We start from the raw sequence: 230,686 nt of genomic DNA on the forward strand, positions 1-230,686 counted from the left end.
TTACCTGAGGTGGCTAAATCGTCGGTCTCAGGCGCATCGTTGACGGCATCAACGGTGATAGTGACAGTGGCAGGCGTCGCATCGGTCAAGCCATCATTATCGACCGAGTGATAGTCAAAGGTGGTCTCACCGTTCCAGTTCNCATCGGGCATAAAGGTGAGGTTGGCNGCATCGGCGATGGGCACTGTCATGCCAATACTCACGGCCCCGCCATTGAGCATCAAGGTGCCGTTGGCAGGCAGGCTGTCAATCACAAAGCTGACCACCTGACCATCAAGGTCACTACCGCTTAAGGCCGGCACCGCAATNAAGGTGTCCTCGTTACCTGAGGTGGCTAAGTTATCGGTCTCAGGCGCATCGTTGACGGCATCAANGGTGATAGTGACAGTGGCNGGCGTCGCATCGGTCAAGCCATCATTATCGACNGAGTGATAGTCAAAGGTGGTCTCACCGTTCCAGTTCGCATCGGGCATAAAGGTGAGGTTGGCCGCATCGGCAATGAGCACNGTCATACCAAGAGTGACCGCCACGCCATTGAGCATCAAGGTGCCNTTGGCAGGCAGGCTGTCAATCACAAAGCTCACCACCTGACCATCAAGGTCACTACCGCTTAAGGCCGGCACCGCAATTAAGGTGTCCTCGTTACCTGAGGTGGCTAAATCGTCGGTCTCAGGCGCATCGTTGACGGCATCAANGGTGATAGTGACAGTGGCNGGCGTCGCATCGGCCAAGCCATCATTATCGACTGAGTGATAGTCAAAGGTGGTNTCACCGTTCCAGTTCNCATCGGGCATNAAGGTGAGGTTGGCCGCATCGGCAATGAGCACNGTCATACCAAGAGTGACCGCCACGCCATTGAGCATCAAGGTGCCGTTGGCAGGCAGGCTGTCAATCACAAAGCTNACCACCTGACCATCAAGGTCACTACCGCTTAAGGCCGGCACCGCAATCAAGGTGTCCTCGTTACCTGAGGTGGCTAAGTTATCGGTCTCAGGCGCATCGTTGACGGCATCAACAGTGATAGTGACAGTGGCTGGCGTCGCATCGGTCAAGCCATCATTATCGATTGAGTGATAGTCAAAGGTGGTCTCACCGTTCCAGTTCGCATCGGGCATAAAGGTGAGGTTGGCCGCATCGGCAATGAGCACTGTCATGCCAATACTCACGGCCCCGCCATTGAGCATCAAGGTGCCATTGGCAGGCAGGCTGTCAATCACAAAGCTCACCACCTGACCATCAAGGTCACTACCGCTTAAGGCCGGCACCGTAATTAAGGTGTCCTCGTTACCTGAGGTGGCTAAGTTATCGGTCTCAGGCGCATCGTTGACGGCATCAATGGTGATAGTGACAGTGGCTGGCGTCGCATCGGCCAAGCCATCATTATCGCCTTTGTGATAATCAAAGGCGGTCTCACCGTTCCAGTTCTCATCGCGCATGAAGGTGAGGTTGGCCGCATCGGCGATGGGCACCGTCATGCCAATACTCACGGCCCCGCCATTGAGCATCAAGGTGCCGTTGGCAGGCAGGCTGTCAATCACAAAGCTNACCACCTGACCATCAAGGTCACTACCGCTTAAGGCCGGCACCGNAATNAAGGTGTCCTCGTTACCTGAGGTGGCTAAGTTATCGGTCTCAGGCGCATCGTTGACGGCATCAATGGTGATAGTGACGGTGGCAGGCGTCGCATCGGTCAAGCCATCATTATCGACCGAGTGATAGTCAAAGGTGGTCTCACCGTTCCAGTTCTCATCGGGCATAAAGGTGAGGTTGGCGGCATCGGCGATGGGCACTGTCATGCCAATACTCACGGCCCCGCCATTGAGCATCAAGGTGCCATTGGCAGGCAGGCTGTCAATCACAAAGCTCACCACCTGACCATCAAGGTCACTACCGCTTAAGGCCGGCACCGTAATTAAGGTGTCCTCGTTACCTGAGGTGGCTAAGTTATCGGTCTCAGGCGCATCGTTGACGGCATCAATGGTGATAGTGACAGTGGCCGGCGTGGTATCGGCCAAGCCATCATTATCGACCGAATAATAGTCAAAGGTGGTTTCACCGTTCCAGTTCTCATCGGGCATAAAGGTGAGGTTGGCGGCATCGGCGACGGGCACCGTCATGCCAATACTCACGGCCCCGCCATTGAGCATCAAGGTGCCGTTGGCAGGCAGGCTGTCAATCACAAAGCTCACCACCTGACCATCAAGGTCGCTACCGCTTAAGGCCGGCACCGTGATCAAGGTGTCCTCATCGCCAGCGGTTTGTAGCACATCGGTTTCAGGGGCGTCATTAGTACCTGTAATAGTGATAGTTAGTGGTGAGTTCGCGATATCACCATCCCCATCAGTCAGCTGATAAGTAAAGATATCGGTGAGTTGCTCACCTGTTGCTAATGACTGAATCGCCACTAATGAATTATCTAATTGGTAGGTGTAGCTACCGTCGGAAAATACGATTAGTACACCAAATGCCCCTTGGGTAGAGGTGGCTCCAGTTATCGCTATCGTCTCGCCTTGGCTGTTGGTGATCGCGGTGACTTCGGCCGAATCGGCGCCTAATGTATCATTTGAAAGTAGATTACCTAGGACTTGCCCGCCTTGATCTTCTGTGACGCTATTGATATCAGCAAGACTACTGGGTTGATCGTCGATAATGTTTATCGTAATGATGCCGTTGGCAACATTGCCTGCCCCGTCGACTAATTCAATATTAAAGAGTAATTGGGTCTGATCGCTGACGTTATGGTCGACACTAGAATTAAGGTTGTAGTCATAGTCAAATTGGCCCGTGGCGCTGTTAAAGCTTGTGATCGTCAGTACACCACTGGCGGTATTAATGACTAACGGGCCGACAAATTGGCCGTCATCAATAATAGTAATGCCGTTGATTTTTAGGGTATCAATTCCCGATTCAGCGTTAGCTTTAATATTGGATGCTAGTCTATTGAGTAGCGCCGACGGGTCGCTCCCTTCAGGCATATTAGCTTCAAAAATGGAGAAAGTTGCTGAAGAAACGGTAGGCGCAGCAAGTACGATATCTGGGATCGCTAAAGCTTCGTCTGTGGTTGCGGCAGCTAGAGTGAACCCGGCCGTATCCCATCCTGCGTTGGCGAGCGTTTCGTCCCCATTACGTGTGAGTGAGACAAAATTAGACCCCTCATTGCCTAGTGTCTCATCACCAGCAGCGGTTTCAGGTAATCCTTCGGTAGGATCTTCACCTGCGAGTATTTGTGCTTGAAGCGCAGCGATTTCTGGGTCGATAGCCACGGGCGTATCAGCAACTTGATTGGCATTATCTACTTCGCCATCGTTGTCGGTTGGCTGCTCTACAGGGGGCTGGGCTATTTGAGCTTGATTTTTTGAGGTACCATCGTCATAGATTAAGTCAAATGTCGCAGTGTCAGAAAAAATCAGCTGCTCACCCGCTTTGATGGTATCGCCAACGTTAATTACTCTGATATTTCCTTGCTCATCCTTTACGGTAAGTTGACCGACAAGATTAGTGACTACAGCGTCTTGTGTCGTGATTGATGTACCCATAATAATTTCTCGCTTTACTAGGCATAAAATGTTGAGCTAATACAGAGGTATTGCTCTAGTTATGCGTGTTTCTGAGCTAGCTTCTACTTACTTAAGTGTGGTGAGCTTTGAATTACTGTCAACTGATGGGAACGGGAGGCAATAGACGACCAAATTTGACGTTAGTCGCCAAAAAAAGTAATCAATTGTTTTAATGAGGATTACTTTAATTGTTAAACTTTTGTTCTAGTTCTTTAAGTAAAAAACCACCTTTAAAGGTGGTTTTTTAGTTTAAAAAAATATAATCAATCTTCAGTCACTGAAGGCATTACGATAACTTTGTAACGCGGCGTGTAGTTCACCAATATGTTCCTGAGCCGTCGCGAGAGCCAACCAGCGGCTTTTAGTTGGCGCTTGAAAACAGACTTTTCGCCACCATTTGAGCGATTCAGTAAACTCTTTGCTTTGATCGTAAAGGGTGGCAATACAGGCTTGATAATCTGGATTTTCAGCATATTTACTTTGCAGATCAAATAGCTGCTTCCTTGCATCGAGATCGGCAGGCGTCACAATGGCTGTCAATGCGGCAAAAATATCCTGATCAGCGTTGTGCTTCAATTGCTTAAATAACAATTTTAATGCCTCCTCTTTTCGCTCATAGCGGGCCAACCCAACGGCATATTGGGCGATAAAGAGAGGTTGCTTGCGCTCGGTGCGGCTCAGCCAGTGCCAAGCTTTTTCAAGCTCCTGCTCATTTTGCTCTGCTGCAGCTTGTAATAATGCCTTGTTGGTTTTGCTATTGAGTGTCTGAAACTCCTCAGCACTAAGTATGCCGCGCTTATTAATGATAGGAAGTAACAATTTGAGTGCTTGCCAATCTTGTTGAGCTTGATATAGCTCTAATGCCAAGCGGAGCAGCGGGGCTTTACTTTTACTGGTCGGATTGAGCTTATCTAAAACGGTTCTGGCTTGTTCAAGTTCGCCTTGCTGCATTAGATAACGTACTCGTGTCGTTTGCACGGCTTTACTGGCCTGAAGATCTTTTTCGGCCTCGAGTAAATAGTGATCGCGAGCCTCAATATTGTGTTGATGATGCGCCGCTCTGGCTGCTGCCAATAGGTTCAGTGCAGGGATTTCACCCTTGCTAGCACCTTTAGCCATGGCCTGCTCTGCAGCACTCCAATCCTCTTCGGCAAGGGCCAATGCGCCCTTAAGAGTATGTTTTCTAGCTGCTTTTTTGCGCCATTTTTCGGGTAAAAAACGACTGCTCAATATGATATTTAGGGTCCACACCACTGCCCATTCAATCAATACCAAGGTGGCATAAAACAAAATGGCCATAAACAGGGCAAAGAGCAGGCTGGTCTCAAGTTCATAGTCGCCAATGGCCATATACAGGTAGCCATTAATACCTGATAAATAAGGGCTGATGACTAACCCAATTAAGATGATAACAAGGTAGACAAGCGCCTTAATCATAATGGACTCTCCTGCTCGCTTATCAAGCTCCCTCGAGTCACAAGTTGTTGTAGCAGCGGGGTTGATGCAAACTGGCTAATGGTCGGTGCTTGAACCTCTAAAGTGACCAAGGCATCTAAAGCGGCTAAGGTTTGCTCGGTTTTGCTATCGGCTAAATCAAAATATTGAAAAATCCACTTTCTAGCCAAGCGGATAGATTGACGATAGTTGACCTGATCTTGACGTAATAACGCAAGCTGGGCTTGTAGTAATTTGTTGCGAATATTTTCGACTAAATACCACTGCTGATCGGGCGCTAATAAGGGAGCCTGATCTGTGGTGCGTTTACGTATCACCACAAACTCTTCGATGAGCGCCTGCCATGATTTTGCCAGATTGTCTTGCCAATCATCCAGTGACTCTGTCATTGCCGATGAGTCGTCTTTACTGCTTAATATTGATTGGGTGCGATTTAACTTTAATTTTGGTAGCTTGTCTATCATGCTGTCTAAGGTCAGCACTGTGCCGGCAATGTCGGTGGTTTTAATGGCGGCCACATTGCTCATATCTTGCGCTAATGCTTTGCGCAGCGGGGTGAGCGAGGGATCTTTCATGGTTTTAATGCGGTCATCAGCGGCTTCGAGTAAGCTCAACGCGGTTTGAGGATCTTTTTCGAGCCAGAGTTTACTCCCTGCCATTCTAACTAAATACTTGGCTTCTTCTGCCATCCAATGGTTAGGGTTTTGTTGAGCGAGTTTATTCACTTGCTCCTGCAGAAGCTGTTGCGAGTGAGTTATGCGGTCAAGCTTATTGGTCACCTCACGCTCTATCACTCGTTGTTGCTGCTCTAAATGAGTGAGGCGAGCGACAGGATCATTGAGGCGTTGCTGGATCTGAGCCGACAAATCGAGCGCCTTTTGCTTTTGAATAGTTAATTCTTGATATAGGTAGAAGCCGCCCGCTAAGGTGGCGAACAGTAGTAATAAGATAAATATCAGGTTAAATAAAAATCCCCAAGAAACCCCAGGCGACGCGTTAGGTTCACTCGTTGGTTCTGTCGATGGTGACGTTGGCGTCGTCTCAGCAAATGTCGCCTCTGTGCTGTCATCGGGTTCAGGTGTGGCGACGGTGTTGCTTTGTTGCGTTTTATTGTCCATTCAACAGATCCTTGAAGACGAAAGCCAGTATAGCAGGCGGCTAAAAGGTTTAAGCTGTTAAACCTAAAGCTATTAGTACTGCATCGCTGTTGGCTGCTCTAGCATTGGTAACGTGTGTAAACCCGGCATTTATGGCTTGCTCATAAACCCGAGAACTCGGCACTATAATATGACATGCGTGTAACCAAGCAAACAGTTCTTTGGGCACAAGTTGCATTAGATGGCTGAGAATTTGTCCGCTGGTAATGACAATAGTGTCGATATTTTGCTGTTGCCAATCGTAAGCAACCCTGTGGTTAAGCGGCGGACATTCACGTTGGTAAACCTGCCAATAACTGACAATAGCACCCCTTTGGGCTAATTGCTCTGCCAAGGCTTCGCGACCACCGACACCACGGACTATGGTAATGTTTTGGCCATCTAAGGCTTGCAGTGAGGGCAGTGTTAAAAGTCCCTCTGTCTGTTGGCAGTCTGTTGGCGCCTCAATGGCATTAACTCCTAAGGCCTGTAGTGACAGTAAGGTGGCTTGGCCGACGGCATAATAGTCGATGTTATCGGGGAAGTGATTATTGAGCGCACGAGCGGCATATGTCACCGCATTGGTGCTGATGAAGATGACGATATCGGCTTGATGAAAAGCGGCAATGTCAGCTTCATTGTAGATATCATCAGTTGCGATGACTTCGAGTAAGGGGGTAACGACAAAAGGCACCTGTCGTTGACTCAGTGCCTCTATCATTGACTGATTGCGCCCTTCAGGGCGCGTCAGCAGTACTTTCATGTTGATTACTTAGCGTAAACAGCATCTAAGATGGTTTTAGCACCTTTAGCAAGTAAGTCTTCTGCTAGTGCAATACCCAAGGCCTCGGCATCGTGTCTTGATCCGACCGTCGTCCCTTCGATAATTTGGCTACCATCAGGGTTACCTACTAAACCGCGAAGGGTGAGGGTGTCGCCCGATATTTCGGCAAAGGCGCCAATCGGCACCTGACAACCACCTTCTAAACGGGTGTTCATAGCGCGTTCGGCTATTACGCGATGGCGTGTTTCAGTGTGCTCAAGTGGCGCTAATAAGGCTTTAACGCGCTCATCATTAGTACGGCATTCGATGCCTACTGCACCTTGGCCATTGGCCGGTAGTGAATCTTCAGCCGAGATAAAGCTGGCAATGCGATCTTCCAGTTTGAGACGAATGAGTCCGGCTGCTGCAAGGATAATGGCATCGTAAGTACCAGCATCTAATTTGGCAAGACGAGTGCCGACGTTACCACGCAGATCGCGAATCTCAAGATCTGGGCGCGCAGCACGGATCTGGCATTGACGACGTAAGCTTGAGGTACCTACCACAGCGCCGTGTGGAAGTTCATCAATGGTTTTATAGGTATTTGATACAAAAGCATCACGGGGATCTTCGCGCTCACAGATCACTTCCAGTCCTAACCCTTCAGGAAAATCAACCGGAACGTCTTTCATTGAATGCACGGCAATGTCGGCTAAGCCTTCGAGCATAGCCACTTCAAGTTCTTTTACAAACAGCCCTTTACCGCCCACCTTTGCCAATGGTGTGTCTAGCATGACATCACCTTTGGTGCTCATTGGCTGTAACTCTACTACCAACGTTGGATGCGCTTTTTCTAATTCGGCTTTTACAAATTCAGCTTGCCACATTGCAAGTGGGCTTTTACGTGTCGCGATACGAATGACGTTTTCAGACATGCTCGATATTCCATCAGAGGCCATAATTGCGCTAATGCTAACATTGGTTTCAAACTTATGTAAGAATCGACTGCTGATTCTTTGAAGTGTGCCTCTCTCAGCTGAGTCAAGCTTATCTATTAAGTGTGATCAAGCTCACATATACTTGCTGTTTTTGTATTAACTGTTAGCATGCATAAGTGGAATTAATTTGTAACAGGGTCGCCAAACATTGAGTTACCAAGCGCATGATATCGAAACGGCTGAACGCTTAAACCGAGTTCGTTTTGCACGAGCTTTGGCGATACTCACTCCCTTGCAACGACACCTTTTCTATTTGATTCCTTTGTTTTTTCATAGTCACCGCAGTGACAGCCCCGGTTATAATGGTCTGGTGACGCCGTTTGGTATTGAGTACTACACACCCGATGAAAAAGTGTTAGAGGCATGTAGCATTTTTGCGATAACTCCACCAGATAACACGTCAGATGAGTCGAGGGCAATCTATGGGGTGTATTCCATGGGGAGCACAGCTACATTTGGTCAAAACCCTAAAAGTGATATCGATGTGTGGGTGGTATATGACCCTAATCTTTCTCATGAGCAGTGTTTATCCTTACAGCATAAAGCAACCCTATTGACCGCTTGGTTTGCCCAGTATGATTTTGAGGTCAATATCTATTTGGTGCACCCAAAGCAGTTTCTGCTCTCAGTGAGCCAAGATGATGCCATTGCATCGACAATCGGCTGTGAACACAGCGGAAGTTCGCAGCATTGGTTGTTACTCGAAGAATTTTACCGCAGCCATATCTGCTTGGCTGGTAAACCCATTGCTTGGTGGCCGCAATCATCGACCCCCAAGACACACCTTTTTTTAGGCGATGTAAGCAACTTACCCGCGAGTGAATATTTTGGAGCTTCGCTATGGCAGCTATATAAAGGCTTAGATAAGCCCCATAAGGCGCTGCTCAAGGTGATGTTGTTAGAAGCCTACGCCAGTGATTACCCCGAGAGCCAGTTAGTGAGCGCCCAAGTATGGCAGCGCACCTTGGCGGGGGATTTTTCGGCTTTTAATGACGCCTATTTTCTGTTGTATCAATCGATAGAGCATTATTTAGAGAGTAAAAATGATCAACGTCGTCTGGAAATTGTTAGACGTTGTTTTTACCTCAAGTGTGGTATTAGGTTGACCGTTGCCGATCATCCCAAAGATTGGCGTTATCATAAGTTGCAGCATTTAGTTGAGCGTTGGGGCTGGTCAACTAACCTGCTCAGAACTTTAGATGAGTGTGCTCACTGGCATTGTGGACAGCTGCAATGGTTTAACGAGCAACTAAATGAATTGATGCTGGGAAGTTACCAAACCTTATTGCACTTCGCCTCGGTGAACAAGCTGAGTGAAAGCCTCAAAATATCCGATCTTGGTTTATTAACGCGTAAGTTACACACCTATTTTAGTGAAGATGTCACCCAGATCACGCGGCTGAACTGGTTGTGGAGTGAGTCGATTGCAGAAACCGATTTAACCGTAGTCTATAGCCAACAAACGCAAGACTACCACTTGTATCGTTGCACGCCAGAGTCGCGAAACTTTATGGCGAATCGCGCCGTATACCACTCACCGAGCAAAGCGAAGCTATTGGCGTGGGCAAGTTTAAATGGTGCCTCAACTAGCACAACTCATTGGTATGAGTTTAATGGAAACCACCATCAAACCAAGCAGTTAACCAAAGCGGCTCGGCGCTTGCCAGCCATTTTGAAAGAGACAGGGTGGCGGGCCTCAAAACTCGATCTTTGCCAACCTTGGTACTTTCGTAAATTGATTTTTTTAATTAATTTCAATAGCGACCCCACCGTGAGTTGGCGCGGCCAGGAGATCATGGTCGATTACATGAATGCCAATATCTTTTCGTTGGGGCGACAGCACACTAATATGCTGCAATCATTAGATGTTATCTGCCAAAACAGTTGGGGCGAGTGGCATTGTCATCATTTTGATGGCAATGAAGCTATTTTAGAGGCGTTGGCTTATACCAATCCGGGGGTACAAAGGGCGCCTAATGAGGTTCAGGTAGATGTGGTGAGTTGCTCTAGCCGCCTAGCGTCACAATTTGAGAAGGCAATACGATTATTGCTGCAGCGTGCTAATCGGTTAAGTAAACAAGCACAAAGTTCATCGACCATGGTTTATCCACTAGAGGTTGGTGGGATCAAATATGGTTTATTTTTTAACTCCAAAGGGATGAACTATAAAGACCTGAGTCATGCCACCGCCTTTTATCAGCGCTTGTCTAAACAGCGGATGTTAGAGTTGCCTCGACCAGATTTAGGCAATGAGCCTTTTAGTAAAATCCCTCAAGTGATCCAGGAGTTTGCGGCGTTAGGCGCGATTCAGTATTTTTTACGCCAACATGAAGAGGGAATTGATGTGTATGTGCTCGATGAGCAAAATGAGCTCAATCATTACACTCAGCAAGGGACAAACATTGATGAACTGGCCAGTCAGGTGAGCCATCACCATGCGTTTAATAAATCGTACAATGACAACCAACGTTTTAATTTGCCACAGTTTTTTAGCTTGGTGCGCATCGATGGTGAATTGCGGGCATTACCGTTTGGTGTCAGTATCGATGAGTCCTCGACAGAATTTTAGCGGTGCAGGGACGCCGCACCGCCATCGTGTTCTAATGCTTACAGCTTAAGAGTTACATCACCTTGGCGACGAATAGACTCAACGACAAACGGCATAAACTCACCTGCGTCGCTGCGTTCATCAATCCACTTACCATCGACAAAAGAGAAGTGGTATCCGCCAAACTGGGTTGCCACCCAAATTTGATGCAGTGGCTCTTGTTTGTTGATCACTATCTTAGAGTGGTCCTGAAATTCCAGTTGTAATACGTTGCCAGATGCGTCGACATCGATATCGGCATCTTGTTCATCGATTGCATATTCTATGGCATCTTCTAGTGCGCTAAACATCTCGTCGGCGAGTTTGTGGTACTCGGAGTCAGTCATTGCCATGGGGCATCCTTCAATGAAATGATTTTCAGAGCCAATATAGTAGCAATGCAATCCATTGGGCTCCATCGATTTTTATGCTCAGGGCAGTTAGGCAATAAAAATACCCACAATAGCGGCCAAGAGACGGATATCTGCTTGACGTTTTATACCTATCTCTGCAAACATCTCAAGCAATGTATCTAACGCCTGTAGTTGGGCTTTTTTACCCGATAACGAGCTTGATTCAAAGGCAGATTTTCTGGTTGAAAACATGAGTGTTTTCACTTGTTGCGCCAGTTTATGCGTGAACTGGTAATTTGGGTCAATAAGTCCCCATGCCAATGGGTAAATTAAATAGCTGGCTTAGGCCGATTAGCCATGTAGTATAGGGCGATACAAGCGTGCTAAATCGCAAACTGCGGCGCTGTTACTGTGTCGTTTACCATCCCTCTAAATCCCGGAATGTCTGATGTTGAACAAGATGAAGTTGATGTCGTTACTGCTGTTAGGCAGTGTATTTATGGTGGCCTGTGGTCAAAAAGGCCCCCTATACAAGACCCCTGAGGCGCAAGATAACCAGACGGAGCAAACTACGCCCAAGTCTGAAGTGCCCGCGACAACATCTGCAGTAAAGGAGTAACCATGGATTATTTTCTGTATCAAGAGGGTACGCTTCATGCCGAGCAGTGCTCCGTCGTAGATTTAGCGCACACCTATGGCACGCCGCTTTATATCTATTCACGTGCGACCCTAGAGCGTCATTGGCATGCTTTTGATAGCGCCGTGGCTAATCATCCTCATCTTATTTGTTATGCCGTGAAGGCCAATTCTAATTTGGCGGTGCTTAATGTGTTGGCGCGACTTGGTAGCGGTTTCGATATTGTCTCCGGTGGTGAGCTTGCACGGGTGATTGAAGCCGGTGGCGATCCTAGCAAGGTGGTGTTTTCTGGTGTGGGTAAAACCGTTGCAGAAATGGAGATGGCATTAGGGTTAGGTATCTATTGCTTTAATGTGGAGTCGGCCGCCGAACTTGAGCTGCTTAACGAAGTGGCGCTGCGTTTAGGCAAGGTTGCCCCGGTCTCATTGCGGGTCAATCCAGATGTTGATGCGGGCACGCATCCTTATATTTCCACGGGTCTGAAAGAGAACAAGTTTGGTATTGCCATGGAAGAGGCCGAGCGCATCTTTATTCGGGCTCACCAATTACCTGGGCTTGAGGTCAAAGGTGCCGATTGTCATATCGGCTCGCAACTGACCGAGATCCAGCCTTTTCTCGATGCGATGGATAGAATGCTTGGGCTTATCGATCGCCTTGCCGAGCAAGGGGTGAAGATTGCTCACCTTGATGTGGGCGGTGGCCTTGGGGTGACTTATGATGATGAGCAGCCACCAGCGCCCAGTGATTATGCCGCGGCGTTACTCGATAAACTCGAGGGTCGCGATCTTAAATTGATTTTCGAACCGGGTCGGGCAATTGCCGCTAATGCCGGTATCTTTGTTACTCAAGTACTTTATTTAAAAGAAAATAGTGACAAAAATTTCGCGCTTGTCGATGGGGCGATGAATGACTTAATCCGTCCTTCATTGTACAGTGCGTGGCAAAAAATTATTCCCGTTGTGCCGCGTGCAGGTGTTGAGCGTAATTACGATGTCGTGGGCCCTGTGTGCGAAACTGGGGATTTCTTGGGTAAAGACAGAATGCTCAATCTGCAAGCCAAGGATCTACTGGCGGTGCGTTCATCGGGCGCCTATGGCTTTACCATGTCATCTAACTACAACTCTCGCCCCCGAGCGGCAGAGGTGATGGTCGACGGCGATAAACATTATGTGGTCAGAGCGCGAGAAACCGTGTCGCAATTGTGGCAAGGTGAGCAGTTACTGCCGTAAACTATGGTTAATGAGCTAGATAAGCTATTTAAAGGAATACACTTTTGATCCAATTCTCCAAGATGCATGGTTTAGGCAATGATTTTATGGTGGTCGATGGTGTCACCCAGAATGTCTATTTCTCGCCAGAGCAGATAAAGCGATTAGCGGATCGAAATTTTGGCGTGGGCTTTGATCAACTATTGTTGGTCGAGCCGCCTTACGATCCTGAATTAGACTTTCATTATCGCATCTTCAATGCCGACGGCAGTGAAGTTGAACAATGCGGTAACGGTGCACGTTGTTTTGCCCGTTTTGTGCGTAATAAAGGCCTCACCAATAAGCATAAAATTAAGGTGAGCACCGCATCGGGCAAAATCACCTTACGTTTAGAGCACGACGGTAATGTTACTGTGAATATGGGCGTGCCGATTTTAGATCCAAGTCAGATCCCCTTTAGTGCCAAAAAAGCGGAAAAGACCTACTTGCTGCAAACCCAGCGTGGCGATGAGATGCGCACCTTTTTATGTGGCGCTGTGTCTATGGGGAATCCCCATTGCGTGCTTGATGTTGACGATATCAGCAGTGCCGATGTTGCAGGTATAGGCGCGCTCCTAACCCATCATGAACGCTTCCCCAAGGGGGTGAATGTCGGCTTTATGCAGGTGGTCAATCGCGGCCATATTAAGCTACGAGTGTATGAGCGCGGTGCGGCCGAAACCTTAGCTTGTGGTAGTGGCGCTTGTGCGGCTGTGGTGGTAGGTCAGCTGCAAGGTAAGCTAGATAAGCGAGTGCGTGTTGATCTACCCGGTGGTACGCTCACTATCAACTGGGAAGGTGAGGGGGCTCCCCTGTGGATGACTGGCCCAGCAGAGCATGTGTATGACGGACAGATATAATTATGAATGATGTGATGAATAACAAAACACCGCTGCCTTTCGATGAGATCTTGATCCGCGAATACCTACTCGATAATCCGGATTTTTTTAGCCGCTACCCAGAGTTATTATTGGCAATGCGTATTCCTCACGCGCAACGCGGTGCCGTCTCTTTGGTGGAGCGCAGGCAAGAGATGTTGCGCACCCGAGTGGCTCAGCTAGAAGAGGAGATCACCTCTCTGCTGACGATGGCCTCGCGTAATGAGCAGATCTACATGTTTAATACTGCGCTCTCGCTTAAATTGTTACAGGCTGCCGATTTAGGTGAGCTTAGGCAGGTGCTCTGCGCCGAGTTACAGCAGCAATTTCAATTTACCCATGTGCGTTTAATTACCGTGCACGATATCGACAGTGAACTGTCGCATATTTGGAGTAACAGATTGAAGCAAGGCTACTATTTTGGGCGATTGACCCAAACAGAGTCTAAACGATTATTTGGTAGCGAAGTCGGTTCGGTAGCCTTGTCACGTTTATCGGAGCAATGTGGGCAGGTGATCTTTGCTATTGCCAGCGCCGATCCGGTACATTTCCATCCTGAGATGGATAACCTATTGTTAGATCAACTAAAGCAGTTACTCGACCACCTGTTGCCAAAGCTGTAATGTCATGAGCGGAACAGACTGGACGGCGCGGTTTGAAAGTTACCTCACTTCTGAGCGGCAGCTTTCTCCTCATACCGTGCGTAACTACCGTTTTGAGTTACAGCGGGTACAAACTTTGTTACCTCAGGAGCTTGGCTGGCATCAGGTGGATGGCGAGCATCTGCAAGGTGTGCTCAATAAGCTGCATCGCCAAGGGTTGGGGCCACGATCTATCGCCTTAGGTTTATCGGCCTTAAAACAGTTTTATCAGTATTTACAGCGAGAGTCGCTCATCAATCTCGATCCAACAGCCCTACTAAGTGCGCCTAAGCAAGGTAAGCCGCTGCCAAAAAATATGGACGTAGATTCGGTGACTCATCTGTTATCTATCGAGGGGGACGATCCCTTGTCGCTGCGAGATAAAGCGATGATGGAGCTGTTTTACTCCTCTGGCCTGCGACTCGCCGAACTGGCTGCACTCAACACCATAGATATTCAATACGGTGAGTATCAGGTCAAGGTGATGGGTAAGGGCAGTAAAGAACGTATTGTGCCTGTCGGCCGCATCGCGATGGCGGCGATTGAGCAATGGCTGACGATACGCGCGAGCTTGCCATGTATTGATGATGCCTTGTTTGTGACGGCCAAAGGTAATCGTTTGGCCCATCGCAGTATTCAAGCGCGGCTCAATAAATGGGGGCAAGCGCAAGGGTTGAGCATGCATGTTCACCCGCATAAATTACGTCACTCTTTTGCTACCCACATGTTGGAGTCGAGCGCCGACTTAAGGGCGGTACAAGAGCTCCTTGGTCACGCCAATTTATCGACTACCCAAGTGTATACCAGTCTTGATTTCCAACACCTTGCTAAGGTGTACGACGGGGCTCACCCTAGAGCCAAAAAACGAGGTGATAATGATTAGTGTTGCAATTCGGCCAACTGCCATCAATGCAATCAGCTTCGACTTAGACGATACTCTTTATGATAATCGTCCTGTTATGCGCAACGCCGAGCGTCAATTATGGGCCTTTTTAGCTCAGCAATACCCTAAGACACTGCAGTTTCAAGCCCAAGATTGGCAGCAGCTTAAACAACAGCTGTTATTCGAGTCACCTTTATTAGCCCATGACACCACGGCGGCCAGACTCGTCACCTTAGAGCAAGGTCTGCTCATGCTGGGTTACGATCGACAAGTCGCGGCTGTAGGGGCGAGAGAGGGCTTAGATTATTTCCGTTATCATCGCGCCGATTTCACTGTGGCACCCGAGGTGTTAGCAATTTTACAGCAATTAGCCGCGCGGTATCCTCTGGTAGGGATCACCAATGGCAATGTCGATGCCAAGCAAATTGGCCTTGGCGAGGTGTTTGAATTTGTGCTGCACCCGGGTAATGGCACTCGTATGAAACCTTATGCTGATATGTTTTATCAAGCGGCCACACGTTTAGCTTTACCCACTAAGTTGTTACTGCATGTGGGGGATAGCTATACAGCCGATGTGCAAGGCGCACGCCTTGCGGGTTGTCAGGCGGCATGGTTAAACCCGGCTGTTGGTCGCGATCCTCAAGTAGCAGGCTCTGGGCTGTTACCTCATTTGCACTTAACCGCCCTGAGCGATCTACTGCAACTGGCTTAGCTCTGGCATTCACTCGTTGTTTATGGGTGGAAGGTGATGGTTTCCACTATTCCATTGTCTTGTTGGTTGTTATGGTATTTAGGTAAAAAAGCACGCCTTATATCCATGGGGCGTGCTTGGTGTGTTCTGAGTTATTTGTCTCGATTCATGATCCAGTGGCTTAATAGACGCACGCCGTGGCCTGTGCCGCCCTCAGGCGTTATCCCTTCATCTTTGGCTGCCAAGGCACTGCCTGCGATATCGAGGTGAGCCCAACTGGTATCACCGCTGAACTGTTTTAGAAATACGGCCGCCGTCGATGCACCTGGGCCGCCATAACCGGCGTTTTTCAAATCGGCAATGGGGCTCTTTAAGAGATCTTCATAGGCCAATGGTAGTCGCCAGAGTTTTTCATCTACCGCATGACCAGAGAAGGTCAATTCATCGACTAAGGTATCATCATCGCTAAAAATGGCGGTATAACGTTTACCTAGAGCCCGTACTTTTGAGCCAGTTAAGGTGGCAATATCTACCATGACTTGTGGTTCATAATGGTGACGGGCGTACCACATGCCATCGGCGAGGACTAATCTTCCCTCAGCATCTGTGTTTAATACTTCCACGCTTAAGCCTTCGGCGGTCATTAATACATCGCCAGGGGCTAAAGCCGTTGCAGAGACCATATTGGCTGCCATGGCCATGACGCCCACCACATTGACGTCAGCCTGCTGCAATGCTAAGGCCTTAATGGTACCTAATACGGTCGCAGCTCCCGCCATATCAGACTTCATGCGTGAGATAGAGTCGCCGACGGCTTTAATGTTATAGCCACCAGAGTCAAAGGTGATCCCTTTGCCGACAAGGGCGATGGGAGCGTTATCATTGCCTTGCCAATGAGCCACAACTAAACGTGCTCCCTCATTGGAGCCACGACCCACCGCATGTAGGGCACCCATGCCAAGTTTTTCAATTTGCTCTGGCGTTAAGATAGTTATTTTTACGCCGAGTTTTTTGAGTTCTTTCGCTGCATTGGCAAAATCGACCGGCGTCATAGCGCTGGGGACTTCAGAGGTGAGATCTCGAGCTAAAAAAACACCTTTTTCAATGGCGGCAAGTTGTTGGTAGCGGGCCTGAGTGGCTTCGCTGTTACTGGCACTAATCTGGTAGTGCTTTTCTGCTGGCTTCTTCTCTGTTAGATATTTATCAAATTGATAGGCGCGTAAGTTAATCCCGTGAGCCAGCTCTGCAGCGAAGCTGGTATTGCTGTTGCGATCGCTAAGCCCAGAGGTGAGGACCGATATCGCTTGGCTTTGGTTTTGGCTAAAGTAGGCCGTAATATTGGCACCTAGCTTGTTTACCTCACCTGAGGTCATTTTATTGCTATCACCGATCCCCATAATGACTAGTCGTTGAGTATCAAGTCCTTGCGGCATTAACACTTCAACGATTTGCCCCATCTCTCCGTTGAACTGTTTGAGTTTGAGCGCGTTGGAAATCTGTTGTTGAGATAATTCATCTAGTCGGGTTAAATCACTGGAGACATGCTCACCTGCTTGAAATACCACCAAGGTATCTTGAGTGTCTGGTTGTTGTACAAAATTGAACGTTTCGGCTTGTGCAGTGGCGCCCCATAAACCAAGGGTTAGTGCGGTGGTGATCAGGTTTTTTTTAGTTAACATAATATCCTCTAGCGCCAATCGAGCCCAATAGGTTGTTGTATTTTTAGCTTGAGTTGGCGTGTGCTTAGCTTGAAAATTTTCTTATTATGGCCAGTAGCATGTAATGAAAAGGTGCCGCGGTAATTTAACATTAGGGATAACTTTCATCATGAGTTGCCACATGGCGGGTAAGTTTACAAAATAAACATGAGTCGAAACTTAAGTTACGCATCACTATCTCGTTAATGCACTGTTTTTTATTTGAGTTTTTAGTGCATAAAGTGTCCGTGCTTGTTGTTTGGTGTTACAGGGAGTGTGATTGCATTGTAAAGTGTGTTGGCTTGCCAATCGCAACTCTGGGGCATTAGCATATTTGCGGCGTAAATTACGCCAGTGGCAAAATAATTTGAATGTTGACGAACTATTGTTACACTTCGTCGGTCTTATTCATCACTATATTGAAACGAACCCGTTTTAGCTGCACTATCAAACACAACGAAAGGTGTATGTGCATTATTAACGCCAAGAGAGATTGCTATTTTTAAGTTAGCGACTAAGCAAACAGGTAATTTATGGGGCGTAATGGTCTTTACCATTTTAACCCTGTTCTGTTTGACCCAAAATAGTGGAATGCTTAACTTGCTGCTCAAAGAGATGAGTGTGCAAGCGAGTTCGGCTACAGCGATGACAAGTGTTAACCCTGTAGCAAGTCATACTCTTGGCAATATCGATGGCTCGTCATCGGCTGTAGCGTCTGGCAGCGCTCAGGTAAAACCTTGCGAGTTGTCGGAAAAATCGATGCGTGTAGGTATTGATACTAGTACTGCATTGCCATTATTTATCCTGCTGTTTTTAATACCTTTAATTCCCCTTACTTCTCGCGTGTTTACGCGTTTACCTCTACTTCAGGTTTACCATGCTAAACCTCGGCGAATACACCTGACGCTCTGTCGCTTTCAAGAATGAAAAAAACTTATTTATCATATTGATAAATTACAGTGTGTCGGTGTGTCAGTTGTCACTCCCTTTTGCGTTATTAAGCGAAAGGAAGTCACTACAACATCACCTAGTTAGCACTTTTCCCTATCTGACTTTTTGATACCGATCTTCTATCGCGTCGCTTAATGCTAAGTCATATCGGCGTGTAGCAAATAGCGCGCAGCGTAAGCCCGTGTATAGAAGTGACCTAATGTTAGGCATTACTCCTGTATCACCTCAATGAGCTGAATCGAGAATATCAGAGTGATTAGCCGTTATGTTGACCGAAGAGATTAACTATATGTCATTGAATAATTATTATTTTATTCACAATCAGGGGGCGAAATGAGCAGTTTGAAATCCCTATTAACGACCTGCTGGATATTCGTTTTATTGTTAGCGAGTCCAGCGTTGCCAGCGGCGTCAACCGGATGGTTAGTTAATGATAATCATCCGCCAGCCAAGGTACGTTTGATGCTGACTGGTGAGGTGGATCCTGCCACTCGCACCCTACCAGCCGTGTTAGAAGTACAGCTGGATGGCGATTGGAAAACCTACTGGCGTACCCCTGGAGAGGGAGGGATCGCGCCCTCTATCAAGTGGGATAATTCGAGCAATTTACAACAGGTGGATTGGGCATGGCCAGCGCCCGAGCAGTTCTCGTTATTAGGGCTGCAAACTTTCGGCTATAGCGGCAATACGACGTTTCCGTTAACCCTAACCTTGGCAGAACTTGCTGAGCCCACGGCCCTGCGCGGTAAAGTGACATTGTCGACTTGTACCACCATCTGCGTGCTGACGGATTATCACATTAGCCTAGATTTTAATGCTAATACCTTACAGGCAGACACGGATGCCATGCTTGCTTATAACAAAGCCGTGTCACTGGTGCCGCAAAAAGTGACCACATCAGAGGGGCAGCCTGCAGCCATGACGTTGGGATGGGATGAAAGCCAAGGCATACTCGAAGTGCGACTGAGCGATGTTCACTGGCAACAGCCGATGGTGATTATCGATGGCGAGCCAGATACCACATTTAAGCTGGTAAGCCTTAAGCGTGCAGAGAGTGATGCTGGCGGTGAGCAACTGGTTGCGCTGTTCAATGGCACGAGCTGGCTTGGTGAGCCAATACTGTTGGGGCAATCGCTTAATGTCACGGTTGTCGATAGTGAGCGTGCGCTGGAATATGCTGCCAAGGTCACCCCTACAGTCGTAATGCAGGAGGGACGCTCATTGTTTAGCATGATCCTGCTGGCGCTTATCGGGGGATTGATCTTAAACGTCATGCCCTGCGTGTTGCCTGTATTGGGGATGAAGTTGAGCTCTGTGATTGCGGCACCTGAACTGAAACGCAAACAAATTCGACAACAGTTTATCGCCTCAGCGCTGGGCATTTTAGTCTCTTTCTGGTTATTGGCAGGTTTTATCTTAATGCTTAAGTACACGGGCCAAGCCATTGGTTGGGGGGTGCAGTTCCAAAATCCTTGGTTTATCGGCTTCATGGCGCTGGTAACTACGGTCTTTGCGTTCAATATGTTAGGTGTATTTGAGATCGCCTTACCTGCGAGTGTACAAACCAAGTTGGCGACAACCGGCGGCAATGATAATCGAGGCCACTTTTTACAGGGCATGTTTGCCACTTTACTTGCAACCCCGTGCAGTGCGCCTTTCTTAGGAACCGCAGTGGCCTTTGCCTTAGGCGCCGATGTGCTGAGTTTGTTGGTCATCTTTACTGCATTGGCAGTGGGCATGGCATTGCCTTGGTTGATCGTGGCGGCGTTGCCGCAAGTGGCAACCTACCTCCCAAAACCCGGTCGCTGGATGAACACGGTAAAAATTCTGTTCTCAGGCATGCTACTGCTGACCAGTTTATGGCTGATTAGCCTATTAGCTAACTTTATCGATGCCTTATATCTATGGCCGCTAGCTGGTCTTATCACACTGACATTTATGCTGTTTATGGCTAAAAAATATGGCGCAATTGCCATTGTTAGCTGTTTCGGTGTCGGCATCATGTTGTCGGCGCTACTGGCCTTTATGACCGTTAACCAGTGGGCTAAGCCTTTGCCAGCAGATTTAGCATGGACACCGTTGGATCAACAGGTGATCGACCAACAGGTCGCTCAAGGCAAGACAGTATTTGTCGATGTGACGGCAGATTGGTGCATCACCTGCAAGGCCAATAAGATTGGCGTGATCTTACAAGACCCTGTCTACAGCAAGTTGCAACAGCCGCATATGCTACCGATGAAAGGCGATTGGACGGAGGCGTCAGCGCCAATAACCCGTTATCTTCAGCGTCATAATCGGTTTGGGGTGCCATTTAACATGGTATATGGCCCAGGTGCTCCACAAGGGATTGAATTACCAGAGATTCTAACGAGTGACTTAGTGATCGCGGCAATCGATAAGGCATCGGTATTTCCCAACACTACGACAGAGACTCGGCCCAAGCTTGTCACCGAAAGCTCGTCCATTGCTGGGGCCGATTAGGGCTATCACTCAGCCAGTGGTTCGGTAATAACCGAGTGACATTCAAGGCATATTACGCTCAGGAGGCCCCTGAGCTAATCGCAAGGAAACCCATGATGAAATCAACGAAACAAGTACAAACAGCAACTCAACTAACCGCTAAGGATGGAGAAAATCACATGTCGAAATTTATGACCCTGCTTAACAATCGTAAGTTACCAGTATTGGCATTATCGGGCGTTGCCATCGCCATGCTGGCTAGCTCTTTACCCTATGTGAGCGCCTCTGCCCACGCTCAAACCGCTAGCCTCTCCACGACGCAACAACAAGAGGTACGCGCGATCATTAAAGACGCGTTAGTCAATGATCCCGAACTTCTGAAAGAAGCGATTATTGCACTGCAAATGAGAGAGCAACTTGGCGCCGATGCCGCAAGGCAAGCTAGCTTAGAGGCCAACCATGAAGCCATGTATGCAACCCAAAGCGATCCTTGGAAAGGCTCAGCCACTCCCGAGATCACTATGGTCTATTTCACCGACTTTAATTGCCCCTATTGTAAGAAAATCGAGCCTTCACTCAATAAGCTAGTGGAAGAGTTTCCACAGCTCAAGATCGTTATCAAAATGGTGCCCCTGCAGGGAGAAGGGTCAAAAATCGCGGTCGACTTTGCTCAAACAGTTTGGCTAAACGAGCCAGAAAAGTACCTCAAGGTGAAAGACTTATTAATGTCCAGCCCGCGTGGGCTTGATGCGGCGGCGCTTGCCAAAGTCGCTAAATTAACCGACACCGAGCGCTGGATAGGTAATACCGATAAACGTGTCGCCAATATGGTTAATCAAAATATGCACTTAATGCGAGACTTAGGCATTGGCGGAACACCCAGTATGATTTTTGCCGACAAAGTCATTCCGGGATTAGTGTCTTATGAGGTGCTAAAACAGCAGTTGCAAGAGGCGATAGCCGCGCAAGAGCAATCAGCCAAGCGCAGTTAAGCGTAGCGTCAAAGGAGCAGATATGACGAGTGAACAGCCATCCATCCCATTTCTCAAGCGATTATGGGGGGGAGTTAAGACATTTGCACTCTGGCTTGTGTTAGCCATGGTGTTAACTGGCGTCATGGATATATGGCGTGGTAAAGATATCCCACGAGATAATTTACCACAACTCAAAGGGATAACTCTGGCAGGGCAGGCGGTAGATATTGCGACGCTAAGCCAAGATCAAGCGGTACTGGTGTACTTCTGGGGCACCTGGTGCCCCGTATGTAACTTTGTCAGCCCAGCGGTTAATCAAATGTCGGCTTATTTTCCTGTGGTCACGGTGGCCATGAACTCGGGTGAAGATGATAAATTAGCAAAATATCTTCAACATCAAGAATATGGATTCGACACCATTAACGACAAGGATAATAGCATCGCCCGTACCTGGTCGTTGCAGGCCACACCCACACTGATGGTATTTAAAGAGGGTGAGCTGAAATATTACACCACAGGCTTTACCAGTCTGCCCGGTATGTGGTGGCGCATGCTCTTAGCCTAACCATAGCGGTTTGCCGCTGGCATAGCGCTCAAGGCATTGATACGTCTTTCGTTAAGGTGATATCGACTTAGCGTGCTAGCGGCAAACAGCATCACTTCAACGCGGTAAGCACGGCTGCTTCGTAAAATAAGCAGGTAGATAGCGCCACTATGTAGAGAGTCGAGGGCGACTCTCCCTTGTGACGTGATGTTAAAGTCGTTCGCAAATAAGCTGTGACAGTTAAAGCGGCGCTTGAATATTGGCTGGTGGAATATGCCACAGATAATCGTAAAAACGCAGATAAACATAGGCTGCAGTTCGCGCGGCATCTGCATCCCTACATAGGTAAGTATCCGTTAGAAAGAACCACTAAGCCTCAATGGTTAGCCTGTTTTGACCGGATTAGAAAAGGCATATCTAATGAGCAAAGGGCGGCTCCTGTTGCTGCGGGGCAAGTCTTGCAAGGGGCTAAACAAGCGCCAATTTATTATTGATTGCAGTAACAAGGTTCAGTTTGCAGACTTTGAACGAGCAAAATAGCTTGAAAATTCATCAAGTATCGATGACCTTTCGATAAAGTGATGTCAAACCTATTGATTAGGAATCGCGCCAAATTGTATTGAATTGTCACAAGATTAAATCGCTAAATTGAATTAGTGGCGAATCAACTAATACTATTTACCGATTTTAGACGTAAGTGTTGAGATTACGTTGAATGCAAAATGAAAGTGGAATATTTTCAGCATTTCGCAAACTGGTTATTTTTAAAGCTAATTGGAACCTGATATCACAAAGGAAGTGCGAAGTTATGTTGAAGCAAGGTGCGTTACGACAAGTAAAACCCTGGGTGACGAGAACATTAAAGAGTACTTTGGTGAGCGCCTTGTTGTGTCTCTCAATAAGTGGCTGTAATAGCGATAACGATGATTCGCTGAATGCGATTGACAAGGCTAAAATGCAGCAGACAGTCGCGCAGCTGGCCCAGGATATGCTGGTCCCTGGAGTTGTAGTGATATTGCACACGCCCAAAGGTAATTTTGAATATACCTATGGAGTGAGCAGTTATAATGGCAATGAACCAACCGATTTCAACCAGCACCTGCGAATTGGCTCAAATACCAAAACTTGGGTTGGCACAATAATTCTACAAATGGTGCAAGAGGGTAAGCTTAAATTCGATGATCCCGTTTCCTTATATTGGCAAAATGTACCGGGTGGTGAACGGATCACAATTGAGAATTTATTAGCGATGGAAAGTGGTCTCTTCAATTATACGACTACACTAACTCTCAATCAGACGCTCGACGAAGATCCTACCAAGGCTTGGCTCCAAGAGGAATTGCTCAAATTGAGCTTCGACAATGCTCTTGATTTTGAACCAGGTACGGCCTTTGGTTACTCTAATACCAACACGGTATTACTTGGCCTAATCGCACAACTCCTTGATGGCAGTGACCTACCTGAGATCATGCAGCGTCGACTCTTTACCCCCCTAGGTATGACCAAAACCTTGTTTCCAGAGATCACTGATAATGAATTACCGCAGCCGTATACGCATGGCTACATGTATGGCACTAATGTTGAAACCATGGACTCAGCATTGCCCGAACCCATGCAACAAGCGGCCCGTAATGGTGAGATCACTCCAGGTGATCAAACCTTAGCGAATCCTTCATGGGGCTGGGCGGCAGGTGCAGGCATATCGACTGCCAGAGAGTTACTTATCTGGGTCGAAGCTTTGGTTGGCGGAGAGTTGTTAAACGATGAGATGCAAAAGCTGCGTCTTTCCAGCGTTAAGCCCATCAATCCAGGTGATCCCAATACCGCCTCATATGGCTTGGGGATCGCCAAGTTTGGTCAACTCTATGGCCATACAGGTGAATTGCCTGGCTATAACTCTTTCATGGGGCATGACCCAGAGAATAAGGTAAGTCTAGTGGTTTGGACCAACATGGCACCAAGTGTCGATGGGCGAGATCCTGCTACGACTATTGCGGCAGCACTCATAAACCAGCTCTACTCAGCAACAAACTAACCTTGACTAGAGACTACTTCATCTGACAAGTATTCAATTGTGGGTTTTAAAGCTCTGTATTTCTCTTTTATCTGTCTCATAGCGTCCGTGCTCTATTAAACTGCTTGTTCGACGATGGCGTCGGTGAGGTGGAGTTGGGTTGTTTGGGCGTCGCTTAAACGGGCTTTGAGTTGGTCGCACAAGGTAATTAATTCATCGACTTTAGTAACGATGCGGCGTTGTTCTTCCTTAGGAGGGACACATACTAGATATGCTCTCATGTCTCTAACATTCACATGTTTCGCCCCAATTCCCTTATGTATAGACAATAGTTTTTCCAATGCTCCTTTCGACGAGATAGTGAGACGAAGAAACTCTGGTTCTAATTGAACTGATGGTCGAAACAGCATTACTCGCTGACCTAGACAGCATTCGATACCATCTGGAATAACAACCGACTCACCAACACTACCTTCCCTAGCGAATACAATATCTCTTGGTAGTGGAACTAATCTAGCATTGCGTTTATCAAAAGTTTCTTGAGAGACAAATCGAAATTTACTTGTGTGTAACTTTCCCTGTTTAAATGAATTGGTATCAAGACAAAGCAAACCCGAATCTTGAAATTTGGCAGTTGAATGGGGGCAGTCAACAATAATATTGAATAATTGTTCTAGCCTGACCCACTCCCAACCTAAAGGCTTATGAAATGAAGTTTCAGAGGTTGAGATAGCCGTATTAGGTTTCGGTTTTGAAATTATATTCTGCTGCCAGAGTCCCATTTTCTCAATTGCGATACGCTCTAGTAGCTTGGCTGCAGGCTCGTCATTAGAGTTTTGTTCCACCAGCTTGCCCATGACGGCGAGTTGCAGGATGGTTTGCTTTAGCGTGTCGATGCTGGCGCTGGTGGTGAATAGCGTATCGAAGTGCTCGGCAACACGCTGCCAGCTCTCTATAAAGTGCCGCTCAGGGCTGTTATCAAAAGACGGCTCAGAACCATTTTCAACGGAACACTCAGGGCTTTCTGCCAGCTCAGGGCTGTTAGCATCAGCAGAAGGAAGCAGTAACGCCCCTAACAAGGTTTCAACTAAGGTTTGGTGTGCTGACTTGCTAGCTTCTGTTTGCGCTTCTAGGGCATCACATAAGCTCATCAGCTCATCGACTTTAGCGACGATGCGGTATTGTTCTTCAAGAGGGGCAAATGGTAATGGGTTATTTGCAAAAAAATCTTTGGGAACTCGTTTTTGACCAGCTGAACCAGTCATTTTAGTTTCACCAACTTTGAGGAACATTGGTGCTTTTAAGTATAAAAGAATGAACAATGGATTTAATGTATCAGGGATTGGCCTTGCCACATGTAGTTCAGTTGTTCCGGTGCCTACACCATTAATTAATCCAGAAAATACAGCTGCTTTACTATTTTCAAAGCAAGGTGTTATCTTGGCTAGTGCGATATCACCATCCGCAAAGTGTGTGTACCCCTTCTTAATTTCCTTCCATGTTCTAGTTTCAGAGCCATGGCTACCTTTATAGCTGGTGGTAATTAGAGGCATAGGTACAAAAGAAGCTTCTGAATCATCATTTAATTCTGAATTTCTTGGGCCAATTTCAGCAAGTTCAGTTAGTCTCGTCCACTCCCAACCCTTCGGCAGCTCAAACGGCTTTTCATCCTCACTAATTTCAGGCAAAGCTTTAGGCTTTTTAATCTTCTTGTCTTTCACCAATTGCGCTTTTTCAGCGGCAATGCGTTCTAGTAATATCGAGGCAGGTTCGTCATTCTCATCTTGTGGAACTAGCTTACCGCGCACGGCGAGTTCTAAAATCAGCTCGCGTAGCTTTTTGATGCCATGCAGCGAGAACTTCTTCGATGAACCACGGCCTGATGCTGATTTTTGCTTAATGGCGGTCGTCCAGATATCCAGATTTTCAGTAATTAATTGCTCTGCGGTTATTTCTGAATTTTTATCAGCAGTTACTTTTACATCATGCTCAGCCATTATTTAACTTCTCCCGCTGAATCTTTAGGAGAAAGGGCGGCGATGAGAATACCTTTTAGCTGATCGCGTAGGGCTTGAATATCGGCTTGCTGCTTGGCGTAATCTTGCAATAACTCTTGCGGATCGTGGCTGACCACATCGCCCACATGGGGGTTTTTAATATCTAGGTTGTAGTTACGAGCGATGATGTCATCGATAGACACCTTCCACGCTTGTTCTGTTTCAACTCGTGATGCAAAACCGTCGGCTTCAACGCCCCACCAGCTCAATTCAGTTGCAAATTCTTCAAACTTCATTGGCTTAGTTTTGTTGTAGTTCTTCACCCCAGCAGGATATGGGTGCTCATAGAACCAGACATCTTTAGTTGCTGTTTTTGACGAGCCATCCCCTTTAGTGAAGAATAGGATATTCGTTTTGATGCTGGTGTATGGGTTGAACACGCCATTAGGTAAACGCACGATAGTGTGCAGGTTACACTCTTCAGTCAGCAGCTTTTTGATTTTGGTTTTAACACCTTCACCAAATAGAGTGCCGTCTGGCAATACTACGGCAGCTCTGCCCTTCGTTGCTAGAACTTCGATGATTAGCTGTAGGAATAGATCCGCAGTTTCACGGGTTTGCATTTCGCTTGGGAAGTTCTTTTCAATACCGTCTTCTTCGGTGCCACCAAATGGTGGGTTAGTGATGATGACATCAACTTGCTCATCCCAGCTTGATAATGGCTTATTGAGAGTGTTGCCGTGCTTAATCTGTACTGGCACTTCAATGCCGTGCAGCATCATGTTGGTGGTACACAGTAGGTGCGGCAGCTGCTTCTTCTCAACACCAAAGATCTGTTGCTGTAGCGTCTTGTGGTCTTCGCCTGATTTAACGTAGTTAGCTTTTACATGGTCAAACGCGCAGGCCAAAAAGCCGCCGGTACCGCAAGCAGGGTCCATAATAGACTCGCCAAGTTTAGGATCTGTTACCGCTACAATAAATTTAGTGATGGCGCGTGGGGTATAGAACTCGCCCGCATTACCTGCGCTTTGTAAGTCTTTTAAGATCTGCTCGTACAGGTCACCAAACAAGTGACGCTCTTTTGAGTCGGTAAAGTCGATTTCATTAAGCTTGTTGATCACTTGGCGCAGTAGGGTGCCGTTTTTCATGTAGTTAAAGGCATCTGAGAAGGCTTCTTTGACTACATAACCGCGCGGGTTTTTATCTATCGGCGCAGTCAGGTTTTTAAGCTGTGGAAATAGCTCATCATTTACAAACTCAAGTAGTTCATCACCTGTGATGCCTTGGTTGTCTGCAGCCCAGTTGCGCCATAGGAACTCTGCTGGGATTGGCTCACGGTAATCGTCTAGTTCAAGCTCTAACTCTTCCTCTTGGGCATCAAATACCTTAAGGAAAAGTAACCAAGACATTTGCCCTAGTCGCTGGGCATCACCGTCAACACCGGCATCTTTACGCATAATATCTTGGATGGATTTAATCGCTGAACTGATAGACATAACAAAGCTACTTTAATTGCTAAATATAATGCCGGGCAGTATAGCAATACCTGCGCTGGTGATCAGTGAGTTAGTTATGATTATTTTGCTGCTCTAGTAGGGCTAACACCCCTATGGTCGCAGCATATTCTAACGGACTAGAATGTTAGTCATGTCGGGGGCACGGGCTTTAGTTAGCCGGTAGTACAGGTAAGCGGTGATGATGGCATCGATTGTTATGCCTAGTCCAAACATGATGGCAATTTTATCGAGTGATGGAACGAACCAGCCCATTTGATAAGCCATAAATGCACTGCCGTAGAAGCCTGTGTTTACGATTAACGACTGGTATAACATTAAATCTGTTCGGCCTATGCCGTAAAAGTAGCTATCAATGACATGGTTAAAGGCAAACACAATGTAAAAGCCAAGCATGAGTAACACTAGCTTGGTGACAGCTTGTGACTGGCTAACACCCATAACGTGTTCGATAAAAGGCTGCCATGCAGGCATAGACCCCAGCCAGCCGCATATAAATACCAATACTATGCCCATATAGCTGTTCACCTTACCTTTGCTTAATCCGCCATTATTGGCCGCATCGCGCTTTACTAACTGGCCTAGCGCCAGAATAGGTAATAGTAACCATCCCCAGATAAACTGATTCGCCAACCAAAATACTCCGGCTTGCTCAACTTGATTAACCAGCTGCAAGATCATCACCACAAAAGCGGTGTTGCGTACTAATGACTCTAAGCCTGACTTAGCGCCAACCCTTAGCCAAGTTGTAAGCCATGGTTGCTGATTAAACTGAATGCGGCGTAGCGATAGGCCCTTACTGGTTAAATATAAAATGGCCACGCTAGATAAAACCAAGCTGACGATAATATTGGTCCACGCAATGCCGTTAACCCCTAGGTTTAAAGAGAATGGCAGCTGACTGACAAACACGCTGTCGCATAATAGGGTGAGTAGGGTTTGGATAAGTAATAACAGGTAGATAAGCTTTTGCTTGTTTTTGAGCACGAGCACTAAGCTTGCAAATGAAAATACACTCGACAATAAAATCGCAATGGACTCAAGGCGAATATAACTGACGGTTTGCTCTATAAGCACGGCTTGCTGCTGCATAGCTGCAACCATTTGTGGTGCTAGTGTTATTACCATAAGAGTAACTATGGTATAGGCCATGACCACGATAGTAAGCCCTGTCGATAACCTGATATGGTACTTTTTAGGTTCTCGTATCACTTGACCAAATACGAATGCTAGCGGCAAAAGTAGCGCCTCACTAAGCACTTCATAGATTACATTCAGCCAAGCCACTTGCGCTGCGATGCTGAACGCCCATGGATTAGGGATGTCGCCTAAAAAATGTATCCGAGTCGTTGAATATATTAACGGGATTATGCTGGTTAAGATGAGCAGCAGTAGCAGCTTGAAGTTGATATTTCTATAGTTCTTCAAATAGGCGCTTACAAAGGCTGAAGCTTTGAGGTTTAGCTGCATATGTATTGGATTCGTAGTGGCAGTTTAGGGCCCTGTTAGGGCTAGTCTTAGACTTGGAGCAGTGACTAACTGATTAGTCACTGCTCATTCTTTTAGTAACAATAGGGGAACTATTAACGCTGAGTTCCAAGAATAACCCTTAAGCTGATTGCTGGTGGAGCTGATAGATCTCAGCTTCTAATTCGCTAATTGCTTGCTCGTACTCTTTTTTACCACCAAAGCCTTTTTTAATGATTTCGCTTAGGCTACCAATCTCGTTAAAGGGCTGTACTTTAAGCACTTGCATGGACTCGATTTCTTGCACTCCAACATCGGCGTATTTAACCAGTAGATTCTCTAGTACCGTTTGGGCGGTATCTGAATACTTGGTGAAGTAATTACGCTTCTTAACGCTGTTTGCACGCTCCTTGCGGGTGAGTGGTGGTTGGTCGTATACCACATGACAGATCATGTCGAAGGGGTCCATCTCTTTACCAACCTCTTCTTCAAGTGCGGCCCAGATAATGCCTTCTTGAGCGAGTTCATCGATGACGGCTTGTTTACGGTCAGAGTCATTCCAACGCTTTACGAACTCATCGAGTGAGCTGAACTGCTTAGCCATGGTTTTACGGGTGTAATCTTTGAAAGACTCGGTGACTAATTTGCCGTCGCTGTCGTAGTATTGCACTCGCTCTGCGACCTTACTGACAGTAACACCTGAAACTCGGTACTTGTTTACCTTGCGGGGCTCCTCGTCGGTCCATTCGCCTTCACCAGTTTGACCATCATCACCAGTACAATCGGGTTGATTATTACTGCTATCACCACCAAGCTCACCATCATCGAATGGATTATCTTCACCATCTTGCTCATCAATAGCATCTGTGCCATCAATGTCAGTATCGTCATCTTCGATATCTGTAGGGGTAACGACTAAGACTTTCTCTGGTGTACCATCAAAGCGTTCATCGGCAAACAGTTCGGTGGCTTTTTTGAAATCTAAGATGGTGAACCACAACTTGCCGTATCTGTCGTCGATACGGGTACCGCGACCAATGATCTGTTTAAACTTGGTCATTGATTGAATGTTTTGATCCAGTACCACCAGCTTACAGGTTTTAGCATCGACACCTGTGGTCATCAGCTCTGAGGTAGTGGCAATGACGGGATAAGGCTTTTTAGGATTGATGAAGTTATCAAGCTGGGCTTTACCTAGCTCATCATCACCGGTGATTTTCATCACGTACTTATCGTTCTTCGCCATTTGCTCTGGGTTGAGGTTGGCGATAGCTCGGCGCATGCGTTCGGCGTGGTCGATGTCATTACAAAATACAATGGTCTTAGCCATTGGGTCTGTACGCTTTAGGTAGTTGGTTATCGTCTCGGCCACCAGCTGCGTGCGCTCATCAATCACCATGGTGCGGTCAAAGTCTTTTTGGTTATAGATACGGTCTTCTATTACCTCGCCTTGATTATCGACTTGGCCTTTTGTTGGTCGCCAGCCTTGCAGATCAACATCAATATCAACGCGCACCACTTTATAGGGCGCTAAGAAGCCGTCTTCAATACCTTCTTTAAGGGAATAGGTATAAGCCGGATCGCCAAAGTAGTCTGAGTTTGATACTTCAGTCGTTTCTTTAGGGGTTGCCGTTAAGCCTACTTGAGCAGCACTTTTGAAATATTCTAGGATCTCACGCCATGCGCTGTCTTCAGAGGCGCTACCGCGATGGCACTCGTCGATAATGATTAAGTCAAAGAAGTCGGGGTCGACTTGCTTAAAGGCTTTTTGGCTCTCTTCAGGGCCGGTTAAAGCTTGATAGAGCGCTAGGTGTATCTCATATGATGGGTCAACGGTTCTGCCTGAGACCTTGGTCATTGCGGGACCAAAAGGTTGAAAGTCACCTGTCTTGGTTTGGTCGACTAAGATATTACGGTCGGCTAGGAATAGAATGCGTTTTTTGGCGCGAGACTTCCATAAGCGCCAGATGATCTGAAACGCCGTGTAAGTTTTACCTGTGCCAGTTGCCATGACGAGCAATACACGGTCTTTACCTGATGATATTGCTTCTACGGTCTTGTTGATGGCTTGCAGTTGGTAATAACGAGGGTGCTTGCCGCTACCATCGTCATAGTATTCTTGGTTGATAATCGGCAGCTGTGCTTCAGTATAGCCCTTCCAGACACAATATTTAGCCCAAAGCTCTTGGGGGGATGGGAAGTCTTCAAGACGGATTTCAGATTCTAGGTTGTGTGCTTCAGGCGTTCCTAGCTTTGTCTTATCATGGAAGATAAAACCATCACCGTTAGAGGCGAAGATGAAAGGTACTTCAAGCAAGCGCGCATAATCGAGACCTTGCTGCATACCTTTGCCTACTTCATGTTTGTTCGCCTTAGCCTCAATTACGGCAAGGGGCATGCTTGGTTTATGGTAAAGCACAATATCAGCAGACTTTACGGTTTTACGCACACCGAGCTGGCCACGCACTATCACCTTACCATCGCGCAGCTTCACCTCTTGGCGAATTTGCGTCATATCATTCCAGCCCGCATCTTTAATCGCTGGCATAATGAATTTGGTGATGATATCGGTTTCAGTCAGTTTTGCTTTATTGATGCTCATAACCTAACAAGGTCCTTCTAGGAAAGATAACAAACAGTTACGGACAGCTTTGCCCATTTCGATTGTGTCATAAAGCCTTAAGGAAGCACAGGATTTAGCTCAAGGATTGATAAGGAGAGTGTGGTAAGCCCCTAGAACAATAGATACTTCCTTGTGACTTAGTAGGTTGTGGCTTGCTGCTTTGTAGTATTTTCCCGATGCAAAGATTGTCCGTGTGTAGCACGCATAGCAAAACGGGCTTTTCGTTGCCGAAAAACCCGTTCTAATACAGCTGATTAAGAGTCGCTTCTTAGTTCATGCCGTATTTTTTTAATTTCTTGCGTAGCGTACCACGGTTGATACCTAGCATGTTGGCAGCGCGAGTCTGGTTGCCACGAGTGTGCTGCATGATGATATCTAGTAGAGGTGCTTCAACTTCACATAACACCATTTCGTAAACTTCTTCAGCTTCTTGGCCGTCCATTTGAGCGAAAAAGTTAGTTACTGCGCGCTTTACTGCATCACGTAGTAATTGAGGCTTGATAGTGCCGTTAGCGGTTTCGATTTTGCCTACGGTAAGCTGATGAGCTTCTGGTTGAGTTGTCTGATCAAACATTCGTATTCTGCTCTTTATTAATTCTTTACTAATTCATCAAAATAACGTTCCAACATGGAACATTGTTCTTCAACAGTTTCCAGCCGATTAAACTCGGCTCTCAATGGTCTCTGCGCTTCTTGGTCCAGATACCATCCAACATGCTTTCTGGCGATACGTAACCCTTTGTATTCGCCATACAATGCATATAAGTCTTTGAGGTGTTCCAGCATCACTCGACGCTTTTCGTCCACTTCAATTGGCGCTAGCTTATTACCTGTTTCCAGATAATGTTGGATCTCTCTGAATACCCAAGGCCGTCCTTGAGCGCCTCTTCCTATCATCACGGCATCGGCACCAGTATGGTCAAGCACAAAGCGTGCTTTCTCTGGGGTGCAGATGTCTCCGTTAGCGACAACCGGAATAGAGACATTCTGTTTAATAGCGGCAATGGTGTCGTACTCGGCTTCGCCTTTGTACATGCATTGTCTCGTGCGGCCATGTACGGCTAACGAGGCAATACCACAATCTTCTGCTATTTGGGCTATTTGAATACCGTTACGGTGTTCTGGTGCCCAGCCGGTGCGAATTTTCAGTGTAACCGGGACATCCACTGCGGCAACGACAGCTTGCAAAATCGCTTTTACTTGCTCTGGTTGCTGTAGTAGTGCCGATCCAGCCAGCTTCTTATTCACTTTTTTTGCAGGACATCCCATATTGATATCGATGATCTGTGCCCCTTGTTGTACGTTGACAACGGCGGCGTGAGCCATCATATCGGGATCGGCTCCTGCAATTTGTACTGAGCGGATCCCATTCTCACCAGCATGTGTCATACGCTGTCGGCTTTTGTCGGTATCCCAAACTTCAGGATTGGACGAAAGCATCTCTGAAACCGCTAAGGCAGCGCCATAACGTAAGCAGAGATTTCGAAAGGGTTGGTCGGTGACTCCTGCCATAGGAGCCACGATCAGCTGATTTTTCAGTTGATAGGGTCCAATCTGCATTTATCATTACACCTTGCGCTTCAAAGGGGCGCTATAGTACGCCTTTTTCAAGCCGGTGAAAAGGTCAATAAATGACCTGAGAGCAACTTTTTTACTTGACTTTTGTGTGCTGTGAAGTCATTGGCGGCCTTGCGGCCGCTGGCTTTTACCGTTATTTGCGGGTGCCTGTCAAGCGACTCCAATCTTCTTTGTGAGCAGGCGCGTCCATGTCAAACCATTGGGCGTAATGTTGGCTAATTTCATCGGCTTGCTCTTTAAGCAAACCCGATAGTGCCAATAAGCCGCCTGGCTTAACTTTTTCGGCGATAAGCGGCGCTAATTCTCTCAGTGGGCCGGCGAGGATATTGGCCACGAGCACGTCTGCTTTTAGGTCGGCGGGCTGATCTTCGGGTAGGAATAGCGCCAGTTTGTCGGCGACACCGTTGCGTTCGGCGTTGGCTTTAGAGGCATCGATGGCTTGGTAGTCAATATCGATGCCTGTGACTTTTGCTGCGCCGAGCTTCAGCGCGGCTACGGCCAAAATGCCAGAGCCACAGCCAAAGTCGATCACCTCTTTACCGTTAAGTGCCAGTCCATCTAACCACGCTAAACACAGGGCGGTTGTTGGGTGAGTGCCGGTACCAAAGGCTAGGCCTGGGTCGAGCATCACATTCACGGCGTGTGGGTCGGGCACTTCGCGCCAGCTAGGGCAGATCCACAGACGTTTGCCAAACTGGATAGGATGGAAGTTGTCCATCCATTCACGTTCCCAGTCTTTATCTTCAACTTGCTCTATCTTGTGGCTAAAGTCGGCGCCTAAGTAAGGCTGTAGCTTGAGCATGTCAACGATAGGGGCCAGATCATAGTCGGCTTCAAACAGTGCCGTCAGTACGGTATGGCTCCATAGGGGAGTTTCACCTAAATTCGGCTCGTAAATAGGGTTGTCTTTGCCATCTTCATAGGTGATCGATAGGGCACCAAAGTCCATCAGCATATCGCTTAATTGTTCGGCGTGTTGGTTATCGGTATCAATCTTTAACTGGATCCAAGCCATGGGATCTTCTCTCTTAGGTCAATAATGGCGTTATTGTAAACCATGCGGCGGCTAAAGGCAGAGCGATCTGTTATTGATATTTGTGCTTTATAGAATAAAACTGCCGATTCAACTGCTTATGTCGCTATTTTTGAATGGATTGTTTTGTTTAAATTGGTTGTTTAACCCCATGATTATATTGGTTAAGTGGTTTTACCTTTGTTTTGTACTTTGAGGTTTGTTTGTGAACTAAGTCAAAAGTTGCCTGTTTGCTGGGTGAGGTAAATCACGCTTTGCTAATGGCAGGCGTTTACTCTGCTTGCTTGCTGTTATGGTGTAGATCCCGACACTAGGCGTTGAATGATAATGAACTCCAAAAGTATGCAATCTCATCATATCCATTATGCTTCGCTTGGCAGCCCATGGTCTGCTAAGGCGGACAAAATTCAAAGTGCAACTGGCATCATGCTGGGGTGCTTTTTATTGGCTCACCTGCATTTCGAATCCAGTATCTTGTTGGGTAAAGAGGCTTTTTATCATGTGGTGCAGTTTCTTGAAGGAGGGCTGTTTACCTCTACAGGCCATGGTATGCCCATTGTCACTAAGGTGTTTTCGATTTTTATCATGTTGGTGGTCATTGTTCATGCGGCAGTGGCGCTGCGGCGTTTTCCGGCGCAGTTGGGGCAGTGGCGCGCCTTAAGACGCCATATGCAGGGCATCAAGCATAAAGACAGCCACGCCTGGTTTTGGCAGCTAGTGACAGGTTTTATTTTGTTTTTCTTAGCGCCTGTGCATATTTTCACCATGATCACTAACCCTGAAATTGGCCCGCATCTTTCTGCTGAGCGTGTGTATCACGCCAATGCGTGGTTGCTGTACGCCTTGCTGCTGCCGGCTGTGGTTATCCACGCCATGATAGGTCTGTATCGAGTGGCATTGAAGTGGGGCTTGACGGCTAATCGTCGTGGGCTACGTAAGGTCGCTAAAATATTGATTATTTATCTTATTAGCATAGGTGTGTTGAGCTTGGTGTCTTACCTCATTATTGGTCGTGAGCTGACGTTACCTATCACGCCTTTTGTGCCTTGATGGTGTGTTAGCTTAGGTAGTTTAGCATTTTGTGAAGTATTGGTTAGTGTTTTGATCTACCTCACGGTTTAGTGGCTGTTTGTGAGCGACATTAGGGCTAAGAGGTTGCCCAAATTGTGCGGCCTGATGCTATCGCCAAGAGGAGATAATATGTCGCTGACTCGTCATAACAGTAAGTTAAGTGGTTGGCTCGATCTGAGCCAGAGCCTCACCGGTGTCATATTGACCCTGTTTTTGTGGACCCACCTGCTGTTAGTGTCCTCGATTTTACTGGGCGGCGATGCGATGACCCTAGTGGCAAAAACCATGGAGCTGAGCTTTTTAAGCGCCGATGGTCATGGTTACCCTTGGGTGGTGACTATTATCGCCGTTGTGGTGGCGGTGCTTGCCTTGATCCACGTGTTGGTGGCTGTGCATAAAATGCCACTCAACTTGGCGCAGCAGCGAGCTTTGCGTAAGCAGATGACGGTGATCAGCCATGGTGATACTAAGTTATGGGTGTGGCAGGCGATCACGGGCGTGGGCATCTTTTTATTATTACCAGTACACCTGTGGTTGATTGGTAGCGCTCCCGAAACTATTGGCCCTATTGGCAGTGCCGATCGCATTTGGAACCAAGGGGTGTGGATGGTGTATCTGCCATTACTCTTGTGTGTTGAGTTGCATGCCGCCATTGGGCTTTATCGAGTCGCCATAAAATGGGGCGCCGAAAAAGCACTTAATCATCGCGCGCGAATTAAAAAAATAAAAACCATTGTAAGTGTTGTGTTTGTGGTGATTGGCATCGCGTCATTGCTCGCCTTTCTTCCCTATGCGAGTCAATAAGTGGTGGTTCAATACCCTGTTAAGGAGCAAGTGTGAAACTGATATATACCGATTCTCTGGTCGTTGGAGCCGGACTCGCGGGGCTGAGGGTGGCGATAGCCTCAAAAGAGCGAGGGTTAGATACTGTTGTATTGTCATTGATCCCAGCTAAACGATCCCATTCGGCGGCCGCCCAAGGGGGGATGCAGGCAAGCCTTGGTAATACGGTAAAAGGGATGGGCGATGATGAAGATGTCCATTTTCAAGATACAGTAAAAGGATCGGACTGGGGGTGCGATCAAGAGGTCGCACGCATGTTTGCCCATTGCGCCCCTAAAGCGGTGCGCGAACTCGCAAACTGGGGCGTACCTTGGACACGGGTAACCAAAGGGCCGCGTGAGGTCGTGGTGAATGCCCAAAAGGTCACCATTGAAGAGGCAGAAGCTGCCCACGGGTTAATTAACGCCCGTGATTTTGGTGGCACCAAGAAGTGGCGCACCTGCTATACGGCAGACGGCACGGGTCACTCATTGCTTTATGCGGTCGATAATAAAGCGATTTCATTAGATATCCCCGTTCATGAGCGTATCGAAGCCTTAGCCTTAATTCACGATGGCACGCGCTGCCACGGTGTGGTGGCTCGCTGCCTGATCACGGGCGAGTTACGTGCCTATATTGCTAAATCGACCACGATTGCCACTGGCGGTTATGGACGAATTTACGAAGTCTCAACGAATGCCATTATCTGCGAAGGCATTGGCCAAGCATTAGCGCTTGAAACGGGTGTAGCTAAGCTGGGGAACATGGAGGCGGTGCAGTTTCACCCTACCGCCATTGTGCCTGTGGGGATTTTAACCACTGAAGGCTGCCGCGGTGATGGCGGCTTGCTGCGTGATAAAGATGGTCATCGTTTTATGCCCGACTATGAGCCAGAGAAAAAGGAGCTGGCATCTCGTGATGTGGTGTCGCGGCGCATGACCGAGCATATTCGTAAAGGGCAAGGGGTCGACAGCCCATATGGGCCGCATCTGTGGCTCGATATTACCTTGCTGGGACGTAAACATGTCGAGACTAACCTGCGTGAAGTCAAAGAGATCTGCGAAAACTTTTTAGGTATCGATCCGGCTAAAGATTGGATCCCAGTTCGCCCGACCCAGCACTATTCGATGGGCGGTATTCGCACCGATGCCACAGGTCAAAGCCCGCAGCTTAAAGGCTTATTTAGCGTCGGCGAAGCGGCGTGCTGGGACATGCACGGCTTTAACCGTTTAGGCGGTAACTCCTTGGCTGAAACCGTAGTAGGCGGCATGATCATAGGTAAATATGTTGCTGATTTTTGTCAGCAAAATACCTTAGAGATTAATACCGCGCTGGTGGAAAAGTTTGTTAATCAGGTGCGCAGCGAAATTGACGATTTGGTCGAAGGTCAAGGCAGCGAATCCGCTTTTGATATCAAGCTCGAGATGCAGCGCATCATGATGGACTACGTGGGTATTTTCCGTAACGGTCCCGAGCTGCAAAAGGCAGTAGATGAGTTGCAAGCCTTGTTATTGCGCTCACGCAATATCGGCTTAACCTGTAAGAAACGCCATGCCAATCCTGAGTTGGTTGAAGCTTTGCGGGTTAAGCGCATGCTTAAAGTGGCACTCACAGTCGCTTGTGGGGCCGAGGCGCGCACCGAAAGTCGCGGTGCCCACGCTCGTGAAGACTTCCCGCAGCGAAACGATAAAGAGTGGCTTAACCGCACGCTATCGAGCTGGCCCAGTGCCGATGCTACGTTACCCGTGCTCGATTATGAACAGCTGGATGTGATGAAAATGGAGTTGCCGCCAGGTTATCGTGGCTATGGTATCAATAATGCGATAGCACATCCTGATACCGAAAAACGTGAGCAGCAGATCAGCGAAATATTAAGTCAATTGCCTGATGATGCAGACCGATATGCGCGGCAGCATGCGTTGATGCCCTTCGAAGTTCCCCCGTCTCTACAAGAGAAAAACGAGCGTCTACATGATAAATCGCTGAGCAATCGCGCGCAGCTTGGAGATGAAGCCAAATGAGCCAAGGTAGAACCTTAACCTTTAATATTTTCCGCTACGATCCGCAAGAGCCGGGTGATAAGCCTAAAATGGTTAAATACCAGCTTGAAGAAGCACCAGGGATGACAGTGTTTATTGCACTGAACATGCTGAGAGAGAAGCAAGACCCTTCATTGCAGTTCGATTTTGTCTGCCGGGCCGGTATTTGTGGTAGCTGCGCCATGGTGATCAATGGGTATCCGACGCTGGCGTGCCGCACCTTAACCAGTAAATACCCTAAAGGCGAGATCACCTTGATGCCGCTACCGGGTTTTGAATTAATTGGCGATCTATCGGTCAATACGGGTAAGTTTATGCGCGAACTCGCCGAACGCCTAAAGCTGTGGTTGCATCCAAGACAGGATGAAATCGATATCCATCGTATCGAGGCGCCGATGGCACCCGAAGAGGCGGCTAAACTGTATGAGCTCGACCGCTGTGTTGAGTGCGGTGTGTGTGTGTCGGCCTGCGCCACCAAGCAGATGCGCGACACCTTTGTCGGTGCCGTAGGCATGATGAAAATTGCCCGCTTTGAACTCGATAGCCGTGATGCCCGTAGCGTGGAAGACTTTTACCATGTGATTGGTAATCAAGATGGGGTGTTTGGTTGCATGACCTTGCTCGGCTGCCAGGATAACTGCCCGAAAGATCTACCGCATATGCAGCAAATTGCCTATTTACGCCGTAAAATGGCCGGTGCCTTGGTATAGAAACAGCACCATCTTGCCATAAAAAATGCCGCTCATTAGCGGCATTTTTATTCAGCATAGATAATCTATCGTTTAGCTTTTAGAGCGTTTCATGGCGGTAAAGAACTCTTCGTTCGTTTTCGTCATGGCAAGCTTATCGATAAGGAACTCCATCCCCGTCACTTCATCCATTGGATTAAGGATTTTGCGTAAGATCCACATTTTCTGTAGCTCTTCGGGTGTGGTCAGTTTCTCTTCACGACGAGTACCTGAGCGGTTGAAATCAATCGCTGGGAATACACGTTTTTCTGCTGCTTTACGCGACAGGTGAAGTTCTTGGTTACCTGTACCTTTAAATTCTTCGTAGATCACTTCGTCCATCTTCGAACCAGTATCAACCAACGCAGTAGCGATAATGGTTAAGCTGCCACCGTGTTCGATGTTACGTGCAGCACCAAAGAAGCGCTTTGGACGATGCAGTGCGTTAGCGTCAACACCACCGGTAAGTACCTTACCTGATGATGGTATCACTGTGTTGTAGGCACGTGCTAGGCGGGTAATCGAATCGAGTAAGATCACTACGTCTTTTTTGTGTTCAACTAAACGCTTGGCTTTTTCGATTACCATTTCGGCCACTTGTACGTGACGGCTTGCTGGCTCATCGAAGGTAGAAGCGATAACTTCACCTTTTACCATGCGTTGCATTTCGGTCACTTCTTCAGGGCGCTCATCAATCAGTAGTACCATCAACACCACTTCTGGGTTGTTGTAGGCAATGCTTTGCGCCATGTTTTGCAGTAGCAGTGTTTTACCGGCTTTTGGCGGCGCCACGATCAAACCACGCTGACCTTTACCAATCGGTGAGCACAGATCCAAAATTCGCGAGGTAATATCTTCAGTTGAACCATTACCACGTTCCATACGCATACGCTCTTCAGCATGCAGTGGGGTAAGGTTTTCAAACAGGATTTTATTACGAGAGTTTTCAGGCTTGTCGAAGTTAACTTCGGTGACTTTCAATAAGGCAAAATAACGTTCGCCCTCTTTTGGTGGACGGATCTTACCAAAGATGGTGTCACCCGTTCGCATATTGAAACGACGAATTTGGCTGGGTGAAACATAGATATCGTCTGGGCCAGCGAGATATGAACCATCAGAGCTACGCAGGAAGCCAAAACCATCTTGTAGAATCTCTAAAACACCACCACCGAAAATATCTTCGCCGCTTTTTGCGTGGGCTTTAAGGATTGCGAAAATAATGTCCTGCTTGCGAGCGCGGGCCATATTTTCTAACTTCATGTCTTGGGCGAGTTGTACTAAATCTGAAATCGGTGTGTCTTTTAATTCTGATAAATTCATCTTGGTGGGTCTTGTTCTTACGTGACAATGCTATCTTTGATCAATGAATGTACAACATTTAAGAATATCGATCGAATAGCAAGAAGTGGGTTAGTTAGAATGAGTCTGGTTATTAAAGTAGCACTAACAAGGCTAGGCGTCTAGAAATTTAGCGAATCCCGACACAATTACTTTTGTAAGCTGTGTCGAGAGTCACTTTATATGATCAAAATGTCATAGAGATCGAGGTATTACAGCTGAGCGTCGATAAACTCTTTAAGTTGAGTCTTAGACAATGCGCCCACTTTAGTGTCGGCTAGCTCACCGTTTTTGAAGATAAGTAAAGTAGGAATACCACGTACGCCATACTTAGCAGGTGAAGCATTGTTTTGGTCAACGTTTAGCTTGGCGATAGTTACCTTGCCTTCGTACTCTTCTGCTACGTCATCTAGGATTGGGGCGATCATTTTACAAGGACCACACCATTCAGCCCAGAAATCCACCACTACAGGGATGTCAGACTTAAGTACGTCGTTTTCGAAGCTGTCGTCGCTTAAGGTAATAATTTTATCGCTCATGATGTTCTCCAGTTGAGGTGCCATTACTGGTTTGTTAATGGCTTAAGCTGTATATTGGGTCTGAAATCAGCTTTTCAAGATTTTTTAGCGGCTTTCAGAGCTGTTTTTTCATTAGCCGCTATTTCAAACGATTAAGTTCCTTATTGCAACCCTAACTGGTATGCTTGCGCTATGAGCGAAACACATTTAACAAATACAAAGTTTGCCGACTTTACTCTGCATCCAGAGATACAACAGGCACTAATCGAAAGCGGTTTTGAATATTGCACGCCAATCCAAGCATTATCATTACCAATTTTACTCCAGCATAAAGATCTTGCGGGTCAAGCACAGACAGGTACAGGTAAAACCTTAGCCTTTTTGGTCGCCACCTTTAACCACTTACTGACCACTCCAGCTCCTGAAGGACGTGAGATCAATCAGCCTCGTGCGATTGTGATGGCGCCGACACGCGAATTAGCGATTCAAATTGCCAAAGATGCCAACTTATTGGCTAAGCACACCGGACTAAAAGTCGGGATTGTTTTTGGTGGCGAAAGCTACGATGTGCAGCGTAAGGTACTTGATAAAGGCGTCGATATCTTAATTGGTACCACAGGGCGTATAATCGATTACGTTCGTCAAGGGATACTCAATCTCAGTGCGATTCAGGCCGTGGTACTCGATGAAGCCGATCGCATGTTTGACTTAGGCTTTATTAAAGATATTCGTTTCCTTTTCAGACGTATGCCTGACGCCAAATCGCGCCTGAATATGCTGTTCTCGGCGACATTGTCGATGAAGGTGCAAGAGCTCGCTTATGATCATATGAATGATCCTGAGAAAGTCGAAATTGCCCCCACTGAAAAGACCTCAAAAAACATTACCGAAGAAATTTTCTATCCTTCACAGGATGAGAAGCTACGTTTGTTGCTGACTTTAATTGAAGAAGATTGGCCAGATAAAGCCATCGTCTTTTGTAACACCAAACATAGCTGCGAAAAGTTGTGGGCTCACTTAGAAGGCGACGGACATCGTGTGGGGCTGCTAACGGGTGATGTGCCACAGAAGAAACGTATTCGCATCTTAGAAGAGTTTACCCAAGGTAAGCTAGACATCTTGGTTGCCACAGATGTTGCTGCACGTGGTTTGCATATTTCTGACGTATCTCATGTGTATAATTATGATCTTCCCGATGATTGCGAAGACTATGTACACCGTATTGGTCGTACGGGTCGCGCTGGTCAAAAAGGGATTTCGATCAGTTTTGCTTGTGAAGAGTATGCCCTTAATTTACCTGCGATCGAGAGCTACATTCAGCACTCTATTCCTGTCACTAATTATGACAGTGAAGCCTTGCTGACCGATTTGCCGCCGCCTGTACGCATTCACCGTAAGCATACTACACGCACCGCTAGCCGACCTGGCAGTGGCAAACCGCAAGGTGCTCGTCCGGGCGCACGCCCAAGACGTCATGATAGGACGCGTAGACACAGCTAAATGAAGCGCGCTGCCTTAGGGCCGAAATATGCGGCCATCACCTTAGGATCAAATAGTTTTAATATGCTGGTGGCGCAAACTGTCGCCGGTAGCCCTAAAGTGGTGGCAAAATATAAGCGCAAAGTGCGCCTTGCAGAAGGTATTGGCCTTGATGGCGTGTTAAGCCCCGAGGTGTTTGCCCGTGGTCTTGACTGCCTAAAGATGTTTTCACAGATGCTCGATAAAGAGGGCATTAGCCGAGACCATATTGCCGTCATTGCCACTGCGACGCTGCGTAGCATCACCAATGCCAGCGCATTTTGCCAAGCGGCGTTGCCAATTTTAGGTCAACCGATTGAGATTATTTCGGGGCTGCGTGAAGCGGAATTGATCTACCAAGGCATGGTTGCAACCACCACCACAGAGGGTCGCCGATTGGTGATCGATATTGGCGGTGCCAGCACTGAGTTTATTATTGGTGATGGTGACAAAGTGCTTCTCAAAACCAGCCTTGCCATGGGCTGCGTCACGTTTAACCAACAGTTTTTCAATCAATTTCCGTATCAAAAAGCAGACTTTGATCTTGCCCAGGCTCATGTCGTTAGCCTGTTGGGCGACTATCGTGCTCAACTGCTTAAATTGGGCTGGCATGGTGTGGTTGGGGCATCGGGTACGGTGCAATCTGTGGTTGAATTACTCAATGCCCGTGGTATCTCAGCCACCATCACCCCGGCGATTTTACGGCAATTACGCGAAGAAGTGCTCACTCAAACCGATGCCAGCATGCAACAGATTGAAGGCTTGCATCATGAGCGGGCAACCACTTTTGTGGCAGGATTATCTATTTTGCTAGGCTTATTTAATGTACTGCATATTGAGTCGTTAAATTTGTCGGGCGGGGCCCTACGTGAAGGCGTATTACTGCAATTATCTGAGCGAATTTCAGCCACCTCTGCGTCATGATTACCTCTTACCTCCAATAAATGTTTGTTTTAACCCCCATAGTTTGAGCGCCAGAGTTAAGTGATAGCCCCACTTAATTTAACGCCGTAAGTTAACATTTGACTCGCAAAATACACGCACAAAAAAGCCGCTAATGCGGCTTTTGTTAATGCATTATGCAGAACGGCCTAGTTAAGTATGTTGGCCAGATCGACTTCTAATGAGGTCTGTGGGCGCTCAACAATGCGGCCAATCTCTTTACCTTGCTGTTTAACGATAAAGGTCGGAATACGGCTAAATTCGTACTGCGCCGCTAAGCCTTCGCTATCTTGTTTGCTGCGATCCACCCCAATGTAGGTCACCTTAATGTTGGGGTTGTTCAGCTGCTCTATGATACGAATAAAGCGCGGCGTTTCGCGGTGACAATCGGGGCACCAAGTGCCAATAATAACGACAATTTCTGTCGGCTCTGTAATCGCCTTTAATGGTTCGATGGCCGCCGTATCGACTTGATAAGTTTGGTAACCTTCACTAAATTCACTGAGCTCGGTCACTAAGGTTTGTGCTGGAACAATACCGGTTAGAATCACTTCTTGTTTCTCCTCACTGCAAGTGGCAATAAAGCCTTCTTGCTTGCCTTCAAAGGCGCAACCGCCATTAGCCAATACCTGAGTGCTAAAAAATAGCGCCGTAGTGGCAAGTAAGGCTGCAATATTATTGGTCATGATAATTCCTCAGGGACGATAAGCACTAGATTCATTTAACCCCATTCAATCATCTAAATCGGTTAGCGAGTAGCGCTTATTATCCTAGCTGTTAACTGGATCACGGCTAGGATTAAATTAATGACACTTAGGTCTCATCTCATCCTAGGCAGATTGTGTTAGTCAGCTCCCGAGGAGGAAACGTTAGGCCTTTACCAAGCTGTTAAGGTCGGCAGGGCGATAATAAACCGACTTTAACACCTTGCCTTGTCGCACGACTTTACCTGCCATATCAACATCTTTAGCACATTTAGCTATGATGAAGTCGCCTTTCTTACTACCGACAATGTCAACACCCTGTTTAGCATAATGAGCGACGGTTTCTGCTAACTCTTGTTCATTGCGGCACACCTTGCTCATGTTGCTCGAGTGCACTTCATCCCAGCAGCGCACAAAATCGATATCACGATTATTGGCCACATGCAGCAGCAGATCGATAAGGTAACTAATAGCGATACAGTCGTTAACCTGTTTGGCACCCATATGCACCAGACGCCCCATTAACACATAAACAGAGTCGACAATAGCATCGGCCTGTTCTATGCGGCAATCGGCTTCGGCCAGTTCGGTAAGCTCTTCAATCGCTAAAGAGGTGTGTAATGTATCGGCTTTATCATCGAGACTACTGGTATCTTCAATGGGCAGATCAAAGGTGGAGCGGAACTGGTGAATATCGCGATAAAGGTGATCATAAAGCGGTTGCTGTAGTGCGGTTAATTTCATCAAACTGGCCTTGGCATATAACGATTAATGGCGCAATTCTAATTTAATGGTGCGGCAATTGAAAGCCATTGCCACCGCCGAGCCTAGCGATGCTGAGATAAAAAAACCGCCCGACGAAAGAGTCGCGGTGCCGGGCGGGAGCAATGAAAAGGGGATAAGCTATGACACATTTAAGGGCGGCTGGGCGATGCATACTTAGCGGTGAGTTGCTCAAGGTAGGGCTGCACCTCTTTATCGCCCCAATCTAAATAGCCGCGTAAAAAACCGATAAGGTTGCCGTCGCCATCAAACACATAGGTGGCAGGCACCACATCGGCAGGCAGCATCTTGTCGATCTGCCGCTGCGGATCGACAAGAGTGGGGTAGTCACCTAAGTTATGGCGGGTTAAAAACGCGGCCACTTGATCGTATTGCTCATCGATAGACAGTGGCAGTACCACTAACTTATTGGTGAGATTATCGCGCCGGATCTTGTCCATCATAGGGATCTCTTTAATGCAGGGGGCGCACCAAGTAGCCCACAGGTTAACGAGTACCAGATTGCCGCGATAATCGCTCAGGTTAACCTTAGCCCCCTCAAGGGTTTCGAAAGGGACTTCGCTGACCTTGCGTGCGTGTTGCATCTCGATAAAGCGCGACATGATCATGGGTTTAGGTAAGTTATCACCGGTGGCGTACACCTTTTCATTTGGCATAGCGGCCTGTGATTGCCCCATAGTGAGTAGCATTAATAAGCCGATAATGGCCAGCAGTTGTTTAGTCATGATGAGTATCCATATTGCTGATTTTATGAGTTTTAGTGGACTGATGTTGTTTAAATCCCCATGCGAACACCAATAGCAGTAACCCCAGCGGAAACAGATACAGTACGAAAGTTCCCGCGGCGAAGGTTGGCATATAGCGGATCTGTTGGCCGTAACGGGCCACCATAAAATCGATGATCTCGCTTTTACGTTTGCCTTGTTCTAACTGCAGGAAAATTTCTGCTTTGAGCTCATTGGCTATCTTGGTTTGCGAGTCCAACAGGTTTTGATTGGCCGACATGGGACAGCGTAGTGACTTAGCGATATCAAATCCCAAGGCTTTTATTTCGGCTTGAGAATAGACTGGAGCCGGCGTCGATGCGGGCAAGGATGACGGCGTTGCAGCGTTGACCGAAAATACGCTTAACCCTAGCCACAATAGGCAGTTGAATGTGACACGTTGGCAAAGTGTCAGTTGAGACTTCATCATAGCCCTCCATTATGAACTGACGGCGCACCAAGGCGATGCCCTGCGCTGTGAGTGTGACGCGCGGCGCCGACAATGGCTGGACGGCGTAGCAGGCAGATACCGGCCACCATCATCATTAAGGCCCCTATCCAAATCCAATTGACCAAAGGTTTATAACTGATCCGCACAAGGTATTCGCTGTCACTGAGCGGTGTCCCCATGGAGATGTAGATGTCGCCAAACAAGCTGCGATGGATCCCTGCGGCCGAGAGCTGCATGCCGTTAGTGTTAAAGGTCTGTCGCTGCGGATAAATATAAGCAAACACCTGACCTTTGGTATCGCTGACCTGGATTTTCGCTTGAATCGCACTGTAGCTTGGGTATTCAACCTGCTCGGTTGCTTCATAAACAAAGGTGTATCCCGCCACAACTTTTCCTTGTCCCGGCCCCATTCGCAGTAACTCGTCCTGCTCAAAATGAGACACAGTGGTTGCGCCTAAAATACTCACTGCCACGGCCAAATGGGCAAGACACATGGCATTAAAGCGCTGAGAACGGTTCGCGCTTGGCGCTCGCTGACCATATTGCTGCCGCACTGCAGCGATGATACAGATGAAGATCCATAGGGCCGAAAAACTGCCGCAAATAAAGTAGCCGCTAAGCTGGGGCAGTGCCATTAGGTTCAGTAGCACTGCCAGCCCTAATGCCAGCCCAGCATACAGGGCTAATGGTATAAACACCTTGGGCTGCGCCTGTTGCCAGCGTACCAAGGGGGCAGCGCCCATCAGCAGGCTGATCAATACCAGCAGCGGGATAAACAGACTGTTGAAGTAGGGGGCGCCGACTGAAATACTTTGCTCTGTAAGGACTTCATAGAGCAGCGGATAACAGGTGCCAAGTAAGATGGAGAGCGCGGCGATGAGAAGAATCAGGTTGCCCAGCATCATCAAGCTTTCTTTGCTGTGCACGCTATAGCAGCTCGGTTTGAATAATGACGGCGCGCGGTAGGCGAACAAGGTAAAGCCCCCAGCCGAAAACAGTATCAGTAAGGTTAAAATCGACACGCCTCTGCTCGGATCGGCGGCAAAGGCGTGTACCGATTGCACCACTCCCGAACGTACTAAAAAGGTGCCCAGCAGGCAGATAGCAAAGCCTAAAAGGCAAGTGAATAGGGTTGAGGCATAAAAAGCATTGCGTTTACTGCTCAATATGAGCGCATGCATCATGGCGGTGGCCACTAACCAAGGAATGAACGAGGCGTTTTCGACAGGGTCCCAAAACCACCATCCTCCCCAACCTAGCTCGTTATAGGCCCACCATGAGCCAAAGGCGTTGCCGCCAGTGAGTGCTACCCAAGTTAAAATCGCCCATGGGCGGATGCGCCGGCAGTGGGCTTGGATATTGGCTTGGGTATCGAGTAGCGCGGCCACGGCCGCAGCAAAACAGACGGTGAGGCCCACATAGCCGATAAACAACAGCGGCGGATGCAATATCAGGCCAATGTCTTGCAATATGGGATTTAAATCGCGCCCCTCGAGCGGAATATTGGGCAGTAAGCGCGCAAACGGGTTAGAGGTAAACAGTAAGAAGAGTAAGAAGCCGCACATGATGGCGGCGAGAATGGCACAAAGGCTGCGCATAAAGGCGCTGTTAGCTTTGTGCTGGTTCACTATGTAGCTGCTCCACAGGGCGGTGGCGGTTATCCAAAACAACATCGAGCCTTCATGCCCCCCCCACACCGCCGCGACCTTATATACACTGGCTAATTGGGTGTTGGAATGGTTTGCCACGTAGGCGACTGAAAAATCATTAGCAATAAATAGGTAACCCAAAATCACCATCACCCCTAATAAGGCAAAGGTATTGAGATGAATTAATAAGCTGATCAGTGCATTTGTGTATGGTTCGCTGCTGTTTTTTAATAGTGGTAACACTGCGATTAGTAAACAGATCACTGTTGCAATAATAAGTAGTAATAACCCAATTTCTGCCGCCATAGTTCCACCGATGATATTAATTATTTGCGTGTCTGCATTTATTAATCGATAGCGTTAACTTTGCTTATGTAGATAAATAGAGACTGTATTAAATGCACAGTAAATTAATGGTGGCAGCGTTTCTGTGAGCTTAAGCAAGTAAAACCAACCAGTCCTCTTTGCTGAATATTTTTGAAAAATAAATCTATATTTTGAGTTGTTTTTATATCTAAAAAGTCACCATTTATAACTAAAAAATAAACCTACCAACAATCCTACCTGATTGTCTTTTAAGGGTTTTTGTTTGTTTGACAACTGTTGATAGATAATGGCGTGGGAGGTGTGCGCTAGCTCATGTTTTTAATGGTTTTTATGTGAAGAATACTGAACTTGCTCAGTTGTATAAGTCGTTCGGTTAACGGTTGTTTTTATTAAATCCAACAGATGGTTGTGTAATGGATGAGCAATTTAATGTTGGTTATAGCAATACAGAATAAAATAATATTTAGGAGTGAATGATGAGACGATGGAAACACAAGGTAGCCTTAAGCGTGCTATTTTGTTTCGGTGCCATTGCTAATGTTAACGCTGCTGGTGGTAAATATAACAGCGTACCAGAAATGGGCAAAACCGCACAAAACGCGATTGCTAACTATCAAGGTACAGAACAAAAGAATGGTGTGAAAACACTGCAAGATTATGTGGTTCAAGAGGCGGAGCTATTTGACTTTTTATTTGAGAACCACCCCATGTTTAAATACCACGAAGCCGGTAATTTAGTCGGCGAATATCATATCAGTGACCGTGGTGAAGAGTATTTAGATACAGGCTCTAGTCCTAAGTACAGCGCCAGAGTCGGTGCGCCACGTGCGGTGCAGTATCGCTTAGGGGCTAAATCGATTCTTGATTACCCTAATAACTTTGTTGGCCCTGAAAAATGTGCCGAATGTCATGCAACCCAATATGAAAAGTGGCAGCGTTCACGTCATGCCAGAACGATTCGTTTCCCTGGTGAGCACCCAGAAGTGGGTAACGACATCGAACAAACCATGTATCAGACTAAGGATACCTCCATCTTGCCAGATGGTATTACCCCGGATGCTATCTACGCCACAGTGGGTACACCACGTACCAAATATGGTTTTATCGACTCTTGGCTAGTCCGCGGTACTTATCATATCGAAGGCGGCTTACTTAAAGATGGTACCGGTAAGATGATTGCCGGTGGTAACCAGTTCTCACGTGGTTGGGCGGAATGGCTCACCCCTGAAATGGCACAAAAAATCAATGCCGTTATCCCTGAATTCCCCACCACAATGGAAGAGTTCGGTGCCAGTGGTTCGCATCAATGGGGCATGAGCTCTTACGGCGCTAAATACCGTAAAGAGTTGTTGTTCCAACCTGCCAGTTCTTACTGTGAAGTGTGCCACACCTTCAAATTTGATTTCCAAAGCAAACAAGAGTTCTTTGATGCCCTTGGCGATCCAAAGAAACTGCAAGAGCACACGATTAGCCGGGGTATCGCGTGTGAAGAGTGTCATGGCGCAGGTGGTCACTTAGATGGTGGTACAGGCGGTATGGAGTCAAATTGTGAACGTTGTCACCAACGTTTCCAATATGACGAAACCTTAGCCGATACACCGCAAGCGCAAGAAAAGCGTGAGTATGCCTTTGGCGTGAAAATGAAGTCACTTTGTCCTTCATGTGGTACTGAAGGGTCGCAAATGTACAACTCAGTTCACTATGAAAAGGGGATGCGTTGTATTACTTGCCATGATCCACACGAAGTCACCGATGGCGATTGGAAGTCGGATATCACTAAGCCTAAGCTGAAAACAGATTGTAAGGATTGCCATGCAGCGCAAACCCTAATCGCTAGCAATACCGATACCCATAGCGAACAAACGTGTCAAAGCTGTCACATGCCTAACATGGGCAGTTGTGAAAACTTCAAAGCGATTCAGTTCCCAGACCAAGCTGGTTTCGACGCCGTGCGTAAGTCACACATGTGGAAAATTGATGTCAGCCCAACCCGTAAAACACTTAACCCACCAGAAGGCCAGTCGCGTGTTGCGGGTCCTGAAGGCGCTAAAGGTTGGACTGTGGCGAAAAATGAAGAGGGTCGCTCATACCTAGACTTAATGTGGACCTGTGCTCGTACCTCAGTTTCCGACCACGATGTGGTTGAAAACAAAGGTTGTCACAGTCAGTTCCAGTCAGAACTTGAAACGGGTCTGCATTATGAAGATCAGATGGAGATCTACGGTGAAGTGATGAAGTGGCAGAAGCCAATCAAAGAGGTGTTCACCCAAGTTGAACAAGCTCTGGTTCGCATCGACCAGTTACTCGAAGTCACTAAGCTGTCAACTGAAGACAAGACTCAAGTGCTTATGCTCGCAGAGAAAGCACAAGAGACAGTTGATCTGATTAAGAACGACGGCTCTTGGGGTGTGCATGGCTTCCGTTATAGCCAGAAGCGTCTCGATGCAGCACTGACCTATGTAACACAAGCGCAAAACATTTTAGACGGCAGCGGCTACTCGGCTAAAGCTCACTAAAAGGGATTGCTAACGGACCTAGGCATGGAAGACAGATAACCCTCTGTGCCTAGGTTAATAGGAGCAAGCATATGAAACAATGCGTTGGAATGATCTTAGCGGCCATGATGGCAAGCGGTATCGCCCCTTGTTATGCCGGCGGCGGCGGGGAGATGGCACCGGCGACCTATCATGAGATCAAGCTCAACACCATCAGCCTGCTGGAAGCCGAGCACTTACTCAAGCAAGGAGGGGTTTACTTTTTTGACGTAAACACCTTAGAGCTTTGGGCCGAAGGGTTTATTCCTGGAGCCGTGTACTTCAACGTCGATAACTGGAAGGCGTTACTGCCTAAAGAGAAAGGTGCCGTCATGGTGTTCTATTGTGCCAATCGTCTCTGTAATGCCAGCGAAATCGCGGCGCGAGAAGTGATGAAGCTAGGGTACACCCAAGTGAGACAGATGCATGATGGCATCTATGGCTGGCGCCTATCGGGTCGAGCCACTGAAAAACCATAACAATAAGATTTTTATCCATTTGACATTCATTCGAGCAATAACGTTTAGAGAGAATCAATATGAAAACGATCACCAAGAAGTCTTTATCGCTGACCACTTTATCCCTACTTTGCGGTTTCTCGTTGATGGCCTCGGCCAGTGAAGTGAGCCAAGAAGTGAATGATGCCTCATATGCCATGGGGGCGTCGGTTGGCCATTATATTTCCGGCAAAATTTACAATCAGACTGAGCTCGGCGCCGAGATCCATATCGACACTGTCATTCAAGGGATGATTGATGCGCTTAAGGGCGAGGGCAAGATGTCGGACGAGGAGATCTTGACCCATTTAAATACGCGAGCAGAGCTGCTTAACACTATCAGAGAGCAGCGCATTGAAGATCTGTCGATTAAAAATATTGCCGCCGGCAGCGCGTATCTCGCCACCAATAAAACCAACTCAGGCGTTACTGTGACGGATTCGGGCCTGCAATATGAGGTCATCACCCTAGGCTCTGGGCGTAAACCGCTAGAGTCAGATGTGGTCACAGTGCACTACAAAGGGCAGTTGGTCGACGGCACCGTATTTGATAGCTCTTATGATCGCAATGAACCCAATCGTTTTGCCTTAATGTCGGTTATCGATGGCTGGAAAGAGGGCATAGCCCTCATGCCAGAAGGCTCAACCTTTCGTCTGACTATTCCGTCAGAACTTGCTTATGGCAAAGAGGTGGTCGGCATTATTCCGCCTAGTTCAACCCTGATATTTGATGTGGAGTTGGTCAAGGTTGAAGAGCCAGGTGAAAACAGTAAAGGCATGGGGTTAAGCGGCATGGGCATGGGTGGCATGATGGGCTCTGGTCACTAAGTTTACTCACCAGCAGTAGGGATGGTTATGAATAGTCTGGTTATTGCCATAGTGGTTACGTTAATGAGTTTCATCGCTCCTTTATGGATACTTCATCTCCGAGCCATAAACAACGTTGACACTAGAGACCTCAAGTCTGCCACCTTGACACGGGATGGCTGGAAAATTCCCAGTGCTATGACGGCTACCCTGCTGCTGGTTCCCCTATTAATTTACAGTCAACTTGGTCGTTTTAATGAGTGGGATAAGGGCTTTATCGATGAAAACATCGACTACCTTATTGCCGCCGATATTAATAAAAATGCCCAAGCCGCCAGTGAAACACCAAGCAATAAAATTGCCTTACTCAACTTAGCCTACGCCTATACAGAGGGCGGGTTATACCGTGAGTCGGTCGTCACACTGGACAAATTACTGGCAATAGAGACAGACGCTGAAGTGCTCGGCATGAAAGCCAATGCGCTCTATTACCGTGATGGTCGAGACATGAGTAAAGAGGTGGCCGATGCCATCTCTCAAGCCCTAGCACTCGATCCGAATGAAGTTCAATCTCTGCTGCTAATGGCGACTCACGCTTACTTGAATAGGGACTTTCAGCAAGCGATCGTCTATTGGCAACAGTTATTGAATAGCGACAACCCAAGTATTAACCGAGCATCAATTAACAATGCGATTTTGAAAGCTGAGCAGAAAATAGCTAACCGTATCGTGACTGCATCTGAGTAAAAGAGTCACCTAAAAAATCAGGTTAAAACAGGTGGGCATCAATGCCGACCGATGGAGGATGCTGTGAGTGAAAATATAGAGAGACGGAGGTTCCTTAAATGCTTGGGAGCCAGCTCTTTGATACTGGGGCCCTTAGGGTGTTCATCTGTCAAAGAGGAAAATGCCAATAGCAACAAACCGCATTACGTGATGGTGTTCGATCAAAATAAATGTGTGGGGTGTGGCGATTGTAAAGTGGCCTGTAATACGGCCAATAATTTGCCCGAAGGGCAATCTCGTTTACTGCTAGAACAGCAGTCTGGCCACGTTGAGGGGCAAAAATGTCCTCACTGCGGTAAGACTGACTGTGGTTGTGAGCGTAAATATGTGCGCGTGTCATGCCAGCAATGCAAAAATGCGCCTTGCGTTTCGGTATGCCCTACGGGCGCTGCGCATCGCGATCCCACAACGGGTATCGTCACCATGGATGCCAGTAAGTGTGCGGGCTGTAAATACTGTATTGCGGCGTGTCCCTACAATGCGCGTTACATCAATGAAGCCACAGATGTCGCCGACAACTGTGATTTTTGTTTAAACAGCAAATTGGCTAAGGGTGAGCTACCTGCTTGTGTGCAACAGTGTCGATATGACGCATTGATCTTTGGCGATATCAATGACCCTAACTCCTATGTGAGTCGGTTATTGGCGGTAAAAGACTCTGTTCGTATCAAGTCACATTTCGGTACCGAACCCAGTTTACGATACATACCTGTAGTGAAATTGGGAGTATAGCTATGGACGGAACACTTGAATTTACCATAGGGCTGTCTGAAGGCGTTGCCTGGCCATGGCCCATTGCCGTTTATCTGTTTTTTGCAGGTATTTCGGGTGGGGCGTTAGCGGTAGCCTTGTTTATTCGGTTTTATAAACAACAAACCATCAATACCCCTTTCTTGAAGGCCTCTGCGTTGGTGTCATTTGTCACTATCGCCTTGGGGATGCTGTGTCTGGTACTGGACTTAACTAATCCGCTGTTTTTCTGGCGGATATTAGTTTATTACAACCTTAACTCTGTGATGTCGGTCGGGGTGATCGCGCTGTCGGCTTATATTCCGCTGGTGGCAGTGATCGCCCTGTTTGCCTTGGAAGAAGAGATTAAGCAGATCCCATTGCTACGTCCACTGTTACCCATTATCGACAAGTTACGCGCCTGGCGCCGCCCTTGTGAGGCATTGGTGTTGGTGTTGGCATTAGCCGTGTGTGCTTATACCGGCTTTTTGATCTCGGCGTTGATCCGCTTTCCGATCATTAATACTTCGGTATTACCGGCGCTGTTTGTGGCATCGGGATTATCGGCCGGTGCCGCGGCGGCCAAGATGTTGGCAGTGAGCCTGTTTAAAGAAGATAGACACAGCCAAGATATGCAGATTTTGCACGGTGCAGAGTGGCCCATTATGTTTGCTGAGGCGCTGTTCCTGTTCATGATCATCATGTCGTTGATGACAGGCAACGCTGGCGCACAAAGTGCGTTTGCAGCCTTTCAATCGGGCACGTGGGCGGTGGTCTTCTGGCTGGGTGTTGTGGGGGTGGGCTTTGGTGGTCCGCTGCTGCTTAACTTCGCTACGGGTAAGCAATTTAGCCATTCATCACAGGCATTTTACCTCTCGGGTTTATGTGCGGTGAGCGGCATGATGTGCTTACGTATGTTTATTCTGTATGCGGGGCAAAACTTCGCAATTTAACTGTGTGTTCAAGCCTCATCTCGCGCGCCGAGGTGAGGCATTGAATCGCCATTCTTGCATCGTCATTAAGGAGTCCATATGGCCATCAGAGCCCCATTGTTAGTGATATTACTGTCGTTGGTTACCTTAGGGTGCGACACCGCGCCAGTGAATGCCGCCCATGATCATGCCAACGCCATCGGTGAGCATGAACGCTGCCATATGTGCGGCATGATGATTAAGAAATACCCCGGCCCCAAGGGAGAGTTGCTGCTCAGCGGCGGCGAGATTAATCCGAGTTTCTGTTCAACGCGGGACATGTTTATGTTTGCCCTACAGCCAGAAAATCAGCGCCAAATTAGTCAGGCCTATGTCCATGATATGGCGATAACCGATTGGGACCATCCAGACGATAGCGCCTTTATCGATGCGACTCAGGCGTGGTATGTCTATGGCACCAGCCGCAAAGCGGTAATGGGCAGCGCCGTGGCGCCTTTTTCAACAGCAGAGGCTGCCGAGCAATTTGCCCGCGAATATGGTGGTGCGGTATTCAGTTATGAGCAGATCACCTTGTCCTTGTTAACGGCAGAATAAGTTGAGTCTGCAACGATGAGAGCTCGGCAGCGGTGCACTGTGACGCTATTGATGCCTTTAATGAGCATGGGCTTAGTGTTGAGCCTAAGCAGCACTAAGCTCAGTGCCGATGAGCCAGAGGCCACTAACACAAGGTGCATGGCTGTGGTCACGCCGCAAAGTGCGGCGTTGGGGGCGATGATTGACGTCAGTAATAGTGCCGAGCTGTCGCATCAGTTAGCACAGGCTGCGCCGAGGAGCCATATTGTGTTGCAATCCGGCACCTATTTAGGGCGGTTTATTATCGATAAAAGCCTGTCTATAACAGGACGTCCCGGTGCCATTATCGAGGCGCAGCACCAAGGGGCGGCGCTGACGATTAACGCCAGCCATGTCACCATTAATGGCCTTACCATTAAGCAATGGGGGGGCGACCTGTACCAAAAAGATGCCGCCATTTTACTGCATGCTGGCAGCGATGATGTCCAGCTGCTGAATAACCAATTGAGTGGCCAAGGTTTTGGCATTTATGCCCAGCAACTGCAGCGGTTGACCATTTGCGGCAATCGCATCACGGGTGACAGCCACACCTTTAAGTTAGATCGCGGCGATGGCGTCCATCTGCAGCGAGTGGATGGCGCCTTGATCAGCGCCAATCAGATCCAGCAAGTCAGAGATGGTATCTATTTAGAGTCGGGTAAGGGCAGCCAAGTGTATGGCAATCACATGAGTGACATGCAATATGGCATTCATTACATGTATACCCAGCAAGATAGCGCCATGGACAATCAGGCCAGCCGTGTCGATGGCGGATATGCATTAATGAACTCCACCGATATTCACCTTGCCCATAATCAAGTCACCCATGCTAAAGAGTTTGGCGTATTGCTTAATATGACCAATGGCGCCTTGGTTGAGGCTAATCGAATGGCTAATATCAGCGCGCCTGATGCGATCAAAGGCGATCTGTTTTCCGAAGGTAAGGGCATTTTTATCTATGGTGCCCGCGATAACCACATTAAGGATAATCACATCGCCAATAATGATGTCGGTATTGCCATGGCGCTGGGCGGCGAGAGTAATCAAGTGTCCCTCAATCGCTTTATCGATAACGGCACCCAAGTGCGTTACGTGGGCGAGCAGAGCGTCGAGTGGAGCGAGCAACAGCGGGGCAATTATTGGAGCGACTATCGTGGCTGGGATCTTAATGGTGATGGCGTGGGCGACAGTATGCATCTGCCAAACGATCGTCTCGATCGATTATTTTGGCTCTACCCCGAGGCGAGTTTTTTAATGGCCAGCCCCATAGTGACATTACTTAAGTGGCTCGATAACCAAATACAGGCGGTCGACGCCAGTGGTGTTATCGACCGTTACCCTTTGATGGAAAATAGCGCGGCGGCGCACACGAGGGGCGCATTATGAGTGTCAATAACTTAGCGGTACAACTTGAAGGCGTTGGGCATCAATTTGCCGAATTGCGCGCCCTTAATCAGATTAATCTCAGTTTGCCCAGTGGGATGACGATGGCGCTACTGGGTCATAACGGCGCGGGTAAGTCGACCTTAATTAAGGTGATATTAGGCTTATTGACTCCTGACTCTGGTCGAGTCGACGTGTTAGGGCAGAGGTTAACGTCAGGGAAGAAACCTAGCAACGTAGGGTATTTACCTGAAAACATTCATTTTTATGACAAGTTGACCGGGGCGGAAATCTTACGTTATTTCGCCGCACTTAAAGGGGAGAGTCATCAGCGAGTCGCACGGTTGATTGAGGAGTTTGGCTTAGGCTATGCCCAGCATAAATTGGTTAAAGGTTACTCTAAGGGGATGAAGCAGCGGCTTGGCTTTGCGCAGGCGATTTTAGCCTCACCGCAGTTATTGCTACTCGATGAGCCGACGGTGGGCTTAGATCCTCAGGCATCGAGCTTTCTCTACCAAAAAGTGGCCCAATTAAAGCGTCAAGGTTGCGCGGTGATCATCTGTACCCATGAGCTTAATTTAGTGGAGTCGCAGCTGGATGTGGCGATGATGTTAGGGCGCGGTCAATGCTTGGCTTATGGCACGTTTGCCGAGCTGGCAAAGGCAAGCCCATTGCAGGTTAAGATAGTGCTTGATGGGTTAGCGGCGTTACTGGTGACGCACCCCTATCTACAGGCGTTTTATCGCCAAGGTGCGCTGCACTGCGCCCAGTCTGAGCAGCCAGCGCTAGTGCGTTACTTAACCACAAAATGCCAGCGTTTTGATTTCACCTTGCATTTGCCTGGGCTCGCCGAGATTTATCATCACAACATGGCGCAGATGCAGCACTGCACAGAGCAAGGTTTAGGTTTCGTTACCGAGCCCGCCTTGTAACCCATAGGAGTATAAATGATGTCGACAATCGGTGGGGCGATCTGGCGTCAGCCTATGATGATCATCGCCGCAAAAGAGTGCAAAGACAGCTTGCGTAACCGTTGGGTGGCGGTGATTTTTGGCTTGTTTTTTCTGCTGGCCTTCAGCGTCACCTTTGCAGGTAGCGCAGTGTCAGGTACCTTAGCCTTCCCGTCGCTGGTGAGTGTCATCGCCAGTTTATCTACCATAGCTGTGGCGATCATACCTTTGGCGGCCATCTTGCTTTGCTACGATGCGTTTGTCGGTGAAGAGGAGTCGGGAACCATGCTGTTACTGCTCAGCTATCCATTGACTAAAATGGATATTTTCTTAGGGAAATTGCTGGCCCATAGCGGTATTATGCTGGCCGCCATCGTGAGCAGTTTTACCCTGAGCGCGACCATTTTGCTCTGTTTTGGTCAAGGATATCAGTGGCAACAAACCTTGTGGGTGTTTGGCCAATTCATTGCCAGCAGCGGGTTATTGGCCCTGACGTTTATTTTGCTAAGTTATGTGGTCAGTCTGCGCGCCACAGAAAAGGCCAAGGCGGTTGGCACACTATTGTCGCTGTGGTTCGCCTTAGTGTTAATTTACGATTTACTCTTGTTGGCGCTGCTGGTGGCCGATTTAGGGCATCGAGTACAATGGCTAGTGCAGCTGTTAATGGCCTTAAACCCGACCGATATTTATCGTGCAATCAATCAGCTTGCCACCCATGCTCCTATGGGCAGCTTACCTTTATTGAGCCAATTTCAGGGGGGCGCGTTGTGGCTATATGGACTGATGTTGTTGTGGGTAGCGCTATTAGCTTGGCTGACCCTGCGTACCTTTATGCGTAAGGCGATTTAGATTATTGGGCGAAAGACTTGATATTCAATTTTAAACCCATCAGACTCCCGCAACACTGAGTCTTGGTGGTGTGATAAGCAGGCATTAGCCTAGGATACCAATTTCTACAGAAATTTGTATTTTGTGTTAAAAGAAGTGAGCAATTTATCACAGTAAACCAGTCAGGCTTTGACTAAAATCTCAATGATAATAATAAGATTTTCCTAATTTTGCTATTTGGAATGATAGAGGTGCTAGGTGGTGAAAGTTACTCCATATTTGGAGTTCGATGGCGAAGCGCAACAACTATATGATCGTGCCACGGCGACCACGATCCATTTGACGTTTTCTGAGTCGGCGATTTTGGCGCATTTACTGTCGGTTCCTGATGCGATATGCGACAAAGATCTGCTGCTGCAGGTGGGTTGGCCAGACCGAGTGGTCGCGGCAACCTCATTGACACAATGCGTCAGTACGCTGCGTAAGAAACTCGAACCCTATCCAGAAATCCAATTAAAAACCGTGGCCAGACGCGGCTATCAGCTGCATGTGTCGGCTAAATCCCACGTTACCATGTTGGCGGTTAACGATGCTGAGTCCATTAAGCATGCGCTAATCGATGTCTCTTTAATGGTGAAAGTGGGCGGCATTATGGTGCTATTAGCCCTCATTGCGACCCTATGGTACAACAGCGATTATCATCAAGTGGTCAAGCAGGCTGGGCATTGGCGCGCCGACAAAAGCCTCGATATTAATCTTGGTGGCAAAACCAGTTCGTTAACTCTGATCTACCCCAATGGCGAAACCCAACTGCATCCGTCGATGTGGCAAAAACATATCGCGCCCGAGACTAATCATATCGACGCCATGCAAGACTTTAAGGGATTTGCCTTGACCGATGGCAACCACTATTCCTTAGCGATTTGCCCGCCCGATGAACAGGGCCATTGTATGAGAGAGCATCTGATCAACTTAACCGCCACTGGGCAAGTGCCTGCCGGCCTCAATATGGTTAAGTTTAATGAACTTAGCGAAATGATGGAAAATCGTATTCGCTACAATCGCATCTTAATCCCTTCGGGCGATGCAGATGGTGATGAATTGGTGGAGCATCATTATCACGGCGATATCTATTTTCCGGTGGCTAATGAGTTATTAGTGCGCGCGGATATGAGCATCTCTATGGTCTATGACCAGCCGTTGAGTGGCAAATTTTACTCCAGCGCCTGCATTACCGATCAAGATTGTTTAACGACCCCGATTAAGTATCAAGTGCGCGGCGTGTTTGAGCAGTATCGTCAGCACATTGGCGAGCTCGAGGTGGATGTGTTTCATGTGAAGGTGCTGCAAAAAGATTTGATAAAGCCTGAGGTGGTGAGCCCCTCTGCGATGCATTTTTACCGCGAGATCCGCAAACACAATATTCGTGACGAAGAGCTGTTTTATTATCGGATCTATAATGATCAAGGTTCAGCCGTGTGGGTGGTGCCGTTATTAGGCAACTTAGTCACCTGGACTAAATATGAGAAAGTTTCGCTGTAGTGAGGTGTGGCTGCAAAGGTGATGGATAACTCGCTCAGCGACAAAAAGGGGCGCTACCGATGGCTGTGGATGTAACTCCAACACTTACCGCAGATAGCGCCATTTTTATATTATGAATAAGCCATTAAAAATTGAGTGGGGCTAATCACTTAATAAAGGCGAATGCATCGCCGTACAGGTGATCTTCGTCGACACCTATGTCACGGAACACTTCGCGCGCCGCACCCACCATATCAAACCGTCCTGCAATGTAGATGTCGTAGCCGCTGAGGCTGATAAAATCTTGTTTGATCTGCTCTAGCAAGTTGGCTTGCTTACCCTGCCAGTTGGCTGGTGCTCGTTCAACTACGGGCACAAAATGCAGCCAAGGGTGAGCCTGATGCCACTGGCGCGCGATGGTTTCAAAGTACATGGCGTCTTGATCGCGGCAGCCCCAATAGAGCATGGTTTCAACCGTTTGCCCCAAGGCGATCTGCTGCTCGACAATGCTCTTTATATACGAAAAGCCAGTGCCACCAGCAATCAGAAGGCGTGGACGAGTACTCTCGCTACGCAGGTGAGCGTTGCCACCCGGGGCTTCGATATCGATGTATTCGCTGTGTTGTAGTTTTTCGACCACTTGCATCGGGTAGCTTTCACTGACCGCGGCGCCAATGTGCAGCTCTATGTTTTTCGCGCCAGGGGCTGATGCTATCGAGAAGGGGCGTTTATCTTGCTCACCCATGACCACACAAAGATATTGACCAGCATTAAAGTCAAATTCGGTTTCAGGGGTCAATGTGACCTGATAGACGGCATCATTAAAGGCGGTGACGTTTTCTACTTTACAGCGAATGGTGTTCATTTTGTTTCCTTCTAGACCTCTCTATGGAGGTTTCTATCTCCTTCGAATAGTCGCTATCCAAGTTAACTATGCAATGGGTTAGAGTTTTCAGTTAATGTTGTGCACTGTAAAGCGGCCTAGGCTAGGCCGCTTTACAGCTCAATTATAGGGTCGGTGCATCATCGATGCCCAATTCATCCCAAATCTTATCGACTCTCTGTTTGACCGCTTCATCCATGACAATGGGGGTGCCCCATTCGCGATCGGTTTCGCCCGGCCACTTGTTGGTAGCATCCATGCCCATTTTCGAGCCTAGGCCCGCCACCGGAGAGGCAAAGTCGAGATAGTCGATAGGGGTATTATCTATCATCACAGTGTCGCGTTTAGGATCCATACGAGTGGTAATGGCCCATATGACATCGTTCCAATCGCGACAATTAACATCGTCGTCGACCACCACAATAAATTTGGTATACATAAATTGACGCAAGAAAGACCAAGCGCCCATCATCACCCGCTTAGCATGACCCGGATATTGCTTACGAATGGAGATCACTGCCATGCGATAAGAACACCCTTCAGGTGGCAAGTAAAAGTCGATGATCTCAGGGTATTGTTTACGCAAAATAGGCACAAAGACTTCATTCAGTGCGACCCCAAGCATAGCGGGTTCATCGGGTGGCCTGCCGGTATAGGTGCTATGGTAGATAGCGTCTTTTCTGTGGCTGATGTGAGTGACGGTAAATACCGGAAACTCATCGGTTTCGTTGTAATAACCAGTGTGATCGCCATAGGGGCCTTCTTCGGCCATCTCGTCTGGGTCTATGTACCCCTCTAAGATAATTTCGCTGGTCGCCGGCACTTCAAGATCGCAACTAATGGCCTTACAGACTTCGGTGCGCTCACCACGTAATAACCCAGCAAAGGCGTATTCGCTCATGGAGTCAGGTACTGGCGTTACCGCCCCTAAAATGGTCACAGGATCGCTGCCAAGCGCCACCACAACCGGGTAACGTTCGCCCGGGTGCTGCTGCTTAAAGTCTTTAAAGTCGAGAGCGCCACCGCGATGGTCGAGCCAGCGCATGATAAGCTTATTTTTACCCAGTAACTGTTGGCGATAGATCCCCAAATTTTGCCGTTTTTGGCGCGGCCCTTTGGTGATGGTGAGACCCCAAGTGACCAGCGGCGCGACATCGCCAGGCCAGCAGTGCTGGATGGGCAGTTGAGTTAAATCGACATCATCACCAGTTAACACCACCTCTTGGCAGGGTGGGTTGCGTACGGTTTTAGGCGGCATGTTGAGTGCCTGCTTGAACATGGGGATCTTGGCTATCGCATCTTTAAAGCCGCGCGGCGGTTCAGGCTCTTTTAAAAAGGCGAGCAATTCACCCACATCACGCAGTGCTAATGGGTCTTCTTTACCTAGTGCCATGGCCACTCGTTTAGGTGTGCCAAATAAGTTGGCGAGTACCGGCATGGTTTTACCCACAGGATTTTCAAACAGTAATGCCGGGCCTTTAGCGCGTAAGACGCGGTCGGCAATTTCTGTCATCTCTAGGTGTGGATCGACAGCATAGCTAATACGTTTAAGTTCACCGTTACGCTCGAGGTGATCGATGAAACTGCGTAAATCCTTAAAACTCATGTGGAAATACTCGCGCTAAGAATAATGTGATATGGCGCGCACTATACCATTTTTGCTGGCTATTCCCAAATTCGTTAATGGGTCATTTTTCAGCAAAATGGCCTGAGTTTGAAGCCAGCATCAATCGGCGTAATATGGGGTGATGTTTTTCTCTGGAGCATAGCAGATGAAACAGATTAAACCGGCTTATCGATACCCTATTAAAAGGCAGGTTTTGCCTGCCATTGGCCTAAGTTTACTGATGTTATTGCGCGTGATGCCTGTAGCCGCAGGTAATCAAGATGATGATCGTTTCAGTTGGCGTAGCAATGTTTGGGTTGAGCCCAGCTGGAGCTCAAGTTGGGGCCACCGCTGGGGGCATGACTACAGGGATCCTTGGCGCTGGAATATAGGATTTAGCACAGGTTCTGCCTATTGGCGCCCTTACTGGCAACAGGCGTGGCGTTATCCTTACCGTTATGAGCGGCGCGATGTCGTTAAGCCTGCTAAACAGTCGACACCAGTGCGGCCGCCGCTGCAAATCACCACCGGGATGCAGACCAGCGCTGCGATTAAGACTCTACCTGCTAATGCGCGTGTTAGGCAGCACAATGGCGCAACTGTGTATGAATGGCAAGGGGTGTTATATCGCTACGATTGGGCCAGCGATAGCTATCAAGTCGTGAAATAACCCGCGTGGCATTGAGGTAAGTATTGGCTGACTTAAGAGTTGGCATTAAGGTCGCTTGGCATTACAGTAGCCGCACTAAATGGTGAGTTGACGTAATTGGAGTGTTTGATGAAGTACCAATGGATATTGTTTGATGCCGACGAAACCCTGTTTCATTTTGATGCCTTTCGTGGCTTACAGCTGATGTTTTCGCGCTTTGGCGTGGATTTTACGCGCACTGATTTCGAGGTGTATCAAACGGTCAATTTGCCGTTATGGGTTGCCTATCAAGACGGTAAGATCAGTGCAGCTCACTTGCAGATCACCCGTTTTCAGGCATGGGCCGAGAAGTTAAAAGTGACCGCCGAGCAGCTTAATAGCGCCTTTTTGACCGCCATGGCTGACATCTGCACCTTGTTACCTGGGGCAAAAGAGTTGGTCGATGCTCTGCATGGTAAAGTTAACATGGGTATCATCACCAACGGCTTCACCGCGCTGCAGACCATACGTTTGCAACGTACTGGCTTGCTACATGCGTTCTCGCCAGTGGTAATATCTGAAGAGGTGGGGGTCGCCAAACCCGATGTGGGCATTTTTAATCATGCGCTGTCGCAGATGAATCATCCGCCAAGGGAGCATGTGTTGATGGTGGGTGACAATCCCCACTCAGACATTCAGGGTGGCCTTAATGCGGGATTCGATACGTGCTGGTTAAACCACAGTAATCAAGTGCAACCTGAGGGAATAACACCCCATTATCAAGTGGGATCACTGTCTGAGCTACAACGGTTACTGGAGACTGAACCAACGCGATAAGCGAGTGAGTTAACTCGCCATCGGCCAATATGGATTCAATTTTAAATAGTGACTGATTAAATTGCGATGAATGCAAGTAGTCACTTAACGCTTACTGTTAAAGGGACATTGTTAGTGGGGGCGGTCTGCCAATAGTGGGTTGCCTTATTGAACATTGTGTCGTCACAGCCTCTTCGGCTTATAGTGCATCGTTGCAGTGCTAATTATCCTGAAATCAGGGAGCCAGAGGCAAAGGTGAGCGTTTAAATTAACAGCGCAAAGGTGGTTTTTAAGGCGGTTATCATTAAAAATAACCTTAATGGGTTATTTGTTAGTCATTCAGTACAATTTAGGCTTTACATTTTTCGGCGGTATCCTTATTATTCTCGGCGTTCGGAGAGATGGCAGAGTGGTCGAATGCACCGGTCTTGAAAACCGGCATGGGTTTATAGCCCATCTAGGGTTCAAATCCCTATCTCTCCGCCACATTAAGAAAAAAGGCTTCCAGTAATGGAAGCCTTTTTTCGTTTAATTTAATGTCTTTTTAAAGCTTACTATCTCTGTATCATATTAAGAAAAAGGGCTACTCGAAAGAGTGGCCCTTTTCGTTATGGTTCCAAGCTGAGGCAGTCGTTACAGTGGTTTTTAAACCTTGGGTTCTTCACGTTTAAAACCAGCCATCTCTTGCCACATTAAGAAACCCGGTTATCGAAAGATAACCGGGTTTTTACTATTTGAGTTTTAAGAACGACATTTGAGTGTTGGCCTGTCAATTGGTAGCACCTTTACCCTACGTGCATTTACAAAAAAAGTTTAGTCTACAAGATTAAACTGTTGTATAGTAAGGCTTTAATGGTTTTGGTGTGTTGTGTTTAGACTTAGCGTTTGGAGGGATGGGGGTGATTCATCTGCGGTATGCTTACCATCATTGATGGCTTCTTTGTGACAGTCTACTCCGCTTTCTATTTAGCTTGGCGAGGCTGCAAAACCGCGCAGGCTTTACATGAAACTTATCCTTCTCTGGATGTGCTTTATTGGCCTTTAGTATAGAAAACACCATTAAAATTTATTCATTTTACAAAGAGTTATAATATGATCGGTGACAAAAAATTATTTACAGTGGCTACATGTAGCTTAGCAGTATCTTTAAATGCGTTTTCGGCTGATGTGCTTAATGTTAACGATATTCAATTTAAGGATGACAATTTTAAACAGTGTGTCTTAGCGCAAAAAATTACCAATCCTGCAGAGGTAACTAAGTTAGTTTGTCGGCAGCTAAATATAGATAACGCCCATGACGTTAAATACTTCCCTGCTTTGCAGGAGCTGTGGTTATCAGGATCACAATTAACTAGCATAGATCTCAGTAATAATACTGAGCTTACTTCAGTGTCTATCACTAAATCACGTCTAACTGGCTTAGATCTCAATAACAACTCAAAACTTACTGAACTCAATGTCAGTTTTAATCAGATCATCGATTTAGATCTTACTCGAAACCCACAGCTTACCGATCTAGGCGTAGTATCTAACAATATTGAGACGCTGAATTTATCAGAAAATAAACAGTTAAAATATTTGTGGGCCAAAGAAAACAACTTAAAAGAGATAGATCTCAGTCATAATCCACAACTGGTTCAAGTTGGCTTAAATGATAACCAGTTGGTTAAAGTTGATATTAGTAATAACACGCAACTCAGCAAGTTGAGCCTGATGTATAACCAGTTACCTGAATTAGATTTGAGTCAAAATAGCAACTTAAAGAAGCTATATATCACAGATAACAAGTTGACTGAGTTGGATATTAGCCATAACCCTAAATTGAGAGCCCTATGGGCAACTGAGAATCCACTCGTTAAACTCGATATACGTGCTAATTCTGCTTTAGATGATTATGAAGTCGATGAAGGGGTGCAGGTTCAAGAGTAGTTATGCTTGCGATAACAGCCTAAAAATATAGCCAAATATCAAGAGGGGCACATTTGATCTGTTGATATTTACGTTGGATTTTGTTTCCTGTGCAGTGGTTTGAATTAGGTAGCTAGGGCCTGTTGATCTTTGCTGGTTGAATTTTGTTCGACTACTTCGGGCAGCGTTTGTTGGGTATTTCTACTGCGTTCTCAGCTTTTTATGCAGAACAACTGCACCACAAAGCGTCTGCCTTGTATAAATACCCAGCAATTCGCTGTAAAAACAAGCTTGAAAGATCAACAGGCCCTAGCATCGTTTATATCTTCATGTGGCATTAAGTGCCAATATTATTAATTGTAGGTAGTAATTAATGAGTAAGTTATTAAAGGAAATCCCAGATTCAATAGGCCAATATCTACAAAGTATGGATGATTATGATGATCCCTGTTTTGTTTTAGTGCATGTTGAGCAAGATATAGGATCACTTTTAGGCGCTATCGAGTCAGTTGTTGATGCCGAAAAAACCTACGAAAAGACCAGTATACCAATTTCGAATAATCTGTATTTTATGTCTATCGACTGTACATATAATACGATGTTAAGCATTATTGAAAAGATTCATGCCAGCATGATTGACTCAAATGTTATCACTCATACATCGGTGTTTCGTCATAATTGCCTTGGTAATCCTAAAAATACATTTTCATGGTGTTGTTTGCTGTTAGACGAAGTGCGTGACACTTTTACCAATGGCAGTGGTTACAAAATTAATGACTTTAAAGATAGGGATAATTGGCCTGGTATTGGAAAGTATCTCGAAGCATAACCAATGTCGTCGGTTTGATGTCTAACGTGCGGCCACTGTAATCCAGTGGCCTATTTTTTATTAGATTTTGTCGCCCATAATTAGTCTACTCGTCATGAGGTGCGGTATATCGTTAAGCTGTTAGGAGATCAAAATTGAACATTCAAATAAGTCATGAAAGTCCTGCCGATGCGGCTAAAATACATCAACTTACGGAGCAGGCGTTTTTAAATGCTCCACATACCGATCACACTGAGCAGTTTATCGTTGATGCGCTTCGCCGCGCAGGTATGCTGACCATCTCGCTGGTTGCTAAAGCTGACGGAGAGATTATTGGACATGTTGCGATTTCTCCAGTTACGCTTTCAAATGGTGCAACTCACTGGTATGGACTTGGGCCTATATCTGTCCTGCCCGAATTTCAAGGTCAAGGTGTGGGTTCTCGCTTAATGAATCACTCTCTCGCTGCACTCGAATTAATGGGAGCCTCTGGCTGTGTAGTTCTTGGCGATCCAAGTTTTTATTGCCGTTTCGGATTCAAGGTTGTCGATGGACTGACTCTCCCCGGTGTACCTGCTGAATACTTTCAGGCGCTGTCGTTTGAAGGTATATTTCCCCATGGCGAGGTGTCGTACCATGAAGCATTTTCAGCTCAAGGCTAATCAGGGGGAGTCAGAATAATGGTAATCCCCCGGTTTTAGCAACGTCCATATTATAATAATGGGGGGCGTTAGCTGAACGTCCTCGGTATTACTATTGTCGATGCTTGCGTTGTTTATTACACAGTCAATCGGCCTTATTGCATCGCCTCATGTTATGCTATCGGCATGTATTGAGCAGTGAGTAGACGTTGTGAGTCAGCAGCATTTTGAAGGTAAATTCGAGGTCGAATTAAAGTACCGCATCCCATCTAAAAGCACATTTCTAGCAAAATTAGGCAGTATGCCCCATGAGATGATGCTGCAAGATAACCTTGAATCAGACACCTATTTCGATACGCCTGAGCGGCATCTATTAGCGCAACATAAAAGTCTCTGCATTCGAGATATGCAGCCTTCGGGTATCAAACTTTGGATAGTCAAAGGCCCCGAGGCCGACCGTTGTGAAGCCACCAATATTAGCGATGTATCTAAAGCCATTAGCATGTTGCAGACGCTAGGATATGTGAAAGTGCAGCAGATAAATAAGGTACGTAGCATCTATTTTGTTGGTGATTTTCACATCACAGTCGATCATCTGGAGGGGGTGGGGGATTTTGCCGAATTTGCCATTATGACAGATGAGGTCAGCTTGCTTGATGATTATCGATTGCAACTACTGAACTTGGCCATGCAATTTGGCTTAAGTGAGCAAGATCGCGAGCATCGTTCTTATCGTACCTTGCAAAGTCAGGTGCGAAAGGCGTAAATTGATCTCCTTTTTGGCAGGTGTTGAGCCTGCCCTAGATGTAGACCAGACTGTTGGAGCGTGATGATGAGCAAGTTACTGCAAGTGGATTTTGATTTTTCGGGCCCATTTGGCGAGGAGATGTCACGAGCATTGCAAGGGTTAGCCGAGTCGATCAATAACGAACCCGGGCTAATCTGGAAAATTTGGACCGAGAGCGCAACCAATAAACTCGGCGGCGGTATTTACCTGTTTGAGGATGAAGCATCGGCTAGCGCCTATTTAACTATGCACACGGCTCGGTTGCAGGCGATGGGGATTACTGAGGTGCGCGGTATCATTTTTGATATTAATACGCCTCTGTCGCTGATCAACAAGGCGCCGTTCGCCTAATCACCGTTAAATTTAACCTATTATCGATACCATTATGCAGCTAAAATCGCTGGCTAAAGGCCGTTTCCAGCCGATGTGGCAACAGGAACATGATGCCATTGAACGGGTGATGAGAGAGTGCATTACCGAAACCAAAACCGTGGCGGGGCAGTATAAGTTAATGCAACAAGGCCAGCAGGTCGATGCACTGATTTTGGTGCCTCATGGGCGTATTTCTATGGGATATACCGCCCGAAATGGCCGGAGTTTTCAGCTGGGAACCATGAACTGCGATTCGCAGTTATTTGGTGAAATGGAGTTTTTTACTAACTACTTGTGCCAGCTCGACATTATCGCCGAAGAGCCTTTAGAAATCGCGATTATCAATGGTGATAAGCTGCAGCACGCTTTGCTAAAAACGCCTAAATTTGCGCTGTTTTTTGCCAGTGCCATCGCCATCGATTATCAAGATACGGTGGACATTTTTACGCGTAGAATGCTCTATCCCATCGCGTATAACATCGCCTATGATCTTTATCATCAACATTTACAAGACCAACCAGTAGAAGGGTTCACTAAGTGTTATTTAGAGGCCGAGCGTTTTGCTACCACAGATAGAGTGTATCGCCGCGCGGTGAAAAGCCTTGAAGATTTAGGGCTGATTAAACGGGATAAAGAGGGCTTAATGATCTGTGATCTAGCGGGTCTTAAAGCCTTTATTGAATAGGCCCCAAATAACCTATTCGGGGCCATCAAGTGCGGCTTAAGATTAATGCGTTTGGGCAGTTAACCTGACTTGCTGGCGATTAGAAACCACTAGCATGGCAATGATTAAGGCGTAAATCACCGGAATCGCATACATCACGGTTTGCAGGCCGATAACACTCTCAAATAGCGAGCTAATGGCGGGGCTAAACATGGCACCGGCGCTACCGCTGATTAAAATGTATGACACATTGCGGCTACTGGCGGTTTTAACAAACGACACGCCATAAGCAATAAAGGCGTTATACAAGGCGGCGCAGGCAAAGCCGTAACCATAAGTTAGGTAGCCAATCGACTCCACGTTGTCTGTGGTCACAATCAAACTGGTGATTACCAAGGCGAGGCTTATCATCCCCGTCACGAAATGTTGGATCTTGACGCGCGACACAATCACAGTTGAGACCAAGGCACCAACCAGTGCGGCAGACCAATATTGCGTGATGATATTGCCAGCGTCTTCGAAGGGGATGTCGAACTTGGTTTTGACAAACATTGGCGCCCACGTCAGGAAGGTGTACAGCGCCAACATGCCAAGGAACAAGCCTACGCCACCACTGATGATACCAAGGTTCCATTCGGACTCATCTTTAGCCCCAGTGGTTTCATTGCTGCTTTCACACAATGAAAAGTTGGTTAACAAGGCCACACCTGCGGTACTCAGGGCGACAATACCGACGGCAAGGTAGCTGTAACTCCACGATAACGCATTGCTCAATGCGTAAGTGGTGATCATCGGAAACACCACCCCCGCCACGTTAAAGGTGGCGTCTTGCACCACAAGCATGGTGCTTTGGATTTTATCTTTCCAAACCGAGACCACAATGGTGCCGGCAATACATAGTCCTACACCACCGCATAACCCAATCAGAGTCATGGCAAGCATGACGACGCTCAATGAGGTGGTGAAGTGCATGGCCGCGGCACTGGCCGCAATGGTGACATAGCTGATTAAGGTGATGCGTTTGACACCTATTTTTTCAATTAAGAAAAAGGCGGCTATGGTGCCGGCGAGGGCGCCGCCATTGAGCAGGGAGAAAATAGAGGCGACTTCGTTAACGTTAGCTGAGAATTTATTGGCTATCGGTTCTATCAACATACCAAATTGGGTTGCGAAGCCTGCCATGACAAAATTGGCTAAAAAGCTGAGCAAGGTTAAGGATATTTTATTTTTCATTTTTTACGTCCTAATTTGCTGATGCTGCTCATTATGAGCGCGCCTAAATGGCATGAAGCTCACCTTCATGCCTAGTGGTGTTACTGATGAGCGGTTGCTAATGCCAGCTCAATCATTTGATTAAATGTCAGTTGGCGCGCCTCGGCAGTGGTCTCTTCACCGGTTAAGCAGTGATCGGATACCGTTAAAATCGCCAATGATTCGATGCCTTTGTGATGCGCTAAGCCATATAAACCGGCCACTTCCATATCGACGCCCAGTACCCCAAAACGTTCTAGGGCAGGGATCATGTCTTCATCTGGGTCGTAATACATGTCACCACTGAAAATGTTGCCCACCTTCACACTGATCTGTTTCTCTTGGGCGATAGTGTAGGCTTTATGCAGTAAGTCGAATGTGGCTGAGGTCGCCATCTGATAGCCGCTGCTACGTTTGGCATTGGTGGGTGAGTCCGTGCCTGCTGCTTGCGCTAGGATCACATCGTTAATCTTAACGTGGTGTTGCGTTGCTCCTAGGCTACCGACACGAATAATGCGTTTAACATTAAATTCGGCGATCAGTTCATGGGCGTAAAGCACCATTGAGGGGATGCCCATGCCGTGTCCCATGACTGAAATACGCTGGCCTTTATAAAATCCGGTATAGCCCAACATATTACGAATGTTGGTGATCTCTTTGGCGTCATCGAGGTAGTGTTCGGCGATATATTTAGCGCGCAGTGGGTCACCAGGCATGATGATGGTTTCGGCAAAGTCGCCCACTTTACCATTGATATGTGCAGTCATGAATAATCCTCTGTCATTGATTATTCTCGATAGTAATGGCCGCTTTAAAATGGCTAGAGGACATAAGTCCGCATTGACGGCAATATGTGCCAAATATCCGCCTGGCTCACAAAATAAGCGGGATTAAGGCTCTAAGAGTCGTTGGAATAGGCGTTTTTGGGTGGGCGTTAACGATAATCTCGGTGGGAATTAATAGCCGCGATGTTTCCAAAAGGCACTGACTTGGCTCTGTTCATCATGTAAGTGGACGTGAAATGTCTTGTCGGCGACCACCTTATCTTTTAGCGCTAAGGTCATGCGCCACTTGCCCACTTTGTTGTGTTCAGGCGCCCAGATAGTATCACCGAGGTAGAATCGCCAGTCGTTAGATTCGACGAAGACGTCGCCCTCAAAAGGTGGCCTAACCTCTCCCTTATCGTCAGGAATATCGGGGTGATATATGCAATATCTGAGTTTTTGATTCTTGGCTTTTTTTATTTGCGCCACAAAGCCAAATTCGATATCTAGGATGGCAGGCACATGTACGGTGGCTTTCATAAATTTAGGCAGGGCATCGCTCTCATCATCCCATTGACTGAAAATGCCTGCTTGGATGATAGACACATCGGCTTTGAGTTTTGACACGCAGCGGGTTTCCCTTGCTTAAATTGAAAATAGGGTCAACAGACTCTAGTTATGGTACTTAACCGCCATATCGATCATAGGCTCACGGCTCGCCTTAGCCGCGCGTAACCTAGCGAGATACTTTTCCCACAATTCGACCTGATTGGTGGCTAAGTCATACAAGATTTTCCAAGAGAACAAGCCGGTATCGTGACCATCATCAAACACTAATTTTACCGCATAGTTCCCCACGGGGGTGATAGCATCGATATTGACGTTTTTCTTATGGGTGACCAGTACAGGATTACCGTGGCCATGGACCTCTGCCGATGGCGAGTACACTCGCAGTAGTTCACAGCTTAACGCGTAAGTGTTGCCATCATCGAAACTGACTTCTAATAGGCGAGACTTGCGCTTGAGTTTTAGTCCTGTGACCTTGGGGCTTTCAACTGACATCTGATTGGCCTTGTTATGTGAGGTAAAGAGCAATAATACTTAATTGATACAAAGGGGGCCTAGGTGATACCGCCTAGGCCCCTAAGTATTACAAGATAAAGCGGCTTAAGTCTTCGTCTTGTACCAAGTTATCTAGGTGTGCATTAACGTAGTCAGCGTCGATAATGGTGCTGCTACCCGATTTATCCGACGCTTCAAAAGAGAGCTCTTCCATTAGGCGCTCCATCACAGTGTGTAGACGACGTGCGCCGATGTTTTCGGTGCGCTCGTTAACCTGCCATGCAGCTTGAGCTATGCGCTCTATGCCCGATTCGGTAAACTCAATCTTAACGCCTTCGGTTGCCATGAGCGCTACGTATTGCTCGGTGAGCGAGGCGTGCGGCTCGGTCAAAATGCGTTTAAAGTCATCGGCCGATAGCGCTTGTAGTTCGACGCGGATCGGCAGACGCCCCTGCAGCTCTGGGATCAAATCTGACGGTTTAGACATCTGGAATGCACCAGAGGCGATAAACAAAATATGGTCGGTTTTTACCATGCCATGTTTAGTGGTGACAGTGCAGCCCTCAACCAGCGGCAGTAGGTCACGTTGTACCCCTTCGCGTGAGACATCAGGACCTGATGACTCGCCGCGCTTACAAATTTTGTCAATCTCATCAAGAAACACGATGCCGTGCTGCTCAACCAACTCAATGGCTTGCTCTTTTAGGTCATCCTGATTCACCAGCTTAGCGGCTTCCTCTTCGATAAGTAGCTTGTAAGCTTCCTTGATGGGCATCTTGCGGCGCTTACTGGCGCCTGGGCCCATGTTTTGGAACAGGCTTTGCAGCTGATTGGTCATCTCTTCCATGCCGGGAGGCGACATGATTTCGATACCCATTTGCGGCGCCGAGATGTCAATTTCAATCTCTTTATCGTCTAGCTGGCCTTCGCGTAACTTCTTACGAAAGACCTGACGCGTGGCCGAGTCATCTTTACTTTCGCTGTCCCAATCTTCTTTAGGCTTAGGCAGTAATGCATCGAGAATGCGCTCTTCAGCCGCTTCTTCGGCTCTGAATTTGCATTTGATCATCTGCTCTTCGCGGGTCAGGTTTATGGCGGCATCGGTAAGATCGCGAATGATCTGCTCAACTTCTTTACCGACATAGCCCACTTCGGTGAACTTGGTCGCTTCGACTTTGATAAAAGGCGCCTTGGCCAGCTTGGCTAAACGGCGAGCAATTTCAGTTTTACCGACACCGGTTGGGCCGATCATCAGAATATTCTTGGGGGTGACCTCTTGGCGCAGATCTTCATTAAGCTGCATACGGCGCCAGCGATTACGCAGGGCGATGGCGACAGAGCGTTTTGCCGCTTGTTGGCCAATGATATGACTGTCCAGTTCGTGAACAATCTCTCTAGGAGTCATCTCAGACATAGTTTTCCCTTAATGCATGCTGCATAGGTTATTGATCTCGAGCTGAGCTCAAGATCAGTAATTCAGTTCTTCTATCGTTTTGAATTGGTTGGTGAACACGCAGATATCACCAGCAATAGTTAACGATTTCTCGGCGATCTCTTTCGCGCTGAGCTCGGTATTCTCAAGCAGTGCAGTGGCCGCGGCTTGGGCAAAGTTGCCCCCAGAGCCTATGGCGATAAGATCGTTCTCTGGTTGCACTACGTCACCGTTACCTGTGATGATCAACGAGCATTCGCTATCGGCTACGGCTAATAGGGCTTCGAGCTTGCGTAGCACCTTGTCTGAACGCCAATCTTTGGCCATTTCGACCGCGGCGCGCATCAGTTGTCCTTGGTGCATCTCTAACTTTGCTTCGAAGCGCTCAAACAGGGTAAATGCATCGGCAGTACCGCCAGCAAATCCGGCGAGTACTTTATTGTGGTAAAGGCGTCGAACCTTTTTTGCGTTTCCTTTCATCACTGTATTTCCCAGTGAGACTTGGCCATCACCGGCAATGACAACTTGATTGTTGCGACGTACTGAAACGATTGTGGTCACGATATTTCCTCTTCTCTAGCCGAGGGGTAGGAAACCCTTCGGTGGACAATATTTAAGATATGGGGGACAGCCGTTAAAAATTCAAGGCAAGTGAGTGGTCGTTGTTAGCGTTTGGCGTTTTTTAATGTGAAAGCTGGGTCGGTTGCGGCATTTTTCAGCATTACTTACCAAGGAAGAAGGATAACAAAAACGGGCATAAGGCCCGTTTTTGTGAGAAAAGGCTTAGTCACCTTCCCAAAACCAAATTTGGCAGCCATTGAGACCACCGCGTTGTAGCACATGGCGCTGTCTTTCGGCCACGCGCTTACGCTCGTAAGGGCCGAGTACCACCTTGTACCACATGCCTTTGGTGCCTTGAACTTTTCGCACTTGAGCTTCGAGTCCTTGAAAGGCAATCATGGCTTTCATCTCATTGGCTTGGGATTCTTTTCTAAAGGATCCGCACTGCATCTGATAGGGACGGGTCGGTTGGGTCTGCTCTGGAATATCGACTTCGACGCGCTTATTTTCGAGCTCGCGCTGATAAGTCCACTCCTCTTTGGGTTTGGGCGGCAGCGCGTTAGGGTCACGTTTTTCAACCTTAGGTTGCACTACTGGCTTAGCCGCAGGGGCTGGTACTTGTTCGTCGGCGCTATCGTTAATGCTCCAGAGAAAATAACCAAAGCCGCCCAGCAGGGCGACCGTCACTAAGGTCAGCAGTATCGGGAAGCGTCGTGGCGCTTGGGCGGCAGATTTCCCTCTACCACCTCGGGGCCGGCTTTTATTGGCCGGCTTTCTGTTGGCGTAGTCGCGATTGCTCATGTTACCGCCTTACGTTACATGCGCTCTAAGGTGTCGATACCGAGTAGGTCTAGACCTTGCTTCAATGTGTTGGCGGTCAGTTGCGATAAGAGCAAACGGCTCTTCTTCTCGGCCTCTGAATCGGCGGCGAGTACTGGGCAGGCCTCATAAAAGCTAGAGAATGCCCCCGCAAGTTCAAATAGGTAACCACATAAGGCATGAGGTTGACCTTTGTCGACCATGCGATTAAGCACTTCGCCAAACTGAGCCAATTTAGTGCCTAACTCTTTCTCTTTGTCATGCTCAAGAGTGATGCTGGCATCGCTTAAATCGACATCTGCCGCACGCTTGAATATCCCCGCGATGCGGGTATAGGCATAAAGTAGGTAAGGTGCGGTATTGCCTTCGAAGCTGAGCATCTGCTCAAAGCTGAAGATGTAATCGCTGGTGCGGTTTTTCGACAGGTCGGCATATTTGACCGAGCTTATGCCCACGACTTTAGCGATCTGCTCTAGCTCGGCTTGATCCATATCTGGGTTTTTGCTGCGCACTAATTCTAATGCGCGCGTTTCAGCTTCGCTGAGTAGATCCACCAGTTTCACGACGCCACCCGAGCGGGTCTTGAATGGTCGGCCATCTTCGCCGTTCATGGTGCCAAAGCCCATATGCTCTAAGCTCATGTTCAGATTAACAAAGTTGGCTTTGCGCGCTAAATTAAACACTTGCTGGAAGTGTAGCCCTTGGCGTAGATCGACAAAGTAGAGCGCGCGATCGGCTTTAAGCACATTTGAGCGATAACGCATCGCCGCCAAATCACTGGTGGCGTACAGATAACCGCCATCGGCTTTTTGGATGATAACCGGCAGCGGCTCACCCTCTTTGGTTTTAAATTCGTCTTGAAACACCACTTTAGCGCCATTGCTTTCAGACAATAGGCCTTGTGCATCAAGGTCGGCCACCACTTGGGCTAAATCGTCGTTGTAAGCACTTTCACCGCGCACATCGGCGCGGGTCAGGCTCACGCCTAAACGCTCATACACTTGATGGCAGTGGCTTAAGGATATGTCGTTAAACTCGCGCCATAATTTGTTGCAGTACTCATCGCCTGATTGCAGTTCAACCACCAATTTACGGGCGCGGGTGGCAAACTCTTCTGACTCATCGAAGCGCACTTTGGCGGCGCGGTAGAAACTTTCAAGATCTGACAGTTCCATTTTGGCTTGCTCGCCTTTCGCGGCGCGCAGCTCTTCCATGTAAGCCAGCAACATGCCGAACTGGGTGCCCCAATCGCCCACATGGTTTTGACGGATCACCTTGTGTCCTTGAAATTCCAGCGCGCGTACCACACTGTCACCAATGATGGTTGAACGTAGGTGACCTACGTGCATCTCTTTGGCAAGGTTGGGTGACGAGTAGTCAACCACCACGGTTTGCGGTGTGGGGAGTACGACACCGAGGTGATCGTCTTTGAGCGCTGTCATTAGCTGTGTGGCTAAGGCATTGTCATCAATAAAGAAGTTGATAAAGCCTGGCCCTGCAATTTCCACTTTAGCCACTTGGCTGTCTTGCGGCAAACTGTCGATGATCAGCTGGGCCAACTCACGCGGATTTTTGCGCGCCACTTTAGTCAACATCATGGCTAAGTTAGTGGCAAAATCACCGTGGGTTTTGTCTTTAGTTCGGTCGACTTGAATGCGCGCTTCAAAATCGGCAGGCACGATCTCCTGCTGCTTTAGGGTCTGAATGGCTTGTTCGAGCAAAGATTGAATATGTGATTTCATTGGCGTTTAATCGACAGTTACTTAAAGATAAAAAGATTCAGGGATAACCGTACATTTTAGCCGCTAGTGGTGGCTAATTGCTATCCTCTGGCATGAATTTTATATGCTATTTGGCATATTTTTTATTACAACAGATCTTGCGGGTCGCGATCTAAGCTCCAGCGGCACTTTTTGGCCAAGGGTAAGGCTTCGATTTGTGGCAGCGCGGCCTCAAACGATTTTTGTAGTAGGCTGCGCTCTTGGGTTTGAAACATCAATTGGCGGCGAAACTTGCCGGCTTTCTTGTCCATGGGCGCAGGCATGGGGCCTATCACCTCACACTGCTCATTTTGTGGCAAAATAGCGGCAATCTGCTGTAAAAACTCGTCAGCATCTTCGGCGCGATGGGCTTCGGCGCGCAGCAGCAACATGTGCCATGCGGGTGGCAACAAGGCTTGTTTTCGCTCCTCTAATTGACCCCGAGCAAACTCACCGTAACCTTTGTGCATCAGCTCGCGCAAGATGGGATTATCGCACTGATGGGTCTGTAATAATACCGTGCCGGCTTTACTGGCTCGCCCTGCGCGTCCCGATACTTGGGTATACAACTGGCCAAAGCGCTCTGGCGCGCGAAAATCGGCGCTAAAGAGGGCGCCGTCTACGTCTAGCAGCCCCACTAAGGTGACATCGGGAAAATGATGCCCTTTTGCCAGCATCTGAGTGCCGACCAGGATTTTATACTCCCCCTTGTGGATGGCGTTGAGATGCCCTTCGAGCGCCCCTTTGCGGCTGGTGGTGTCACGGTCGATGCGCACCACAGGATATTGGGGAAACTCTTTCGCTAATGCCTCGGCTAATTGTTCTGTGCCCACACCTTGACCCATTAACATGGTGCTACCACATTGGTGGCACTGGCGCGGTATGGCGTACTGGTTGCCACAATGATGACAGCGAATTTCGCCCAATGATTGATGCACAGTAAAAAAGGCATCACAACGGTCACACTCATGCAGGTGGCCACATTCGTGGCACAACAGGGCGGGGGCGAATCCACGGCGATTGAGAAACAGCAGCACCTGATTGCCCGCATCGAGGTGAATACGCATCTCATTGAGTAGGGCATGAGACAGCCCATTTTTGAGCGGCTGATTACGAATATCGATAATACCTTGACGCACTTTTTCGGCCGCGCCCGCGCGCTCCCCTAAACTTAGGTGTTGGTAGCGACCGCTGAGGGCATTTTGCAGGGTTTCCAGTGACGGCGTGGCGCTGCCCAGTAATACGGGAATTTTTTCTAAATGGCCGCGCATCACGGCTAAATCGCGGGCGTGATAGCCCACCCCCTCTTGCTGTTTAAAGCTGCTATCGTGCTCTTCATCTAAGATGATAATGCCGGGATAACGCATCGGGGTGAACAGCGCCGAGCGCGTGCCAATAATAATAGCCGCTTCGCCGGCGCGCGCCTGCCGCCAGGCGCTAAGGCGCTGATTATCGGTTAGTCCAGAGTGGATCACCGCGACCTGCACCTTAAAACGTTGCTTAAACCGGCTGATGGTTTGCGGTGTTAGGCCAATTTCAGGCACCAAAATGAGTGCTTGCTTCCCCTGTTTGAGCACGGTTTCTAGTAAGGCCAAATACACCTCTGTCTTGCCCGAGCCGGTGATCCCTTCGAGTAAGGTGCAGTGATAGCCTGTTTGCTGATTGAGGGTGGCCACCGCAATGGCCTGTTCTGGATTGAGCCTATGGGGCTCTTCATCTAGGGTTAAGTTGTCGCGCCAGCTAAGGTCGAGTTGATTGGCTCTGTCTTGGTGGGTTATCCAGCCACGCTCCTGCAATGCTTTTAGCGCGGGTTTACTCAGTTCGAGCGCGTTTAATTCTTCTTGAGTCAGCTCACCTTGCAGCAAATGTTGCATCACTTTGCGTTGGGCTGGCGCGCGCTTTAAGGTGTCGAGATCGGCAGCGTGCCCTGCGCTGGTTAAACACCAAAAACGGGTGCTTTCGGCGCTAACCTGTGCGCCTTTACGTAGGGCGACTGGCAGAGCTTGGGAGAGCATTTGGCCCACACTGCAAAAATAGTAGCGCGCCGCCCATTGAGTCAGTTGATATAAAGAGTCGGGCAGCAGTGGCTCAGTATCTAAAAATTCGCTTACCGATTTTATCTGCTGTGGCGCTAAGTCACAGGTGTCAGTGATCCCGGTCACCAAGCCAATAAGTTGCTGACGACCGAAAGGGACTTTCACGCGCACGCCTTTGACCGCCAGATGGCTGTCGCTCTCTTTGACGCGATAACTAAAGTTTTGGCGTAGCGGGACGGGCAGGGCAACTTCGACAAACAAAGACATAAAACCAGACAAGCAAACTTAAGGTAGAGCAAGTGTAACCAGCGTACATCGTTAGGGCTACCACTATCTTTTATAGGCGACGGTTTTACCCTATTTTCGGGAGCTTAGTGGCGTTGTGGTCACTGTTGCTGGGGATAAATAGATTGAATCGTTAGCAGGATTTGTGCTTAATAGTTGTACGGTTATGACGATAAGAATGCGGCTATGAAAACTCTGGTATATCCCTTATTACTCCTGCTGCTATCGCTGAGTCACTTTAGCTGGGCGGCAGTGACTCATGTGAGCATTAATCAAATGCAATTTCACCTCGGATTAAACCCTAAGCTCAAGCTCAATATTGTGACCGACCAACCGAGTGTCGATAAATTGCAGTTTGTGGTGGCGCAACAAAGTGGTCAAGAGCGTTTAATGGTCACACCGGTGAATAATTTTATGTTGCAGCTTACCGGCCTTGAGGATGTGACAGACGCCAATGCCGAGTTAATTGTGCAGGAGTACCATGTTAACCAATGGCGTGAGGTTAAGCGGATTACACTGTTTGATGCGACGCGGGTACCTACCAAGCCTAAGCCAAGCATCACGGCCAAGCCGCTGGTGGCAAGCAATACGCTAAGCAGTGAATCGCCAAAGCCTTTAAAAGAGCAGCAAAAGGCTCCACAAGGGGATGTGGCAGCGGATTTGGTGCAGGCCGATTGTGAGTTAAACTACGAGGCGCAGCAAACCCTATGGCGTATCGCCAGTGCCTATGCCAAGTCATGGCAACTTAGCCCTTATGGCGCCATGTTGGCAATTTTCGATGCTAACCCCAAGGCATTTAATCAAGGTGAGATCCATGGTCTGCGTGCCGATGTGGTGTTGCGTTGCCCATCACTGAGTGTGAAGGAGCGCTATCGTGATGCCAAGCAGGCTCAGCAGTTGTTTGAGTCTATGTAAGCTAAGCTATACAGATAGCTTGAGCCTAGGTAAGCGTCGTTGAGAGCTTAATGGGCGAGATCTGTTAAGAGGGGGGCAATATATTGGCGATGAGAATTACTCAGTTAGGTGCGGCCCATGCTTGTATCTCTTGCTTGTATCCTGTACTATCTCGCGCCTGAATATTCTATTAACTGCATGTGGTGTCCGACTTCGGGTTGGAAGAGCGACATGGCCTTTAACTTGAGGTAATCCCAATGAAACCAGGCATTCATCCTGATTATGCAGAAATCACTGCAACTTGTACTTGTGGCAACGTTATCAAAGTAAACTCAACTGCAGGTAAGCCACTGCATTTGGACGTATGTGGTGCATGTCACCCATTCTACACTGGTACCCAGAAAGTTATGGATACTGGCGGACGTATCGACAAGTTCAACAAGCGTTTCGGCGCTCTTGGCAAGAAGTAATTATTACTTTTGCAATGAACGTAAAAAAAGGTGCCTTAATGGCGCCTTTTTTGTTGCCTGCTGTGGGTGTTATTCACGGCGCATTATTGATTGTGGTGTAAGCGAAACCCTGACAGTATGTAAGCTAGATTTGATGTAACACAGCCGGTGTCAGTAACTATTTCAATGAATCATTATGCTAAAAGTTCAGGCTATCTAAGTAAGCCGCTAATCGAAGGATATGATTATAGATGAGCAGATATAGCAGATACGTACTCACCTTATTCGGTTTATTACCCTGCTATTGTTTTGCAGCTCAGCCCAGTGTCTGTGTGCCCACCCACTTCGATGAGACCGTGACCCTCAGTTATGTGATTGATGGTGATACGTTAGTCCTCAGTGATGATCGCCGGGTGCGGCTTATTGGCGTCGATGCACCAGAGATTGACTCGCAATATCCAGAGTTGTCCGAGCCGTTTGCCAATCAGGCGCGTCAGTTTGTACAGCAACAGCTTCAGGCCGGACAAACGTTACAATTAGCGTTCGATCGCAAACGCTTAGATCCCCACGGTAGAACCTTAGCCTATGTTTTCACTCAAGCGGGTGAGCATTTACAAGAGCTGCTGCTGAATCATGGCTATGCTAAAAGTCGGGTGTATCACAATGATTACTTCTGGCAATGTTTCGAAGCATTAGAGCGCCGATCAAGAGCAACAAAACAGGGATTATGGAGCCATCTTAGTTATCAACCGAAGCGAGTCGACCAACTTAACCGAGACGATTTGAACCGTTGGCGAGAGGTGGAGGGGACTGTGACCGGCTTTGAAAGAAAGGGGCAGTATTTATGGATCATTATCGATGAAAAATTTTACGTGGGCATACTTAGAGCAGAATCTGGTAAATTTAACAACATTTTGACCTTAGATTTGCTGCAAAGCCGCGTAATTGTGCGCGGGGAGTTGTATTATTCCTACAAAAAATGGCAGATGATAAGTTATCATCCATCACAGATAAGTTTGCAAAATGAGCCTTAGTTTGTTTAATGGCATAATAAACTGAAATTTTCTAATATCTTGTTTAAAAAGTGTGTTGATTCGAGTATCTTAGCCTCTAACGACGCTACAGCTTAGCTCTGTTTGACTCAGGCTGAGATAGTAGGGCGTTAAGACCTCACTCTAAGATTTAACTTGTCGCATTTTTCAGGATTATTAAGATGGCCGATTTTCGTCAACAAGCCCTTGACTACCATGAGTTCCCCGTTCCAGGTAAAACTGCAGTTAGCCTGACCAAGCCCGCTGAAACCAGTATGGACTTGGCGCTGGCGTATAGCCCAGGTGTCGCGGAGCCTGTCCGTGAAATTGCAGCCAATCCTGATAACGCCTATCGCTATACCGCTAAAGGTAACACGGTTGCAGTGATCTCTAACGGGACAGCCATTTTGGGTCTGGGTAACCTTGGTCCATTGGCATCTAAGCCTGTGATGGAAGGCAAGGCATTATTGTTCAAACATTTTGCCAATATCGATGCGACAGATATCGAAGTAAAACATCGCACAACAGAAGAGTTTATCAACACGGTAGAGGCCATTGCCGATACTTTTGGTGGTATAAACCTTGAAGATATCAAGGCTCCTGAGTGTTTTGAAATTGAAAAGGCCCTGATCGAGCGTTGTAACGTACCGGTATTTCATGATGACCAGCACGGTACAGCCATAGTTACCGCGGCGGGGATGATCAACGCGCTTGAGATCCAAGGTAAAAAACTGGAAGAAGCGGTCTTTGTTTGTATGGGCGCCGGCGCTGCCGCGATTGCCTGTATGACCATGCTCGTTAAGTGTGGCGTGCAGCGTGAAAACGTTTATATGCTCGACCGTAAAGGTGTTATCCACACTCGTCGTGAAGATATTAACGAGTACAAAGCTCTGTTTGCCAACAACACCGACAAACGTACCTTACAAGATGTGATCAAAGGTGCCGATGCGTTTTTAGGCCTATCTGGCCCTGATGTATTAACGGCTGACGATGTCCTATTGATGGCCGATAAGCCGGTGATTTTTGCTTGTTCTAATCCTGATCCTGAGATTAGACCCGATCTTGCCCATGACGTGCGCAAAGATCTGATCATGGGAACGGGCCGCAGTGATTATCCAAACCAAGTTAATAATGTCTTGTGTTTCCCGTTTATTTTCCGTGGTGCTCTCGATGTGCGCGCCTCACAAATTAACGATGAAATGAAAATTGCAGCAGTGCATGCGATCGCGGCATTGGCAAAGGAGCCAGTCCCCGCCAGCGTATTGGCCGCTTATCCAGATGTATCAGAGTTAAGATTTGGCCCTGAGTATGTCATTCCTAAACCCATGGATACACGTTTATTATCAAACGTGGCCAAGGCGGTAGCGCAAGCGGCTATCGACTCGGGCGTGGCGGCGATACAGACCTTGCCTGAACATTATATGGCGTAAGCGATATCCCGCTGATTGATTAAGGGCCTGAGGGCCCTTTTTTATTTGTGCCCAATAAGGTTTGTTTGTATGGTAATTAAGCTGATTTTGATTTTATCAGATCTACATTAGCCATTGGCTAACGACTGTAGATGAATCTTCGTCGCATTAATAAATTAACTATTTAATTTTATTGGTATAAAGCCAATAGCAGCAAAAATATAACAATAATTCTGCAGGAAGCGACATGAAAGCAACTGTACTATTAACCAAAAAGCTCACCGGTTTCTGGCTGCTATCGCTAGTGGCGATGGCTTTTATTTTTCTGCTGACCGCAGTGTTTAGTGTCATGCAACTGACCTATAAACAGCAGCAACAGCAAGTTTCGCAACTCAGCGCTATTTTGTCTCAGCATCAAACGCCAGCGCAATTACAACAGCTCGATCTTTGGCTACCACAACTCTTGTCGGCCTATCAGGCACAGCAGTTTGTGTTAACACGTCAAAATGACGTGCTTTACCGCTACGATAATCCTCTGCCAGAGCGGCGCGTTATTCGTTATGGGCGTGCCATCTTACCTGCTACGCCAATAACAAGTTTGTCGGCTACAAGCGATCAAGCAGAACTTAGGTTTGAGCTCAGTTTGCCCCGTCCGCTGCAATTCAATCAGATCAGTGGTTATGGCGGGTTGATTTTGCTGCTAGGCTTAACGGCTATCGCGATCTTTGTGCGTTGGGGCTACCTCTGGTTAGCCCAACAACTTGAAGGCGTTGAAGATTTAGCTAAACGCAGCCATCTCATCTTATCTGGCGATTATGACAAGGCCTTGGCGGAACGTGGTCATGGGCGACCAAGGTTGATCAATCGTGCCTTGACACAGTTGCTGCTGGAGCTCGATGATGCGCAAAAACAGCGAGCGCGTTTCGATCAAGTGATTCGCTCTAACACCTTTCTCGATCCCGCCACAGGCATAGGCAATCGGCTATTTTTGAAAAACCGTCTCGATGCGTTAAGTAACAACCAAGGGATGTTTGCTCCTGGGGTGCTGCTGTTATTAGAGATGGAAGATCTAGACCTATTACAGCAAGAACACGATGAGTTAGCCGTTCAAGAGATGCTGAGCCACACCATTAATGATATTAATCAGTTGCTCAACAATTACGCCAACAGTATTTTTTCACGCCGCTCCTATAACCAGTTTGCCATTGTGGTTCCGCAAATCTCCTTGGCCGATGTCGAAAAGCTAGTGGCGAAATTGCTGAAAGTTTGTTTGGCACAGCCTCTGGAGGGATTGGTTAATCGTGATGATTTTTTCCACATTGGCGTGGCGTATTTCAAGGTCGGCGACAGTAAAGAACAGTTGATTGAAGAGGCGGAGATGGCGTTACGTGCGGCGCAATTTCAGGGCGCTAGCGGCTGGTTTATGTATGATAAAGGTGCTGTCGATGAAGAGTTTGCCCGAGGTTCGGTGCGTTGGCGCAGCTTTTTAGAGTATGCGCTAGTTAACAAGCGGGTGGTTATCTATTCACAAGCAGTGCTAGACAGTGATGGGGTAGAGCACCACAGAGAGGTGTCGAGTAGGCTACGAGACAGTAAGGGCAATTTGGTTCGTGCCACCCTGTTTTTACCTATGGCGATTAAGTGTGGCCTCACCCCCCAAATTGAGCGTCAGGTGATAGAGGCGGTATTATTTGATCTACTGGGTAGTAATCCTCAAAATACTCAGCGTTACAGCATTAATCTCAGTCTCGATACCCTGACCAGCCGCGCGTTTATTCGTTGGTTTAAAACCACCTTGCTCGAATACCGTAACCTGGCATCAAAACTGATTATTGAGGTCAATGAAGATATTGTGGTCAATAATATCGAGCAGTTAACCCCTACGCTGAATATGATCAGTAAAATGGGCGCCAGCCTGTGTGTTGACCGAGTAGGACAACAGGTGGTGAGCATGCAATACATTACCAGCTGTAAATTCGATATCATTAAATTGCACCGTTCTATTGTGAGACAAATTCATTTACGCCAAGAAAATCAACTTTTTGTAAGAAGCCTTATCGGTGGTTTGTATCGCTCTGAAGTGCAAGTGTTTGCCGAAGCAATAGAATCATTTGAAGAGTGGCAAACGCTCAAAATTCTCGGGGTCAGTGCCGGGCAGGGGAGCCTGTTTAGCGATCCGGTGCAAGAAATATGATGCTAATAGCCAGCAGAGTTGCTTAAGTCAGGTATGCTAGAGCAAGGTAAAATTATAGCACTCGATGGCTATGGTTTTTTTCTATAAAATTAAGAAATTAGTCGTTACAATAACCACAGTATTTACGATGTTTTAAAACTGACCTTAGATTTAATATTGAGCTGTGATTAGATTATTCGGTGGTTTGGGTCATGTAACTCAGATTGAGTATAAAATAGTGGGCGTACCTTAATGCAACAACGTTTTTTGAGTAAGCTGGCCTTTTGGCAAAAATCACATTCTAGCGCTAAGGTCGGTATCTATATTGATGCCGATGAGATCACGGCTTATCAGGGAGGAGAATCGCCTAGCTTGATAAAAATCCCCTTGATTAAACAAGATTGGCAGCTTGCCTTCGCGACGCTTGCTACACAGATCCCGCGTGCCAACCTACACATAGTACTCAGCGATTGCTATTACCAATTGCTATTGGTCGACAAGCCACCAGTTGCGGATGAGGAGATGGGCCAAGCCCTATTGTGGTCAATTAAAGATATGGTGGCCAAGCCTGTTAACGAGCTGCACTTAGATTATTTTGAAGCGCCACAATCGCGAAGCAACAAGTTGACTGTGGTGGTGGTCGAGCGCGCCATGCTCAGCGCGTTGGCGTTGGCCGCTAAGCAGCATGAGATCACTATTGCCGGGATCGGTATAGAAGAGATAGCTATCAGTAATTATCAAGTCAGTGACAGCCAAGCGAGACTAGTGTTGTGCCATACGCCCAACAGTGATTTGATGCTGGCCGTGATTAAGCAGGGGCAACTGTTTATGCAGCGCAGCGTCAGAGGCTTTAATCAGATCAATACAGTATCGGCGGCCGATCTGCGCTTAGAGATTGCCGATAATCTCAGTATCGAGCTGCAACGCTCGATGGATTATTTTGAAAGCCAATTCCGTCAAGCGCCGGTCGCCTCGATCGACCTGCTAATGGAGGGCGATCGTAATGAGTTGGCTCACCTGTTATCGGCAAACTTTGATCAAAAAGTCGAGGTGATCCCCTGTGAGCGCGTGGCAGACAAACTGGCTGAGTTTGCATATGCCGAGTTTAGCCGTAATGCTCAACCGGAGGAGGCGTAGATGACGCAAAAACTCAGGGTTAACTTATTTCATCCCTCGCTGTTACCGCATCAATTACGGCTCTCTTTCACACGTTTATGCCAAGTGACGTTAGTGTTGGCATGCTTGCTATTGCTCGCCAGTGGCATCACCTATTGGAGCGTCGACCATTTGCAACAGCAGCATGCGCAATTAAGTGGCCAAAAGGTAGACTACGACCGCCAAAAAGCGCAGTTAGAGCAGCAGATAGCCGCGCGCAGCGCGTCATCGAATTTGGTGGCTCGGGTGGATTTGGTGACCCAGCAGCTTGAGCTGAAACGCCAATTACTGGGAGAGCTCGGCCATGTGCAAGCGCTGACCAGTCACGGTTATTCCTCCTTATTAACTGACTTGGCTAGCGTAGCAGACAGCAGCACTTGGCTGACGCGAATTCAGGTTATGGAAAAACAATTTATATTTGAAGGCTACAGTAGCGCGCCGCAGGATGTGCCGCGTTGGGTTGAGCGTCTAAAACGGGTCGACACCTTAAAAGGTCAAGCCTTTAGCACCTTGACCATCAATCGGGGTGAAGAAGAGCCGTTGTCATTTGTGCTTCGCAGTGAAGCCTCGAAGGAGCCGAATCAATGAAGCCATTATGGTCCCAATGGGGGGCGCAGTTTAACCAACTCACCCAGCGCGAGCGGGTGATGATTGTAAGTGCCACGATTGCCATCATAGGTGTGCTACTCTATTTTCCATTAGAGTCATTATTACTCAAACGTGATGCACTGCAGCGGCAAGTGAGTACCCTAGCCTCTGAAAATAAGATATCAATACAACAAATTGATCTCTATCAGCAGCGATTAACCCAAGACCCCGACAAAGAATATCGGCAACGATTAACCACGTTAGAGCAACAACTGGCGGATATCGACCAACAGCTGTCGTTTCAGATGGTAGACATGGTGCCTGCCGAACATATGCCGGCGATGTTGAGCCGATTGCTGGGGCAGATCAAAGGAGTGAAATTACACTCGTTCGATACACTCGCACCACAACCTTTACTGGCGGTAGCTGACAAAGATAAGCTGAATTTGTACAGCCATGGCATCAAACTCACCTTTGTTGGCGACTATTTTTCCACCCTTAAATTTATTCAGGCGGTGGAAAATATGCCGAATAAGCTTTATTGGAAGCAGCTAGATTACACCGTTGATGAATACCCGAAGGCCAATGTGGTTTTGGAGTTATACACCTTAAGTATCAATAAGGACTTTATCAGTGTTGCTAAATAAGATGAAATCTGGCTTAGCCTTGTTGATCACTTGTGCCAGTATGCTGGTCATCACGGTACAGGCGCAATCGTTACGGGATCCCACTCAACCTGGGGTCGGTGCGGTGTCGCACTCAGTCAGTCAGCAACAAGGTACTGACACGCTCAAATTAAACAGTGTATTGATATCGGATAACAGCGCGACCGCGATTTTTAATAACAAGATGTTCACCCTAGGTGACCGGGTACAAGGGGTCAAAATAGTGCGCATTAATGCCAGCGGCGTGTGGTTAGCCGATGGCCGACACTTCACCTTGTACCAAGCCGTAACAGAGACTAAGGGACAATAAATGACCGCAGTAAGAACCATAACGCCATTACTGGTGCTGCTATTAGCGGCATGTCAGACAACGGATCGTCCGCAGCCTGTAGAAGCCAAATCGGCATTATCAAGCTCCATCGCTCAGCAGCAAGTTCAGGCGGAGATACCACCTGCAGCTAAGATGCCCGATTCTGTGCAGCGTGAGCTCGCTTCAGCGTCAATGCTGGGCAGCGTGGCCCCCATGATGCCTCCAGAGCGGCGCTTTGATGTGTCTGCCAATGATGTTGATGCAAAGGTGTTTTTCCCAAGCTTAGTGCAAGGCACGCCGCTGAGCGTGGCGGTACATCCTAATGTCAGTGGCTCGATTTCACTGTCACTAAAAGGGGTGACCCTGAGTGAAGCCTTGCAAGTCGTGGAAGATATTTATGGTTATGAAGTAAGCCGTGATGGGCGTATTTTACGCGTCTATCCTGCGGGGATGCGCACCGAAACTTTCGCGCTCAATTACCTGCACATGGAGCGCAATGGCCTCTCACTAACCTCAGTCAACTCGGGGAGGATCTCCGATACCAATAACTCAAACAGCAATAGCAATAACAACGGTAACAATAATAACGGTAACTTGGGCTCCAATAACGATTCGAGCAATAACAGTAATAACAACAGTAACGACACCACCAATGGTACCTTTATCCGTTCGACCACCAAAAGTGATTTTTGGGGCGATTTGAAAGAGACCTTAGTGTCGATTGTTGGCGAGACAGGTAACGGTCGCCAAGTGGTTATTACCCCGCAAGCTGGCTTAGTGACGATTCGCGCCTTTCCTAATGAGTTGCGTCAGGTGAAAACTTTTTTACAAACGGCCGAGAGTCACCTACAACGCCAAGTGATCCTAGAAGCCAAAATTTTAGAAGTGACCCTGTCGGACGACTATCAACAGGGGATCCAGTGGCAAAATGTCGTGGGTTCCGCTTTAGCCAATGGTAATACCAAGGTTAATTTTGGAACCTCGGCGGGCACGTTTGGCGATCAGATCACTGCCGCTTTAGGAGGCGTGACCTCATTACAAATCACTGGCAGTGATTTTGCCAGTATGATCACTCTGCTCGATACCCAAGGCGATGTTGATGTGCTCTCTAGCCCAAGGGTGACCGCCTCGAATAACCAAAAGGCGGTGATCAAAGTGGGTAGCGACGAGTATTTTGTCACCGATGTGTCTTCAACTACCGTGGCTGGCACTACGCCTGTGACCACCCCCGAGGTAGAATTGACGCCATTTTTCTCGGGTATCGCCTTGGATGTTACGCCGCAAATCGATGCTGAAGGTAATGTGCTGCTGCATATTCACCCCTCAGTTATCGATATTAAAGAGCAAAACAAATCCATTAAAATTTCTAACAGTACCCTAGAGCTACCGCTGGCAAAAAGTGAGATCCGCGAGTCCGATACTGTGATTAAGGCCCGTACTGGTGATGTGGTGGTGATCGGTGGTTTGATGAAGAGTGAAACCCTTGAACTGGTCTCTAAAGTGCCATTGCTTGGGGATATTCCTTTTCTGGGCGAAGCCTTTACTAATCGGGTAAATTCTTTAAAGAAAACCGAGCTGGTGATTCTACTCAAACCTACCGTAGTCGGTGCCGATACTTGGAAAGCTGAGCTTGAACGCTCAAAAGCCTTGCTCGACCGCTGGTATCCTGAGCCAATAAAGGAGTAGCGTCACTTGTATCGACAGCACTTTGGCATGGCGCAGATCCCCTTTTCATTAACACCCAATACGGAGTTTTTCTTTGGGTTAGCGCCTCATGTTGAGGCGCTGCAAGTGCTGCAAACGGCGCTGCAAACCGGTGAAGGCTTTATCAAGGTGATTGGTGAGGTCGGCACAGGTAAAACCCTTATCTGCCGTAAGTTGCTTAATGATATTCCCGCTAGGTTCCATTGCGCATATCTGCCTAACCCTTATCTCACGCCCGCTGAGCTGCGTTGGGCTGTCGCCTTAGAGCTAGGGCTGAAATATTCAGCCAATATCGATCAACAGCAGCTGACTAGCTTAATTCAGCAACAGTTGATTGCGTTATCCGCCCATGGTCATTCGATAATACTGGTGTTAGATGAGGCTCAGGCACTGCCTGATGACAGTCTGGAGGCGCTGCGGTTATTTACTAATCTCGAAACCGAAAGCCGCAAGTTATTACAGGTGGTGTTATTCGCTCAGCCAGAATTAGATGAGCGTTTGAGCTTGAAGCAGTTTCGTCAGTTAAGGCAGCGGATCACTTTTAGTTATCGTTTAAGGCCATTAACCATCGACGAAACAGCCGCTTATCTCACCCATAGGTTGCACATTGCGGGCTATCAAGGCACCGCGTTATTTTCACCCAGTGGCTGTCGGCGTATTGCCAAAGCGGCACGAGGGATCCCTAGATTGATCAATATTTTGTCTCATAAGGCGCTGTTATTGGCCTTTGGTGAAGGGGCGTCACAAGTGCAGCCTCGTCATATTCGCGCCGCCATTAATGATACTGAAGATGCGGGATCTGAGCTGCGTCGCCCACGTTGGTGGTTGGCGGGGGTTGCCACCTTATCAGTACTGTCTATCGCTGTGTGGAGCTGGTTGAGTGGGGCATTAGTATGAGTGTGATTAATACCATGCTCAAAGATCTCGATAAGCGCCAGCAAGCTCATTCGCTAGATACGTTACCCGTACCTGACATGCAGTATGTTGCGGCAGCACCGAATGGCTTTTCACGTCGATTACCTTGGGTTTTACTCCTGCTGTTGTCTGTGTGCGGCATGATAGGCGCCACTATCGCGTGGCAGAAGCTGATTGTATTAGCTCAAGATAAGACCCAGCTTGAGCAAGACTTACAACAAGCTCAGCGGTCGACAACAGAGTTAGTGGCACAAGAGCGTGCATTAACTCAGTCAGTTGAGCCAGTGCTCACAAACTATCAAAACGTGGTAGCAGAAAAGCCATTGCCGCAGCAGTCTGAAGTGGCCACCACGGAGATAAATTCCTCTTTATTGACGGCTAATGCCTCTACCCATGCCAAGACAAACATCAGTTCAGCAGCCGCTAATGGCGACGATGCAGGCATAAATGCTGATATTAAAAGCACAGAGCCTAAAAACACAGAGCTCAAAAACACCCTAACCACCAGAGATGTGAGTGATAGCAGTGCGCGCCAGTCTACAGAGGCAGACCCCAGCCCAATTGCAGGAGCGATGGCCGTCACAGAGGTTAAGCTAACGCCAGCGGCGCTGGCACAAAAGCGTTTTGCTTTAGGACAAACGGCACAAAATGAGGGGCAGCTTGCGCAGGCGCAAGAGTATTTTTCTGAGGCGATTCGCCTCGACCCTAGCCTGCATCAAGCTCGGCAACATTTGGCAGCGCTCTACTATGGCCAAGGGCGGCTCGGCGATGCCGACGATACGTTAGCGCAAGGACGAGTCTTATATCCTGAGCATGTTGATTATGCCCTGCTGCAAGCCAGAGTGTATGAGGCGTCGGGGGCAATAGATAAGGCATTAGCTGTGTTAACCACTATCCCGGATGAGCATGAACTCGCGGTGCAAAAGTGGACTATGCAGAGTCATTTAGCGCAGCAAGTACAACAGTTTACGTTGGCAGAGCAGAGTTATCGCCAGTTGGCGAGAGTCGAACCTAATCAAGCAAAATGGTGGGTGGGGCTGGCCTATGCACTCGACTCTCAGCAAGAATTTTTATTGGCTAAACAGGCGTATCGTCAGGCGTTGGCACTCAATGGCCTATCGGCCTCTGCCATTGCATTTATCGACCAGCGTTTAGCGCAGTTAGGAGATGTTGAGTGAAACCCAAGTTAAAAATGCGCTTAGGCGACCTGTTAGTACAAGAACACATTATTAGTGAAGAGCAGCTAATACAGGCCTTGGCGGAGCAAAAAAAGACAGGTAAAAAACTGGGGCGCACCTTAATCGACTTAGCTTATATCAGTGAAGAGCAGCTGCTGAGGTTTTTATCTCAACAGCTTAATATTCCCTTTTTAGATATCAGCCGCCGGGCGATCGCACCGCAAGTGATCAATTTATTGCCTGAGGTTCAGGCGCGCCGTTATCGTGCTTTGGTCGTTGAAGATCATGGTGATAGCGTATTGGTAGCCATGAGCGATCCGGCCGATCTGCAGTCGATGGACAACATAGAGGTGTTGCTTGCCCCGAAAACGATCCAAATTGCGGTAGTGACCGAAACTCAACTGCTGCACGCATTTGATAACCTGTATCGTCGTACTGGTGAAATTGACCAGATTGCGGGCAAGTTAGATGAAGAGTATGCCGCCGATGATCAATTTAATCTGGCCAGCTTGACCGATGACGACAGTGATAATGAAACCACTGTGGTTAAGCTGCTACAGTCTATTTTTAAGGACGCGGTGCAGATGCGGGCCTCGGATATTCATATCGAGCCCGGTGATAAAGTACTGCGCATTCGTCAGCGTATCGACGGTCAGTTACAAGAGCATACTCTGCCAGAGGTCAATATTGCTTCGGCTTTAGTGCTGCGCCTTAAGTTGATGGCCGGGTTGGATATTTCAGAGAAACGCTTGCCCCAGGATGGGCGTTTTCATATGGAGGTCAAGGGCCATAAGATTGATGTACGTATGTCGACTATGCCCATTTATCATGGCGAATCTGTGGTAATGCGTTTGCTTGACCAATCCGCAGGGCTGTTAACGCTTAATGAAACCGGCATGCCGCCCGCGATGCTGGCTCGGGTAAGGCAACAGATTAAACGTCCCCATGGTATGTTGCTGGTGACGGGGCCAACAGGTAGCGGTAAAACCACGACCTTGTATGGCATCTTAAGTGAGCTAAACACCGCCGACCGTAAAATTATTACTGTTGAAGATCCGGTTGAATACCAATTGCCTCGCATCAATCAGGTGCAGGTGAATCATAAAATTGGCCTCGATTTTTCTAATGTATTGCGCACCACGTTACGCCAAGATCCCGATATCATCATGGTGGGCGAGATGCGTGACCAAGAAACGGTTGAAATTGGCCTGCGAGGCGCACTTACCGGTCACTTGGTGTTATCGACCTTACACACTAACGATGCGGTCACTAGTGCGCTGCGCTTACTCGACATGGGGGCCGCCAGTTACTTGGTGGCCAGCGCACTGCGGGTCATTATTGCTCAGCGTTTGGTACGCCGCGTGTGCGAGCATTGCGCGCAGCCCTTTGATATGAACGCTCAAGATAAAGTTTGGCTTAGTTCGGTAAGTCGACGTGACTTCTCCCAAGTAAATTTGCGTATTGGTACAGGTTGTCAAAGCTGTGGTGGCAGCGGTTATCGTGGCCGCGTGGGGGTGTTTGAAATTTTAGAGCTCGATGATGCCATGATTGAGGCGATGCGCCGTGGTAATCCGCAAGATTTTGCTGCTGCAGCTTATCTTAGCCCTAACTTTACGCCGCTGGCCGAATCGGCCTTTGATTATCTTGCCCAAGGGATCACCACCATAGAAGAGGTGGCTAAGTTGGTCGAGGAGGCATCCGAGACCAGAATGCCGCAGGCGAGTGAAGTGCATAGCCATCAGGATAGGGTGTAACCATGCCAGTTTATCAGTATCGTGGGAGAGACGCCCAAGGCAAGGCGGTGACGGGACTACTCGACGCCGTGTCGGCGAGCGCCGCGGCCGACCAATTAATGTCGCGCGCGGTGATCCCTCTAGAGCTGATTGAAACTAAACCTAAGCGTGACTTTAATTTAGGAACCCTGTTTAAAGGCAAGGTAGGGCTAGATGAGTTACAAATTTTTACTCGGCAGATGTATTCATTAACCCGCTCGGGGATCCCCATCTTGCGCGCCATCGCGGGTCTGTCAGAGAGTAGCCATTCACAGCGGATGAAACTGGCGTTAAAGGACATTTCAGAGCAGTTGACCGCCGGTCGCCCCCTGTCGTCGGCGATGAATCATCATCCCGATGTCTTTGATGCGCTGTTTGTGTCGATGATCCATGTGGGAGAAAACACGGGTAAGCTCGAAGATGCTTTTATTCAGCTCTCAGGTTATATCGAGCGCGAACAAGAGACCCGCCGCCGGATTAAAGCCGCGATGCGTTATCCCATTTTTGTGTTAATCGCCGTAGCGTTAGCCATGGTGGTGCTTAATATTATGGTGATCCCTAAGTTTGCCGAGATGTTCTCTCGTTTTGGTGCCGATCTGCCCTGGGCGACCAAATTGCTGATCGCTACCTCGAACTTTTTTGTCAATTATTGGTATTTATTATTGCTGGGGCTACTACTGGGTTTTGTTGGGATCCGCTATTGGCATAACAGTGAAAAGGGTGAGAAGCAATGGGATAGATGGAAGCTCAACATCCCCGCGGTGGGCAGCATTATCGAGCGTTCGACGCTGTCACGTTACTGCCGCAGTTTTTCGATGATGCTCAGTGCTGGTGTGCCTATGACCCAAGCGCTCAGTTTAGTTGCCGATGCGGTCGATAACGCCTATATGCATGACCGCATCGTGGCGATGCGTCGCGGTATTGAGTCGGGGGACTCTATGCTGCGGGTGTCTAATCAGAGCCAGTTGTTTACCCCGCTAGTGTTACAAATGGTGGCGGTGGGTGAAGAGACAGGACAAATCGATCAGCTCTTAAACGATGCCGCCGATTTTTATGAAGGGGAGGTCGATTATGATCTCAAAAATCTCACCGCAAAATTAGAACCTATTTTGATTGGGATTGTCGCAGTCATAGTCTTAATTTTGGCGCTAGGAATTTACTTGCCGATGTGGGACATGCTCAATGCGGTCAAAGGGGGTTGAAAAATGAGGCAACGGACCTATATTCGTCAGGCATTGGGTCGGTGTTAGATGCAGCGCCAACAGCTCGCCGATAGTGAACTAATACAGCTTTATGGCAAGATAATCGCCATAGTGGTGTTGTTGATCATCTTAACCGTATTAGCCTTTCGCTTTATGGGCGGTGTTGAGCAAGTCTCTAGCCAAGGGCTGAAAGTTGAACATACCCGATTAGTGAATGTGCTTGCTATGGTGCGTTCCCAGTGGTTAAGCCAAGGCCGACCCGACAGTTTGTTGCTGAACTGGTCGACAGGTGAGGCGAGCCCCAGCGTTAAGCAGGAGCCGCTACTGCTAAATAGGCAAGGGTTGCCAACGCTTAAACACGCTGACGAGGCGGGATGTTGGCAGTTGTGGTTGCAACTGCTGGGGCCCAAACCTAACCGGGTCGATGTGATAGTTGTGACAACCGATAATGGACCAGCATGTGAGTATGTTAGCGGCAATGGTGACAAGTTAAGTTATCAGCTCAATAGCGGACGAGTAAGCTGGAGAAATAATGACTAAATATCGAGATATCAATGGTTTCTAATTTTTGAGTAACTGTTAGAATTAGCGCCATACACCATAGAGGCAATAAATATGAATATGACCACCAAGATGGGACGACTAAAACAGCAAGGATTCTCGCTTATTGAGTTAGTTATTGTCATCGTGATCCTGGGCATTTTAGCGGCAACCGCCATCCCGCGCTTTCTTAATGTGACCGATGATGCCGAAGATGCCAGTGTCGACGGTGTCGCTGGTGGGCTTGCCACCGCGGTGAGTTTTGTGCGTTCACAGTGGGAAGTCGATGGTCGTAATGTGAACAGTGTAGTGCTCGATGGTACCACTATTTCAGTAGACCCACGCTTTGGTTTCCCAACCGGCACAGCGTCTAGCGCCTCCGACGTTACCGACGTCACCCAGATGAGCGATGCCAGTTGCCAAGAGGTGTTTAAAGCCATATTACAAAGCCCACCGCGTAATGTGCTTTATACCCAAGATGCACGTAATCAAAGATTTACCGTGAGAGTGCTAGACGGTAGTGGTGGCAATGCGGTCGATCTCAATGGTGACGCGGTCAGCAATATCGATGTGTGTGTCTATCATCAGGTCAATTCATTGGCTTTGGATCAAACCACGGGTATAGCGACCCCAGCTCCAGATTTAGATGTGGGTAAAGGGATCACTTATAACCCCGCTACAGGTGCGGTGGTGAGTTTCACTCGTTAATACCATTAAGCTAAGCCGTTTATATCAGTTTATTATTTTTTGAACAAAGGAAACGTAGTATGAAAAAACAACAAGGCTTTACGCTTATTGAGCTTGTCGTCGTGATTATCATTTTGGGTATCTTGGCGGTTACCGCCGCGCCTAAGTTTATCAACTTGCAAAGTGATGCACGCGCCTCGACATTAGAAGGGGTAAAAGGTGCACTGCAAGGGGCGAATGCCTTAGTCTACTCTAAGGCTGCGATTCAGGGCAAAGAGTCTAAGCCTACTGAAAAGGTAATTATTGATGATAAAGGTGATACTGATGCAGATAACGATATTAAGGTGAATGCGGTATACGGCTACGTAAATAATGCATCAGCCGATCTCGTTAAGGTGCTCGATATTGATACCACTTCAACATCGCCTGAATGGGTCATTGTTGACTCTCCTAACGTTACAACCGAGATTGAGGATGCGATAATCATCCACCCAGGTGACAAAACCCCATCAGCCACAGTAAAATGTTGGGTTGAATATAAGCACCCTGCAGCTAAAGGTGCAGCGCCTACCTATAAAGTTGAAGATTCAGGTTGTTAATTAAGGAATTACAGATAATGAACAAGCAACAAGGTTTTACCCTGATTGAATTAGTGGTGGTGATTATTATCTTAGGTATTTTAGCGGTCACCGCCGCGCCTAAGTTTATCAATCTGCAGAGTGATGCGCGCGCATCGACCATCGCCGGCTTAGAGGCGGCGCTGAAAGGGGGCGATAGCCTTGTCTATTCCAAGTCGCTGATTGCCGGGAATGAAGCTTTAGCCAGTACTGAGACCCCTGCGCCTAAAGTTACCGTTGCAAAAAATAAAGAGGTAAACTTGAACTTCGGTCACCCTACTCCAGTATGGACCGGCAGCTTAGAGCATGTTTTGGATATCGATGTATCTCTTGAGTCACCTGACGATGAGACTACGGAGTGGGTTTATTTGGAAGTCGGTGCAGAAAAGAGCATCTATTTTTACCCTCAAGGGCAGAATAGCCCTAAAGCAGCTGCACCGGATACTGGCGCTTGTTATGTCAAATATGAAAATAGCGTAACAGATACTGACGGCACCTTAGCCATCACCAGTGTGACCACGGGTTGTTAATAAAACACCCAATGAAAAGGCCTGCTTAGCAGGCCTTTTTTGTCACTGTTTTTTTATGCGCATCATTTTTACCAAGCTGTGCTAGAAATATCTGAAATGAATAGTATTATTTGCCATACTCATTAGGTTATTAGAAAATATAACGCTATCAGCGGCTTGTGGGCGGAATATCAATGGGAAAACAGCAAGGCATTACCCTTGTGGAGCTAGTGACCACCATCATGTTGATTGCCATCTTGTCTGTGGTGGTGTTGCCACGGTTTTTTTCTGCTAGCAATTTTAGTGCCTTCACCTTAAGAGATGAGTTTATCGCCGAGTTGCGACGGGTGCAGTTGATGGCGATGAATAATCAAGACCGTTGCTATGGCGCCAATGTCGATAGCAAGGCTTACCGGATGATGATCTACCAAGAGGATTGCAGCAGCGTTATCGTGACAGGTACAGCGCAAGCACTGCCCAATAACACAGCATTAAGCCTTAATGGCCTGTCGGTATTTGCGCTGCAATTTGCCCGTGATGGCAGTGTCCCCGCATGCAGTCATGGTTGCGATATTAAGGTGAGTGCCGATGAGGTGTTAACGCTTACGATTGAAAGTCAGGGCTATATCCATGGTCGCTAACCCTTACCATCGCAGTTATTTTATTCGCCGCCTAGGTCATCATGGAGCGCAAGGCTTTACCTTAATCGAATTGGTGGTTGGCATGTTAGTGCTTAGCATCGCCTTGGTGATGCTATCGACCATGCTGTTTCCCCAGGCCGACCGCGCCGCCGAGACCTTGCATCGCGTGCGCTCGGCCGAGTTGGCCCATTCATTACTCAATGAGATTTGGGGCAAACGTTACGATCAAAACAGCAACCCTAATGGCGGCGTGCCAGCATGCGGCGCCGCTGCACGTTCCGATTTAGGCCTTCCTGCTGGAGATGCATGCACCGACGAAGTTGATTTTGGCGCAGCAGGCTTAGCGCGCAATGCTTATCGCGATGTCGACGATTATCATGGCTTGACTCAATCAAACCAGATGCTGAACGCCTCCCGAACCTATGCCGAGGAATACCTCAACTACCAACTGTCGGTCAGCGTGACTTATCCTTATAGTGATAAAAATAGCAAGCTGGTTACGATAAATGTGACCACTCCAAATGGTGAAGTGATCACCTACAACGCGCTGCGGAGTAACTACTGATGCACAATCGCGTCCTAAGTGTTCATACCCGCCGCCAGCACTCTGGATTTACGCTGGTTGAGATGGTGACTGTGATCATTATCTTAGGGATTTTAGCGGTCGGAGTGAGCAGTTTTATCGTGCTGGGAACCCGTATTTTTATTGAATCGACTTCGGTCGATCAGGTGTTGAGCCAGAGCCGCTTTGCCATCGAACGTATGACCCGTGAGCTGCGTAACGCGCTGCCCAATAGCATACGCGTCACCCCAGCATCGACCACTTACCAGTGCATCGAATATGTGCCTATCATGAGCAGTGCCAGTTACCTGCAACTGCCTATCGCGCCGGGTGAGGCTGCCGCTAACGGCAGTATCATGCAGCCATCACAAGCGATTGATGAAACTCATAAAATGATGGTATATCCGCTAACGGCAGCGCATGTTTATGGCGCAACGCCTGCAGAGACAACAGGGCGCATGTTCGATATTAAGCAGGTGAACGGCAGTTTGGTGGAGTTTCACCGCGCGGTGCGCTTTGATGAAGCGTCGCCGCAGCGGCGCTATTTTACGGTAACAGGGCCCGTCAGTTACTGCTTTTTGGCCAGCGGCGAGGTGAGGCGTTATAGCGGCTATCATTTTAGTGTCGCCCAGCCTAGCCCCGCACAGATGGGAGCTGGTGTATTGATGGCCGAAAATGTGGTGAATAATGTTGCCAGTGACGCGCCCATCCGTTACACGCCTGGAACCTTAATGAATAATGCGGTGGTGCAATTAAGCCCACTATTTGAGGTAAACGGTCAAACATTTCAATATCAGCACCAAGTGCAGGTGATCAATGTCCCCTAAGGTTAACCCCATAATACCATCGACCTTGAGCGCCCAGCGTGGTGGCGCCTTGGTGATCGGTTTGTTTGTCATCACAGTGATGTTTTTACTGGCGTCGGCGCTGATCAATGTGGTGCAAGATGCTGACGATCAGGTGAATTTAGAGGTGCTGGGCACTCGCGCTTTTGCCGCAGCTAACAGTGGCGCCGATGTGGCGCTAGCACGCTTATTTCCGCTAGATGCGAGTGCCGGAAAATGCGATTACAGCGCCCAATCTTGGACCCCACCGAATGTGGTTGGCTTTCAGGGGTGTCGCGTCCTGCTTGCGTGCCGTGCGACCGATTACAGTGGCACAGTGCAGCACCTCATTAGCAGTGAAGCTACCTGCTCCGCAGGGCTATGTGACGGCGATAATTGCATGAGAGTTAACCGTAAAGTGGAGGTCGAGGCCCGTGATTAATAAATATCTGTTAGCGGCTTTAGGTTACATCGTCTTAGTTCTTGTGAGCTTTTCGTCGCTAGCATTCGATGTAATAGACGAAAGCGTTGTTTTCCCCAGCGTAGCTCAGGGGCATCACGGTAGTAATAATAACTTATGCCATCAAATTACTGGCTATCAGCTGAGTATAAATGGTACGGGTAAGATTAATGGCACAGGTGGTGCATCACTTGATTATTGCTCTGTTAACGATGGCTCAGGTTTATCCTTTCAAAGTTGTGACGACAGCATGGGCGGGGATAGGAAGTGTACCATTGATGGAACCGATATTCGTGGCTTGAAGATGAGCGGTTCCAACCGCTTTCGATATAGTAATGGTGTTAATGGCTTAGGTTATTGTAAGAATGGCGATCAGCTAAGCTTAGGTTTTGACGGTCAATCGCAGTTCGGTTCAGTTTCTCTGTATTCTCAATGTACATTAACCTTATCAGCGTCTCAATCTGAATATCGTTTTGCTAACATCGCCATGGGTAATGGTGCCAAACTCATTATTCCTGCAGGAGACTATTGGATTGAAAATTTACAATTAAATCAAAATGCCGAGCTTATCCTCCAAGGTAATGCGCGTTTATTTATCGGTAACTCATCGGAATTAAATGGTGCGAAGGTTAATGAAGCCAACGGTGCTGCTTTGACTATAGTTGCCTATGATGATTTTACGCTTAATAGCGGCACTTTATTAAACGGGAAACTTTATAGTGATGATATCGTCACGGTAAATGGGTTATCGACTATTAACGGTGCGGTTACCAGCCGCTATTTAAGGATGAATGGTGGCACGATCAACGCAGGGATTAAAGCTGCTTCTTCTCAATTACAATTCGGTAAAGCTACCTCTACAAATGTTGTTTTTGACACTCCGTTTGAGTCAGGAGTGACTCCTCTTATTTTTGTAATGCCTATGATTGATGGCAATGACCCCCAAAATGACGGCCCAGCATCGGTTTTTGTAACTCAAGTAACCAGTAGTGGATTTACTTGGCAACAAAGGCAGCCTGTTGGCTCAAGACAAATATCTCAGCAGATGACGGAGGTTCATTGGATCGCCGTTACTGCGGGTGAACATCAATTATCTGATGGGAGCTACATTGAGGCTGGTACTGTCAATGTTAGCACTCCTTCTTATGGAAACTCAGAGAATTATCAACAAGTATCGATGAGCAGACCGTATGACGTAGTACTCAATCAAATTCAATCTACTCAAAATAATTGCTGGTTGACGAGTACGGCGAAATGGAACAACAGCAGTATCTCTGTCGGTATTGATGTATCTGAAGCCGTTAATGCGGGTAGTGGCAATGGCTTTGGAAATAAACGATGTCAGCCTGAAAATATTCAGCTCAATAAGCTTAATGCTGAGAGAGTGGCTTATTTAGCCCTTAAAACTGGTAACGGTATTATTGAGTTAGGTGGGAAAAATGTTCGTTATCAGTTTGGTTCGGATGCTCAAACGATTAATTTAAATAGTACGGTCGATTTGGCAATACAATGTAACTACCTTACATCATTGATTGGATTCGAAAATGAACCAACCGTAGTTGCAGGAAAACATTCTCGTAATGGTAATAATGGTGGCTGGTTGAGGCGCTGTCAATTAACCAATACTCAAGTCAGCATGGTAACAGATGAGGATCAGTATCAAGATAGTGAGCGCAACCATATAGCTGAAATATATGGTTTTGTGGCATTGGAAGTCATTGACGATACTCCCCAGCTTGGGTGCTTTAAAGATGATTTTAATCGCCAAGATCTCGGCAGTGATTGGGCAATTAAAACACTAGGTAGTTCGGTGCCGCCTGCGATCAATTCACAGCGGATGAGGATTACTCCAGCGAGTGGCAATCAGGCGACATCGAGTACTTTTCAGCGGTTATTCCCGGCAGAAAACAACTTAGTTCAAGTTGAATTTGATTATTTTGCTTGGTCACCTTCATCAGGTACCGGCGGTGATGGTGTAGCCATTATTTTGTCTGACGCTGCTATTACACCTCAACCTGGCAGCTTTGGCGGTTCGTTAGGATACGCACAAAGAGATGACGGAACCCCCGGATTTGCAGGGGGCTGGATAGGCATTGGACTAGATGAGTATGGCAATTTCTCTAATCCTAATGAAGGTAAACGTGGTGGCCCCGGGTTTAGGCTGCAGGCAGTTGCTATACGTGGTTCAAATAATAGTGGTTATATGTACTTAGCGGGGACTAGAGCCAATATATCCCCAACAATTGATGCGAGAGGAACCAATAGCGCTAAGCCTAATCATAGATATCGAATTACGGTTGATTCTAGGCAGGCTGACAAGGCACTGGTTCTGGTCGAACGGGACATTAAAGATGGTAATGGCTTTCAGGTATTAGTTCCTCAATTTGATGCGAGAAACATTAATGGTCAAGGCGGTGTCCCTGCAGATTTTTATCTGTCTATTACGGGGTCAACTGGTGGCGCTAATAACAATCATGAGATTGATAATTTTGAGGTTTGTGCTCTTGATTCTCGACCTGTGGGTCAGCAGGTGCATCATTTTGAGTTTGATTACTCGAGTAATCCATTAACCTGTAATCCTGAGTCGATGACGATTCGGGCATGTCGCAATGCCCAATGCGATCTGTTTACCGATCCGGTTACAGCGACTCTTTTACCTGCCAATATGACCAATGGTGGGTGGGTCGGTGGCAATATTGTCACTATAAGCAATGGAATTGGCACTGTTAGCTTAAGATCCAATACCACAGCTCCGGTCACCATTGGCGTCAGTAGTTCGTCGCCATCAACCATTGCGGGCAGCAATACTCTTTGCCGTAAAGGAAGTGGAGATTTAGATATCGCGAGTTGTACGCTGAGCTTCGCCGAGAGTGGCTTTGTTTTTGACGTGCCAGATGAACTCTCTAATAAGCCTTCAACCAATATTTTAGTTAAAGCAGTTAAGAAAGATGGTGAAAGTTTGCAATGTGTCCCCGCTTTTACAGGAGGTAAAACCGTTGATTTTTGGAGCGATTATATCACTCCAAACAGTGGTTCCTTGCCTGTAAAAGTAACTGTCGCGGGTATTGAAAGTCCAGTCGGTAAGTCGGTTGATAAAGCAAAAGAGCTGACGCTTAGCTTTGATGACAAAGGGCAAGCGATTATTGATGTCAACTATGCCGATGCCGGTGAGATGCAACTAAATGCCCGATATATAGGCAGTGGCGACGAACAGGGGTTAGTGATGAACGGCAGCAACAAGTTTGTCCGTCGTCCTGTGGGTTTATGTATCGATTCAGAGGCGTGCAGTGATTGCAGTGTATCTGGGCCTGTTTATAAAAAAGCCGGTGAAGAGTTTGATATGACGGTAAAGGCAATGGCATGGGAATCTGACAGCGATGGCGATATTTGTAGCGGCAATGCGCTGACGCCTAACTTCACCTTAAAGGGGATAGCACTAACCCATGAGTTAGTGCTTCCTACCATTGCAGATGGTGGTGCGAAAGGCTCATTGGGATTGGATGTGTATGAGCAAAAATCTGGAAGGCAGACTGTTAAACAGTCAGTTTCTGAAGTCGGAGTATTCAAGTTTTCGGTGATACCTAAACCTAACAGCTATTTTGGTTATAGTATCCCGGGCGCGACGAGCGGCAAGATGGGGCGTTTTACGCCTTACTATTTAACCGCCACCCCAGTGGAGCCATCATTACAGAGTGCTTGTGGCAGTTTCACCTATATGGATCAACCGTTTGGCTTTAAGCCTGGGCTAGAACCGCGTTTATTGGTTATCGGTAAAGATAAGCAAGGTAATGAAACCAAAAACTATCAGATTGGTGATTGGTGGAAATACTCTAATAATTGGGATAAGCGGATATTTAGCAATACCGTAGGCTCATCGTTACCGCCCTTAGCCGAGGTCAATGCTGGAGAGGTGCGTTACTTGCCTGGCAATAGCAATATTGCGCGTTCGGCTTATTTGCTCAACAGCTCGCTCAGCTATAATCGTAGCCCAACGCCGATTGCGCCGTTCGATGCCTTGCTAGAGCTACAACTATCAAGCGATGATGTTAAAGATAGCGATAATATTTGCTATCAAACCAACGCAAGCACCAGTTGTAGCGGTATCAACTTTGATGACATCGGTCTCAATGATGATGTGCAATTACGTTATGGCCGTATGGTGCTAGATAATGGCTATGGTCCTGAGTCCGAGAGCCTACGTTTGCCGCTGCGCGCCGAGTATGTCAGCAGCGTTGCGCCAACAGGAGAAGCCACTTGGGTGACTAACAATTTAGATAACTGCTCTATCTATAATACTCAAACCTCAGCTGATGTGAGCGAGGTGTCAACGACTGGCTTATATATGCAGCCACCGACGGGATTTCCTGAGCTGAATGGCTACACCAGTTCAGGCTTAACCTTACAGAACACTCAGCTCAGGCTAGGCAATGGCTTTATCTATTTTTCTATTCCAAACAAAACGGGTGAGGTGCCGCTAAAGCAGCATGTTGAGCCTTGGTTAAAATGGTTTTGGGATTACGATGGTGTTTCGCCAAGTAACTTGTATGACCCACGCACAAGCGCTTACTTTGGCACTTATCGTGGTCACGATAAGGTGATATTTTGGCGTGAAGTGCATTAAGCTCATGGCCACTGGGTAACGGCTGTCGTTGTGCACTGTACAGGCATAAATGGCCGCAATAAGGCGCGTAATTCTGCCGCTAACGTCACTTATGATGCAAACCTCGCAGATGAACAGATATTTATGGTGGGATCCGCATAATATCCTTGTGGAATCGGGGGGCGATTGATAAAGTTACCTGATTTTTCTTTTTCCGACTCCACTGAGACAGGCTGGTTACATGTTCAAGAAGCTGCGTGGCATTTTTTCTAACGATCTTTCGATCGATTTGGGTACGGCTAACACCTTAATTTACGTTCGCGAAGAGGGCATAGTGTTAAACGAGCCTTCGGTAGTGGCTATTCGTGGCGAACGCGGCAGCAGTGGGCAAAAGTCTGTTGCTGCGGTAGGCACAGAAGCCAAGCAGATGCTGGGCCGTACACCGGGTAATATTCAGGCCATTAGACCAATGAAAGATGGTGTGATTGCCGATTTTTATGTCACTGAGAAAATGCTGCAGCATTTCATTAAGCAAGTGCATAACAACAGTGTTTTCCGTCCAAGTCCACGAGTGTTGGTATGCGTACCTGTTGGCGCGACTCAGGTGGAGCGTCGAGCTATTCGTGAATCGGCGATGGGGGCGGGTGCTCGTGAAGTTTACTTAATTGAAGAGCCTATGGCGGCGGCAATTGGTGCCGGCCTTCCGGTATCGGAAGCCACAGGTTCTATGGTTATCGACATTGGTGGTGGTACTACCGAAGTGGCGATTATCTCGCTAAATGGCGTGGTGTACTCCTCTTCTGTGCGTATTGGTGGTGATAAGTTTGATGATGCCATCATCAACTATGTGCGTCGAAACTATGGCAGTCTCATTGGCGAAGCTACCGCAGAGCGGATCAAGCACACCATTGGTACCGCCTACCCTGGTGATGAAGTGCTGGAAATTGAAGTGCGTGGCCGTAACCTTGCTGAAGGGGTTCCGCGCAGCTTTACACTTAACAGCAACGAGATTTTAGAAGCGTTGCAAGAGCCGCTGTCTGGCATAGTGAGTGCTGTCATGGTGGCGCTAGAGCAGTCGCCTCCTGAATTGGCATCAGATATCTCTGAGCGCGGCATGGTGCTTACCGGTGGTGGTTCACTGCTGCGTGATCTTGACCGCTTATTGATGCAAGAAACCGGAATCCCAGTGATGCTTGCCGATGATCCACTAACGTGTGTCGCTCGTGGTGGCGGAAAAGCATTAGAGATGATCGATATGCATGGCGGCGATCTCTTTTCAGAAGAAAGTTAATTCGATTTAATACAGGCAGCTTAATGCTGGCAACCCGGTTAGGTGAGTTTCTTCGCCATTTAACCACATGGCTCGATTTACGTCGTTGTTCAGGTTGTAGCAGCTAGCTGCCTTAAGTGTGTTATGAAACCCATTTTTGCGCGCGGTATTTCAAATCAATTCAGGCTAACATTGGCAATCATCTTGTCGGTGATGCTGCTGGTGGCTAACGACAGGCTAGAACCTGTACGTCAATCCATCTCTTCCATTTTAAGTCCTTTACAATACATAGCTAACATTCCAGGTGTGCTACTCGACTGGTCGGCAGAGAGCTTAGCGACCCGCAATATGTTGGCTAAACAAAACAAAGAGCTGTTACGCCAACAACTGCTAATGAGTGAACGTCTGCAACGCTTTGAACACCTGCGCCAAGAAAATGATCGCCTGCGCTCCCTGCTGGGGTCTCCTGTGCATATGGATGCCAAAAAGGTGGTCGCAGAGGTGATGGAAGTGGCCAGCGACCCTTATCGCCATTATGTGGTATTAAATCACGGTGCTCGCAGTGGCGTGTTTGTTGGACAGCCCGTGGTGGACGCTCACGGGGTCGTGGGTCAAGTGGTGGAGATTAGCGAACTCACTAGCCGAGTGTTATTGATCTCTGATGCCACCCACGCTATCCCGGTGCGAGTGACTCGCAATGATGTACGCCTGATGGTACAAGGCACGGGGGAAATTGACGAACTGGAGTTACGCCACGTCGCTAAGAGTACCGATCTTAGAGTTGGCGATCTCTTAGTGTCATCCGGCTTAGGTAAGCGTTTTCCCGAAGGATACCCTGTCGCACGGATTATTAGCGTCGATAATGACGATGGCCAGAGCTATGCCACCGTCACCGCTCAACCTCTGGCGGCATTAGATAGGATCCGTTATTTACTGTTGCTGTGGCCCGATGGTAACGCCGTGCTCAGCAGCGTTGAACTCGGCAAGCCTGACGCCGCTGCGGTAGAGGTAACTCCATGAGTATGCATGTTCCCAACGGCCGCTGGGTCGTATGGTTAAGTTTTTTGGTGGCGATGCTGTTTCAAATCATGCCGTTACCTAACATAGTAGAGGCCTGGCGACCCGATTGGATCTTGCTGGTAATGATCTATTGGGTGATGGCGTTGCCCCATAGATACAATATCTTATCTGCGTGGATCTTAGGCGTACTGCTGGATATTTTACTCGGGGCACATTTGGGTATTCGAGCCTTGTCGATGTCATTAGTTATCTATGTGGTGGTATTGAATTTTCAGCGCCTGCGCACCTTCCCCATGTGGCAACAAGCCCTAGTGATTGCCTGTTTGGTCTGTTTGCACCATCTGGTGGTATTTTGGGTCGAGTTTGTGGTTGATGTGGCCAGTTTCGATGTCAGCCTGTTTTTACCTGCCGTATCGAGTTTAATCATTTGGCCTTGGGTCTTTTGGGTGCTCAGACGGGTGCGGCGTATCTATAAAGTGAGATAAATATGACATTAGTATTAGCCTCAGCTTCTCCGCGTCGTCGCGAATTATTAGCCCAAATTGGCATGGCCGATCCCGAATTTCGTTTTGAAGTATTAGCCGCCGATATCGACGAGAGCCACCAAGCAGGTGAAACTGCTGCCCAGTTTGTACAGCGTCTCGCGGTGGAGAAGGCTCAAGCTGGTTTGGCACTTTATGGCCAGTCACCCGCAGTGGTATTGGGCTCTGATACCATAGTCGTGCTCGATGGACAGATCTTAGGTAAACCGGTAGATGAAGCCGATGCCGAGCAGATGCTGCAACAGTTGTCAGGACGCGAGCATAGCGTGATGACGGCGGTCGCCGTGACCGATGGGGCTAAGACGCTAGCGAGTCTCGTTGAAACTAAAGTGCAATTTTGTGGCCTAACACAACAAGATATCCTCGCGTATATTGCCACCCAAGAGCCGATGGATAAGGCCGGGGCCTATGGCATACAGGGCCTAGGTGGGTGTTTTGTCGAAGCGATACAAGGCAGCTATTCGGCGGTTGTTGGCTTGCCCTTAGTGGAAACCAAAGCCCTGCTGCGCAAGATGCAGGTATTATAATTTTGAACTAATTAGCTGTAGTGTTGAGAATAACGCTAACGCCTAAATCAAGAGTAAGTGAGTAGTCATGAGCCACATTGTCAAAAACAGAGTGCAGCGTAAGATTGGTTCTGAGTTATTGATCAATGTGACGCCGACCGAAGCCCGAGTCGCCCTCGTCGAATATGGTATCTTGCAAGAGGTGCATATCGAGCGGCGGATGAAGCGCGGCTTGGTTGGCAATATCTACAAAGGCAAAGTTAGCCGTGTATTACCCGGTATGCAAGCCGCCTTTGTCGATATTGGCTTAGATAAAGCCGCCTTCTTGCATGCCTCTGATATCGTTCCCCATACCGAATGTGTTGCCGATGTTGAAAAAGGCAACTTTGTGGTGCGCGACATTGGTGAGCTTGTTCGTCAGGGGCAAGATATTATGGTGCAAGTGGTGAAAGATCCCTTGGGCACCAAGGGGGCGCGTTTAACTACAGATATCACCCTGCCTTCGCGTTATTTAGTTTTCATGCCGGGTTCAAGCCACATTGGGGTGTCGCAGCGCATCGAGTCTGAAGAGGTGCGCGCGCGCCTAAAAGGGTTAACCGAGCCTTTTGTCGATGAAGATGGCGGTTTTATTATCCGCACCGCCGCCGAAAATGCGGGCGAGCAAGAGCTAGTACAAGATGCCGCCTTCCTGCGCCGAGTGTGGGGTAAGGTCAGCGAGCGCCGTAAACGTCCAGGTGTGGCCCTGTTGTATCAAGATTTAGCGTTACCGGTACGCATTGTGCGTGATTTTGTCGGCACCGAACTGGATCAAATTCAGGTGGATTCGGGTCAGACCTATGAAGAGTTACTGCAATTTGCCCAAGAGTTTATGCCGGAGATAGCCGATAAGATTGAGCACTATTCGGGTCGAGTACCTATTTTCGATCTTTATGATGTCGAAAATGAGGTGCAGCGCGCCCTTGGGCGCAAGGTCGAGTTAAAGTCTGGTGGCTACTTGATCATAGATCAAACCGAAGCCATGACAACGGTCGATATCAATACCGGCGCGTTTGTCGGCCATCGTAATCTTGAAGAAACCATCTTTAACACTAACCTCGAAGCGACCCATGCCATTGCCCGCCAACTGCGGCTGCGTAATTTAGGGGGCATTATCATTATCGACTTTATCGATATGCTTAATGAGGATCACAAAAAACGGGTATTAACGACCCTAGAAGCCGCCCTAGCGACCGATAGAGTAAAAACCAATATCAGTGGTTTTTCTGGTCTTGGCCTAGTCGAGATGACCCGTAAGCGTACCCGTGAAAGTTTAGAGCATGTGCTGTGTGGCGAGTGCCCGGTTTGTTTAGGTAAAGGCACCTTAAAGACGGTGGAAACCGTCTCTTATGAAATTTTCCGCGAGATTATTCGCCTCAATCGTGGCTATGATGTGGATGAGTTTTTAGTCTATTGCTCACCGGCAGTGCACGCCAGTTTAACCGGTGAAGAGAGTCATTTAGTGGCTGAATTGGGCGCCTATATCGGTAAACGATTACGTTTGCAGAGCGAGCCTATGTATGCTCAGAATAAATTTGATGTGGTGATAATGTAGTGTCACGTTCATTTTGTCCCCGCACCTTTGGTCGTTTATGCTGGCAGACGCTAGCGATTATTTTAGTGGTGTTTGCCCTTGGCGTAAGCTTATTTCGAGGCTTGCTGCCAAAGCTGGATCAGGTGCGTCAGCAGCTGGTCAGCTATATCGAACAAGAATACCAAGTCTTAGTTAACGTGACCGAACTCACCGCCGAATGGCAAGCGTTTGGGCCGGCGATGACGGTTAAAAACTTGGTGCTTCCACCGCAAGGCAATTTACCCTTTACCTTAATCATCAATGATGTGAATGTGAAACTCGACTTTTGGCAAAGCCTAATGTCGGCCTCACCACAAATTGAGAATGTGATTTTTGAAGGGGTGCAAGTCGCGCTCGATCTTGACCGATTAAATGCGGCGGCTGCCGAACCGAGCGGGCCGCGCCCCAATACCGATTGGGTATATAAGTTGCTGTTAGAGCAGCTCGATAGGTTTGCCATTACAGATGTTAAAGTGCAGCTGCTCAGCGATGGGCATCAATATCCGCCTATTCATATCAATAATTTACGCTGGCGCAATCGTGGCGACTCTCATCGTGGCCAAGGTCAATTGTTTCTCGACAGCGGTGCATCCGAGGTTGAACGTTTATCGCTCAGTGTCGAGGTTAATGGTGACGGGGGACATCCCGAAACACTCCTGGGCCAAATCTATTTAGCCGCCAACTCGTTAGATCTTGGCGAGTGGGCTTCAAGACAAGTTAACCCTTACGATAAAAGCCATGCTTTGCCGTTAGAGGGAGTGGTAAATTTGCAGGCGTGGGCCAGTTTTGCGCAGCGGCAAATCACGTCGGCCACAGTGGCGTTTAACCCAAGTTGGCTGCAATGGCAGCTCAAAGGGGAGCAACAGAAATTTGAGATCCAAGCGGGACAATTTAACTGGTTGCCCACAGACCAAGGTTGGCACCTATCGAGTAGCGATTTAGCCTTTGCCACAAATCAGCGGCCGTGGCCTCAGTTACATGTCAGCTTGAGTCAGCGTGGCGAGCGTCTGCAAGGGGCGATAAACCGGCTCGACACCAGTGTATTGCTGCCGCTACTTCCTTTACTGCCAGGCATGGAGTTGGCTGGGCTGTATACCTGGCAAGGGATGTCACCCAGTGGAACCATTGTCGATGCGCGTTTTGAATATGAGCTCAATCAAGATGCGCCCGCGCTGCGTTTCTCTGCCAAGGGGCAGCAGTTGGCCTGGCAATACGCACAAGGGATCCCGGGTAGTGGTCCAATTGATGTCGCACTTGGGCTTAATGGCGATGACCTGTATGTGTCGTTACCTAAGCAAGATTACCGTATCGATTTTGATAGCGGCTTTGCTGAGCCGCTGACATTAAGTGGTGAGCCTATAGCGCTTAAGTATGATATGGATCAGGCGGCGCTCATTGCTCCGCGTTTACAATTTGCTAATGCCGATTTAAGTCTCGACGCCGCCCTAAAAATGCAGTTTGCTGAGCAGGCGCACTTGAGCCTGCTGGCCGATGTGGTCGTGAAAGATGCCGCCAATGCACAGCGCTACTTTCCACAACATGGTATGAGTAATGCCTTAATCGACTACCTGACTGGCGCCATCAAAGCTGGTCGCAGTGATGATGCCAAGGTGTTATGGCATGGTGCCTTAGCCAACTTTCCCTATGACGATAACAGTGGTGTATTTCAGGCGGGGTTTTCCCTGCAGCAGGCGCGTTATCAATTTGTACCCGAGTGGCCCGAAGTGGATGCCTTGAGCTTAAGCGCGCTATTTGAAAATGCGGCCATGGATATCTGGGTCGAGAAGGGCAAACTACTCGATGTTGTCGCCGACGGCACCCATGTGGGCATTGCTCGTATGGGTGATAATACCGTACTAACGGTGAAAAGTGATCTGCATACCCATGGCGATGCGGCCAAAGCCGTGTTGTTACAGTCGCCGTTAAGAGACAGTGTTGGCGCCACGCTTGAGGTGGTGCAAGTGCAAGGAGAGGTCGACGCTAAGCTGGATCTGACCATTCCCTTGTATGATGGCGGTCAAGAAGAGATTCGTGGCAGCGTAACCTTTAATCAGACGCCTGTGTATATCACTCAGCCCGGCGTACAACTGAATGATGTGACTGGTAACATATATTTCGTTAATGAGGTGGTCACGGGCGAGGCCATCACGGCGCAGCTTTTCGACCAACCCGTCTCTTTGACTTTCGATACTGGCGAGCTTAACCATAATTACGGTTTAAATTTGGATATGCAAGGCAGATGGCAGCTCGATGGCCTATCGCCGATGCTAGATAATCCTCTGAGTGATTATTATCAGGGGAACCTTGATTGGCAGGGCGCGTTAACATTGATTTTCGACCCCTTGGGTTATCGTATGCAGGCGCAAGTCACCAGCGATCTACAGGGGGTTAGCCTGACGTTGCCGGGTGACTTTTCGAAAAGTGCCCAGAGTAAGAGAGCATTATCGATTGAACTTATCGGCGATAATAAGCAATCGTCGCTTGGGGCTAAATTGGGTGAACAGCTCGAATTTTGGGGTGGCTTCAATGAACAATCGGCCGGTCAATTAGCCCACTTTGATCTGCTGCTGGGGCGCACCTTTAAACCTGGAGACGAATTACGCCGTAATAAAGGCCATCTGCAACTGGATCTGTCCGAGACTGATTTTGTGCAGTGGCAACCCATCATCCAAGGATTGATAGCGGATGTTCCTGCCAGTACCGATGACATAGAAACGGCCATGGCCAAGGCCTTAACGCCAGCCGCCGCATCCCCAGATGGTGTCGATGGGATCGAGGATGAATCGGTGAATCGCGGGTTCTTCCCCGCGTTAATCTCTCTCGATGGCAACATAGATAAATTACTGTTATTTGGTCAACCGCTGACCGAATTGGCGTTGCAAGGCCACACCACAGAGCATGGCTGGCGTTTTGAGGCACAAGCCAAAGAGTTTTTAGGTCGCATCGATTTTTATCCCGATTGGGCCACCCAAGGTATCAAGGTGGTTGCTAGCCATTTCGATTTTGCGGTCGCGACTCAAACCGATCCCTCGGCTGCACATTTTGCTCAAGCCAAAGTCTTGAGTCATTTACCCCCCTTAGCTATTGATATCGATGAGTTTAGTTTTTTTGAAAAGCCCTTAGGTCATCTAGTATTGCAAGCCTCACCCGAAAATGGCGATTATCACATTCAGACTATCTCGCTCACGACTGAGGGGAGCACCTTTAAGGGGAAAGGCGCTTGGCTGAATAGCCAACAGCAAAATCGCACCGAGTTTGATTTAGATCTTAAGGCTAGCACCTTTGATGAGGTGTCAGAACGTTTAGGCATAGATGCAGGGCTTAAAGAATCGCCCGTGGCGCTGCAAGCCCAATTATCTTGGGCTGGGGCGCCCTATGCATTTTCGTTAGAAACCTTAAATGGCCAAGTTAACTATCAGCTAGGTAAAGGGCATCTGTCGCAAGTCAGTGACAAGGGGGCGCGGATTTTCTCGCTGTTTAGTTTAGACTCTTTGCTACGAAAGCTGTCGCTGGATTTTTCCGATGTGTTTGGTAAAGGCCTCTATTTTAATTCGTTTACAGGCACATTAAAGATCGATAATGGCGTGGTTAAAACCACAGACTCGGAGATGGATGCCGTGGCCGGTAATATGCGTGTACGTGGTTATACCGACTTGACCACCGAAAGCTTAAATTATGATATTCGCTTCGTACCGCAACTGGCCTCCAGTGTACCGACTGTGGTATTACTGAGCACTGGCGGTTGGACCTTAGGCTTGGGGGCATTTGCCTTGACTAAGGTGCTTGAGCCTGTGATTGAGGTGATTTCCGAAATTCGCTTTAGGTTAACCGGCACTATGTCAGAGCCTAAGCTCGAAGAACTCGAGCGTAAGAGTAAAGAGATAGAGATCCCAGAATCTGTGCTGCCAGAACACCTGCGTAAGAAAGTGGTGCCCGCGTCGACACCACCCGCATCACAAAAGCCCTTAGTGCCAAAAGAGGCATCACCAAGCGCATCGCCAACGCTCAATCAAGGCGAAACAGCGGTTGAAACCAACGCCGCAGGGGTTGAGATCCCACAGCCCGCGGTTGAGGTGCGGCCAGAGTTTGATGAGTCGCCCAAACCGATAAAACAGCAGGGCAAACTCCCTAGTGCCCATTCGACCCGTGATAACAAGGAGCCAGTGTATGCAGGTCAGCTTATTACAATGTCAAAGCAGTCGCGATGTCAGCGAGAATCTTCAATTTATCGACGAGCAGCTTAAGCTATTAGCGCCGACCGAGCAGCCACATCTGGTGGTGCTCCCCGAGTGCTGTTTGTTGTTTGGCGGCCATGAAAGCCAGCAGCTCGCCTATGCAAGTGGTGATCTGCACAGCCCACTGAAGCAGGCGTTATCACAAAAGGCGGCGCAATATGGGGTTTATCTGGTGGCCGGCACGATACCGATTTTAGCCGATGATGGACGGATCTACAGCCGCAGTTATCTGTTCGATGATAAGGGCGCTACGTTAGGCCACTATGACAAGCTGCACCTGTTTGATGTGGATGTGGCCGATGGTACTAAAACCTATCGCGAGAGTGAGACTTTTTGCCCGGGAGAGCGTATCACTGTGGTTGATACTCCTTTCGGTAAAGTCGGTATGGCGATATGCTACGACCTTAGATTTGCCGATCTGTTTCGTGCCATGCGAGAGATGGGCGCCGAGATTATTGTGCTTCCGGCGGCGTTCACTAGCGTCACGGGTAAGGCACACTGGCAGCCCTTGCTGCAGGCACGGGCGATAGAAACCCAATGTTTTGTCTTGGCTGCGGCGCAGTGGGGGCAACACAATCAGGGCAGTCGCGAAACCTGGGGCCACAGTTGTGTGATAAACCCATGGGGTGACATAGTGGCACAGAAAAATGAGCAAATCGGTTGGCTGTCAACGACTATCGAACTGGATGAGCTAGCGCCCATTCGCCGCGCCATACCAGTGGCTAAACATAATCGGTTTAGCGTGCCTAAGCTCAGATCTTAAGCGATCTGGGTATTGAATGAATCATGAAATAACTCGCACAAGGCGAGCTAAAGAGAGAGTATTAATGCCATTTTTAACCCAAGTAGAACAGAGCTTATTGCAAGATGGATTGTCACTTGATCAGTTGCAGGGCTATTTAAATAGCATCCATCAGCATCAGGTCGATTTTTCTGATCTCTATTTTCAAGGCAGTCGTCACGAATCTTGGGTATTAGAAGATGGCATCGTTAAGGATGGCAGTTTCCATATCGAACGCGGCGTGGGTGTGCGGGCGATCTCAGGTGAAAAAACCGGGTTTGCTTACGCCGATGAAATTACCCCTAACGCCTTAAACGCGGCCGTTGAAGCGGCGCGCGGTATTTCGGCAGCGGGCAACAGTGGCCAAGTTAACGCTTGGAAACGACAGCAGGTGCACTCCTTGTATCAAAGCGCTGACCCAATCGCATCGATGGAAGAGGTCAAGAAAATTGCCTTACTCAAACAAGCCGATGCCTATGTACGCAGCTTAGACAGTCGCATTATCCAGGTGGTCATTAGCCTCTCTGGCGTCCATGAGGAGATCTTAGTTGCCGCCAGTGATGGCACGCTTGCAGCCGATATCCGCCCCTTGGTGCGCTTCAACTGTAGTGTGATTCTAGAGCAAGACGGTAAACGCGAACGCGGTGCCAGTGGCGGCGGTGGACGTCATGATTATCAGGTGTTATTTGATGCCGATGAGACCGGCTTACCTTACTGTTTTGCGTTTGCTCGCGAAGCGGTGCGCCAAGCCTCGGTGAACCTAACCGCCATCGATGCTCCTGCTGGTGAGATGCCGGTGGTGTTGGGTGCAGGCTGGCCAGGCGTATTACTGCATGAAGCGGTAGGCCACGGCCTAGAGGGTGACTTTAACCGCAAGGGCAGCAGTGCCTTTAGTGGTAAAGTGGGGCAGCAGGTGGCATCTAGCTTAGTGACTGTGGTGGATGATGGCACCATAGCTAATCGTCGTGGCTCACTGAGTATTGACGATGAAGGTGTGGCGACCCAAAAGACGGTATTGATCGAAAACGGTATCTTAAAGGGCTATATGCAAGACAAGCTCAATGCGCGCCTAATGGGCGAGCAATCGACGGGTAACGGTCGCCGCGAGTCTTATGCCCATCTGCCTATGCCGCGTATGACCAACACTTATATGGAAGCGGGTGAGTCCGATCCGAGCGATATCATCAAGTCGGTAAAAAAGGGCATCTATGCGCCTAACTTTGGCGGTGGTCAGGTGGATATCACATCGGGTAAATTTGTTTTCTCGGCTTCTGAAGCTTATCTCATTGAAAATGGTGAGATAACTCAGGCGATTAAAGGCGCAACCTTGATCGGTAATGGGCCAGAGGCCATGGGGCAAATCTCTATGGTCGGCAATGATTTGGCCCTTGATAAAGGGGTTGGCGTGTGTGGTAAAGATGGCCAAAGCGTGCCCGTCGGGGTGGGGCAGCCTAGCCTTAAACTCGACCGGTTAACGGTTGGGGGAACCGCGTAAGGTATGACCCAAGCGAGCTATTTGGGTCTGGCCATCAAGTAACACAAGCCAGTCAATCGGATAGATAAAGCGTAATACACTCTGTGCTTTGCTTCATACTGCGTCATACGTAGTATAGAAGCGATAGCACAGATACGGGTATTATCGACCGCGCTTTGTGCCCATCTCACTACTACTTATAAGAGATGGGTGTTAACATCTGCCAAGGATTAGAGTTGTAACTCTAGAGGGGCCAATGAAATATTTTACGACTATCTTGTTATCGCTGTGCGTGAGCAGTAGCGTTATGGCACAAGCCGAGCGCTCAGTGCCAGACGCTGCCGCTCGAGCTATGCTTACTCAAACTACACCAACTCACACACCTCAGCCAATGGCGACCCAAGTTGACGGCACCACAGCGCTTAAATTCGCCGATGCGTGGCAGCAGCTATTGAATGTCAGCGACAAGCTACAAGCCAGTGTTCAAGAGGTGAATCGCGCCACCGCGCAGCAAAGCGCCACAGAATCACTGAACTTTCCCTCCCTCTCTGTTAACGGTAGCTATACCCGGTTAGAGCAACCTATTGAACTGGATTTGCGCGATCTTAATCCGCTGGCCAGCCTCGACCCCGGCAGTTTGCCGCCAGCCTTAGGCGGGGCGATCGGTGCCATTCCCGGCTCGTTGTTTGTGACCCCCTTTACCGAACAAGATATTTTTCGCGCTAGCCTACAGGCGATGTGGCCTATCTATACCGGTGGGCGCATCAGTGCGGCGCAAGCGATTCAAGCTGCTCATGTGATAGAAAAACAGCAGCAGCACCAACTGTCGACTCGCGATCTGTTTGTGCAGCTGGTGGAACGTTATTACGCCGTGTCGGTTAGCCACGCGTTAGCCAGTACTAAAGCGCAGTTGGTTGAGTCGCTCACCGAGCATGCTGATCATGCGATAAAGCTGGAGCAGCAAGGACAAATTGCTAAGGTTGAGCGCCTTAATGCCCAGGTGGCATTAGAAAATGCCAAGGTCGATCACGCCAGTGCTCGGCGTCAGTTAGAGATGACCCAAATTGCCTTGTCGCGCATGCTACATCAGGCCTCGGTCGATACCGCATCGCCCTTGTTTTTACTGCCAACGCCACCCTCTTTACCGCAATTAAGTCAATTGATGCTCACTCAGCATCCGGCGCTGAAGTTACTCGAAGCCAAAGAAGCACAGGCCCAAGGGCTTATCGATGTGGAAAAAGGCGGCTATCGGCCAACGGTGTTTTTGTACGGTAACTACACCCTGTATGAAGATGACAGCCTGTTTGCCAAGGTGGAACCCGACTGGATGGTGGGTGTCGGGGTGAAGGTGCCGCTATTAAGCCGTGATGGTCGCAGTGGCAAGGTAGAAGCCGCCAAGAGCGCACTATTACAGGCGCGCTATACCAAGGCACAGACGCAACAAGATTTGAGCTTGCTGCTCGACCAGAGCTATCGTCAGCTGCAACAGGCTGAAGAGGAGGTGAAGTCTTTAGATCTGTCTTTGTCTTTAGCGCACGAAAATAAACGCTTACGTGATTTAGCCTTTAGCCAAGGATTATCTACCTCCATTGAAAAGGTCGATGCCGAGTTAAAGCTTAGCGCCGTAGCCACCCAGCAATTAGCGGCGCGTTATCGTTATGTGGTTGCCTATGCCAAGCTCATGGCGGTCAGTGGTCAGTTAGATGAATTTATCGGTCGCGCACGCGGCGCACAGGAGAAATAAACATGCGCACCAATCGAATTTTAGCCATTGTGGCGTTAGTGGTCTTGGTGGCTATTTTAGCTTACGGATTGATCTTGGCTTATACGCCAGTGCCAGAGCGCTTGCAGGGACAAATTGAGGCGCGTGAATACAATATCTCCTCTAAGGTTCCGGGCCGAGTGTCACAGGTGTTAGTGCGCCGGGGTGATAAGGTGGCTAGCGGCGATCTATTGTTTGCCATCGATAGTCCAGAACTCAACGCCAAGTTGATGCAGGCGCAAGGTGGACGCGATGCCGCTAAGGCTAAGCAGCAAGAAGCCGATAATGGTGCACGTAAGCAGCAAATTACCGCGGCTAAAGAGCAATGGCTTAAAGCCAAGGCCGCCGCAACGCTCGCTCAAACCACTTATCAACGTGTAGAAGCCCTGTTTGTCGAAGGCGTATTGGCTCGACAAAAACGTGACGAAGCCTTTACTCAGTGGCAGGCGGCAAAGTATACCGAACAAGCGGCTTACGCCATGTACCAGATGACCGATGAAGGGGCGCGTGAAGAGATCAAAGCGGCCGCCGAAGGCAACGCGCGGATGGCCCAAGGGGCGGTTAATGAGGTGAGTGCCATTTTAGCCGATAGCCAGATGCGTTCACCCAAGACGGGTGAAGTCAGCGAGGTCTTACTGCACAGTGGCGAGCTGGCCCCTAGCGGTTTTCCTGTGGTCAGCATTATCGACATGCAAGATGTGTGGGCGATTTTTCAGGTACGTGAAGATCAACTCAAAGATTATAAAGTCGGCCAACAGGTAGAGGTGCAGATCCCGGCGCTAGGGGCAAGTTATCCCTTTACTGTGGATCACATTAGTGTGCTGGGCCATTTTGCCACGTGGCGCTCGACCGAGAGTGGCCATGATTTTGATATGCGCACCTTCGAAATGGAGTTGCGACCCACTGAGCCGATTGCCGATTTGCGCGTCGGTATGACTACCCTGTTGGCGCGTTAAGTGTGATGTCGTTTAGGCAGCTTTTACAACGAGAGTTAAATGCGCTGTGGCATGAACCATGGCAGCTGGCGCTGATCAGCTATATCCCGCTGATAGGGATTTTTGGTTTGTGGTGGCTATTTAGCGCCGGCTTACCACGCGAACTGCCCGTGGCCATTGTCGACCAAGATCAAAGCCAGCTTAGCCGCATGTTGGTGAGGCAACTACAAGCCAATGCGGTTATTTCGCCAATTCATTATCAAGATGTGGGTAGCGCCAAAGCATCGATGGAAAAGGCGGAAACGTATGCGGTGGTCGTACTACCCTTTCAATTAAACCGCGACTTGCTAACGGGGCATCAGCCCATTATCGATATACGTTATAACGCGCAATATTTATTGGTTGGTAAGTTGTTGTCGAGTCAGATCCAGTTGAGTTTGGCCGATGGATTAAAGCATAAAGCGTTGATTAAGCAGCTTGCATCTGGCGTGCCTATGGCTCAGGCGAAAGTTAATATTAATCCAGTTCAAACACAAATCAGCGCCCTTTATAACGCCAATAGTAATTATATTGTTTTTTTACTTCCGCCAGTCTTGTTGGCGCTAGGGCAGCTCTTAGCCATGTTGGTGTTTGCTAACTCCCTTAATCGAGAGCTCAGACTCAATACCTTACAGGAGTGGTTTTCCCTAGGTATTCGGCGTGTACTATTGGCCAAGATATTGGTTTATACCCCCTTAATCGTGTTACAGGGCCGATTAATTTTAACTCTGCTTTATCAATACTTGGGGCTTCCACTAGCAGGCCAGTTTGGACAATTGTTACTGGCTCAGGTGGTGATGTTGTTAGCGGTATGGTTGTTGGTGCTAACGATATTTTTCTTACTACAAGACAGTGCAAGGGTTATCAGTTTTTGTACCGCATTGTTTGCCCCCGCCTTTCCTTTTATGGGGATCACGTTTCCGACTCAAGAAATGCCTTTACTTGCTCAGTGGTGGCGGTTGTTGATGCCATCGAGTCATTATATTGATACCCATGTTGGCGTGGTCAGTTATGGGCAGAGCTTTAGCGCGTTTACTCAACAAATTGTCAGTTATTGGGGCTTCTTATTCTTAATACCTATTATCGTATTTTTAGCTCGTAAGGTTAAACGTGATACGCAAGTTGTGTTAAGTAAAACACAGTGCAGCGAGGTTAATTAGCATGAGTTTTTGGTCTTTAATGATGGCAGATCTAAAATCAATACTGACAGATAAGGCCATTGCGGTAACGATATTTGGTGGCGTGTTGTTTTACTCTGTGCTCTATCCTTTGCCGTACCTAAATGAAGTGCCAACCAAGCAACAAATTGTCGTTATCGACGGTGATCATTCGAGTCTAAGTCGGCAAGTGATACGTCATATCAATGCCAGCCCTAAGCTCGATGTGGTAAGTGAGCTTGCCACCATAGAGCAGGGACAGCATTGGATTGAATCGGGTAAAGCGCATGGATTAATGGTTATTCCTGACGGATTTAGGCGTGACTTAATCCGTCAAAAGGGGGTGACTTTAGCTTATGCCGGTGATGCTAATTATTTTCTTATCTATTCCGCCGTTATCGAAGGCTTGATGTCTGTCGGTATTGATGCGGGCAAGTATGTGCAATTTAATGGTCTGCTCGCTAGGGGAAACTCTGCCGAGCAGGTTAAGCATGATTTAGAGCCGATTAAACTCAATAGTGTACCCGCCTTCAATCCTAGCTTAGGTTATACCCCTTATGTGGTTCCTGGGGTGCTATTGTTGGTGCTGCATCAGACTATGTTGATTGGCATAGGTATTTTAGGTGCCGGGCAATGGGGGCGAGAAGGATATTGGAATCGGGCTTCAGTGATGCAATTGATTTTGGCTAGATCCATGGTGTTTGCCTTGCTTTATAGTCTGTTTACCTGTTTTTATGTGGGATTTTGTAATTATTGGTATGGTGTCAGTGTTCAGGGCGACATGCTTCAAGTTATGTTGTTTTTGATCCCCTTTATTCTGTCTACCGCCATGTCAGGCGTGGCGTTTAGTTGTCTGTTTGTTCGGCGAGATCTCCCCACCCAAGTGTTACTACTCATCTCTATGCCGATCCTATTTTTGTCTGGGTTTATTTGGCCGCTGGAGCTGATCCCCGCACCGCTGATTGGGTTATCGCAATTGATCCCGGCGGTGCCGTCAATTCAAGGTTTATTGCAGCTTAATCAAATGGGTGCCAGTTGGACTGATATAGTGCATCTGTGGTGGCAGCTGTGGGCACTGGCGTTAGGGTATCTACTGCTCGCCTATGTTGGGGTGCGTTATCGACTCAATAGCGCTGTGGCTCACTGAGCTAAATCGTTTAGGCTGTGGTAAAAAATAATAAGCCCGCGAGTAAGCGGGCTTATCAGTTTAGAGATGATATGGCTATGATAACTCAAGATATATGGATAGCTTGAGCGATAAACGTCAGCAAAATCGCAACCTTACTCGGCGGTTTCGGCCTTGATATATTTCACTAGCTCAAGGGCTGACTTTGAGGCTTGCTCTGGTTGTTTTGCTAACTCTTTGTTTGCTTGCCTCACTAATTGGCGCAGCTTTTGTCGCTCTAGCGTCGGATGCTGCTCGATTAGGGCTTGAATGGCATCATCGCCACCAGTTAACAGCTGATCTTTTAGCTTTTCGGCCACATTGATTTTTGAACTCTCATTGCGGTTTTGGTTAAGCACGTTTTTTAGATCGCTTTGCAGCACATTAATATCGATATTACGCATTATCTTGCCAATGTATTGCAGATGGCGACGATAGGCTTCGGTATTGATACGGATGGTTTTAGCCTTAAGCACGTTGTCGTATAACAGCTCATCTAGATCCAGCTTATCAATCTGGCTCTTACTGAGTGCAACTAACTGTTTGCCAAGCTCTTGGTAAATCGCGATTTCTCGCTTGGTTTCAGCTCTACTGACATATTCTTCGTCATGGTCAAAGGGCTGTTTAAAATGTTCTGAGTCACCAACAATATTCATAATCAAAAATCTCTAACAAAAACTCCCCTAATAATACCATTTCATTGGAATATCGCCTATTGGGGACGGCAGTTATTTAATGTGAAAGCCCAGCGGGTTTGTTATGCTACAGCCATTATTGACAACGAAAGAGTAGATTTGTGCCTTCTTCTAGCATTGAACTTGAACTGGATTCATTAAAAGACGCCGTTGCTATGGCATTAGAGTATGCCGCTACATTGGGTACCACAGGTGCCGAAGTCGCGATTAGTAAGCAGCAAGGCTTATCGGTATCGACTCGTCTAAAAGAAGTTGAAACTGTTGAGTTTAATAAAGATGGCGCCTTGGGCATCACCCTGTTTAGGGGCGGCTGCAAAGGCAGCTCATCTACGTCAGATTTAAGCCCAGAAGCGATTCGCCGCGCGGTTAAAGCCGCCGATGATATTGCTAAATTTACCTCAGAAGATCCCTTCAATGGCCTTGCCGATGCCGACTTAATGGCTAAACATATTGACGATCTTGAGTTGTACTATCCACATGACACGCCCCCAGCAGAGCTTGAGTTACTCGCCGCGCGCGCCGAAGAAGCCGCATTAAGCGCTGACGCTCGTATAAAAAACTCCGACGGGGCCAGCGCCAATGCCCATACTGGCGCCAAAGTGTATGGCAATAGCCACGGTTTCTTAAATGGCTATGTCAGCTCGCGTTACAGCCTAAGCTGTGTAGTGATCGGCGAGCAAGATGGCCAGATGCAGCGTGATTATGATTACACCATAGCGCGCAAGTTCAGCGACCTGTGGACGCCAGAAACTGTCGGGCTAAAAGCGGCAGAAAAAACCGTTAGCCGACTGGGCGCACGTAAGATAGCGACCACCAAGTTACCGATTCTGTTTGCCCCCGATGTGGCAACTGGCTTGATGGGCCATCTCGTCGGAGCCATCAGTGGCGGCAGCTTGTACCGTAAATCAAGCTTCTTGCAAGACGCCATAGACACACAAATTTTTCCCGATTGGTTTAACATTGCCGAGCAACCGCATCTAAAAGGGGCGCTGGCCAGTGCTTTTTATGACAGTGAAGGCGTGGCGACCATTGAGCGTAATATTATCAGTCAGGGGATTTTATCCACCTACCTGCTGACCAGCTATTCGGCGCGTAAACTCGGCTTAACCAATACCGGCCATGCGGGCGGTATCTATAACTGGACTTTAGGGCACACAGGGCAAACCTTCGATGAACTCATTAAGCAGATGGGCACAGGCTTAATCGTGACCGAAGTGATGGGGCAAGGGGTGAATGGCGTGACGGGCGATTATTCTCGCGGCGCGGCCGGCTTCTATGTCGAAAACGGGGTGGTGCAATACCCAGTAGAAGAGGTCACTATCGCGGGTAACCTCAAAGATATGTACCGCAATATTGTGGCGGTGGCTAAAGATCGCGATATGCGATCGTCTATCCGCACCGGCGGTATCTTACTCGACGAAATGAAGGTAGCCGGTAACTAGTTTATCCGCAGTCCATTTCGCCCCAAGCGATTAATCAGCGAGTGCTAAGGCACTCGCTTTTTTTTGGCTTAAAGGGCCCTAACGCAGAATAAATCGACTGCCAACTTGAATATATGAAAATCCATATATATGCTTAAGCATATGTAATATGTCTGTGTTGGAGCCGTGTATGGCCACTGGGATTTTTAAAGCGCTGTCCGATGAAACTCGATTACTCAGCCTGCTGCTGATTTACGGTCAGGGTGAGCTGTGTGTGTGCGAGTTAATCTGCGCATTGAATTTGAGCCAACCCAAAATATCGCGTCATCTTGCCCAGTTGCGTAAAGCCGAACTGTTGAGTTCTCGTCGCCAAGGCCAGTGGGTGTTTTACCGTATCAACCCGGCATTGCTGCCATGGGTGCATAATGTTATCGAGCAAACTTGGCAGGGTAACCCTAACTTAGTGGCGGCGGCACTGGCCCGTCTAGATGCGATGGGGCAGCGCCCTGAACGTATTAAGGCATGCTGTTAAATCAGCTGAGTCAGGCAAGTTAAGATTAAATACAGCAAGATAGGTGAACAGCATGGGACTCTTTGAGCGTTACTTAAGTGTGTGGGTTGGTTCAGCGATTGGATGTGGCGTGGTGTTGGGCCATTTTTTTCCGGCGCTGTTTGCCCTTATTGCTTCATTAGAATATGCCAGGGTCAACTTGCTGATCGCGCTGCTAATTTGGTTGATGATTTACCCCATGATGGTGCAAATTGATTTTACGGCGGTCAAAAATGTGGGTAAAAGCCCTAAGGGGTTAGTGCTGACGCTGGTGATTAACTGGCTGATAAAACCCTTTAGCATGGCGCTACTTGGCTGGTTATTTTTTAAGGTTTTCTTTGCCAGTTTAGTGGATGCGCAAACCGCTAGCGAGTATATCGCAGGCATGATTTTGCTCGGCGTTGCACCCTGTACGGCAATGGTGTTTGTGTGGAGCCAGTTGACCAAAGGCGATCCTAATTACACCTTGGTACAGGTATCGGTTAACGATCTTATTATGGTATTTGCCTTTGCCCCCATCTGCGCTTTTCTGCTTGGGGTGAGCGATATTCAGGTGCCTTGGCAAACCCTGTTAATCTCTGTGGGGTTATATGTGGTGCTGCCCTTAATCGCGGGAGTGATAACACGCCAGTGGTTAAATCGCCGCGGTGGCACAAAGCGAGTTGATGGCTTTATTGGTCGCATTAAACCTTGGTCGATATTGGGTCTCCTTGCCACCGTCATACTGCTATTTGGTTTGCAGGCCAAGACCATATTAGCGCAGCCACAGAACATTGCCCTGATTGCCATTCCGCTGCTTATCCAAACCTATGGCATCTTCTTTATTGCCTACTTTGCCGCGAAAAAACTGAATATCGCGCAAAATGTCGCAGGTCCTGCGTGCATGATCGCCACCTCTAACTTTTTTGAACTCGCCGTTGCGGTAGCTATTTCACTGTTTGGCCTGCATTCGGGCGCGGCGTTAGCCACAGTGGTTGGCGTGCTGGTCGAAGTGCCGGTGATGTTGTCGTTAGTGGCATTTGTCAATCGAGATAAAGCAAAATACCAGCGGGCCATTGGCGCCGCATCTAAACATTAACCGCGCAGAATTGCCCTTTTCAGGAGAGTAACATGACAATTAAAGTCGGCATTAACGGTTTTGGCCGCATTGGGCGTTTGGCGCTTCGGGCCGCGTGGACGTGGGACGATATCGAATTTGTACAGATTAACGATCCCGCCGGTGATGCGCTTACCTTAGCCCACCTATTAACATTTGATTCTATCCATGGTCGCTGGTCTCATGAAGCGGCCGCTGATGGGAGCGATATTGTCATTGGCGATAAACGGATAGCGACCAGTATGAATAGCACCATCGCCGCCACCGATTGGTCGGCATGTGATGTGGTGATTGAGGCCTCGGGCGTGATGAAAACCACAGCCTTATTACAAGCCTATTTAGATCAAGGTGTTAAACGTGTGGTGGTGACGGCGCCTGTCAAAGAAGCGGGCGTACTGAATATCGTCATGGGGGTTAACCATCAGCTGTATGATGCCGCCAAGCATCCTATCGTCACCGCTGCGTCATGCACGACCAATTGTTTAGCCCCAGTGGTTAAAGTGCTGCATGAGCAGATAGGCATAAAACATGGCTCGATGACTACCATTCATGACATTACCAATACGCAAACCATCTTAGATGCGCCCCATAAAGATCTGCGCCGTGCCCGTGCCTGCGGCGAATCACTTATTCCGACCACCACAGGTTCCGCCACCGCGATCACCCATATTTTTCCTGAGCTTAAGGGGAAACTAAACGGCCATGCGGTAAGGGTGCCATTGGCTAACGCCTCCATCACAGATTGCGTGTTTGAGATGCTGCGCCCTGTCACCGTCGCCGAGGTGAATGACCTATTTAAACAGGCGGCAGCAGCTGAGCTTAACGGTATTTTAGGCTATGAAACGCGCCCGCTGGTCTCGGTGGATTACAAGACAGATCCGCGCTCAGCTATCGTCGATGCCTTGTCGACTATGGTGATCAACGATACCCAGCTTAAACTGTATGTTTGGTACGACAATGAGTGGGGCTATGCCAATCGCACCGCCGAGCTGGTCAGAATGGTCGGGCGCCTAGACAAAGCATAATAGTTAAGGATATTAGATGTTCGCCACAGTTCGCGCATTGCCGTTTGAAGTACGCCAATACCTCATTGTCACGGGAAACTATTGGGCATTTACGCTCACCGATGGCGCGCTGCGCATGCTGGTGGTGCTACACTTTTATCAGTTAGGCTACTCGCCACTGTCGATTGCCATGCTATTTGTTTTTTATGAGATTTTTGGTGTGGTGACTAACTTAGTGGGTGGCTATCTTGGTGCACGCCTTGGGCTTAATCGCACCATGAATATGGGATTAGGGCTGCAAGTAGCGGCGCTGGCAATGTTACTGGTGCCCAGTGTTTGGCTCACCGTCCCTTGGGTTATGGCAAGCCAGGCTTGTTCTGGGATCGCTAAAGATCTCAACAAGATGAGCGCCAAGAGCAGCGTAAAAATGCTGGTGGCTAAGGGCGATGAGGGCAGGTTATACCGCTATATTGCCCTGCTAACGGGCTCTAAAAATGCCCTCAAGGGCTTAGGGTTTTTCTTAGGTGGCGCGTTACTGTCACTGCTTGGGTTTAGTGGTGCCATAGGGTTAATGGCAGCGCTGCTGGGCATTGTGTGGCTGCTCAGTATCGTTAACCTTAAGCAAGACTTAGGCAAGGCTAAAAATAAGCCCAAATTTAGTGAGCTGTTTTCTAAAAGCCGTTCGATCAACATCTTATCTGCCGCGCGCCTGTGTCTGTTTGCCGCCCGAGATGTGTGGTTTGTGGTGGCGCTGCCGGTCTATTTAGCCAGCCAGTTTGGTTGGGGACATACGGCGGTCGGCGGCTTTCTGGCGCTGTGGGTGATAGGCTATGGCGCGGTGCAAAGCATCGCCCCCAAGCTCACAGGCCAGAGTCGCACTGGCCACGGCTGCACTGGCTTGAGTGTCGCCAAGGTGCCTGATGGCGGGGCCGCACTTAAGTGGGCGAGCTTGTTGACATTGCTCCCAGCGAGTATCGCGTTGCTGATGACGCTGTTTGCTGCGCCCTATGCGCAAGCGACGTTACTGATAGGTTTGTTGATTTTTGGCGCCGTTTTCGCGGTAAATTCCGCCTTACACAGTTATCTGATCGTCAGTTACGCCAGTGACGATGGCGTGTCGCTCGATGTTGGTTTTTACTATATGGCCAATGCCCTTGGCCGCTTGCTAGGCACCTTGCTGTCGGGCTGGGTGTATCAGGCATTTGGCTTGATGGTTTGCCTGTGGATCTCGACGCTATTACTGGGATTAACGGCGCTAATCAGTGTATGGTTACCAAGGCGATAACCTTGAAATGAAGGTGTGGCATTTTTTGGATTAGCTTTAGTAGCGTTCGGCTGAATTTTTTTGGAAAGTGTGTTTGAAATCTTATCTTCAAAGTAGTTGATTGCTTGCAGTAGGCATATGTGTAGATACTTCTGCTCCACGCCGTGAATCCATCCTTGGAGGCTCGACGATGGCATCCTTGCCATCAACGTCCGCAGCTGCATCTACACAGGATTATTTTCTCTCTTCGATTTGACTGCATTTGGTGTGAGTGGTGAGTAAAAAGCTAACTCAGTTTTGCCCCTTTGTGAGTTACAGGCGATAAGCAGTACAGAACAGTGACGAGACTATTGACCTACTATTACTAATCTATAAGTGACAATCACTGATTACTTTCGATTCAACACCAATGCCAATGCTCACTCTGCAGATTTTCATGCTCGTTTATCCAGCGTTGTTCTGATAGAGTGCTTATAAATCAATAGCTTTAATTTATTAAACTTTAAATAATAGGTTTATTAAATGTGCATGCGCGTTTTGCCAAACATGTGCGCATGCGCACTAATGAAATGTTAAGCAATAGAGTGGAAATCGTAAATTGATCGAAGAAGACTATAAAAAAGGATGGCGGCAGCACTTTCCTACTTACCATTTTGATGATCGTGATATCGCTTTGGAAGAGTATAAGGTTGCAGCTAAAAATCTAGAATCAGAAGAAAGGGTTTTCTTAAATGCATCGAATGTGACACTTGTTACGTCCGCTGCATTAGGGTCATTGTTGGTTGGGTCATCAGGCCAGTTATTAGAAGTATTTAGTGGAATTGTCCCTCCATATGTTATTTCAATAATTCTACTATCCATAATTACTAGCTTTTCTTTTATCAGTCTGAAGTATTTTTCTGATAGGCAGCGATCAATAATATTTTCAGGAAGAAAAGTCATTATTTTGAGACGAATGTTAGGGCTGAGCTACGGAAATATCCAGCTCCTTTTACCTAACTGGAGGGTTGAAGGTGCAGACCAACCTCTTGCATTAAAATTATTTCCAGGATGGCTGACATATGCAGCATACCCGTTTTGGATCATCTCAATTATTTCAACCTCAGTAGTAGTGTTTCTGAGCGCTTTTTTTATAAAGCAGAACCCTAGCATCATTCCACCAGCGTATAACTCAAATTTTATTTTATTATTGGGCTTTTCTTGGCTTGTCCTTGCAATGATGATCTATCGATCATCATTGCTTGATACTCATGAAACCTGTCGACTCATATTTTATAAGTTTATATCTAGGATTATAGGCTTACCATTAACTGAGAATATTGAGTACATCATTTATCGTGCCAAACTAGCAGTATACGAAACAGATAGACTTAAGGTTTCTATTAAGAATATTAAGAAATTTCTTATTTTTATCGAAGACAAAGATTTCTATAACCACTCAGGGATTAGCTATAAATCACTGGCGAGAAGTATATTGGGAGTAATGAGAATAAAGCCAAGATCTGGAGGATCTACCATAGTACAGCAGCTTATCAGAACGCTATTCATAACGAATTTAAGCCGGACAAAACGACGAAAGTTTATTGAATTAGCACTAGCGCCTTGGCTTACAAGGGTGTTCAGTAAGGACTTGATTCTCGATATGTATATTTCCTCTGTGCGTTTTGAGCGTCAAAGGTTTGGTGTTCTCGAAGCTATGGAACATTTTTGGGGTAAGATTGAAAGAAACCCAACTAACGCACAAGCCTTTTTCCTTATAGAAAGAGTTAGCAATATTCGATCTAAATTGCTTGTTAATAAAATAGTCGAAACAGTTCGATCTGCTAAAGAGACAGGACTACTGAGCACTGACGATATTCATAGACTTGTTGAGATATATACTGAGGCTGTAGCAAGCGGAAAAATTACAGCAAATCAAACTGAGTTACTTAAATTATCTGAGGGTGTAAATGCTTAACAAGGCACAGCAGTCGCTCCCGTTGGTCGCTGGGACCGCCAAAACGCTGCGCTTTTTTGCCGTCCTCTGTGTGCGGCGTTAAGCTTCATCGAGGATATATGTTAGAACTGTTGATTCCTTTAAAGAAAACTGTAAATCAGTCAGTAAAATATGATCTGACTAACTGGTTAGACACAATGCCGGATGGAGCTGCGTGGTATGTTATTTCGGACTATTGCTTCGGGGACAAAACTAAGCAAAATGACACGGTGTCGTTTACAGTTTTGTTGCATCACGACAAGCTGGAGAACATTAAAGAATACATCAACCACTTTGCACCTAGGGATATCAAGTCAACTAGGACGGTCTCTGTCGAATTTTTACAATATATAAACTCTCCTGTAAGTTTTTCTTTTACTTTTGTAATTGATCGAAAATCTAACTTACTTCGGGACTATGCTACAGACGAAAATATGTTGTCATTCTTGCCTGCCTTTCGAAGTGTGATATCAGACATCGCAAGCAACTCAACATTTCAAGACGGCTATATTGACGGAGTTATGAAAAGGGTTAGGGCTTTTGAATCTGATTTTTCAAAGAAAAATTTCAATTCAAAACTTGCGCGTCAAATTTATATAGTTTCAGCATTTGCTAGTGTTGTATTTGAAATTTTATCCATAGTTAAAAAACCTAAACATATTCAATGGGTTTCTGACCGAGATGCTCTACTTGAAAGATATGATAGCTTTGTCTTTGACCTGGCATACTTTTTATTTTTGCAAGGTTACTCTGAGTACTTTGAAAGGACAGAGAATTCAGTGCTAATGTTGGATACTCCTCAGTTTATATTTCCTGAACCGGAGAAGTCTGGAAAAAATCATTTTGATGAGTTAATTCGAATTCCTGACTATTTGGCAGGCACGTTAGCCGACTTGGATGTCTCGTCCAATAAATTTAGCAAGGACAAGTACGATACGATCCTCTTGAATTCGTTAGTTAACTCTCGAAATCAAGCTGTTATCTACGTTACAGGCAAGGGGAATGAACTATTGTGTAAACGTCTAGTTCATGAAGCTTAACAAACAATTTAAGAGTGATTCGGTTTACTATGTGTTGGTTTTAGTGGTTTTAGTGGTTAAGGTGGTATGCGGAGACTTCAGTATTGCGTGCCTGACACCTTAATTGGGCGTTAATCTATACAAATATCAATCTGAAACAGACTAATTAGAACATTAGGCCTAACAAGCTTTGGTTCAAAAATAATTTAGCTTTTAATGCCCAGAATGACACCTGTAACGCCCAATCGAAGAGGGTTAGAACTCGGTGTAGGTGCGGCTGAGGCCTTCGATTTCAGGGATGAAATCGCAGAGCTGGGTTTACAGCGGTGCCGAAGAAGCACCTGCACGAAAGGCCTGCGGCAAGCAATTGGTTGCCATGAAGGTTAACGCTATCATCAATAAATAAAAACTAACTCGACTAAATGCTACAAGCCAAAAAAAGCCAACACCTTCATTCGAAGACCAACATATTTTTGTCTCAAAACCTTCTGACAAGATCAAATCGAAGATAGGGATAACTTGCTATAGCCAGTCCTAGCTCGCTATGGTGTAAGCAAAATATATTGATAAAATTAAATCTGGCTTTCACAAATAATGCAACCCTGTTTGTAGCTGATTTTATGCTGTCCACCTCTGGGACAGATCTCATTGCTGATAATTTTAGGTCGAGATTTAACAGTGGATTTTGCAACCATGGGCTTAAAAAAGAGTGTTCTCAATAGTGATAAAGGACCCAATGCCAGCACAAGTACAACATAATCAAACGCTGGGTATCCTTTGTATGAGCGAATGATAAAGGTGGCCACAATCGAGAATGACCAAATTGATACTAATATAAGATGCTGGTTTATAAAGTTAATTAACTCGAATGTCAGATATAAAACAAGGATTAGAAAGTTATCTATATTAATTGTATTAATACCTAATAGCTAAATCTTGTAGGCTGTAACGAATGTTATTTGTTACAGCCTTGCTCTATATGGGCTGTTGAGGTTGATTCTGCAAAATTGATTTGAAATTACCATAATCAGTATCTAACTAATTCAATTTTTTAGTTAAATTTTATTTAGCCTTGCCTTGTCATCATATAAAAATACTGGGCATTTATTTAACGCTTAACCCTGTCATTCGAATCTAATCGGCCTCCTTTTTGTTTCAAGTCGTTAACATTCCTTACTTTCATTTTACGTGGCTTTCGTTGTACTCTGAGGTGCAGTCAATCAACAGTGGCGTAGATCACCAAGAATAACGATAAAAATGACGAGGTTTTAATGGAAGGTATTACAGAATTTGTCAGTATGATCAATGGGGTTGTGTGGGGTGTGCCCATGCTGGTGATGATCTTGGGCGTGGGCTTATTTCTCTCATTCGGCTTGAAGTTAATGCCGATTTTAAAGCTTGGGACAGGCTTTAAACTGCTGTGGTCTGGACGCATTCCTGATAAAGATAAAAACATGAAAGGCGAGATCAGCCCGTTTAATGCCTTGATGACCTCGCTGTCGGCGACCATAGGTACGGGTAATATTGCCGGGGTGGCGACGGCCATTTTTATTGGCGGCCCTGGGGCGTTATTTTGGATGTGGTGTACCGCCCTCGTGGGAATGGCGACCAAGTTTTCTGAGGCGGTATTAGCGGTTAAATACCGCGAGGTAGACGATAACGGTAACCATATTGGTGGCCCTATGTACTACATCAAAAATGGTCTTGGCAGTAAGTGGGCGTGGCTAGGCACGGCGTTTGCTTTGTTTGGTTCGTTTGCCGGTTTTGGTATTGGTAATACGGTGCAGGCTAACTCGGTCGCCGATGCGTTAAGCAGTAACTTTGGGGTGCCGAACTGGGTGACTGGGGCTATCTTAATGGTGTTGGTTGGCGCGGTATTGATGGGCGGTATTAAACGTATTGCCGATGTAGCGGGTAAGTTGGTGCCGTTAATGACGGTGTTTTATATTGCCGCTGGGCTGGCAGTGCTGGTGGTATATGCCGATGAAGTGCCTGCCGCTTTTGCATTAATTATTCATAGCGCCTTTAATCCGGTGGCCGCTCAAGGTGGCTTTGCTGGTGCTGCGGTATGGGCGGCGATCCGCTTTGGTGTGGCGCGCGGCGTGTTTTCGAATGAAGCGGGTTTAGGTAGTGCGCCCATTGCCCATGCGGCGGCGCAGACCAATAATCCGGTGGCCCAAGGCTTGGTTGCTATGCTGGGCACCTTTATCGATACCTTAGTAGTATGTACTATCACGGGGTTAGCGATTGTGGTGTCAGGAGCATGGACCTCGGGTGAAAATGGCGCGGCTTTGACCTCATTTGCCTTTTCTCATGCCTTGCCTATGGGTAATTACATTGTGGCCATTGCGCTGTCGGTGTTTGCCTTCACCACGATTTTGGGGTGGAGCGTTTACAGTGAAAAGTGCGTGCAGTATTTATTAGGTGTTCGTGCGGTTAAGCCCTTTCGGGTGATTTGGGTGTTAGTGGTGCCGTTAGGCGCTGTGAGTTCACTGGACTTTATCTGGTTACTGGCCGATACGCTTAATGCCATGATGGCTATCCCTAACCTTATCGCGCTGTCGCTGTTGAGCCCTGTAGTGTTTCGTCTCACACGGGAATACTTTCTTAAGAAGCGTCAACAAGAGTCCGAAGCGAAAGCCTAATTTTTTTGCTGAGTAAAAAGCGCCGAAAGGCGCTTTTTTTGTGGATAAAGTTTGCTGCGGAGCACCAATCTAATTGTGCTTCAGGCGCCAATTTACGCTCAATATTGATTCAGCGCCCAACCAACATTGCATCGTATTGTTCTCTATTTAAGACAATTTTAGTGTCGACCAATAAAGCCAAACAAGGACTCATTAAGTGGCCAACAGATTCGCTCACTATTAGATTTTTATCGCATTTGAAGCATAGGACGGTTAATAGAACGTCATCAAGCTATATCGCAAGCTTGTTAACATTTTGGCTCGATTTCTGTCTATCTACTACGGTGCAATAGGCGTTTATGCGAAAAATTAAATGGGTTAAGCCAATGACAGATGACCTAATGTAAATTCAATATGTATCCCACCTCGCTATATTCAGCTGGTGGCACCTTAGCAGACAAAAAGATTAAAAATAACTAGATCCGAGTTATCGCATTGATTTTTATTGGTTTAATTTAAGTTGAAACATAATCAAATCACATTTATTAGCTGTGAAGTGGGTTTGGCTTCTCTTTGTCTGCGCGACAGTTACATCTGTTTATCATTTATTAATTAAACCTCATCAACTTTGTTACCAAGATCACAACCGCCATCTAAATGTTCACATTTCGGTGCCTGAACTTTCTCGCAATGTGAGTTAACTCACATTAAGTGCTAAAAAGAAAAAATAGAGTAAAGACTCTAGATTAGAGTAATTACTCTATCGATAATTGTTCAGGTCAACGTCAATTTTGTCGCCAACCTGAATCATTTAAACTCAGGAGGCGTTATGGACATACCTGTCTGGCAATATATTGTTTCGATGAGCGGATATATTGTGTTCTTGCTTGTGTTGGTGGAAGGCATGCGCCGTACACCTCGTTTAACAGCTGCGTTTTGGCTGTTGTCACTACTTACGGCGCCGTTATGGGCCGACAACTTAGATGGTTGGTTCCGTTGGGTGAAGACGGTGAGTGTGTTGATCCCAACAGCGATTGTGGTGGGTGGTGCACGCATCGCATATCTCTACTACGACAATCCAAACCGCGTATTACAATTCTTTAGGGGCGATTGGGTACTTAAGGTGTTGTACGCCGTGTTGTTTCTCAACATTGCTGAAGCGACCGCAAAAGATTTTGCAACCGCAAACTATTTCAATGCGATATGTGGCGTGATTCTGTGTATCACGATCCCATTCCCTCGTTATAAGAATGGCCAGCGCATGTATTGGGTAATAGGTCGTGATAAGCCTAATGATCTGTTGTTCTATTCAACCGCGGCGTGGAACTTCCTATATACCACTTGGAACCTAGCTTTTGTCTTTGGCGAAAACCCAGGCTTCTTCGCAAGTTCATTCTGTATCTTAATCGCGGCAGAGCTCTATCCGATTATTAAAGGGCGACCAGAGCTCTATGTTACCGCGCGAGTTTACACCTTAGCGTTCCATATCTTGGTTCGTGCCAACTCAGATATCTTCACACCTCTGATGGATTCATCTAGCTGGGGTAATGACACCGTGTTGTGGTACTGGGGCGCGATTAACCTTGTACTGCATATCCCATTTGCCATCTGGTACTTCTATAAGAAACGCACTAGCCCAACAGGCGAGCCACCTACAGGTGGCAACGAGCCGCCAATGCTGAATGACTACTACAAAGATACACCCGAAAAACAGCAAAAATTAACCACGGCTTAATAACAAAGGGGGCACCGCTAAGGTGGTGCCCATCACTTAAGCGTCACTATTGAGAGAGTAATGAATATGAAACTCAGGGTGAGAAACATAATCAGCACCATGTTTACCATGTTTACCATGTTCCTGATGCTATGCAGCGCAGCGACCTATGCAGACGCCCCGGTAGATTCATCACAGAATCTAGCAAAAATCCAAGGCCAAATTTGGCAAGGCACACGAGATGGTAAGCCAGGTGAGGGGAGTCTTTTTTATCGTCTCGAATTTGGTACCGATGACACCGTTGAAGTGACCAAGCAGTCTGGTGGTTTTAACCATAGTGAAATTCAACACTGGTCGTTAGCGGGTAATGAGTTGGCGATTACCAGCCAAGCAGATTCGCTAATCAAAGACTTTGACGGCGCGAAAATGAGTTTTGTCGAAGACGAGACTATTCGGTTTAGCCTAGATGGTGATGGATTTAATATTCACAAGTGGTATCAAAATCGGGCCTTCGGCCATGTACTGCTTGTTTTAATTGGCTTGATGATCCTCAACGAGATCTGCCGCCGCTTTAAATACAGTAACTACCTACTGTGGTTTATCTTACCTATCGTGTTGATCCCGCTGTGGTCTAGCTATGGTGTGACCTATTGGTTTAAGTGGGTCAAGCTCTACTCTGTGGTCGGTGCTGCAGCGCTATTTACCCTAATCCGCTTTACCAAAGTTGGGGATATGAAGTGGGCCAAATTTGGCGCAGCGGCCTTCTTAGCTATCAATATCACTGAAGCGGTCATGCAAGATTTCAGCATGGGCAACCTCGCCAACGTGCTGAATGCCATTGGTGGTGTGCTTTCTATTATTACCTTGGCCGGTTGGGCGCAAATTTATGCCGACAAATCTAAGCAACAAGATATGATTTGGCCAGCCATGACTACCTTCTGGATCATCGCCTATGACGTGTGGAATATCGTCTTTGTTTACCTCAATTTCCCCGGCTCCGCTACCGCCCAAATGATGGTGCTCATCGCGGCAACATTACCTGCATTGTTTATCAAAAAAGGCACTTGGTTACAGGCTCGCGCCTTCACGTTAGCGGGGTCATTCATGTACTACTTCAGCTGCCCATTTATGTACGAAAGCAACGTGGTGCCCATGCCACGTAATGATGAACTCATGCTCGCCGCTGGCGCAGCAAGTTTTGTGATTAACAGTGCTTATGCCTATGTGTTCTTCACTGGTAAATGGAAGCGTCGTCAAGCACTCACCACGGCAAGCTAACCGCCGTAAATTGATAAGTTATTTTAATTGGTATTTAAAACAAATAGATAAAATTATGACGATGGAGTCAATTATGAAAAAGCATCTTTTAAGTGTAGCGGTTTTGGCGTCAATGACTTGTGGTTTCAGTGCGATGGCGGCAGATGATGCCGATATCGATATGTCTAATCCAACCGATGTGTATACCTCGCTTGGTGCCTCTTATGGTAGTGAAGGGATGAACATTAAGGGGCAGTTGATGTTGTCGGAAAAGACCGCCACTTCAGGGCAAAAAACCGGGATCATTTTCGAAGCGAAAAACCTGTTTGATGAAGGCGATAAAACGCCGCAGTTTACCGGTATGCTAGCCCACCCTGACTACGGTATGGTACCGACCTTTAACGACGAGACCAGTAAGCGATCTTTCCGTTTACGCTATGGCACGATTAACACCACTAATGGCACGGGTTGGTCGATTGATGCGATTTTGGCTGACCATCCTTTCTACGGCAACATGGCGGTAATTCAAGCGGGTCCAGTGATGACCATTCCTGTCACCGACAACTTCTATATCTGGCCCATTCTGTATGCGGGTGCGGTAGTGGTTGAAGACAATATGTCGCAAATTTTGCCACCGAATATGGTGGGCAGCACGGCGATATCGAGTAGCGGTATTGATGTGCCATCGATCATTATGACGGGGATGGTCTACGCGCGTTATGCCTTTAATGACCACTGGTGGACGTTAGTGAGCGCATCCTATACCGACGAATTACAAGGTAAGGGCTGGAGTGATGATGTGATGGATGGTGGCCTACAGATGGCCAGCTTCTCTGGCGAAATATCTGTGGCTTATCAAATGAATAAACGTCAAAACTTTCGCGTTAACTACAAAACAGATAACAGCGACAGCACTGACGACAGTTATTGGATTGAATACAACCACGCTTTTTAGGTTGTGATCCCTGCACTAGCGTTTGCTCCCCAAGTTTGGCGCTAGTGCTTTTTATTTGACCGGTTGGCTGTCGTTGTTCCTGAGGTACAGTGGCGATCCACATTGGTTAACATGTTGATATCGATGGAGTGAAAGATGAAGAAGAATATATTGTTATTAGCCAGTGCACTGTTATTGAGCACCTCTTCCGCCTCGGCTGCAGAAGTGGGGGGGGTCGAGCTGCTCGATGCGATGAGCTCGCAAGATCAAGTATTACAGCTTAATGGCGCTGGTGTGCGCAGTAAGTTTTTTATGGATCTTTACGTCGGCTCCCTCTACACCGTAGAGCAGACAGAGCAAGCATCACAAGTGGTTGATGGTGACCAAATTGCTGCGATCAGGCTCAATATTACCTCTGGCATGATCACCTCTGAAAAAATGACAGAAGCGATGCATGACGGCTTTAACCGCGCCACAGGTGGTGACACGACGCCGATAGCTGACAGTATTAAGTTGTTTATCTCGACGTTTGCCGAGCCGATTCAAGAGGGGGATCAATTCACCTTGGTGAGCATTCCGGGTCAGGGCATTATCAGCTACAAGAATGGCAAAGAGTTGTCTACTACCAGTGGCGAAATCTTCCGTAAAGCGGTATTAGCCATCTGGCTTGGTAACAATCCAACCGATAAAGACCTCAAAAAAGAGATGCTTAAAGGCTAAGGTTCAAGTCAGCTTGTTGGCCCGAGACCATAGCGGTTGGGAAGCCGTTAACAATCATACTTATGAGTATCCACGCATTCTCATCAATGTTCACTATTCACGCTCACCCGGTAGTGGGCATTGATATTCGCTGGGGTTAACGGCAAGCAGGCTGACTTATTTATCTGGCGTTATTTTCACATCATGATTGCCCATTTTCCGAGCTTATTCGGATAGGATAAAAGCTTATGACACCATTATCACTGTGGCGTTATCTATTTTTTCCCAGACACCATGAATGGACCACAGATCAGGTAAGGGCCGTCGATACGGTACTCTTCTTTACTCTGCTGTGTTTTTTTACCGGGCTATATAGCCTGTTTAAGTGGACACAACAGCCCCATACGCTGTTGATGATCACCTCTGTTGTTTTAATCTCTGTCGAGATCATTGCCGCCGGCTGCATCCGCTTCTTAAAACAGATCACCTTAGCATTAAATTTGGGCTTTTTCGGCATGGTGCTGCATGCGCTTAATGTGATCTATCAAGGGGGCGGAATCTTACAATCGAGTCAAAGTCTGTGGGTTGCCGTGCTGATTATTGCCTTTTTTCTTACGGCATCATTAACGCTGGCGACAGTTTGGAGTGTGGTGGTCATTTTACTGTCGGCGGTAATGGTACATCAAGGTTTGAACGACCAGATTGTTTCTACGATAGCGCTGTCGGATACGGGCGCTGCGGTCGAAGCGTGGAGTGGCATGGTGTTACCGTTAGTCGTTATCGTGGTGGCTCAAGGCTTTACCAGTGCAGCACGGCAATCGGCGAATAAGGCGCAAGCAAAGGCCCAGCAAGAGATTGAATCGAGCGCGACTAAGGCGTTGGCGGGGGAGCAGCGTTTAGGCCAAGTATTGACTCAAGCCAATCAAGATGCCACAGAACTGAGCGAGGTGGCGGTCGATCTCGATATGCAGGCCATAGCTTTGCATAGTCAAGTGAATCAACTTAATGTCAACTGTGAATCCCAAGCGAGTGCGGCTGAGGAGATGAATCAGCAGGTTTATCGCATGACTGAAGATATGGCGCAATCGGAACGGTTTATGGAGGAGTTAAAGCAGCGCTGCCAATCTATCGATAGCCAAGCACAGACCAGTGCCCAGTCGTTAGTGGCCTCTACCGATGCGATTGCGGCAATATTACATAGCAATCAGAAAATCGTCTCGGTAGCCGATCTTATTACTTCGGTGGCCGATCAGACAAACTTGCTGGCATTGAATGCCGCCATTGAGGCCGCGAGAGCCGGGCAATACGGTCGCGGGTTTGCGGTGGTGGCCGAGCAAGTTAGGGAGTTATCGGCCAAGAGTAATCAATCAGCGGTTGAGATCCGTTTATTGCTGTCAAGCAGTCGCAATGAAGTGTTACAGGGCCAGCAGACCATAGAACACACCGCGGGCGAATTGACTCAAATTATTGAGCAGGTTGCCAGTGTGGTGCACGACGTTAATCAACTCGCCGATTTGATGGCCCTGCAGGGCGAGGCGTTAGCCCAACTTAATTGTGCCAGCAGTGAGGTTGCCACCAGCGTGGTCAATACCAATCAAGTTTCAGAGTCTGTAGCAATAGAAGCTGAGCAACTGGCAAAACGCGTAGAGAGTTTAAAGGCACTCGCCAGTAGCTTAACCGCTGTGGTGGCGTGTCATCACGCTTAGCCACACTAGGTTTGATGCTTATGGCTATTCGCTACCCCACTCCTTATTGACTAAGCGCCTTAGGGCGCTTTTTATCTTTAATGTCATTAGGCTAATCGAGCCGCTTAGTAAAGCGTAGTGATGCGACTATGATCCCCAGTAGGGTAAAGCCAAGCAGCCAGAAGGTGTCAAATGGCAGATCGCTCAATTGGCCGCCGCGCAGCACTATGGCGCGAATAATGCGCATAAAGTGGGTGGCGGGCAGGAGTTCGGCTATCCATTGTGCGGGTTTAGGCATGGCTTCGAATGGAAACATAAAGCCCGACAGTAAGATGGTCGGCAAGATAATAAAGATGGTCATCTGCATCGCTTGCAGCTGGGTTGTCGCGATAGTGGAGATGATCAAGCCTAAGGTGAGACTGGCTGCAATAAACAGCAAGGTGCCCAGCAATAGCTGTGCAATGGTGCCGTTTAAAGGCACATCAAAAATCAGATGCCCGAGCCCCAAGATGATGCTCATCTGGATAAGCCCCACAACAATGTAGGGTAAAATTTTACCTAGCATCAGCTCCAGAGGTTTGATTGGGGTGGTGATCAGCAGCTCTAGATTGCCTTTTTCTCGCTCACGGACGATGGCCGCCGAAGTAAATAAGATCATCGTCATGGTCAGAATAACGGCAATTAAACCCGGGACGATATTCACCGCCGAGCGTTGCTCTGGGTTATAAAACAGGGCGACTTCGAAGGTGGGGGAGCTGGCTAGGGGCGGGTCGCTGATGTGCGCTAATGGCATGTTACGCAGTTGGCTGATCGCGGCGGCCACCATGGTATCTGATCCATCGATGATCCATTGACCGATAGGCTCGTTATTGGCCTGTTTATGTTCAAGATTAGGCGGCAAGATCAGCGCGGCGCGCACTTCGCCGCGGGTAATGGCAGCCTCGGCAGCGGTGGCGGTGGCGTAATAGCCTTCGATTGAGACGACTTGTGAGGCCCTGATGGCCTCAACAATCCAGCGCCCAGCCACAGATTCACTCTGATCGACCACCACAACCGGCACATTGCGAACATCTGTGTTGATGGCGTAGCCAAATAATAGCAATTGGATCAACGGGATCATCACTATCATGGCGAAGGTGATGCGATCGCGCTTAAGCTGACGCATCTCTTTGGTGGTAATTGCTTTAATGCGTCGTAGGCTAGCCATGAGTGTCATCTGGCGCTCCTGCATTATGCGGATGTTTGCCTGTAACTGTGACAAACAGATCTTCTAGGCTGGCATTCACATGGCTGATATTGCGCTCATCAAGCGTGCTGCATTGCTGCTTGAGCCATTGGGTGGGATCGTTAATCTCTTTCGTTATCAATACTCTTAGCCGATCGCCTAGTTGGGCGGCGCTGCGTACCTGGCTTAATTGGCTGAGCTGGCTTTTCAGTTGGCGTAAATTGTTGGCGGTTATTTCTAGTACATTTACCTCCATTTTTGCCAGTAAGGCTTGCGGATTACCATTGGCGCGAATGTGTCCCTGCTCCATTATCGCCAGCTGGTGGCAGCGCTCGGCCTCATCCATATAGTGGGTAGTGACTAAAATACTGGTGCCTTGCTCTGAAAGGTCAAACAGCTGCTCCCAAAAGTCGCGTCGATTTTGAGGATCGACCGCTGACGTGGGTTCGTCGAGAAACAGCAGCTCTGGATTGTTAATGCAGGCGCAGGCCAATGCCAAGCGCTGTTTTTGGCCACCACTTAAGGTGGTAGCCAGTTGATTTGTTTGAGGAACTAAGTTGTAGGTCGATTGCAGCTGGTCAATTTTACGCTTGCAGGCATTGGGGCTGAGGCCATAAATATCGGCGATAAAGCGCAGGTTCTCTTTTACCGTTAAGTCGTCATAGAGGGAGAATTTTTGTGTCATATAGCCAATGCGGCTGCGCAGTTGCTCCGCCTGCTGTGGGATCGGCAGGCCAAGGCAGGTGATGGTGCCATGAGTGGGGGTCATCAGCCCGGTGAGCATACGTATGGTGGTGGACTTACCGCAACCATTGGGGCCTAGAAAACCGTAAATATGCCCTTGTTGTACCTGCAGATTAAGATTGGATACCGCCTCAAGCTGACCAAATTGCTTGCTGATGCCACGGGCATCGATCGCCAATTGACTGCTTGGGCTCATCAAGGTAACTCCACCTGTACTGGGATGCCACTGGGTAACTGGACGGCGTCAGACAGAGTGAATTCTGCTAAATAGACTAGGCGGGATCTGTCCTGTTGGTTAAGTGCATAGTAAGGCGTGAAGGCGGGATCTTTGCTAAGCCAGCGTAAGGTGCCAGTCAGTGGCGTATCAAGACCATCGACATAGACATTAAGCTGCAGCCCTACATGCAACGTCGCCATATTGGGTTCGGGGATATAAACCCGCGCATAGGGGGCGTTGTCGGCTTGTATCACGGCCACCACCGCATTATTGGGCACCCGCTCACCGACATTAAAGGGCAGGCTGTCGAGGCGCCCATTGCGGGTTGCCACTATGCTGAGCTCTGCCAAGGTTTGCTGCGCCAGTTGCAAGTTAGCGGCCGCAGCGTCCATGGCTGCCATCGCCTGTTGAATATCTTCTTGGCGCACACCGACCAGCAGTTTACTGAGGTTTTCATCGGCCACATGCAGCTCGGCTTCGGCGCGATCGCGATTAGCGATCGCTTGATCAAGTTCCGATTGACTCACCAGTTGCTGTTGTTTGAGGCGATAGGTACGTTGATAGGTTTTGTCTGCTTGTACCTTGGCCGCGTTAGCGCGCTGCACACTGGCTTGGGCGCTGGCGATATCTTCGGGGCGTTCACCATTGGTGAGGCGTAGCAGGTAGCTGCGTGCTTGTTGCCATTGCGCATCGGCTATCGCCACCTTAGTGCCGGCTTTGCGGCTATCGAGCTGCAGTAGTAGATCGCCCTGTTGTACTACGCTGCCCTCTTTAATCGGCTGTGCGGTGATCAGCTCTGCGGCGGTGGCTCGCAGTAAAATACGATCGCGCTCAAGGGTGCCTAGCGCCTGCGCTGGTGGACTGGGCCGACAACCTGTAAGGCAGAGTAAGATAAACACCAGAGCGATGTTGATGGTGGGGTTCATTTCAACCTCATAAGCACTAGGGTGAATTAATAATCAATATGTTATTTAAGATAGCACCCTTTAACGTTTAGCTATATGGGGATCACTCTCTGGAGGCATCTGCTGCATTGAAATGCGAGTACGTCTGTAACGTTTGATGATGAGGGGCGAGGAGTGGCGCCCCTGTATTCTTGGTAGGATCTATCTTGGGTGGACTTGGGGCTGTTCAGTAAAAATCGCCTCCCATCGCCCGTTTAAGCTGCGCCTGTTCGAGCAGGGCTTCTAAACGTTTTTTCACTTCGCGTCTACGTTGTAACTCGCAAGCCGCTTTAGGGTTTTTAGGGGCGGTCATGGCTTCAATCTCTGCATCGTTGGGAATAACATCACGTAATTGAGGCATAGCGGATTCCTTCATCACTGTTATTGAGTACCGCGTAGCACTTAGAGTGTGCCCATCGGTACCACAAGCTTTGGCTAGTACATAAAGCCAAAGCGATAGTTACCGGCGCTACGTAATGCTTTAGCAGATAGCTCAATGAGTTAGTTGCACATTAGTGAGCGCTAATGAGAAAGGTAGCAGGGAGTTTAGGAGTATTTTGAGATCGGCTTAACACAATTGTATTTATGCTTTAAAGCGAACAATTGCGTGCAAATCAATGGTTTTTACTTATTAACTGTTTGATTGTATAGATTTTTATTGTTCGTTGAATTGCGCCGGTCGCAATATTAGCGGCGGCGCATCTAGGAGCAGATCACAAATTAGCGCTAAAGCTTATAGATCAAAACTATAGCTATAACCGAGCACCACTTTTGGGTCGTCATTTTCAAGATCGGTATCGCTAACCAAGAAAGAGAAGCTGCCCACATCAGTGTCTTTGCTCAGCGCTATCGAGTAATCACTATAGCTGTCTTCGCCAAACCAAGCGGTAACCACATCACCACTCGAGTAGCCGTAATGCACGGTTAATGACAAGCTGTCAGACAGTGGCCATGAAGCCGCCGCATCCACATAGCTCATATCGTCATTATCTAACGGAGCGCTGGCGACATCGTCATCGGCGTTAACCACATAAGAGTAACTGAGGCTAAACCATTTCCAGCTGATCGCGGCTTTGAGTTCGCCAAAGTCGATGCTAGCGTCGCTATCTGGGTAGGCATAATAGAGATAGCTGACATCGTAACCTAGATCGTCAGTGATGCTACCGGCATAGCCACCATAGAAATCAATTTCGTAGCTGGTGTCGTCACCGAAGTCGACATTTGATGCCCAGGTGCCGAGGTAAAAGCCGCTATCGTGTTCGTAATCCATTCCCCCTTGCACGGCCACACCATCATCGGTTTGCGTCACGCCGCGCCACAAGTAATTGGAGGTCACTCCCACATTGCCAGTGACGGCTGCGCTGGCGGGAACGGCTAACATCATGGTTGCTGCGAGCAGGCTTAGGTTTCGAAGTGCTGTGTTCATACTCATTCCTTTTTATTGGTATAGGGATACTACCTAGCCGTATTATTATGAGTATTGTTAGGTAGTGCTTACGCTACTGCTAACCCCATGCCAATAATTTATATGATTATTTTCAGTGGTTTGTATTTTTAAGCAACAGTGGTGTGAACCAAGATGGGGGCTTTATAGGCATAAAGGCACCGTTTTGGTGCAGGTAGAACCTTGAGTAAACTCAACAAGTAATCTATTTCACTGATGGGACACCATGGGCTGATACATGGCGTGAATTGAGGTAAACCGTTTTGCTCATCATAAAAGTCATAACAGTGAAGAAACAGTGTTTGACCATGAAGCGTGACCAGATAATTATAGCGATGGTGGAATGGTCAGGCATAAAAAAACCTCCTAATGAGGAGGCTTTTACAAAGATAAAGCCGTTTTTAGTTAACGCTATCTTTTAGAGTTTTACCAGCTTTAAACTTAGGTACTGTCGCTGCAGGGATTTGAATTTCCTTGCCAGTTTGTGGGTTGCGACCTGTACGTGCAGCGCGGCTTGTTGTTTCAAAAGAACCAAAACCAACAATAGAAATTTTCTCACCGTTCTTCATCGCTTCCGCTACGGTTTGTTCGAAAGATTTTAATGCACGTCCAGCTTCAGCTTTAGTCAGATCAGCACTTTCAGCGATTTTTGCAACCAGTTCAGTTTTATTCATTTGGATAGTCTCTTCTTTCCGTAGATTTAGTAACATCAATTACATTAGGTACTTGCAATTGCTGAAACTAACATGCCATAAGCATCCCTATAATGAAAGCGGTTTTATGTTGAACCGTGGGGCTTTAGCCCCAAATTGAGTAAAATTTTAGCTATCAAGCAAAGAGTAGAGCAATTGTTTGACTAATTGTGGTTCGAAAGGCTTGTCACATAAGGCATTGACCCCAGCTTGCGACACGTTACTGAGGTGAGTATCGTTAGCCTCAGATGACACCATTAGGATGGGAATGTGAGATTGCTGGCTGTGATTACGAATAAACTGAGTCAGTGCTAAACCGTCGGCATTGGGCATATTGTAATCGGTGATCACAAGGTCATACATATTGTCTTGCATTAAGGCGATGGCCTCGGCGCCATCATTAGCTTCGGTGATCAGTTTTAACCCTAAATTAGTAATGGTACGGCGGATAATATTACGCGCCATCTTGCTGTCATCGACCACCAGAACCCGAATGTTGTGTACATCAAAATGATCCAGATCGAGCTCGTCATGGCTTAGCAGATCTATAGTGGCATTGAGTGCTTTGCCAAGATGCTCTGACGAAAATGGCTTAGGTAAGATGGCCACGACACCGGATTGGCGATAGATCTCCAGCTGCTCACGGCGGCACTCACTCGATACCAGCATAAATTGAATATCACAAAAGGCTGGATTCTGTTTCAAAGTATTGAGCAGTTCTAAGGCGGTGCCATCTTCAAAGTGCATCGCACTGGCGACCAAATCAGGTTGATGACGCGAGATAATGGTCGTAGCCTGCGCAAGTGTGCTGGCGGTTTGGATATTGTTAATACCCTCTTGGCTGAGACGGCTGGTAATGATCTTACGCTGGGTGTCTGAAGGCTCAATCAACAAAATGGAGAGTTCACTCGGGGATAGGGTGGCCATAGTCAAGGATCTCGGCTTAGTAATTGTAAATATTTAGGTTTTTAAATTACCTGAAGGCTTAAGATTTAGCAACTGGTGGCCCTGCTTGCTCAGCTCGGCTGAGATAGGCTTTGGTTGATTTTGATAACGCGACCCACCACTGAAATAGCAAGAGTAGACTCACCACCACTACGATTAAGGAAATCGAGATCTGCTGCCCCTTAAAGACCACTTTTACCTCTTCGGGGGTGATCTGATAGGCGATAACGGCCGTCATCCCTAAGGCACTAAATGCAATCGTTTGAATGGCTATGTAAATTTTAAGTAGCAAGCCGGCCCATTCGGCGCGCAGCAGTAGCCCAATTACGACGGGGATCACTCCGATAGTAAACAGATCTAAACTTTGGGTCGCTAGGGTGCGCCATACTGCGATGACAGAGGTAACCAGATATAAACAGATAAGCAGTAACATGGCAAAGTGGGGTCGTTTCATGGCGATTCGTCGGCTAAAAATTTGCCAGCGAGTGTAGAAAAAACCTCTGCATTAGTCCAACTATTTACGCTAATCCCGATTGCGTAGCTGCCCATTGGCTTGGGTTGGGTTAATATAGTGCCGATTTTTGATTGGTTGAGAGCGACATGACAGACACTGAATTTTGGCAATTAGTAACCCGTAGCCGTCCAGAGCAAGATCAACAGAGCTTGGCCGATAACCTCAAACAGCAACTGATGTCATTAACGGATGAGGAGTTGGCGGCGTTCGATAAACATTTTTCGCAGCAGATGCGCCGTGCTTATCAATGGTCAATCTGGGGCGCAGCTTATATTGTGACTGGCTGTGATAGTGAATATGGTTTTGCCGAGTTTCGCTGTTTCTTGATCTCACTCGGTGAAGAGTGGTTTGAGAGCGTGCTACAAGATCCAGATGCACTAGGAAATTTGCAGCAATGGCCTGAGAAAGATGGCTACGCTTACCCTTTTATCGAAGAATATGACTTGATTGCGGGGCAGATATTTGAAGATCGCACCGGTGAGGAGTTACCTTTTGTGCCTTCGGGTCAGGCTACGCCGCAAGGTAAGAAATTTTCCCATAAAAAGAAACAGCTTAAGGCTACTTATCCCCGCCTAAGTGCACGTTTTCCTTTTTAAATACTCTATCGCTTGCGCTAGCAGCTCTGCTATAGAGTGTCGCTTGCCCCAAGCTCGTACGGGGCAAGATAACGGCACATTGGTTATGCGTAGGTGTTACTCATAACAAGTTTGGCTTTGTCGATCGTAATGACGTTGGTGTTTGGTGCAAGTCTTTTTCATAAAGCGTTGTTCAACTTGGGTTATTTGTGTATCAAGTGTCGTTTATATGTCGCCAATAAGTTGCTCGTCACTCATCTCCTGTTGTTGCGCTAGCCTTGCAAAGTGTTGCTCTACTGCGGCTTTGCCGTCAGCGGATAAGGGCTCTGCACTCACTTGAGATGAAATAGCCAGGCCAAAGATAAGGGCTGCGATAAGAGCCAGCTTGCCTGAATAGTTGACTCGTGTTGTTGTCATCAGTTTGTGTATCATAATTTGCTCCAATAATGTGTCGTCAGGCTTGCTATCTGCAGCCGTTTATTACTGTTTGAATCGATAAATGATTTCAAGTTGCAAGCAGTCCCCTCATCGCATTGAAGGGGGGCAAATGCACTTAATGATTTAGTGGTTGCACAAAGATTAACCTAAGATGGTTGAATAAAAGCTGAACAAAAAACAAGCAAGCATTTAATGGAGTAGGTTAAGGGGAGCTGGTGGCTTGGTAGAAAGCAGCGAAGCGCTCCCAAGATTGAAGGCAATCCTAAGTCATGGTGTTCTCTCAGTATTGAATAAACCGTTAATCGCGGCGCATCGTTTCACATTGGAACCCTTGGCGGCTTGAATCAAATCGACAGCGTAAACCACACTCCCACACCACATCTCCCTGAGCCTGTTGCTCGGCAAATATTTTGCAGCTGGGATAATCCTCAAAGTCATCTTGTTTCTGATAACGTCCGGAATTAAAACCTTGGGTATAAATGAAGGCTGACCAAGTTTCAGGCCCCGAGGTTTGCTGAGTTTGGTTTATCCATATCAAGCTCGCAGCAGCCGCTGAAAATAGCAGTATGATCACTAACAATGGTAAGTGTTTTTGCATCATGGTCTCCATGGTGAGGTGTGTAAGCTGATTTTTGGCTGCTTACTTAATGGGCTTAGCGTTTGGCTGCATACGATGCTTTAGCAATACTGTTTTAGCAACGTTTTTTATCGCCGCGCGATATGTATACTTAATGGGACAGCTCAACGAATTGACAGCATGCTTAAGGCGATTTTTACGCGCCAAAAGACAAATAGCCCCTTGTTAGCTTTGCATTAAGCTATTATTCAGGTTAGCTTTTGTACAGTTGCTATATTGAACCTAATCGGGTTTGGCCTAAAGGAGGCTGTTATGAGATTGTCCACGCTACCATTACTTGCTGCAATAGTGATCGGCGCATTTGTGTCCCTCAATGTCAGCGCCGAGGGGGTGCAAGCCGATCCAGTTACCGAGGCTGGAATAGTTAACATTACTTGGCAAGGGGTGGATAACTATCGCGATGTCAAAGCGGTGGGAGACATTCAGTCGCGCTATGAGCTGCGCACCTTTGAAACCTTAACCAAAAACCTTAATAAAGCCGCGAGTAAAGCCTTAAAACCAGATCAAAAGTTATTGCTGGTCGTGACCGATCTCGATTTGGCTGGCGACGTTAGGCCGACCTTTGGCGCTAGTGTGAGCGATATTAGAGTGGTGAAAGATCTCTACCCGCCGCGCATGACCTTTAGCTACCAAATATTGGAAGGTGATCAAGTGATTATGGCGGGCGATGAAAAACTCACCGATCTTGGCTTTATGCAAACGATTGGCGTGGCGAGCGATAGACCCTTGCGATACGAATCGAAGATGTTAGCCGATTGGCTGCAAAAAACGGTCGCACCTAAGCTTTAAAATCTAAGCTTTAAAGCTGGTGCGACGGGCATACTGGTTGGAATAAATTATTTTGCTTGAGCCTTAAAGGCTTGCAAGGTTTGCAGTAACACCCCTAGTTTTCGGACAAACTGTTCCAATGCTGGCGCTAAGGCGTCAGTATCTGTGGGCAGTTGTGTCATCTCTTGCGCCAACTCTTGCACATAGGGGCTAAAGCGGTTGCTCTGAGCTTCGAAGCCTTGATCTTGAGTGAAGATCGCCACGAACTTAGCGTGACCCGCTTTTTTCAATTCATCCAGTTTAGCATCGGCGTCGATCGCTTGACGATAAGCGACCTGAAGGTTTTCTTGCAGTTGCGTTATCAGTTGAGAGTGTGGCATAACAGCCTCTTAATCATAAAATTTGAGCGAATTATAAGGGGCTAGCCTGATGGCAACAAGTCAACGTTGGTGTTTACTGCTAATGGTTTTGCTAGTGGGGCTATTTAACAGTGAGGATGTTAGGGCTGCAGTAACAGATAAGCCTCCGTTTTATCAGATTAATTACCAAGATAAGACCGCTTATTTATTAGGTTCAATCCATGTTGGACGAGAAGACTTCTATCCTATGGCGCCGCAAATTGAAGCCGTTTTTGCTAAGGCTGGAGCCCTAGTGGTGGAGGTGGACGTGACACAAGCTGATGCCGTTAACTTGATCCGTCGTTATGGATTAACGTCGCAGCAACAAGATGAAGCCACGACGCAGCGAATGGCGAGTTTTTGTCAAGCAAATGAGGCCACCTGCAGTGCCCTGAAGCCTTACGCTCCTTGGATGCAAGCAATGCAGCTGGGGGTGATGCGTTTTGATGCACTCGGTTATCAAGCGCAGTGGGGGTTGGAGCAAATATTGACGCAAAAAAATGGGCAGCGCCCCGTGATTGAGCTTGAAAGCGGTGAATTTCAGTTTGAGTTAATGGCGTCTTTCGATCCCCAAGTTCAGTGGGAGATGGTGTTTGAGGCCATTGATGCGCCTGATGAAGAGATGCTGGCGTTGATAACAGCGTGGCGCACCGGTGATGAAACCGCGATAGACCAGTTAATGGTAGGCCAGATGCAACAAGGTGATGATACCCATTTGATAGACAAAATGCTCTGGCAACGTAATCAAGCCATGAGTCGTAAAATTGCCGACTTAATGACCCAAGACACCACGCCAGCGCCACTCTTTATTGTGGTGGGCGCAGGCCATGTGGTGGGAGATAAGAGCATAGGCGCCATCATGCAGCAGCAATTTAAGGCGAAGCTACAAAATTGTTGGCAGCAAGCCTGTGATTAATCAGCTCGCCATTTAGCAATAAAGTGAACATAACGGCCCAGTGCGATATAGCTTGGGTGCAGAGAATAGGTTAGCTCCATATTCAGCAGCTGCTGAAAGTCGAAGTTGGCAGGCTGATGGGTTTTAAGGTAGTCGTGGATCACCCGTACACCCGATTGTGACACCAGCTGCATCTGCCACTTATCAAGCCAGTGTTTTACGTCATCGATATACAGAGGATGGGTAGGGGTTAAGCCGACTTTTTTCTTTACCTTAAAATCGGCTGCTACATAATCGAAGTTACCCGATATAAGACTATGAAAACGCATCGCTTCTTTGTTGTAAAACATCAGCGAAAATAAACCATTAGGAGCTACGAGTCGAGCCAGTGCAGCCAAGGTGGTCTCGGCATCACTGAGCCACTCGGCTACGGCATGACACAGCACCAAGTCGAATTGGCCATACTCACTTGAAGTTAGTGCCTGTATCGGGGCGTGGACTAGTGTGATATCGAGTTGGCATGAATGCTTAGCGTCATATTCGCCTATTTGCGCACGCGCCAGCGTCAGCATTTCGGCTGAAATATCACACAAGGTGACTTGGTGGCCGAGCTTCGCCAGTTTTTGGCTAAAGAACCCAAAGCCACCGCCAGCATCTAAGATGCGTAATTTTTGGCCATTGAAATGACTTAGTGCTTCTGTGATATCACGCCACACCACAGCGGCCCGTATCTCGCCCTTAGGTGTACCGTAGATATTTTTAGCAAATTTACTGGCGAGTGAATCAAAGTTTTTGTCTTGCATTACCGGCTACCAATGGCTGTTAAGCACTACGGATAAAGAAGCGATATTTTGCCATAGCCATACTGGCTTGGCACCTGCCGGCGTAACCTTTTAGGTGCAAACTGTGATTTTAAGGTATAATTGTCCGGTTTCGATTTAGTTAATGTTGAAGGGTTTTGAGCGCGTGAATAAAGATATTTGTGTTGATTTGAAAGCGGTACCGTCGTTGCTGTCGCTTTATCGCAAGATTTTTTTTGGCCGTAAACCCGGTTGGGATCAGCAGCCTTTGCCGCGCATTTGCATCACTTGCCGTGATGTTAGTGTGTCGGCCGACAAGGTGCGCCAGTATGCCAAAGTATGTGGTTTTGAGTTTGATGGCCAGCATCTGCCCATGACATATCTCTATGTCATGGCGTTTCGCCTGCATGCGAGTATCTTTACTCACCCTGCTATCACTTTTCCACTGCTGGGAATGATCCACCTGAAAAACAGCATCACCCAATATCGTCAAGTGACTGTGAATGAGTCGTTTCATATAGACTGCTGCTTACAAAGCAGCCAGATAACTGATTCAGGATTAGAATTTGAATTGGCCTCTAAAGCTTTTGTCGGTGATGAATTGGTGTGGGAGTCATTGTCGACTTACCTCTATCGTATCGACAGTGTGGGTCGCCGAGTGCGGCCACCTAAAGCCACGCCAATGACGTGGGATGCTCCGCTTAATTGGCGCTTGAGTGAAGATCTTGGGCGGCGTTACGCTAAGGCATCTGGCGATTATAATCTCATCCATCTGCATCCTGTGCTGTCAAAACGTTTTGGTTTTGATCGCGTTCTCGCTCATGGCATGTGGTCCAAAGCGCGCAGTATTGCGGCCTTGATGCCACAAATCGGTGACAAAGCCTGTACCGTGGATGTGGAGTTTAAGCTGCCATTATTTATGCCGGCAGAGGTGAGTTTTGGCGCCGAGAATGATCCCGAAACGGGATTAATCTTCGAGCTCAGAGATGGTAAAGGGCGACGGCCGCATCTATCTGGCCGAGTCAGCTTTCACGATTAGCACTCAGCTATTAATACTTCATAAAACAGCCAGCACACATGCTGGCTGTTTTGTTTTTTTTGAGCTCAGCACATCAACAGCGTTGAAAGTGTAAGGCGCGCAATGCCCCATAGACGTTTGTTCTAGACTACCCCCTGTAGCTTATTTAATCGCTTCTGCTTCGATGTGCTCGGCATAGGCTCTGTCGATAAATGGTTTAGCTAGGATCAGCGAGGCTGAGTCTGCGTATCATATTGTATCAATTCCAGAAGGTTTAATGGGGGCACATCAAGGCTTAAGTATGTTTGATTCACTAAGGTGTCCAAGGAGTCGCCAACCAGCGGCACTCTTGCTACCCCTTAGCGATAAAGTACCAAAGCCGTCATGCACCAGTGTTTGTCTATTCCTCAGCTCGAACGATACAGGCCAGCGCTAGAGCAATATATTGATTTAGATTCATAAACCCTTAATTAACTGACTGCGAGCCAATGAATTGGTTTGTAGTAAGTTGTTTTTATTTTATATTCGACCTAGCTCATCGTTTCCAAGTGATTTTTATAATAGGAGTTTGCCTATGCTGTCTGATATCGATATCTCTCGCCGAGCCGAGTTGCAGCCCATCGAGGCTGTTGCGCAACAATTTGGTATTTTACCATCTGAATTAATTGCTTATGGCGCCTATAAAGCCAAAGTTAGTTTAGATATCAAGCAGCGACTGGCGGATAACCGTGATGGTAAATTGGTGATAGTGACAGCCGTCACTCCAACTCCCTTTGGCGAAGGAAAAACGGTAACCAGCATAGGGTTAACCCAAGGGTTACAGGCAATAGGTCAGCGGGCCTGCGCCTGTATTCGTCAACCCAGTATGGGGCCCGTATTTGGCATCAAAGGCGGCGCAGCTGGCGGTGGCTTAGCGCAAGTGGTGCCGATGGAGTCGCTTAATTTACATCTTACGGGCGATATTCATGCGGTCACTAGTGCCCATAACTTAGCCGCTGCTGCGATTGATGCGCGCCTGTATCATGAGCACCGTCTGGGGGCAGAGGCCTTTGCCGTGCAGTCGGGATTAACGCCGCTCAATATCGATGCTAGCCGCATTGCTTGGCGTCGGGTGGTGGATCAAAATGAGCGCAGCCTACGTCATATCCGTGTGGGGTTGGGCGCTAATGTGCCCAATGCGCTGGGCAATGGCCCAGAGCACGACAGTGGGTTCGATATCAGCGCGGCGTCAGAATTAATGGCGATTTTGGCTCTAAGTCGCGATTTACAAGATATGCGCCAGCGGATCGGCCGTATTGTGTTGGCCCACAATACGGCAGGCGAGGTGATTACCGCCGAGGATTTAGGTGTGGCGGGGGCGATGACGGTGATCATGAGCGAAGCTATCGCCCCGACCCTAATGCAAACCTTAAGCGGCGCTCCCTGTCTTATTCACGCCGGGCCTTTTGCTAATATCGCCCATGGTAACTCTTCCATCATTGCCGATGACATCGCCTTAAAGTTGGCCGACATTGTAGTGACCGAAGGCGGTTTCGGCTCAGATATGGGTTTTGAGAAATATTGCAATATTAAGGCGCGTCAGGCGGGTAAAACGCCAGATGCTGCGGTGATAGTGGTGACGGTGAAGGCGCTTAAATCGCACGCAGAAGCATGTCAGAGCGACACGAGCGAATCAGCCAAATTGGCGGCCGGATTCGATAACCTCCGCTGGCATATCAATAATGTGGCGCAATATGGTGTGCCTGTGGTGGTGGCGATAAATCGTTTTCAAAGCGATACCCTTGAAGAGCTTACCTGGTTGCGTGAACAGGTGATGGCGCAAGGGGTATTTGGCTGCGAGGTGTGTGATGCTTTTACTCAAGGCAGCCAGGGCGCCCAAGCATTAGCCGAGGTGGTGGTGCAGGCGACTGAGGCACCAAATCAATTTCGTTTTTTGTATCCGCTTGAGCAGAGCATTGAAACCAAGCTAATGACCATTGCCGAGGCGGGTTACGGCGCATCCGGCATACAGTTATCTGCTAAGGCGCAGGCGCAGTTGGTTCATCTTAAACGTCATGGCTTTGAACATTTACCCATTTGCGTGGCGAAGACGCCGTTGTCGATTAGCCACGATCCTAAACTCAAAGGGGTGCCTAAAGGATTTGAGTTACCGATAAGTGAGCTGAAGGTAAGTGCGGGAGCGGGCTTTATTACCGCCTTGGTCGGACAGGTGATGACAATGCCGGGCTTAGGTATTCGACCTGGGTATCTGAACATTGATATTAATCAGCATAATGAGATTGTTGGTTTGGCATAACGTCGATTAATGATCTGCATTAGCGTTCCCGCTGTGGGATAAATTAACTATAAAGAGGGGCGAGATTATCGCCCCCTCTTTTTGCTGTGTGTCGCTTGATTGACATTATTGCGGCCAGCTATTCTGCCGGTTACACAGCGTTACTCGCTTGGTAAAGCGCTTGGATGGGTTTGATAAATGTGCACATCGCGCTGGGGGAATGGGATTGAGATGTTTTCTTGATCGAAGCGCATTTTCACCTCGCGAGTAATATCCCAATACACATCCCAATAGTCTTCAGGTTTGGCCCATGGGCGCACAATAAAGTCTACCGATGATTCGCCTAGGGTATGCAGCTTTATGGTCGGTGCTGGGTCGGCGAGTACCTTAGGATGTTTATCGACGATCGATTTTAGCACCTGCTCGGTTTTCTCAATATCATCACCGTAACCTATGCCAAAGCTCATATCGACTCGGCGTTGATGCTCAACGGTAATATTATTAATGGTGTCGCCCCAAATTTTGTTATTGGGGATGATTAATCTTTGGTTATCTAATGTTTTAATGATGGTTGAGACTAGGCTCATCTGGCTCACTTTGCCCGTTACGCCTGCGGCATTAATCAGATCGCCCACATCGTAGGGGCGATAGATTAAGATCATCATGCCAGAGGCAAAGTTAGACAGGGTTTCTTGTAAGGCGAAGCCGATAATGACACCCGCGACACCAAAACCGGCTAGGATGGGGCCGAGTTCAAATCCCAGTTGCGACAAGGCCACCATTAATCCCAGCGCAAATACGACTTTACCTGAGAGTGACACGAAGAAATCTTGCAGTAACTTACTAAATTTCAGCTTAGAGTTACTCACTGCCCGTCTGCTAATACGTTTAACCGCTTTACCTGCGAGGCCTGCCAGAAATAGGATCAGCATAAAGATAAACAGCTTAAACATGACTCCAGGACCGTTGTCTATCAGCTGTGTTTTGGCTTTATCCCACCACTCTTCTAGCAAGGTACTCACCACATTGATGTTAAGTACATCTTGGGTGATATCGCCAGAGATGCTAAATAGCGTCTGTTTTAAGATGGTGGTGTCTTGTCTTAGTGCATCGAGTAGGCCGATAGTGCTAGAGAGACTGCTGCTGGTGAGCGCTAAGCGCTCTTTAAGGTGTAACACTCGAGTGGTTTGCTCACTGGTGACATCTTTACCGGCTTCGGCAACTTCATCGACAGCAAACTGTAATTTATCTTGAATAAACAGCACTAGACTATTGAGAATATCGCCTCGTTTAATGAGGGTTTGGGTTAACTCCTCCTTGGCGGCGGTAACATCTTCTCCCAGCTGACTCAACCAGGTGAGGATGTCATACTTGGCATTGAGCATCTCATCTTGCTGGCGTTCTCGATTGGCTAACGCAAGCATGGTTTGATTATCGTTATCTTTACCCAGTTGCGATTTAAGACGGTGGATGTCGTCGGCATAGTAAGCACTGACCTGGTCAATAAAAGTCAGGTAAGGTTGGATCAATGGTAATAATAGCGATTTATCGAACTCATCATCTTCCATCAATATGGCGAGGCGTTGATGAAAGCGAGTCGCATGTTCGCGAATACGATACTCGGTAAATTGTTTCATTTCGCCTTGAGCATGGGGAAGCTGGCTAATATCGGTGGCGATCAACTTTTGTAAGTGTAATAGCTTGTTAATAGGGCCGTCTTGGTTATCTGCGTCACCCTGTGGCGATGTTTTAACGACTTGTATCTTATTTGGTGGTGAATTGGTTTCGGCGGAAGCGGCTATTACCGGTAAGGTGAGGCCAAGCGTTAATATTAACAAAGCTGTGCGCAGCATAAATTAAGTCCTTTAATATGGGCATTGTCAGTCCCCTTATTATGACCCCAAAATCATAACTGCGACATTTAATTATGATCTGTTAAACTGCCGTAAATTTCATCATAGAGTCTTGTTGTGCTGTGTACACATTGTCATAAAACGTTTGGGGTTGATAGTTTAAAGGCTCAGCGAGGTAAAGGGGTGAACGCACAAATTCAATGTCCCCATTGCCAAGCGTGGCTGGGTAGGAGTGTGCTATTAACATTATTAAAGATTGGCAGCTTTTATCTGACCGTTGCGGTTTTGTTGGGGGGGTATTTTGCCTCAGACCTGCGTTATATCACTACACCCATAGCCGTTATCGCTACAATCACGCTATTGATAAGTCATATGATGGATCAACTAAAAGTGATGCAAGCACCCGAAATGACGCCCATAGATGACAGTACGCATAGGCAAAAGTATCGTTAACAGTTCCTGTGCCGAATCCGCTGAGGCTTATGGTGAGCAATGCCAATGGTATTATCTGATGGATCTTTCTTGCCATATTGCTGTGGTGAACGGCGCCACCACAGCGGTAAATGACTAGTCGATGACTTGTACTTGGGCTTCGAGCGCCGCCTCAACGTAATAGATACCGCCGAGGACCGCAATAAAGAAAACCGATGTCCAAAAAATCATCTTGAAATTTTCGCGTAGAAATTCCTTCATACTGTTTGTTTCCTTGCTGGAGTCGTTGAAATCTAGGTTTGGGGCGATTTCACTCAATGGTCTAATTCTAGTCAATATTGCTTAAGTCAGACTTAATTCACCACTAACAGTCAGTGATCTCGCGCATGCTTTAACGCACTGGTTTGAGCGTTAATTTTTGTTACAACTGACGGATAGACCAAGCCATTTGTTGCTTGACTTCATCGAGTCAATCCATACACTTGGTGAAAAATTTTGTCATCTCAGTTTGGAACGGCAGTTAATACCATGGCATTGGCGATGAAAGGCATAGCAAGAGGAGTAGCGATATGGCTTAGTGCTGTATTGTTCTGCTTGTCTGTCGCTGCGCCAGCTCATAGCCTAGAACATGTTGATGATGGTGCCAAAAACCATTGCACCCTCTGTATTCAAAAAATACAGCTCAACAGTCTCCTGCCAGTTAGCGACTTTAGTTTTACCCTGCCGTCACTCACCTTTGAACCTTATGTCGATAATGTATATGCGACATTGCGTTCTCACGTTAGCTATTTCCACAGTCGAGCGCCTCCCGCACGCTAGATAGTCCTATTAAATATTTTTGACTATTTCTCTCTGTCGATTGACGGCAGAGAGCTATGCCTGTTTTTTTGGAGATGTTATGACAAGCTTTAATCCCCGTATGACGGTGCTGGCAGCGGCCTGCGCCTGTGTATCAACTGTGGCAAGCGCGCAAGATGCCACTCTTTCTAATCCTGCTATCAGTGCTGTGCTCGACGGCTATTATCAAAGTGCCGAACGGCCGATGGCTGAACGCGAAGAGGGCTTTGGCCTTGGTCATACCGAACTGGCGTTAAGTGCCAATATCGATGATCTTTTTTATGGCAAGTTAACCGCGGTTTTAGAAACCCACGGCAGTGAAACTGAAGTGGGTCTGGAAGAGGCGTTTATTCAAACCTTGTCCATGCCAGCTGGGTTTTCTGTGCGTGCCGGCCGTTTCTTATCGGATGTGGGTTATTTAAATAATCAGCATGTGCATACCGATGCCTTTGCCGATCGCCCTGCGGTATATCGTGCATTCCTAGGCAGCCATTATTTCGATGATGGGGCACGACTCGACTACGTTGCGCCTACCGATCTGTACTGGACCATGGGTGTTGAAGCCTTTAAGGGAGAAAGCATGCGCGCTGAAGATGAGCATGGCGAGCGTGAATTCGACAATATTGGTGTCTATACCGCCTACACCAAGTTGGGTGGTGATATAGGGATAAGCAGTTCTTGGCAGCTGGGGTTAAGCTATTTACGTAATGAAAATGGTCGCCTAACAGCCCATGAAGCCCACGATGAAGACGTTGTAATCGAAGACAGCCACGATCACAGCCACAGCGCAATGTACACTGGTGAAAATACCTATATGGCCGATTTTGTCTATAAATGGGCACCTAAGGGTAACTACAAATACCAACACCTTACGCTCAGTGGCGAGTACTTCCAGGTGAGCGATTTTGCGCCGTTAGCGGCGCATGAGCTCGCCGATGCGCATAGCGTGGAGCATCTCCCCGATGATCAAACGGGTTGGTATGTCAGCTCTGTGTATCAATTTAACCCCAATTGGTCTGCGGGTCTGCGCTATGGTCGCGTAGATACTCAGGAGCTGCATGACGATCATTTCCATGAACAATCGCTCAAGGAAACCGAGGTCAGTTTGGCGTGGCATCATAGCCACTTCTCTACGGTGCGATTGCAATATACCCATCAAAATGGCACCAATTTTGATGGTATCGAAGATGATAACCTGATAACGCTACAATATGTTATGACATTGGGGGCTCACAGTGCGCATCAATTCTAAAGTGATTCAAGCCAGTTGCCTGACGGTCGCGTTGACGCTCAGCAGTGCTACACAAGCTGCGCTCAATGTGTTTGCCTGTGAACCCGAATACGCGGCATTAGTTCACGAGCTGGCACCAGAGGCCAATATCTACTCGGCTACCACAGCCATGCAAGATCCGCATCAAGTGCAGGCCAGACCCAGTCTGATTGCTAAGATGCGTCAGGCCGATCTGGTGGTGTGCGCCGGTGCCGATCTTGAAGTGGGTTGGTTGCCTATGTTGCAGATGAAGTCGGCGAATGCCAAGGTACGCTCAACGGATCAAGGCTTGTTTTTTGCTGCCGATCATATTGAGACCCTAGATAGGCTTGAAAGTGTCGATCGTAGCATGGGAGATGTGCATGCCAAGGGCAATCCACACCTGCATTTTGACCCAGAGCGTCTGCTCAAGGTGGCCGAGGCGTTGCACCTCAAACTGGTGCAGCTAGAGCCAGACTCGAAGACGCAGTACGATGCGGCATTGGCAGACTTTAGCGCCCGTTGGCAGGCGGCTATGTTGAAGTGGCAAGCCTTAGCAGCGCCGCTGAAGGGGCAAAAAGTGATTGCCTACCACAGTAGTTTTCGTTACCTATTTAATTGGTTAGGTATCGAGCAGGTGGGCGATCTGGAACCTAAGCCTGGCCTTGCGCCAACGACGGCGCATTTAGCCGAGCTACAACATCGTGCACAACAAGGCGATGTGATGGCCATCATAGTGGCGTCGTATCAAGATGAGCGTGGTGCTCATTGGCTTGGGGAGCGCGCCACGTTACCTGTGCAGGTATTACCTATGTCGGTTGGTGGCAATGAGGACAGCGACGATCTGTTTTCACTCTATCAAAGTGTCATCACCTTATTGTTGAGCTACAGCCAACCATAAGCTAACCCTAGCGCCTTTGTGTGTGAATGCATAGGCGCTATTAGGGTTGCATCTTTAGGTACACACCATGTTTGATTTAGATCTGTTATCCATCATATTGCCCGCCTTTGCGGCTGGTTTACTCGTGCTATCGACTCATGTAGTGCTGGGCAGCCAAGTGCTAAAGCGCGGCATTATTTTTATTGATTTGGCCATTGCTCAAGTAGCGGCGTTGGGGGCGATTATTGCTCACACTCAGCACGAGATTGAACATCTACCCTATTCTAATGTGTGGATGCCGGCGCTATTTGCGTTAATGGGAGCGGGGGTTATCGCTTGGTTATCTAAGCGAATGGCCGATGAGCTGGAAGCGATGATTGGCTGCTTTTATGTGTTATCGGCAGTCGCCGCTATGTTATTGCTTGCAAGCGATCCTCACGGCAGTGAAATGCTCAATCAGTTGATGTCGGGACAGATATTGTGGGTCAATTGGTCGCAGCTAGTATTACCAGCAATCGTGTCGTTATTGGTGTTGGGGACGATTGCCATTAAGCCTAGTTGGCTCGAGGGGGCAGGGTTTTATTTACTGTTTGCCTTAGTGATCACCTTGTCTGTGGAGCTTGTGGGGGTTTATCTAGTGTTTAGCTCGCTTATTTTGCCCGCCTTGGCAGTGAACAAATATAGCGGTAAGGCTAAGTGGGCTTGGGCCTATGTTGTAGGGGTTGCGGGTTATGGTGCAGGGCTAATATTATCGGCGAGTTTAGATCTGCCCAGCGGCGCGGCCATTGTCGCCACATTGGCGTTGAGTGCGATACTGTTTCGGCTGTTGCATGGGCTGTTTTTCGACTCTAGTTCGATTAAAAAGGTATCTGCTAATTCGTAAAACAGATAGTTATAAAGTGAGACATCTATCTAATAGGCTGATCAGGCATGATTGGCCTATTTTTTTATTTTTAAATTCAGTTTGATAGAACCCATTTTTGCCAACAAAAACCATCAAGATGAAAGTGAGATTAAATCTTCAGGCTACAGGTGTAAGTCATTTTTGCTTGCTGGTATAATGCGGCCACTAAAATCACAGGAGTATGTTGTGCTGTTAATCTTGAGGTCATTGATTTTGGCAATTATGTTATTGCTGGCGTTTGTGTTTGGTGGCTTGTACTGCTTATTGCGTCCGCGTCATCGAGATAATGTACACCTGTTTGCTACCATTTTTTCTTGGGCAGCGCCCATATTGGGTGTCAAAGTGGTATTGCGCAAATCAAAAGCTGCAATATCAGAGCCTTGTATCTATTTAGCCAATCATCAAAACAATTTTGATATGTTTACTCATACGGCTGCAGTGCCAAAAGGCACGGTGAGTTTGGGTAAAAAGAGCTTAGCGTGGATCCCCTTTTTTGGGCAGATCTACTGGTTGTCGGGTAATATTTTAATCGATCGTAAAAACCGTAATCGTGCCTTTGAAACCATGGCGCAAACGGCGCAGAAAATTAAAGAGAAGTGCCTATCTGTGTGGATTTTCCCTGAAGGCACGCGCTCGCGCGGTAAAGGGTTATTACCTTTTAAATCTGGTGCGTTTCATACCGCCATTGAAGCCGGTGTTGCTATGGTACCAGTGTTGGCTTCCAATCAAGAACACATCAAACTCAATCGCTGGAATAATGGCGTGGTGATTATTGAGGTGATGGAGCCGATTGAGACTAAAGGGCTTGCTAAGGCGCAAGTAAAAGAGCTTTCAAGTCGTATCCATGCCATGATGGCGGAAAAGTTAACCCAGTTAAACCAAGAAGCTGCGGCTCTTATGGCTAAAAAAGCCGTTTAACTGAGCCTAATTATTGTTAATTTCGGAGTGATCCATGTCTACAGAACGTCAGTTACAGGAACAGAAACAAGAGAATCAAGAGATCGTTGAGGCGATTCTTGCCGATGGTTCTGAGCCCGATGCTGAGTACACTATCGAGCACCATTTCTCAGCGACCAACTTTGATCGCCTAGAAAAGGCCGCAGTTGAAGCCTTTAAAATGGGTTACGAAGTTAACGATGCTGAAGAGATGGAGCTAGATGATGGCTCGGTTATCTTTTGTTTCGATGCAATCGCCTACCATAAGCTTGAAGTGGGATTACTCGATAAAGCCTGTGAAGAGCTGATATTGTTAGCGGCCAAGCAGAAAGTCGATTATGACGGTTGGGGCACCTACTTTATTGGTGATGAGATCGAAGACGATGAAGATGACTCAGATGAAGCACGTTTTCATTAATCAGTCGCGGCGCGTTTTGTGATAAAAAGCCCCAGTCTTTTAACGGAGACTGGGGCTTTTTAGTGTTTAGCCGCTCTTAATGTATTTCGGCCCGTGGGCGGTAGATTACGCAACGATTACGCCCAGCTTGCTTTGCTAGGTATAAGGCGCTGTCGACACTGGCTAACCACTGCGCGCTGTTATCAAACTCGGGCAGTATTTCGCAAATGCCAATACTGACAGTGACACTGATTTTGGCGTTTTCGTAACGCATCTGTGAAGCGGCGATTTTTTCACGATAGCGTTCGGCAAATTTAAGTGCATCTTCGGCGCTGGTGTTCGATAAGATCACCGAGAACTCTTCACCACCATATCGGCCTGCACAGTCGGTTTCTCGCAGTGATTGCCTTAATATGTGCGACACGTGTTGGATCACCTTGTCTCCGGCAATATGGCCGTAGGTGTCGTTGATGCGCTTAAAGTGATCAATATCGAACATCACTAAGGTGGTGGGCGAGCCATAGCGTGAATGGCGGTCAAACTCATGTTGCATGCACTGTTGCCAATGACGGCGGTTGTGTAGCTGGGATAAGCCGTCGGTTTGGCTGAGATGCTCTAGGCGTTCATTGGCCGCTTTGAGCTGTAGGCGGTTAATGGCGACATCGGTTACATCATAGATGATCATGCTGATGTGGGTTATCTGCCCTGTGAGGGAAGAGAGTGGTAGTAAGGTGACATTTTGGTACATAAAATCGGCGCGGCCAGTGATCGGCCGATAATTATTAAATTTAAACACATAGGGTCGCTGCTCCCAGCTGATAAAGGCGCGGTTTTTCAATAGAAATACCGACTCCATCTTTTGCTTTAACCAAGTGGCGGGTAGGTATTCAAATTGCTCGAACAGGTTGGCGCCTTTTATCGAATTGGGCGAGATACCGCTGTGGTTTTCCATGAAGCCGTTCCACAGTTGAATGTCGTAGTTTCGATCTAATACCACTAACCCCACCTCGATGGTTTGCACCATATCGATGAGCCAATGCAGTTCGTTCATTGTGCTTTTGTCATAGGTCATGGTGTTATCCAACTAATCTAGCAAGTAACCGAGCTTATAATTAAGCGTCGGTAACGATTCTTCAGTGAATAGCAGCAGCAGATCGCATTGAATATTGTGGCCTTCGATACGGTAATTGATCTCCATGGCTAGGGTTCTGGCCCATTTTTCGGCGTTATCATGGATAAGATCGTTCACTGTGCAATGTCTGCCAAGCACGACTGGATGGCTTTGGCTAAATTTCATGTGTAGCTGTTCGGAAATCCCGTTAAGAAATGCACCGATAAGCACGTTACCGGTATCGATCATCACTTCAATCTCAGTATTGGCATCTTCGGGGTTGGCGAGCCCCATTAATTTGGCCATGTCTTGAAATGAGGAGTCGTGAAACAGTAAGAGGGCTTCGCCAGCAATACCAGCACCAATAAATCCTTGGCATAGCGCGGAGATGGTGCCGTTTTCTTCGGTCGCCTTGAGGGTCATGGTGAGCTCACTGACCTCGAGCACGTTAACATTGGGGATCGGCAATAACACAAACACATCGAGCAACTTGGCTAACAGATCGGCCGCCCGCCCCATAGCAACGTTAGCTACCTCTTGGCAGGCGTCCCTTAGATCGACTTCGATCATTGGACTGTCGTTAATGCCATCGCCTGTGGCTATGGTTAAGATGCCATACTCTTGTAAAATATGGCTAATGGCCTCGGCGCTGACTGGTTTTTGAATAAAATCCAGAGCCCCTAAGGCTTTGACACGCTCATGTGCCTTAAGCTGAATATCACCAGAAACTACAATGACAAGGGCGGGGAGATCTTCCTTTTGAATGATCTCTAGCACCTCATAACCGTCCATAACCGGCATGTTGAGGTCAAGAAAGACCACTTCACCTTTACCGGCTCTAATGGCTTCTATGCCTTCGGCACCGTTGGCGGCGAAGTGAATGTCCACATCCCATTCTTTTGGAAGTGTTCGTGCCATCTGCTTTCTTGCGAGTGCAGAGTCATCGCATATAAGTACTGGGATCGACATGCTAGTTCTAACATCCTAATCTGCCCTTCTAATGAAGATAACACTAAAATTAGTGAGTTGTGTTGCTAAATACACTTAATGGAAAGGGCAGTTTTCTTTGGTTCATCCTAGAAACCCTAGGAGCGCCAGTGTATGACGCGATCATAAAGAAGACTCAAAGTGGTCATCAATGCGTTTAAGGGTCTACGTCTTGTTTTACCGTAAATAGCCAGCATACCATAGATAGTCGGTACTACTGATTAGGGCCTGTTGATCTTTCAAGGTTGTTTTTGCAGCGAATTGCTGGGTATTTATACAAGGCGGAAGCTTTGTAGTGTAGTTATTCTACATAAAAAGCTGAGAACGCAGTAAAAATACCCAACAAACGCTGCCCGAAGGGTTCGGCTAAAAACGTTTTACTCTTTGTTAAGTGAATTTTGCTTAGATGACTAGGCTGCAATCCACTCGCCTCGATTAAAACGTTTTTGTCTAGAACAAAATTCAACCAGCAAAGATCAACAGGCCCTAGTCATTATCGGTCACTTTGATTTAAAAAAGAAATCAAAATGTCACTTTTTGACCTACGCCAAAAAATAACCTGATGTTATCTATTTTAGATAAATGTACCAACTGTGTTAGCATCTTGGGAGGACAGACCAGTTGGTTTTTAGGAGTAAAGGAATGCAGCACCCATATGTCAATTTGACCCTAGATTCAGGCATTGCGATTGTCGAACTACACCGCCCTGAAAAATACAATGCGCTTAATTACGCCATGTTCACCTCTATTAAACGTGTGCAGCATAAAATCGCCAAAGATCCCAGTGTGCGCTGCGTTATCTTAACGGGCAGTGGCGGCAACTTTAGCTCGGGTCTCGATGTGGCAAGCGTAATGAAATCACCCAAGCAAGCGATCAAGTTACTGTTTAAGTGGTTACCAGGAAACGCCAATTTAGCTCAGCAGGTCTCCATTGGGTGGCGTCGGTTACCTGTACCTGTGATCTGCGTGTTAGAGGGGATCTGTTATGGCGGTGGACTGCAAATCGCCCTGGGAGCCGATATGCGCATTGCCAGCCCTGCGTGTCGTTTATCTATCATGGAAGCTAAATGGGGCTTAGTGCCGGATATGGCCGGTTTGGTTGGTCTGAGAGAGTTAGTATCAAAAGATGTCGCCATGCTGCTAACCATGACGGCCGATGTGATTGAGGCAAAGCAAGCCCATGAATATGGCCTACTGACTCAAGTGTGTGAGCAGCCTATGGCTCAGGCTCAAGCCTTGGCGGCCAAGTTATGTGATACCTCGCCAGATGCTAACGCGGCGATTAAGCGCAGTATTAATACTAATTGGCGCGCCAGTGAGCGCAGCTTGCTACGGCGAGAATCTATGAGTCAAATTGCACTCTTGTTGGGCAAAAATCGGCTGATCGCGGCGATTAGGCAGACCAAAGATCCACAGCGTCCCTATCGTCATCGGCAGTCTTGGTGGTAGTTCTTTTTAGTGTCTCTCGCGGTTTGGCATAGCAATGAGTCAGTGACGCGGATCACACCCCCCAGCGCTTGCAGGAGACGTCTGCTCGAGTGGCAGCTACTATCCTGCTAATTTTATTATGCTTTAGGAATGGTAGATGAGACCGCTATTTGAACGTTTTCTTTGGAATAGCCGCCTGACGGTGATCGTTGGGGTGTTTGCCTGTGTGGTTGCCGCGTTTGCGGTGTTTATCATGGGTATTAAAGATATGCTGCACATGCTCGAATTGCTGTATGCCTATGTCACTAGCGGGAGTTTAGATATCCGTAATGATTTGGTGATGGTGGTGGTTGAGATTTTAGACACCTTCTTGCTTGGTTCTGTATTACTGATATTTGCCTTTGGATTATATGAGTTGTTTATCAGTAATCTGCAGGCCGCTGAAGACAGTGTTGCGGGGGGAAAAATCTTAGTGATCAGCAGTATCGATTCATTAAAGAGCAAGCTGGGTAAAGTCATTTTGATGATGTTAATCATCAAGGTGTTTTCTTACTTTAGCGAAATGAAACCTACCTCCATGCTGGAGCTGCTCTATATGGGCATCATAGTGGTACTGGTGGCATTGGCGTTGATGCTGAGTAAAGATAAAAAGTAACTCGGCGCTAGCGCATCGTTACGGATACGCTTTTGCGATGCGCCGTGCGAAGCCATCGATCAGCGCTAAGGTATTTTGCCAAGCACTAGGTTGGTCTAAGTTAAGCGCCAATGGCTGCTGCTGATAGCGTAGCGGCTGGTTTTGCGGCGACAGCGCCCGTCGCTCAGCTGCGGTGGCGATGGCGTTTGGCGTCGCGTCTGGCGACAAAATATCTAATACCGGAATGGCCAGCTGTGCCAGTTGCTCTGCTAAGTGGGCATTGTCTTGTGCTGGGGTGAGGTAAGGATTGATCAGCACGAGTAGATCTGGCTTAGGCAATGTGCCTGCATATAACAGCTGGATCATTAATCCAGCGCTTTGATCGGTAGCGATTAACATTCGTTTACCAGGGTAGGGTTGCCCTAAGGCATCGAGCCGATCCATTATTTGAATGAACTGATTATTCTGCTGCTGTCTTAGGTTTTGCCATTCATCAGGACTCAAGTGAGGCAGACGTTGTGTAGCCTTGAGTACCAGCTGTTGTTCTCCAGCCTTGTTGATCTCCTCTGCATCAGTCTTGTGATTAATTGTTGGTGCAGCATGTGGTGCGCTTAAACTGATGGTGGCCCAGCCTTTATCATTAAGGTGGCGTCGCAGATAGGCGGTCACGCCGCTAGGATCGGCATGCTGCCCCAGATCGGCTAATAAAATGGCCGTCCCATATTGATGATGACCGCGCCAGCTGCGCACCAATGCCAAGCTGGTTTGCTCGCCCAGATCAAGCTGTGTGACTTCATTCGCGGGCAAATAGTCATAGCTTGGTTGCGCGCCTTGGCTGCATATGCTGACGAACAAAAAAGAGCAACCCCATAGTAATAGGCCGCATTTAATAACCGATCTCATAGATACCTTAAGCCTGAATCATTTTCCGGCGAGCATCATCGCATTTTTACGGTGTAAATTAAAACCGTGTCTTGTGCTGAAATGTGTTCAAACATCGCCATGCTTGTTGGGTAGCAAGCCTAGGGCCTGTTGATCTTTGCTGGTTGAATTTTGTTCGAGACAAAAACGTTTAAATCGAGGCGAGTGAATTGCAACCTAGTCATCTAAGCAAAATGCACTTCACAAAGAGTAAAACGTTTTTAGCCGAAGCCCTCGGCCAGCGTTTGTTGGTCATTTCTACTGCGTTCTCAGCTTTGTATGTAGAGTAACACCACAAAGCTTCTGCCTTGCATAAATACCCCAACAATTCGCTGTAAAAACAACCTTGCAAGATCAACAGGCCCTAGAATACAGCATAAAAAAACGCTGGATGAGCGTGTCAAACCAGCGTTTTGTTATCGTGTCTGCTTACCCTATGTGGGTTAAGCGTGACTCACCAACACCAAGCGCACGGCATCGAGTTGCAATAAACAACCATCTAAATACCCATTAAGCTCACTCATCTGTGATTTTAGGTGTTCAAGTTCCTCATCACGGATGTTGGGGTTAACGGCCTTGAGCGATTCGAGACGTTCAAGTTCGGCTGTTAGCTGACTGGTCATCTTGGCTCTAGCGCTATCGGCTAGCAGTGTTAGTTCGGCCTCGGCGTAGGTCTCACCTTTAGCAAACAAGGGATGCAAAATGGTTTGCGAGGCATTAACCAGTTTACTGGCAATGTGACGATTCACCGCACTCAGTTGTTTGTCGAAGCTTTCATAGCTGACATTATCAGACAGATTGTTGCCATTTTTATCCAGTAAAATACGCACTGGCGTTGGCGGCATATAGCGATACAACTGGCTCGATTTTGGTGCCGATGCATCTGCCATATAGATAAGCTCTAAGAAAATAGTCCCCGCAGGTAGCGCCTTGTTTTTCAAGATAGCCACGCTGGTGGTGCCCGTTTCTGAAGAGGTGATCAAATCCAGCCCGGTCTGCACTAACGGATGCTCTTGGGTTATCAGCGCAATATCATCGCGTGACAAGGCCATCTCGCGATCGAAAGTCACCGTGATACCATCTTCTGGTAGGCCTGGGTAGGTGGGAAACATCATGTGCTCACAGGGGCGCAGCACAATGGCGTTGTCGCCGCTGTCTTCCTGCTCAACTCCTATGATGTCCCATAGGCGAATAACTGAGCCGATCAGTTGAGTATCTTGGTCACGCGCCGCTAAACTTTCAACCAATTTCTTGGCTTTCTCACCGCCATGTGAGTTGATCTCCAGCAGTTTGTCACGGCCCTGTTCCATGGCTTTTTTCAGCTCTTTATAACGCGTTTGCGTATGGTTAAGTAGCTGAGTAAATTGGTCTTCATCTTGATAAACCAGCTGAGTAAGCAGCTCTTGTGAAAACTCATTAAACAGAATATGGCCAATGGGGCAGGTTTGTTCGAATGCGTTTAACCCTTTGTGGTACCAATGCATCAGGCTCTCTTGAGCGGTTCGTTCAAGGTAAGGCAGATGGATTTCGACATCGTTAGCCTGCCCAATACGGTCGAGACGGCCAATACGCTGCTCGAGTAGATCGGGGTTAAGGGGCAGATCAAACAACACCAGATGGCTAGCAAACTGGAAGTTACGTCCTTCTGAGCCAATTTCGGAGCAGATCAAGGCCTGAGCTCCGCCAGTTTCTTGAGCAAAGTAGGCGCCGGCTTTATCGCGTTCGATAATCGACATGCCTTCATGGAATACAGTCGCCTGAATACCTTCACGGGTGCGCAGCGCTTCTTCAAGGCTAAGGGCGGTTTCGGCTTGGCTGGCGATGATCAGCACTTTTTTACTGCGATGACTTTTAAGGAAATCGATTAACCAATCGACGCGCGGATCAAATTTCCACCAACTGGCGCTATCACTCTCGAAGGCCTGATACATTTTTTCAGGGCTAAGGGCTTGTTTGACCTTGTTGTTGAGATCGCTTTGGCCGCCCATCATGGCTGACACTCTTGCCGCGGTCACATATTGCTCTGGCATGCTCTGTGGGTGAGCATGAAAAATACGTGTCGGGAAGCCTTTGACCGAGGCGCGGCTGTTACGATACAGCACTCGGCCAGTGCCGTGACGGTCGAGCAGCTCTTGCAATAACTCTTCGCGTGCCGCTTGGCGCTGGTCGGCATCGAGGCTTTCATCTTCGATAAGGCGCAGGGCTGGCGTGATATCTTTTTCGCTTAACAGCTCGGTTAAGCTGGCCACGGCATCATCGGAGAGTTTCACCCCTTTGCTTAGTTGGTCGGCTGCGGTCGCGACCTCTTTGTAGCTGGCTTCTTCCTTAAGGAAGGCTTGATAATCGTAAAAACGATCGGGATCGAGCAGGCGTAAACGGGCAAAGTGACTCTGATGACCGAGTTGATCTGGAGTCGCGGTCAGCAGTAATACACCTGGCACCACTTCACTGAGGGCTTCGACAACGCGATAAGCGCGGCTTGGCGCCTCTTCGCTCCATTCTAAATGATGGGCTTCATCGACCACCATTAAGTCCCAATCGGCGTCCAAGGCTTGCTCTAAGCGTTTCTTTTTACGCAGTAGCTCTAAAGAGCAGATCACCAGCTGTTCGGTGTAAAAAGGGTTGTCGTTATCGGCGTATGCTTCGACACATCTGTCTTCATCAAACACTGAGAAGCGCAAATTAAAGCGGCGCAGCATCTCAACCAACCATTGATGGCGCAAGGTATCGGGCACGATCACTAAGATGCGCTCGGCGCGGCCAGTAAGCAGTTGTTGATGGATGATAAGGCCAGCTTCGATGGTTTTACCTAGACCCACTTCATCGGCCAGTAAGACACGCGGCGCAAAACGTTGCCCCACTTCATGGGCTATCCACTGCTGGTGCGGGATCAATCCTACACGTGGGCCTTGTAGCCCAAGTAGATCTGAGGTGGCCAGCTTATGGCGTAACAGTTGGCTCTGGTAGCGCACGCCAAAACGGTCAAGGCGATCGATTTGGCCAGCAAAGAGTCTATCTTGCGGCTTATTAAAACGAATATTGTGGTTGAGCAGGGTTTCTCGCAGGCTCACCTGTTCACCGGTTTCGCTATGGATACCGTGGTAGATGATCAGCTGGTTTTTCTCTTCGAGTTCGCTAACCGTTAAACTCCACCCTTCGTGACTCTCGATGGTATCGCCTGGATTATAAATCACACGCGTTAAGGGCGCGTCAGCTCGTGAGAACATCCGGTTTTCATCTGTGGCAGGAAACATGACGGTGACCATACGGTCTTCTAATCCAACAACAGTACCTAAACCAAGTTCTGATTCGGTATCACTAATCCAACGTTGACCTAAGGAAAAGGGCATTACAAATTCTCATCTACAGGGTGAATCACGAAAGGGCGCGTATGTTATCCAATCGGGGCTATGATGTCGAACATAAATGCCCGCCGCGCCTCAGCTTAAAAGCCTAATGGCTATCTGGTGAGAATACAAATTGTGCGATCGGTTTTTATCTGAGCGCTCTTGTCATCTTAGTGTCATCAATGGCGATCAGGCTTAGGCATGATGAGTAGGGCTCTGCGGGATAAATTATCGATTGATGCCTTAAGATTTTGGTGTCAGTATGAAGTGACATCGGCGCTTTTTGGGTCGGTAAAGTCCAGCCTATTCATCACAGGAGATGCTTAATTATCGCAGCATGTGCTTAGTCTAAATTAACCCCAACGCACAAGTGGAGGCGCCCATGGAACAAGACGACAAGAAGTTGTTTGTACTGGATACCAATGTGTTACTACACGAGCCTTTAGCGATTTATTCGTTTAAAGAGCATGATGTAGTTGTCCCCATGACCGTTCTGGAAGAGCTCGACCAGATCAAAGACAGAAAGCGTGATGTGAGCCGAGATGCTCGAGTCGCTATCAGGGCGCTAGAAGATATTCTTGGGGGGCAAATCACCCCAGAACAGATAGTACAAGGGGTCGCGTTACCTAAACGCGAAAGTCATGGCGACGCCGTTGGTTCTCTCTCTATTTTCCCCGATCATCAACTGCAATCTACCCTGCTGTCGTTGCCTGGCGATAATAACGACAACCTCATCATTAACACCGCATTACACCTACAAAAACTGCATCATCCTCGAAAAGTGGTGCTGGTCACCAAAGATATCAATATGCGTCTTAAGGCCAAAGGCGCGGGAATTATGCTGGTGGAGGATTATCGTACCGATCAGCTGATCGATGATATTCGCTTTCTCACCAAAGGGTTTCATCAATTCGATGGTGATTTTTGGGCCCGCAAAGAGCATGTTAATACCGAAATTCAGGGGCGTCATACGGTTCATCGTGTGCCGCTTGGTGAAGTGGGAGATGAGAATTACTACGTTAATCAATATCTCATCGATGAGGAGTCTAACTTTTGTGGTCGAGTACTGTGTAATGATGGCAACGAGCTGGAGATCCTCGATCTGGGGCGCGATCGCTTATTGCACCTCGATGCCTGGGGGATCAAACCGAAAAATATCTACCAAGGCATGGCGCTACAAGCCTTGCTCGATCCCGATATCGATCTGGTGATCTTAACCGGCCCCGCCGGTTGCGGTAAGACGCTGCTGGCCATGGCGGCGGCACTGGAGATGGTGGTCGAACGCGGTTTATATGACAAGGTCATTGTTACCCGTAACACCCCTGAAATTGCCGAGTCGATAGGCTTCTTACCGGGTACCGAAGAGGAAAAAATGGCGCCTTGGCTTGCCGCCATTACCGATACCCTCGAGGTGCTACATAAAAATGATGTGAACCCCAGCGGTAGCATGAACTACATCATGGATAAGGCCAATATCCAATTTAAATCGATTAACTTTATGCGTGGACGGTCGATTCAAAATTCGGTGGTATTACTCGATGAGTGCCAAAACCTGACCGCATCACAAATTAAAACCATGATCACTCGGATGGGAGAAGGCACTAAGCTGATCTGCAGCGGTAATTTGGCTCAGATCGATTCGAACTACTTAACGGCGGTGACCTCAGGATTAACTTATATTGTGGAGCGATTTAAAAACTTTGATGGCAGTGCCAATGTCTATCTTAACGGTGTGGTGCGTTCACGTTTAGCCGAGTTTGCCGAGGAAAATTTATAATCCCAGTGATGTGAGATATAAGGGGATTATGGTGCGCCGAGCCTGTCGACGCGCCTTATCTCTTATTGGATGAATATAAGTTCGCCTTATGGCGCCAGTTGGCTCGTCGGCGTGACATCCTTGTTATGATGATTAGCATGGCCGTGTTAGCTGTTTTTGCTCGCAATGGCTGATATTGCTTTTACAAGAATGCCCGTCGTTTAGCATGTTTTAGCGGCTCTCAAGCGGGTGAGTCTTGTCGTCATCAAGCGTTAAACTTGCCTTATCGAACAACTTAGCTAGCCAGTCTTGGCGACTAATATCAGTTCATTAATTGAAATAACTAACGATATAGACTTTGGCATTCCTAGATCAGTTTGGTATTACAATGGCTTAGGTTCCTGATATTATAGGGACAATATTCAGTGCCATCATTGCGAATCATGATGGCATGCGTTGTTCTTAAAGGTAATCGATGAAACCGACAGAACCCGACTTACAGCTGAAGTCGCCGATCCACAAAAATTATAATCGCGCCGTGTTTTACACCTACATAGGTGTGATTATTATGGCGTTGCTGACGGCGTGGGTGTTCTTTGAGCGGCAAAAGACCCAGATGATGACCCAGCGCGAAGAGTTAGTCGAGCGTCATGTGTTGCAAATCGACCTGCTGTTAGAGTCGAGTATTCGGGCAGTAAAGAGTCTGAGAAATGTCGCGGTCGATCATCTTAAGCTCGGTGAGTTGGTGCGAACCGAGCGGCTACCTCAATATGAAAAGTTTAATGAAAGTGGCCAATTTTTTACCCTAGAGCCCAGTTACGCTAAAAGCGGTAAGCCATTTACCAATATGGGACGTATTACTGGCGCGGGCTCGCTCGATGGCCGCAGCGATAAGTTTTATCAAGAGCTCGAAATGTTGTTTGAGCTTTCCTTGTCATTCCCGGTGGCGACTGAAGCCGCCCCTAAAGCATCCTCAGTTTATTACATCTCTAAGCATCGAATGATGTCCTATTATCCTTGGCCTTCTGATGAGCTGCGCTTTCGAGATGAACTATTAAATAAACAGCAGTTTCAACTTGTTACGCCAGCAATGAACCCTCAACGCAGTGTGGCGTGGAGCCCAGGCTATGTCGAGACCAATGGCAAGGGATTGTTAACCACAGTTGGGGTGCCGGTGTACCTCGAAGATGAGTTTATCGGCTCAATTAACTTAGACATGACGTTGTCATCACTCGACAAGCAGATCCGCCTCTATTTTAAGATGCCGGGCACGGTAATTTTGCTCGATCAGCAAAACAATATTTTGTCGCATAGCGGTATGAATACCGACGATATCAACCGGGTATATCACATCAGCCAGAAGATCCCTTCGGCGCTACATTCGGTGCCAGAATCTGAGCTGTTTGACGCCCATGATGGCATTATGCGTAATGGGTATTATATCCATTCGGTGGCATTGCAAAATGCGCCGTGGCGCTTATTGTACCTGCAAGATCAAAACGAGCTGTTTAAAGATTCGTGGGAAAAGTTAGAGCTGACGTTTTTGTTGGTAGTGATCGCGTTGTCGGTGCTGGTGACCATAGTGCATTGGCAGACTCGCCGCTCGTTTGTTAATCCAGCATCACGTTTATTGAGCTATCTCGAAGGCTGCTCTCAAGAGCCGCGCAAGCCGCCAGAGAAGATCACTCCGGGTTGGGAGCCCTGGTTCCAGTTGGTGAGCCGTATTTTTGAAGAGAACCAACAATATACTCGTCACCTAGCCGAGCAAAATCGCCGTCTCGATAACTTGGTAGCGCGGCGCACGGCGCGATTGAAAGAGACCACAGAGCGGCGAGAGCGCGAGTACGCTTTACTGCGATCCTTGCTAGATTCTATTCCCGAAGCGATTGTCTTTAAAGACAAAGAAGGCAAGTACCTTGGCTGTAACAAGTCTGCCGAGCGGATGCTAGGCTATACCGAAAGTGAGATGATAGGCCAAGACTCGCAGGCAATGACCTCAAGTGAGCAGTCCATTCGTATCCGGGCCGAAGATGAACGCGTGCTGTCGGAGCGTACGCCACTGCGTTATCAAGAAAAAGTGGAGCTGGCGGGTAAGCCAGTACTGCTCGATACCCTTAAGATCCCCTTTTACAACCGCCGTGGTGAGCTGCTGGGGTTGATTGCCGTATGGCGCGATGTGACACGCGAATATGAATCGGCAGAGCAGCTGCGCTTATCTGAAGAGCGTTATCATCTGGCGATGGATGCGGTAGAAGATGGTTTATGGGATTGGTATTTGGACTCGGAGCAGATCATCTGTAATCCGGCTTACTATTCGATGTTAGGTTATGAAACCAATGAGTTTCCTGCTTTAGTGTCGACCATTGACGAGTTGATCCACCCTGACGATCGCATTCGCGTCGAAGAGTATCGCAATGAGTACTTAGCCAATCCGGTTGGTGCCTACGATATTGAGTTTAGAATGCGCGGTAAGAGCGGCATGTATCATTGGGTGCTAAGCCGAGGTCGGGTAGTGGAATTCACTAGCGACAACCAACCCAAGCGGATGGTGGGTACACACAAAGACATTACTCGTCATAAGAGCAACGAGGTGGCGCTGCTTGAAGCTAAGCAAGATGCTGAATCGGCCAACCTGTACAAGAGTGAGTTTTTGGCCAATATGAGCCACGAGATCCGCACGCCCATGAATGCCATTATCGGCATGCTGCAATTAGCGAGCCGCACCTCATTGACACCACAGCAGGCCGATTATCTCGATAAAGCCAGTTTCTCGGCGCAATCCTTACTGCGGATCATCAACGATATTCTCGATTTCTCTAAGATTGAGGCGGGTAAACTTGAGTTAGAAAAGGTCGCCTTCCCGCTGGATAAGGTGCTGGATCATGCACTTGATCTCAATGCGCTCAATGCCCAAGAAAAAGGGGTCGAACTGCTGCTATACGCCCCAGTCACCGCGGGCCTCATCTTAGAGGGCGATCCGCTGCGCCTAGGGCAAGTGCTGGTGAACATGCTCAGTAATGCGGTTAAATTTACCCAAAGTGGTGAAATTGAACTGGGGTGTGAAGATGTGGGCGAGCGCGATCACCGTATCACTCTAAAGTTTTGGGTGCGCGATACGGGGATCGGCATCAGCAAAGAGCAACAAGAGAGCTTATTTGATGCCTTTGCACAGGCCGATGGCTCGACCACGCGTAAATATGGTGGCACCGGATTGGGCTTATCGATTAGTAAACATCTGGTCTCCATGATGGGCGGTACTATGCAGGTGCAAAGTGAGCTTGGGGTAGGCAGTACCTTTAGCTTTACCATCAGCTTCGAGATCGCCGCCGAGGCGGAGGTTAAGCCTTTGGTGGTGCCAGAGGTGTTGGGTAATTTAAAAACCTTGGTGGTCGATGACAACCCGACGGCGTTACAGATCTATTCTAGCGTGCTGCGTGATTTCCACTTTAACGTTGAGACCGCCTCAAGCGGCGCAGAGGCCTTGTATAAGCTCGAGCGTGATCCGGTGGATCTGCTGCTAGTGGATTGGATGATGCCCGAAATGGACGGCGTTGAAGTGGTCAGAGAACTCGACATTATGGTCGCCGATGGACGCTTACTTAAACGGCCGGTGATCATCATGATGACCGCTTATGCCTCAGATCCATTAAAAGAGGATTTGGACGAACTTAATATTTACGCCATGCTGCAAAAGCCGTTTAAGGCATCGGCATTGTTCGATGAGATCATAGGTGCCTTTATCGACCAGCCTAAACTCGCTCCACTGCCTGAGCCACCTAAACTGGGCAACAATCAAGCCTCAGGGGTGATCCTACTGGTAGAAGATAATTTTATTAACCAGCAGGTGGCGACCGAACTGCTTAAGAGTGCGGGTTATGAAGTGGATGTGGCCGAAAATGGTCAGCTGGCGATAGAGCGAGTAGAGAAGCGCCACTATGATGCGGTGTTGATGGACATTCAGATGCCCGTGATGGATGGGTTAACCGCCACTAAGCTGCTGCGCGAGCGTTATTCGGCGCAGCAGTTACCTATTATCGCCATGACCGCCCATGCGATGTCGGGCGATCGTGAAAAAAGCTTAGCGGCAGGTATGAACGCGCATATTACTAAGCCCATCGTACTTAATGAGTTGTTCGACACCTTAACCCATTGGATTAATCAACCGCAGTAGTGCCGTTAACTGCGGCTTGTTAGCCCAGCGGATAACCCATAATGGATATGCGTGCTTTGCCAGCACGCCAACAATAGGAGATAAAATGAAGCCCTCAACATTAGCGCTGGCCGTGGTATTGGCCCTAAGTCCGGCGGTCAACGTCATGGCTGCAACGGATAATAGCGCCAACTTGATCAAACAGAGTCAGGCGGCTAATGGCTTTATTAATTTCTATTATGAGCAAGATTCTGGCGAACTCTATCTCGAAGCCAACCGACTCCGTCAGCCCTTTTTACTCATTACCAGCCTGCCCCATGGTGTCGGCTCCAATGACATAGGGCTAGATCGCGGCCAACTGGGCGCCACCCGTATGGTGCAGTTTGAGCGACATGGCCCCTATTTAATTTTAAAGCAGCTTAACACTGATTACCGCGCCGAGACCGAGGCTCAAGCGCAGGTGCGCGCGGTTAACGAAGCCTTTGCCGAGTCGGTGCTGTGGCGCGGCAAAGTAGTACCTGGTAAGCGTCCTTTGGTGGCGATAAACGCGCTACTGTTAAGCGATCTGCACGGCATTAGCAGCACCCTTAAAGAGACGCAGCAGGGGGATTATCGCCTCGACACTGACAAATCATTGGTGTTACCCCAAGGGGTAAAGTCATTTGAGCAAAATAGCGATGTCGATGTGTTACTCACCTTTACAGGCGCCAAGGCGGGCAGCCAAGTGGCAAAGGTGACACCCGATGCGCACCACCTGTCTATTCGTTTGCGTTACTCGTTTGTTGCCTTACCAGACAACGACTATCGCCCTCGAGCCTATCATCCGATGAGCGGTTATTTGTCAGATGCTTATCTCGACTATGCGGCCGAGGTCGATAGGGATATCGTCAAGCGTCATCTGTTACGCCACCGCCTAGAGAAAAAGATCCCCGGTGATGCCCCATCGGAAGTGGTTAAACCCATCACCTATTATCTCGACCCTGGTGTGCCAGAGCCTATTCGCTCGGCGTTACTGGATGGGGCGCGTTGGTGGCAAGATGCCTTTACCGAGGCGGGCTTTATTGATGGCTTTAAGGTTGAGCTGTTACCAGAAGATGCCGATCCGCAAGATATACGCTACAACGTGATCCAATGGGTGCACCGCGCGACGCGTGGTTGGTCGTACGGCAGCGCCATTACTGATCCACGTACCGGCGAGATTATCAAAGGGCACGTCACACTGGGAAGCCAGCGGGTGCGACAAGATCACCTGATTGCTCGTGGGTTAACCGCCGGTTGGCCTGATAGGGCCAGCGCAGAAGAAGCCAGTATGGCGCTGTCATTAGCCCGTATTCGTCAGTTAGCGGCTCATGAAGTGGGCCACACCTTGGGGCTTGACCATAACTTTGCCGCATCGACTAACGACAATGCCTCGGTTATGGATTATCCCCATCCAAAGATCACCCTCAATGGCGATAACATTGAGATTAGTCAGCCCTACGGTGAGGGAATAGGGCCGTGGGACAGGTACACCATAGCCTATGGTTATGGCCAGTATAGTGAGTCCAATCAGGCCAGTAAGTTGGCGGCGCTGATGAGCGAGGTCGAGCGCCAAGGGTTGCGTTATATTGGTGAAGCGGATTCACGCGGCCAAAACGCCAGCAATGCCTATGCCAGCTTATGGGACAATGGTAACGATCCCGTGGCCGAGCTTAACCGTCTTGCTGCAGTGCGTAGCAAGGCGATTGAGCAGTTTTCTCATCAGGCCTTGTTAGCTGGGCAGCCCTTTGGTGAGCTACGCGATGCTTTTGTCCCCATCTACCTATTAACCCGCTATCAAATTACCGCCGCAGCGAAGTTTATTGGTGGCACAGATTATCACTATGGGGCTTCTGAGCTGGGTCAAAGCTGGCATTATTTAGCCCCCGCATTGCAACAAGAAGCCTTAGACAGTCTGTTACAGACCCTAAGCATGGACGCACTGCGCGTACCGCCAGAGGTGATAGAGCAGCTTGTGCCTAAGTCGGGCAATTACCGCGCCACGCGCGAGAGTTTCCAAGGGGCTAACGGGGTAGTGATTGATCCGATTGGTATGGCCGAGGTGCTGAGCCGCCATGTGGCCCAAGCCTTGTTGTCGCCTTGGCGGCTTAATCGCGTCAGTCAGGCCTATTTGGCCGATAAAGAACAGCTATCAGTGATTAATTTGGTCGACCGATTACTGGGCGTGACCGCCTATAGCGATAGCCCATCGGGTGCCGATCTTGGTGTATGGATGCGCGTCAATGCGGTGGTCTTTGATGAGCTATTAGCCAGTTATCATAACGAACAGACCGCGCCCGAGGTGCAGGCCTTACTCTATGATCGTTTGCAATATGCACTCAAGCAGTTAAGCCGTAAGGTGAAACGCAGCAGCGATTTTGAAGCCGCGCATTTTGAATGGCTCAGACAAGGGGTTGAGCAAGGGTTGTTAGATGCCAAGGTGAAGTTAATTAAGCAGCCGCTGAGCTTGCCGCCAGGCTCACCCATTTAAGGGGCTCTTACGAGGAGAGGATTGCACAGCTAAGCTTTTTCCCTGCTGGCGCAATAATTCCTTACGCTATCGAACCTGAGAAAAAGCGCTGACGGTCTCGCCATCTCCTTGTATCATCTAGGATAGATGGCGAGCCGCTAATTGTGGCTTATCCGGCGATTGGGGTGTCACCAGTGCGAATGTTTTCCATGCTTTTAATGAGCATATAAATACAGGTGGTAATTAAACAGCCACCCAAGTAAAACACCACACCATCGGTCGCATCAGACAAGTTTGCCGCCAATACTGGGCCTAACACAGAGCCGACACTGTAGCTCAGTAACATCACTTCGGTGGCCGACACGATTTTCGCCATAGGTAACAGATCGCACGCTAAGGTGATCGCAATTGGGTAGAGCGCGAAGCTGCATGCGCCTAACACCAAGTAACTTATCACCAAAGGCACAAAGCTGCTTGCTTGTACTATCCCGAGCACAGCCGCCGCGCCGATAAGGCAAAACATCGCCATCAACAGGCTCTTACCGATCCGCGTCGACAAATAGCTCACCAACGGCTGTACTAGCATACCGCCTAAAATGATGCTGGCCATCAAGGTGCCAGTATGTTCAGCCTGCTCAGGTTGGTTGGCAATATACATAGGCATCAAGCCATAAATGGGGCCCAGTAATAGGCCTGATGCTAAGCAGCCCAGCATGGCCGGACGACTCAAGGATTTTATCTCTTTTAATGGCAGCTTTTGCTGATGTTGGCTCTCAGGCTGCCCAGAGGTAATTAACAAGGGCGCTAAAATAGCCAAAAACAGCAAGGCGATAACAAACAGGTACGGCGCTGCACCTGTAGTTCCGAGTGGATCTATGGCTAATTGTCCCACGGCACTACCGCCATATAACGAGGTCATATATATGCCAAGGCGTTTGGCTCGCGCCTTAGGCGTGCTGGCCATTAATAACCATGACTCGACCACCACAAATACGCCTGCGACTGCGATACCGGCAATAAAGCGTGCCGCCAACCAAAACTCGGCGCTAGGGATCAACAGCTGGGTAATAACACTGGCGATCAATAATCCCAGAAACAGGATAAAAGCCAAGCGATGGCCAATTTTGGCCACTACGCGCTCGATACTCGTCGCGCCAATGAGCAGGCCGAGATAGAACACACTGGCTAACCAAGGGGCTAGAGCGACATCCAGTTCAAATGCCGTTAGCGACAGTGGAATTAGGCTCATCAAAAAACCCGAGGCTATAGCAAAAAAAGACAGCCCAATGACAGGTGCTGCAGGATTGTTCGATTTGCAGCTAGCAGCGCATTCTACCATTAGAACCTCCGAGTTTAATGTGATAAATAGCCACTTGAATGCCAATATGCTTGTTGGTGGTTATTTGTTACTGTTTAATTTGGCGGCGAATGTAGGGCGCTTCGATGACGAAGTAAAGTTAATTTTTATCAATGATGAAAATTTAACTTCAAATTGCTATTTAGAGCAGGTTTATTGAGCGTGAAGGTCAAATGCTTTGCTATCTAATGATGTTTTATTGTTAATTTATTAATGCTTGTTTTTAGGGGTTTACTTGCGGTATATCGCCGTAGATGGTGATAAAGAGTGTTGATAAACTCGTTTTGATGTGGATGTTGGTAGCAAAAGGCTTAAAGTGAGGGTTTAAGCGGCTTGTTGTGGTAACTAGCCGCTTAGGGAAAGGTTGGTTTATGCTATTTGCAGCGCCACCATTTTTAGCGGGTGGTTGCCATCAAAAGAGGGGAAGTCACTGTGGCAAGCTAACCAAGTGGCGTGGCTGATCTTACGTCCCTGTTTTTCGACGCAGCGGCTTAGGGCATCGAACCAAGTTTGACGGTCGACTTTAGCGACATTATTACAGCACACTATGGTGCCACCACTTTTAGTGGCCAGCATGGCCGGTTTAAACAGGCTTTGATAGTCGTTAATCAGATCCACTGTGCCAAAGGGGCTCTTGGCAAATCTTGGTGGGTCGAGAAACACTAAATCAAATTGTGTTTGAGGTAATTTAGGGTAGTTAGGCAACTTCTGATTGCGTCGTCCCCCCACTGGCATCCCCGCGAGCTGACGCATGGCCGGAAAGGCATCACTTTGTACAAACTCACATACCGCTTCAACGCCATTGAGCTGGGCATTTTTACGTCCAGCGGCCAAGGCAAACGAGGAGAAATCCACATTCATTACACGGCTGGCGCCGCCAACGGCGGCCGCAGTACCAATACCGCAAGTATAAGAAAACAGGTTTAACACGGTTTTATCTTGGCTATTGGCTTGTACATATTCACGGCCGGCGCGCATATCGAGAAACAAGAGCGGATCTTGTCCTTCGTGACGCAGTTTGCTGGTGAAATGGATACCGTTTTCCTGCATCTGTTGTTCGGTATTGGCAAAGGCTTCTAATGTGTCGTCAAGCGGGTTGAGAATCCGCGAGTTTTTGTTGGATCGGTCGTTATAGATCACCACAAGCGGGTCAATTTGGCTTAAGGCGGCGCGGATCTGATTGAGCTCATCATCGCTTAAGGTTTGATGAAACGTTTGGATTAACCAAGCATTGCCGTAGCGGTCGATATTGAGGCCATTAATGCCCTCGACTGTGCCATGAAATACCCGAAAGCAATTGGTATTATTGATTTTTGCGTCAGCAATCAACTGCGCTCGTTGGTGTAGCGCCTTGGCTAACAAATCGTTGATTGACATAGCTTGGAGATCCGTATTCGATGGTATGCTTGAGCAAAGCGGCAATGATAGCAAATATCGCGAATAAGCGGGCGATAATCTTATCGTCAAGGCTATGACGTAGGAGGTAGTAATGAAGGTGGTGTTAATTCATGGCATTTTTAACACGGGCCATGTGATGGCTTGGATGCGCAATAAGTTAACGGCGCAAGGACATGAGTGTTTTGCGCCTACACTGGCGCCCTTTGATGGCCGTCACGGCATTGAGCACGCCGCGCAGCAACTGAAACAAGCCATTGAGCAGCGTTTTGGCACCGACGATAACATCGTGCTGGTGGGCTTTAGTATGGGCGGTATTGTCGCCCGCTATTATCTGCAGATACTTGGCGGCGCGGCGCGAACCGAGGCGTTATTTTCTATCTCATCACCACATCAAGGCAGCTACTTGGCTTTTCTACCTTATCCCTCTAAAGGGATGCGGCAGTTGCGGCCTAATAGCGAGTTGCTAAAGCTGCTCGACGAAGTGCAGCAACCCATTGCCAATATGCCGCTCTTCTCCTATCGTACGCCGCTGGATCTGACCATAGTGCCGAGCCGAAGTTCTCACTGGCCGCTGGCGATAAATAAGGTCTTTAAGGTGCCATTGCACCTATCGATGATCTTTAGCCAACGGGTGGTCGATGAGATTATAGCCATGCTAGCTTTACTTTCTAAAGGTGGACAAACGGCGACCTAATGTCGGCAAAGCCTCTAGTGAGCAAAGGATTAACCCGCTCCAGATCAGGGCAAAGCTCACCGCCTTCACCTGATCAAAGTGTTCATTAAAGACCAGTACGGCTAACAGAAAGTGCATGGTTGGCTCGATATATTGCATTAAGCCAATCATCGACAGGCTGGTGGCTCGAATGGCGAGCGCAAAGAAGATAAGCGGCAGCAGAGTGACTGGCGCCGAACCAATATAAAGCAGTAGTTGGGTGGTTGAGCCTGACAAGGCACTGCTTTGATCGGTAAATATCAGCCAAATTAAGTAGATTGTCGCAATGGGCGCCAATAGCGCCGCTTCGATAGTGACTGAGGTGAGCGAGTCAAAGTGAATAAATTTTTTACACAGGCCGTAAAGAGCAAAGAAACCGCCCATCAATAATGCCAGCCAAGGTAGCTCACCATAGTGAAATACCATGTAACTGATGCCTGCAATCCCCAAGATTACCGCCCATTTTTGTGCTTGTGACAGTTTATCGCCGAGACACAGTACGCCCAAGGCGATGGCGAAAAGCGGATTAATAAAAAAGCCTAAACTGGCCGCGAGCACCTGACCATGGGTGATGGCCCAAGTAAAACTGTACCAAGAGATACACATTATTAACGACGCAAGACCACACAAGGCAAGCGAACGCTTATGAGCCATTAACTGGCGCATTGATGGTAGAGGCCGGCGCAGCATGATAAACACGAATGCCATAAAGGGCACCGAGAAGAGTAGTCTAATCGCCAGCATCTCATTGATATCGGCATTAGGCAGGTATTGATAGTAAAGCGGTAATAGTCCCCAAAGTAAAAAAGAGACGAGCGCCAAGGCGTTGCCTTCAAATGTGCTGCGAGTTGAGCTGTGCATAATATTCCGACGTGTTGAGCTTATTTATGGTGAAAAAGTGGCTAGCATTAACGCGGCGGATTCTCGCATTGGTGCTATACATTAACCGTGATCTGAGTCACTTTTTGATTGTGTCACGATAGCCAGTCACGGTTTAAGACTAAGGTGCAAATACGTACAAGAGCGATATTCTCTCTTTTAAAATTAAGTGATTAACGCCAAATTTAAATACCTAATGCAACTTATCAGGCTATTAGGAATGTGCCTCGCGAAAGGAAGCAGGGCATTTAGTTTGTAACAAGCAGTTAACTTTGCTTTTCTTTTGCCCGTGAGTCGGTAGATTAGCTAAGTTGATATTAGGCAATTAAAGGAGCGAGTTTTACATGAACATAGCCCAAATCGGTTTGCGATGGTCACTTGCCATGATATTGCTGCTTGCTCTGTCTACAGCGCAGGGCGCATCGATCAACAGCCGACTATCATTGTATTCGCACCATATAGATGCGGGCTTTCGCATCACTCATCCCATCATATCGGTCAACTTATTGCCAGACTCTGGTAAAGAGTTAGTGGCTATCGGTGTCGATGATAAACATCAACGCTGGCTGGGGGTGTACGCGTTTGATACTGAAGTGAAGCAATATCGTCAGCGGGTAAAACAGCCTCTGCCCAATGCGTTGTTTGCGTTCGATATCTCGGCGGATAACCTAGAAAACAGCGATGCCCTACAAGCACTGTATTTTCTCTCTAGTGACCGATTATGGACATTAAAGTTGCACGGTAACCAAGTTGAATTTGCGCCGTTAATGACGGTAGAGCCATTGATATTGACCTCTCGGATTGATTTTATCTCCCGCGGGCGCTTTGTGCGCGATCTTAATCGTGATGGGTTGGATGACTTTATTATCAGTAGTTTTAATCAGAGTACACTATTGATACAGCAGGCCGATAATCGCTACATCACCCAAATATTACCCATTCAGCCGCAGATGCTACTGTATGCCAATGGCGCTAAGTATACCGAGGCTCGCCTCTATTTTGCCGATCTTAATCTCGATGGTCGTGATGATATTGTTAAGGTGGCTGAAGGCGAATTTGAAGTGTATTACCAGTTAGATGATGGCCTGTTTACTGTGTTGGCCAACTACCTCCCCGTGAGCTTGGCTATCAGCGGTCAAGATTGGTGGAATAAACGTGATGCTTATGGTGAGGCGCTGGATCAAAGTAATTTAGTCTATCGAAAGGTCGAGCATTTGGGCGATATTAACCATGATGGCGTGGCAGATATGGTGGTGCGCTATACCAAGAGTTCGGGAGTGCTGGATCGGGTTAACGATTATGAAATTTACTTAGGCGGTAAAACTAAAGACAAGCTGCAGTTTGCCAAGGTGCCTAGCAGCGTGATCCGCGCCGAGGGCACCTTAACGGGTTTTGAGCTGGTGGATATCGATAATGATAAGGTCGATGAAGTGCTGGTATCGGGTTTCGATATTGGTGTGTCGCAGATCATCGGCGCGCTGGTGTCGGGGAGTATTGACCAAGATGTACACTTATTTAAAAGTGACGCCAGTAGCCGCTTTGCCAGTAAAGCCAATATCACCAAAGAGGTGGAGCTAAGCTTTAGTTTAACCTCGGGACAAACGGGGCAACCTGTGGTGACTTTTGCTGATATCGACGGCGATGGTTATCAAGATCTCTTGCTCTCTGGTGGCGAGCAGGCGCTCACAGTGCATTTAGGGGAGCCGAGTGACAGCCTGTTTAATCGTAACGATGAAACACTCAAGCTACAGCTACCCCGTGATGGTGAAATGCTCACCGTGAGCGATCTCAATCATGACGGTAAAGATGAGCTTATTATTAAATATGGCCGTGAAGACCGTCAGGCATTGCAGCAGCAGTTTATGGTTATCATGGCGCAGTAGCCATGGTTGAACTTTCGGTGAAGAAGCTAAATGGCACCGCTTAAGCCATGATACAACGAGCGGTGCCTAACAAGCTAATGCAACAAGTAGAGTGTGGCTAAGCCTAAAAATGCAAATAAGCCGATCACGTCGGTGACGGTGGTCAGTACCATGCCACCCGCCAGTGCGGGGTCGACATTAAACTTTTTAAGCAGTAGCGGGATTGTGGCGCCGGCAAACCCCGCAACCGTCATGTTGATCAACATGGCACCGCCAATTAAGGCGCCTAGGGCGACATCGCCTTTCCATAGCCACACGGCAGCAAACACCAAAATGGACCAGAGTAGACCATTAAGAAAACCGATGGCTAACTCCTTGCCAACTAACCAACGTGAGTTACTTTGACCTATCTGTCCTAACGCGATACCACGGATCACCAGCGCTAAGGTTTGGTTACCAGCCACTCCGCCCATGCTGGGCACTATGGTCATTAATACCGCAATGGTGGCAAATTGTTCGATTGTGCCTTCAAACATATTGCTAACCGACGCAGCCAACAGTGCGGCAAATAGATTAATCGTCAGCCAGAGTGAGCGCCGAAAGGTACTCTTAAGGACCGGGCCGAAGGTGTCGGTCTCATCATCCATCCCGGCCATCCCCATCATAGAGTGTTCAGCATCTTCACGGATCACATCGACAACGTCATCTATGGTGATCCGCCCAAGCAGTTTATTGGTTTTTTCATCGACCACAGGTGCCGATACCCAGTCATGGCGTTCAAATAGCTGCGCGACTTCACTGTCGTGCATACCCACGGGGATCCCTTCAAGATCTTGGTTCATGATGTCGCGCACCGATGCATTCGGATCGCAGGTGAGTAGATCGGCGATCGCTACGCCACCGAGTAGACTGTCGTGTTTGTCGACCACATATAGGGTGTCGGTGGCTTCGGGGAGTTCACCACGAATACGTAGGTAACGCAGGATCACGTCGACATTCACATCTGGCCTTAGGGTGACCGTATCTGTGTTCATCAGGCTGCCGGCGGTGTCTTCTGGGTATGACAGTGCCTGTTCGACTCGCGCCCTATCTTGGCTGCGCATCGACTGCAGTACTTGATTGAATACGCTGTCTGGCAGACTGCGCAGTATGTAGGCCAGATCGTCGGTATCCATATTTTCGGCGGCTTTAGCTACGCGCTCAGGACTCATCTGGCTAATAAATTGATCTTTGAGCTCTTCACTGAGTTCATCGAGAATCTCACCCGTATGGGCTTGATCGATAAGTTGCCATAATACTTGTCGCGCACGCGGTGGAGAAGACTCTAAAATAAAGGCGATATCTGAGGCCGCCATGTCGTGCAGCATACTGCGTACATGGACAAACATGCCACTGCTTAGGGCTTGCGTTAGCTGCTGTAAACGTTGATCTGTAGTTTCATTATCTAACACTTCGATCGGCATGGCTTCCCCTTGAAAAATAGCGCGACAACATAGGTTATTGGCTAAGTAACCTGAACTCGGGATAATTATAGAATGATATGAGCCGTTTAGGCTCGAGGCGGGGCGATTATACGGCTTCTTCGAATTTTGCGTCAATCAGTGCGCTAATGGCATCGAGTGCCGCTTGCGCATCTTGGCCTTCACTGGTGACGGTAATGGTTTTACCAAAGCCGGTTTCTAACATTAATAGCCCCAACACACTGGCGGCAGAGGCTTGCTTATCCCCCTGAATTAAGGTGACCTGGGCATCAAACTGAGCGGCTAATACCGCCAGTTTGGTAGCGGCACGCGCATGCAGTCCCAGTTTGTTGCAGATGGTTAGTTGACGCTCAAGCTTGCTCATGCTGCAGTTCTCTGTGGCGCGCCTGGACCTTATGCTTACCTTTATTAAACAGTTTGGCCAGTTGATCGGTCACATACACGGAACGATGTTGACCACCAGTACACCCAATGGCGATAGTTAAGTAGCTACGGTTATTGCGCTCAAGGTGCGGTAGCCAAGTTTCGAGCAGATTCTCTATCTGCCAAATAAACTTGTTCACTAGCGGCTGTTGGCTTAAAAACTGTTGTACTGGTTGGTCGAGACCTGTCAGCGGGCGTAACTCTGATTCCCAGTGAGGGTTGGGCAGAAAACGCACGTCAAACATAAAGTCAGCTTCACTTGGCATGCCATATTTAAAACCAAACGACTCAAAATTAATCACTAACTCCTTGTCCACGGTGCCCAGTAAGATCTCGCGTACTTTATCGCTTAAATCATAGATGTTAAGCGTCGAAGTATCTATGTAGTGATCGACCATCTTGGAGATAGGCTCGAGTATTTTGCCTTCAAGCTGTATCGCCTCTTTAAGGGAGACTTTTGAGCGTGATAGTGGATGCAACCTACGGGTTTCACTGTAGCGTTTGAGCAATACATCGTCAGAAGAGTTTAGAAAGAAACTCAGTAATTCGGTATCTTTAGGAAGATTCGCTAGCTGCTTTTCAAGCTGGATATCTTCGCTGGGCATGTTGCGCACATCGACGCTAATCGCAACAAGTTCATTTCTACCTTTAAGCTGACTGAGCAGCGAGTCCATCATCTGCAGTGGCAGATTGTCGACACAGTAATAGCCCAGATCTTCCAGTACCCTAAGGACTACCGATTTTCCTGAGCCTGAGCGCCCAGATACCATTACCAATTTCATTGGGTGATCACCTGATACAGTTCTGCTTCGTCGTGGGTTTTTCTTAGCTGTTTGATGATAGCTTTATCACTTAATTTCTCTGCCATCGCGGCGAGAGTGCTAAGGTGTTGCTCGCATTGCTCTGCGGGAACCAGTAATGCAAAGAGGATATCGACCGGCTGATTATCAATTGCATCGAATGCAATTGGCTCCGCACATTTAATCAATACGGCGACGGGTTTCTCAATATTCGTCAGCCGTCCGTGAGGGATCGCGATACCATTGCCTATACCTGTGCTGCCCATTTTCTCTCTCGCCAAAAGGCTTTCAAAAATCTCTTGAGAGGAAAGGGTGGGGTACTGGACAGCGGCCAAGTCGCTGATAAGTTCCAGTACCTTTTTCTTACTGCCCGGAGTGGCGCAGGTTGTGCACTCCGGCCGCAGGATGGTACTAAGTTCCATCGTTAATGTTTTGTTAGCTTCTCTTTATGTTTAATGACCTGACGATCTAATTTATCGATCAGGGAATCTATCGCGGCATACATATCCGCGTGCTCTGATGTTGCAAATATTTCTCCACCACTAAGATGTAACTTTGCTTCAACTTTTTGCATCAATTTTTCGACATTTAATATCACGTGGACATTATTGATCTGATCGAAATGCCGTTCAAGCTTTGTAAACTTTTCTTCAACATAGTTGCGCAGAGATTGGGTGATCTCAATGTGGTGCCCAGTCAGATTTATTTGCATAAAGTGATTCCTCCGGTTTCCAGTTGTTGATTATAAGCTTTTACGTTGATTTGACGGCGGTATAAACATCGCCTCACGATATTTTGCTATCGTGCGTCTAGCGACTTGAATACCTTGCTCGGCTAACAGTTGTGCCATTTTACTGTCACTTAAGGGTTTCTTTTGATTTTCTGCGGCGACTAGCTTCTTAATAAAAGCGCGGATCGCAGTAGAAGAGCATTCGCCACCATCGTCGGTCCCAACATGGCTGGAGAAAAAGTATTTTAGCTCAAAAATCCCTCTTGGCGTGTGCATATACTTTTGGGTGGTGACCCGCGAGATGGTAGATTCATGCATTTCGACCGCTTCGGCAATATCATTAAGCACCATAGGTTTCATCGCTTCTTCACCAAACTCGAAAAACCCTTGCTGGAAATCGACAATGCAGTTGGTGACCTTGAGTAAGGTATCGTTGCGGCTCTCTAAACTTTTTAGAAACCATTTAGCTTCTTGCAGGTGACCACGAATAAACTGGCCATCGGCTTGGTTTTTGGTGCTGCGTGCCATTGAGGCATAATGTTGGTTTACATTAATCTTAGGCATACTATCGGGATTAAGCTCGACTACCCAGCGACCTTTTTTCTTGCTAACTGTGACATCGGGGATCACGTATTCATCACGACTGGCGGTAATGGCCAGCCCTGGGCGTGGATTAAGAGTTTGAATCAGCGCTATGGCCTCGCGTAGTTCATCTTCTTTCAGTTTGGTCTTACGCATCAATAGGCGAAAATCTCGCCCGGCAATCAGATCTAAGTAATCACGGATCAAGAGCCTGGCATTGTCGATATGCGGGGTGTCGGAGCTGTATTGGGCCAGTTGGATCATCAGGCATTCGCTGAGGTCTCTGGCAGCGATCCCGATAGGATCGAAATGTTGTATCCGCTTTAATACCGCTTCAATTTCATCGAGCTCGATTTCAGGATCGCCCATGGCTTCAAGAATATCGTCGCAAGTCTGCGTCAAGTAACCTCGCTCGTCTATGGCGTCAATGATGGCGGTGGCGATAGCGAGGTCGTTGTCAGAGAAGGGGGTGAGGTTTTTTTGCCATTCGAGGTGCTCATACAGGCCTTCGCTGGTTTCCCCTTGAAATGGCATGTCATCGTCGCGCATCGCACCAGAGCTGGAGTTAGGTGATGCGGTATAGACCTCATCCCATGTAGTGTCGACGGGCAGCTCATCGGGCATAGAGTCTTGGTTGAGCGCATCGGAGGTTTCTAAGCTCGAATTGTCTTCACTAGAGTCGACTTGCCGTTGCTCATTGTAATCGGTGTCGAAGTTGTCATTACGCTCTTGTTCTGAGTCGATATTGGCGCCTTCTTGCTCCTCGTCTAACTCGAGTAGAGGGTTAGACTCTAGTGCTTGCTGGATCTCTTGCTGCAGCTCCAATGACGACAGTTGTAACAAGCGGATAGCTTGTTGCAACTGGGGCGTCATGGTTAAATGCTGACCCATTTTGAGCTGAAGTGACGCTTTCATCGTACTGCTATTCCCTTGTTTCTAATTCTAAAGTGAGAAAGCTGCCTCCGGTATTAAACCGCTAAGGCGAATGATCTACTTACTAAGGTAAAAACGGTTTCGCCTTTACCTTGAGCGCTAATAACGTTAACTATAGCTTGAATTGTTCCCCTAAGTACACCGCTCGAACTTGTTGGTTATCTAAGATCTCTGCGGGTGTTCCCTCGGCAATCAAGTTGCCGTGGCTGACAATATAGGCTTTCTCACACACATCCAATGTTTCCCGTACGTTGTGGTCGGTGATCAATACCCCAAGGCCACGGTTTTTCAACTGCTCAATAATTTTTTTGATGTCGATAACTGAAATGGGATCGACCCCAGCGAAGGGTTCGTCGAGCAAAATAAACTTAGGGTTGGCGGCTAATGCTCGGGCGATTTCGACGCGTCGACGTTCACCCCCTGACAGTGCCATCCCCTGACTATCGCGGATGTGGGTGATATGAAACTCTTCTAGCAGATGCTCCAACTCCTCTTCGCGCGCATCGTTATTGAGCTCGCGCCGGGTTTGTAATACCGCCATAATATTATCGCGCACCGATAATTTACGGAAAATACTGGCTTCTTGCGGTAGATAGCCAATTCCTTTGCGAGCGCGCAGATGCATAGGATCTAGGGTGAGATCATCATCATCAATAAAAATGCGCCCCTTGTCACTCTGCACCAGACCAACAACCATGTAAAAGGTCGTGGTTTTACCGGCGCCATTAGGGCCCAATAAGCCGACAATCTGCCCTGTACGCACGGTTAAGCTGACATCTTGTACCACGGCGCGGCTCTTATAGCTTTTGGCTAAATTAACCGCTTTTAGCGTCATCTCTGTCATTACTGTTCCTGCTTGGGCTGTTCTTGGGGCTGACTGTTGCTGTTGTCTTGGTAATTTTCAGGCTGAATGATGGTGATCACGCGATCGCTACCTGTGCTTTCGGCTATCAACTGTTGCTGTTCTATGTTGTAGCGAATTTGATTACCCGTGACTTGGCTACCTTCTTGTTCGAGGGTGGCATTGCCGATAAGGGTTAAGGTGCGAGTCGACAGTTCGTAGCGGATCTCATTGGCGCTGGCTGACGCAGGGCGGCCGTTTTCCATCACCTGTGTGTAGGTTGCTGGCTTACCTGTGGCCACTAAGATTTTGCCACTACTATTTTCTTTGGTAAACGCACGTAATTCATCCGCCAAAATTTTAATCGAGCCCTGAGTTACCTCAACTGGGCCATTAAAGATAATCTGATTATTTTTAATATCAGCTTCTTGGCTCGCGGCTGAAATCTTAACCTCTTGCAGCAGGTCAGTTTCATTCGCCGCACTCTGCAAGCTCACCATGGTTAACAGGCCTGCAAGAATAAGATTATTTAGTTTCATATGTTCCTTCTACCTGGCTCGTCAGTCGTACTTTTTGTGCATTGAGATCAGCATATAAGCCTTTGCCAGTAATTAAAAAATCGTTACCGGTGATCCGAATGGTTCGATCGGATGTCATGATCATGGTGTTGAGATCCAACTCCATATAGTTAGTTTCTATGGTTTGGATGGGCTCTTCAGGGCTAATGGCGTCAATAATGACATTATTTTCTAAGATGACTCTGCCACTGTCTTTGTCTAATGTACCCCTAGCCGAGCGTAACCGCCACTGTGCATCGCCGTTATCGGGATAGACCAGATAGATGGGCTGGGTAAAATAGGTGATATTACGCTCGGCATAGTGTTCCATATGGCTAGCCGAGACGCGGCTATTAAGCTTACCTTGCTCGTCGTATTGCACACTATTGATGTTGTTAATCACATAATCTGGACGATCGGACGCGTCGAGCAGCAATGCTTGTGAGCCGTGCTTGGACTGTACCTGCCAATAGAGTATTAAAGCGGTACCAAAAAACGCGATAATCGCCAGGGTGACTCTGTTCATATGCTCATACCGTGGGCCGAGTCAAACTTATCTTGGCTCAGCAAAATCAGGTCGGTTAATTCACGTAGCGCGCCGTGGCCGCCTTTAATATGAGTGACCATATCGGCATGCTGTTTAACATAAGGGTGACCATCGGCGACACACACCGACAAACCGACTTGTTGCATCACGGGGAGGTCGACCATGTCATCGCCAATATAAGCCACCTGTTGTGGGCTGACTTGGTAGCGAGCTAATAACTCTTGATAGGGAATGAGCTTGTTGTCGACACCTTGATAAATGTGGCTAATGCCAAGGGCTGTCATACGGTCTTCGACAATTTTTGATTTGCGTCCGGTAATAATGGCCACAGGAATATCGCTAGTCAGTAGCGAGCGAACGCCATAGCCATCACGAGTGTGGAAGGTTTTCAGCTCGTCGCCAGAGTTGCTCATGTAAACTAGCCCGTCAGAAAACACGCCGTCAACGTCACAAATCAGCAGTTTAATCTGTTTAGCCTTTTGCCAGACTGAGTCAGTGATAGGGCCGTAAAAACCTTGATGCGCCATGTTAAATCACTCCTGCTTTAACCATATCGAGCATGTTGAGTGCGCCAATGGGTTGCTGTTGAAGGTTAGTTACAATTAAGCCATTAATCTGCTTTTCTTCCATTATGTTAAGCGCCTCAGCAGCTAAAATACCGTCGGTAACGGTAACGCAGCCTTGGGTCATGACTTCGCTGATGGCGGTGGTTCTAAGGTCGACTTCAGCATCGATCACGCGGCGCAGATCGCCATCGGTAAAGATACCAACCAATACAGCATTGTCATCGATTACTGCGGTCATGCCGAGACCTTTCTTAGAGATCTCATATAATGCGTCGGTAATGCAGATGTGTTGGGGCACTATGGGAAGCTCATCGCCTTGGTGCATCACATCGCTGACTTTTAGCAGCAATTTACGCCCTAAGCTGCCACCAGGGTGCGATAGTGCAAAATCATCTTTAGTAAAGCCTCTAGCCTGCAACAGTGCCACAGCAAGTGCATCGCCCATCACCAAGGTCGCTGTGGTGCTGGAGGTCGGCGCGAGCCCAAGTGGACAAGCTTCTTCTGGCACTTCGATGCACAGGTGTACCATAGCATGTTTTGCCATATTGGAGTCGGGTTTGCCTGTTACCGCAATCACTGGCAGCCCCATGCGTTTTATCACTGGCATTAGGGTTAAAATTTCACTGGCTTCCCCAGAGTTGGAAATGGCAAGAACAATATCATTTTCACTCAGAACGCCGAGATCGCCGTGGCTGGCTTCGCCGGGATGCACAAAGAAGGCAGGGGTGCCAGTACTGGCTAAGGTGGCAGAAATCTTGTTGCCGATATGGCCTGATTTGCCCATGCCCATCACGATCACTTTGCCGGTGCATTTCAGAATTAACTGGCATGCTTTAGCAAATTCGCTTGAATCGACATATTGATATAGATTATCGAGGGCATTACGCTCGATATCGATAACATTGCGCCCCCATTGGCGTAGTTGATCTGCATCTACCATCTTGTTCTCTCTATTAAAAATCAGTTTGGGCCAGACCTGTCATTAGGATTGAAAAACCAGTACCTGATAAGCGATAAAGCTCATTAACAACACTCCGCCGTGCCAAGGTTTGAGCTGACGCGACTTACCCGTTAATAGGATCAGTATGGCTAAGGCACTGCTGGTCGCCAATACCATATAAAAGTCTCGAGTGCTGGCTGCGGCATCGACAGCACCAGGGGCGATCAATGCAGGCAGCGCGAGTACTGCTAAAATATTAAATAGATTCGAGCCGACGATGTTGCCTATGGCTAAATCATCTTCTTTTTTCAGTACCCCGGCCACACAGGCGGCTAATTCTGGCAGACTGGTACCGACGGCGATAATGGTGAGACCAATCACCAGGTCCGATAAGTGGTACGCTTTAGCGATACCCACGGCGCCATTGACCATCCAATCGGCCGATAACGGCAGTAAAATAATGCCGACGACTAACCAGAGTATGGCTTTGATTGTCGGGACATCTTTGGGGATTTCACTATCAGACTCATCGGCTAACACATCGGCTTCTTTGTTATTAATAGCATGCCAAATCAGGTAGCCCATTAAGGCTAAAAACAGCAGCATTAGGCCCGCACCCTCAATGCGCGTCAGTTGTCCGTCATGCAGGAAATACCCTGCTATCACAGTGGCGGCCAGCATCATAGGAATTTCACGCTTTAAAGTTTGCGAGCTAACGGTGATGGCACCCAATAGGGCGGTGAGTCCGAGAATCAAACTGATGTTGGCGATGTTTGAGCCTAATACATTACCAATGGCGGTATCGGTCATGCCTTCCATTGATGCTGTCGCGGCGACAAACATTTCTGGCGCCGAGCTGCCCATGGCAACAATCGTTAAACCAATTAACATGGGGGGGAGGCCTAAATTGCGGGCAAAGGCCCCGGCACCATAAACGAATTTGTCAGCACTCCATACTAGAGTGGCTAATCCAGCGAGCAGTAAGAAAATATTAAAAAGCATTAAAAGTTCATTTTTGTTTGAGTGTCTGCTGCGCATTTTCGCTGGATTTGAACAAAATTGAAAGTATTGCGGCAAGATAGTGTCGATTCAGTTGTGCACAATAGGTCAATTACGTACAATTTGTCTCTTTTTGTGCCGATTTATCATGGAACATATAGGTCTTACAATGATCAATGAACGAGCAGATGATGACGCCACGCCGCTAGTCGAGATTGAACATCTCGCTTTTAGTCGCGGTTCTCATGTGATTTACGAAGATGTTAGCCTGTCGATCCCGAAAGGCAAAGTCACCGCTATTATGGGTCCTAGTGGGATAGGGAAAACCACCCTGCTTAAGTTAATCGGTGGTCAATTACAGCCCGATCGCGGCAATATTAAAGTCGATGGTATCGATGTGCATCAATGCAGTCGCAGTGAGCTGTTTGAGCTGCGTAAACGTATGAGTATGCTATTTCAAAGTGGTGCACTGTTTACCGACATGAATGTATTCGACAATGTCGCATTTGCCTTGCGTGAGCACTCAGGCTTACCCGAGGCTATCATCAAACGCATTGTGTTGATGAAATTAGAGGCCGTAGGCCTGCGCGGCGCGGCGAAGATGATGCCCAGTGAGTTATCTGGTGGTATGCAGCGACGTGCGGCATTGGCTAGAGCCATCGCTTTAGAGCCTGAACTGATTTTATATGATGAGCCATTTGCGGGCCAAGATCCAATTTCCATGGGAGTATTAGTCAAGCTTATCAGGGAGTTAAGTGATGCGCTTAACTTGACCTCTGTCGTGGTATCTCACGATGTGCAAGAGGTGCTGGGGATTGCCGATTATGTCTATGTGTTGGCCGACAAGCGCATTATTGCTCATGGTACGCCTGAAGAGTTAAGGCTGGCCGATAATCCAAAGTTGAAGCAGTTTATTGGTGGGGAGCCTGATGGCCCAGTGCCATTTCATTTTCCTGCTCCAGATTACCAAAAGGAGATGTTAGGTGAGCTTAACTGATCACATTGCTGGTATCGGCCGTAGTGCGATAGCCAGCGTGACTGGGCTTGGCAGCGCAGGATTGATGTTGTGGGGGGCGATTGCGAGAGTGCCTAAGCCGCGTAAAGGTATCCCGCTGCTAATCAAGCAATTGTACGTTATCGGTGTGCAATCTATGGTGATCATCTTGGTCTCTGGCTTGTTTATCGGTATGGTGCTTGCGCTGCAGGGCTATAATATCTTGGTGGGGTTTGGCACCGAAGATAGCCTAGGGCCTATGGTGGCGCTGAGTTTACTCAGGGAGCTTGGTCCCGTCGTCACCGCATTGCTGTTTGCTGGGCGAGCTGGCTCAGCTTTGACGGCTGAGATTGGCTTAATGAAGAGCACCGAGCAGTTGTCGAGCCTAGAGATGATGGCCATCGATCCGCTGCGGCAGATCATCGCTCCTCGTTTTTGGGCTGGGGTGATAAGCCTACCGTTACTGGCATTAATGTTTACCGCAGTGGGGATTTACGGTGGTCATATCGTCGGAGTGGAGTGGAAAGGGATCGATAGCGGCAGCTTCTGGTCTATTTTGCAGGCATCGGTCGAGTGGCGCCAAGATATCGTTAACTGCGTAATTAAAAGCCTGGTGTTTGCTGTCGTCGTGACTTGGATAGCCTTGTATCGAGGCTATAATGTGATCCCAAATCCTGAGGGGATCAGCCGAGCGACCACCCAGACTGTGGTGCAATCGAGCCTAGCGGTATTAGCGTTAGATTTTCTGTTAACTGCAATGATGTTTGGCAGTTAATTATTGTTTGTTTATGGATGAACTAATGTACCGCACATCGCGGTACGTATAGAATTGAGTGGTATGAGAGTATGTTGACTCGGAAAATTGAACTATTAGTGGGCGTGTTTATTTTGTCTGGTTTGATGGCGTTTTTAGTGTTGGTGTTTAATGTGGCTAACATCGAAGTTAAACCAGGGCAAAGCCATTACACCCTATATGCCAAATTCACCAATATTGGTGGTCTTAAAGTGCGCTCACCAGTTAAAGTCGGTGGCGTCGTAGTTGGACGTGTGACTCAAATCAGCTTAGATCCAACTGAGCTGGTGGCCGTGGTCGAATTGGCGATGGATAAGCAGTATGAGCAGTTTCCAGAAACCAGTAGCCTGTCTATTTTAACGTCAGGCTTATTAGGTGAGCAGTTTTTAGGGCTGACCCCCGGGTTTGTGATGGACGATATCGGCATGCTGCAAGAGGGCGACTATATCGACGATACCCATTCCGCGTTAGTGCTCGAAGATCTGATCGGCCAGTTTTTATATAGTGTTAAATCGAAAGACAATTAATAGGGATCATTATGAAACAGTTATGCAAAGTCATTTTTGCCTGCATGGCGTATTTAGTTAGCTCTGTCAGCTATGCTGCCGACCCAGAGGTGAATACCCAAAATCCCTATGCCATGGTGGAATCGGTAGCCAATAAGACTTTTGCCCGTTTTCATCAGGATATTGACATAATTAAGGCCAATCCTGACCACCTTAAGGTGATAGTCTCGGATGAGTTGATGCCTTATGTCGATTATAAATATGCTGCTTACAAGGTGATGGGCTCCTATTTACGTCAGAGCACGCCAGATCAACGTGATCGTTTTGCCGAGGCTTTTAAGACCTACTTAATCGCCACCTATGCTCAAGCATTTACTGAGTATACGAACCAGAAAGTGGAATTTGCGCCGGCAAGAAGTTTTGCCGATGAAAAAATGGTCGACGTCAATGTACAGATTATCGAGCAAGGTCGTCCGCCTATTAAGCTGCAGTTTAGAGTACGTCGCCTTAAAGACGATAGCTGGAAGGCGTTTGATCTTGTCGCTGAAGGGGTGAGTTTACTCTCTTCAAAGAGTGCTGAAATCTCTAACTTGATCCGCCAAAATGGTATTGATTCAGTGATTGAAGAGTTACAGACGCACACCAGTAACCACATTAGCTTAGGCAAATTGGAGACTAAGCTGTAATGCTGATGTTTAACAACGAAGGCAGCACTTGCTTGGTGTGCGGCGAGTTGTCACAGCAAGCGGTGATCGCGCATTGGCCTGAGGTTGAGCAGTTGCTCACTTCAGAGGTATCGCAGCTCAATCTATCTGGTATCACCTATGCCGATACGGCGGGGGNGGCATTGCTGCTGCAATTGATGGCACAACAGCGTCAAGGCGGTGGTTCATTAACCTTGAGCCAGGCACCGCTGCAATTACAAAAATTGATTGATTTATATGATTTACAAGACTTCTTCGTCGAAGAAGCCAATTAAAGGTTACCCGTTCATGGAATGTAAAGCGATTGAGCAGCTTCTGACAGAAGCGCTATCTCTAGAAGAAGTACACGTGACTCAAGATGGCACCCATTATAAAATTGTTGCCGTAGGTGAGTGTTTCGATGGCGCTAGCCGAGTGAAACAGCAGCAGATGATTTATGCCCCCTTGATGGAACAAGTGACTAGCGGTGCATTGCACGCCATCACGATAAATGCATTTACTCCAACGCAATGGAAGCGTGAAAAAATCTTCAACATGCCAGCGTAGAGAGTCATTGTGGATAAACTAAAAATTCAGGCCAGTGGTGCATTGGCCGGTGAAGTTGTTATTTCTGGAGCCAAAAATGCCGCGCTGCCCATTTTGATGGCGGGTGTCTTAGCCCAGACAGATTTTGTCGTCAGCAATGTGCCCAATCTCAGAGACGTTAATACCAGCTGCGAACTATTACGTTGCTTAGGGGCTGATGTTAAGCGGGACGACAGTGGCGAAATCACCATCTCTACCACTCATCTTAATGAGTTTTGTGCGCCCTATGAATTGGTGAAAACCATGCGGGCTTCGATCTTAATTTTAGGCCCATTATTGGCACGTTATGGCACTGCCGATGTGTCATTGCCTGGCGGTTGCGCTATTGGCGCGCGCCCAGTTAACTTGCATCTGCATGGTTTAGAGCAGATGGGCGCTACAATTGAGGTGAAAGAGGGTTACATCAAGGCTCGTGTCGATGGCCGCTTAAAAGGTGCACATATCTTTATGGATATGATCAGCGTTGGTGCCACCGAAAACTTATTGATGGCCGCCGCACTTGCCGATGGTGAGACTGTGATTGAGAACGCCGCACGTGAGCCAGAAGTGATCGATCTTGCCAACTGTTTAATCGCTATGGGCGCGAATATTCGTGGCGCAGGTACCGACACTATTCGTATTCAAGGCGTCGAACAATTAAATGGTTGTCACTATCGTGTCATGCCTGATCGTATCGAAACGGGCAGTTTCTTGGTTGCGGCAGCGGTAACGCGCGGTAAGATCCGCTGCAGTGCTGCCGATCCGTCAACCCTAGAAGCCGTGCTCGCCAAACTTGAAGATGCCGGCGCGCATATCAGTACAGGTGATGATTGGATTGAACTCGATATGCAAGGTAAACGCCCTAAGGCGGTGAATATCAAGACCATGCCTTATCCTGGTTTCCCTACCGATATGCAGGCGCAGTTTTGCGTGCTTAACGCCTTAGCCGATGGTACCGCGACCATTACAGAAACGATTTTTGAAAATCGCTTCATGCATGTTCCTGAACTTATCCGTATGGGGGCGACGATGGAACTTGAAGGCAATACCTGTATTATTCAAGGTATTGAAAAGCTTAATGGCGCTCAGGTGATGGCGACAGATCTACGCGCCTCTGCCAGCTTGGTCATTGCGGGTTTAGTTGCCGATGGCATCACTACGGTCGATCGTATTTATCATCTCGACAGAGGCTATGAGCATATCGAAGATAAGTTTAAAGGGCTCGGTGGTGAAGTGGTGAGAGTGAGTTAATCCCCCTAGCGATTCGTTTGCATGAGTATTAAAGCCACCGGTAGTTAGGTGGCTTTTTGCTATCGAGTGTCCTATTTTGCTGTCAAAGTCAATGCTATACAGAGTGTGTCATAGTAGGCTAAGGTGGATATGTCACTTCACTTTTTGTCACTACTCTATCAATAACAATGACTTAAAATGAGGGTTGATAATGCTAGGCTAATATGACGGATTCATCATACTAAGGAGAGTATATGACACACGGCAAAAGGATAATGATATTAATTGTGTTACTGCTAGCGGCATTGGGCTGCTATGTCATAGGCCTTCATTTAGGTGCATTGCTCTTTATCGTCGCTGGTGTGCTGCTCGAATGTAGCTTTTGGCTGTACCTATTTTATCGCGAACAAAAGAAGTAGTACTCAGATTAATAGAGCGATGGCAACCCATTAAGCTAGGCCTGCAATTTTACTTGAATCTAGGTTGTTAGTTGAGCGGGTTTTATTTAAGACGTTAGGGGGACTGTGACCACTAGCATAGTTAAGGTCAGCAACTGCTGACCTTAATGAGTCTTACGTACTCACCGTTACTTACTGATTGTTAGCCATCAACTTAGGCTTGATGACACCGCAATTAGGCAAGGCTTTCACCTAAACACATTTATCTAAATGCTTTCACCTATTGTCACGGGTACATCGAAGTATTGGCCGTTACGTATGATGGTCATAGTGACTTTGGTCCCCGGTGGGGTTTCTGCAATTCTGTCCATCAGCATCTCAACGCCTGGCACCACTTCGTCGTTAAACTTGGTTATCACATCACTGGGTCTGAGCTTGGCAAAGGCAGCAGGGCCTTGGCGATCAATATCGGTTATCAATACCCCTGTCAGATCGGGCAGATTAAGAATTTGTGCCATCACTGGGTTGATAGGTTCGCCTGTAATACCTAATGCACCACGGATGACGCGACCATCTTTTATCAACTTACCCATAATGCTGTGAGCTAATTTTATAGGGATCGCGAAGTTAATCCCATGTCCACCACCTTCACCACCCACCTGAAATGCGGCGGTATTAATGCCAATCAGTTGACCGCTGGTGTCGATAAGTGCCCCGCCAGAGTTACCTGCATTGATGGCAGCATCGGTTTGTAGAAAGTCGAGGTAACGCGAGCTGAGGCCATTGCGCCCGGTAGCACTAATGATGCCTTGTGTAATGGTTTGGCCTAAATTGTACGGATTGCCTATGGCTAACACCACATCACCCACTTGTGCAGGTATCTCAAGGTTAATTGGGACGATTGGCAGGCTGTCACCTTCGATTTTTAAGACTGCCAAGTCGGTTACAGGATCAGATCCCACCACTTCAGAGGTAAACTTGCGACCATCTTGCAAAGCGACCACGATTTCATCGGCTTTTTTAATCACATGGTAGTTTGTCAGTATGTAGCCCGCTTTACTCATGATAACGCCTGAGCCCAGCCCTTGTAGCGCTCCAGAGTTTAATGGTTGATTTTGGTCTATGCTCAGGCTGTAGATATTCACGACAGCGGGGGCTGCCTGACGAACAGCGTGTGAAAATGACAACTCAATACCTTGTTTACCGCGTGACTGAAACAGATTGCCACTCGAGTGTTGTCCAGTCAGCAAGGGGGTAAGGATCAAAAAGACGCCAGCCATGATCAGCCCAAAAAATACAGCTTTGCCAATATATATCGCAGTGTCTTTAAGAGTCATTATTAAATGAAGTAGGAGAAAAGTTGAGTAAGATTAACATGTTTATTTATAGTGCACTATTAGCTATGTCAGGTAATTGCAGCAATATAAGCTTAGTAAAAACAAAGGAGGCGATAATGATATTATCACCTCCTCTATTAGGGGAGCGTTTAACGTAGTACGAGATAGAGGCTATTGCCGTCACGTAATATTTTTAGTGCCACCACCCCCGTGGAATCTTTGAGCTCTGCTTTAAGGGCTTTAAGATCATCTATTCGGGTACGATTTATACCGACAATAATATCGCCTTTGAGCAAGCCACTGGCTGCCGCAGGAGAGCCTTGGGCTATTTCGGTTATTTCAACACCTCTCTTCACATTTTCAAGTGTTGCACCGGCTAGCATAGGGTGTACGGCTCCTGCTGCGGTTTCACTTGATTGATTAGCCTCACCCAAGGTGGCGGTTACGGTTTCTTTATCGCCATCACGGATAAGCCCTAATTTCACTTTGGCGCCCGCTCCCATGGTGGCGACTTTGGCGCGTAATTCTTGGAACGACTTAATGGGCTTATCGTTAACGCTGATGATAATATCCCCAGCCTTAATACCCGCTTTATCGGCGGCGCTATCTGGCATCACCTCATTAACGAAACCACCATGTTGGGTTTCTAAGCCAAAACCTTCGGCTAGGGCTTTATCGAGATCGCGTCCACTGACACCAAGTACTCCACGGCGTACTTCGCCATGTTCGATGATCTGCTCAACGAGATTGTTGACCATGTTGGCTGGAATCGCAAAGCCAATACCTACGTTACCGCCGCCAGGAGCCACAATCGCAGTATTGATACCGATAAGTTCGCCATTAAGGTTGACTAGGGCTCCACCCGAATTACCGCTGTTAATAGCCGCATCGGTTTGAATGAAGTTTTCTAGCATCTCAATACCCAGTCCAGAGCGACCCATGGCACTGACAATACCTGAAGTGACGGTTTGCCCAAGACCAAAGGGATTACCAATGGCTACGGCAAAGTCACCTACTCTAAGTTCATCAGAGTCGGCACGCTTTAATGCCACCAAGTTTTTCGCTTTTATCTGTAATAGGGCTATATCGGATTCGGCATCCGCCCCAATTAATTTAGCTTCAATTTCACGGCCGTCATGTAGGCCGATTAAGATCTCGTCTGCGCCATCGATTACGTGATTATTGGTGACGATATAACCTTTGTCAGCATCGATAATCACCCCCGAGCCTAAGCCTTTAAATGGGCGTTCTTGTACTTGTTCACGTGGGGCATTAGGGCCAAAGAAATAACGAAACGCATCGGGTAGTCGTTGCTTAGATACGTGGGTTCCCGATACCGCCACGGCTACCACCGCAGGGGTGGTTTTTTCTAACATAGGCGCTAGGCTTGGGAGCTCTTGACCACCCACGGCTAATGGAATCGCTGCCTGAGAGACGACAGGCATCACCATGAGGCTAGCACCTAATAACGCTGCTGATAGTAGTGATAATTTTGTTTTCATTTATGTCATGACTCCAATAGTTGGGATAATGGACTTATGATAATCATAGATATAAGGTTGATTTATCTCATATCAAGTCATTAATCTTAAATCTGCTACTCACTCCGACTGTACTCGATTACGCAAAGTTCAGCTTGATTAACAAAGGTTAATTTTTTTGCCATTCATTTAGCACCTTGCTAATGGTTGTATTGCATTTGTGGCGAGTATTTCATGGCACTGTTTTGCTGTCTTTAATCTGAGCGGTATGACTTAGGTACGCTTACCTAAAAGTGCTGAATCCTTGCCGCCGAGTCATCCCTCAATGTGGTTATGATTTGTAGAGGCTCCACTCATTAAGTGTATCGCCGTTCTAGTGTAGTTGTTATTTTAGACTAACGTACAACGTATGCGCCTTAAATCTAAATGAACGCATTTTAATGGTTTAGCTAGTTTAATCAGTGGCTTATGCTTGGGTGTTGCTTGATGTTGACTAGATCGAATTAAGTAGATATTTATGAGATTTAGCATTGCTCGTGCTAACATCGCCTCGTTGATTTAAGGATAGAAGAGAATATTTCACGTGTCACATCTCACTCCCTGGGAGCATTACCAGCAAGATTTACAGCGAACAGATTTCTCCCATGATCCCGCTCAAGAGCAAGCGGTTAAGTCGCTGCAACGTGTCTATGATGAACTGATAGTAAGCCAGCAGCCGCCTAAAGGATTGGCAAAATTATTTGGTTTTATGGATAAATCAACTTCCCAAGTCAAAGGCCTATATCTTTGGGGCGGCGTGGGGCGTGGTAAAACCTATTTGATGGACACCTTTTATGATGCCTTGCCGGGTGATAAAAAGTTGCGTGCCCATTTTCATCGTTTCATGCACCAGATCCACTTAGATTTAGATGGGTTAAAAGGTCAACGAGATCCCTTATTGGTGATTGCTAAGCGGATGGCCGAACGTTATCAGGTGATCTGTTTTGATGAGTTTTTCGTCTCTGATATTACCGATGCTATGCTGCTCGGTACGTTATTTGAAGCCCTCTTCGCTGAAGGAGTGGTATTAGTTGCTACCTCCAATATTATTCCCGATGAGTTGTACCGAAATGGACTGCAGCGTGCCCGTTTCTTACCGGCGATAGCCTTGATTAATAAACATTGTGAAATTTTAAATGTTGATAGTGGTATCGATTACCGTTTGCGCACTTTAGAGCAAGCCGAAATATACCACTACCCCCTTGATCCACAGGCCGATAAAAATTTGCTGAGTTATTTTGCTCAGTTAGCGCCAGAGTCAGAAATATCTTACGCGCCAATTGATATCGATGGCCGCGAAATCACCATACGTCAGCAAGCGCAAGGTGTGCTGCTCATCAACTTTCGAGACCTGTGTGATGGTCCCCGTAGCCAACGCGATTATATGGAGTTGGCGTGTCTTTATCATACGGTATTGCTCAGCGGAGTAGAGCAGATGGGTAGCAATACGACAGGCGATGATATTGCTCGGCGATTCCTCGCCATGGTCGATGAGTTTTATGAGCGCAACGTAAAATTAATCATCTCGGCTGAAGTTGAGTTGGAACAGATCTATACCGAGGGTTTACTCTCATTTGAATTTAGGCGCTGTCGCTCACGCCTTATTGAAATGCAATCCCATGATTATTTAGCATTGGAACACCTCCCTTAAAGATATCGGTTTATAAACGTTGATTATCCCAATGAGTTACGCGTCATGAATGGCGCGATAATGAGTAAGGTAATCAAAATAACGATTAATTTATTGGTTACCTAAGTGCGATTAGCGTAACGCTGGGTAAATCATTTAAATTAGCTAAAAAATTAGATGATTTTTAACTCAGCTTTGTCTATAATTCGCGACCTGCCCTCGTTACTCCATCTATACGGTGGAAGTTGTAAAGCCTTATTCTTTGCTCGAAGGGGCGGGGAATGGCACTTTTTGTGTTGTTATTTAATAATGAATGACGGCATGTGAGACAGAATTTTAACATTGGGTTTTTGTAAATGAAGACTACTTTTACTGCTACACCAGAAACCGTTACTCGCGACTGGTATGTTGTTGACGCTGAAGGTAAAACTTTAGGTCGTATCGCTACTGAAATTGCTACCCGTTTACGTGGTAAGCACAAGCCAGAGTATACACCGCACGTTGACACTGGCGATTACATCATCGTTATCAACGCTGAGAAAGTTACTGTTACTGGTAATAAAGCGAAAGGCAAAGTGTACTACTCGCACTCTGGTTTCATTGGTGGCATCAAGCAGATCACCTTTGAAAAGCTGCAAGATCATAAGCCTGAAATGATCATCGAGAAAGCAGTTAAGGGTATGTTACCTAAAGGTCCTTTAGGACGTGCCATGTTCCGTAAACTTAAAGTTTACGCTGGTACAGAACATAACCACGCTGCACAACAACCTCAAGTTCTTGATATCTAAACAGGATTAAGCAAATGGCTGCAACTCAGTACTACGGCACTGGCCGTCGCAAAACATCAACTGCTCGCGTATTCGCTAAAGCAGGTAGTGGTAACATCGTCGTGAACCAACGTCCACTTGACGAATACTTTGGTCGTGAAACTGCTCGTATGGTTGTTCGTCAACCTCTAGAGCTAGTTGAAATGACTGACAAGCTAGACATCTATGTAACTGTTAAAGGCGGTGGAACCACTGGCCAAGCAGGTGCAATCCGTCACGGTATCACTCGTGCACTGATGGAACTTGATGAAGCTCTACGTCCATCTCTACGCGCTGCTGGTTTCGTTACCCGTGATGCTCGTAAAGTTGAGCGTAAGAAAGTGGGTCTACGTAAAGCACGTCGTAAGCCACAATTCTCTAAGCGTTAATATTTCGCTTCGAAAATTCAAAAAGCCCAGCATTATGCTGGGTTTTTTTATGACTAAATTCTGCTATTTTTAGCGTTGAGATTATTTCATTGTCCTGTTTAAGGAACGCTGTTTATGTCACTGCAATTAATCATGCTTGCGCTCGGTTTAGTGCTGGTTATCGAAGGTATTGGGCCTTTATTATTCCCTAATCGTTGGCGTGCTTACTTACAAGAAATTTCCAATCAAAATCAAAGCCTTCTTCAGAGGTTGGGTGGTAGTTTAGTCACTGCTGGGGTGATCATATTGATTATTTTTTCATAAATTACTTGCCACTTCCCCCCTAAGATCTGCTAAAATCCCGTTTTAACCACTACCTTGCAGCAAATAATGGGCAAAAACGTCGTAGTTCTCGGCACCCAATGGGGTGACGAAGGAAAGGGTAAGATAGTCGATCTACTTACCGAACAGGCTAAATATGTCGTTCGTTACCAAGGTGGCCACAATGCGGGTCACACACTGGTAATCGATGGTGACAAAACCGTTCTTCATCTTATTCCATCAGGGATTTTACGCGATAATGTAAAATGCATTATTGGTAATGGCGTGGTGCTAGCACCTGACGCTCTGATGACTGAGATCAACATGCTTAAAGAGCGTGGCGTACCTGTAGAGGAACGTCTACTTATCTCTGAAGCGTGTCCTTTGATCCTTCCATTCCATTGCGCATTAGATGTCGCTCGCGAAAAAGCGCGTGGCAATAATGCTATTGGTACTACGGGTCGTGGTATTGGTCCAGCATACGAAGACAAAGTCTCTCGTCGCGGTTTACGTGTAGGCGATCTGTTTGATGCAGAATTGTTTGCCGTTAAACTGAAAGAAGTCATGGCTTACCATAACTTCATGCTGACTGATTACTACAAGTGCGAAGCAGTTGATTACGAAGAGACATTGAAAGATGCTCTAGCAATTGCTGATTACTTGAAGAGCATGTGTACAGACGTATCTGAGCTGCTTGATCAGGCACGCAAAGCTGGCGAACCAATTCTATTTGAAGGTGCTCAAGGCACGTTACTAGATATCGACCATGGTACTTATCCGTTTGTAACCTCTTCTAATACTACCGCTGGTGGTGTTGCAACGGGTTCAGGATTTGGTCCACGTCACCTAGATTACGTTTTGGGTATCATGAAGGCATACACTACTCGTGTTGGTGCAGGTCCTTTCCCAACGGAATTGAAAAACGAAATCGGCGACTACTTAGGTACTAAGGGTCACGAGTTCGGTGCCACTACTGGTCGTAAGCGTCGTCCAGGTTGGTTAGACGTTGTCGCAATGAAGCGCGCCGTGCAAATCAACAGTGTTAGCGGTTTCTGCTTAACTAAACTAGACGTTTTAGACGGACTAGAAGAAGTTAAGATCTGTGTTGGCTACCAATACCCAGATGGTACCGTAGCAACAACGACTCCTCTGGCGGCTGAAGGTTACGATCAGGTAACACCTGTACTCGAAACCATGCCAGGGTGGAGTGAATCCACTTTCGGCGCTACTTCTGTTGAGCAATTGCCACAAGCGGCATTGAACTACATTAAGCGTCTTGAAGAGTTGCTGGAAACGCCAGTCGATATTATCTCAACGGGTCCCGATAGAAACGAGACCATGATTCTAGTGAATCCGTTTAGTTAATAATAAGGGCCGCGTTAAGCGGCCTTTTTATTGAGTCAGGTAAAAGAAACGGCTATATATAGCCGAGCGTTATTAAGGTATATGCGCTGCTGCCGATAAGATAAGTTATACTGCCCAATGACTGTATTCCTACAGGTGATACTGGGCGCGAAATCGATATAGAGAATTTTGTTATGCTACGATTGTTATTCTTTATTATTTTGAGTTCCTTATCTTTAACCAGCTACGCAGATACCGAGGCTGTTGAAGTTTACAGCCAAGAACAATTGATTGATATGATACGAGATAAATCGTATCTCACTCGAGTCACCAGTGACGACTGCCAGTTACTGCAAGATATCGAGGCCCGTGCCGAAGTGCTGAAACAACCGTTGTATCAGTACCTTTGGGCCGAAATGCTCAATTATGGGATTTGCGTGACCGCCAATCCGCCAAGGGGTATTTCATTGCTTCGCGATGCCGCCGAACAAGGTAGCGCCGAAGCCATGGTTAGGATTGCCGAATATTACCGAGATGGTAAGTTTGTCATCCAAGATAAAGAGCGTGCAGTGCAATACACACTGCCTGCTGCCGCCAGTGGCGATCTTCCTGCACGTATGATGTTAGTGAGATTGTTTGGCGAAGGCTATGGTAGCCCACGAGATTACGAAATGGGTTATCATTGGCTATATAATGATGTATTTAGTGATGAGGCGACGAAACAACAAGCCTTACAATTATTGATGGTGCTAGAAGCAAAAATGCCCGCCAGTGCAGTTAAGAGGGCAAAGCAGGAGCATCTGAGATCCCGGTAATTGCCCCAAGCAATTAAGCATGGGCTGACATTTTGGATATTGAATGATCAACGATCCGCATTTAAAGCGTGAACAACAGAAGTACGACAACCCCATCCCTAGCCGTGAGTATATTTTAGAATACTTGCGCTCACAGAAATCACCCCTCAATCGCGAAAAAATTGCATCTGCACTCAACATTGTTGATGAAGAGCAATTAGAAGCATTGCGTCGTCGTCTACGTGCGATGGAACGTGATGGTGAGCTAGTCTTTACGCGCGGGCAAGCCTATGGCTTACCTGAGCGCATGGACCTACTCAGCGGTACTGTGATTGGCCACCGCGATGGTTTTGGCTTTTTGAAGCTCGACGAAGGGGGTGATGACCTTTATATCAATAACCGTGACATGTTGATGTATTTTCACGGTGATAAGGTTTTAGCTCAAAAAGCTGGCGTCGATAGAAAAGGGCGTGGCGAAGCACGTATTGTGCGCCTAACTCATCAGCGCACCGCCCCATTGGTGGGCCGTTTTCATATCGACTCAGGCATGGCCTTTGTCATCGCCGATGACAAACGTATCACCCAAGAGATTTTAATCCCTAACGAAGATCGCAACGGCGCCCGTCAAGGCGATGTAGTGGTGGTCGAGTTAACCCGTCGCCCAGGTCGCCATATCAAGGCTGCCGGTAAAGTGGTTGAAGTGTTAGGCAAAGAGATGGCACCCGGTATGGAGATAGAAATTGCATTACGTAATTACGATCTTCCCCACACTTGGTCGAGCGCTATCGAAAAGAAACTGCGCAAGATCCCCGATGAGGTAACCGAAGAGGAAAAGCAAGGTCGTGTCGATCTGCGTAAGTTGCCTTTGGTGACCATTGACGGTGAAGATGCTCGCGATTTCGATGATGCCGTTTATGCCGAAACTAAAAAAAGCGGTGGCTGGCGCTTATGGGTTGCCATTGCCGATGTGAGTCATTATGTGCGCACCGAATCGGCGCTGGATCAAGAGGCGCGTGCGCGGGGTAACTCGGTTTACTTCCCATCGCAAGTGATCCCTATGTTGCCTGAGAAGCTGTCAAACGGCCTGTGCTCACTCAATCCTGGGGTCGATCGCTTGTGCATGGTCGCAGAAATGACCATCTCAGCCACAGGTAAACTGTCGGGTTATAAGTTTTACCCAGCGGTGATGCACTCTCACGCACGTTTAACCTATACCCAAGTTGCCGATATGCTCGAAGGTGGTGAGGTGAGCGATGAGCTTAAACCTATCTTCCCGCATCTACAGACGCTGCAGTCTTTGTATCTGGTCTTAGAGCAAAACCGCGCTAAGCGCGGCGCCATTGCCTTTGAAACCACCGAGACCCAGTTTGTGTTTAACGCCGATCGTAAGATTGAGCGTATTGAGCCGCGTCATCGTAATCAGGCCCATAAAATCATTGAAGAATGTATGATTTTGGCCAACGTTGCCTCGGCTAAATTTGTGCAAAAGCATAAAGGTGAAGTGTTGTATCGGGTGCACGAGGCGCCATCTGAACAAAAACTCACTAATTTTAAGGACTTCCTTAAAGAGCGTGGATTGACCATGGGCGGCGGTTTAGAGCCTACTCCTGGTGATTACCAAGCCTTAATGGAGCAGATAGCCGACCGCCCCGATGCCGAACTGATACAGGTAATGTTGCTGCGCTCGATGCGTCAAGCTACTTATACTCCAGATAACCAAGGGCATTTTGGATTAGCGCTAGAGGAGTATTCCCACTTCACGTCGCCTATTCGCCGCTATCCTGACCTTATCTTGCACCGCGTCATTCGCTATTTATTAGCCAAGGAGCGAGGGGAAGGCAAAGATAAATGGACTCCAGATGGGGGTTATCATTATCAGATTGAAGAGCTAGATCTACTTGGCGAAGAGTGTTCAACCACTGAACGCCGCGCCGATGAAGCGACCCGAGATGTCAGCGATTGGCTTAAATGTGAGTTTATGCGAGATCATGTGGGGGATACCTTTGAAGCAGTGATCGCTTCGGTGACTCATTTTGGTCTGTTTGTACGCCTAAGTGATTTGTTTATTGATGGTTTAGTACATATTTCTAGCTTAGGTGGCGATTATTATCATTACGATAATATGCGTCAGCGCCTTGTGGGCGAAGCCTCTGGTCAGGTGTACCAGATTGGCGACCCGGTGACGGTTAAAGTGGCCAGCGTGAATCTTGATGATCGCCAAATCGATCTTGTGATGGTTGGTGATGAAGGACGCTCGCCAAGGCGAGGTAAGAGTAATAAGCCGCTGACCGCCCGTGAACGGGTTAACCTTGAAGGTGCTAAGCAAGGTAAAGGGACTGGCGATAAAACGGCCCGCAAACCTCGACGCAGTAGCGCTAAGGCCGCAGCCGGTACGCCTAAGGCAGGCGTCAAGCGTAAAACCAATGGGGCTAAAGGCGGTGCAGCTAAAGCCAAAGCGGATGCAGCCAAAACTGGCGCCAAAAAACGTAAGCCAGTAAAGCGTAAAGTCACTAAGTAATAAGCGCAGTAATAAGAGAAAATATATTAATGAAAAAACAAGATATCACCTTCGGCATTCATGCGCTTGAAGCAGTGCTTAACCATAGTCCCGAACGTGTGATTGAGATGTGGGTATTGCAAGGTCGTGATGATCAACGTTTAACCCCACTACTTGAAATCGCCGCCCAGTATGGTGTGTCGATTCAAAAAACATCGCGTAAGGCGCTTGATGAGAAGGCGGGTAGCACCCAACATCAGGGGATTTTGGCTCGCGTTAAAGCGGTTAAACAGCTTAACGACAACGATCTGTTAGCCTTAGTGGAAAAGACCGACACCCCATTTTTGCTCATCCTAGATGGCGTTACCGACCCGCATAATCTGGGGGCCTGTTTACGTAACGCTGATGCCGCAGGTGTTCACGGTGTCATCGTGCCACGCGATAACTCGGCTGGCTTAACCCCAACGGTTAGCAAGGTAGCATGCGGCGCGGCTGAAGTGGTGCCACTGTTTCAGGTGACTAACCTCGCACGTACCATGAAGAGCCTGCAAGACAAGGGGATTTGGATCATTGGTGCAGCAGGCGAAGCCGAGCATAATCTGTATCAAGCCGACCTTAAAGGACCGCTAGCCATCGCCATGGGCGCCGAAGATAAAGGTCTGCGTCGTTTGACTCGAGAGAGCTGTGATTCACTTGCCTCTATCCCAATGTCGGGCAGCGTTTCGAGTTTAAACGTATCGGTCGCGACGGGGATTTGTTTATTTGAAGCGGTTCGCCAAAGAATTAGCTAACCGCCAATTTGATGGTCAATTGTTGATTTGGCCATTAGCTGGCAATAGCTTTTAGCCAATAGTGTTGGTAGATGCCGATGAGGATTAGCTTCATCGGCATCTTTGTTTCTGGCATGAGGCTAATGTTGATCTTGAAATAAGCGTCAGCAACCCTATTTATTATTAGCTAGTGCCACCATAAAGAGGTTATATCGATGAAAATATTAAGTATTAAAAAGATGTTAGCGGTTTCGGCCTTAATGCTGTTGCCATCGTCGGTTGTCATGGCATCGAGCGATTGCACTCATTTAATCGGTTGTGAAAGGAAATTTTGTGAAATTGAAACCCAGCTAGCACAGGCTAAAAAACAGAATAACTACCATAAAGTTAATGGGTTAACTAAGGCACTTGAAGAGGCTAAAGCTAACTGCAACAATGCATCGTTACGCCAGGAGTTGATTGAGGATATTGACGATGTTAACCAAGATATTGCCGAGTATACCCAAGCATTAGAGGAAGCCAAGGCCGAAGGCAAACAAGACAAGGTGATGAAGTACCAACATAAACTGCAGAGTGAGCGGCAGCAGTTATTGCGGTTGCAAACTGAGTTATCCTATCTTAAGTAATGCGGTGCTCACTGAGCACTGGCCGACGGGATTATCAGCAAATGGTCATGAACGTAAATCGTTAATGGTGTGCCATTGACGACGTCCCATCTCTAATATCATTCCTGCCGCTAAGCCTGCTGCAGTGTTGACAAATAAACACACCGCCGCAGTCGAGAGGATGACAAAAATACAAAAGGGTTTGCCGTCGATAAAGCGTTTTGACCATGCCAATTGTACTCCTGCAATAGCAAGCAAGCTGCCCAGCACCGCTAAGGGGATAAGTGACAGTAGGCTCGCGATACCCTCACCCCAACATAGGGCGATGAGTAGACAGCTACTACCAAATAGGGCGGGAGCGAGCCAGGTTCTGGCGCCAAAATGATATTGCACCGCTAGCCCTCCTGCGCCATGGCACATGGCGGCTGCGCCAAAAGGCGCTAATAGCAGGTTGGCCCAGCCAGAGCTGGTGGCGAGTCGTTTAGGTGAGAATCTGTCTGTGTGATGATTGGCATCGTGGGGAAATTTTTCTTTTGCCATTGCCGAGGTGGCGATCACCGCATTGGTGAGTGTCAGTGCCAGCTGCGGAAGGACTAATAATCCGGCAGCGGAGGTCCACTCTTGCATACTGGGCCAGCCCAGTTGCCAATCGTTGCTGGCCGCGAGTGTAAAGCTAGGGGCGAAGCCGCTGTAATATTGCCATACAATCCCGAGCACTAACACTAAAGGCATCACAAGGTAGGGCAGGGGTAAGAAACGGCTAGCAAACAGGGCGCTAAAGGCCAAGATGCCGATGAGCCAGGTGTCGCTCATCATCTGGGCGCCCATCCAAATCAGTTGTAAACCTATGGCCAGCTGTATACCAATACTGATGGCGGGTGACAACTGTTTAGCCATCCAGGTAATGGCACCGCTGTAGGCTAACAGCAGTAAAATACCGCCCATCATCATGCCACTGGCTTGCAGCATGCCGGGGGTTAACCCTTGGGCGATGACCAGCGCGGCAATCACCTTCATCGGTTGTACAGGTATCGGCCTGCGGTAGTAGAAGGCGCTAAATAAGGCGAACAGGCCAAAGCCGATAAAGATCCCTTGAGCTGAGAAGTGGTTCAGGGCGATAAGCCCTAGCACTAAAGGTAAAAAAGTGCCTAAATCGGCAAAAGCTCCGCCGAATTCACCTGTAAATTGATTAATGTATTTCAATCTGTTGCTATTACAACTCATATAGCTTGCCGCAGAAAATGGTCTCTTAATAACGCAATTTTAATGCCACATTTTTTGTGGTTATTCATAGGATTAAACAGCTTATATAGCCATGGTTGACGAGGGTGTGAGACAAAATGGCCAACTCGATAAAAAAACTGTGTCGAATTGGCCATATGGCTTAAGGCGATAACGGTGCTACCTGTTAGCGGTAGGGCTCATGAATCTAGACCTATTTTTCGCGTCTGACTCCTTGTTTGTTTTTCATTGGGTCGCCGTCATAACCTAAGGCTTGCCAATCCATGCGAGTGCCTTTGTTGTGGCAGTCGTTACATTTAAGGGCTTGATCTGATGGCGATACCATATGGTTGATACGCCACCACATTTCGGTTTCAGCAAAGCCATGTTCGCCACTGTACTTGATACCTTGCTCCGTTAATGCTTGGTTAGCTTCCATACCTAACTTCGCGGCTTTATCCCAGTCGAAGTCTTTCCAGTAGCCGCCTTTGCCATAAACCTTGGCCGTGACAAAGATATTTTGTTTCTTGTCGTAGATCTGTTTGCCTCTGTGTACTTTGAACGGATAGATCTTAGCGGTAGCGTCGGTAATATCGCCTATGGGGTAAGTCAGTTTAGTTATCTTGGTGGGGTCCATTTTATCGCCGACCATGTAGGCATCGGCTTTGCCGTTATACCAAGCATATTCAGGAGCCACCATCTTCTTCCAAACGAAGCTGCCTTTTTTCTTCATAAAGGTGTGCTTGCCATTTTCATCGACGGTTTCTTCTTGATCGCTACCTGCAGTAGACCAATCCCAGCTCATCTTCGTAGGCTCATTGCGCGCAAAGAAGGGGATATGGCATGTCTGACAAGCCACGCTAGCGGTATGGGTGTTAAGGCGTTTGTTGCTGTGAGGCGCAGCTTCATGGCAGCTTTCACAGCCAATGTCATTAGTGCCGCCTGGTGATACACCCATGGCATTACCGCTGATTTGATGTTGCTCGGTAGCATGGCAGGTTTGGCACTGGAAGTCGTTGCCATCGCTGTCCATATGGACATCGCTTGCCTTATCTGGGTAAGCCATCGAGGAGTCGAGATCGCCATGTTTAACCGCATCTCCACCGCCGCCATAGAAGTGGCAAGTACCGCAGTTATCTCGTACTGGCATACCGACATTTTGCGCTACGCGCTCAAGGTTGACCTTGGCTAACGCTTCACCCGCACCGGCTGGATCTTTAATATAAGTCCCTGTGGTATCGTGACAGACCAAGCAGTCGACCTTGGTGATGTCGCTGAAGTCGAAACTGTCGTCTTTCCAGCCATAACCCGCATGGCAACTAGTACATCTGGGTTCGTTACCCGAAATTGAGGTACAAAAGTTATTGATGGCGTTTTTTTTGCCACGTTTAACCGTGCGTTCAGGAAGTACTTGTTCCAATTCCCATGTCCAGTGGGATGATTTCATAAAGTCTTTAGCGTGATCTTCATGGCACTCAACACATTGTGCCGTGACTTGTGACCCTTGGGTAAAGGGGCCTGCAATGGCATCTTTATGGGGATTGTCTGCGGCATTGGCGCTGGCCAGCCCCAATAGCCCCATGGCGATTATTGAGATTAAAAAGCGTGGATGTTTCATCGGTTATCCCTACCCCCGGCGAGCGCCGGGGGATAGTCTAAGTTTAGAAGTTGACTGTTAACGAGGCATTGATGTCAAAGGCGGTGTCGACCACAGGGAGCATCGAATAAGCGGTGCCTTCAATGACATCATCAATTTTTTGCGGCGCGCCAACAGGGGTACCGCTACCTGTGTATTCATAGTCGTAATAAATCCCTGCCAGTTTGATGAACATACGTGGGTTGATATCAAACAGGTAATAGGCTTCGGCAACATGACCACGGGTGGCAAGCTTGCTGCCAATTGGATCGTCTTGCGCTTGAGTAAACGGAGTCCAGTATTTAGAGCCGTAGTTATATTCCAGGCCTAACTTACCGTAAGGCGCCGGAATTTGGATGCCGACATAAACGCCGTACCCATCTTTAGTGTCGGCGCTATCGGCGGCGTCTGGCATCATGATAATTTCACTGCCGTCGGCGTTGAGCTGTGCTTCAAATACCGCATCACTTAACATGCCGCCAAACATACCGGCATTGCCGTTGCCTTCGGCTCGTGTCCAGCCAAAAGAGGCGAATAGCTTCATATCCTCATCGCTTTCATAGGCGTAACCGACGCCCCCTAAATACATATCGCCAATCACCCCACTAGGTTGTACCCGGGTTTGAAAGTTGAAGTTGTCAAACTTCTGCATATCTTGGTACATGGTTGGGGCAAAAATGCCTGCCAGTTGAGTTGGAAAAGCCATGGTGCCTTTGAAGCCGTCGTTAATGTCTTTGGCACCAAACAGAGTAAATTGCAGGAAGTGGTTACCGTCGTTGATGGCGTCGATATTAAAACCCCCTAGATGCGTATCTTTGGTGACGATATCACCAAACATTTCGCCATTACCCCATTGTGACTCAAAGCCTTGGCCGTAACAGAAACGGACCACTTGGCCATCGATACCTGTGATTTCGCCTAAGTTGTAACCTAAGGTGGCGCCATCGAAGTTAAAGTTGACTAAGTGACCCGACGGTGTGCCACCGCGCTTCTCGTTTTCTCTGTAATGTGATGGTGGGCCGTAGGTTGAGGGGCGACGACCGATAGAAAGATAGGTGTTGGTGCCACCGATGTTTTTCCAATCGAAATAGGCGCGCTCGACTCTGAGCCAATCACCGCTGGTATTGCCACTACTACTGCCATCCATGGTGAACGAGCGCCATGAATCAAATACTTGGGTGCCAGTCGAGTCACCCCAGTTTTTATACATGCTTAATCGAGCTGAAAAGCCAACGTTGTCCCATACTTTGGCTTTTAGATTGAGTCTGAGGCGGGTGGTATAGAAAATATCGTTATCGATATCTTGTACCGATTTAGGCGCAAGCACATAAGGCATTACCCCCTGTAACATGCCATTTTGGAACGCACTGGCTAATTCAGGGTTGGCGCTTAACAGTTTGCCTAATGGCGAGTTGGCATCGTTTGGCATTCCAAAGGCGCCAGACATGGCTTTTTGGCCAAAATCATTGAAGTCAACTTTGATGGCAGGGTTCCAAGTGACATTTTGGTAATGCAGAGAATGCGCCTTGGTACGAAAATCCCCAGTGAGTTGGATTCTGTCTAGTGCCGTGTGGCGCTCATTCTGGTCTACGCGGCTATTAATATCGTCAATTTCTTGCGATAACTCAGCTAGTTGCTGTTTTAAGTCTGCCAGCTTTTGTTGCTCTTGGTCGGCACTGTAAGCGCCGCCAGAAAAGGCTAATGCATTGGCAATAAGTATCGATAGTAGTGTACGCATCTTATCTCTCCGTCGCGCGAGGTGCGCAGTCGATGGGCTTAGTGAGTCTTAACCACAGGTTTGTGGTTGATCGGAGTCTGCCGCATGGTCATAAAGAAATTGCTGGATATCCAAGCGTTCTTTTTCGGAGAGTTGCTCAAAAACCTCAGGCTTAACCTTGTGTTGGTCATTCTTAAAGAAACGATCCCACTGGCTCATGGTTTTGCTCATCGGGGTGATTTCACCGCCCGAATCGCCTTTGCTATGACAGGCTTTACACTCTTTCTTGTAGAGGTGTTTGCCTTTCTTCGGGTTGCCACCTTCTACGGCATATACTTGGGCGCCTAACGAGAATGTGAGCATGATACACGTTGTTATCTTGACTATGTTTTTCATCATCTTTCCTTAATCACCGCCCGTGGTGATTTTTTTGTTAAACAAATAGAGCGTTTGTTGTTAAAGATCTTACTCAAGAGGGTGAGATGTGAATTTGAGGTCGATCACTTTTACAACAAAAATCTAATTGATAAAAATATCATTGATAAAAATCTAATTGATGTGATGTAAGTATCTATATTTAATAGTTTTTGTGTTTTGTTGTTTTTATGGGGAGGCGATTTAGGCTATCAATTGCTGGCGGAGGTGAATCACACTTTAGATGTTCATCATCTGCTAAATAACGTTAGCGGTATCAATAAGCTTGTTAATTTATTTAAAGGGGGGCGTTGTTAGATGGTATCAATATGCCGTCTAAAGTAGGTGAAAGAGGTTTTTTTATGGGGGGCAATATCCATCACTTCAGCTATTTTTACGCCTAATAAAAGGGGATGGACCATCGACGTCAGTGCAACTAGAGATTAAATAGCACTAAATTGCAGTATTTTTACTAAGCACATCATTCAGAACTTGATAAATGAACTATCTTTAAAAATCGAGCGTATAAACATTTCAACACGCTTAAAAATATCATGGTTCGGGGGAAAGGGAATGAAGTGCCTTAGCATAATCGTGTTAATCACCCTGATGAGTGTTGCTAGTATTAGTTTTGCTGCACAGCAACATTATGACGCCCATGGCGATGCCATGGGTGTAGCTTCATCCAATCACCAAGGCACCGCCTTTATTAACCCTGCATTAATAGCCTTAGATGCCAGCAAGGACAGTGGTGGTAAGCTTCAGTCACTGCATGGTGAGCGAGCTTACACCAATAATGTTGGATTGGGTGTGTCCTTTGTCTTACCCACTGTTAAGATGCCAATGGCATTGTTTTATAAGACTTATATAGATGCTGTAGGCGTTGCTGCTGTCTCCCAAATTGATCTGGATAATTTAAATAACCTTGATGTCAATGGCTCGTCAACTATCTCAGAGTTAGACTCTCAAGGGGCGGTTGTTGCGGGCGGTGTGTCTGATATTGGCGTTGCGTTGAGTTTCCCCCTGTCAATTGTCAATATGCCTATCGCGGTCGGGATCTCGCCTAAAATGCAGCGCATTGACACTTACAACTATGTTGTGAATGCTAACAATTTTAATGTCGATGACGCTGATGATGTTCGCTATTCTTATGACGATACGGTATTTAATTTTGATATTGGCGTAGCGATACAGCCTACGGCAGGGTTGACCTTAGGGGTGTCGGGACGCAATCTTTTCAACCACAAGCAACAAACGATTGATACGCTAGGGCGGCAATTTACTTATCGAATTGAGTCTTTGTATACCGCAGGGCTTGCTTATGATTGGGCTAATCTGAGCCTAACAACCGATATCGATTTAAATGACTATCAGCGCTTTGATGAGGTGGCGAGTACACAATATTGGCGTTTCGCAGGAGAGCTAAAAACCGCCGATTGGTTGGCACTGCGGGTGGGTTATCGTCATGATTTAAACAATACTACAATTGACCTGTATTCTGTCGGCACTGGCTTTAGTATCGGTCGCACCTTTAATCTTGATTTAACTGGGTTATTTGGCAGCGACGATACCATAGGCGGCGTGATTCAAACCTCATATCACTTCTAACGTTGACCTGTCTTGCTAGGTTTGTCTGGCTTAGACCTGTGAGCTAGCGGACGGCTATCTTAGCTCGTTATACTCAGTTCGATAATCGATTTTACTGCCAGGATAAGTGCACTTAGACTGCATAATACCAGAGTTAAAAGCTGTGTTTTTCGTTTGTCGACAGCGCCGACAATACGGTTAGCAACGATAAACCCTAGTAGTACCGATGGCAGTAAGAGCACCGACAGATACAGATGACGTAGCGTGAGTAATCCACTGAAGGCCAAAATGATTAATGCGATCATTGAGCTAAAGATGAAGAACGCCGATAACGCCGCACGAAATTGTTTGGCATCTTTGCCCGAAAGTAAAATAGCCATTGGCGGCCCACCGATGGCGGCGATATTACCAAAAATGCCTGACAGCACCCCCGCGATAAAAAGATTGCTGCGGTTAATTGGCAGGTGTAATTTGAAAATGCTCAGGATCACGGCTAAAGCAACGATGCTCGCAATGACCAAGCCTAACACTGGCTGTGGTGCGAGCAATAATAAGGCGGCGCCTAATATGCCGCCAGGGATACGCCCCAGCAAAGCATATTGTAAGCCGTTAAACTCCAGTGCGCGTCTCTCTCTTAGTAGGGTCAGTAAGGCGATAGAAAAGCCCATCATAATCACTGGAGCGGGTACTAGGCTTGGGTCGACAAGGTAGAGTAATGGTGAGGCGACAACGGCTAAGCCGAAACCGATTAGGCTTTGGGTTAGGGCGCCAATAAAGATGATCAGCGACGCTAGGCCAAGAAGCACGGGGTCAATCAAAAGTTCGGGCACTACGTCACCATAGATTCTAGTGTGTTTAGAGGTGATAAAGACGAGGGATCGCAGTGCGATCCCTCTCTAGCAAAACATGATAGGTAAAGTCGATTTACTCGACGTCTTCCCATTCGATGCCCATCTCAGTCATCAGCTTTTTCACTTCGGCTGGAATGCTGTCAGGTTTGTCCTTTGACAAATCATCGTCATGGGGTAAAGGTTGGCCAGTATAAGCATGCAAAAAAGCTTCACAAAGCAATTCGCTGTTTGTGGCGTGGCGTAAGTTATTCACCTGACGACGAGTGCGTTCGTCGGTTAAAATCTTAAGCACCTTGAGGGGAATAGAGACAGTGATTTTTTTCACTTGCTCATTCTTCTTACCATGTTCAGCATAGGGGCTGATATAATCGCCATTCCACTCAGTCATTGACTCACCTGTTAATTCTCAAATTCGGGGCAGATTTTATACCCTTACCGGGTACAGTCAAATTATTGCCTCTAATTTTTGTTAATTGCAAATAGATTTCTACATGTTTGGACGTCTAAACGTCTAAAGTTGTTGACGCTACCGCTTCCCTTAGGTACATTTAGACGTCCAGACATCTCTATGGTATAGATGACTGCCGCCGATTTAACTTTAGGAGTAAAAGATGACTGAGCGTAAATTAGCCACGGCAGCTGTGCGTGGAGGGATTGAATCCGACACTCAATATGGTGCCGTAGTCCCCCCCATCTACTTGTCGACCAATTACTCCTTTGATGGTCATCAACAACCGAGAGATTTTGATTATAGCCGTTCGGGTAACCCGACTCGCTGTATTTTGGCCGACGCCATAGCAGAGCTGGAGCGTGGCGCGGCAGGCACAGTGACCTGTACTGGCATGGCGGCCATCACCTTAGTGACCAGCTTGCTTGGGCCCGATGATCTACTCGTGGTGCCACACGATTGCTATGGCGGTAGTTATCGACTATTTACCCACCTCGCCAAGAAAGGGGCATTTAAACTGGCGGTGGTTGACCAAACGAATGCCGCTGCTTTGACAGACGTTATTGCTCGTCAACCTAAAATGGTCTGGTTAGAAACCCCGTCAAATCCCTTACTGCGCGTGGTCGATATCGCAGCGATTGCGAGCCAGAGCCATGAAGTGGGGGCGCTAGTGGTGGTCGATAACACCTTTTTATCGCCTATCTTGCAGCAGCCTCTGTTGCTCGGCGCTGACATAGTGATCCACTCAACGACTAAATATATCAATGGACATAGCGATGTGGTCGGCGGCGCGGTTGTCGCTAAAGATGCTGAAGTGGGTGAGCTGTTACATTGGTGGTCTAATACCTTAGGCTTAACCGGCTCAGCCTTCGATAGCTATTTGACCTTACGCGGCTTAAGAACAATCGCGGTGAGAATGCGTCAGCATCAAGCCAACGCACAGCAGGTGTTAGCTTTGCTAACCCGTCATCGCGCGGTTGATAAGGTGTATTATCCAGGCTTGGCGGATCATCCAGGCTATGAGATTGCGTTAAAACAGCAAAAAGGTTTTGGTTCCATGCTCAGTTTTGAGTTAAAAGGTGGTGAAGCAGAGCTTATTGCCTTTTTAAATGCGTTAGAATACTTCTCTTTAGCCGAAAGCTTGGGTGGGGTAGAGAGCTTAGTGGCGGTTCCTGCTACCATGACCCACAGAGCGATGGAGCCAGCGGCGCGTGTAGAGGCTGGGGTAAAAGATACCCTCATTCGTTTATCTGTTGGAATTGAAGATGGTGATGATCTGGTGGCAGATATTCAAGCGGGTTTAGATGCGGCTATCGCGGTAAGTTGTTAAAGGTATTGAGGAGCAAAAAATGACACGATGTCATTTGCATAAATTTGGCGGTTCTAGTTTAGCGGATGCAGATTGTTACCGCCGTGTCGCTCATATATTACTCACCCATGGCCATAGCGATGATCTCATCGTGGTTTCTGCTGCGGGCAAGAGCACTAATTTTTTATATAAATTACTTGAGCTAACCGAGTCCGGTCTGTTGTGGCAAGAAGAGTTGCAAGTGTTGATCAGTTACCAGCAAAATCTGATCGAGCAGCTGTTATCTAACGAACAGGCGCGCAGCTTGCGCGAGCGTTTATCGACCGATAAATCCCAACTCAGCACGCTACTTTCTCTTGACGAGCTGAGCGATTATCAACGCAATCAAGTGGTCAGTTTTGGCGAACGCTGGTCGTCACGTCTACTTGCCGCGTTGCTGCGTGAGTCCGGTGTTGGGGCGGTCGATGTGGATGCGCGTACTTTATTGGTGGCCGATGAAGGCGCGGTACCGCAGATCCGCATTGGGCAATCAAAGCAAAAAGTGCAGGCGATGCTGAATGCTCACCCTAATGAACGCTTAGTGATCACCGGGTTTATCTGTGCTAATGATAAGGGAGATACCCTGTTGCTGGGTCGTAATGGTTCAGACTATAGCGCCACCTTGCTAGCCAGCTTAGCCAATATTGAGCGGGTGACCATTTGGACCGATGTGGAAGGGGTGTTTAATGCCGATCCCAATCGCATTAACGATGCGCGCCTGCTCAAAAGCATGTCATTAACCGAGGCCAATCGTTTGGCACACCTTGGCTCGCCGGTACTGCATAACCGCACCTTGCAGCCACTGTTTGACACTAACGTGAGCCTAGCGGTGCGTTCGAGTTATGCGCCCCATACCGATTTCACGCTGATCGCGCCTAAGAGCCTATCGGCCAGCGCGCCCGTCGTTACTAGCTTACCTAGCGTGTCATTATTTAGCTTAAGCTTTAATGCCGAGCTGCCTCAATTATTAGAGTGTTTTGCTAAGGCCGGACTGGCTCCTTTGGCCTACTGGTCATCGGCGTCTGGTCGCGCGGAACTCGCCTTTACCCACGAGAGTGAAAAACAAGCGCGGGCGATATTTGAAGTCAATATTCAAGTATTGGGGATCGATGCGTTAGAGGTGCGACAAGATTTAGGTTTAGTGGCCCTAGTCAGTGCCGATGCTGCACTTTATCGCCGGGGTTTTTCGCGCCTATTAAGCCGCGATGCTCATCCATTATGTAATGATGGCCTAAGTTTGGTCACCTTGGTTCCTAAGGGGCAGGTGAGCCTATTGACGCAAAAGGTACATCGTCGCTGCGCTGGCCCGCGTAAACGTATCGGGGTGTTACTGCTCGGTATTGGTAATATTGGTGATGCATGGATTGAACTGTTTAAGCGGGCAAGGCCGGTATTAAACAAGGAGCTTGAGGTCAGTGTCGAGTTAGTCGGCTTATTGAGCTCCAAGTTGGCGCTATTAAGTGAGACCGATATCGATCTTAATCACTGGCAGCAGCAATTTAATGAGCAAGCAACCCCTTGGGATTACAGCCACCTGTTTGAACGATTACGCCATGTTGAATGTGATGAACTTGTCGCGTTAGATATCAGTGCTAGCGCCGATCTGGCGTTGCAGTATCCAGCATTTTTTGCCCGTGGTATTCATATGGTTAGCGCCAATAAGCTGGCTGGCAGTGGGCCTTTACCTTTTTATCAAGAATTAAAACAGCAACTGGATAATCGGCGACTTTTTTGGCGCTACAATGCCAGTTGTGGTGCGGGATTACCCGTGCAACATGCCTTAAATGACTTGCATAACAGTGGCGACGCCATCGAAGCGGTTGGGGGGATTTTTTCCGGAACCTTGTGCTGGTTGTTTGAACATTTCGATGGCACTAAACCCTTCTCTGAATTGGTGCTGCAGGCTAAGGCGCTTGGGCTGACCGAGCCCGATCCACGTGACGACCTGTCGGGTCGAGATATGCAGCGTAAATTGCTGATTTTAGCGCGAGAGATAGGCCATGATATTGAGCTTGATGATATTGCACTGCACTCTTTAGTGCCGCCGCATCTTGCGCAGATCCCACTGGCTGAATTTATTGAACGAATTAGTGAGCTAGATGCTGAAATGTTACGCCAATATCAAGCGGCAGCGGAGCAAAATAAAGTGCTGCGCTATGTGGCCTCCTTGCAACACAGTGACGCTCAACTTGCGGCACAGGTAGGGATTGAGTGGGTTGATCGCAACGATCCTTACGCTAATTTAACGCCCGGCGATAATGTGTTTGTGATTCGTAGTCACTTCTATCAAGATAATCCTTTGATTATTCGTGGTCCAGGTGCCGGCCGTGAAGTCACCGCTGCTGCGGTGCAATCCGATCTGGCGCAGATTTGTCGCGATCTATTGCAAGAGTAACCTCTTCGCAGACGTCATACCTTAGGCGGCCTAAGTTAACACTTGGGCCGCTTTTTTGTTGATAATGCCGCTAATAGTGCATCTACTACTTCATCTCAATGCCACAATATTCGCTTTTTTCTTGGAAAATGTCTGTTATCCAGCCGGTAGTTATATCGGCAACACCTTGTCGGCAAGCAGGTAATACATGTTATGTAACAATGGGTTGATGCTCATGTCGCTCATGCTGTAATCGGTTTGTTGTAGAGATGAATAGACTATTTTAATTTTGGTCAACTTTTACACTTGACTTCAAACTGAGTTTCTCTAGTATATGGACATATAGACGTCCAAACGTCTATTTACTATCATAGAACGTCTGAGGGATTAAAGATGGCTTTTCACCACGCACAACATGCAAATTCATTAAACCAAAGCTTGTCTGAGCTTAATGGTGACATTAACGTATCGTTCGAATTTTTCCCGCCAGCGACCCCTGAGATGGAGCAGATCCTATGGAAGTCCATTAGACGTCTCGAACCGTTAAAGCCTAAGTTCGTCTCGGTAACCTATGGCGCGAATTCTGGCGTGCGCGATCGCACTCATGGCGTGATTGAGCGCATTCAAAAAGAAACCGATCTGGTGGCTGCGCCGCATCTAACCTTGGTCGATGCTAGTGATGAAGAGTTAGTCGAACTGGCAAAGCATTATTGGCATTCAGGGATACGTGACATAGTCGCGCTACGGGGGGATTTGCCTGAAGGTAGCGCTAAGCCCACCCGATTTGCTAACGATTTGGTGCGTCTATTACGATCGGTGGCCGATTTTGATATTTCGGTGGCCGCGTATCCTGAAGGTCACCCTGATGCAACCAATGCGCAAGCGGATCTGATTAATTTAAAAAAGAAAATTGATGCGGGCGCTAACCGTGCTATTACGCAGTTTTTCTTCGATGTAGAGTCTTACTTACGTTTTCGTGACCGCTGTGTGGCGGCCGGTATCGACGTTGAAATCATTCCAGGTATCTTACCTGTCACCAACTTTAATCAACTCAAGCGCTTTGCTGGCATGACCAATGTGTCGATTCCTCGCTGGTTACATAGCCAATTTGAATGCTTGGAGGACGATCCTGCAACAAGACAGATGGTGGGTGCCAATGTGGCGATCGATATGGTGAAAGTGCTGTCGCGTGAAGGTGTTAAAGATTTCCATTTTTACACTTTGAACCGCGCGGAGTTAACTTATGCTATTTGCCATACCTTAGGGGTGCGTCCGGGCAAATAAGCTCATGACAATTCGTCCCTTGCGGTGGTTGGGCGCCTCTGGTGCTAATAGAGGGGCGTTACCGGCTTAATGGCGATTGATAGTTTCATTTATCGTGAGTACCCATCAATAGAGCATAAGTTGTATTGCTATAGTGACATTTGAACACATCTTGCTGCCAAAAGGATGCGTTTATGTTTTATAGGAATATTTTATGCTTTTTTTTATGAAATCCATTACCTTATTGTTCGAATCTCTCTATCATTAATAGCAGTCATAATCGGGAGGATAATTATGAGATCGATAACATTAGGTTCGGCTTTATTGCTATTGTCGATGCCTTTATTGGCAGAGCCAATGGCAATGCCGCCATCAGCACAGTTGTGTGGGACATGTCATGGTCCTACGGGGCAAGGCGTTGAGCCATTAGGCCCAAGATTAGCGGGTTTATCTACTGAATATATTACTCAGCAGATCAAGTTGTTCCAAACTGGTCAGCGCCAAAATGTCAGCATGACGCCTATGTCTATGGTGCTACAAGGTGATGCAATTAAGCCTGTTGCAGACTATTTTGCATCTCAAGAGGTGCCAGAAGTCACTGTTCACCTTCGTGGTGAAGCCGCAGTGTATAGCGACCCAACCCAAGAGTTGGTGTACCAAGGTGATTGGGACAGAATGATCCCAGCGTGCGTCACGTGTCATGGTCCTTCTGGCATAGGTGGTGGCCAGTTCCCACGTCTTGCAGGCCAGCAAGCTAGCTATATCAAAACCCAATTACTTGCTTGGCAAGCGGGCACTCGTAAGGGTGATGTAGATGCAATGATGGGTTCCATTGCAAATAAGCTAACCGCAGATGAGATTGATGCGTTAGCCAAGTATTTTGCCGAGATCAAATAGGGAGTCTGACCATGAATCATGTTAAATCGCTACGCAGTGCTTTGATAGCGTTGGTTGGACTCTGTGTGCCAAGCTTAGTTATTGCCGCAGAGTTACCTGACAAGCAGGCAGAATTACAAGTTAAGCCAAAGTCAGAAGATACCGTTTATCTAAACCCAAGAGAGATGAGTGCCATTCCTCAAGGGGCATTTGGTGATAAAGTCAGACAGGGTTATCAGCTGTTTGTTAATACCCAACAGTTACGCGGTAAATATGTCGGTAACGAGTTGAACTGCTCTAATTGCCATATGGATGCTGGGCGTAAACCCAATGCATCACCATTATGGGCAGCTTATATGGCTTATCCCGCTTACCGTAAGAAGAATGATAAGGTCAATAGCTTCCAAGATCGTATTCAAGGCTGTTTTACTTATTCGATGAACGGTCAAGCGCCTGCAAATGGCAGTGAAGAGTTAGTGGCATTATCTGCTTATTCATACTGGTTAGCCATGAGTGGCTTGATGGATCAATATCAAGTGGCGGGTGAAGTGCCAGAGTTGAGTGATGCCGAGTTACTTAAAGGTGGCAAGCGTGAAGATTTTGCTCTACCAGCGGCGGTTAAAGCTGCGATGAATATTGATGAGTTAGCTAAGCTTCCTGGTCGTGGATTTCCACCGATTGACAAACCAGAGTTAGCCTATTCACCTGAGCGTGGGGCTACGGTTTACCAAGCGCATTGCCAAGCTTGTCACGGAGATGATGGCCAAGGGCTTGCCATTGCTGGTGTTTATAGCCTACCGCCATTGTGGGGTCCGCAGAGCTTTAACTGGGGTGCAGGCATGCATAGGGTCAATACTGCCGCAAACTTCATTTACGAGAATATGCCATTTGGTAAGAGTATTCAGCTGACAAACCAACAAGCTTGGGATGTTGCGGCCTACATTAATTCGAAAGATCGCCCACAAGATCCACGCTTTAAGGGTGATGTTGAAGCGTTACAAAAGCAATACCATAATCACCAAGGTTATTACGGTCAATCGGTTAATGGTGGCGCTGTTTTAGGTAGCCAATCTTACCCTGTGAACCCTGATAAAAAGTGATGTTGACGTTAATCAGCCTTGTCATCGACGCTGATTAATCTTGAGTGAGAGGAGTGTTAGCGTAACGGCTAATGCTCCTTTTTTATGGGAAATGGTGAGAGATGACATACAAACAGGCGGATTCGCCGACTCAGTCAGACGGATTATCGGACGCCACGATACAATGCCCCTTATGTCAGCGGTCAAATGAGTGCGCCGTAGCCAACCAACAGCCTAGTGAGACCTGTTGGTGTCATAGTCAAGTTTTTGTGCCAAAGGCATCGCTGACCGTCAATGTTCGCCGCGATGCCTGTCTCTGCCAAGCTTGCGCTGCAGCATTAATGGCGGAGCAGCAGGCTGGATTGAAACGGATAGATTGATATAGATAAAGGCGCGCTTGGATAGCGACGTTGCGGTTTGTATGCTCAGTGCTTATTGGTAACACCGAGCCAATCTCAGCAACATAAATCTTATTAGGGGGAAACGTAAAAAAGGAGCCATTTGGCTCCTTTTTTTGTCGCATTGGCGTTGAGGTAAACTCACGTATTTAGCCACAACAGGTTATGTTAACGCATGGTGGCTTTAAGTGAGATAGACTCGGCCTATTAAGCGTTGTCTTTACCACCCTTACGGTGTGGTTTACGGTCGCCAGCTGGCTTACGGCGACGTGGTGGGCGGCTGTCATCACCCGCACTTGCTGGCAGCTCGGTGCCGGCTTCACGGATGTTAAGCGGCTTACCACATACACGCACTTTCTTCAGGTGCTGTAAGACATCTTTTGGCATTCCGTCTGGCAAGTCGATGGCGGTCATTGAATCAAATAATTGGATTTGTCCAATGTAACGGCTATCGATGTTGGCTTCATTTGCTACGGCGCCAACAATATTACCGACACCAACACCATGGTCACGACCTACGTCGATAACATAGCGACACATCTTAACGTCTGGATGATCTTTTAAGGTATCAGCCGTTCCTAGATTGCTTGGCGTTGGTCGTGAATCACGACGGTTACGTTCGCGAGGTGCACGATCACCGCGTTCACCACGTTCACGGGTACTACGCTCATCACGACTATCACGTTGACGTTCGTTGATGTTAGGCAGCTGCAATGGACGCTCTTTCTGAACTTGCTGTAGTAATGCAGCAGCAAGAACTTCGGTATCAACTTCCAGTTGCTGACAAAGTTGCGCAACAGCACCCTTCATGAAATCGAGAGAGTCTTTACTGATTATCTCAGCAATTTGCTCGCCTAAACGAGATAGACGACGCTCAGTTACTGTTTCAGGGCTAGGCACGTCCATTGGAGAGATACGACTCTTAGTCGCGCGCTCAATGGTGCGCAGCATGCGCATCTCTCTGTGGGTCACAAATAGAATTGCCATACCAGTACGACCAGCACGGCCAGTACGACCAATACGGTGAACATAGGCTTCAGTGTCGTATGGGATATCATAGTTAATAACGTGACCAATACGTTCAACGTCAAGACCACGTGCAGCAACGTCAGTTGCAATAATAATATCAAGTTGACCACGTTTTAGCTGATCAACGGCGCGTTCACGAGCTTGCTGATTCATATCGCCATGTAGCGGTGATGACGCATAACCACGAGCTTCTAGCTTCTCTGCCAGTTCAACACAGCTGTTACGTGTACGAACGAAGATGATAATACCTTCAGTATTTTCAACTTCAAGTACGCGAACTAACGCTTCTAGCTTGTTGTGTTGCGAGACTTGAACGAAACGCTGTTCGATTGAGGCAACGGTAGTATGACTTGCAGCGATACTAATGTGTGCTGGCTCAGTAAGGTATTTATTGGCAACACGCTTAATTTGCTCAGGCATAGTAGCTGAGAATAATGCTAGCTGACGCTGCTTAGGCGTGTGCTCTAGGATCCATTCGATATCATCGATGAAGCCCATTTTTAGCATTTCATCGGCTTCATCGAGCACCATAGCTTTAAGCGTATCAAGCTTAAGGGTGCCACGACGCATATGATCCATTACACGGCCAGGCGTACCGACGATGATTTGTGGACCACGACGCAATGCGTTAAGTTGTTGATGCATGCTTTGACCGCCATAAATGGGCAGTACGTGCATACCTTTCATGAATTTTGAATAGCTACCAAATGCTTCGGCGACCTGTACAGCAAGTTCACGAGTTGGGGCTAATACTAAAATTTGTGGTGTATTTGACGTAGGGTCAATCGCATTTAATAGCGGTAGCGCAAATGCACCGGTTTTACCGGTACCTGTTTGTGCTTGACCTAAAATGTCTTTACCAGCCATAAGTGGCTCGATACTAGCAGACTGAATTGGCGTTGGTTTTTCGTAACCAAGCTCGTCAAGAGCACGCAACAAAGGCTCGGCAAGACCGAGTTCGCGGAAAGTTTTTTCATTGGATGACATGGGTTGTAGCCTTGTGGTGTAGCAAAGTGCAGAGACTGCACTAAAGATTTTATAGACAGAAAATCAACCCCGTGTCGACTTCCCGCACCGAAAAGTATCAGTAAGCCGATTATTATAGCAGTGAGTTGGGAGATTGGCTACCACTTAAGTCTGATTTTTAGTAGTAAACATGGGGCTTTACAGCTAAAATCTATAATTAACAGTGAGTTGTTTTTTAATAAATAACAAATTAATCTATTGTTTTGCTCGGTTATTTAAGAGATAACTGTCGATAATGAGTAGTTCGTAAGCCGTTTCTGTAACAGCCGCTAGAAACTCAATATCTATCTTCGATGCGATGTCACTGGTCTGATGATAATCGCTATGGGGTGGTATACCAAAATAGAGCCAAGGAAGCTTGGCCTGATGAAACGAATAATGATCTGACGATCTTAACCAGTCTATCCTTTGTATTGTTTTGCCTGCTTCAGGCGGGTGATTGGCTCTGATACATAAGCCTACCGTTTGCATTAAATGTTGTTGGAGTGCTGCAAATTGGCTAAAGTTTCTGCGCCCCTCTAGATAGATGGTGTGATAGCGGTCGGGGCGTCCTACCATATCTAAGTTAATTGCCAATTCAATCTGCGACATCGAAGGTTGGCTGTTGTTATCTTGTAGCATGGCGACTAAGGCTTGGCTGCCATATAGCCCTTGCTCTTCTGCATCGGTAGCGATAAAGAGTAAATTTGTGGGCCGTTGTTGGCTTTTGGCGTGCTCAGCCAGCGCCAGCATGGCTGCGATCCCCGAGGCGTTGTCGTCGGCGCCCGGGTAAAGCTTACTGCCTCTCATGCCTAAATGATCATAGTGGGCGACAATCAGCCGCCATTGACTGCTAGCATGAGTTGCAGGCAGCATACCGATGAGGTTGACACCTTGGCGTTCAGTAAACTGATATTGATAGCTAAAGTGCTGTTCGAACGGGTTGTGGTGTTTGGCTGGTGCCATGGTGAGTGGAGCGAGGGAGCTTGACCAGGGGACTAATCCCGCCTGTTGCATACGTAAGATAAGATAGTCGCGAGTCAACGCCGCACCGGGAGTCATAGTTTTGCGCCCTGCAAAAGCGGGCGAACTTAATCTGGTGACATCCTCGAGTAGCAGAGTCTGATTGCTCCAGGTGAGTGGTAAAGGGCGGCGGCAAGTGTTGCCTGTACTGCTACATCCGAGTAGGAGCAGCGTAAAGGTGAAATAGAGTGAGATGAGCGTAATGATGCGAGCAGGATTGAGCACTCTCATGGGCACTGGACACCTAGCTTGGGTGGTGGTCTAGGCTATAACTTAGCCGTAATCCATTGGTAAAGACAGCCAAAGCCAGAATTTTATCATTCTGGCTTTGGCGCTTATCAAGAGCAATTGTCTATAACAAGGACGCGAGCAGGTTTAAGCCTCGAGCAAAGGCTTAAGGAAGCGCGCGGTATGGGAGGTTGGATGCTCAGCTACTTGCATAGGTGTACCACTGACCAAAATGGTGCCGCCGCCAGAGCCCCCTTCTGGGCCAAGATCGATGATCCAATCGGCGGTTTTGATCACATCGAGATTGTGTTCAATCACCACTATGGTGTTACCATGAGCCTTGAGGCGGTGCAGTACATCGAGTAAGAGCTGAATATCAGCAAAGTGTAAGCCTGTGGTCGGCTCATCTAGGATATACAAGGTCTTGCCTGTGTCGCGTTTTGATAACTCTTTGGCCAGTTTGACACGCTGTGCCTCACCGCCTGAGAGGGTGGTTGCACTCTGGCCAAGGCCGATATAAGACAGACCAACCTCCATTAAGGTTTGTAGCTTACGGGCAATGGCGGGTACGGCATCGAAGAACTCGCGGGCTTCCTCAACGGTCATCTCTAACACTTCGTGAATATTTTTACCCTTATAACGCACCTCTAAGGTTTCACGGTTATAGCGTTTACTCTTACAGCTATCGCACGGCACATACACATCGGGGAGGAAGTGCATCTCGACTTTGATCAGACCATCGCCCTGACAGGCTTCACAGCGTCCACCTTTGACGTTAAAGGAGAAACGCCCGGGTTTATAGCCACGGGTTCTGGCTTCTTGGGTCGCGGCGAACAGCTCACGAATAGGGGTAAAGATGCCTGTATAAGTGGCTGGGTTCGATCGCGGTGTACGGCCAATGGGGCTTTGATCGATATCGACCACTTTATCGCAATGATCCATCCCCTCTATTCGTTTGTAAGGGGCGGGCTCATCGACGGTGGCACCATTTAGCTGACGATGAGCGATCTTATAAAAGGTGTCGTTGATAAGCGTTGATTTACCTGAGCCTGATACCCCGGTCACGCAGGTAAACAGGCCTACAGGTATGGTTAAATCAACGTTCTGCAAGTTGTTGCCAGTTGCGCCAAACAGCTCGATGACTTGCTTTGGATTATATTGCGCTGGTGTTTCGCTGATGTGGATCTGCTTAGTGCCAGAGATATATTGTCCGGTTATCGAGTCTTTACAGTTGATGATGTCATCTAAGCTGCCATCACAGATCACTTGGCCACCATGAACCCCTGCGCCTGGGCCAATATCTATGATGTGATCCGCCATACGGATCGCATCTTCATCATGTTCGACCACGATAACGGTATTACCCAGATCTCTAAGATGGATCAGGGTTTGCAGTAAGCGTTCGTTATCACGCTGATGCAAACCTATGGAGGGCTCATCGAGAACATACATCACCCCAACAAGACCGGCGCCAATCTGGCTAGCGAGACGAATACGCTGTGCCTCCCCGCCAGACAAGGTGTCGGCAGAGCGAGACAAGCTCAAATAGTTAAGCCCGACATTGACCAAGAAGCCTAAACGATCGCGCACCTCTTTTAAGATCTTTTCGGCAATTTGCGCGCGCTGACCTGTAAGAGATAGCTGCTCAAAATAGCTCATCGCCTCGCCAATTGACCATTCGGTGAGTTTTGGCAGATTAAGATCTTCAATAAATACATTACGCGCCTCTTCGCGCAGACGCGAACCACCACAGCTATTACAGGCTTGCGTGTTAATGTATTTTGCCAGCTCTTCGCGCACCGAATTTGATTCGGTCTCGCGATAGCGTCTGTCCATATTGTTTAAGATCCCCTCGAAAGGGTGGTTGCGCACCACGACATCACCGCGATCATTGATGTACTTAAACGCGATACTCTCTTTACCTGATCCATGTAGCACGATACGGCGAATTTTATCGCTGAGCTGCTCATAGGGCACTTCGACATCAAACTTATAGTGCTCGGCCAATGAACTGAGCATCTGGAAATAGTAAAAGTTGCGTCTATCCCAGCCGCGGATCGCACCGCCTGCAAGGGATAACTCAGTGTTGGTTATCACGCGTTCGGCATCAAAAAACTGCTGCACCCCTAGACCATCACAGGTGGGGCAGGCACCAGCCGGATTGTTAAATGAGAAGATACGTGGCTCTAGCTCGGCCATAGAGTATCCACAATGTGGACAGGCAAAATTGGCAGAAAACAACAGCTCTTCTA

Annotated in this window: 209 protein-coding genes and 1 tRNA gene (1 of these 210 cut by a window edge); 130 read left to right on the forward strand and 80 right to left on the reverse strand. The window is 47.7% G+C overall.

What is annotated here, in order from left to right; translation table 11 throughout:
• The 5 genes from DN599_RS00005 to hemC form a co-directional block, all read right to left on the reverse strand.
• Window positions 1–3,536: retention module-containing protein (locus tag DN599_RS00005; RefSeq protein ID WP_162599123.1), on the reverse strand; the 3,536-nt coding region annotated here is incomplete at its 3' end.
• A gap of 291 nt (window positions 3,537–3,827) precedes the next feature.
• A complete protein-coding gene (locus tag DN599_RS00010; protein WP_110455623.1) occupies window positions 3,828–4,994 on the reverse strand; it encodes a heme biosynthesis HemY N-terminal domain-containing protein in 1,167 nt (388 codons plus the stop codon).
• A complete protein-coding gene (locus DN599_RS00015; protein WP_110455624.1) occupies window positions 4,991–6,130 on the reverse strand; it encodes a uroporphyrinogen-III C-methyltransferase in 1,140 nt (379 codons plus the stop codon). The genes DN599_RS00010 and DN599_RS00015 overlap by 4 nt, the downstream gene beginning before the upstream one ends.
• 49 nt (window positions 6,131–6,179) lie before the next feature.
• On the reverse strand, window positions 6,180–6,911 hold the full coding sequence (locus DN599_RS00020; RefSeq protein ID WP_110455625.1) for a uroporphyrinogen-III synthase: 732 nt from the start codon (window positions 6,909–6,911) through the stop codon (window positions 6,180–6,182).
• Window positions 6,912–6,916: 5 nt separating this feature from the next.
• Window positions 6,917–7,846, reverse strand: coding sequence for a hydroxymethylbilane synthase (gene hemC, locus DN599_RS00025; protein WP_110455626.1), 930 nt, complete (start codon window positions 7,844–7,846; stop codon window positions 6,917–6,919).
• A 211-nt stretch (window positions 7,847–8,057) separates the two neighbouring features.
• On the opposite strand from hemC, the gene DN599_RS00030 reads away from it, so the two are divergent.
• Window positions 8,058–10,478: a class I adenylate cyclase gene (locus DN599_RS00030; RefSeq protein ID WP_110455627.1), complete on the forward strand. Its 2,421-nt coding sequence runs from the start codon at window positions 8,058–8,060 to the stop codon at window positions 10,476–10,478.
• A gap of 38 nt (window positions 10,479–10,516) precedes the next feature.
• On the opposite strand, the gene cyaY is transcribed toward DN599_RS00030, so the two are convergent.
• Entirely contained in the window at window positions 10,517–10,849 is a 333-nt protein-coding gene (cyaY, locus tag DN599_RS00035; protein ID WP_110455628.1) for an iron donor protein CyaY, read from the reverse strand.
• 87 nt (window positions 10,850–10,936) lie between these two features.
• Window positions 10,937–11,101: a hypothetical protein gene (locus tag DN599_RS00040; RefSeq protein ID WP_162599124.1), complete on the reverse strand. Its 165-nt coding sequence runs from the start codon at window positions 11,099–11,101 to the stop codon at window positions 10,937–10,939.
• Window positions 11,102–11,297: 196 nt separating this feature from the next.
• On the opposite strand from DN599_RS00040, the gene lptM reads away from it, so the two are divergent.
• The 6 genes from lptM to DN599_RS00065 are packed head-to-tail and all read left to right on the forward strand — an operon-like array spanning window position 11,298 to window position 15,847.
• Window positions 11,298–11,468, forward strand: coding sequence for an LPS translocon maturation chaperone LptM (lptM, locus tag DN599_RS18680; RefSeq protein WP_162924125.1), 171 nt, complete (start codon window positions 11,298–11,300; stop codon window positions 11,466–11,468).
• A 2-nt stretch (window positions 11,469–11,470) separates the two neighbouring features.
• Window positions 11,471–12,715: a diaminopimelate decarboxylase gene (gene lysA / locus DN599_RS00045; RefSeq protein ID WP_110455630.1), complete on the forward strand. Its 1,245-nt coding sequence runs from the start codon at window positions 11,471–11,473 to the stop codon at window positions 12,713–12,715.
• Between the two features lie 44 nt (window positions 12,716–12,759).
• Complete coding sequence (dapF, locus tag DN599_RS00050; protein ID WP_110455631.1) at window positions 12,760–13,593, forward strand: diaminopimelate epimerase; 834 nt, start codon at window positions 12,760–12,762, stop codon at window positions 13,591–13,593.
• Between the two features lie 14 nt (window positions 13,594–13,607).
• Window positions 13,608–14,234, forward strand: a complete 627-nt coding sequence (locus DN599_RS00055) for a DUF484 family protein (protein WP_110456731.1) — start codon at window positions 13,608–13,610, stop codon at window positions 14,232–14,234.
• Between the two features lie 4 nt (window positions 14,235–14,238).
• Window positions 14,239–15,135, forward strand: a complete 897-nt coding sequence (xerC, locus tag DN599_RS00060; RefSeq protein WP_110455632.1) for a tyrosine recombinase XerC — start codon at window positions 14,239–14,241, stop codon at window positions 15,133–15,135.
• A complete protein-coding gene (locus tag DN599_RS00065) occupies window positions 15,131–15,847 on the forward strand; it encodes an HAD-IA family hydrolase (RefSeq protein WP_162599156.1) in 717 nt (238 codons plus the stop codon). The genes xerC and DN599_RS00065 overlap by 5 nt, the downstream gene beginning before the upstream one ends.
• A 131-nt stretch (window positions 15,848–15,978) precedes the next feature.
• Here the strand turns inward: DN599_RS00065 and DN599_RS00070 are convergent, their stop codons facing one another.
• Window positions 15,979–17,505, reverse strand: a complete 1,527-nt coding sequence (locus tag DN599_RS00070) for a leucyl aminopeptidase (protein ID WP_110455634.1) — start codon at window positions 17,503–17,505, stop codon at window positions 15,979–15,981.
• Between the two features lie 561 nt (window positions 17,506–18,066).
• On the opposite strand from DN599_RS00070, the gene DN599_RS00075 reads away from it, so the two are divergent.
• From DN599_RS00075 to DN599_RS00090, 4 genes are all read left to right on the forward strand, one after another.
• Complete coding sequence (locus DN599_RS00075) at window positions 18,067–18,450, forward strand: hypothetical protein (RefSeq protein ID WP_110455635.1); 384 nt, start codon at window positions 18,067–18,069, stop codon at window positions 18,448–18,450.
• 357 nt (window positions 18,451–18,807) lie between these two features.
• A complete protein-coding gene (locus DN599_RS00080) occupies window positions 18,808–20,955 on the forward strand; it encodes a protein-disulfide reductase DsbD family protein (RefSeq protein WP_110455636.1) in 2,148 nt (715 codons plus the stop codon).
• 95 nt (window positions 20,956–21,050) lie between these two features.
• The gene (locus tag DN599_RS00085; protein ID WP_420820849.1) at window positions 21,051–21,926 is read left to right on the forward strand and encodes a DsbA family protein; all 876 of its coding nucleotides are present in this window, start codon (window positions 21,051–21,053) and stop codon (window positions 21,924–21,926) included.
• 22 nt (window positions 21,927–21,948) lie between these two features.
• On the forward strand, window positions 21,949–22,473 hold the full coding sequence (locus tag DN599_RS00090; RefSeq protein WP_110455637.1) for a protein disulfide oxidoreductase: 525 nt from the start codon (window positions 21,949–21,951) through the stop codon (window positions 22,471–22,473).
• Here DN599_RS00090 and DN599_RS00095 read toward each other — a convergent pair.
• Window positions 22,470–22,781 (reverse strand): hypothetical protein, encoded by a 312-nt coding sequence (locus DN599_RS00095; RefSeq protein WP_110455638.1) that lies wholly within the window; start codon window positions 22,779–22,781, stop codon window positions 22,470–22,472. The genes DN599_RS00090 and DN599_RS00095 overlap by 4 nt on opposite strands.
• Window positions 22,782–23,260: 479 nt before the next feature.
• Here DN599_RS00095 and DN599_RS00100 point away from each other — a divergent pair, with 479 nt between their 5' ends.
• Window positions 23,261–24,487 carry a serine hydrolase domain-containing protein gene (locus tag DN599_RS00100; RefSeq protein WP_110455639.1) on the forward strand — a complete coding sequence of 409 codons (1,227 nt, stop codon included), beginning with the start codon at window positions 23,261–23,263 and terminating at the stop codon, window positions 24,485–24,487.
• A 95-nt stretch (window positions 24,488–24,582) separates the two neighbouring features.
• Here the strand turns inward: DN599_RS00100 and DN599_RS00105 are convergent, their stop codons facing one another.
• The 7 genes from DN599_RS00105 to prmA all read right to left on the reverse strand — a co-directional run bounded on the left by DN599_RS00105 (window position 24,583) and on the right by prmA (window position 34,660).
• Window positions 24,583–26,463, reverse strand: coding sequence for a restriction endonuclease subunit S (locus DN599_RS00105; RefSeq protein WP_204165076.1), 1,881 nt, complete (start codon window positions 26,461–26,463; stop codon window positions 24,583–24,585).
• A complete protein-coding gene (locus DN599_RS00110; RefSeq protein WP_110455640.1) occupies window positions 26,463–27,959 on the reverse strand; it encodes an N-6 DNA methylase in 1,497 nt (498 codons plus the stop codon). The genes DN599_RS00105 and DN599_RS00110 overlap by 1 nt, the downstream gene beginning before the upstream one ends.
• A 129-nt stretch (window positions 27,960–28,088) precedes the next feature.
• Window positions 28,089–29,405, reverse strand: coding sequence for an MATE family Na+-driven efflux transporter (locus DN599_RS00115; RefSeq protein ID WP_110456734.1), 1,317 nt, complete (start codon window positions 29,403–29,405; stop codon window positions 28,089–28,091).
• A 181-nt stretch (window positions 29,406–29,586) separates the two neighbouring features.
• Window positions 29,587–32,046 carry an EcoAI/FtnUII family type I restriction enzme subunit R gene (gene hsdR / locus DN599_RS00120; protein WP_110455641.1) on the reverse strand — a complete coding sequence of 820 codons (2,460 nt, stop codon included), beginning with the start codon at window positions 32,044–32,046 and terminating at the stop codon, window positions 29,587–29,589.
• Window positions 32,047–32,335: 289 nt separating this feature from the next.
• Window positions 32,336–32,641, reverse strand: a complete 306-nt coding sequence (gene fis / locus DN599_RS00125; protein WP_011864135.1) for a DNA-binding transcriptional regulator Fis — start codon at window positions 32,639–32,641, stop codon at window positions 32,336–32,338.
• A gap of 17 nt (window positions 32,642–32,658) precedes the next feature.
• Window positions 32,659–33,627, reverse strand: a complete 969-nt coding sequence (dusB, locus tag DN599_RS00130; protein WP_110455642.1) for a tRNA dihydrouridine synthase DusB — start codon at window positions 33,625–33,627, stop codon at window positions 32,659–32,661.
• A 151-nt stretch (window positions 33,628–33,778) separates the two neighbouring features.
• Complete coding sequence (gene prmA / locus DN599_RS00135; RefSeq protein WP_110455643.1) at window positions 33,779–34,660, reverse strand: 50S ribosomal protein L11 methyltransferase; 882 nt, start codon at window positions 34,658–34,660, stop codon at window positions 33,779–33,781.
• A 345-nt stretch (window positions 34,661–35,005) separates the two neighbouring features.
• Here prmA and DN599_RS00140 point away from each other — a divergent pair, with 345 nt between their 5' ends.
• The 4 genes from DN599_RS00140 (at window position 35,006) to DN599_RS00155 (ending at window position 39,320) form a co-directional block, all read left to right on the forward strand.
• Entirely contained in the window at window positions 35,006–35,728 is a 723-nt protein-coding gene (locus DN599_RS00140) for a fumarate reductase cytochrome b subunit (protein ID WP_110455644.1), read from the forward strand.
• Window positions 35,729–35,878: 150 nt separating this feature from the next.
• The gene (locus DN599_RS00145; protein ID WP_110455645.1) at window positions 35,879–36,553 is read left to right on the forward strand and encodes a fumarate reductase cytochrome b subunit; all 675 of its coding nucleotides are present in this window, start codon (window positions 35,879–35,881) and stop codon (window positions 36,551–36,553) included.
• A 32-nt stretch (window positions 36,554–36,585) separates the two neighbouring features.
• The gene (locus DN599_RS00150; protein WP_110455646.1) at window positions 36,586–38,592 is read left to right on the forward strand and encodes a fumarate reductase flavoprotein subunit; all 2,007 of its coding nucleotides are present in this window, start codon (window positions 36,586–36,588) and stop codon (window positions 38,590–38,592) included.
• Window positions 38,589–39,320, forward strand: coding sequence for a fumarate reductase iron-sulfur subunit (locus DN599_RS00155; protein ID WP_110455647.1), 732 nt, complete (start codon window positions 38,589–38,591; stop codon window positions 39,318–39,320). Before DN599_RS00150 ends, DN599_RS00155 begins: the two co-directional genes overlap by 4 nt.
• A 72-nt stretch (window positions 39,321–39,392) precedes the next feature.
• Here DN599_RS00155 and rho read toward each other — a convergent pair whose 3' ends face one another.
• Window positions 39,393–40,658, reverse strand: a complete 1,266-nt coding sequence (rho, locus tag DN599_RS00160) for a transcription termination factor Rho (protein WP_110455648.1) — start codon at window positions 40,656–40,658, stop codon at window positions 39,393–39,395.
• A 230-nt stretch (window positions 40,659–40,888) separates the two neighbouring features.
• Complete coding sequence (gene trxA / locus DN599_RS00165) at window positions 40,889–41,215, reverse strand: thioredoxin TrxA (RefSeq protein ID WP_110455649.1); 327 nt, start codon at window positions 41,213–41,215, stop codon at window positions 40,889–40,891.
• Between the two features lie 171 nt (window positions 41,216–41,386).
• Between trxA and rhlB the strand changes: the two genes are divergently transcribed.
• A complete protein-coding gene (rhlB, locus tag DN599_RS00170) occupies window positions 41,387–42,694 on the forward strand; it encodes an ATP-dependent RNA helicase RhlB (protein ID WP_110455650.1) in 1,308 nt (435 codons plus the stop codon).
• Window positions 42,695–43,636, forward strand: coding sequence for a Ppx/GppA phosphatase family protein (locus DN599_RS00175; protein WP_110455651.1), 942 nt, complete (start codon window positions 42,695–42,697; stop codon window positions 43,634–43,636). It abuts the gene before it with no gap.
• A gap of 167 nt (window positions 43,637–43,803) precedes the next feature.
• On the opposite strand, the gene DN599_RS00180 is transcribed toward DN599_RS00175, so the two are convergent.
• The 5 genes from DN599_RS00180 to DN599_RS00200 form a co-directional block, all read right to left on the reverse strand.
• Window positions 43,804–44,340 carry a thioredoxin family protein gene (locus DN599_RS00180; RefSeq protein ID WP_110455652.1) on the reverse strand — a complete coding sequence of 179 codons (537 nt, stop codon included), beginning with the start codon at window positions 44,338–44,340 and terminating at the stop codon, window positions 43,804–43,806.
• Between the two features lie 183 nt (window positions 44,341–44,523).
• Window positions 44,524–45,102: a nucleoside triphosphate pyrophosphohydrolase family protein gene (locus DN599_RS00185; RefSeq protein ID WP_110455653.1), complete on the reverse strand. Its 579-nt coding sequence runs from the start codon at window positions 45,100–45,102 to the stop codon at window positions 44,524–44,526.
• Window positions 45,103–45,272: 170 nt separating this feature from the next.
• A complete protein-coding gene (locus DN599_RS00190) occupies window positions 45,273–45,866 on the reverse strand; it encodes a TlpA family protein disulfide reductase (RefSeq protein WP_110455654.1) in 594 nt (197 codons plus the stop codon).
• Entirely contained in the window at window positions 45,859–46,335 is a 477-nt protein-coding gene (locus DN599_RS00195; protein ID WP_239473189.1) for a cytochrome c-type biogenesis protein, read from the reverse strand. Before DN599_RS00195 ends, DN599_RS00190 begins: the two co-directional genes overlap by 8 nt.
• Window positions 46,332–48,311, reverse strand: coding sequence for a heme lyase CcmF/NrfE family subunit (locus tag DN599_RS00200; RefSeq protein WP_110455656.1), 1,980 nt, complete (start codon window positions 48,309–48,311; stop codon window positions 46,332–46,334). Before DN599_RS00200 ends, DN599_RS00195 begins: the two co-directional genes overlap by 4 nt.
• Before the next feature lie 497 nt (window positions 48,312–48,808).
• On the opposite strand from DN599_RS00200, the gene DN599_RS00205 reads away from it, so the two are divergent.
• From DN599_RS00205 to DN599_RS00255, 11 genes are all read left to right on the forward strand, one after another.
• Window positions 48,809–50,848 carry a multiheme c-type cytochrome gene (locus tag DN599_RS00205; RefSeq protein ID WP_110455657.1) on the forward strand — a complete coding sequence of 680 codons (2,040 nt, stop codon included), beginning with the start codon at window positions 48,809–48,811 and terminating at the stop codon, window positions 50,846–50,848.
• A gap of 71 nt (window positions 50,849–50,919) precedes the next feature.
• Window positions 50,920–51,345 (forward strand): rhodanese-like domain-containing protein, encoded by a 426-nt coding sequence (locus DN599_RS00210; RefSeq protein ID WP_110455658.1) that lies wholly within the window; start codon window positions 50,920–50,922, stop codon window positions 51,343–51,345.
• A 59-nt stretch (window positions 51,346–51,404) separates the two neighbouring features.
• Window positions 51,405–52,190 carry an FKBP-type peptidyl-prolyl cis-trans isomerase gene (locus tag DN599_RS00215; protein ID WP_110455659.1) on the forward strand — a complete coding sequence of 262 codons (786 nt, stop codon included), beginning with the start codon at window positions 51,405–51,407 and terminating at the stop codon, window positions 52,188–52,190.
• A gap of 27 nt (window positions 52,191–52,217) precedes the next feature.
• The gene (locus DN599_RS00220) at window positions 52,218–52,916 is read left to right on the forward strand and encodes a tetratricopeptide repeat protein (RefSeq protein ID WP_110455660.1); all 699 of its coding nucleotides are present in this window, start codon (window positions 52,218–52,220) and stop codon (window positions 52,914–52,916) included.
• 63 nt (window positions 52,917–52,979) lie between these two features.
• Window positions 52,980–53,687 (forward strand): 4Fe-4S dicluster domain-containing protein, encoded by a 708-nt coding sequence (locus DN599_RS00225; RefSeq protein ID WP_110455661.1) that lies wholly within the window; start codon window positions 52,980–52,982, stop codon window positions 53,685–53,687.
• A gap of 2 nt (window positions 53,688–53,689) precedes the next feature.
• Window positions 53,690–54,637 carry an NrfD/PsrC family molybdoenzyme membrane anchor subunit gene (gene nrfD, locus DN599_RS00230; protein WP_110455662.1) on the forward strand — a complete coding sequence of 316 codons (948 nt, stop codon included), beginning with the start codon at window positions 53,690–53,692 and terminating at the stop codon, window positions 54,635–54,637.
• A 78-nt stretch (window positions 54,638–54,715) separates the two neighbouring features.
• A complete protein-coding gene (locus DN599_RS00235; RefSeq protein WP_110455663.1) occupies window positions 54,716–55,210 on the forward strand; it encodes a nitrous oxide reductase accessory protein NosL in 495 nt (164 codons plus the stop codon).
• Between the two features lie 60 nt (window positions 55,211–55,270).
• The gene (nosD, locus tag DN599_RS00240) at window positions 55,271–56,614 is read left to right on the forward strand and encodes a nitrous oxide reductase family maturation protein NosD (RefSeq protein ID WP_239473190.1); all 1,344 of its coding nucleotides are present in this window, start codon (window positions 55,271–55,273) and stop codon (window positions 56,612–56,614) included.
• Window positions 56,611–57,543 (forward strand): ABC transporter ATP-binding protein, encoded by a 933-nt coding sequence (locus DN599_RS00245; protein ID WP_110455664.1) that lies wholly within the window; start codon window positions 56,611–56,613, stop codon window positions 57,541–57,543. Before nosD ends, DN599_RS00245 begins: the two co-directional genes overlap by 4 nt.
• Before the next feature lie 15 nt (window positions 57,544–57,558).
• Window positions 57,559–58,410 carry an ABC transporter permease gene (locus DN599_RS00250; RefSeq protein WP_110455665.1) on the forward strand — a complete coding sequence of 284 codons (852 nt, stop codon included), beginning with the start codon at window positions 57,559–57,561 and terminating at the stop codon, window positions 58,408–58,410.
• A gap of 237 nt (window positions 58,411–58,647) precedes the next feature.
• Entirely contained in the window at window positions 58,648–59,931 is a 1,284-nt protein-coding gene (locus DN599_RS00255; RefSeq protein ID WP_110455666.1) for a winged helix-turn-helix domain-containing protein, read from the forward strand.
• A gap of 145 nt (window positions 59,932–60,076) precedes the next feature.
• Here the strand turns inward: DN599_RS00255 and fre are convergent, their stop codons facing one another.
• The gene (gene fre, locus DN599_RS00260; RefSeq protein WP_110455667.1) at window positions 60,077–60,775 is read right to left on the reverse strand and encodes an NAD(P)H-flavin reductase; all 699 of its coding nucleotides are present in this window, start codon (window positions 60,773–60,775) and stop codon (window positions 60,077–60,079) included.
• A 142-nt stretch (window positions 60,776–60,917) separates the two neighbouring features.
• Window positions 60,918–62,399 carry a 4-hydroxy-3-polyprenylbenzoate decarboxylase gene (gene ubiD, locus DN599_RS00265; RefSeq protein WP_110455668.1) on the reverse strand — a complete coding sequence of 494 codons (1,482 nt, stop codon included), beginning with the start codon at window positions 62,397–62,399 and terminating at the stop codon, window positions 60,918–60,920.
• Window positions 62,400–62,565: 166 nt separating this feature from the next.
• On the opposite strand from ubiD, the gene DN599_RS00270 reads away from it, so the two are divergent.
• From DN599_RS00270 to DN599_RS00315, 9 genes are all read left to right on the forward strand, one after another.
• On the forward strand, window positions 62,566–63,069 hold the full coding sequence (locus tag DN599_RS00270) for a hypothetical protein (RefSeq protein WP_239473191.1): 504 nt from the start codon (window positions 62,566–62,568) through the stop codon (window positions 63,067–63,069).
• Between the two features lie 108 nt (window positions 63,070–63,177).
• The gene (gene yjjG / locus DN599_RS00275; RefSeq protein ID WP_110455669.1) at window positions 63,178–63,864 is read left to right on the forward strand and encodes a pyrimidine 5'-nucleotidase; all 687 of its coding nucleotides are present in this window, start codon (window positions 63,178–63,180) and stop codon (window positions 63,862–63,864) included.
• A gap of 374 nt (window positions 63,865–64,238) precedes the next feature.
• Window positions 64,239–64,329, forward strand: a tRNA-Ser gene (locus tag DN599_RS00280).
• Between the two features lie 606 nt (window positions 64,330–64,935).
• Entirely contained in the window at window positions 64,936–65,772 is an 837-nt protein-coding gene (locus tag DN599_RS00285) for a leucine-rich repeat domain-containing protein (RefSeq protein ID WP_110455670.1), read from the forward strand.
• 352 nt (window positions 65,773–66,124) lie between these two features.
• On the forward strand, window positions 66,125–66,580 hold the full coding sequence (locus DN599_RS00295; protein WP_162599125.1) for a hypothetical protein: 456 nt from the start codon (window positions 66,125–66,127) through the stop codon (window positions 66,578–66,580).
• Window positions 66,581–66,714: 134 nt separating this feature from the next.
• The gene (locus DN599_RS00300; protein WP_204165077.1) at window positions 66,715–67,221 is read left to right on the forward strand and encodes a GNAT family N-acetyltransferase; all 507 of its coding nucleotides are present in this window, start codon (window positions 66,715–66,717) and stop codon (window positions 67,219–67,221) included.
• 190 nt (window positions 67,222–67,411) lie between these two features.
• The gene (gene cyaB, locus DN599_RS00305; RefSeq protein ID WP_110455673.1) at window positions 67,412–67,966 is read left to right on the forward strand and encodes a class IV adenylate cyclase; all 555 of its coding nucleotides are present in this window, start codon (window positions 67,412–67,414) and stop codon (window positions 67,964–67,966) included.
• Between the two features lie 66 nt (window positions 67,967–68,032).
• A complete protein-coding gene (locus tag DN599_RS00310; RefSeq protein WP_110455674.1) occupies window positions 68,033–68,338 on the forward strand; it encodes a monooxygenase in 306 nt (101 codons plus the stop codon).
• Between the two features lie 34 nt (window positions 68,339–68,372).
• On the forward strand, window positions 68,373–69,044 hold the full coding sequence (locus DN599_RS00315; RefSeq protein WP_110455675.1) for a Crp/Fnr family transcriptional regulator: 672 nt from the start codon (window positions 68,373–68,375) through the stop codon (window positions 69,042–69,044).
• A gap of 42 nt (window positions 69,045–69,086) precedes the next feature.
• Here the strand turns inward: DN599_RS00315 and tsgA are convergent, their stop codons facing one another.
• From tsgA to priA, 9 genes are all read right to left on the reverse strand, one after another.
• Entirely contained in the window at window positions 69,087–70,256 is a 1,170-nt protein-coding gene (gene tsgA, locus DN599_RS00320) for an MFS transporter TsgA (protein ID WP_110455676.1), read from the reverse strand.
• A gap of 80 nt (window positions 70,257–70,336) precedes the next feature.
• A complete protein-coding gene (gene deoD, locus DN599_RS00325) occupies window positions 70,337–71,041 on the reverse strand; it encodes a purine-nucleoside phosphorylase (RefSeq protein WP_110455677.1) in 705 nt (234 codons plus the stop codon).
• 189 nt (window positions 71,042–71,230) lie between these two features.
• On the reverse strand, window positions 71,231–71,665 hold the full coding sequence (locus tag DN599_RS00330) for a DUF3859 domain-containing protein (protein WP_110455678.1): 435 nt from the start codon (window positions 71,663–71,665) through the stop codon (window positions 71,231–71,233).
• A gap of 45 nt (window positions 71,666–71,710) precedes the next feature.
• Window positions 71,711–72,100: a gamma-butyrobetaine hydroxylase family protein gene (locus tag DN599_RS00335; protein WP_110455679.1), complete on the reverse strand. Its 390-nt coding sequence runs from the start codon at window positions 72,098–72,100 to the stop codon at window positions 71,711–71,713.
• 88 nt (window positions 72,101–72,188) lie between these two features.
• Entirely contained in the window at window positions 72,189–73,514 is a 1,326-nt protein-coding gene (hslU, locus tag DN599_RS00340; RefSeq protein WP_110455680.1) for an HslU--HslV peptidase ATPase subunit, read from the reverse strand.
• Window positions 73,515–73,568: 54 nt separating this feature from the next.
• Window positions 73,569–74,093, reverse strand: a complete 525-nt coding sequence (hslV, locus tag DN599_RS00345; RefSeq protein WP_110455681.1) for an ATP-dependent protease subunit HslV — start codon at window positions 74,091–74,093, stop codon at window positions 73,569–73,571.
• A gap of 222 nt (window positions 74,094–74,315) precedes the next feature.
• Window positions 74,316–74,894, reverse strand: a complete 579-nt coding sequence (locus DN599_RS00350; protein ID WP_110455682.1) for an SPOR domain-containing protein — start codon at window positions 74,892–74,894, stop codon at window positions 74,316–74,318.
• Between the two features lie 14 nt (window positions 74,895–74,908).
• Window positions 74,909–76,654 (reverse strand): arginine--tRNA ligase, encoded by a 1,746-nt coding sequence (gene argS, locus DN599_RS00355; RefSeq protein ID WP_110455683.1) that lies wholly within the window; start codon window positions 76,652–76,654, stop codon window positions 74,909–74,911.
• Window positions 76,655–76,779: 125 nt separating this feature from the next.
• Complete coding sequence (priA, locus tag DN599_RS00360) at window positions 76,780–78,975, reverse strand: primosomal protein N' (protein WP_110455684.1); 2,196 nt, start codon at window positions 78,973–78,975, stop codon at window positions 76,780–76,782.
• 204 nt (window positions 78,976–79,179) lie between these two features.
• On the opposite strand from priA, the gene DN599_RS00365 reads away from it, so the two are divergent.
• From DN599_RS00365 to DN599_RS00535, 35 genes are all read left to right on the forward strand, one after another.
• On the forward strand, window positions 79,180–79,908 hold the full coding sequence (locus DN599_RS00365) for a FimV/HubP family polar landmark protein (protein ID WP_110455685.1): 729 nt from the start codon (window positions 79,180–79,182) through the stop codon (window positions 79,906–79,908).
• 236 nt (window positions 79,909–80,144) lie between these two features.
• A complete protein-coding gene (gene rpmE, locus DN599_RS00370; protein ID WP_110455686.1) occupies window positions 80,145–80,357 on the forward strand; it encodes a 50S ribosomal protein L31 in 213 nt (70 codons plus the stop codon).
• A 230-nt stretch (window positions 80,358–80,587) separates the two neighbouring features.
• On the forward strand, window positions 80,588–81,370 hold the full coding sequence (locus DN599_RS00375; RefSeq protein WP_110455687.1) for a thermonuclease family protein: 783 nt from the start codon (window positions 80,588–80,590) through the stop codon (window positions 81,368–81,370).
• Between the two features lie 179 nt (window positions 81,371–81,549).
• Window positions 81,550–82,797, forward strand: coding sequence for a malic enzyme-like NAD(P)-binding protein (locus DN599_RS00380; protein ID WP_110455688.1), 1,248 nt, complete (start codon window positions 81,550–81,552; stop codon window positions 82,795–82,797).
• Between the two features lie 226 nt (window positions 82,798–83,023).
• The gene (gene csrD / locus DN599_RS00385; protein WP_110455689.1) at window positions 83,024–84,970 is read left to right on the forward strand and encodes an RNase E specificity factor CsrD; all 1,947 of its coding nucleotides are present in this window, start codon (window positions 83,024–83,026) and stop codon (window positions 84,968–84,970) included.
• 231 nt (window positions 84,971–85,201) lie between these two features.
• The gene (locus DN599_RS00390) at window positions 85,202–86,086 is read left to right on the forward strand and encodes an MSHA biogenesis protein MshI (RefSeq protein ID WP_110455690.1); all 885 of its coding nucleotides are present in this window, start codon (window positions 85,202–85,204) and stop codon (window positions 86,084–86,086) included.
• Window positions 86,087–86,692 (forward strand): PilN domain-containing protein, encoded by a 606-nt coding sequence (locus DN599_RS00395; RefSeq protein WP_110455691.1) that lies wholly within the window; start codon window positions 86,087–86,089, stop codon window positions 86,690–86,692.
• On the forward strand, window positions 86,689–87,339 hold the full coding sequence (locus DN599_RS00400; RefSeq protein WP_110455692.1) for an MSHA biogenesis protein MshJ: 651 nt from the start codon (window positions 86,689–86,691) through the stop codon (window positions 87,337–87,339). The genes DN599_RS00395 and DN599_RS00400 overlap by 4 nt, the downstream gene beginning before the upstream one ends.
• Window positions 87,326–87,667: an MSHA biogenesis protein MshK gene (locus DN599_RS00405; RefSeq protein ID WP_239473192.1), complete on the forward strand. Its 342-nt coding sequence runs from the start codon at window positions 87,326–87,328 to the stop codon at window positions 87,665–87,667. The genes DN599_RS00400 and DN599_RS00405 overlap by 14 nt, the downstream gene beginning before the upstream one ends.
• On the forward strand, window positions 87,668–89,353 hold the full coding sequence (gene mshL, locus DN599_RS00410) for a pilus (MSHA type) biogenesis protein MshL (RefSeq protein WP_110455694.1): 1,686 nt from the start codon (window positions 87,668–87,670) through the stop codon (window positions 89,351–89,353). It begins immediately after the preceding gene.
• Window positions 89,354–89,359: 6 nt separating this feature from the next.
• The gene (locus DN599_RS00415) at window positions 89,360–90,268 is read left to right on the forward strand and encodes an ExeA family protein (protein WP_110455695.1); all 909 of its coding nucleotides are present in this window, start codon (window positions 89,360–89,362) and stop codon (window positions 90,266–90,268) included.
• Window positions 90,265–91,464, forward strand: coding sequence for a tetratricopeptide repeat protein (locus DN599_RS00420; protein ID WP_110455696.1), 1,200 nt, complete (start codon window positions 90,265–90,267; stop codon window positions 91,462–91,464). The genes DN599_RS00415 and DN599_RS00420 overlap by 4 nt, the downstream gene beginning before the upstream one ends.
• Entirely contained in the window at window positions 91,461–93,218 is a 1,758-nt protein-coding gene (locus DN599_RS00425) for a GspE/PulE family protein (protein WP_110455697.1), read from the forward strand. Before DN599_RS00420 ends, DN599_RS00425 begins: the two co-directional genes overlap by 4 nt.
• A 2-nt stretch (window positions 93,219–93,220) precedes the next feature.
• Window positions 93,221–94,438 carry a type II secretion system F family protein gene (locus DN599_RS00430; protein WP_110455698.1) on the forward strand — a complete coding sequence of 406 codons (1,218 nt, stop codon included), beginning with the start codon at window positions 93,221–93,223 and terminating at the stop codon, window positions 94,436–94,438.
• 48 nt (window positions 94,439–94,486) lie between these two features.
• The gene (locus DN599_RS00435) at window positions 94,487–94,978 is read left to right on the forward strand and encodes a hypothetical protein (protein WP_110455699.1); all 492 of its coding nucleotides are present in this window, start codon (window positions 94,487–94,489) and stop codon (window positions 94,976–94,978) included.
• A 75-nt stretch (window positions 94,979–95,053) separates the two neighbouring features.
• Window positions 95,054–95,686 carry a type II secretion system protein gene (locus DN599_RS00440; RefSeq protein WP_275425995.1) on the forward strand — a complete coding sequence of 211 codons (633 nt, stop codon included), beginning with the start codon at window positions 95,054–95,056 and terminating at the stop codon, window positions 95,684–95,686.
• Window positions 95,687–95,745: 59 nt separating this feature from the next.
• Window positions 95,746–96,264: a prepilin-type N-terminal cleavage/methylation domain-containing protein gene (locus DN599_RS00445; RefSeq protein WP_110455700.1), complete on the forward strand. Its 519-nt coding sequence runs from the start codon at window positions 95,746–95,748 to the stop codon at window positions 96,262–96,264.
• A gap of 17 nt (window positions 96,265–96,281) precedes the next feature.
• The gene (locus DN599_RS00450) at window positions 96,282–96,812 is read left to right on the forward strand and encodes a type II secretion system protein (RefSeq protein WP_110455701.1); all 531 of its coding nucleotides are present in this window, start codon (window positions 96,282–96,284) and stop codon (window positions 96,810–96,812) included.
• A gap of 173 nt (window positions 96,813–96,985) precedes the next feature.
• Window positions 96,986–97,432: a pilus assembly FimT family protein gene (locus DN599_RS00455; protein ID WP_110455702.1), complete on the forward strand. Its 447-nt coding sequence runs from the start codon at window positions 96,986–96,988 to the stop codon at window positions 97,430–97,432.
• Entirely contained in the window at window positions 97,422–97,997 is a 576-nt protein-coding gene (locus DN599_RS00460) for a type II secretion system protein (protein ID WP_110455703.1), read from the forward strand. Before DN599_RS00455 ends, DN599_RS00460 begins: the two co-directional genes overlap by 11 nt.
• Window positions 97,997–98,821 (forward strand): PilW family protein, encoded by an 825-nt coding sequence (locus DN599_RS00465; RefSeq protein WP_110455704.1) that lies wholly within the window; start codon window positions 97,997–97,999, stop codon window positions 98,819–98,821. Before DN599_RS00460 ends, DN599_RS00465 begins: the two co-directional genes overlap by 1 nt.
• Entirely contained in the window at window positions 98,811–99,260 is a 450-nt protein-coding gene (locus tag DN599_RS00470; protein WP_110455705.1) for an MSHA biogenesis protein MshP, read from the forward strand. Before DN599_RS00465 ends, DN599_RS00470 begins: the two co-directional genes overlap by 11 nt.
• A complete protein-coding gene (locus DN599_RS00475; protein WP_110455706.1) occupies window positions 99,253–103,899 on the forward strand; it encodes a DUF6701 domain-containing protein in 4,647 nt (1,548 codons plus the stop codon). The genes DN599_RS00470 and DN599_RS00475 overlap by 8 nt, the downstream gene beginning before the upstream one ends.
• Window positions 103,900–104,119: 220 nt before the next feature.
• Entirely contained in the window at window positions 104,120–105,169 is a 1,050-nt protein-coding gene (locus DN599_RS00480) for a rod shape-determining protein (RefSeq protein WP_110455707.1), read from the forward strand.
• Between the two features lie 123 nt (window positions 105,170–105,292).
• Window positions 105,293–106,168 carry a rod shape-determining protein MreC gene (gene mreC, locus DN599_RS00485; protein WP_239473193.1) on the forward strand — a complete coding sequence of 292 codons (876 nt, stop codon included), beginning with the start codon at window positions 105,293–105,295 and terminating at the stop codon, window positions 106,166–106,168.
• The gene (gene mreD, locus DN599_RS00490) at window positions 106,165–106,653 is read left to right on the forward strand and encodes a rod shape-determining protein MreD (protein WP_110455708.1); all 489 of its coding nucleotides are present in this window, start codon (window positions 106,165–106,167) and stop codon (window positions 106,651–106,653) included. Before mreC ends, mreD begins: the two co-directional genes overlap by 4 nt.
• A gap of 2 nt (window positions 106,654–106,655) precedes the next feature.
• Entirely contained in the window at window positions 106,656–107,237 is a 582-nt protein-coding gene (locus DN599_RS00495) for a Maf family protein (protein WP_110455709.1), read from the forward strand.
• Window positions 107,238–107,304: 67 nt separating this feature from the next.
• The gene (gene rng, locus DN599_RS00500; protein WP_110455710.1) at window positions 107,305–108,807 is read left to right on the forward strand and encodes a ribonuclease G; all 1,503 of its coding nucleotides are present in this window, start codon (window positions 107,305–107,307) and stop codon (window positions 108,805–108,807) included.
• Window positions 108,807–113,069: a YhdP family protein gene (locus DN599_RS00505; protein WP_110455711.1), complete on the forward strand. Its 4,263-nt coding sequence runs from the start codon at window positions 108,807–108,809 to the stop codon at window positions 113,067–113,069. The genes rng and DN599_RS00505 overlap by 1 nt, the downstream gene beginning before the upstream one ends.
• Window positions 112,993–113,823 carry a carbon-nitrogen hydrolase family protein gene (locus tag DN599_RS00510; RefSeq protein WP_110455712.1) on the forward strand — a complete coding sequence of 277 codons (831 nt, stop codon included), beginning with the start codon at window positions 112,993–112,995 and terminating at the stop codon, window positions 113,821–113,823. Before DN599_RS00505 ends, DN599_RS00510 begins: the two co-directional genes overlap by 77 nt.
• Window positions 113,824–113,887: 64 nt before the next feature.
• Complete coding sequence (tldD, locus tag DN599_RS00515) at window positions 113,888–115,336, forward strand: metalloprotease TldD (protein ID WP_110455713.1); 1,449 nt, start codon at window positions 113,888–113,890, stop codon at window positions 115,334–115,336.
• Window positions 115,337–115,706: 370 nt separating this feature from the next.
• Window positions 115,707–117,059 carry a TolC family protein gene (locus DN599_RS00520; RefSeq protein ID WP_119977371.1) on the forward strand — a complete coding sequence of 451 codons (1,353 nt, stop codon included), beginning with the start codon at window positions 115,707–115,709 and terminating at the stop codon, window positions 117,057–117,059.
• Between the two features lie 2 nt (window positions 117,060–117,061).
• Complete coding sequence (locus tag DN599_RS00525; RefSeq protein WP_110455714.1) at window positions 117,062–118,033, forward strand: HlyD family secretion protein; 972 nt, start codon at window positions 117,062–117,064, stop codon at window positions 118,031–118,033.
• A 5-nt stretch (window positions 118,034–118,038) separates the two neighbouring features.
• The gene (locus DN599_RS00530; protein ID WP_110456740.1) at window positions 118,039–119,211 is read left to right on the forward strand and encodes an ABC transporter permease; all 1,173 of its coding nucleotides are present in this window, start codon (window positions 118,039–118,041) and stop codon (window positions 119,209–119,211) included.
• A gap of 1 nt (window position 119,212) precedes the next feature.
• Window positions 119,213–120,355: an ABC transporter permease gene (locus DN599_RS00535; RefSeq protein ID WP_110455715.1), complete on the forward strand. Its 1,143-nt coding sequence runs from the start codon at window positions 119,213–119,215 to the stop codon at window positions 120,353–120,355.
• A gap of 134 nt (window positions 120,356–120,489) precedes the next feature.
• Here DN599_RS00535 and yjgA read toward each other — a convergent pair whose 3' ends face one another.
• Window positions 120,490–121,029, reverse strand: a complete 540-nt coding sequence (gene yjgA, locus DN599_RS00540) for a ribosome biogenesis factor YjgA (RefSeq protein WP_110455716.1) — start codon at window positions 121,027–121,029, stop codon at window positions 120,490–120,492.
• A gap of 140 nt (window positions 121,030–121,169) precedes the next feature.
• Here yjgA and pmbA point away from each other — a divergent pair, with 140 nt between their 5' ends.
• From pmbA to DN599_RS00610, 13 genes are all read left to right on the forward strand, one after another.
• A complete protein-coding gene (gene pmbA, locus DN599_RS00545; RefSeq protein WP_110455717.1) occupies window positions 121,170–122,510 on the forward strand; it encodes a metalloprotease PmbA in 1,341 nt (446 codons plus the stop codon).
• 169 nt (window positions 122,511–122,679) lie between these two features.
• The gene (locus DN599_RS00550; RefSeq protein ID WP_110455718.1) at window positions 122,680–123,021 is read left to right on the forward strand and encodes a metalloregulator ArsR/SmtB family transcription factor; all 342 of its coding nucleotides are present in this window, start codon (window positions 122,680–122,682) and stop codon (window positions 123,019–123,021) included.
• Window positions 123,022–123,073: 52 nt separating this feature from the next.
• On the forward strand, window positions 123,074–124,117 hold the full coding sequence (gene arsB, locus DN599_RS00555) for an ACR3 family arsenite efflux transporter (RefSeq protein WP_110455719.1): 1,044 nt from the start codon (window positions 123,074–123,076) through the stop codon (window positions 124,115–124,117).
• Window positions 124,118–124,149: 32 nt separating this feature from the next.
• Window positions 124,150–125,160 (forward strand): ArsJ-associated glyceraldehyde-3-phosphate dehydrogenase, encoded by a 1,011-nt coding sequence (locus DN599_RS00560; protein ID WP_110455720.1) that lies wholly within the window; start codon window positions 124,150–124,152, stop codon window positions 125,158–125,160.
• Window positions 125,161–125,176: 16 nt separating this feature from the next.
• The gene (gene arsJ, locus DN599_RS00565) at window positions 125,177–126,424 is read left to right on the forward strand and encodes an organoarsenical effux MFS transporter ArsJ (protein WP_110455721.1); all 1,248 of its coding nucleotides are present in this window, start codon (window positions 125,177–125,179) and stop codon (window positions 126,422–126,424) included.
• A 577-nt stretch (window positions 126,425–127,001) separates the two neighbouring features.
• Window positions 127,002–128,360: a biosynthetic peptidoglycan transglycosylase gene (locus DN599_RS00570; protein ID WP_239473194.1), complete on the forward strand. Its 1,359-nt coding sequence runs from the start codon at window positions 127,002–127,004 to the stop codon at window positions 128,358–128,360.
• Between the two features lie 98 nt (window positions 128,361–128,458).
• Window positions 128,459–129,418 carry a hypothetical protein gene (locus DN599_RS18775; protein WP_110455722.1) on the forward strand — a complete coding sequence of 320 codons (960 nt, stop codon included), beginning with the start codon at window positions 128,459–128,461 and terminating at the stop codon, window positions 129,416–129,418.
• Window positions 129,419–130,668: 1,250 nt separating this feature from the next.
• Window positions 130,669–132,042, forward strand: a complete 1,374-nt coding sequence (locus DN599_RS00585; protein WP_110455724.1) for an alanine/glycine:cation symporter family protein — start codon at window positions 130,669–130,671, stop codon at window positions 132,040–132,042.
• 808 nt (window positions 132,043–132,850) lie between these two features.
• A complete protein-coding gene (locus tag DN599_RS00590; RefSeq protein WP_110455725.1) occupies window positions 132,851–133,756 on the forward strand; it encodes a hypothetical protein in 906 nt (301 codons plus the stop codon).
• Between the two features lie 60 nt (window positions 133,757–133,816).
• Window positions 133,817–135,013, forward strand: a complete 1,197-nt coding sequence (locus DN599_RS00595) for a DUF5692 family protein (RefSeq protein WP_239473195.1) — start codon at window positions 133,817–133,819, stop codon at window positions 135,011–135,013.
• A gap of 73 nt (window positions 135,014–135,086) precedes the next feature.
• Window positions 135,087–135,947, forward strand: a complete 861-nt coding sequence (locus DN599_RS00600; RefSeq protein ID WP_110455726.1) for a hypothetical protein — start codon at window positions 135,087–135,089, stop codon at window positions 135,945–135,947.
• Window positions 135,948–136,082: 135 nt separating this feature from the next.
• The gene (locus tag DN599_RS00605) at window positions 136,083–136,646 is read left to right on the forward strand and encodes a chalcone isomerase family protein (protein ID WP_110455727.1); all 564 of its coding nucleotides are present in this window, start codon (window positions 136,083–136,085) and stop codon (window positions 136,644–136,646) included.
• Between the two features lie 227 nt (window positions 136,647–136,873).
• Entirely contained in the window at window positions 136,874–138,331 is a 1,458-nt protein-coding gene (locus DN599_RS00610) for a methyl-accepting chemotaxis protein (protein WP_110455728.1), read from the forward strand.
• A 91-nt stretch (window positions 138,332–138,422) separates the two neighbouring features.
• On the opposite strand, the gene DN599_RS00615 is transcribed toward DN599_RS00610, so the two are convergent.
• The 8 genes from DN599_RS00615 to DN599_RS00645 all read right to left on the reverse strand — a co-directional run bounded on the left by DN599_RS00615 (window position 138,423) and on the right by DN599_RS00645 (window position 144,975).
• A complete protein-coding gene (locus tag DN599_RS00615) occupies window positions 138,423–139,517 on the reverse strand; it encodes an ABC transporter permease (protein WP_110456743.1) in 1,095 nt (364 codons plus the stop codon).
• On the reverse strand, window positions 139,510–140,475 hold the full coding sequence (locus DN599_RS00620) for an ABC transporter ATP-binding protein (protein ID WP_110455729.1): 966 nt from the start codon (window positions 140,473–140,475) through the stop codon (window positions 139,510–139,512). The genes DN599_RS00615 and DN599_RS00620 overlap by 8 nt, the downstream gene beginning before the upstream one ends.
• On the reverse strand, window positions 140,475–141,422 hold the full coding sequence (locus tag DN599_RS00625; protein WP_110455730.1) for an HlyD family secretion protein: 948 nt from the start codon (window positions 141,420–141,422) through the stop codon (window positions 140,475–140,477). Before DN599_RS00625 ends, DN599_RS00620 begins: the two co-directional genes overlap by 1 nt.
• Before the next feature lie 205 nt (window positions 141,423–141,627).
• A complete protein-coding gene (locus DN599_RS18690) occupies window positions 141,628–141,801 on the reverse strand; it encodes a hypothetical protein (protein WP_162924129.1) in 174 nt (57 codons plus the stop codon).
• Between the two features lie 372 nt (window positions 141,802–142,173).
• Complete coding sequence (locus DN599_RS00630; RefSeq protein ID WP_110455731.1) at window positions 142,174–142,866, reverse strand: TorF family putative porin; 693 nt, start codon at window positions 142,864–142,866, stop codon at window positions 142,174–142,176.
• A 419-nt stretch (window positions 142,867–143,285) separates the two neighbouring features.
• Window positions 143,286–143,558, reverse strand: coding sequence for an HU family DNA-binding protein (locus DN599_RS00635; RefSeq protein ID WP_110455732.1), 273 nt, complete (start codon window positions 143,556–143,558; stop codon window positions 143,286–143,288).
• A gap of 147 nt (window positions 143,559–143,705) precedes the next feature.
• Window positions 143,706–144,503 (reverse strand): response regulator, encoded by a 798-nt coding sequence (locus DN599_RS00640; RefSeq protein ID WP_110455733.1) that lies wholly within the window; start codon window positions 144,501–144,503, stop codon window positions 143,706–143,708.
• Between the two features lie 58 nt (window positions 144,504–144,561).
• Window positions 144,562–144,975: a hypothetical protein gene (locus tag DN599_RS00645; protein ID WP_110455734.1), complete on the reverse strand. Its 414-nt coding sequence runs from the start codon at window positions 144,973–144,975 to the stop codon at window positions 144,562–144,564.
• Between the two features lie 146 nt (window positions 144,976–145,121).
• On the opposite strand from DN599_RS00645, the gene DN599_RS00650 reads away from it, so the two are divergent.
• Window positions 145,122–145,631, forward strand: coding sequence for a DUF4240 domain-containing protein (locus DN599_RS00650; RefSeq protein ID WP_110455735.1), 510 nt, complete (start codon window positions 145,122–145,124; stop codon window positions 145,629–145,631).
• Window positions 145,632–145,835: 204 nt separating this feature from the next.
• Here the strand turns inward: DN599_RS00650 and DN599_RS00655 are convergent, their stop codons facing one another.
• Window positions 145,836–146,042, reverse strand: a complete 207-nt coding sequence (locus tag DN599_RS00655; RefSeq protein ID WP_110455736.1) for a hypothetical protein — start codon at window positions 146,040–146,042, stop codon at window positions 145,836–145,838.
• A 304-nt stretch (window positions 146,043–146,346) separates the two neighbouring features.
• Window positions 146,347–146,649 carry a hypothetical protein gene (locus DN599_RS00660; protein WP_338054416.1) on the reverse strand — a complete coding sequence of 101 codons (303 nt, stop codon included), beginning with the start codon at window positions 146,647–146,649 and terminating at the stop codon, window positions 146,347–146,349.
• Between the two features lie 288 nt (window positions 146,650–146,937).
• On the opposite strand from DN599_RS00660, the gene DN599_RS00665 reads away from it, so the two are divergent.
• Complete coding sequence (locus DN599_RS00665; protein ID WP_110455738.1) at window positions 146,938–147,474, forward strand: DUF3016 domain-containing protein; 537 nt, start codon at window positions 146,938–146,940, stop codon at window positions 147,472–147,474.
• Window positions 147,475–147,521: 47 nt separating this feature from the next.
• Here DN599_RS00665 and DN599_RS00670 read toward each other — a convergent pair whose 3' ends face one another.
• On the reverse strand, window positions 147,522–147,833 hold the full coding sequence (locus tag DN599_RS00670; RefSeq protein WP_110455739.1) for a prephenate dehydrogenase: 312 nt from the start codon (window positions 147,831–147,833) through the stop codon (window positions 147,522–147,524).
• A gap of 49 nt (window positions 147,834–147,882) precedes the next feature.
• Between DN599_RS00670 and DN599_RS00675 the strand changes: the two genes are divergently transcribed.
• The gene (locus DN599_RS00675; RefSeq protein ID WP_110455740.1) at window positions 147,883–148,767 is read left to right on the forward strand and encodes a TraB/GumN family protein; all 885 of its coding nucleotides are present in this window, start codon (window positions 147,883–147,885) and stop codon (window positions 148,765–148,767) included.
• Here DN599_RS00675 and DN599_RS00680 read toward each other — a convergent pair.
• Window positions 148,764–149,549, reverse strand: a complete 786-nt coding sequence (locus tag DN599_RS00680) for a methyltransferase domain-containing protein (RefSeq protein WP_110455741.1) — start codon at window positions 149,547–149,549, stop codon at window positions 148,764–148,766. The genes DN599_RS00675 and DN599_RS00680 overlap by 4 nt on opposite strands.
• Window positions 149,550–149,712: 163 nt before the next feature.
• Here DN599_RS00680 and DN599_RS00685 point away from each other — a divergent pair, with 163 nt between their 5' ends.
• Together DN599_RS00685 and DN599_RS00690 are read left to right on the forward strand one after the other, a co-directional pair.
• A complete protein-coding gene (locus DN599_RS00685) occupies window positions 149,713–150,585 on the forward strand; it encodes a MaoC/PaaZ C-terminal domain-containing protein (RefSeq protein ID WP_162599126.1) in 873 nt (290 codons plus the stop codon).
• 553 nt (window positions 150,586–151,138) lie between these two features.
• Window positions 151,139–152,860: a formate--tetrahydrofolate ligase gene (locus DN599_RS00690; RefSeq protein WP_110455743.1), complete on the forward strand. Its 1,722-nt coding sequence runs from the start codon at window positions 151,139–151,141 to the stop codon at window positions 152,858–152,860.
• A 140-nt stretch (window positions 152,861–153,000) separates the two neighbouring features.
• On the opposite strand, the gene DN599_RS00695 is transcribed toward DN599_RS00690, so the two are convergent.
• Window positions 153,001–154,692 (reverse strand): mechanosensitive ion channel family protein, encoded by a 1,692-nt coding sequence (locus tag DN599_RS00695; protein ID WP_110455744.1) that lies wholly within the window; start codon window positions 154,690–154,692, stop codon window positions 153,001–153,003.
• A gap of 421 nt (window positions 154,693–155,113) precedes the next feature.
• On the opposite strand from DN599_RS00695, the gene DN599_RS18595 reads away from it, so the two are divergent.
• Entirely contained in the window at window positions 155,114–155,263 is a 150-nt protein-coding gene (locus DN599_RS18595; protein WP_162599127.1) for a hypothetical protein, read from the forward strand.
• Here the strand turns inward: DN599_RS18595 and DN599_RS19030 are convergent.
• Entirely contained in the window at window positions 155,260–155,385 is a 126-nt protein-coding gene (locus DN599_RS19030; RefSeq protein WP_259650878.1) for a hypothetical protein, read from the reverse strand. The two genes, DN599_RS18595 and DN599_RS19030, sit on opposite strands and share 4 nt — an antisense overlap.
• 279 nt (window positions 155,386–155,664) lie before the next feature.
• Between DN599_RS19030 and DN599_RS00705 the strand changes: the two genes are divergently transcribed.
• The 6 genes from DN599_RS00705 (at window position 155,665) to rraB (ending at window position 160,348) form a co-directional block, all read left to right on the forward strand.
• A complete protein-coding gene (locus tag DN599_RS00705) occupies window positions 155,665–155,943 on the forward strand; it encodes an ABC-type zinc uptake system zinc chaperone (RefSeq protein WP_110456744.1) in 279 nt (92 codons plus the stop codon).
• A 79-nt stretch (window positions 155,944–156,022) separates the two neighbouring features.
• The gene (locus DN599_RS00710) at window positions 156,023–157,213 is read left to right on the forward strand and encodes a hypothetical protein (RefSeq protein ID WP_110455746.1); all 1,191 of its coding nucleotides are present in this window, start codon (window positions 156,023–156,025) and stop codon (window positions 157,211–157,213) included.
• The gene (locus DN599_RS00715; RefSeq protein ID WP_110455747.1) at window positions 157,197–158,111 is read left to right on the forward strand and encodes a metal ABC transporter solute-binding protein, Zn/Mn family; all 915 of its coding nucleotides are present in this window, start codon (window positions 157,197–157,199) and stop codon (window positions 158,109–158,111) included. The genes DN599_RS00710 and DN599_RS00715 overlap by 17 nt, the downstream gene beginning before the upstream one ends.
• A 67-nt stretch (window positions 158,112–158,178) precedes the next feature.
• The gene (locus DN599_RS00720; RefSeq protein ID WP_110455748.1) at window positions 158,179–158,973 is read left to right on the forward strand and encodes a metal ABC transporter permease; all 795 of its coding nucleotides are present in this window, start codon (window positions 158,179–158,181) and stop codon (window positions 158,971–158,973) included.
• Window positions 158,974–159,180: 207 nt separating this feature from the next.
• Window positions 159,181–159,912 (forward strand): 1-acylglycerol-3-phosphate O-acyltransferase, encoded by a 732-nt coding sequence (locus DN599_RS00725; protein WP_110456745.1) that lies wholly within the window; start codon window positions 159,181–159,183, stop codon window positions 159,910–159,912.
• Between the two features lie 34 nt (window positions 159,913–159,946).
• A complete protein-coding gene (gene rraB / locus DN599_RS00730) occupies window positions 159,947–160,348 on the forward strand; it encodes a ribonuclease E inhibitor RraB (protein ID WP_110455749.1) in 402 nt (133 codons plus the stop codon).
• A gap of 76 nt (window positions 160,349–160,424) precedes the next feature.
• Here rraB and DN599_RS00735 read toward each other — a convergent pair whose 3' ends face one another.
• Together DN599_RS00735 and DN599_RS00740 are read right to left on the reverse strand one after the other, a co-directional pair.
• A complete protein-coding gene (locus DN599_RS00735) occupies window positions 160,425–161,399 on the reverse strand; it encodes a GGDEF domain-containing protein (RefSeq protein ID WP_110455750.1) in 975 nt (324 codons plus the stop codon).
• Between the two features lie 12 nt (window positions 161,400–161,411).
• Window positions 161,412–162,407: a response regulator gene (locus DN599_RS00740; RefSeq protein WP_110455751.1), complete on the reverse strand. Its 996-nt coding sequence runs from the start codon at window positions 162,405–162,407 to the stop codon at window positions 161,412–161,414.
• Window positions 162,408–163,067: 660 nt separating this feature from the next.
• Here DN599_RS00740 and DN599_RS00750 point away from each other — a divergent pair.
• A complete protein-coding gene (locus tag DN599_RS00750; RefSeq protein WP_110455752.1) occupies window positions 163,068–163,874 on the forward strand; it encodes a crotonase/enoyl-CoA hydratase family protein in 807 nt (268 codons plus the stop codon).
• Between the two features lie 136 nt (window positions 163,875–164,010).
• Window positions 164,011–164,508, forward strand: coding sequence for a YqhA family protein (locus DN599_RS00755; protein ID WP_110455753.1), 498 nt, complete (start codon window positions 164,011–164,013; stop codon window positions 164,506–164,508).
• A gap of 18 nt (window positions 164,509–164,526) precedes the next feature.
• On the opposite strand, the gene DN599_RS00760 is transcribed toward DN599_RS00755, so the two are convergent.
• Both DN599_RS00760 and rapA read right to left on the reverse strand, forming a co-directional pair.
• Window positions 164,527–165,342, reverse strand: a complete 816-nt coding sequence (locus tag DN599_RS00760) for a DUF3530 family protein (protein WP_162599128.1) — start codon at window positions 165,340–165,342, stop codon at window positions 164,527–164,529.
• Window positions 165,343–165,851: 509 nt separating this feature from the next.
• Window positions 165,852–168,758, reverse strand: coding sequence for an RNA polymerase-associated protein RapA (gene rapA / locus DN599_RS00765; RefSeq protein WP_110455755.1), 2,907 nt, complete (start codon window positions 168,756–168,758; stop codon window positions 165,852–165,854).
• Window positions 168,759–169,137: 379 nt separating this feature from the next.
• Here rapA and DN599_RS00770 point away from each other — a divergent pair, with 379 nt between their 5' ends.
• The 3 genes from DN599_RS00770 (at window position 169,138) to DN599_RS00780 (ending at window position 177,170) form a co-directional block, all read left to right on the forward strand.
• Complete coding sequence (locus DN599_RS00770) at window positions 169,138–170,532, forward strand: PhoH family protein (RefSeq protein ID WP_110455756.1); 1,395 nt, start codon at window positions 169,138–169,140, stop codon at window positions 170,530–170,532.
• A 454-nt stretch (window positions 170,533–170,986) separates the two neighbouring features.
• Window positions 170,987–174,682 (forward strand): response regulator, encoded by a 3,696-nt coding sequence (locus tag DN599_RS00775; protein ID WP_110455757.1) that lies wholly within the window; start codon window positions 170,987–170,989, stop codon window positions 174,680–174,682.
• An 85-nt stretch (window positions 174,683–174,767) separates the two neighbouring features.
• A complete protein-coding gene (locus tag DN599_RS00780; RefSeq protein WP_110455758.1) occupies window positions 174,768–177,170 on the forward strand; it encodes a zinc-dependent metalloprotease in 2,403 nt (800 codons plus the stop codon).
• A gap of 148 nt (window positions 177,171–177,318) precedes the next feature.
• Here DN599_RS00780 and DN599_RS00785 read toward each other — a convergent pair whose 3' ends face one another.
• Entirely contained in the window at window positions 177,319–178,488 is a 1,170-nt protein-coding gene (locus DN599_RS00785; protein ID WP_110455759.1) for an MFS transporter, read from the reverse strand.
• Here DN599_RS00785 and DN599_RS00790 point away from each other — a divergent pair.
• A complete protein-coding gene (locus DN599_RS00790; RefSeq protein ID WP_162599122.1) occupies window positions 178,436–178,666 on the forward strand; it encodes a hypothetical protein in 231 nt (76 codons plus the stop codon). The genes DN599_RS00785 and DN599_RS00790 overlap by 53 nt on opposite strands.
• A gap of 209 nt (window positions 178,667–178,875) precedes the next feature.
• Here DN599_RS00790 and DN599_RS00795 read toward each other — a convergent pair whose 3' ends face one another.
• The gene (locus DN599_RS00795; protein ID WP_110455761.1) at window positions 178,876–179,883 is read right to left on the reverse strand and encodes a class I SAM-dependent rRNA methyltransferase; all 1,008 of its coding nucleotides are present in this window, start codon (window positions 179,881–179,883) and stop codon (window positions 178,876–178,878) included.
• Window positions 179,884–179,995: 112 nt separating this feature from the next.
• Here DN599_RS00795 and DN599_RS00800 point away from each other — a divergent pair, with 112 nt between their 5' ends.
• Window positions 179,996–180,598 carry a lipase family alpha/beta hydrolase gene (locus DN599_RS00800; RefSeq protein ID WP_110455762.1) on the forward strand — a complete coding sequence of 201 codons (603 nt, stop codon included), beginning with the start codon at window positions 179,996–179,998 and terminating at the stop codon, window positions 180,596–180,598.
• Here the strand turns inward: DN599_RS00800 and rarD are convergent.
• Window positions 180,566–181,477, reverse strand: a complete 912-nt coding sequence (gene rarD / locus DN599_RS00805) for an EamA family transporter RarD (RefSeq protein WP_110455763.1) — start codon at window positions 181,475–181,477, stop codon at window positions 180,566–180,568. The genes DN599_RS00800 and rarD overlap by 33 nt on opposite strands.
• Before the next feature lie 362 nt (window positions 181,478–181,839).
• On the opposite strand from rarD, the gene DN599_RS00810 reads away from it, so the two are divergent.
• Window positions 181,840–183,378 (forward strand): FG-GAP repeat domain-containing protein, encoded by a 1,539-nt coding sequence (locus tag DN599_RS00810; protein WP_110455764.1) that lies wholly within the window; start codon window positions 181,840–181,842, stop codon window positions 183,376–183,378.
• Window positions 183,379–183,452: 74 nt separating this feature from the next.
• Here DN599_RS00810 and mgtE read toward each other — a convergent pair whose 3' ends face one another.
• The 12 genes from mgtE to DN599_RS18700 form a co-directional block, all read right to left on the reverse strand.
• Window positions 183,453–184,820 carry a magnesium transporter gene (gene mgtE, locus DN599_RS00815; protein ID WP_110455765.1) on the reverse strand — a complete coding sequence of 456 codons (1,368 nt, stop codon included), beginning with the start codon at window positions 184,818–184,820 and terminating at the stop codon, window positions 183,453–183,455.
• A gap of 106 nt (window positions 184,821–184,926) precedes the next feature.
• On the reverse strand, window positions 184,927–185,202 hold the full coding sequence (locus DN599_RS00820; protein ID WP_110455766.1) for an HPr family phosphocarrier protein: 276 nt from the start codon (window positions 185,200–185,202) through the stop codon (window positions 184,927–184,929).
• The gene (rapZ, locus tag DN599_RS00825) at window positions 185,189–186,043 is read right to left on the reverse strand and encodes an RNase adapter RapZ (protein ID WP_110455767.1); all 855 of its coding nucleotides are present in this window, start codon (window positions 186,041–186,043) and stop codon (window positions 185,189–185,191) included. Before rapZ ends, DN599_RS00820 begins: the two co-directional genes overlap by 14 nt.
• Window positions 186,040–186,483, reverse strand: a complete 444-nt coding sequence (gene ptsN / locus DN599_RS00830) for a PTS IIA-like nitrogen regulatory protein PtsN (RefSeq protein ID WP_110455768.1) — start codon at window positions 186,481–186,483, stop codon at window positions 186,040–186,042. The genes rapZ and ptsN overlap by 4 nt, the downstream gene beginning before the upstream one ends.
• A 2-nt stretch (window positions 186,484–186,485) precedes the next feature.
• A complete protein-coding gene (hpf, locus tag DN599_RS00835) occupies window positions 186,486–186,773 on the reverse strand; it encodes a ribosome hibernation promoting factor (protein ID WP_110455769.1) in 288 nt (95 codons plus the stop codon).
• A 30-nt stretch (window positions 186,774–186,803) separates the two neighbouring features.
• The gene (locus DN599_RS00840) at window positions 186,804–188,288 is read right to left on the reverse strand and encodes an RNA polymerase factor sigma-54 (RefSeq protein ID WP_110455770.1); all 1,485 of its coding nucleotides are present in this window, start codon (window positions 188,286–188,288) and stop codon (window positions 186,804–186,806) included.
• A 130-nt stretch (window positions 188,289–188,418) separates the two neighbouring features.
• A complete protein-coding gene (lptB, locus tag DN599_RS00845; RefSeq protein WP_110455771.1) occupies window positions 188,419–189,150 on the reverse strand; it encodes an LPS export ABC transporter ATP-binding protein in 732 nt (243 codons plus the stop codon).
• Entirely contained in the window at window positions 189,150–189,686 is a 537-nt protein-coding gene (gene lptA / locus DN599_RS00850) for a lipopolysaccharide transport periplasmic protein LptA (protein WP_110455772.1), read from the reverse strand. The genes lptB and lptA overlap by 1 nt, the downstream gene beginning before the upstream one ends.
• Window positions 189,673–190,230, reverse strand: coding sequence for an LPS export ABC transporter periplasmic protein LptC (gene lptC / locus DN599_RS00855; RefSeq protein WP_110455773.1), 558 nt, complete (start codon window positions 190,228–190,230; stop codon window positions 189,673–189,675). Before lptC ends, lptA begins: the two co-directional genes overlap by 14 nt.
• Window positions 190,227–190,778 (reverse strand): 3-deoxy-manno-octulosonate-8-phosphatase KdsC, encoded by a 552-nt coding sequence (gene kdsC, locus DN599_RS00860; RefSeq protein ID WP_110455774.1) that lies wholly within the window; start codon window positions 190,776–190,778, stop codon window positions 190,227–190,229. Before kdsC ends, lptC begins: the two co-directional genes overlap by 4 nt.
• Before the next feature lies 1 nt (window position 190,779).
• Window positions 190,780–191,757: a KpsF/GutQ family sugar-phosphate isomerase gene (locus DN599_RS18695; RefSeq protein WP_204165080.1), complete on the reverse strand. Its 978-nt coding sequence runs from the start codon at window positions 191,755–191,757 to the stop codon at window positions 190,780–190,782.
• A 42-nt stretch (window positions 191,758–191,799) separates the two neighbouring features.
• Complete coding sequence (locus DN599_RS18700; protein ID WP_204165081.1) at window positions 191,800–192,759, reverse strand: calcium/sodium antiporter; 960 nt, start codon at window positions 192,757–192,759, stop codon at window positions 191,800–191,802.
• 166 nt (window positions 192,760–192,925) lie between these two features.
• Between DN599_RS18700 and DN599_RS00870 the strand changes: the two genes are divergently transcribed.
• From DN599_RS00870 to DN599_RS18600, 8 genes are all read left to right on the forward strand, one after another.
• A complete protein-coding gene (locus DN599_RS00870) occupies window positions 192,926–193,753 on the forward strand; it encodes an ATP-binding cassette domain-containing protein (protein WP_110455775.1) in 828 nt (275 codons plus the stop codon).
• The gene (mlaE, locus tag DN599_RS00875; RefSeq protein WP_110455776.1) at window positions 193,740–194,525 is read left to right on the forward strand and encodes a lipid asymmetry maintenance ABC transporter permease subunit MlaE; all 786 of its coding nucleotides are present in this window, start codon (window positions 193,740–193,742) and stop codon (window positions 194,523–194,525) included. The genes DN599_RS00870 and mlaE overlap by 14 nt, the downstream gene beginning before the upstream one ends.
• Before the next feature lie 71 nt (window positions 194,526–194,596).
• Window positions 194,597–195,070 carry an outer membrane lipid asymmetry maintenance protein MlaD gene (gene mlaD / locus DN599_RS00880; RefSeq protein WP_110455777.1) on the forward strand — a complete coding sequence of 158 codons (474 nt, stop codon included), beginning with the start codon at window positions 194,597–194,599 and terminating at the stop codon, window positions 195,068–195,070.
• An 8-nt stretch (window positions 195,071–195,078) separates the two neighbouring features.
• Window positions 195,079–195,735: an MlaC/ttg2D family ABC transporter substrate-binding protein gene (locus tag DN599_RS00885; RefSeq protein WP_420820850.1), complete on the forward strand. Its 657-nt coding sequence runs from the start codon at window positions 195,079–195,081 to the stop codon at window positions 195,733–195,735.
• Window positions 195,736–195,740: 5 nt separating this feature from the next.
• Window positions 195,741–196,028 (forward strand): STAS domain-containing protein, encoded by a 288-nt coding sequence (locus DN599_RS00890; protein WP_476707461.1) that lies wholly within the window; start codon window positions 195,741–195,743, stop codon window positions 196,026–196,028.
• 13 nt (window positions 196,029–196,041) lie between these two features.
• The gene (locus DN599_RS00895) at window positions 196,042–196,299 is read left to right on the forward strand and encodes a BolA family protein (RefSeq protein WP_110455780.1); all 258 of its coding nucleotides are present in this window, start codon (window positions 196,042–196,044) and stop codon (window positions 196,297–196,299) included.
• A gap of 9 nt (window positions 196,300–196,308) precedes the next feature.
• On the forward strand, window positions 196,309–197,568 hold the full coding sequence (gene murA / locus DN599_RS00900) for a UDP-N-acetylglucosamine 1-carboxyvinyltransferase (protein ID WP_110455781.1): 1,260 nt from the start codon (window positions 196,309–196,311) through the stop codon (window positions 197,566–197,568).
• A 233-nt stretch (window positions 197,569–197,801) separates the two neighbouring features.
• Complete coding sequence (locus DN599_RS18600; protein ID WP_162599129.1) at window positions 197,802–197,966, forward strand: hypothetical protein; 165 nt, start codon at window positions 197,802–197,804, stop codon at window positions 197,964–197,966.
• Between the two features lie 245 nt (window positions 197,967–198,211).
• On the opposite strand, the gene degS is transcribed toward DN599_RS18600, so the two are convergent.
• Both degS and degQ read right to left on the reverse strand, forming a co-directional pair.
• Complete coding sequence (gene degS / locus DN599_RS00905; protein WP_110455782.1) at window positions 198,212–199,282, reverse strand: outer membrane-stress sensor serine endopeptidase DegS; 1,071 nt, start codon at window positions 199,280–199,282, stop codon at window positions 198,212–198,214.
• A 149-nt stretch (window positions 199,283–199,431) separates the two neighbouring features.
• Window positions 199,432–200,784, reverse strand: coding sequence for a Do family serine endopeptidase DegQ (gene degQ / locus DN599_RS00910; RefSeq protein WP_110455783.1), 1,353 nt, complete (start codon window positions 200,782–200,784; stop codon window positions 199,432–199,434).
• Window positions 200,785–201,346: 562 nt separating this feature from the next.
• Between degQ and zapE the strand changes: the two genes are divergently transcribed.
• From zapE to DN599_RS00955, 9 genes are all read left to right on the forward strand, one after another.
• Window positions 201,347–202,453: a cell division protein ZapE gene (zapE, locus tag DN599_RS00915; protein WP_110455784.1), complete on the forward strand. Its 1,107-nt coding sequence runs from the start codon at window positions 201,347–201,349 to the stop codon at window positions 202,451–202,453.
• Window positions 202,454–202,788: 335 nt separating this feature from the next.
• Window positions 202,789–203,220, forward strand: a complete 432-nt coding sequence (rplM, locus tag DN599_RS00920) for a 50S ribosomal protein L13 (protein ID WP_110455785.1) — start codon at window positions 202,789–202,791, stop codon at window positions 203,218–203,220.
• 14 nt (window positions 203,221–203,234) lie between these two features.
• Entirely contained in the window at window positions 203,235–203,627 is a 393-nt protein-coding gene (rpsI, locus tag DN599_RS00925) for a 30S ribosomal protein S9 (RefSeq protein ID WP_028762637.1), read from the forward strand.
• A gap of 114 nt (window positions 203,628–203,741) precedes the next feature.
• Window positions 203,742–203,930 (forward strand): DUF2065 domain-containing protein, encoded by a 189-nt coding sequence (locus DN599_RS00930; RefSeq protein WP_110455786.1) that lies wholly within the window; start codon window positions 203,742–203,744, stop codon window positions 203,928–203,930.
• Window positions 203,931–203,996: 66 nt separating this feature from the next.
• The gene (locus DN599_RS00935) at window positions 203,997–205,292 is read left to right on the forward strand and encodes an adenylosuccinate synthase (RefSeq protein ID WP_110455787.1); all 1,296 of its coding nucleotides are present in this window, start codon (window positions 203,997–203,999) and stop codon (window positions 205,290–205,292) included.
• Between the two features lie 173 nt (window positions 205,293–205,465).
• Window positions 205,466–206,086, forward strand: a complete 621-nt coding sequence (locus DN599_RS00940) for a tetratricopeptide repeat protein (RefSeq protein ID WP_110455788.1) — start codon at window positions 205,466–205,468, stop codon at window positions 206,084–206,086.
• A 43-nt stretch (window positions 206,087–206,129) separates the two neighbouring features.
• Entirely contained in the window at window positions 206,130–208,583 is a 2,454-nt protein-coding gene (rnr, locus tag DN599_RS00945; RefSeq protein WP_110455789.1) for a ribonuclease R, read from the forward strand.
• A gap of 29 nt (window positions 208,584–208,612) precedes the next feature.
• A complete protein-coding gene (rlmB, locus tag DN599_RS00950; RefSeq protein WP_110455790.1) occupies window positions 208,613–209,353 on the forward strand; it encodes a 23S rRNA (guanosine(2251)-2'-O)-methyltransferase RlmB in 741 nt (246 codons plus the stop codon).
• Between the two features lie 194 nt (window positions 209,354–209,547).
• Window positions 209,548–209,958, forward strand: a complete 411-nt coding sequence (locus tag DN599_RS00955; RefSeq protein WP_239473197.1) for a DUF1090 domain-containing protein — start codon at window positions 209,548–209,550, stop codon at window positions 209,956–209,958.
• 45 nt (window positions 209,959–210,003) lie between these two features.
• Here DN599_RS00955 and DN599_RS00960 read toward each other — a convergent pair whose 3' ends face one another.
• The 4 genes from DN599_RS00960 to DN599_RS00975 form a co-directional block, all read right to left on the reverse strand.
• Window positions 210,004–211,161 (reverse strand): putative sulfate/molybdate transporter, encoded by a 1,158-nt coding sequence (locus tag DN599_RS00960; protein WP_110455791.1) that lies wholly within the window; start codon window positions 211,159–211,161, stop codon window positions 210,004–210,006.
• Between the two features lie 211 nt (window positions 211,162–211,372).
• On the reverse strand, window positions 211,373–212,740 hold the full coding sequence (locus DN599_RS00965; RefSeq protein WP_239473226.1) for a tetrathionate reductase family octaheme c-type cytochrome: 1,368 nt from the start codon (window positions 212,738–212,740) through the stop codon (window positions 211,373–211,375).
• Between the two features lie 79 nt (window positions 212,741–212,819).
• Window positions 212,820–214,532, reverse strand: a complete 1,713-nt coding sequence (locus DN599_RS00970) for a DUF3373 domain-containing protein (protein WP_110455793.1) — start codon at window positions 214,530–214,532, stop codon at window positions 212,820–212,822.
• A gap of 48 nt (window positions 214,533–214,580) precedes the next feature.
• Window positions 214,581–214,910: a c-type cytochrome gene (locus tag DN599_RS00975; protein ID WP_110455794.1), complete on the reverse strand. Its 330-nt coding sequence runs from the start codon at window positions 214,908–214,910 to the stop codon at window positions 214,581–214,583.
• A 588-nt stretch (window positions 214,911–215,498) separates the two neighbouring features.
• On the opposite strand from DN599_RS00975, the gene traF reads away from it, so the two are divergent.
• Entirely contained in the window at window positions 215,499–216,533 is a 1,035-nt protein-coding gene (gene traF / locus DN599_RS00980) for a conjugal transfer protein TraF (RefSeq protein ID WP_110455795.1), read from the forward strand.
• A 59-nt stretch (window positions 216,534–216,592) separates the two neighbouring features.
• Here traF and DN599_RS00985 read toward each other — a convergent pair whose 3' ends face one another.
• Together DN599_RS00985 and metJ are read right to left on the reverse strand one after the other, a co-directional pair.
• On the reverse strand, window positions 216,593–217,330 hold the full coding sequence (locus DN599_RS00985; RefSeq protein WP_110456747.1) for a sulfite exporter TauE/SafE family protein: 738 nt from the start codon (window positions 217,328–217,330) through the stop codon (window positions 216,593–216,595).
• Between the two features lie 106 nt (window positions 217,331–217,436).
• On the reverse strand, window positions 217,437–217,751 hold the full coding sequence (metJ, locus tag DN599_RS00990; RefSeq protein ID WP_110455796.1) for a met regulon transcriptional regulator MetJ: 315 nt from the start codon (window positions 217,749–217,751) through the stop codon (window positions 217,437–217,439).
• Between the two features lie 223 nt (window positions 217,752–217,974).
• Between metJ and metB the strand changes: the two genes are divergently transcribed.
• Window positions 217,975–219,141 (forward strand): cystathionine gamma-synthase, encoded by a 1,167-nt coding sequence (gene metB / locus DN599_RS00995; RefSeq protein WP_110455797.1) that lies wholly within the window; start codon window positions 217,975–217,977, stop codon window positions 219,139–219,141.
• 19 nt (window positions 219,142–219,160) lie between these two features.
• The gene (locus tag DN599_RS01000; RefSeq protein WP_110455798.1) at window positions 219,161–221,554 is read left to right on the forward strand and encodes a bifunctional aspartate kinase/homoserine dehydrogenase II; all 2,394 of its coding nucleotides are present in this window, start codon (window positions 219,161–219,163) and stop codon (window positions 221,552–221,554) included.
• Window positions 221,555–221,704: 150 nt separating this feature from the next.
• Here the strand turns inward: DN599_RS01000 and DN599_RS19035 are convergent, their stop codons facing one another.
• Window positions 221,705–221,830 (reverse strand): hypothetical protein, encoded by a 126-nt coding sequence (locus DN599_RS19035; RefSeq protein ID WP_275425996.1) that lies wholly within the window; start codon window positions 221,828–221,830, stop codon window positions 221,705–221,707.
• Between the two features lie 96 nt (window positions 221,831–221,926).
• Between DN599_RS19035 and metF the strand changes: the two genes are divergently transcribed.
• The 4 genes from metF (at window position 221,927) to DN599_RS01020 (ending at window position 225,131) form a co-directional block, all read left to right on the forward strand.
• Window positions 221,927–222,817 carry a methylenetetrahydrofolate reductase gene (metF, locus tag DN599_RS01005; RefSeq protein ID WP_110455799.1) on the forward strand — a complete coding sequence of 297 codons (891 nt, stop codon included), beginning with the start codon at window positions 221,927–221,929 and terminating at the stop codon, window positions 222,815–222,817.
• 315 nt (window positions 222,818–223,132) lie between these two features.
• Window positions 223,133–223,693: a c-type cytochrome gene (locus tag DN599_RS01010; protein WP_239473227.1), complete on the forward strand. Its 561-nt coding sequence runs from the start codon at window positions 223,133–223,135 to the stop codon at window positions 223,691–223,693.
• A gap of 11 nt (window positions 223,694–223,704) precedes the next feature.
• Entirely contained in the window at window positions 223,705–224,772 is a 1,068-nt protein-coding gene (locus DN599_RS01015; protein ID WP_110455801.1) for a c-type cytochrome, read from the forward strand.
• Between the two features lie 101 nt (window positions 224,773–224,873).
• Complete coding sequence (locus DN599_RS01020; protein WP_110455802.1) at window positions 224,874–225,131, forward strand: cysteine-rich CWC family protein; 258 nt, start codon at window positions 224,874–224,876, stop codon at window positions 225,129–225,131.
• Between the two features lie 225 nt (window positions 225,132–225,356).
• Here the strand turns inward: DN599_RS01020 and DN599_RS01025 are convergent, their stop codons facing one another.
• The 3 genes from DN599_RS01025 to uvrA form a co-directional block, all read right to left on the reverse strand.
• The gene (locus DN599_RS01025; protein ID WP_110455803.1) at window positions 225,357–227,165 is read right to left on the reverse strand and encodes a DEAD/DEAH box helicase; all 1,809 of its coding nucleotides are present in this window, start codon (window positions 227,163–227,165) and stop codon (window positions 225,357–225,359) included.
• A gap of 234 nt (window positions 227,166–227,399) precedes the next feature.
• Window positions 227,400–228,437: a M20/M25/M40 family metallo-hydrolase gene (locus tag DN599_RS01030; RefSeq protein ID WP_110455804.1), complete on the reverse strand. Its 1,038-nt coding sequence runs from the start codon at window positions 228,435–228,437 to the stop codon at window positions 227,400–227,402.
• A gap of 144 nt (window positions 228,438–228,581) precedes the next feature.
• A protein-coding gene (gene uvrA / locus DN599_RS01035; RefSeq protein WP_110455805.1) for an excinuclease ABC subunit UvrA crosses the window boundary here: on the reverse strand, window positions 228,582–230,686 show its 3' portion. The gene runs 721 nt beyond the window's last position; the window shows 2,105 of its 2,826 coding nt (coding positions 722–2,826); the start codon falls outside the window, past its right edge; the stop codon is at window positions 228,582–228,584.

The sequence above is a fragment of the Shewanella algidipiscicola genome, assembly GCF_900380485.1.
In the GTDB taxonomy this organism is placed as follows: domain Bacteria; phylum Pseudomonadota; class Gammaproteobacteria; order Enterobacterales; family Shewanellaceae; genus Shewanella; species Shewanella algidipiscicola.

Excerpts from the sequence above, each read along its gene's own strand:
- DN599_RS00010 (WP_110455623.1), bottom strand. The coding sequence starts at position 4,994 with ATGATTAAGGCGCTTGTCTACCTTGTTATCATCTTAATTGGGTTAGTC.
- DN599_RS00015 (WP_110455624.1), bottom strand. The coding sequence starts at position 6,130 with ATGGACAATAAAACGCAACAAAGCAACACCGTCGCCACACCTGAACCC.
- DN599_RS00020 (WP_110455625.1), bottom strand. The coding sequence starts at position 6,911 with ATGAAAGTACTGCTGACGCGCCCTGAAGGGCGCAATCAGTCAATGATA.
- hemC (WP_110455626.1), bottom strand. The coding sequence starts at position 7,846 with ATGTCTGAAAACGTCATTCGTATCGCGACACGTAAAAGCCCACTTGCA.
- cyaY (WP_110455628.1), bottom strand. The coding sequence starts at position 10,849 with ATGGCAATGACTGACTCCGAGTACCACAAACTCGCCGACGAGATGTTT.
- DN599_RS00040 (WP_162599124.1), bottom strand. The coding sequence starts at position 11,101 with ATGTTTTCAACCAGAAAATCTGCCTTTGAATCAAGCTCGTTATCGGGT.
- lptM (WP_162924125.1), top strand. The coding sequence starts at position 11,298 with ATGTTGAACAAGATGAAGTTGATGTCGTTACTGCTGTTAGGCAGTGTA.
- lysA (WP_110455630.1), top strand. The coding sequence starts at position 11,471 with ATGGATTATTTTCTGTATCAAGAGGGTACGCTTCATGCCGAGCAGTGC.
- DN599_RS00055 (WP_110456731.1), top strand. The coding sequence starts at position 13,608 with ATGAATAACAAAACACCGCTGCCTTTCGATGAGATCTTGATCCGCGAA.
- xerC (WP_110455632.1), top strand. The coding sequence starts at position 14,239 with ATGAGCGGAACAGACTGGACGGCGCGGTTTGAAAGTTACCTCACTTCT.
- DN599_RS00070 (WP_110455634.1), bottom strand. The coding sequence starts at position 17,505 with ATGTTAACTAAAAAAAACCTGATCACCACCGCACTAACCCTTGGTTTA.
- DN599_RS00075 (WP_110455635.1), top strand. The coding sequence starts at position 18,067 with ATGGTCTTTACCATTTTAACCCTGTTCTGTTTGACCCAAAATAGTGGA.
- DN599_RS00080 (WP_110455636.1), top strand. The coding sequence starts at position 18,808 with ATGAGCAGTTTGAAATCCCTATTAACGACCTGCTGGATATTCGTTTTA.
- DN599_RS00085 (WP_420820849.1), top strand. The coding sequence starts at position 21,051 with ATGAAATCAACGAAACAAGTACAAACAGCAACTCAACTAACCGCTAAG.
- DN599_RS00090 (WP_110455637.1), top strand. The coding sequence starts at position 21,949 with ATGACGAGTGAACAGCCATCCATCCCATTTCTCAAGCGATTATGGGGG.
- DN599_RS00095 (WP_110455638.1), bottom strand. The coding sequence starts at position 22,781 with ATGCCGCGCGAACTGCAGCCTATGTTTATCTGCGTTTTTACGATTATC.
- DN599_RS00100 (WP_110455639.1), top strand. The coding sequence starts at position 23,261 with ATGTTGAAGCAAGGTGCGTTACGACAAGTAAAACCCTGGGTGACGAGA.
- DN599_RS00105 (WP_204165076.1), bottom strand. The coding sequence starts at position 26,463 with ATGGCTGAGCATGATGTAAAAGTAACTGCTGATAAAAATTCAGAAATA.
- DN599_RS00110 (WP_110455640.1), bottom strand. The coding sequence starts at position 27,959 with ATGTCTATCAGTTCAGCGATTAAATCCATCCAAGATATTATGCGTAAA.
- hsdR (WP_110455641.1), bottom strand. The coding sequence starts at position 32,046 with ATGAGCATCAATAAAGCAAAACTGACTGAAACCGATATCATCACCAAA.
- fis (WP_011864135.1), bottom strand. The coding sequence starts at position 32,641 with ATGTTTGATCAGACAACTCAACCAGAAGCTCATCAGCTTACCGTAGGC.
- dusB (WP_110455642.1), bottom strand. The coding sequence starts at position 33,627 with ATGCAGATTGGACCCTATCAACTGAAAAATCAGCTGATCGTGGCTCCT.
- prmA (WP_110455643.1), bottom strand. The coding sequence starts at position 34,660 with ATGGCTTGGATCCAGTTAAAGATTGATACCGATAACCAACACGCCGAA.
- DN599_RS00140 (WP_110455644.1), top strand. The coding sequence starts at position 35,006 with ATGAACTCCAAAAGTATGCAATCTCATCATATCCATTATGCTTCGCTT.
- DN599_RS00145 (WP_110455645.1), top strand. The coding sequence starts at position 35,879 with ATGTCGCTGACTCGTCATAACAGTAAGTTAAGTGGTTGGCTCGATCTG.
- DN599_RS00155 (WP_110455647.1), top strand. The coding sequence starts at position 38,589 with ATGAGCCAAGGTAGAACCTTAACCTTTAATATTTTCCGCTACGATCCG.
- rho (WP_110455648.1), bottom strand. The coding sequence starts at position 40,658 with ATGAATTTATCAGAATTAAAAGACACACCGATTTCAGATTTAGTACAA.
- trxA (WP_110455649.1), bottom strand. The coding sequence starts at position 41,215 with ATGAGCGATAAAATTATTACCTTAAGCGACGACAGCTTCGAAAACGAC.
- rhlB (WP_110455650.1), top strand. The coding sequence starts at position 41,387 with ATGAGCGAAACACATTTAACAAATACAAAGTTTGCCGACTTTACTCTG.
- DN599_RS00175 (WP_110455651.1), top strand. The coding sequence starts at position 42,695 with ATGAAGCGCGCTGCCTTAGGGCCGAAATATGCGGCCATCACCTTAGGA.
- DN599_RS00180 (WP_110455652.1), bottom strand. The coding sequence starts at position 44,340 with ATGACCAATAATATTGCAGCCTTACTTGCCACTACGGCGCTATTTTTT.
- DN599_RS00185 (WP_110455653.1), bottom strand. The coding sequence starts at position 45,102 with ATGAAATTAACCGCACTACAGCAACCGCTTTATGATCACCTTTATCGC.
- DN599_RS00190 (WP_110455654.1), bottom strand. The coding sequence starts at position 45,866 with ATGACTAAACAACTGCTGGCCATTATCGGCTTATTAATGCTACTCACT.
- DN599_RS00195 (WP_239473189.1), bottom strand. The coding sequence starts at position 46,335 with ATGATGAAGTCTCAACTGACACTTTGCCAACGTGTCACATTCAACTGC.
- DN599_RS00200 (WP_110455656.1), bottom strand. The coding sequence starts at position 48,311 with ATGGCGGCAGAAATTGGGTTATTACTACTTATTATTGCAACAGTGATC.
- DN599_RS00205 (WP_110455657.1), top strand. The coding sequence starts at position 48,809 with ATGAGACGATGGAAACACAAGGTAGCCTTAAGCGTGCTATTTTGTTTC.
- DN599_RS00210 (WP_110455658.1), top strand. The coding sequence starts at position 50,920 with ATGAAACAATGCGTTGGAATGATCTTAGCGGCCATGATGGCAAGCGGT.
- DN599_RS00215 (WP_110455659.1), top strand. The coding sequence starts at position 51,405 with ATGAAAACGATCACCAAGAAGTCTTTATCGCTGACCACTTTATCCCTA.
- DN599_RS00220 (WP_110455660.1), top strand. The coding sequence starts at position 52,218 with ATGAATAGTCTGGTTATTGCCATAGTGGTTACGTTAATGAGTTTCATC.
- nrfD (WP_110455662.1), top strand. The coding sequence starts at position 53,690 with ATGGACGGAACACTTGAATTTACCATAGGGCTGTCTGAAGGCGTTGCC.
- DN599_RS00235 (WP_110455663.1), top strand. The coding sequence starts at position 54,716 with ATGGCCATCAGAGCCCCATTGTTAGTGATATTACTGTCGTTGGTTACC.
- nosD (WP_239473190.1), top strand. The coding sequence starts at position 55,271 with ATGAGCATGGGCTTAGTGTTGAGCCTAAGCAGCACTAAGCTCAGTGCC.
- DN599_RS00245 (WP_110455664.1), top strand. The coding sequence starts at position 56,611 with ATGAGTGTCAATAACTTAGCGGTACAACTTGAAGGCGTTGGGCATCAA.
- DN599_RS00250 (WP_110455665.1), top strand. The coding sequence starts at position 57,559 with ATGATGTCGACAATCGGTGGGGCGATCTGGCGTCAGCCTATGATGATC.
- fre (WP_110455667.1), bottom strand. The coding sequence starts at position 60,775 with ATGAACACCATTCGCTGTAAAGTAGAAAACGTCACCGCCTTTAATGAT.
- ubiD (WP_110455668.1), bottom strand. The coding sequence starts at position 62,399 with ATGAGTTTTAAGGATTTACGCAGTTTCATCGATCACCTCGAGCGTAAC.
- DN599_RS00270 (WP_239473191.1), top strand. The coding sequence starts at position 62,566 with ATGAAACAGATTAAACCGGCTTATCGATACCCTATTAAAAGGCAGGTT.
- yjjG (WP_110455669.1), top strand. The coding sequence starts at position 63,178 with ATGAAGTACCAATGGATATTGTTTGATGCCGACGAAACCCTGTTTCAT.
- DN599_RS00285 (WP_110455670.1), top strand. The coding sequence starts at position 64,936 with ATGATCGGTGACAAAAAATTATTTACAGTGGCTACATGTAGCTTAGCA.
- DN599_RS00295 (WP_162599125.1), top strand. The coding sequence starts at position 66,125 with ATGAGTAAGTTATTAAAGGAAATCCCAGATTCAATAGGCCAATATCTA.
- DN599_RS00310 (WP_110455674.1), top strand. The coding sequence starts at position 68,033 with ATGAGCAAGTTACTGCAAGTGGATTTTGATTTTTCGGGCCCATTTGGC.
- DN599_RS00315 (WP_110455675.1), top strand. The coding sequence starts at position 68,373 with ATGCAGCTAAAATCGCTGGCTAAAGGCCGTTTCCAGCCGATGTGGCAA.
- tsgA (WP_110455676.1), bottom strand. The coding sequence starts at position 70,256 with ATGAAAAATAAAATATCCTTAACCTTGCTCAGCTTTTTAGCCAATTTT.
- deoD (WP_110455677.1), bottom strand. The coding sequence starts at position 71,041 with ATGACTGCACATATCAATGGTAAAGTGGGCGACTTTGCCGAAACCATC.
- DN599_RS00335 (WP_110455679.1), bottom strand. The coding sequence starts at position 72,100 with ATGTCAGTTGAAAGCCCCAAGGTCACAGGACTAAAACTCAAGCGCAAG.
- hslU (WP_110455680.1), bottom strand. The coding sequence starts at position 73,514 with ATGTCTGAGATGACTCCTAGAGAGATTGTTCACGAACTGGACAGTCAT.
- DN599_RS00350 (WP_110455682.1), bottom strand. The coding sequence starts at position 74,894 with ATGAGCAATCGCGACTACGCCAACAGAAAGCCGGCCAATAAAAGCCGG.
- argS (WP_110455683.1), bottom strand. The coding sequence starts at position 76,654 with ATGAAATCACATATTCAATCTTTGCTCGAACAAGCCATTCAGACCCTA.
- priA (WP_110455684.1), bottom strand. The coding sequence starts at position 78,975 with ATGTCTTTGTTTGTCGAAGTTGCCCTGCCCGTCCCGCTACGCCAAAAC.
- DN599_RS00365 (WP_110455685.1), top strand. The coding sequence starts at position 79,180 with ATGAAAACTCTGGTATATCCCTTATTACTCCTGCTGCTATCGCTGAGT.
- rpmE (WP_110455686.1), top strand. The coding sequence starts at position 80,145 with ATGAAACCAGGCATTCATCCTGATTATGCAGAAATCACTGCAACTTGT.
- DN599_RS00375 (WP_110455687.1), top strand. The coding sequence starts at position 80,588 with ATGAGCAGATATAGCAGATACGTACTCACCTTATTCGGTTTATTACCC.
- DN599_RS00380 (WP_110455688.1), top strand. The coding sequence starts at position 81,550 with ATGGCCGATTTTCGTCAACAAGCCCTTGACTACCATGAGTTCCCCGTT.
- csrD (WP_110455689.1), top strand. The coding sequence starts at position 83,024 with ATGAAAGCAACTGTACTATTAACCAAAAAGCTCACCGGTTTCTGGCTG.
- DN599_RS00390 (WP_110455690.1), top strand. The coding sequence starts at position 85,202 with ATGCAACAACGTTTTTTGAGTAAGCTGGCCTTTTGGCAAAAATCACAT.
- DN599_RS00395 (WP_110455691.1), top strand. The coding sequence starts at position 86,087 with ATGACGCAAAAACTCAGGGTTAACTTATTTCATCCCTCGCTGTTACCG.
- DN599_RS00400 (WP_110455692.1), top strand. The coding sequence starts at position 86,689 with ATGAAGCCATTATGGTCCCAATGGGGGGCGCAGTTTAACCAACTCACC.
- mshL (WP_110455694.1), top strand. The coding sequence starts at position 87,668 with ATGACCGCAGTAAGAACCATAACGCCATTACTGGTGCTGCTATTAGCG.
- DN599_RS00420 (WP_110455696.1), top strand. The coding sequence starts at position 90,265 with ATGAGTGTGATTAATACCATGCTCAAAGATCTCGATAAGCGCCAGCAA.
- DN599_RS00430 (WP_110455698.1), top strand. The coding sequence starts at position 93,221 with ATGCCAGTTTATCAGTATCGTGGGAGAGACGCCCAAGGCAAGGCGGTG.
- DN599_RS00435 (WP_110455699.1), top strand. The coding sequence starts at position 94,487 with ATGCAGCGCCAACAGCTCGCCGATAGTGAACTAATACAGCTTTATGGC.
- DN599_RS00440 (WP_275425995.1), top strand. The coding sequence starts at position 95,054 with ATGAATATGACCACCAAGATGGGACGACTAAAACAGCAAGGATTCTCG.
- DN599_RS00445 (WP_110455700.1), top strand. The coding sequence starts at position 95,746 with ATGAAAAAACAACAAGGCTTTACGCTTATTGAGCTTGTCGTCGTGATT.
- DN599_RS00450 (WP_110455701.1), top strand. The coding sequence starts at position 96,282 with ATGAACAAGCAACAAGGTTTTACCCTGATTGAATTAGTGGTGGTGATT.
- DN599_RS00455 (WP_110455702.1), top strand. The coding sequence starts at position 96,986 with ATGGGAAAACAGCAAGGCATTACCCTTGTGGAGCTAGTGACCACCATC.
- DN599_RS00460 (WP_110455703.1), top strand. The coding sequence starts at position 97,422 with ATGGTCGCTAACCCTTACCATCGCAGTTATTTTATTCGCCGCCTAGGT.
- DN599_RS00465 (WP_110455704.1), top strand. The coding sequence starts at position 97,997 with ATGCACAATCGCGTCCTAAGTGTTCATACCCGCCGCCAGCACTCTGGA.
- DN599_RS00470 (WP_110455705.1), top strand. The coding sequence starts at position 98,811 with ATGTCCCCTAAGGTTAACCCCATAATACCATCGACCTTGAGCGCCCAG.
- DN599_RS00480 (WP_110455707.1), top strand. The coding sequence starts at position 104,120 with ATGTTCAAGAAGCTGCGTGGCATTTTTTCTAACGATCTTTCGATCGAT.
- mreC (WP_239473193.1), top strand. The coding sequence starts at position 105,293 with ATGAAACCCATTTTTGCGCGCGGTATTTCAAATCAATTCAGGCTAACA.
- mreD (WP_110455708.1), top strand. The coding sequence starts at position 106,165 with ATGAGTATGCATGTTCCCAACGGCCGCTGGGTCGTATGGTTAAGTTTT.
- DN599_RS00495 (WP_110455709.1), top strand. The coding sequence starts at position 106,656 with ATGACATTAGTATTAGCCTCAGCTTCTCCGCGTCGTCGCGAATTATTA.
- rng (WP_110455710.1), top strand. The coding sequence starts at position 107,305 with ATGAGCCACATTGTCAAAAACAGAGTGCAGCGTAAGATTGGTTCTGAG.
- DN599_RS00510 (WP_110455712.1), top strand. The coding sequence starts at position 112,993 with ATGCAGGTCAGCTTATTACAATGTCAAAGCAGTCGCGATGTCAGCGAG.
- tldD (WP_110455713.1), top strand. The coding sequence starts at position 113,888 with ATGCCATTTTTAACCCAAGTAGAACAGAGCTTATTGCAAGATGGATTG.
- DN599_RS00520 (WP_119977371.1), top strand. The coding sequence starts at position 115,707 with ATGGCGACCCAAGTTGACGGCACCACAGCGCTTAAATTCGCCGATGCG.
- DN599_RS00525 (WP_110455714.1), top strand. The coding sequence starts at position 117,062 with ATGCGCACCAATCGAATTTTAGCCATTGTGGCGTTAGTGGTCTTGGTG.
- DN599_RS00530 (WP_110456740.1), top strand. The coding sequence starts at position 118,039 with ATGTCGTTTAGGCAGCTTTTACAACGAGAGTTAAATGCGCTGTGGCAT.
- DN599_RS00535 (WP_110455715.1), top strand. The coding sequence starts at position 119,213 with ATGAGTTTTTGGTCTTTAATGATGGCAGATCTAAAATCAATACTGACA.
- yjgA (WP_110455716.1), bottom strand. The coding sequence starts at position 121,029 with ATGAATATTGTTGGTGACTCAGAACATTTTAAACAGCCCTTTGACCAT.
- DN599_RS00550 (WP_110455718.1), top strand. The coding sequence starts at position 122,680 with ATGGCCACTGGGATTTTTAAAGCGCTGTCCGATGAAACTCGATTACTC.
- arsB (WP_110455719.1), top strand. The coding sequence starts at position 123,074 with ATGGGACTCTTTGAGCGTTACTTAAGTGTGTGGGTTGGTTCAGCGATT.
- DN599_RS00560 (WP_110455720.1), top strand. The coding sequence starts at position 124,150 with ATGACAATTAAAGTCGGCATTAACGGTTTTGGCCGCATTGGGCGTTTG.
- arsJ (WP_110455721.1), top strand. The coding sequence starts at position 125,177 with ATGTTCGCCACAGTTCGCGCATTGCCGTTTGAAGTACGCCAATACCTC.
- DN599_RS18775 (WP_110455722.1), top strand. The coding sequence starts at position 128,459 with ATGTTAGAACTGTTGATTCCTTTAAAGAAAACTGTAAATCAGTCAGTA.
- DN599_RS00585 (WP_110455724.1), top strand. The coding sequence starts at position 130,669 with ATGGAAGGTATTACAGAATTTGTCAGTATGATCAATGGGGTTGTGTGG.
- DN599_RS00590 (WP_110455725.1), top strand. The coding sequence starts at position 132,851 with ATGGACATACCTGTCTGGCAATATATTGTTTCGATGAGCGGATATATT.
- DN599_RS00595 (WP_239473195.1), top strand. The coding sequence starts at position 133,817 with ATGAATATGAAACTCAGGGTGAGAAACATAATCAGCACCATGTTTACC.
- DN599_RS00600 (WP_110455726.1), top strand. The coding sequence starts at position 135,087 with ATGAAAAAGCATCTTTTAAGTGTAGCGGTTTTGGCGTCAATGACTTGT.
- DN599_RS00605 (WP_110455727.1), top strand. The coding sequence starts at position 136,083 with ATGAAGAAGAATATATTGTTATTAGCCAGTGCACTGTTATTGAGCACC.
- DN599_RS00610 (WP_110455728.1), top strand. The coding sequence starts at position 136,874 with ATGACACCATTATCACTGTGGCGTTATCTATTTTTTCCCAGACACCAT.
- DN599_RS00615 (WP_110456743.1), bottom strand. The coding sequence starts at position 139,517 with ATGGCTAGCCTACGACGCATTAAAGCAATTACCACCAAAGAGATGCGT.
- DN599_RS00620 (WP_110455729.1), bottom strand. The coding sequence starts at position 140,475 with ATGAGCCCAAGCAGTCAATTGGCGATCGATGCCCGTGGCATCAGCAAG.
- DN599_RS00625 (WP_110455730.1), bottom strand. The coding sequence starts at position 141,422 with ATGAACCCCACCATCAACATCGCTCTGGTGTTTATCTTACTCTGCCTT.
- DN599_RS18690 (WP_162924129.1), bottom strand. The coding sequence starts at position 141,801 with ATGCCTCAATTACGTGATGTTATTCCCAACGATGCAGAGATTGAAGCC.
- DN599_RS00630 (WP_110455731.1), bottom strand. The coding sequence starts at position 142,866 with ATGAACACAGCACTTCGAAACCTAAGCCTGCTCGCAGCAACCATGATG.
- DN599_RS00635 (WP_110455732.1), bottom strand. The coding sequence starts at position 143,558 with ATGAATAAAACTGAACTGGTTGCAAAAATCGCTGAAAGTGCTGATCTG.
- DN599_RS00640 (WP_110455733.1), bottom strand. The coding sequence starts at position 144,503 with ATGGCCACCCTATCCCCGAGTGAACTCTCCATTTTGTTGATTGAGCCT.
- DN599_RS00645 (WP_110455734.1), bottom strand. The coding sequence starts at position 144,975 with ATGAAACGACCCCACTTTGCCATGTTACTGCTTATCTGTTTATATCTG.
- DN599_RS00650 (WP_110455735.1), top strand. The coding sequence starts at position 145,122 with ATGACAGACACTGAATTTTGGCAATTAGTAACCCGTAGCCGTCCAGAG.
- DN599_RS00655 (WP_110455736.1), bottom strand. The coding sequence starts at position 146,042 with ATGATACACAAACTGATGACAACAACACGAGTCAACTATTCAGGCAAG.
- DN599_RS00660 (WP_338054416.1), bottom strand. The coding sequence starts at position 146,649 with ATGATGCAAAAACACTTACCATTGTTAGTGATCATACTGCTATTTTCA.
- DN599_RS00665 (WP_110455738.1), top strand. The coding sequence starts at position 146,938 with ATGAGATTGTCCACGCTACCATTACTTGCTGCAATAGTGATCGGCGCA.
- DN599_RS00670 (WP_110455739.1), bottom strand. The coding sequence starts at position 147,833 with ATGCCACACTCTCAACTGATAACGCAACTGCAAGAAAACCTTCAGGTC.
- DN599_RS00675 (WP_110455740.1), top strand. The coding sequence starts at position 147,883 with ATGGCAACAAGTCAACGTTGGTGTTTACTGCTAATGGTTTTGCTAGTG.
- DN599_RS00680 (WP_110455741.1), bottom strand. The coding sequence starts at position 149,549 with ATGCAAGACAAAAACTTTGATTCACTCGCCAGTAAATTTGCTAAAAAT.
- DN599_RS00690 (WP_110455743.1), top strand. The coding sequence starts at position 151,139 with ATGCTGTCTGATATCGATATCTCTCGCCGAGCCGAGTTGCAGCCCATC.
- DN599_RS00695 (WP_110455744.1), bottom strand. The coding sequence starts at position 154,692 with ATGCTGCGCACAGCTTTGTTAATATTAACGCTTGGCCTCACCTTACCG.
- DN599_RS18595 (WP_162599127.1), top strand. The coding sequence starts at position 155,114 with ATGACAGTACGCATAGGCAAAAGTATCGTTAACAGTTCCTGTGCCGAA.
- DN599_RS19030 (WP_259650878.1), bottom strand. The coding sequence starts at position 155,385 with ATGAAGGAATTTCTACGCGAAAATTTCAAGATGATTTTTTGGACATCG.
- DN599_RS00705 (WP_110456744.1), top strand. The coding sequence starts at position 155,665 with ATGAAAGGCATAGCAAGAGGAGTAGCGATATGGCTTAGTGCTGTATTG.
- DN599_RS00710 (WP_110455746.1), top strand. The coding sequence starts at position 156,023 with ATGACAAGCTTTAATCCCCGTATGACGGTGCTGGCAGCGGCCTGCGCC.
- DN599_RS00720 (WP_110455748.1), top strand. The coding sequence starts at position 158,179 with ATGTTTGATTTAGATCTGTTATCCATCATATTGCCCGCCTTTGCGGCT.
- rraB (WP_110455749.1), top strand. The coding sequence starts at position 159,947 with ATGTCTACAGAACGTCAGTTACAGGAACAGAAACAAGAGAATCAAGAG.
- DN599_RS00735 (WP_110455750.1), bottom strand. The coding sequence starts at position 161,399 with ATGACCTATGACAAAAGCACAATGAACGAACTGCATTGGCTCATCGAT.
- DN599_RS00740 (WP_110455751.1), bottom strand. The coding sequence starts at position 162,407 with ATGTCGATCCCAGTACTTATATGCGATGACTCTGCACTCGCAAGAAAG.
- DN599_RS00750 (WP_110455752.1), top strand. The coding sequence starts at position 163,068 with ATGCAGCACCCATATGTCAATTTGACCCTAGATTCAGGCATTGCGATT.
- DN599_RS00755 (WP_110455753.1), top strand. The coding sequence starts at position 164,011 with ATGAGACCGCTATTTGAACGTTTTCTTTGGAATAGCCGCCTGACGGTG.
- rapA (WP_110455755.1), bottom strand. The coding sequence starts at position 168,758 with ATGCCCTTTTCCTTAGGTCAACGTTGGATTAGTGATACCGAATCAGAA.
- DN599_RS00770 (WP_110455756.1), top strand. The coding sequence starts at position 169,138 with ATGGAACAAGACGACAAGAAGTTGTTTGTACTGGATACCAATGTGTTA.
- DN599_RS00775 (WP_110455757.1), top strand. The coding sequence starts at position 170,987 with ATGAAACCGACAGAACCCGACTTACAGCTGAAGTCGCCGATCCACAAA.
- DN599_RS00780 (WP_110455758.1), top strand. The coding sequence starts at position 174,768 with ATGAAGCCCTCAACATTAGCGCTGGCCGTGGTATTGGCCCTAAGTCCG.
- DN599_RS00790 (WP_162599122.1), top strand. The coding sequence starts at position 178,436 with ATGACAGGTGCTGCAGGATTGTTCGATTTGCAGCTAGCAGCGCATTCT.
- DN599_RS00785 (WP_110455759.1), bottom strand. The coding sequence starts at position 178,488 with ATGGTAGAATGCGCTGCTAGCTGCAAATCGAACAATCCTGCAGCACCT.
- DN599_RS00795 (WP_110455761.1), bottom strand. The coding sequence starts at position 179,883 with ATGTCAATCAACGATTTGTTAGCCAAGGCGCTACACCAACGAGCGCAG.
- DN599_RS00800 (WP_110455762.1), top strand. The coding sequence starts at position 179,996 with ATGAAGGTGGTGTTAATTCATGGCATTTTTAACACGGGCCATGTGATG.
- rarD (WP_110455763.1), bottom strand. The coding sequence starts at position 181,477 with ATGCACAGCTCAACTCGCAGCACATTTGAAGGCAACGCCTTGGCGCTC.
- DN599_RS00810 (WP_110455764.1), top strand. The coding sequence starts at position 181,840 with ATGAACATAGCCCAAATCGGTTTGCGATGGTCACTTGCCATGATATTG.
- mgtE (WP_110455765.1), bottom strand. The coding sequence starts at position 184,820 with ATGCCGATCGAAGTGTTAGATAATGAAACTACAGATCAACGTTTACAG.
- DN599_RS00820 (WP_110455766.1), bottom strand. The coding sequence starts at position 185,202 with ATGAGCAAGCTTGAGCGTCAACTAACCATCTGCAACAAACTGGGACTG.
- rapZ (WP_110455767.1), bottom strand. The coding sequence starts at position 186,043 with ATGAAATTGGTAATGGTATCTGGGCGCTCAGGCTCAGGAAAATCGGTA.
- ptsN (WP_110455768.1), bottom strand. The coding sequence starts at position 186,483 with ATGGAACTTAGTACCATCCTGCGGCCGGAGTGCACAACCTGCGCCACT.
- hpf (WP_110455769.1), bottom strand. The coding sequence starts at position 186,773 with ATGCAAATAAATCTGACTGGGCACCACATTGAGATCACCCAATCTCTG.
- DN599_RS00840 (WP_110455770.1), bottom strand. The coding sequence starts at position 188,288 with ATGAAAGCGTCACTTCAGCTCAAAATGGGTCAGCATTTAACCATGACG.
- lptB (WP_110455771.1), bottom strand. The coding sequence starts at position 189,150 with ATGACAGAGATGACGCTAAAAGCGGTTAATTTAGCCAAAAGCTATAAG.
- lptA (WP_110455772.1), bottom strand. The coding sequence starts at position 189,686 with ATGAAACTAAATAATCTTATTCTTGCAGGCCTGTTAACCATGGTGAGC.
- lptC (WP_110455773.1), bottom strand. The coding sequence starts at position 190,230 with ATGAACAGAGTCACCCTGGCGATTATCGCGTTTTTTGGTACCGCTTTA.
- kdsC (WP_110455774.1), bottom strand. The coding sequence starts at position 190,778 with ATGGCGCATCAAGGTTTTTACGGCCCTATCACTGACTCAGTCTGGCAA.
- DN599_RS18695 (WP_204165080.1), bottom strand. The coding sequence starts at position 191,757 with ATGGTAGATGCAGATCAACTACGCCAATGGGGGCGCAATGTTATCGAT.
- DN599_RS18700 (WP_204165081.1), bottom strand. The coding sequence starts at position 192,759 with ATGCTTTTTAATATTTTCTTACTGCTCGCTGGATTAGCCACTCTAGTA.
- DN599_RS00870 (WP_110455775.1), top strand. The coding sequence starts at position 192,926 with ATGATCAATGAACGAGCAGATGATGACGCCACGCCGCTAGTCGAGATT.
- mlaD (WP_110455777.1), top strand. The coding sequence starts at position 194,597 with ATGTTGACTCGGAAAATTGAACTATTAGTGGGCGTGTTTATTTTGTCT.
- DN599_RS00895 (WP_110455780.1), top strand. The coding sequence starts at position 196,042 with ATGGAATGTAAAGCGATTGAGCAGCTTCTGACAGAAGCGCTATCTCTA.
- DN599_RS18600 (WP_162599129.1), top strand. The coding sequence starts at position 197,802 with ATGACACACGGCAAAAGGATAATGATATTAATTGTGTTACTGCTAGCG.
- degS (WP_110455782.1), bottom strand. The coding sequence starts at position 199,282 with ATGACTCTTAAAGACACTGCGATATATATTGGCAAAGCTGTATTTTTT.
- degQ (WP_110455783.1), bottom strand. The coding sequence starts at position 200,784 with ATGAAAACAAAATTATCACTACTATCAGCAGCGTTATTAGGTGCTAGC.
- rplM (WP_110455785.1), top strand. The coding sequence starts at position 202,789 with ATGAAGACTACTTTTACTGCTACACCAGAAACCGTTACTCGCGACTGG.
- rpsI (WP_028762637.1), top strand. The coding sequence starts at position 203,235 with ATGGCTGCAACTCAGTACTACGGCACTGGCCGTCGCAAAACATCAACT.
- DN599_RS00930 (WP_110455786.1), top strand. The coding sequence starts at position 203,742 with ATGTCACTGCAATTAATCATGCTTGCGCTCGGTTTAGTGCTGGTTATC.
- DN599_RS00935 (WP_110455787.1), top strand. The coding sequence starts at position 203,997 with ATGGGCAAAAACGTCGTAGTTCTCGGCACCCAATGGGGTGACGAAGGA.
- DN599_RS00940 (WP_110455788.1), top strand. The coding sequence starts at position 205,466 with ATGCTACGATTGTTATTCTTTATTATTTTGAGTTCCTTATCTTTAACC.
- rnr (WP_110455789.1), top strand. The coding sequence starts at position 206,130 with ATGATCAACGATCCGCATTTAAAGCGTGAACAACAGAAGTACGACAAC.
- rlmB (WP_110455790.1), top strand. The coding sequence starts at position 208,613 with ATGAAAAAACAAGATATCACCTTCGGCATTCATGCGCTTGAAGCAGTG.
- DN599_RS00955 (WP_239473197.1), top strand. The coding sequence starts at position 209,548 with ATGAAAATATTAAGTATTAAAAAGATGTTAGCGGTTTCGGCCTTAATG.
- DN599_RS00960 (WP_110455791.1), bottom strand. The coding sequence starts at position 211,161 with ATGAGTTGTAATAGCAACAGATTGAAATACATTAATCAATTTACAGGT.
- DN599_RS00965 (WP_239473226.1), bottom strand. The coding sequence starts at position 212,740 with ATGGGGCTATTGGGGCTGGCCAGCGCCAATGCCGCAGACAATCCCCAT.
- DN599_RS00970 (WP_110455793.1), bottom strand. The coding sequence starts at position 214,532 with ATGCGTACACTACTATCGATACTTATTGCCAATGCATTAGCCTTTTCT.
- DN599_RS00975 (WP_110455794.1), bottom strand. The coding sequence starts at position 214,910 with ATGATGAAAAACATAGTCAAGATAACAACGTGTATCATGCTCACATTC.
- traF (WP_110455795.1), top strand. The coding sequence starts at position 215,499 with ATGAAGTGCCTTAGCATAATCGTGTTAATCACCCTGATGAGTGTTGCT.
- metJ (WP_110455796.1), bottom strand. The coding sequence starts at position 217,751 with ATGACTGAGTGGAATGGCGATTATATCAGCCCCTATGCTGAACATGGT.
- metB (WP_110455797.1), top strand. The coding sequence starts at position 217,975 with ATGACTGAGCGTAAATTAGCCACGGCAGCTGTGCGTGGAGGGATTGAA.
- DN599_RS01000 (WP_110455798.1), top strand. The coding sequence starts at position 219,161 with ATGACACGATGTCATTTGCATAAATTTGGCGGTTCTAGTTTAGCGGAT.
- metF (WP_110455799.1), top strand. The coding sequence starts at position 221,927 with ATGGCTTTTCACCACGCACAACATGCAAATTCATTAAACCAAAGCTTG.
- DN599_RS01010 (WP_239473227.1), top strand. The coding sequence starts at position 223,133 with ATGCCTTTATTGGCAGAGCCAATGGCAATGCCGCCATCAGCACAGTTG.
- DN599_RS01015 (WP_110455801.1), top strand. The coding sequence starts at position 223,705 with ATGAATCATGTTAAATCGCTACGCAGTGCTTTGATAGCGTTGGTTGGA.
- DN599_RS01020 (WP_110455802.1), top strand. The coding sequence starts at position 224,874 with ATGACATACAAACAGGCGGATTCGCCGACTCAGTCAGACGGATTATCG.
- DN599_RS01025 (WP_110455803.1), bottom strand. The coding sequence starts at position 227,165 with ATGTCATCCAATGAAAAAACTTTCCGCGAACTCGGTCTTGCCGAGCCT.
- DN599_RS01030 (WP_110455804.1), bottom strand. The coding sequence starts at position 228,437 with ATGAGAGTGCTCAATCCTGCTCGCATCATTACGCTCATCTCACTCTAT.